At 73.5% G+C, this 167,305-nt stretch carries 167 protein-coding genes and 1 riboswitch (1 of these 168 cut by a window edge); of the genes, 90 read left to right on the forward strand and 77 right to left on the reverse strand.

All coding sequences use genetic code 11. The features are described from left to right. Positions 1-1,083, reverse strand: partial view of a phosphoribosylamine--glycine ligase gene (gene purD, locus AB2L28_RS05275; protein ID WP_370717675.1) — the 5' portion only. Its footprint begins 198 nt before the window's first position; the window shows 1,083 of its 1,281 coding nt (coding positions 1-1,083); it begins with the start codon at positions 1,081-1,083; its stop codon lies off the left edge, out of view. A 72-nt stretch (positions 1,084-1,155) separates the two neighbouring features. On the opposite strand from purD, the gene AB2L28_RS05280 reads away from it, so the two are divergent. Genes AB2L28_RS05280 through AB2L28_RS05290 form a run of 3 tightly spaced genes read left to right on the forward strand, consistent with a single transcriptional unit; the run spans position 1,156 to position 3,452 of the window. Then, positions 1,156-2,247, forward strand: coding sequence for an FUSC family protein (locus AB2L28_RS05280; protein ID WP_370717676.1), 1,092 nt, complete (start codon positions 1,156-1,158; stop codon positions 2,245-2,247). Between the two features lie 27 nt (positions 2,248-2,274). Continuing rightward, positions 2,275-2,754, forward strand: coding sequence for a DUF4383 domain-containing protein (locus AB2L28_RS05285; RefSeq protein WP_370717677.1), 480 nt, complete (start codon positions 2,275-2,277; stop codon positions 2,752-2,754). Beyond that, entirely contained in the window at positions 2,709-3,452 is a 744-nt protein-coding gene (locus tag AB2L28_RS05290; protein ID WP_370717678.1) for an HAD family hydrolase, read from the forward strand. Before AB2L28_RS05285 ends, AB2L28_RS05290 begins: the two co-directional genes overlap by 46 nt. A gap of 54 nt (positions 3,453-3,506) precedes the next feature. On the opposite strand, the gene AB2L28_RS05295 is transcribed toward AB2L28_RS05290, so the two are convergent. Then, positions 3,507-4,364 (reverse strand): GNAT family N-acetyltransferase, encoded by an 858-nt coding sequence (locus AB2L28_RS05295; RefSeq protein ID WP_370717679.1) that lies wholly within the window; start codon positions 4,362-4,364, stop codon positions 3,507-3,509. Positions 4,365-4,482: 118 nt separating this feature from the next. Between AB2L28_RS05295 and AB2L28_RS05300 the strand changes: the two genes are divergently transcribed. From AB2L28_RS05300 to AB2L28_RS05315, 4 genes are all read left to right on the forward strand, one after another. Beyond that, positions 4,483-5,157, forward strand: coding sequence for a hypothetical protein (locus AB2L28_RS05300; protein WP_370717680.1), 675 nt, complete (start codon positions 4,483-4,485; stop codon positions 5,155-5,157). Positions 5,158-5,243: 86 nt separating this feature from the next. Then, positions 5,244-6,242 carry a siderophore-interacting protein gene (locus tag AB2L28_RS05305; RefSeq protein WP_370717681.1) on the forward strand — a complete coding sequence of 333 codons (999 nt, stop codon included), beginning with the start codon at positions 5,244-5,246 and terminating at the stop codon, positions 6,240-6,242. A gap of 10 nt (positions 6,243-6,252) precedes the next feature. Beyond that, positions 6,253-7,104 carry a siderophore-interacting protein gene (locus tag AB2L28_RS05310; RefSeq protein WP_370717682.1) on the forward strand — a complete coding sequence of 284 codons (852 nt, stop codon included), beginning with the start codon at positions 6,253-6,255 and terminating at the stop codon, positions 7,102-7,104. Between the two features lie 363 nt (positions 7,105-7,467). Further along, positions 7,468-7,929 (forward strand): nuclear transport factor 2 family protein, encoded by a 462-nt coding sequence (locus tag AB2L28_RS05315; RefSeq protein ID WP_370717683.1) that lies wholly within the window; start codon positions 7,468-7,470, stop codon positions 7,927-7,929. A gap of 6 nt (positions 7,930-7,935) precedes the next feature. Here the strand turns inward: AB2L28_RS05315 and AB2L28_RS05320 are convergent, their stop codons facing one another. Continuing rightward, positions 7,936-8,787 (reverse strand): 3-methyladenine DNA glycosylase, encoded by an 852-nt coding sequence (locus AB2L28_RS05320; RefSeq protein ID WP_370717861.1) that lies wholly within the window; start codon positions 8,785-8,787, stop codon positions 7,936-7,938. Positions 8,788-9,081: 294 nt separating this feature from the next. On the opposite strand from AB2L28_RS05320, the gene AB2L28_RS05325 reads away from it, so the two are divergent. Next, positions 9,082-10,440, forward strand: coding sequence for a DHA2 family efflux MFS transporter permease subunit (locus tag AB2L28_RS05325; protein WP_370717684.1), 1,359 nt, complete (start codon positions 9,082-9,084; stop codon positions 10,438-10,440). A 29-nt stretch (positions 10,441-10,469) separates the two neighbouring features. Here the strand turns inward: AB2L28_RS05325 and AB2L28_RS05330 are convergent, their stop codons facing one another. Beyond that, complete coding sequence (locus AB2L28_RS05330; protein ID WP_370717685.1) at positions 10,470-12,062, reverse strand: methyl-accepting chemotaxis protein; 1,593 nt, start codon at positions 12,060-12,062, stop codon at positions 10,470-10,472. A 117-nt stretch (positions 12,063-12,179) separates the two neighbouring features. Here AB2L28_RS05330 and AB2L28_RS05335 point away from each other — a divergent pair, with 117 nt between their 5' ends. Continuing rightward, on the forward strand, positions 12,180-13,547 hold the full coding sequence (locus AB2L28_RS05335) for a chloride channel protein (protein WP_370717686.1): 1,368 nt from the start codon (positions 12,180-12,182) through the stop codon (positions 13,545-13,547). 60 nt (positions 13,548-13,607) lie between these two features. Here AB2L28_RS05335 and AB2L28_RS05340 read toward each other — a convergent pair whose 3' ends face one another. The 4 genes from AB2L28_RS05340 to AB2L28_RS05355 form a co-directional block, all read right to left on the reverse strand. Further along, positions 13,608-14,762, reverse strand: a complete 1,155-nt coding sequence (locus AB2L28_RS05340; protein ID WP_370717687.1) for an AI-2E family transporter — start codon at positions 14,760-14,762, stop codon at positions 13,608-13,610. A gap of 106 nt (positions 14,763-14,868) precedes the next feature. After that, positions 14,869-15,999 carry an FAD-binding oxidoreductase gene (locus AB2L28_RS05345; protein WP_370717688.1) on the reverse strand — a complete coding sequence of 377 codons (1,131 nt, stop codon included), beginning with the start codon at positions 15,997-15,999 and terminating at the stop codon, positions 14,869-14,871. Beyond that, a complete protein-coding gene (locus AB2L28_RS05350; RefSeq protein ID WP_370717689.1) occupies positions 15,996-17,279 on the reverse strand; it encodes an aromatic ring-hydroxylating oxygenase subunit alpha in 1,284 nt (427 codons plus the stop codon). Before AB2L28_RS05350 ends, AB2L28_RS05345 begins: the two co-directional genes overlap by 4 nt. Positions 17,280-17,542: 263 nt before the next feature. Further along, positions 17,543-19,177 (reverse strand): BCCT family transporter, encoded by a 1,635-nt coding sequence (locus AB2L28_RS05355; protein WP_370717690.1) that lies wholly within the window; start codon positions 19,175-19,177, stop codon positions 17,543-17,545. Between the two features lie 224 nt (positions 19,178-19,401). Here AB2L28_RS05355 and AB2L28_RS05360 point away from each other — a divergent pair, with 224 nt between their 5' ends. Together AB2L28_RS05360 and nhaA are read left to right on the forward strand one after the other, a co-directional pair. After that, positions 19,402-19,740, forward strand: coding sequence for a bifunctional 3-phenylpropionate/cinnamic acid dioxygenase ferredoxin subunit (locus AB2L28_RS05360; protein ID WP_370717691.1), 339 nt, complete (start codon positions 19,402-19,404; stop codon positions 19,738-19,740). A 220-nt stretch (positions 19,741-19,960) separates the two neighbouring features. Continuing rightward, positions 19,961-21,262, forward strand: coding sequence for a Na+/H+ antiporter NhaA (gene nhaA, locus AB2L28_RS05365; RefSeq protein WP_370717692.1), 1,302 nt, complete (start codon positions 19,961-19,963; stop codon positions 21,260-21,262). 15 nt (positions 21,263-21,277) lie between these two features. On the opposite strand, the gene AB2L28_RS05370 is transcribed toward nhaA, so the two are convergent. Continuing rightward, the gene (locus AB2L28_RS05370) at positions 21,278-22,051 is read right to left on the reverse strand and encodes an IclR family transcriptional regulator (protein ID WP_370717693.1); all 774 of its coding nucleotides are present in this window, start codon (positions 22,049-22,051) and stop codon (positions 21,278-21,280) included. A 107-nt stretch (positions 22,052-22,158) separates the two neighbouring features. Between AB2L28_RS05370 and AB2L28_RS05375 the strand changes: the two genes are divergently transcribed. From AB2L28_RS05375 to aroC, 3 genes are all read left to right on the forward strand, one after another. Beyond that, positions 22,159-22,839: a GntR family transcriptional regulator gene (locus AB2L28_RS05375; RefSeq protein ID WP_370717694.1), complete on the forward strand. Its 681-nt coding sequence runs from the start codon at positions 22,159-22,161 to the stop codon at positions 22,837-22,839. A gap of 95 nt (positions 22,840-22,934) precedes the next feature. Continuing rightward, complete coding sequence (locus AB2L28_RS05380) at positions 22,935-23,411, forward strand: Lrp/AsnC family transcriptional regulator (protein ID WP_370717695.1); 477 nt, start codon at positions 22,935-22,937, stop codon at positions 23,409-23,411. Between the two features lie 63 nt (positions 23,412-23,474). Beyond that, positions 23,475-24,713 (forward strand): chorismate synthase, encoded by a 1,239-nt coding sequence (aroC, locus tag AB2L28_RS05385; protein ID WP_370717696.1) that lies wholly within the window; start codon positions 23,475-23,477, stop codon positions 24,711-24,713. 33 nt (positions 24,714-24,746) lie between these two features. Here aroC and AB2L28_RS05390 read toward each other — a convergent pair whose 3' ends face one another. Both AB2L28_RS05390 and AB2L28_RS05395 read right to left on the reverse strand, forming a co-directional pair. Next, the gene (locus AB2L28_RS05390) at positions 24,747-26,201 is read right to left on the reverse strand and encodes a phospholipase D-like domain-containing protein (RefSeq protein WP_370717697.1); all 1,455 of its coding nucleotides are present in this window, start codon (positions 26,199-26,201) and stop codon (positions 24,747-24,749) included. 7 nt (positions 26,202-26,208) lie between these two features. Next, on the reverse strand, positions 26,209-26,793 hold the full coding sequence (locus AB2L28_RS05395; RefSeq protein ID WP_370717698.1) for a TetR/AcrR family transcriptional regulator: 585 nt from the start codon (positions 26,791-26,793) through the stop codon (positions 26,209-26,211). 252 nt (positions 26,794-27,045) lie between these two features. Here AB2L28_RS05395 and AB2L28_RS05400 point away from each other — a divergent pair, with 252 nt between their 5' ends. Then, positions 27,046-30,171, forward strand: a complete 3,126-nt coding sequence (locus AB2L28_RS05400; RefSeq protein WP_370717699.1) for an MMPL family transporter — start codon at positions 27,046-27,048, stop codon at positions 30,169-30,171. Positions 30,172-30,512: 341 nt separating this feature from the next. Here AB2L28_RS05400 and AB2L28_RS05405 read toward each other — a convergent pair whose 3' ends face one another. From AB2L28_RS05405 to AB2L28_RS05415, 3 genes are all read right to left on the reverse strand, one after another. After that, on the reverse strand, positions 30,513-30,815 hold the full coding sequence (locus AB2L28_RS05405; protein WP_370717700.1) for a hypothetical protein: 303 nt from the start codon (positions 30,813-30,815) through the stop codon (positions 30,513-30,515). A gap of 186 nt (positions 30,816-31,001) precedes the next feature. Then, positions 31,002-31,514 carry a PIN domain-containing protein gene (locus tag AB2L28_RS05410; RefSeq protein ID WP_370717701.1) on the reverse strand — a complete coding sequence of 171 codons (513 nt, stop codon included), beginning with the start codon at positions 31,512-31,514 and terminating at the stop codon, positions 31,002-31,004. Next, positions 31,511-31,777, reverse strand: a complete 267-nt coding sequence (locus tag AB2L28_RS05415; RefSeq protein ID WP_370717702.1) for an AbrB/MazE/SpoVT family DNA-binding domain-containing protein — start codon at positions 31,775-31,777, stop codon at positions 31,511-31,513. The genes AB2L28_RS05410 and AB2L28_RS05415 overlap by 4 nt, the downstream gene beginning before the upstream one ends. A 313-nt stretch (positions 31,778-32,090) precedes the next feature. Here AB2L28_RS05415 and AB2L28_RS05420 point away from each other — a divergent pair, with 313 nt between their 5' ends. Beyond that, entirely contained in the window at positions 32,091-32,546 is a 456-nt protein-coding gene (locus tag AB2L28_RS05420; RefSeq protein WP_370717703.1) for a TetR/AcrR family transcriptional regulator, read from the forward strand. 30 nt (positions 32,547-32,576) lie between these two features. After that, entirely contained in the window at positions 32,577-32,948 is a 372-nt protein-coding gene (locus tag AB2L28_RS05425) for a hypothetical protein (RefSeq protein ID WP_370717704.1), read from the forward strand. Positions 32,949-33,373: 425 nt separating this feature from the next. On the opposite strand, the gene aspS is transcribed toward AB2L28_RS05425, so the two are convergent. The 4 genes from aspS to AB2L28_RS05445 all read right to left on the reverse strand — a co-directional run bounded on the left by aspS (position 33,374) and on the right by AB2L28_RS05445 (position 36,028). After that, on the reverse strand, positions 33,374-34,657 hold the full coding sequence (gene aspS / locus AB2L28_RS05430; RefSeq protein WP_370717705.1) for an aspartate--tRNA(Asn) ligase: 1,284 nt from the start codon (positions 34,655-34,657) through the stop codon (positions 33,374-33,376). Positions 34,658-34,927: 270 nt separating this feature from the next. Next, entirely contained in the window at positions 34,928-35,323 is a 396-nt protein-coding gene (locus AB2L28_RS05435) for an NUDIX hydrolase (protein ID WP_370717862.1), read from the reverse strand. Between the two features lie 82 nt (positions 35,324-35,405). Further along, complete coding sequence (locus AB2L28_RS05440; RefSeq protein ID WP_370717706.1) at positions 35,406-35,780, reverse strand: type II toxin-antitoxin system VapC family toxin; 375 nt, start codon at positions 35,778-35,780, stop codon at positions 35,406-35,408. Further along, on the reverse strand, positions 35,777-36,028 hold the full coding sequence (locus AB2L28_RS05445) for a type II toxin-antitoxin system Phd/YefM family antitoxin (protein WP_370717707.1): 252 nt from the start codon (positions 36,026-36,028) through the stop codon (positions 35,777-35,779). Before AB2L28_RS05445 ends, AB2L28_RS05440 begins: the two co-directional genes overlap by 4 nt. A 500-nt stretch (positions 36,029-36,528) precedes the next feature. Between AB2L28_RS05445 and AB2L28_RS05450 the strand changes: the two genes are divergently transcribed. Beyond that, the gene (locus tag AB2L28_RS05450) at positions 36,529-38,115 is read left to right on the forward strand and encodes a methyl-accepting chemotaxis protein (RefSeq protein ID WP_370717708.1); all 1,587 of its coding nucleotides are present in this window, start codon (positions 36,529-36,531) and stop codon (positions 38,113-38,115) included. 141 nt (positions 38,116-38,256) lie between these two features. Continuing rightward, positions 38,257-40,404 carry a putative bifunctional diguanylate cyclase/phosphodiesterase gene (locus AB2L28_RS05455; RefSeq protein WP_370717709.1) on the forward strand — a complete coding sequence of 716 codons (2,148 nt, stop codon included), beginning with the start codon at positions 38,257-38,259 and terminating at the stop codon, positions 40,402-40,404. A 40-nt stretch (positions 40,405-40,444) separates the two neighbouring features. Here AB2L28_RS05455 and AB2L28_RS05460 read toward each other — a convergent pair whose 3' ends face one another. The 5 genes from AB2L28_RS05460 to AB2L28_RS05480 form a co-directional block, all read right to left on the reverse strand. Then, a complete protein-coding gene (locus AB2L28_RS05460) occupies positions 40,445-40,819 on the reverse strand; it encodes a GNAT family N-acetyltransferase (RefSeq protein ID WP_370717863.1) in 375 nt (124 codons plus the stop codon). 62 nt (positions 40,820-40,881) lie between these two features. Continuing rightward, positions 40,882-42,168 (reverse strand): adenylosuccinate synthase, encoded by a 1,287-nt coding sequence (locus tag AB2L28_RS05465; protein ID WP_370717710.1) that lies wholly within the window; start codon positions 42,166-42,168, stop codon positions 40,882-40,884. Between the two features lie 135 nt (positions 42,169-42,303). Further along, positions 42,304-43,341, reverse strand: coding sequence for an NAD(P)/FAD-dependent oxidoreductase (locus tag AB2L28_RS05470; RefSeq protein ID WP_370717711.1), 1,038 nt, complete (start codon positions 43,339-43,341; stop codon positions 42,304-42,306). Further along, entirely contained in the window at positions 43,338-43,757 is a 420-nt protein-coding gene (locus AB2L28_RS05475) for a DUF3151 domain-containing protein (RefSeq protein ID WP_370717712.1), read from the reverse strand. Before AB2L28_RS05475 ends, AB2L28_RS05470 begins: the two co-directional genes overlap by 4 nt. Next, a complete protein-coding gene (locus AB2L28_RS05480) occupies positions 43,754-46,210 on the reverse strand; it encodes an ATP-binding SpoIIE family protein phosphatase (protein WP_370717713.1) in 2,457 nt (818 codons plus the stop codon). The genes AB2L28_RS05475 and AB2L28_RS05480 overlap by 4 nt, the downstream gene beginning before the upstream one ends. A 358-nt stretch (positions 46,211-46,568) precedes the next feature. On the opposite strand from AB2L28_RS05480, the gene AB2L28_RS05485 reads away from it, so the two are divergent. Further along, entirely contained in the window at positions 46,569-46,955 is a 387-nt protein-coding gene (locus AB2L28_RS05485) for an STAS domain-containing protein (RefSeq protein WP_370717714.1), read from the forward strand. Positions 46,956-47,025: 70 nt separating this feature from the next. Here AB2L28_RS05485 and fbaA read toward each other — a convergent pair whose 3' ends face one another. Continuing rightward, complete coding sequence (gene fbaA, locus AB2L28_RS05490) at positions 47,026-48,048, reverse strand: class II fructose-bisphosphate aldolase (RefSeq protein WP_370717715.1); 1,023 nt, start codon at positions 48,046-48,048, stop codon at positions 47,026-47,028. A gap of 116 nt (positions 48,049-48,164) precedes the next feature. Here fbaA and AB2L28_RS05495 point away from each other — a divergent pair, with 116 nt between their 5' ends. From AB2L28_RS05495 to AB2L28_RS05505, 3 genes are all read left to right on the forward strand, one after another. Then, positions 48,165-48,719: a type 1 glutamine amidotransferase domain-containing protein gene (locus AB2L28_RS05495; protein WP_370717716.1), complete on the forward strand. Its 555-nt coding sequence runs from the start codon at positions 48,165-48,167 to the stop codon at positions 48,717-48,719. Further along, the gene (locus tag AB2L28_RS05500) at positions 48,716-49,720 is read left to right on the forward strand and encodes a TIGR03557 family F420-dependent LLM class oxidoreductase (protein WP_370717717.1); all 1,005 of its coding nucleotides are present in this window, start codon (positions 48,716-48,718) and stop codon (positions 49,718-49,720) included. The genes AB2L28_RS05495 and AB2L28_RS05500 overlap by 4 nt, the downstream gene beginning before the upstream one ends. Positions 49,721-49,915: 195 nt before the next feature. Next, entirely contained in the window at positions 49,916-51,286 is a 1,371-nt protein-coding gene (locus AB2L28_RS05505; RefSeq protein WP_370717718.1) for a pyridoxal phosphate-dependent decarboxylase family protein, read from the forward strand. A 3-nt stretch (positions 51,287-51,289) separates the two neighbouring features. Here the strand turns inward: AB2L28_RS05505 and AB2L28_RS05510 are convergent, their stop codons facing one another. Beyond that, positions 51,290-52,516: an allantoate amidohydrolase gene (locus tag AB2L28_RS05510; RefSeq protein WP_370717719.1), complete on the reverse strand. Its 1,227-nt coding sequence runs from the start codon at positions 52,514-52,516 to the stop codon at positions 51,290-51,292. After that, entirely contained in the window at positions 52,509-53,633 is a 1,125-nt protein-coding gene (locus AB2L28_RS05515; RefSeq protein WP_370717720.1) for an FAD-dependent oxidoreductase, read from the reverse strand. Before AB2L28_RS05515 ends, AB2L28_RS05510 begins: the two co-directional genes overlap by 8 nt. 135 nt (positions 53,634-53,768) lie before the next feature. Here AB2L28_RS05515 and AB2L28_RS05520 point away from each other — a divergent pair, with 135 nt between their 5' ends. Beyond that, positions 53,769-54,791: an extracellular catalytic domain type 1 short-chain-length polyhydroxyalkanoate depolymerase gene (locus tag AB2L28_RS05520; protein WP_370717721.1), complete on the forward strand. Its 1,023-nt coding sequence runs from the start codon at positions 53,769-53,771 to the stop codon at positions 54,789-54,791. 8 nt (positions 54,792-54,799) lie between these two features. On the opposite strand, the gene AB2L28_RS05525 is transcribed toward AB2L28_RS05520, so the two are convergent. The 3 genes from AB2L28_RS05525 to AB2L28_RS05535 form a co-directional block, all read right to left on the reverse strand. Further along, positions 54,800-57,679 (reverse strand): FAD-binding and (Fe-S)-binding domain-containing protein, encoded by a 2,880-nt coding sequence (locus AB2L28_RS05525; RefSeq protein ID WP_370717722.1) that lies wholly within the window; start codon positions 57,677-57,679, stop codon positions 54,800-54,802. A 61-nt stretch (positions 57,680-57,740) separates the two neighbouring features. After that, positions 57,741-58,622, reverse strand: coding sequence for a hypothetical protein (locus tag AB2L28_RS05530; RefSeq protein ID WP_370717723.1), 882 nt, complete (start codon positions 58,620-58,622; stop codon positions 57,741-57,743). After that, positions 58,619-59,614, reverse strand: a complete 996-nt coding sequence (locus AB2L28_RS05535) for an SPFH domain-containing protein (protein ID WP_370717724.1) — start codon at positions 59,612-59,614, stop codon at positions 58,619-58,621. Before AB2L28_RS05535 ends, AB2L28_RS05530 begins: the two co-directional genes overlap by 4 nt. A gap of 104 nt (positions 59,615-59,718) precedes the next feature. Between AB2L28_RS05535 and AB2L28_RS05540 the strand changes: the two genes are divergently transcribed. The 5 genes from AB2L28_RS05540 (at position 59,719) to AB2L28_RS05560 (ending at position 62,995) form a co-directional block, all read left to right on the forward strand. Continuing rightward, positions 59,719-60,387, forward strand: coding sequence for an NUDIX hydrolase (locus tag AB2L28_RS05540; protein WP_370717725.1), 669 nt, complete (start codon positions 59,719-59,721; stop codon positions 60,385-60,387). A gap of 40 nt (positions 60,388-60,427) precedes the next feature. Continuing rightward, a complete protein-coding gene (locus AB2L28_RS05545) occupies positions 60,428-60,742 on the forward strand; it encodes a hypothetical protein (protein WP_370717726.1) in 315 nt (104 codons plus the stop codon). 114 nt (positions 60,743-60,856) lie between these two features. Further along, on the forward strand, positions 60,857-61,222 hold the full coding sequence (locus AB2L28_RS05550) for an ABC-2 family transporter protein (RefSeq protein ID WP_370717864.1): 366 nt from the start codon (positions 60,857-60,859) through the stop codon (positions 61,220-61,222). Continuing rightward, positions 61,215-62,030: an ABC transporter permease gene (locus tag AB2L28_RS05555; RefSeq protein WP_370717727.1), complete on the forward strand. Its 816-nt coding sequence runs from the start codon at positions 61,215-61,217 to the stop codon at positions 62,028-62,030. Before AB2L28_RS05550 ends, AB2L28_RS05555 begins: the two co-directional genes overlap by 8 nt. Further along, positions 62,027-62,995, forward strand: a complete 969-nt coding sequence (locus tag AB2L28_RS05560; RefSeq protein WP_370717728.1) for an ABC transporter ATP-binding protein — start codon at positions 62,027-62,029, stop codon at positions 62,993-62,995. Before AB2L28_RS05555 ends, AB2L28_RS05560 begins: the two co-directional genes overlap by 4 nt. Position 62,996: 1 nt before the next feature. On the opposite strand, the gene AB2L28_RS05565 is transcribed toward AB2L28_RS05560, so the two are convergent. The 3 genes from AB2L28_RS05565 to yczE all read right to left on the reverse strand — a co-directional run bounded on the left by AB2L28_RS05565 (position 62,997) and on the right by yczE (position 64,548). Next, positions 62,997-63,497, reverse strand: coding sequence for a DUF4383 domain-containing protein (locus tag AB2L28_RS05565; RefSeq protein ID WP_370717729.1), 501 nt, complete (start codon positions 63,495-63,497; stop codon positions 62,997-62,999). Positions 63,498-63,636: 139 nt separating this feature from the next. Further along, positions 63,637-63,912, reverse strand: a complete 276-nt coding sequence (locus AB2L28_RS05570) for a YciI family protein (RefSeq protein ID WP_370717730.1) — start codon at positions 63,910-63,912, stop codon at positions 63,637-63,639. 9 nt (positions 63,913-63,921) lie between these two features. Beyond that, the gene (gene yczE / locus AB2L28_RS05575; protein ID WP_370717731.1) at positions 63,922-64,548 is read right to left on the reverse strand and encodes a membrane protein YczE; all 627 of its coding nucleotides are present in this window, start codon (positions 64,546-64,548) and stop codon (positions 63,922-63,924) included. A gap of 61 nt (positions 64,549-64,609) precedes the next feature. Between yczE and yczR the strand changes: the two genes are divergently transcribed. Further along, complete coding sequence (yczR, locus tag AB2L28_RS05580) at positions 64,610-66,037, forward strand: MocR-like transcription factor YczR (protein WP_370717732.1); 1,428 nt, start codon at positions 64,610-64,612, stop codon at positions 66,035-66,037. 12 nt (positions 66,038-66,049) lie between these two features. Here yczR and AB2L28_RS05585 read toward each other — a convergent pair whose 3' ends face one another. Genes AB2L28_RS05585 through AB2L28_RS05600 form a run of 4 tightly spaced genes read right to left on the reverse strand, consistent with a single transcriptional unit; the run spans position 66,050 to position 71,174 of the window. Continuing rightward, complete coding sequence (locus AB2L28_RS05585) at positions 66,050-66,967, reverse strand: carbohydrate ABC transporter permease (protein WP_370717733.1); 918 nt, start codon at positions 66,965-66,967, stop codon at positions 66,050-66,052. Positions 66,968-66,970: 3 nt separating this feature from the next. Next, a complete protein-coding gene (locus tag AB2L28_RS05590; RefSeq protein WP_370717734.1) occupies positions 66,971-67,864 on the reverse strand; it encodes a carbohydrate ABC transporter permease in 894 nt (297 codons plus the stop codon). Continuing rightward, positions 67,861-69,174, reverse strand: a complete 1,314-nt coding sequence (locus AB2L28_RS05595) for an ABC transporter substrate-binding protein (RefSeq protein WP_370717735.1) — start codon at positions 69,172-69,174, stop codon at positions 67,861-67,863. The genes AB2L28_RS05590 and AB2L28_RS05595 overlap by 4 nt, the downstream gene beginning before the upstream one ends. A 32-nt stretch (positions 69,175-69,206) precedes the next feature. Continuing rightward, positions 69,207-71,174 (reverse strand): glycoside hydrolase family 127 protein, encoded by a 1,968-nt coding sequence (locus AB2L28_RS05600; RefSeq protein ID WP_370717736.1) that lies wholly within the window; start codon positions 71,172-71,174, stop codon positions 69,207-69,209. 155 nt (positions 71,175-71,329) lie between these two features. Here AB2L28_RS05600 and AB2L28_RS05605 point away from each other — a divergent pair, with 155 nt between their 5' ends. Both AB2L28_RS05605 and AB2L28_RS05610 read left to right on the forward strand, forming a co-directional pair. Continuing rightward, the gene (locus AB2L28_RS05605) at positions 71,330-72,304 is read left to right on the forward strand and encodes a LacI family DNA-binding transcriptional regulator (RefSeq protein ID WP_370717737.1); all 975 of its coding nucleotides are present in this window, start codon (positions 71,330-71,332) and stop codon (positions 72,302-72,304) included. Positions 72,305-72,347: 43 nt separating this feature from the next. Further along, on the forward strand, positions 72,348-73,274 hold the full coding sequence (locus tag AB2L28_RS05610; RefSeq protein ID WP_370717738.1) for an acetamidase/formamidase family protein: 927 nt from the start codon (positions 72,348-72,350) through the stop codon (positions 73,272-73,274). 11 nt (positions 73,275-73,285) lie between these two features. On the opposite strand, the gene AB2L28_RS05615 is transcribed toward AB2L28_RS05610, so the two are convergent. Both AB2L28_RS05615 and AB2L28_RS05620 read right to left on the reverse strand, forming a co-directional pair. Next, complete coding sequence (locus tag AB2L28_RS05615; RefSeq protein WP_370717739.1) at positions 73,286-73,465, reverse strand: hypothetical protein; 180 nt, start codon at positions 73,463-73,465, stop codon at positions 73,286-73,288. 30 nt (positions 73,466-73,495) lie between these two features. After that, entirely contained in the window at positions 73,496-74,845 is a 1,350-nt protein-coding gene (locus AB2L28_RS05620; RefSeq protein ID WP_370717740.1) for an ROK family transcriptional regulator, read from the reverse strand. Positions 74,846-74,960: 115 nt separating this feature from the next. On the opposite strand from AB2L28_RS05620, the gene AB2L28_RS05625 reads away from it, so the two are divergent. The 10 genes from AB2L28_RS05625 to AB2L28_RS05670 all read left to right on the forward strand — a co-directional run bounded on the left by AB2L28_RS05625 (position 74,961) and on the right by AB2L28_RS05670 (position 82,971). Then, positions 74,961-75,689 carry an amino acid ABC transporter ATP-binding protein gene (locus AB2L28_RS05625; RefSeq protein ID WP_370717741.1) on the forward strand — a complete coding sequence of 243 codons (729 nt, stop codon included), beginning with the start codon at positions 74,961-74,963 and terminating at the stop codon, positions 75,687-75,689. A 44-nt stretch (positions 75,690-75,733) separates the two neighbouring features. After that, on the forward strand, positions 75,734-76,687 hold the full coding sequence (locus AB2L28_RS05630; protein WP_490054861.1) for a glutamate ABC transporter substrate-binding protein: 954 nt from the start codon (positions 75,734-75,736) through the stop codon (positions 76,685-76,687). Positions 76,688-76,706: 19 nt separating this feature from the next. Further along, the gene (locus tag AB2L28_RS05635) at positions 76,707-77,345 is read left to right on the forward strand and encodes an amino acid ABC transporter permease (protein WP_370717743.1); all 639 of its coding nucleotides are present in this window, start codon (positions 76,707-76,709) and stop codon (positions 77,343-77,345) included. After that, positions 77,342-78,238, forward strand: coding sequence for an amino acid ABC transporter permease (locus AB2L28_RS05640; RefSeq protein ID WP_370717744.1), 897 nt, complete (start codon positions 77,342-77,344; stop codon positions 78,236-78,238). Before AB2L28_RS05635 ends, AB2L28_RS05640 begins: the two co-directional genes overlap by 4 nt. Further along, positions 78,231-79,217, forward strand: coding sequence for an asparaginase (locus tag AB2L28_RS05645; RefSeq protein WP_370717745.1), 987 nt, complete (start codon positions 78,231-78,233; stop codon positions 79,215-79,217). The genes AB2L28_RS05640 and AB2L28_RS05645 overlap by 8 nt, the downstream gene beginning before the upstream one ends. After that, complete coding sequence (locus AB2L28_RS05650) at positions 79,214-79,960, forward strand: copper homeostasis protein CutC (protein WP_370717746.1); 747 nt, start codon at positions 79,214-79,216, stop codon at positions 79,958-79,960. Before AB2L28_RS05645 ends, AB2L28_RS05650 begins: the two co-directional genes overlap by 4 nt. A 5-nt stretch (positions 79,961-79,965) precedes the next feature. After that, positions 79,966-80,958, forward strand: a complete 993-nt coding sequence (locus tag AB2L28_RS05655) for an ROK family protein (protein ID WP_370717747.1) — start codon at positions 79,966-79,968, stop codon at positions 80,956-80,958. A gap of 704 nt (positions 80,959-81,662) precedes the next feature. Continuing rightward, positions 81,663-81,986 carry an ABC transporter permease subunit gene (locus AB2L28_RS05660; RefSeq protein ID WP_370717748.1) on the forward strand — a complete coding sequence of 108 codons (324 nt, stop codon included), beginning with the start codon at positions 81,663-81,665 and terminating at the stop codon, positions 81,984-81,986. 38 nt (positions 81,987-82,024) lie between these two features. Next, positions 82,025-82,852, forward strand: coding sequence for a PhzF family phenazine biosynthesis protein (locus AB2L28_RS05665; protein ID WP_370717749.1), 828 nt, complete (start codon positions 82,025-82,027; stop codon positions 82,850-82,852). Beyond that, on the forward strand, positions 82,849-82,971 hold the full coding sequence (locus AB2L28_RS05670; protein WP_370717750.1) for a hypothetical protein: 123 nt from the start codon (positions 82,849-82,851) through the stop codon (positions 82,969-82,971). Before AB2L28_RS05665 ends, AB2L28_RS05670 begins: the two co-directional genes overlap by 4 nt. Before the next feature lie 10 nt (positions 82,972-82,981). Here the strand turns inward: AB2L28_RS05670 and AB2L28_RS05675 are convergent, their stop codons facing one another. The 3 genes from AB2L28_RS05675 to dprE1 form a co-directional block, all read right to left on the reverse strand. Beyond that, positions 82,982-83,419, reverse strand: coding sequence for a GNAT family N-acetyltransferase (locus AB2L28_RS05675; RefSeq protein ID WP_370717751.1), 438 nt, complete (start codon positions 83,417-83,419; stop codon positions 82,982-82,984). Between the two features lie 56 nt (positions 83,420-83,475). Continuing rightward, on the reverse strand, positions 83,476-85,098 hold the full coding sequence (locus tag AB2L28_RS05680) for a GGDEF domain-containing protein (protein ID WP_370717752.1): 1,623 nt from the start codon (positions 85,096-85,098) through the stop codon (positions 83,476-83,478). 106 nt (positions 85,099-85,204) lie between these two features. Next, positions 85,205-86,617 carry a decaprenylphosphoryl-beta-D-ribose oxidase gene (gene dprE1, locus AB2L28_RS05685; RefSeq protein WP_370717753.1) on the reverse strand — a complete coding sequence of 471 codons (1,413 nt, stop codon included), beginning with the start codon at positions 86,615-86,617 and terminating at the stop codon, positions 85,205-85,207. 202 nt (positions 86,618-86,819) lie between these two features. On the opposite strand from dprE1, the gene deoC reads away from it, so the two are divergent. Together deoC and AB2L28_RS05695 are read left to right on the forward strand one after the other, a co-directional pair. Continuing rightward, positions 86,820-87,482 carry a deoxyribose-phosphate aldolase gene (gene deoC, locus AB2L28_RS05690; RefSeq protein WP_370717754.1) on the forward strand — a complete coding sequence of 221 codons (663 nt, stop codon included), beginning with the start codon at positions 86,820-86,822 and terminating at the stop codon, positions 87,480-87,482. Between the two features lie 55 nt (positions 87,483-87,537). Continuing rightward, positions 87,538-88,317 (forward strand): HAD-IIA family hydrolase, encoded by a 780-nt coding sequence (locus AB2L28_RS05695; RefSeq protein ID WP_370717865.1) that lies wholly within the window; start codon positions 87,538-87,540, stop codon positions 88,315-88,317. An 8-nt stretch (positions 88,318-88,325) separates the two neighbouring features. On the opposite strand, the gene AB2L28_RS05700 is transcribed toward AB2L28_RS05695, so the two are convergent. The 3 genes from AB2L28_RS05700 to AB2L28_RS05710 are packed head-to-tail and all read right to left on the reverse strand — an operon-like array spanning position 88,326 to position 89,237. Then, the gene (locus AB2L28_RS05700; RefSeq protein WP_370717755.1) at positions 88,326-88,643 is read right to left on the reverse strand and encodes a tetratricopeptide repeat protein; all 318 of its coding nucleotides are present in this window, start codon (positions 88,641-88,643) and stop codon (positions 88,326-88,328) included. Positions 88,644-88,683: 40 nt separating this feature from the next. Then, complete coding sequence (locus AB2L28_RS05705) at positions 88,684-89,040, reverse strand: metallopeptidase family protein (protein ID WP_370717756.1); 357 nt, start codon at positions 89,038-89,040, stop codon at positions 88,684-88,686. Between the two features lie 5 nt (positions 89,041-89,045). Then, the gene (locus tag AB2L28_RS05710) at positions 89,046-89,237 is read right to left on the reverse strand and encodes a hypothetical protein (RefSeq protein WP_370717757.1); all 192 of its coding nucleotides are present in this window, start codon (positions 89,235-89,237) and stop codon (positions 89,046-89,048) included. 194 nt (positions 89,238-89,431) lie between these two features. On the opposite strand from AB2L28_RS05710, the gene AB2L28_RS05715 reads away from it, so the two are divergent. The 3 genes from AB2L28_RS05715 to AB2L28_RS05725 all read left to right on the forward strand — a co-directional run bounded on the left by AB2L28_RS05715 (position 89,432) and on the right by AB2L28_RS05725 (position 93,626). Then, entirely contained in the window at positions 89,432-91,723 is a 2,292-nt protein-coding gene (locus AB2L28_RS05715; protein ID WP_370717758.1) for an SDR family oxidoreductase, read from the forward strand. 117 nt (positions 91,724-91,840) lie between these two features. After that, positions 91,841-92,602, forward strand: coding sequence for a lysophospholipid acyltransferase family protein (locus AB2L28_RS05720; protein ID WP_370717759.1), 762 nt, complete (start codon positions 91,841-91,843; stop codon positions 92,600-92,602). A 169-nt stretch (positions 92,603-92,771) separates the two neighbouring features. Beyond that, positions 92,772-92,943: riboswitch (cyclic di-AMP (ydaO/yuaA leader) on the forward strand. After that, the gene (locus tag AB2L28_RS05725; protein WP_370717760.1) at positions 92,940-93,626 is read left to right on the forward strand and encodes a transglycosylase family protein; all 687 of its coding nucleotides are present in this window, start codon (positions 92,940-92,942) and stop codon (positions 93,624-93,626) included. Its footprint overlaps the riboswitch before it by 4 nt. Before the next feature lie 102 nt (positions 93,627-93,728). Here the strand turns inward: AB2L28_RS05725 and AB2L28_RS05730 are convergent, their stop codons facing one another. From AB2L28_RS05730 to AB2L28_RS05765, 8 genes are read right to left on the reverse strand one after another with little or no spacing between them, the layout of a single operon-like run. Then, positions 93,729-94,370: a TrmH family RNA methyltransferase gene (locus AB2L28_RS05730; RefSeq protein WP_370717761.1), complete on the reverse strand. Its 642-nt coding sequence runs from the start codon at positions 94,368-94,370 to the stop codon at positions 93,729-93,731. 19 nt (positions 94,371-94,389) lie between these two features. Then, positions 94,390-95,565 (reverse strand): ABC transporter permease, encoded by a 1,176-nt coding sequence (locus AB2L28_RS05735; RefSeq protein ID WP_370717762.1) that lies wholly within the window; start codon positions 95,563-95,565, stop codon positions 94,390-94,392. Next, on the reverse strand, positions 95,562-96,449 hold the full coding sequence (locus AB2L28_RS05740; protein ID WP_370717763.1) for an ABC transporter ATP-binding protein: 888 nt from the start codon (positions 96,447-96,449) through the stop codon (positions 95,562-95,564). Before AB2L28_RS05740 ends, AB2L28_RS05735 begins: the two co-directional genes overlap by 4 nt. Positions 96,450-96,497: 48 nt before the next feature. After that, positions 96,498-97,604 (reverse strand): sulfate/molybdate ABC transporter ATP-binding protein, encoded by a 1,107-nt coding sequence (locus AB2L28_RS05745; RefSeq protein WP_370717764.1) that lies wholly within the window; start codon positions 97,602-97,604, stop codon positions 96,498-96,500. Further along, positions 97,601-98,419 carry an ABC transporter permease gene (locus tag AB2L28_RS05750; RefSeq protein WP_370717765.1) on the reverse strand — a complete coding sequence of 273 codons (819 nt, stop codon included), beginning with the start codon at positions 98,417-98,419 and terminating at the stop codon, positions 97,601-97,603. Before AB2L28_RS05750 ends, AB2L28_RS05745 begins: the two co-directional genes overlap by 4 nt. Next, positions 98,416-99,195, reverse strand: coding sequence for a molybdate ABC transporter substrate-binding protein (gene modA, locus AB2L28_RS05755; protein WP_370717766.1), 780 nt, complete (start codon positions 99,193-99,195; stop codon positions 98,416-98,418). The genes AB2L28_RS05750 and modA overlap by 4 nt, the downstream gene beginning before the upstream one ends. Beyond that, complete coding sequence (locus AB2L28_RS05760; protein WP_370717767.1) at positions 99,192-99,599, reverse strand: TOBE domain-containing protein; 408 nt, start codon at positions 99,597-99,599, stop codon at positions 99,192-99,194. Before AB2L28_RS05760 ends, modA begins: the two co-directional genes overlap by 4 nt. A gap of 59 nt (positions 99,600-99,658) precedes the next feature. Beyond that, positions 99,659-100,066 (reverse strand): ankyrin repeat domain-containing protein, encoded by a 408-nt coding sequence (locus AB2L28_RS05765; RefSeq protein ID WP_370717768.1) that lies wholly within the window; start codon positions 100,064-100,066, stop codon positions 99,659-99,661. A 145-nt stretch (positions 100,067-100,211) separates the two neighbouring features. On the opposite strand from AB2L28_RS05765, the gene AB2L28_RS05770 reads away from it, so the two are divergent. From AB2L28_RS05770 to AB2L28_RS05795, 6 genes are all read left to right on the forward strand, one after another. Continuing rightward, positions 100,212-101,012, forward strand: coding sequence for a sugar phosphate isomerase/epimerase family protein (locus AB2L28_RS05770; protein ID WP_370717769.1), 801 nt, complete (start codon positions 100,212-100,214; stop codon positions 101,010-101,012). After that, entirely contained in the window at positions 101,009-102,127 is a 1,119-nt protein-coding gene (locus AB2L28_RS05775) for a Gfo/Idh/MocA family protein (RefSeq protein ID WP_370717770.1), read from the forward strand. The genes AB2L28_RS05770 and AB2L28_RS05775 overlap by 4 nt, the downstream gene beginning before the upstream one ends. 184 nt (positions 102,128-102,311) lie before the next feature. Next, complete coding sequence (locus tag AB2L28_RS05780; protein ID WP_370717771.1) at positions 102,312-103,052, forward strand: DedA family protein; 741 nt, start codon at positions 102,312-102,314, stop codon at positions 103,050-103,052. 23 nt (positions 103,053-103,075) lie between these two features. Further along, entirely contained in the window at positions 103,076-103,501 is a 426-nt protein-coding gene (locus tag AB2L28_RS05785) for an acyl-CoA thioesterase (RefSeq protein ID WP_370717772.1), read from the forward strand. Positions 103,502-103,531: 30 nt separating this feature from the next. After that, the gene (locus AB2L28_RS05790) at positions 103,532-104,155 is read left to right on the forward strand and encodes a DedA family protein (RefSeq protein WP_370717773.1); all 624 of its coding nucleotides are present in this window, start codon (positions 103,532-103,534) and stop codon (positions 104,153-104,155) included. After that, the gene (locus AB2L28_RS05795; protein ID WP_370717774.1) at positions 104,152-104,805 is read left to right on the forward strand and encodes an IMPACT family protein; all 654 of its coding nucleotides are present in this window, start codon (positions 104,152-104,154) and stop codon (positions 104,803-104,805) included. Before AB2L28_RS05790 ends, AB2L28_RS05795 begins: the two co-directional genes overlap by 4 nt. An 18-nt stretch (positions 104,806-104,823) precedes the next feature. On the opposite strand, the gene AB2L28_RS05800 is transcribed toward AB2L28_RS05795, so the two are convergent. From AB2L28_RS05800 to pyrE, 3 genes are read right to left on the reverse strand one after another with little or no spacing between them, the layout of a single operon-like run. Next, positions 104,824-105,657 (reverse strand): methyltransferase domain-containing protein, encoded by an 834-nt coding sequence (locus AB2L28_RS05800; protein WP_370717775.1) that lies wholly within the window; start codon positions 105,655-105,657, stop codon positions 104,824-104,826. A gap of 2 nt (positions 105,658-105,659) precedes the next feature. After that, on the reverse strand, positions 105,660-106,040 hold the full coding sequence (locus AB2L28_RS05805) for a hypothetical protein (protein ID WP_370717776.1): 381 nt from the start codon (positions 106,038-106,040) through the stop codon (positions 105,660-105,662). Continuing rightward, the gene (gene pyrE, locus AB2L28_RS05810; protein ID WP_370717777.1) at positions 106,040-106,606 is read right to left on the reverse strand and encodes an orotate phosphoribosyltransferase; all 567 of its coding nucleotides are present in this window, start codon (positions 106,604-106,606) and stop codon (positions 106,040-106,042) included. The genes AB2L28_RS05805 and pyrE overlap by 1 nt, the downstream gene beginning before the upstream one ends. 70 nt (positions 106,607-106,676) lie before the next feature. Between pyrE and AB2L28_RS05815 the strand changes: the two genes are divergently transcribed. Together AB2L28_RS05815 and AB2L28_RS05820 are read left to right on the forward strand one after the other, a co-directional pair. After that, complete coding sequence (locus tag AB2L28_RS05815; RefSeq protein ID WP_370717778.1) at positions 106,677-107,477, forward strand: exodeoxyribonuclease III; 801 nt, start codon at positions 106,677-106,679, stop codon at positions 107,475-107,477. Positions 107,478-107,539: 62 nt separating this feature from the next. Beyond that, positions 107,540-108,091: a hypothetical protein gene (locus AB2L28_RS05820; RefSeq protein ID WP_370717779.1), complete on the forward strand. Its 552-nt coding sequence runs from the start codon at positions 107,540-107,542 to the stop codon at positions 108,089-108,091. A 4-nt stretch (positions 108,092-108,095) separates the two neighbouring features. Here the strand turns inward: AB2L28_RS05820 and AB2L28_RS05825 are convergent, their stop codons facing one another. From AB2L28_RS05825 to AB2L28_RS05835, 3 genes are read right to left on the reverse strand one after another with little or no spacing between them, the layout of a single operon-like run. Then, positions 108,096-108,689, reverse strand: coding sequence for a DUF1684 domain-containing protein (locus AB2L28_RS05825; RefSeq protein ID WP_370717780.1), 594 nt, complete (start codon positions 108,687-108,689; stop codon positions 108,096-108,098). Beyond that, complete coding sequence (locus AB2L28_RS05830) at positions 108,686-109,039, reverse strand: STAS domain-containing protein (protein ID WP_370717781.1); 354 nt, start codon at positions 109,037-109,039, stop codon at positions 108,686-108,688. Before AB2L28_RS05830 ends, AB2L28_RS05825 begins: the two co-directional genes overlap by 4 nt. 20 nt (positions 109,040-109,059) lie before the next feature. Beyond that, positions 109,060-109,491, reverse strand: a complete 432-nt coding sequence (locus tag AB2L28_RS05835) for a DUF2000 family protein (RefSeq protein ID WP_370717782.1) — start codon at positions 109,489-109,491, stop codon at positions 109,060-109,062. 50 nt (positions 109,492-109,541) lie between these two features. Between AB2L28_RS05835 and AB2L28_RS05840 the strand changes: the two genes are divergently transcribed. Further along, positions 109,542-110,330, forward strand: coding sequence for a helix-turn-helix transcriptional regulator (locus tag AB2L28_RS05840; protein ID WP_370717783.1), 789 nt, complete (start codon positions 109,542-109,544; stop codon positions 110,328-110,330). 7 nt (positions 110,331-110,337) lie between these two features. Here the strand turns inward: AB2L28_RS05840 and AB2L28_RS05845 are convergent, their stop codons facing one another. The 6 genes from AB2L28_RS05845 to AB2L28_RS05870 all read right to left on the reverse strand — a co-directional run bounded on the left by AB2L28_RS05845 (position 110,338) and on the right by AB2L28_RS05870 (position 116,344). Next, positions 110,338-111,951, reverse strand: coding sequence for a hypothetical protein (locus tag AB2L28_RS05845; RefSeq protein ID WP_370717784.1), 1,614 nt, complete (start codon positions 111,949-111,951; stop codon positions 110,338-110,340). Next, positions 111,951-112,109 (reverse strand): hypothetical protein, encoded by a 159-nt coding sequence (locus tag AB2L28_RS05850; protein ID WP_370717785.1) that lies wholly within the window; start codon positions 112,107-112,109, stop codon positions 111,951-111,953. Before AB2L28_RS05850 ends, AB2L28_RS05845 begins: the two co-directional genes overlap by 1 nt. Positions 112,110-112,182: 73 nt before the next feature. Continuing rightward, entirely contained in the window at positions 112,183-113,802 is a 1,620-nt protein-coding gene (locus AB2L28_RS05855) for a peptide chain release factor 3 (protein ID WP_370717786.1), read from the reverse strand. 17 nt (positions 113,803-113,819) lie between these two features. After that, positions 113,820-114,692, reverse strand: coding sequence for a phosphotransferase (locus AB2L28_RS05860; RefSeq protein ID WP_370717787.1), 873 nt, complete (start codon positions 114,690-114,692; stop codon positions 113,820-113,822). 43 nt (positions 114,693-114,735) lie between these two features. Next, positions 114,736-115,467 carry a DUF1889 family protein gene (locus AB2L28_RS05865; RefSeq protein WP_370717788.1) on the reverse strand — a complete coding sequence of 244 codons (732 nt, stop codon included), beginning with the start codon at positions 115,465-115,467 and terminating at the stop codon, positions 114,736-114,738. Between the two features lie 37 nt (positions 115,468-115,504). Further along, on the reverse strand, positions 115,505-116,344 hold the full coding sequence (locus tag AB2L28_RS05870; RefSeq protein ID WP_370717789.1) for a hypothetical protein: 840 nt from the start codon (positions 116,342-116,344) through the stop codon (positions 115,505-115,507). A 259-nt stretch (positions 116,345-116,603) separates the two neighbouring features. Here AB2L28_RS05870 and AB2L28_RS05875 point away from each other — a divergent pair, with 259 nt between their 5' ends. The 5 genes from AB2L28_RS05875 to AB2L28_RS05895 all read left to right on the forward strand — a co-directional run bounded on the left by AB2L28_RS05875 (position 116,604) and on the right by AB2L28_RS05895 (position 126,451). After that, entirely contained in the window at positions 116,604-118,583 is a 1,980-nt protein-coding gene (locus tag AB2L28_RS05875; protein WP_370717790.1) for a hypothetical protein, read from the forward strand. Between the two features lie 2 nt (positions 118,584-118,585). Further along, on the forward strand, positions 118,586-120,208 hold the full coding sequence (locus AB2L28_RS05880) for a type I restriction-modification system subunit M (RefSeq protein ID WP_370717791.1): 1,623 nt from the start codon (positions 118,586-118,588) through the stop codon (positions 120,206-120,208). Next, positions 120,205-121,434: a restriction endonuclease subunit S gene (locus AB2L28_RS05885; RefSeq protein WP_370717792.1), complete on the forward strand. Its 1,230-nt coding sequence runs from the start codon at positions 120,205-120,207 to the stop codon at positions 121,432-121,434. The genes AB2L28_RS05880 and AB2L28_RS05885 overlap by 4 nt, the downstream gene beginning before the upstream one ends. A gap of 89 nt (positions 121,435-121,523) precedes the next feature. Beyond that, the gene (locus AB2L28_RS05890) at positions 121,524-123,254 is read left to right on the forward strand and encodes an ATP-binding protein (protein ID WP_370717793.1); all 1,731 of its coding nucleotides are present in this window, start codon (positions 121,524-121,526) and stop codon (positions 123,252-123,254) included. Then, on the forward strand, positions 123,251-126,451 hold the full coding sequence (locus tag AB2L28_RS05895; protein WP_370717794.1) for a type I restriction endonuclease subunit R: 3,201 nt from the start codon (positions 123,251-123,253) through the stop codon (positions 126,449-126,451). Before AB2L28_RS05890 ends, AB2L28_RS05895 begins: the two co-directional genes overlap by 4 nt. On the opposite strand, the gene AB2L28_RS05900 is transcribed toward AB2L28_RS05895, so the two are convergent. The 3 genes from AB2L28_RS05900 to clpB all read right to left on the reverse strand — a co-directional run bounded on the left by AB2L28_RS05900 (position 126,452) and on the right by clpB (position 130,572). After that, on the reverse strand, positions 126,452-127,486 hold the full coding sequence (locus AB2L28_RS05900; protein ID WP_370717795.1) for a hypothetical protein: 1,035 nt from the start codon (positions 127,484-127,486) through the stop codon (positions 126,452-126,454). Next, the gene (locus tag AB2L28_RS05905; RefSeq protein ID WP_370717796.1) at positions 127,486-127,812 is read right to left on the reverse strand and encodes a hypothetical protein; all 327 of its coding nucleotides are present in this window, start codon (positions 127,810-127,812) and stop codon (positions 127,486-127,488) included. The genes AB2L28_RS05900 and AB2L28_RS05905 overlap by 1 nt, the downstream gene beginning before the upstream one ends. Before the next feature lie 114 nt (positions 127,813-127,926). Further along, positions 127,927-130,572, reverse strand: a complete 2,646-nt coding sequence (gene clpB / locus AB2L28_RS05910; protein WP_370717797.1) for an ATP-dependent chaperone ClpB — start codon at positions 130,570-130,572, stop codon at positions 127,927-127,929. Positions 130,573-130,683: 111 nt separating this feature from the next. On the opposite strand from clpB, the gene AB2L28_RS05915 reads away from it, so the two are divergent. After that, positions 130,684-132,255, forward strand: a complete 1,572-nt coding sequence (locus tag AB2L28_RS05915) for an FAD-binding oxidoreductase (RefSeq protein ID WP_370717798.1) — start codon at positions 130,684-130,686, stop codon at positions 132,253-132,255. A 183-nt stretch (positions 132,256-132,438) separates the two neighbouring features. Then, entirely contained in the window at positions 132,439-133,389 is a 951-nt protein-coding gene (locus AB2L28_RS05920) for an MBL fold metallo-hydrolase (protein ID WP_370717799.1), read from the forward strand. A gap of 189 nt (positions 133,390-133,578) precedes the next feature. On the opposite strand, the gene AB2L28_RS05925 is transcribed toward AB2L28_RS05920, so the two are convergent. Beyond that, positions 133,579-134,664 (reverse strand): zinc-binding dehydrogenase, encoded by a 1,086-nt coding sequence (locus AB2L28_RS05925; RefSeq protein ID WP_370717800.1) that lies wholly within the window; start codon positions 134,662-134,664, stop codon positions 133,579-133,581. 247 nt (positions 134,665-134,911) lie between these two features. Next, a complete protein-coding gene (locus AB2L28_RS05930; protein WP_370717801.1) occupies positions 134,912-135,490 on the reverse strand; it encodes a GNAT family N-acetyltransferase in 579 nt (192 codons plus the stop codon). A 387-nt stretch (positions 135,491-135,877) separates the two neighbouring features. Between AB2L28_RS05930 and AB2L28_RS05935 the strand changes: the two genes are divergently transcribed. The 3 genes from AB2L28_RS05935 (at position 135,878) to AB2L28_RS05945 (ending at position 137,641) form a co-directional block, all read left to right on the forward strand. Next, the gene (locus tag AB2L28_RS05935; protein ID WP_370717802.1) at positions 135,878-136,432 is read left to right on the forward strand and encodes a hypothetical protein; all 555 of its coding nucleotides are present in this window, start codon (positions 135,878-135,880) and stop codon (positions 136,430-136,432) included. A 106-nt stretch (positions 136,433-136,538) separates the two neighbouring features. Next, positions 136,539-136,832, forward strand: a complete 294-nt coding sequence (locus AB2L28_RS05940) for a hypothetical protein (protein WP_370717803.1) — start codon at positions 136,539-136,541, stop codon at positions 136,830-136,832. Positions 136,833-136,915: 83 nt separating this feature from the next. Continuing rightward, a complete protein-coding gene (locus AB2L28_RS05945; protein WP_370717804.1) occupies positions 136,916-137,641 on the forward strand; it encodes a hypothetical protein in 726 nt (241 codons plus the stop codon). 175 nt (positions 137,642-137,816) lie between these two features. Here AB2L28_RS05945 and AB2L28_RS05950 read toward each other — a convergent pair whose 3' ends face one another. Further along, positions 137,817-138,290: a hypothetical protein gene (locus tag AB2L28_RS05950; protein ID WP_370717805.1), complete on the reverse strand. Its 474-nt coding sequence runs from the start codon at positions 138,288-138,290 to the stop codon at positions 137,817-137,819. A gap of 73 nt (positions 138,291-138,363) precedes the next feature. On the opposite strand from AB2L28_RS05950, the gene AB2L28_RS05955 reads away from it, so the two are divergent. From AB2L28_RS05955 to AB2L28_RS05980, 6 genes are all read left to right on the forward strand, one after another. Continuing rightward, on the forward strand, positions 138,364-138,888 hold the full coding sequence (locus AB2L28_RS05955; RefSeq protein ID WP_370717806.1) for a GNAT family N-acetyltransferase: 525 nt from the start codon (positions 138,364-138,366) through the stop codon (positions 138,886-138,888). Positions 138,889-139,049: 161 nt separating this feature from the next. Further along, positions 139,050-139,538: a GNAT family N-acetyltransferase gene (locus AB2L28_RS05960; protein ID WP_370717807.1), complete on the forward strand. Its 489-nt coding sequence runs from the start codon at positions 139,050-139,052 to the stop codon at positions 139,536-139,538. A gap of 516 nt (positions 139,539-140,054) precedes the next feature. Next, positions 140,055-140,969: a pyridoxal-phosphate dependent enzyme gene (locus tag AB2L28_RS05965; protein WP_370717808.1), complete on the forward strand. Its 915-nt coding sequence runs from the start codon at positions 140,055-140,057 to the stop codon at positions 140,967-140,969. A 218-nt stretch (positions 140,970-141,187) separates the two neighbouring features. Next, positions 141,188-141,763, forward strand: a complete 576-nt coding sequence (locus AB2L28_RS05970; protein ID WP_370717809.1) for a hypothetical protein — start codon at positions 141,188-141,190, stop codon at positions 141,761-141,763. 356 nt (positions 141,764-142,119) lie between these two features. After that, positions 142,120-142,416, forward strand: a complete 297-nt coding sequence (locus tag AB2L28_RS05975) for a type II toxin-antitoxin system Phd/YefM family antitoxin (RefSeq protein ID WP_370717810.1) — start codon at positions 142,120-142,122, stop codon at positions 142,414-142,416. Positions 142,417-142,424: 8 nt separating this feature from the next. Next, entirely contained in the window at positions 142,425-142,796 is a 372-nt protein-coding gene (locus tag AB2L28_RS05980; protein ID WP_370717811.1) for a PIN domain-containing protein, read from the forward strand. A 112-nt stretch (positions 142,797-142,908) separates the two neighbouring features. On the opposite strand, the gene AB2L28_RS05985 is transcribed toward AB2L28_RS05980, so the two are convergent. Beyond that, a complete protein-coding gene (locus AB2L28_RS05985) occupies positions 142,909-143,694 on the reverse strand; it encodes an aminoglycoside phosphotransferase family protein (protein ID WP_370717812.1) in 786 nt (261 codons plus the stop codon). A gap of 166 nt (positions 143,695-143,860) precedes the next feature. Between AB2L28_RS05985 and AB2L28_RS05990 the strand changes: the two genes are divergently transcribed. Together AB2L28_RS05990 and AB2L28_RS05995 are read left to right on the forward strand one after the other, a co-directional pair. After that, complete coding sequence (locus tag AB2L28_RS05990) at positions 143,861-144,523, forward strand: SMI1/KNR4 family protein (protein ID WP_370717813.1); 663 nt, start codon at positions 143,861-143,863, stop codon at positions 144,521-144,523. 453 nt (positions 144,524-144,976) lie between these two features. Next, on the forward strand, positions 144,977-145,345 hold the full coding sequence (locus AB2L28_RS05995) for a hypothetical protein (RefSeq protein ID WP_370717814.1): 369 nt from the start codon (positions 144,977-144,979) through the stop codon (positions 145,343-145,345). A 291-nt stretch (positions 145,346-145,636) separates the two neighbouring features. Here AB2L28_RS05995 and AB2L28_RS06000 read toward each other — a convergent pair whose 3' ends face one another. Continuing rightward, positions 145,637-146,149 (reverse strand): ribose-5-phosphate isomerase, encoded by a 513-nt coding sequence (locus tag AB2L28_RS06000; protein ID WP_370717815.1) that lies wholly within the window; start codon positions 146,147-146,149, stop codon positions 145,637-145,639. Positions 146,150-146,305: 156 nt separating this feature from the next. Between AB2L28_RS06000 and AB2L28_RS06005 the strand changes: the two genes are divergently transcribed. The 5 genes from AB2L28_RS06005 to AB2L28_RS06025 all read left to right on the forward strand — a co-directional run bounded on the left by AB2L28_RS06005 (position 146,306) and on the right by AB2L28_RS06025 (position 150,900). After that, positions 146,306-146,482: a CsbD family protein gene (locus AB2L28_RS06005; protein ID WP_370717816.1), complete on the forward strand. Its 177-nt coding sequence runs from the start codon at positions 146,306-146,308 to the stop codon at positions 146,480-146,482. A 104-nt stretch (positions 146,483-146,586) separates the two neighbouring features. Then, positions 146,587-147,726 carry a PP2C family protein-serine/threonine phosphatase gene (locus tag AB2L28_RS06010; RefSeq protein WP_370717817.1) on the forward strand — a complete coding sequence of 380 codons (1,140 nt, stop codon included), beginning with the start codon at positions 146,587-146,589 and terminating at the stop codon, positions 147,724-147,726. A gap of 119 nt (positions 147,727-147,845) precedes the next feature. Further along, positions 147,846-148,946, forward strand: coding sequence for a glycosyltransferase family 1 protein (locus tag AB2L28_RS06015; RefSeq protein WP_370717818.1), 1,101 nt, complete (start codon positions 147,846-147,848; stop codon positions 148,944-148,946). Next, positions 148,943-149,953 carry a hypothetical protein gene (locus AB2L28_RS06020; RefSeq protein ID WP_370717819.1) on the forward strand — a complete coding sequence of 337 codons (1,011 nt, stop codon included), beginning with the start codon at positions 148,943-148,945 and terminating at the stop codon, positions 149,951-149,953. Before AB2L28_RS06015 ends, AB2L28_RS06020 begins: the two co-directional genes overlap by 4 nt. After that, positions 149,950-150,900 (forward strand): glycosyltransferase family 2 protein, encoded by a 951-nt coding sequence (locus AB2L28_RS06025; RefSeq protein WP_370717820.1) that lies wholly within the window; start codon positions 149,950-149,952, stop codon positions 150,898-150,900. The genes AB2L28_RS06020 and AB2L28_RS06025 overlap by 4 nt, the downstream gene beginning before the upstream one ends. Here AB2L28_RS06025 and AB2L28_RS06030 read toward each other — a convergent pair. Next, positions 150,798-151,985, reverse strand: coding sequence for a glycosyltransferase (locus tag AB2L28_RS06030; protein WP_370717821.1), 1,188 nt, complete (start codon positions 151,983-151,985; stop codon positions 150,798-150,800). The genes AB2L28_RS06025 and AB2L28_RS06030 overlap by 103 nt on opposite strands. A gap of 83 nt (positions 151,986-152,068) precedes the next feature. On the opposite strand from AB2L28_RS06030, the gene AB2L28_RS06035 reads away from it, so the two are divergent. Genes AB2L28_RS06035 through AB2L28_RS06045 form a run of 3 tightly spaced genes read left to right on the forward strand, consistent with a single transcriptional unit; the run spans position 152,069 to position 155,282 of the window. Next, on the forward strand, positions 152,069-152,980 hold the full coding sequence (locus AB2L28_RS06035) for a WcbI family polysaccharide biosynthesis putative acetyltransferase (protein WP_370717822.1): 912 nt from the start codon (positions 152,069-152,071) through the stop codon (positions 152,978-152,980). Further along, positions 152,977-154,002: a glycosyltransferase family protein gene (locus AB2L28_RS06040; RefSeq protein WP_370717823.1), complete on the forward strand. Its 1,026-nt coding sequence runs from the start codon at positions 152,977-152,979 to the stop codon at positions 154,000-154,002. The genes AB2L28_RS06035 and AB2L28_RS06040 overlap by 4 nt, the downstream gene beginning before the upstream one ends. After that, positions 153,999-155,282, forward strand: coding sequence for a glycosyltransferase (locus tag AB2L28_RS06045; protein ID WP_370717824.1), 1,284 nt, complete (start codon positions 153,999-154,001; stop codon positions 155,280-155,282). Before AB2L28_RS06040 ends, AB2L28_RS06045 begins: the two co-directional genes overlap by 4 nt. On the opposite strand, the gene AB2L28_RS06050 is transcribed toward AB2L28_RS06045, so the two are convergent. The 4 genes from AB2L28_RS06050 to AB2L28_RS06065 all read right to left on the reverse strand — a co-directional run bounded on the left by AB2L28_RS06050 (position 155,225) and on the right by AB2L28_RS06065 (position 158,932). Next, a complete protein-coding gene (locus AB2L28_RS06050; RefSeq protein ID WP_370717825.1) occupies positions 155,225-156,100 on the reverse strand; it encodes an FkbM family methyltransferase in 876 nt (291 codons plus the stop codon). The two genes, AB2L28_RS06045 and AB2L28_RS06050, sit on opposite strands and share 58 nt — an antisense overlap. Before the next feature lie 114 nt (positions 156,101-156,214). Further along, the gene (locus AB2L28_RS06055; RefSeq protein ID WP_370717826.1) at positions 156,215-157,339 is read right to left on the reverse strand and encodes a TolB-like translocation protein; all 1,125 of its coding nucleotides are present in this window, start codon (positions 157,337-157,339) and stop codon (positions 156,215-156,217) included. 145 nt (positions 157,340-157,484) lie between these two features. After that, the gene (locus tag AB2L28_RS06060) at positions 157,485-158,495 is read right to left on the reverse strand and encodes a lactonase family protein (protein WP_370717827.1); all 1,011 of its coding nucleotides are present in this window, start codon (positions 158,493-158,495) and stop codon (positions 157,485-157,487) included. Between the two features lie 56 nt (positions 158,496-158,551). Continuing rightward, positions 158,552-158,932: an ArsR/SmtB family transcription factor gene (locus tag AB2L28_RS06065; RefSeq protein WP_370717828.1), complete on the reverse strand. Its 381-nt coding sequence runs from the start codon at positions 158,930-158,932 to the stop codon at positions 158,552-158,554. A gap of 94 nt (positions 158,933-159,026) precedes the next feature. On the opposite strand from AB2L28_RS06065, the gene AB2L28_RS06070 reads away from it, so the two are divergent. The 8 genes from AB2L28_RS06070 to AB2L28_RS06105 are packed head-to-tail and all read left to right on the forward strand — an operon-like array spanning position 159,027 to position 167,101. Continuing rightward, positions 159,027-159,377: an NADH-quinone oxidoreductase subunit A gene (locus AB2L28_RS06070; RefSeq protein ID WP_370717829.1), complete on the forward strand. Its 351-nt coding sequence runs from the start codon at positions 159,027-159,029 to the stop codon at positions 159,375-159,377. Continuing rightward, positions 159,368-160,513 (forward strand): hypothetical protein, encoded by a 1,146-nt coding sequence (locus tag AB2L28_RS06075; RefSeq protein ID WP_370717830.1) that lies wholly within the window; start codon positions 159,368-159,370, stop codon positions 160,511-160,513. The genes AB2L28_RS06070 and AB2L28_RS06075 overlap by 10 nt, the downstream gene beginning before the upstream one ends. Further along, positions 160,506-161,414, forward strand: a complete 909-nt coding sequence (locus AB2L28_RS06080; protein ID WP_370717831.1) for a complex I subunit 1 family protein — start codon at positions 160,506-160,508, stop codon at positions 161,412-161,414. Before AB2L28_RS06075 ends, AB2L28_RS06080 begins: the two co-directional genes overlap by 8 nt. Positions 161,415-161,418: 4 nt before the next feature. After that, positions 161,419-161,994: an NADH-quinone oxidoreductase subunit J gene (locus AB2L28_RS06085; protein ID WP_370717832.1), complete on the forward strand. Its 576-nt coding sequence runs from the start codon at positions 161,419-161,421 to the stop codon at positions 161,992-161,994. Next, positions 161,991-162,293, forward strand: coding sequence for an NADH-quinone oxidoreductase subunit NuoK (locus AB2L28_RS06090; RefSeq protein WP_370717833.1), 303 nt, complete (start codon positions 161,991-161,993; stop codon positions 162,291-162,293). Before AB2L28_RS06085 ends, AB2L28_RS06090 begins: the two co-directional genes overlap by 4 nt. After that, positions 162,290-164,179 carry a proton-conducting transporter transmembrane domain-containing protein gene (locus tag AB2L28_RS06095; protein WP_370717834.1) on the forward strand — a complete coding sequence of 630 codons (1,890 nt, stop codon included), beginning with the start codon at positions 162,290-162,292 and terminating at the stop codon, positions 164,177-164,179. The genes AB2L28_RS06090 and AB2L28_RS06095 overlap by 4 nt, the downstream gene beginning before the upstream one ends. Positions 164,180-164,181: 2 nt before the next feature. Beyond that, on the forward strand, positions 164,182-165,669 hold the full coding sequence (locus tag AB2L28_RS06100) for a complex I subunit 4 family protein (protein ID WP_370717866.1): 1,488 nt from the start codon (positions 164,182-164,184) through the stop codon (positions 165,667-165,669). 7 nt (positions 165,670-165,676) lie between these two features. Continuing rightward, positions 165,677-167,101 carry an NADH-quinone oxidoreductase subunit N gene (locus AB2L28_RS06105; RefSeq protein ID WP_370717835.1) on the forward strand — a complete coding sequence of 475 codons (1,425 nt, stop codon included), beginning with the start codon at positions 165,677-165,679 and terminating at the stop codon, positions 167,099-167,101. Positions 167,102-167,305: the final 204 nt, after the last annotated feature.

The following is a 167,305-nucleotide window of genomic DNA, read 5'->3' on the forward strand; positions in this document are numbered from 1 at the left end:
GGTCCCGGCGTGCAGGACGGCGGCCCCGCCGACGGCCTCGGCGGCGTCCAGGCCGCGCACCGTGCCGCCGGTGACGGGCGCCTCGGGGTAGCCGGGGGCGGCGAGGACGACGGTGACGGCCGACTCCTCGCGCCAGCGCAGGTCGGGCTGGGTGTCGAGGGTGCCGGTGGCGCAGGCGTGCAGGACGGTGCCCAGCGGCGTGGCCAGCCGGGCCAGGACGACCTGCGTCTCGGGGTCGCCGAAACGGGCGTTGAACTCGATGACGCGGGTGCCGCGCGAGGTCAGCGCGAGCCCGCAGTACAGGACGCCGGAGAACGGGGTGCCGCGGCGGGCCATCTCCACGACGACGGGCCGGGCGATGCGCTCGACGACCTCCTCGGCCAGACCGGCGGGCGCCCACGGCAGCGGGCAGTAGGCCCCCATGCCGCCGGTGTTCGGGCCCCGGTCCCCGTCGAGGGCGCGCTTGAAGTCCTGCGCCGGGGCCAGCGCGACCACCGAGGTGCCGTCGGTGAGGCAGAAGACGCTGACCTCCGGGCCGTCGAGGAACTCCTCCACGACGACGGGCCCGTGCGCCAGGCACGCCCGGGCGTGCTCGAGCGCGGCCTCGCGGTCGGAGGTGACGACGACGCCCTTGCCCGCGGCCAGGCCGTCGTCCTTGACGACGTGCGGGGCGCCGAACGCGTCGAGGGCGGCGGCGACCTCCTCCAGCGTCGTGCACAGGTGCGCCATCGCCGTCGGCACCCCGGCCGCGGCCATCACCTCCTTGGCGAAGGCCTTGGAGCCCTCCAGCCGGGCCGCCTGCGCCGACGGCCCGAAGACCGGGACCCCGGCGGCGCGGACCGCGTCGGCGACCCCGGCCACCAGCGGGGCCTCCGGCCCCACGACGACGAGGTCGGCCCCGAGCCGGAGCGCGAGCGCCGCGACGGCGTCGGGGTCGGTCGCGTCGAGGGGTTCGACGGGGGCGACGAGCGCGGTGCCGGCGTTGCCCGGCGCCGCGACGACGCGGTCGACCCCCGGGTCGTCGAGCAGGGCGCGGACGAGGGCGTGCTCACGGGCACCGGAGCCGATGACGAGGACCTCCACGGGCACCGAGGGTAGAGGCTGCGCGTGGTGCTCCCCGCCGCACGGGCGTGGCGGGTGCGGCAGGATCGGGCCGTGCCCCGCACGATCCCCTTCGCGCTCAGCGCCCGCCGCCGGGTCCGCACGGGCTGGCAGCGCTGGCAGGGCTCGTGGTGGCAGATCATGCAGTGCGGTCTGGGGGCCGGTGTCGCCTGGCTCCTGGCGCGGGCGCTGTGGGACCAGAGCTACCCCGTCTTCGCGTGCGTCGCCGTCGTCGTCTGCCTCGGCGTGCAGAACAACCAGCGGTTGCGGCGGGTCGGCGAGCTGGGCGTCGGGGTGACCATCGGGGTCGTCTTCGGCACGCTCATCGTGCACCTGATCGGTCGCGGTCCCCTGCAGATCACCGGGATCGTGGTGGCCGCCATGTTCGTCGCCCGGTTCCTGGACTCCGGGATCCTGCTCGTCAACCAGGCGGCGCTGCAGGCGTGCTTCATCGTGGCCTACCCGCCGACGCCGGGCAGCACGGGCGGGGCCCGGTGGCTGGACGCCATGACCGGTGTCGTCGTCGCCCTCGCGGTGGCCGCCCTGCTGCCGCCGGACCCGCGGCGGGACGTGCGCGGTCGTTCGCGCGCCTACGCCGGGCAGCTGGCCGACCTGCTCGAGGACGCGGCCGGGGCCCTGCGGGAGCGGGACGCGACCGCGGCCGAGCAGGTGCTGTCCCGCGCGCGCGGGACGCAGACCGAGCTCGACGGCTGGTCGCAGTCGGTCACGGCCGGCTGGGAGGTGCACCGGTTGTCCCCGCTGCGACGCCGGGGGCGCGTCGAGATCGTCCAGCAGCGCAAGCTGCAGGCCGGGATGGACCGCGCGACCCGCAACCTGCGCGTGGCGCTGCGCCGCGTGAGCACGGCCCTGGAGTACGACGAGCAGCTGCCGGACTCCCTCGCGGGGGCGCTGGAGCAGCTCGCGGCCGCGGTGCGCTCGACGGGTCAGCCGCCCTACCCGGGCGAGACGCTGCCGCCGTCGGTGGCGGGTCTGCAGGAGCTGGCGGTGACCCTGGGACCCCGGACGCTGGGGGCGCAGTCGCTGTCGGCGACGGTGGTGGTGGCGCAGCTGCGGTCGACGGTGGTGGACCTGCTGCAGGCGCAGGGCGTGGGGGCGGCCGAGGCGCACCGCCTCCTGCCGCACTGACCGGCGCGGTCGGGGATGATGGGGACCATGAACGCTCCCGCCGCGCACTCCCCCGCTGCGATCGAAGCCAGGCACCCCGTCGAGGCCGGTGGACCGGTCTGCGGGTACGCCCGCGCGATCGCCGTCCTCGTCCTGGCCCTGGGGGTCCTCGGCGCCGTCCCGGGGATCACGTCGAACTACTCGCAGATGGGTTTCTACTACTCCGAGGCCGACCTGTTCGGGCTGTTCCGCACCTCGGCCGTCGTCATCGGCCTGCAGGTCCTGTTCGGCCTCACGGTCCTGGCCTTCTCGGGGTCGCCGCGCCAGGCGCACAAGGTCGTCACCTGGGTCGCGCTGGCCTACCTGTCCGCGGGGCTGGGCGGGGCCGGTCTCGTGGTGAACGCCTCGCGCACCGACCTGCCCGTCAACGTGGCGAGCAACTGGCTGCACCTGGGCCTGTTCGTCGTGATCCTGGCCGGTGCGTGGCGGACGCGGCGCAAGCACGTCGAGGAGCTGGGCGTCTTCTGAGCCCCGTCCCCCGGTTCGACGCGGTCGTCCTCGACCTCGACGGCACGCTGTTCGACCACCGCGGCGCCTCGCGCGCCGCGGTGGACGACTGGGTCCGGGCGAGCGGCCTGGCCCCGGCGCCGCACCTGCACGCCGCCTGGCACGACGCCGAGGACCGCCACCACCGCGCCTGGCGCGACGGCCTGGTGTCCCACGAGGAGCACCGCCGCCGCCGGCTGCGGGAGTTCCTGCCCCTGCTGGGCCGCCCGGTCGGCGACGACGCCGCCCTGGACCTGGAGTTCCACGAGGAGTACCTCGCGCGGTACCGCCTGCACTGGAGCGGGTTCGACGACGTCGAGGACGCCCTGAGCGCCGTCGCGGCGGCCGGTCTGCGCCTCGCCCTCTTGACCAACGGCGTGCCCGAGCAGCAGCACGCCAAGCTCGCGGCCCTCGGCCTGGCCGGCCGGGTCGGTCCCGTGCTGACCGCGGGTGAGCTGGGTCTGGCCAAACCCCGAGCCGAGGTGTTCCACGCCGCGTGCGCGGCCGTCGGCGCCGACCCCGCCCGCACGCTGCACGTCGGCGACGACCACCCCGTCGACGTGGTCGGGGCCCGCGCGGCGGGGTTGCGGGCCGTGCACCTGGACCGGCACGGCGAGGGGCCGGTGGGCGAGCCGGAGCGGATCGCGTCGCTGCGCGAGCTGGCGGCGCTGCTGCGGTGACGAGGCGCGGGGGTCGGCCGTGCCGGCCGTGCCGGTCTTGCCGGCCTTCCCGGCTCACAGCGGCAGGTCGTGGTAGTCCTCCGTCTGCACCAGCGTGAAACCCACCGACGTGTACAGCCCGAGGGCGCGGTCGTTGTCGACCGCGACCTCCAGGTGCACCGACGTCGCCCCGTCGGCGAAGAACCGCCGGCTCACCCGGCGCAGCACGTCCCGGCCGATCCCGCGCCCCTGGGAACCCGGCGCGACCGCGAACCCGTAGACCCCGCCGGAACTGCCGTCCCGCTGCCGCCGCACCGTCCCGACGACGGCACCGTCGTGCTCGACGACCAGCGTCCCGCCCCCGGCCAGCCCCGCCCGCAGGTGGGTGGGTGCCTGCCCGAACGCCGCGGTGAGGAGTTCTGCGAGCACGTCGAGGTCGCCGGCCGTCGCCGGGCGCAGCGTCGTCCGCGGGTCCTCGTCACCGGGCGGGGGCGGTGCGTCCAGGCGCAGCGCGTGCTCGGAGTGCTCCACCGGGGCGCCGCGGCGCCGGGCCAGGCGGTGCCCCGCCGCGCTGGGACGAGGGACGATGAGCAACGCCCGGGTGAAACCGCGGTCGCGGCAGACCGGCACGGCCGCGTCCAGCAGGGCCGTACCGATCCCCCGGCCCCGCGCGGCGGGGTCGACCATCCCCACCAGTTCGACGGTGCGCCCGTCCCAGGAGTCGAACCCGACGTAGCCGACGACCCGCCCGCCCTGCTGCGGGTCGGACCACAGCAGGTCCGTCGTGGGCCCGGCGCCGGGGTCGGTCGAACGGGCGCGCAGCTGCTCCCACTCGATCTTCAGGCGGCCGCCGTCGGCGGCGACGACGCGGCGCTCCAGGTCGGCGACGGCGCGCAGGTCGTCGTCGGACAGGTGGGTCCGGGGGTGCAGCACCTGGCCAGTCGACCGGCGAGCACCCCTCGTGGTCAACGGCTTTGCGCCCCGGCGCCGCGTCCACAGCGCCCGGGAAGCGGCTCGCCCCCACCGGGCGCGTTCCCTACCATCGACGGCGATGGAGAGCGAACCCACCGTCCTGTCCCGCCGGGGCGAGACGATCACCCTGGACGCCGAGCACGTCGGCGACGTGCACCGGCACAGCGCCTTCTCCCTGTGGGACGACGCCGACGCCCCCGAGGACCCCGACCCCCGCACCCAGGTGCGGGCCGCCGGCGAGCCCGTCCCGGTGCGGCGCGCGGACCTCGACGACGTGACCCGGGCCGAGACCGAGGCGCTGACGACGCTGGCGGGTGCCGTGGACCACGCGTGCCTGGAGCGGTTGCTGCCGCAGGCGGAGGTGGAGGACGTCGCCCCCGGGGCGTTCGCGGACTGGCTCGTCACGGTGGTGCAGGCGGTGAGCGAGGCGACGGCCGGGGTGCACAGCCCCTCGGCCTACCTGGACGCGGAACTGCGCCGGTACGCCGGGCTGCGCCTCATCGGTGGCCGTCGCCGCACGGTCGACGCGCAGTGGTGCGAGGCGGACGTCCACTTCACCTCCCGGCGCGAACGTCCCTGGTACGCGGTCGTCGCGGACGAGCAGCTCGTGGGTCTGCGCGGGTACCTGCAGGTGAGCTTGACGTCCGTGGACTTCGGCACCGAGGAGTTCCTCACGGCGTCGGCGGTGTTCGGGTACTCCCCGCGGATCAGCCTGCACCCGGGCCGCGTGCGGATCGCCCGCGTCCGCGCCTGAACCACCGCCGGGACCCGCGGGCCCGGCGGTTCCGCCACCCGCCAGAGTTGGTTAGCCTGTCCTCATACCGATCGAGGGGTTGTGGGATGAGCACGGTGACGGACGAGCAGGCGGACGGGCGCGCGGACGGCGCGCGGGTCGAGCGCCGGGAGGCCGCGCGGGCCTCGTACACCCTGTTCCGGGTCCGGGTCGCAGCGGTCGAACGCCTCAGCACCAGTTTCGTCCGGCTGACGATGACCTCGCCGGACCTGGCGCGCTTCGGCGCCGGGGGGTACGACCAGCGCTTCAAGGTCCTCCTCCCCACCCACCCCGTCGAGGACCACGAGCTGCCCGCGGACGACTGGTACACGTGGTGGCGCGAGCTGCCCGAGGACACCCGGCCCGTCATGCGGACCTACACGGTGCGCGCCTTCCGGCCCGCGACGGCGACCGCGGACGCGCAGATCGACGTGGACTTCGTCCTGCACGGGGTCGGGGACGGGGTGGGTCACGCGGGTCCGGCGTCGCGGTGGGCCGCGGGCGCGGCCGTGGGCGACGAGGTCGTCCTCGTCGGGCCGGACGCGCCCGGGACGGGACGGATGTGGGGGGTGGAGTGGGCCCCGCCCGCCGGGGCCCGGACGCTGCTGCTGGCCGGTGACGAGACGGCGGTCCCGGCCGTCGCGGCCGTGCTGGAGCAGCTGCCGGCCGGGGTCAAGGTGACGGCGCTGCTGGAGGTCCCGGACGCCGGCGACCTGCTCGACCTGCGCTGCGCCGCCGACCTCACCGTGGAGTGGTTGCCCCGCAACGGGGTGCACGCCCACGGCGAGCTGCTGCAGCAGCGCGTCCACGAGGTCGCCACGTCCCTGGTCGACGAGGTCCGGGCCCAGGACGGGGCGGAGGAGGCCGGGGAGGACGAGGACGGGATCCTCTGGGACGTCCCCGAGACCGCCGAGGCCGCGGGCCCGGGGTGCCTGTACGCGTGGTTGGCCGGGGAGTCCGGTGTCGTCAAGGCGCTGCGGCGACACCTCGTCCGCGAGGTCGGGGTGCCGCGGTCCTCGGTGGCCTTCATGGGGTACTGGCGCGCGGGGCGCGCCGAGGGTGAGTGAGGAGCAGACCGTGCAGAACCCCTCCGAGCGCGAGGCCGGACGGCCCAGCGGTGGTCGCCGGCAACGACGCGGTGTCGTCCAGCGCGTCGAGCAGCTGACCCCCGAGATGGTCCGCGTCGTCCTCGGCGGTGACGACCTCGCCGACTTCGGTGTCGAGCAGGCCGACTCCTACGTCAAGCTCGTCTTCCCCCTCCCCGGCATCACCTACCCCGAACCGTTCGACGTGGCCGCGGTCCGCGCGGAACGCCCGCGCGAGGAGTGGCCCGCGCAGCGCACCTACACGGTCCGCGCGGTCTCCGGGGGCGAGGTGACGATCGACTTCGTCGTCCACGGCGACGAGGGGATCGCCGGGCCCTGGGCCGCCGCCGCCCAGCCCGGGGACGGGGTGTGGCTCACGGGGCCGGGCGGGGCGTACACGCCGTCGGCCGACGCACCGTGGCACCTGCTGGTCGGCGACGCGAGCGCCCTGCCGGCGATCTCCGCGTCGCTGGAACGGGTCCCGGCGGGGGCGACCGCGGTCGCCGTCGTCGAGGTGCACTCCCCCGCCGAGGAACTGCCGCTGACCTGCCCGGGTGACCTGCGCCTGCACTGGGTCCACCGCGCCGCGCCGGACCCCGAGGCGCTCGTGGGGTTCCTGCGCGGCCTCGACCTGCCCGCGGGAGCGCCGCACGCCTTCGTCCACGGCGAGGCCGACACCGTCCGCGCCGTGCGGCGGTGGGCGCGCACCGACCTCGGGGTGACACGTGAACTGCTGTCCGCCTCCGGGTACTGGCGGCGGGGCCGGACCGAGGACGGGTGGCGCGCCGAGAAGCGCGACTGGGTCGCCGCGACCGAGACGGACGACGCGGGCGCGGGCGTGTGACCGGGGGCGACCGGTAGCAGGGCCGCCGCTTCAGCCGGCGCAGGACGGTGGTCGCGGTAGCCAGGTCGGTGGAGGACCGCACGACCGCTCCGCCGCGCTCGGTGGTGCGGCGCAGCGCGCCGAACCCCTCGAACCAGGCGTGGGTGCGCTCCACCGGTCACCGCTCGCCGACCTGGAGCGGGGCCTCGCCGGACGGGGCGTTTCGCGCCGCGTTCGCCGGGTCCGCCGGTGGTGGTGCAGCGCAGAGAACTCCACCATCACCGGGGCCCGTGTCCGCGCCGGCTCGTGACACGCCGGCCCCTCCAGTCGCCGGGTGCTGACCCGTCGTGACACACCTGCTGCCGGTCGCTCTACCCTCCGGGGATGACCGACGGCCGTCCCCCCCTTCCCCCCTTCGACCGCGACGCGGCCCTGGCCAAGGTGCAGGCCGCCGAGGACGCGTGGAACTCGCGGGACCCGCAGCGGGTGTCGCTGGCGTACACACCGGACTCGGTGTGGCGCAACCGGGACGAGTTCCTAACGGGCCGGGACGAGATCGTCGCCTTCCTCACCCGGAAGTGGGAGCGGGAACTCGACTACGTCCTGCGCAAGGCGTTGTGGGCGTTCACCGACGACCGCATCGCCGTCCGGTTCCAGTACGAGTGGCACGACGCCGACGGGCAGTGGTTCCGCAGCCACGGCAACGAGCTGTGGGAGTTCGCCCCCGACGGCCTCATGCGCCGCCGGGAAGCCAGCGTCAACGACGTCGCCATCGCCGAGGGCGGGCGCCGGTTCTCCGGCCCGCGCACGGACGCCGAGCGGAGCGAGGACCTGCCGCTGCGCTGACGGGGTTCACGCGCGCAGCAGCGCCTCGCACACCTCGACGAGCGCGGCGCGCAGCGGGTCGGCCCGCTGCGCGAACCCGCGCTGGGCGCGGGCGTACTCCGCCTTGCCCTCGGCCGTCTCGATCGCGACCGGGGTCAGGCCCGTCGAGGACACGTCGTACGGCGAGGCCCGCATGTCCAGGACGCGCACGTCCCGGGCGAGTTCGAAGCAGTCCAGCAGCAGTTCCCCCGGCACGGCCGGGGACAGCTTCATCGCCCACCGGTACAGGTCCATCGTCGCGTGCAGGCAGCCCGGCTGCTCCTGCGCCGCCTGGTCCGACCGCGTGGGCTGCAGCTCGTTGAGCGGCACGGCGGTGGGGGTGAAGAACCGGAACGCGTCGTGGTGGCTGCAGCGGATGCGGTGCGACTCCACGACCGCGTCGGTGCCCGCGTGGCCCAGGCGAAGCGGCAGGCCGGCGTGGCGCACCTCCTCGGGCCGGGCGCGGTGCACCATCGCCCACTCGTGCAGCCCGAAGCAGGCCAGCTGCGGCGACCGGCCGCGGGTGGCGACGAGCACGTCGCGGGCGAGCTGGACGGTGGCCCGCCGCCGCGCCCCCAGACCGGCCGCGTCGACCCGCACCCCGCCGGGGACGGCGACGTAGTTCGCCCAGTCGGCGCGTTCGTCGGCCCCGGCGAGGACGACGCCGACGCCGGGGTGCCAGCGCAGCAGCTTGCCGGGGGCCCAGGAGTAGTAGGTGTAGAGGAAGTCCTCCACGGGGTGCGCCTCGCCGCGGGCGCGACGGGCGGCCGCGTCCCCGGTCAGCGCGGCAGCCCGGTCGGCGTGCCGGCGCTCGCGCTCGCGCCAGTGCGCGGGGCTCAGGAGGCTGACGGGGTCCGCGGGCCCGTCGACGTCGCCGGTCCCCCGCACGCCCCGGCCGTCGAGCACGACATCCGCTTCCACCGGGTCCACCGTACCGAGGGCCGCCGGCGCCCCGCACCCCTCGCCCCGCACCCCTCGTCCCGCACCCCTCGTCCCGCACCCCTCGTCCCGGGCTCGCGGCGGGGTGACCGATGCTGACCCGAGGCCCCCGGGCCTCGGCGCTCCCGCCCGTGCGCCGCCCGACGCGCGGAAGGACCACCCGAGCTGAGCACCGAACCCCCCGACCGTCCCGCGGTGCGACCGGGCCCGGTCCTGGCCGCGCTGCTGGCCGCGACGTTCATGGCCACGGTCGACACCTCGATCGTCAACGTCGCCCTGCCCACGCTCGCCCGCGACCTCGACGCCTCCGCCTCGGACACCGTCTGGGTGACGACCGCGTTCCTGCTCGCGGCCGGCTGCTGCATCCCCGCGACGGCCGCGCTGGGCGACCGGGTCGGACGCCGCCGGTTGTTCCTGCTCGGCGTGCCGCTGTTCACGCTCGCCTCCGTCGCGTGCGCGGCGGCCCCGACGTTGGAGCTGCTCATCGCGGCGCGCGTCGTGCAGGGCACGGCGTCCTCGCTCGTGCTGGCCGTCCCCATCCCCGTGTTCCGGCGGGTGGTCCCCCCCGAGCGCCTGGGCAGCGTGCTGGGGCTGAACGCCATGACCGTGGCCCTGGGCACCTCGGCGGGCCCGGCGCTCGGCGGTCTCCTGCTGAGCGTGGCTCCCTGGCCGTGGCTGTTCCTCGTCAACGTGCCCGTCGGCGCGGTGGCGACGTTCCTGGGGTGGCGGTTCCTGCCGAGCGCGCCCGGCCGCGGGACGCGCTTCGACCTGCGCGGGTCGCTGCTCGTGGCCGCGGCCATCGCCGCGTTCCTGCTGGGGGTGCGGGGCCTGGGGGCCGCCTCGACGCTGCCGCTGTCGATCGCGCTGCTGCTCGTGGCGCTCGTGCTCGCCGCGCTGTTCGTGCGCGCCGAGCGCGCGACCGCGGAACCGGTGATCCCCCCGGGGCTGTTCACCCGGCCGTTCTCCCTGGCCGTCGTCACCGCGTCGTGCTCGTTCTTCGGCCAGGCGACCGCGTTCGTGGCGCTGCCGTTCCTGTTCCAGGTCTCCCTGGGCGACAGCGCGCTGCGGTCGGCGCTGCTGTTCACGCCGTGGCCGGCGGTCATCGTCGTGGTGGCGCCGCTGGCGGGCCGGGCGGCCGACCGGGTCTCCCCCACCCTGCTGGCGTTCGCCGGGCTCAGCGTGCTGGCCGGGGGTCTGGTCTCCCTCGCCCTGCTGCCCCCCGACGCCTCGACCCTCGACGTGCTCGTCCGGACCGGGGTCTGCGGGCTGGGGTTCGCCGTGTTCCAGTCCCCCAACAACCGGGACATGATGTCCGCGGCGCCGCTGCGGCACGCCGCCTCCGCCGCCGGGGTCCTGAACCTCAACCGGACGGTCTCGCAGTCCACCGGGTCCGGCGCCGTGAGCGTGGTGTTCGTCGCGACCGGCCTCGCCGCGGGGTCGGCCGCCTCGCACGCCGACGCCGTGACGAGCGTGCTGCTCCTCGGCGCCGGGGTCGTGGCCGTCGGGGCCGTGCTGGCGGCGCTGCGCTCGCGACCGACCGGCCCCCGGGTCTGACCCCGTGGGCCGGCCCGGGCGCCGGGGCGTCAGACCGTGAAGGCCGCCACCAGCCGGTTCAGGTCGGCCGCGACGTGCGACACCTCCCCCGCCGTGGTCGCGGTGTGACCGGCGCTGGCGGTGGTCTGCTCGGCCGCCGCGGCGATCCCGCCGACGGCGGACGCGATCTGCCGGCTGCCCGCGGACACCTCGGTGACGTTGCGCACCATCTCGGCCGTCGTGGCCGACTGCTCCTCCACCGCGGCCGCGATGGTGGACTGCAGGCCGTCGATGCGGGCGATGACCTCGCCGATCTGCCCGATGGCCTCGGCCGCGGCGTGCGCGTCGGCCTGGGTCGCCGCCACGCGGGTGGTGATGTCCTCGGTCGCCCGGGCGGTCTGCTGGGCCAGCTCCTTGACCTCCCCGGCCACGACGGCGAACCCCTTGCCCATCTCCCCGGCCCGGGCGGCCTCGATGGTGGCGTTCAGAGCCAGCAGGTTGGTCTGCTCGGCGATCGTGGTGATGAGCTTGACGACGTCGCCGATCTCCCGGCTCGAGGCGGACAGCCGGCCCAGCGTGGCGTGGGCGGTGTCGGCGGTGACCACGGCCGAGGCGGCCACGGCCGAGGCGTCGGCGGTCGAGGTGGCGATCTCGCGGATCGCCGCGCTCATCTGCTCCCCGGCAGCCGCCACGGTGGTGATGTTGGTCGAGATCTCCTCGGTGGCGTCGGCGACCTGCGTGGACTGCCCGGCCGCCTGCTGCGCGCCGGAGGACAGGTGCGTGGCGACCGCCGTCAGCTCCTCCGAGGACGACGACAGCGTCGCGGCGTTGGCGCTGACCTCGCGCATCAGCCCGGCCAGCCGCTCGACGGAGGTGTTGGTGGCCTGGGCCATCTGTCCCAGCTCGCACGTCGAGAGCACCCGGACGCGCTGGTCCAGGCGCCCCTCGGCCAGGCCCTTGATGACCGGCACCACGAGCGAGAGCGGCACGGCGATGCTCTTGCCCAGCAGCACCGCGATGCCCGCCGCGAGCAGCAGCGCGGCCGCGCTCAGACCGATGAGGAGCGCCAGGGCCTGGTGGTAGGCCCGCTCGCCGGCGTCGGCGCTCGCCGCGCCCGCGGCCGCCTCGCCGTCGACCAGGGTCGCCAGGTCGGCGGAGACCGCGTCGCTCAGCGGGACGGTGGTCGTGGGGCGGGCGGCGGTGAACCCGGCGGTGTCACCGGCCAGCGCGAACCGCGAGAGCGTTTCGCGCGCCGAGCGCCAGGCCGCCAGGTGCTCCTCGAAGGCCGACCGCTGCGCGGCGGTGGAGCCGGGGCCGGAGGCGAGGTAGGCCTGCCACGCCTCGTCCACGACGCGGTCGTCGGCGGCGGTCTGCTCCTGCACCTGCGCCCGCGCGGCGTCGTCGGCGGCCAGGGCCAGGTCGGGCAGGTCCTTGTTGGACTGCTTGAACGCGGTGCCCACCCGGCCCAGGGCGTTGGCCGAGGCCACGGTCGAGGAGTGCATGTCGTGCAGGCGGTGCTGCGCGCCGCCCAGCTGCACCGCACCGATCGCACCGACGGCCACGAGGAGCACGCAGACGACGGCGAAGCCGCTCAGCATCCGGGGGACGATGCGCATGTCGCAGAAGAACCTGACCAGGGGCATGTTCTAGAAATCGGCAACCGGCGCCCGGACCTTCGCCCACCGGGGGGGGCCGAACGGAGAACGGTTCGACGACCGCCCCCGTCCCGGGCGGTCCGGCACGTCCGCTACAGATGGGGCATGGGGCAGGACCGAGCACGACCGTGGCTGCGCAGCACCTCCACCGGGTACCGGAGACCGCCGGTCCGCGCGGTGCAGGAGGCCGGGCAGGGTCCCGAGGGCCTCGTCGGGTTCGTGCTGGCCGCCGTGCTGGTCGGGGCCCTGACGGGCCTGACGGCCGCCACGTTCCGCCTCGCCCTGACCGGGGCGGGTGGCTGGCGCGACCGGCTCACCGACCTGGCCCGCGGTCACGGCGCCCTGGGCCTGCTGCTGCTCGTCGGCGGCGGGGCGGTGTGCACCGCCGCCGCCGCAGCCCTCGTGCGCCGGGTCGAACCGCACGCCGAGGGCAGCGGCATCCCCCACGTGGAGGCCGTCGTCGAGGGGCGTGCCGGGCCCGGGCGGTTCCGCATCCTGCCCGTGAAGTACGCCGGGGGGCTGCTGGCCATCGGCGGCGGCGGACTGGCCCTGGGCCGCGAAGGGCCCTCCGTGCAGATGGGCAGCTCGGTGGCCGTCCTCGTGTCCTCGGTCCTGCGGCGCTCGCGGGCCGACCTGCGGCTGCTGGTGGCCGCCGGTGCCGCGGCGGGGCTGGCCACCGCCTTCAACGCGCCCATCGCGGGGGGCGTGTTCGTCCTGGAGGAACTGCTGAAGTCCTTCCACCCGCGGGCCACGATCGCCACCCTCGTCGCCTCCGCCTCCGGCTTCGCGGTCGCCGCCCCGCTGGTGGGGGCGGCGCCCGACTTCCACGTCCCGCCCCTGGCGGACCCGCGGCTGTCCGGTGCCCCGTGGGTGCTGGCCGTGGGGGTGCTCACGGGCCTGCTCGGCGTCCTCTACAACCGCGCCGTCCTGACCGGCCTGCACCACGTCGACACGAGCCGCCGGCCCGCCGAGGTCCGGGCCGCGGTGATCGGCGCCGTCGTCGGCGTGGTCGCGTGGTGCGGGCCGCAGCTCGTCGGCGGCGGGGACGAGCTCACGCAGCAGGCCCTGCTGGGGCAGGGTGCCGTGCCCGTCCTGCTCGGGGTGCTGGCGCTGCGGTTCGCCCTCGGCGTGCTGTCCTACGCCGCCCTGACGCCGGGCGGGCTGTTCGCGCCCATGCTCGTGCTGGGGTCGCAGTGCGGCCTCGTCGTCGGCCTGGTGGCGGTCCAGGTGGCGCCGGGCAGCGCCCCCGAACCGGCGGCGCTCGCCCTCGTCGGGCTGGCCGCGTTCTTCACCGCCACCGTCCACGCCCCCGTCACCGGCCTCGTGCTCGCGACCGAGCTGACCGGCAGCACCAACCAGCTGTTCCCCATGCTCGGCGCCTGCGCCGTCGCGATGCTGGTGGCGGTCGTCCTGCGGTCCCGGCCGATCTACGACCTGCTCACCGACCGGGCCACGGCGCGCGCGGTGGCCTGACCGGGCACGCCGGGCGCAGGGGGTCCGCGTCGCGGGTCACGTCGCGGGTCGCGTCGCGGGTCACTCGGGCGAGACGGGCTCCCGCTCCGGGACGGGCAGCGGGTCGGCCCGCCACCGCCGGGGCCGGCGCAGCCGCACCCCGCGGGGGTTGCCGGCGATGATCGGCAGCAGCCAGTGCGCGGAGCGGTCCGCGTCCACCATGACGGCCCGGACGAACAGGCTCAGCGGCACTGCGAGCAGCGCCCCCACCGCCCCGAGGGCGAAGCCCCACACCACGACGGACAGGAACGTCAGCGTCGTCGACAACCCGACGGCGCCCCCGACGATGCTGGGCTGGACCAGCCCCTGGATGACGACGTTGAGGACGGTGTAGGCGACCACCACCGCCAGGGCGTTCTCCGGCCCGTTCGCCAGCAGCGCCAGGAGCGCCGGCGGCGCCAGCCCGAGGAAGAACCCGATGTTCGCGACGTAGTTCGTCAGGAAGGACCACAGCCCCCACAGCAGCGGCAGCGGGACCGCGAGCCAGGACAGGACGCCCACGTCGAGGACGGCCACGACGGCGCCGAAGACGGTCGAGACGACGATGAAGCGCCGGGTGCCGGCCGCGAACCCGACGAGGGCCGAGACGATGTCGGGGTGCGTCCACGTCGCCTGGGCCAGCAGGCGCGGGAACACCGCCGCGTCCAGGGCGAGGAAGAACATGAGGAACAGCAGGAAACCCAGGGTGGACAGACCGGACCCGACCTGCATGAGGGCCGTCTCGGCCAGCCCCACGACGCGGCCGGTGTCCACCGAGGCCAGGGCCTGGGAGATCTGGGACTGACCGATGCCCACCTGCTGGAGCAGGCGCAGACCGTCGATCTGCAGCTGCGCGAACCGCGGGGCGTAGCCGGGCAGGGTGGCGGCCAGCTGGTAGACCGACCAGGCGGCTGCCGCCCCGGCTCCCAGGAGGACCCCGTACAGCAGCAGCAGGACCACGACGTGGCCGACCCAGCCGGGCAGCCACCGCACGCGCTGCAACCGCGTCCGCACGGGGTGCACCACGACCACCAGGACGAGGGCCAGCACCACCGGCCCCAGGACGCTCGCGAACGCCCGCAGGCCCGCGACGACCGCGACGATCGCCGCCAGGCCCACGAGCAGCGTGACTCCGCGGGGCCAGCGGGTCGGCCCCGCGCGTCCCGACAGGTCCACCACGTGCTCTGGAACGCTCATCGACGACCCCGCTCCCCACGGCACCCCGGAGTCCGCCGGCGGCGGTTCCGCGACCATGGTGCCGTCGCCGGACCGCGGCGCACCCCCGTTGGCGGGGTGAGCGGGGTCAGACGTCGATCTCGACGTCCCCCAGCGGCCGGCTGCAGCAGATGAGCACCTTGCCCGCGGCGATCTCGCGGGGCCGGATGCCGCCGTTGTGCTGCATGTCCACCTCCCCGGACAGCAGCACCGTCTTGCAGGTGCCGCACATCCCCTGGCTGCACGAGCTCGGCGGCGACACGCCGGCCCGGAACGCGGCGTCGAGGATGAACTCGCCGGGGGCGCAGGGGAAGGTGCGGCCCGACTTCGCCATCGAGACCGTGAACGTGTCCGTCTCGGCCGGGGAGGGGACCTCCGCGGTGAACGACTCCATCCCGACCGGGTCGGTCTCGACGAGGGCCGCCTTCGGCAGCGACTCGAACACGTAGGTCTCCTCGTGGTGGTGGGTGAGGTCGAACCCCACCTCGCCGAGGATGTCCCGGACCGAGGCCATGTAGCCCTCGGGCCCGCAGACGAACACCTCCCGCTCGCCCAGGTCGGGGGCGATCTCCTGCAGCACCTCGCGGGTCAGCCGCCCCTTCCACCCCCACCACTCCTGACCGGGACTGTCGTGGCTGCACACCTGCACGACGTTCACCGTCGGGAACTGGGTGGGCATCCCGAGCAGCTCGGGCCGGAAGATGATGTCGGCCGGGCTGTGCGCGGAGTGGACGAACACCACGTCGACGTCGGAGCCGAGGTCGACGAGCGTGCGGGCCATCGACATCAGCGGGGTGACCCCCGAGCCCGCGGACAGGAACAGGTACTTGTTCGCCGGGTGGTGGACCATGCTGAACGCCCCCAGCGGGGGGGCCGCCGTGACGCGGTCCCCCACGGCCAGGTTGTCGTGCAGCCAGTTCGAGACGAGCCCACCGGGTTTGCGCTTGACCGTGATCGCCAGCCGGTGCGGCCGGGTCGGCGGGGAGGAGATCGTGTACGAGCGCTCCACGTGCCGGCCGTCGAGGTCCAGGTGCAGGGTGATGAACTGACCCGGGTCGAAGTGGAAGACGTGGGGGCCGGCGGGCTCGAACCAGAACGTCTTGACGTCGTGGGTGATCTCGCGGACGCCGCCGCAGACCAGCTCGGCGAGGTCGACGTCATCGCCCCAGGCCGTGATCTCCCCGGGGTGCGGGACGCCCTGGGTGTCCGTGATCGTCACGCGATCGCCTCGCGCAGCCGCGTCACGTACCAGTTCACGAAGGCCTCGACGTCGTCCTCCACCATCGAGTACGGACCGGGGACGTACCCGGGGTTGGTGCACCCCACCTGGGTCCCGGCCACCAGGGCCCGGTCCTGGTCGTTCGTCGCCCGCCACACCATCGTCAGGGCGTCGAGGTCGTAGTCGACGCCCTCGACCGCGTCCGGGTGCACCAGCCACGTCGTGCGCAGCGTGCTCGTCCCCGTCGAGGTCGGCAGCACGGAGAACACCACGGCGTGGTCGGACAGCAGGTGGAACCACGAGTTCGGCTGCATGTGCAGCGAGAGGTCCCCGAACGCGGCGTCCTTGACCGACCCCAGGAGCTTGGAGCACACCGCACCCCCGTTGGGGGCGAAGGACTTGCCCTCCCCGTCCAGCGGGAGGTGGGAGAGCTGGAACCCGACCTGACGGGTGTCCAGCTCGCGGTGGTCGCGCACCGGCAGGCCGTGGTCGGCCCGCACCTTGGCCAGCGCGTCACCGGCCTTGACGTAGCGGTCGTACAGCGGCTTCAGACGCGGCGTGATGTCCTCGGCCTCGTAGGCGAAGAGCGGGAAGTAGGCGGTGATGAGCTCCGGGTGCCCGTCGCAGTGGTAGCACTCGCGGTTGTTCTCCATGACGAGCTTCCAGTTGCCGGCCTCGGGCAGGTCGTACGTCACGGCGACCTTGGCCTTGTCGAGCTCGTAGGGGCGCAGGTGCGGCTCGATCACCTCGGCCACCGCGTCGAAGTCCTCGGGGGCGTCCTGGGCGAGGCAGATGAAGACCAGACCGGCGAGGTTGCGCACGTGCACCGAGCGCAGCGAGAAGCACGACTTGTCGAACGTCGGGGGCTGGGACTCGGCGAACATCAGCTTGCCGTCCACCCCGTAGGTCCACCGGTGGTAGGGGCACACGATGTTCCCGACGGAGCCCTGCCGCTCCGGCAGCAACCGGGAACCGCGGTGGCGGCACACGTTGTGGAACGCCTGCACCTGCTCGTCGTCGTCGCGGACGAGGATCACCGACCAGGCACCGACCTCGACCGTCACGAAGTCCCCGGGCTCGGGGATCTCGGCCGCCGCCGCCACGAAGATCCAGTTCTGCCCGAAGACGACGTCCAGGTCGCGTTCGTACACCTCCTGCGAGGTGTAGAAGGGCGCTTCCAGGCTCTGGCCCGGCACGCGCCGGCGCACCAGGTCGTCGACGTCCTCCCGGACTTCCCGGGCCTGGTGGGGACCGCCGGGGGCGACGGTGTGAGCGGTCATGCTGCGCTCCCTCTCGGGGGGGGGGTGATCGTGGGCGGGGTGTTCCGCATCACGGAACCGGTGCCTCATCGCGGAACGAGTCTGGAACCCCGGGGAAGGCCGTGTCAAGCACGACGCGAACCGTGGTTCCGGGACGAGCGGATCGGCTGGAACCGACGCTCCCCCAAAGGGTTGCGCCGCCGCGCCGGACCCGTTGGGAGACGGCGCGACGACCCGCGCCACGCCGCGGGGCGCGGGGCGGGTCGTCGTGGTCGGAGGGGTCCTCAGTCGTCGACGGGCACCTCCAGGGCCTCCCGCCGCGTCACCCGCAGGCCCTCGACGGTGGCGGGCGGTTCCACCACCTCCACCCGCACCGGGCCGGCGCTCACCGGGCGCATCAGGCGGTCGGAGCGGATGTCCCTGGTGATGGCCACGCAGAGGGCGACCATCACGACGAGGAACGGCGTCGCCGCGATGATCGTGACGTTCTGCAGGGCCTGCAGCCCGCCGGCGTACAGCAGCACCACGGCCACCGCACCGGTCAGGACACCCCACAGCGCGGTGAGCCAGCGCCGGGGCTCGTCGTCGCCGTGGCTGGACAGGGACGCCATGACGATGCTGGCGGCGTCCGCGCCCGAGACGAAGAAGATGGCCACGAGCGCGACGACCAGGACGGAGGTCACCCCCGCCCAGGGGAACTGGGCCAGCAGCGTGAACATCTGGGTGTTCTGGTCCGGGCTGGCCAGGACGTCCAGCGCGCCGGTGAGCTGCTCGTGGATGGCGGTGCCCCCGAAGACGGAGAACCACAGCAGGGAGACGACCGTCGGGATGAGCATGACGCCGACGACGAACTCGCGGATGGTCCGCCCGCGGGAGATCTTGGCCAGGAAGGCGCCGACGAAGGGCGTCCAGGAGATCCACCACGCCCAGTAGAAGATGGTCCAGCCGGACAGCCACTCACCCCCGCCGTAGGCCCCGGTGCGCACGGACATCTCCGGCAGGGAGGCCAGGTAGTTCCCGGCCGCGTTCGGGATGAGGTCGAGGATGAAGATGGTCGGCCCCACGACGAACAGGAACAGCAGGAGCAGGCCCGCGAGGACCATGTTCGTGTTCGACAGGATCTTCACACCGCGCTCGATGCCGCTGATCGCCGACACGACGAAGCACAGGGTGAGCACCGCGATGATGCCGACCTGCCAGGCGGTGCCGCTGCCGGCACCGAACACCCGCGACAACCCGCCGTTGATCTGCGCGGCCCCCAGCCCGAGGCTCACCGCCGACCCGAAGATGGTCGCGAAGATCGCCAGCACGTCGATGGCCCGGGCCGCGCCGGCCCCGCGGGGGCCGCGCAGCAGGGGCGCGAACGCCGCGGAGAAGCCCCCCGAGCGGCCCTTGCGGTAGCTGGAGTAGGCCAGCGCCAGACCGACCACCGCGTAGATCGCCCAGGGGTGCAGACCCCAGTGGAACAGGGCGTAGTCCATGGCCTCGCCCGCGGCCGCGTCGGTGCCGGGCTCGATGCCCGCCTCCGGCGGGGTCATGAGGTGGGTCACCGGTTCGGTCACGCCGTAGAACATCAGGCCGATGCCCATGCCGGCCGAGAACATCATGGCGATCCAGGACGCCCGGGAGTGCTCGGGCCGCTCGTCGTCGGCCCCGAGGCGGATGCGGCCGACCCGGCTGAAGGCCAGGACGAGGGCGAAGACCACGAAACCGGTCGCCCCGAGGACGAACGCCCACCCGAGGTTGGTGGTGATCCAGGACAACGCCGTGCCGGTGCTCGCGAACAGCCGGTCGGGGAAGGCGACCCCGACCACCAGGAGCACCGCCACGACCGCCAGGGACACGACCAGCACGGGGACGTCCAGCGGCCGTCCCCGTCTGCTCTCCACACGCTCTTCGTCGATCTCTTCGTGGATCACGAGAGGTCCTCTCCGGAAAAGGGTGCCCAGCACCCGGCAAGTGGGAGTGACGCCAGGGCAACGTAGTGCGGCTGTTGCGCTGTGCGCAACGAGTTCACGAGAACGCAACACACCGGGAACACCGGCGGAACACCCGGCGACCGCGGCAGCCGTCCCTGCTGCGCGTCGCGCGCAGCCCGGTGGCAGCATCCGGGGGAGGCCGGACCGGAGGAGGACGAGGGACGATGACTGCCAGGACGCGGGTCGTGGTGTGCGCGACGACGGACCTGCCCCCGGGGGAGGTGGTGCGCGTGGACCGCGCCGAGCTGGCCGCAGCGGTGTCCGTGTTCAACGTCGACGGCGAGCTCTTCGCCATCGACGACACGTGCACCCACGCCGACGAGTCGCTGGCCGAGGGCTGGGTCGAGGACTGCGCCGTCGAGTGCCCCCGGCACGCCTCCGCCTTCGACCTGCGCACCGGCGTGCCGTCGAGCCCGCCGGCCCTCACCCCGGTCCGGACGCACCTGGTCGAGGTCGTCGACGGTCAGGTCGTCGTGGAGGTGGGGACACCCCGGCCGGCGTGAGGACGGCGCCGCCGCGCGGACGTGAGCGGGCATGACACCTCCGACGGAGCGGACGAGCGGGTGCGGCACTCGGTACCTCAACTGATATACCAGTGGCAAGACTACGAACGCCCGTGCACACCGTCAAGGGGGCGCCGGTAGCCTCGACCCCGGTGTACCGGGAAGTCTGGTCGGCGGTCTCCCCGGCGACCCTTCCCGCTGTCGATCCCGGAAGGCCGCCGTGTCCAACTCCTCTCGCCCCGTCTTCTCCCGCGGCTCCTGGCCCGAGGCCCAGCGCATCGCCGAGGTGCTCCGCAGGGAGACCGTCGGCGGCGCGCTGCTCGTCGTCGGCACCGTCGTGGCGCTCGTGTGGGCCAACTCGCCCTTCTCCGACGCCTACGCCGGGCTGCGGGACACGGTGGTCGGGCCGCACGCGCTGCACCTGGACCTGACGCTCGGGGAGTGGGCGGCCGACGGGCTGCTGGCCATCTTCTTCTTCATCGCCGGCCTCGAGCTCAAGCGCGAGTTCGTCGCCGGTGACCTGCGCGACCCGCGCCGGGCGATGGTGCCCGTGCTGGCCGCCGTCGGCGGGATGGCCGTCCCGGCGGTCGTGTTCACCCTCGTCAACCTCGGCGGCGGGGACGCCGTGCGCGGCTGGGCGATCCCCACCGCCACCGACATCGCCTTCGCGGTCGCCGTGCTGGCCGTCATCAGCACGCACCTGCCGACGGCCCTGCGGACCTTCCTGCTCACCCTCGCCGTCGTCGACGACCTGCTGGCCATCACGATCATCGCCATCTTCTACACCGACCAGCTCTCGCTCCCGCCGCTGCTCGGCGCCCTGGCCGTCATCGCCGTGTTCGGCGTGCTGGTCCAGCGCCGGGTGCGCACGTGGTGGCTGCTCATCCCGCTGGCGGTCGTCGCCTGGGCGCTCATGCACGCCTCGGGCGTGCACGCCACGGTCGCCGGCGTCCTCCTGGGCTTCACCGTCCCCGTCATCCGCTCCCGGGCCGCCGGCGGACCCGACGCCGGACCCGGCCTGGCCGAGCACTTCGAGCACCGCTGGCGTCCCCTCTCGGCCGGGTTCGCGGTACCGGTCTTCGCCTTCTTCTCCGCCGGTGTCACCGTCGGCGGCTTCTCGGGCCTGGTGGACTCCCTGCACGACCGCGTGGCCCTGGGCATCGTGGCCGGGCTCGTGGTGGGCAAGACCGTCGGCATCCTCGGGTCGACCGCCCTGGTGAGCCGCTTCACCAACGCCCGGCTCGACGGCTCGCTGTCGTGGTGGGACGTCTTCGGCGCCTCCCTGCTGGGCGGCATCGGGTTCACCGTCTCGCTGCTGATCGGCGAGCTGGCCTTCGGCGCCGGCAGCGTGCGCGACGAGCACGTCAAGGTGGGCGTCCTCACCGGCTCGCTGCTCGCGGCCGCGCTGGCCACCGTCGTCCTGCGCCTGCGCAACCGCACCTACCGCAAGCTGTACGAGCAGGAGCAGCTCGACGACGACGGCGACGGCATCCCGGACGTCTACCAGCGCTTCAACGACTGACCCGCCGGAGGGCCCTCAGGCGCGCCAGCCGAGCGCTGCCGAGGCCTGCTCGGCGGCCGCCACCACGGCCGCGGTGACCTCCCCGAGCCGGTCGGCCGTGAGGCGGTAGGACGGCCCGGACACGCTGATCGCGGCCACGACCTCACCGTCGGGCCCGCGCACGGGGGCGGCGACGGCGTTCAAGCCCACTTCGAGCTCCTCGCTCGTCGCGGCGGAACCGTCGACGGCGATCTTGTCGAGAGCCTCCTCGAGGTCCCGGCGGCGCGTCGTGGTCGCCGCGGTGAAGCGGCGCAGCCGCCCGGCGGTCCCCGCGGCCCGCACCGGCGGGCAGAACGCCATGAGGACCTTGCCGCTGGCGGTGGCGTGCAGCGGGGTGCGCTCCCCGATCCAGTTGTGCGCCACCACCGACGAGGAGCCACGGACCTGGTCGACGTTGAGCGCCGAGTCGCCGTCGGCGAGGGCGACGTTCACCGTCTCCCCCGTCGTGACGGCGAGCTCCTCGCAGGCCGGGCGGGCACGGCGGGTGACATCGAGCCGGTCGGCCACCGCCCCGGCCAGCCGGACGACGGCCATGCCGAGGCGGTACTTGCCCCGGTCGCCGACCTGCTCGACCAGCCCGCGGGACTCGAGGGCGGTGACCAGGCGGAAGGCCGTCGACTTGTGGACCTCGAGCCGTTGCGCGATCTCGGTCACGCCCCCCTCGCCGAGCTCGGCCAGGACCTCCAGGACCGTCACCGCCCGGTCGACCGACTGCACCGGGGAGGTGCGGGAGTCGCGGGTCTCGCTCATGGCGCCATCGTCGCAAAGACCTGCCCGCGCGGTGCCGGGCGGGTGAGGCCCACCTCACGGACGTCTGCCCTCGGACTGGTGTACCAGACGTCGCGTAGGCTGGGCCCGTGAGCGCGCTGACGACCCAGGAAGCTGCCACCACACCGCCGTCGCTGGCGGACGTGGCCTACGAACGTCTGCGGGACCGGCTGGTCGTGCTCGACATCCGCCCCGGTGAACCCCTCAACGACGACCTGCTGGCCAAGGAGTTCGGCGTCGGGCGCACCCCCGTCCGCGAAGCCCTCAAACGTCTGGAGGTGGACCGCCTCGTCGTCGCCTACCCCCGGCGCGGGACCTTCGCCACGACCGTCGACATGACCGACCTGGGGTACATCTCCGAGGTGCGCCGGGCCCTGGAACCGGTGGCCGCGGCCGCCGCCGCCCGCCGGGCCGGCCTCGCGGAGCGCGAGGAGATGCGGACCCTGGCCCGCACCGTGGCGGCCCTGCGCACCGCCGCCGACGGCGGGGACCTGACCCGGCGCGAACTCATGCGCCACGACGTCGAGGTGCACCGCAGCATCTACCGGCACAGCCAGAACCCGTACCTGGAGGACGTCCTCGTCCGGCTCGACAACCTCGCCACCCGCATCTGGTGCCTCGTGCTGGACCGCCTGCCCACCTTCGCCGGTCACGTCGGGGAGCACGTCGCCCTGCTCGAGGCCATCGTCGCGGGCGACGCCGACCTCGCCGCCGACCTCGCCCGGGCCCACGTCACGGGCTTCGAGGAGTCCGTGCGCCAGGTCCTGTGACGGTGCCCGGAGCCGCGCCCGCCGGGCCCGGTGCCCAGGTGTCCTCCCACGCGGTGGGCACATTGCCTGCCGGTGAGGGCGGGCGATGCGTCAGGATGTCGTCCGTGCGCCGCCTCGACTCCATCGATGCCCGGATCCTCCTCGCGCTGGACGAGGACCCCCGCGCGACCGTGCTGGGCCTGTCGCGCCTGCTCGGCCTGGCCCGCGGCACCGTCCAGGCCCACCTGGAACGGCTGGAGTCCGACGGCGTGCTGCACCGGTTCTCGCGGCGGCTGGCACCCGCGGCCCTCGGGTTCTCGGTCTCCGCCTTCGTCATGATCGAGATCCACCAGGGCCAGCAGGAGGACACCCTGCAGCGGCTGCGCGAGACCCCCGAGGTGCTCGAGGTGCACGGCATCACCGGCGACGGCGACCTCATGTGCCGCATCGTGGCCCGCGACGCCGACGACCTGTACCGCGTCGGCCAGGAGGTCCTGTCCATCCCCGGGGTCGTCCGGACGCGGACGTCCCTGGCCATGCGCGAACTGGTCCCCTACCGGGTCGACCCCCTGCTCAGCGACCTCGCCGACTGACGCTCCCGCCACCGCGCCCCCGGCGGGACGGTCACCCTCGACGGGTACGGCAGAATCGGGCACGTGTTGCGCTGGCTGACCTCAGGTGAATCGCACGGCCCCGCGCTGGCGGGCATCCTCGAAGGCCTCCCCGCCGGGGTCGAGGTCGACGGCGCGCAGATCCGCCGGGCCCTCGCCCGTCGCCGCCTCGGCCACGGCCGCGGGGCCCGGATGAACTTCGAGCAGGACGAGCTCGAGGTCATCGGCGGCGTCCGGCACGGGCGCACCCAGGGCGGGCCGATCGCCCTGCGCATCGGCAACAGCGAGTGGCCCCGCTGGCAGGAGGTCATGGCCGCCGACCCGGCCGACGCCGACGGCCGCCGCTACGACGAGCCCGGCCGCATCCCCGCCCGCGGGCGCGCGGCGGCGCTGACCCGCCCGCGCCCCGGGCACGCGGACCTGACCGGCATGCAGAAGTACGGCTTCCCCGACGCCCGCCCCGTCCTCGAGCGCGCCTCGGCCCGCGAGACCGCGACGCGCGTCGCGCTCGGCGAGGTGGCCCGCGCCTTCCTGGCCCAGACGGTCGGCGCCGAGGTGATCTCGCACGTCGTGTCCATCGGCACCCAGGCGGTCCCCGAGGGCACCGTCCCGGCCCGCGGGCAGCGCGACGCGATCGACGCCGACCCGGTCCGCTGCGCCGACCCGGGGGCCAGCGCCCGGATGGTCGCCGAGATCGACACCGCCCACGGCGAGGGCGACACCCTCGGCGGCGTGGTCGAGGTCGTCGTGCACGACCTGCCGCCGGGTCTGGGGTCCTACGTGCACTGGGACCGCAAGCTCGACGCGCGCCTGGCCGCGGCCCTCATGGGCATCCAGGCCATCAAGGGCGTCGAGGTCGGCGACGGTTTCGAGACCGCCCGCCGCCGCGGTTCGGCGGCCCACGACGAGATCGAGCGCGTCGACGGCGGCGAGGGCACCGACGGTTTCACCGTCCGCCGGCGCACCGACCGCGCGGGCGGCCTGGAGGGCGGCATGACGAACGGTGAGGTCCTGCGGGTCCGGGCCGCCATGAAACCCATCTCGACGGTCCCGCGCGCCCTCGACACCGTGGACACCGCCTCCGGCGGCGCGGCCCAGGCGATCGCGCAGCGTTCGGACGTGTGCGCGGTCCCGGCCGCGGGGGTGGTGGCCGAGGCCATGGTCGCGCTCGTGCTGGCCGACGCCGTCGTGGAGAAGTTCGGCGGCGACAACGTCGAGCAGGTCCGCGCGAACGTCCGCAGCTACCTCGACTCCCTCCCGGTCAAGGTCGCCCCGACCTCCTGAGGAGCCGGTCCCCCGCCGGTCCTCCGCCGGTCCTCACTGCAGCGCGGCGGTCAGGCGCATGACGTTGTCGAGGTAGCGCTGCCGGTACGGGCGGCGCGACCACTCCTGCGACGTCAGTTCGACCGACCGCGCGCGGTAGTCGTCGACGACCGCGGCGAGGTCGGCGACGAACTGCGGTTCGAGGCCGAGCAGGGAGACCTCGTGGTCGAGGTTGAACGAGCGGATGTCCATGTTGCTGGACCCGATGACGGCCCGTTCGCCGTCCACGACGAGCACCTTGGCGTGCAGGACGGCGGGCGCGGGCAGCCGGTGGATGCGCACCCCGGCGCGCAGCAGCGCGGAGTAGTACGACCGCTGCGCGTGGTGGACCATGAACTGGTCGGCCTTCTCCGAGACGAACAGCTCCACCCGGACCCCGCGGTAGGACGCCGTCGTGATGGCCTGCTCCAGACCCTCGTCGGGGACGAAGTAGGGGCTGACGATCGACACCGTCCGCGTCGCGGCGTGGATGAGCGCGCAGAACATCCGCAGGTTCGGCTCCGTCGGGTAGCCCGGCCCCGAGGGGACCACCTGGAACGCCCCGCTGGAACCGCCGGGTGCGCTCTCCTCGACCGCGGAGGCCACCTCGGTGAGGACCTCGCTGGTCTCGGCGTACCAGTCGGTCGCGAACACCTCCTCCACCGACTGCACGACCGCGCCGGTGAGCTCGACGTTGAGGTCGACCCAGCGCCGGCCCGCGCGGACGTGCCGGGGTTTGAGGTAACCGGGGTCGACGAGGTTCTGCGACCCCACGAACGCGGTGCGCCGGTCCACCACGACGAGCTTGCGGTGGTTGCGCAGGTCCGGCCGGCGCCAGCGGCGGCGCAGCGGGTCGATGGGCATCGTGCGGTGCCACTCGACCCCGTCGGCGCTCAGCCGCTCGTTCATCCGCGCGTGCCCGGGGTACCCGCGCGCGCCGAGGTGGTCGTAGAGGAACCGCACGCGCACGCCCCGCGCCACCGCGCGGCGCAGCGCGTCGAAGAAGGGTTCCGTCGTCGGGTCCAGCGCGGCGACGTAGAACTCGACGTGCACGGTGCGCTCGGCGCGGTCGACGGCCCGGACGAGGGCGGGCACGAACTCGTCCTCGGCCAGCAGCCTCCGGTGGTCCCCCACGACGCACGGCAGGTACGTCAACCGGCGGTTCAGCTCCAGCAGGGTGCGCAGGTGCTCGTCGACGACGACGCCCTCGGGCACGGCCGGCAGGTCCACGACGCTGTCGGCGATGACCTGGTTCGCCAGCTGCTGCACGTGGTGTCGTCGCCCCGTGACGTGGGGGCTGCCCAGGAGCAGGAACAGCGGCAGCCCGACGACGGGCAGGAAGAGGATGAGCAGGAGCCAGGCCGAGGACGACCCCGGCCGCCGGTCCTCCGGCACCGTGCCGATGGCCCACACCTTCACGGCGTAGTCGACGACGACGAGCAGCTCGCTGAGGAGCGCGACCCAGCTCACCGCCGGCTCACGCGCGCGACCCCCTGCGCGGCAGCAGGGACCGGCGACCCGTCTCCAGCAGCATCCGGCGCAGGTCCTCGTCGGGGATGTCCCGGCAGGACGCGTCGCCGAGCGGGCCGACGAGGCCGGACAGGAAGAACACGACCGCGACGCGGCGCTCGGCGTCGGCGTCGGGACCGGCGAGGAGTTCCCGCATCCGGTCCCCGATCTCGCGCATCCGGGGGTAGTTCTCCTGCAGGTGCGCGATGACCGGGTCGACCGCGGCGACCACGTACAGGCGCCGGACGTCGACGATGAGGTCGACGAGGCCTTCGAGCAGGACCTCCACCTGGGCTCGGCGACCGCGCCGGGCGCGCGCCGCCTCGAGGACTTCGAACAGGCGGTCGATGAACGGGGCCACGACACCGACGACGAGGTCGTCCTTCGTCCGGTAGTGGTAGTAGACGGCCGCCTTCGTGACCCCGACCTCGTCGGCGATCATCTGCAGCGACGTCCCGCTGACCCCGTGCTCGGTGAACAGCCGCAGCGCGGCCTCGTGCAGGCGCTGACGCCCCGGCCCGGCGGACCGGGCCTCACCGGCCGTCCTCGTCATGGGTCTCCTCGCTCGCGCGTGCGGGCCGCGTGGGAGCACTGTACCCAGGGCCCCGGTGAACACCCGCGCTACGACTTCCGGCGGATGCCGGACCACCCCTGGACTAGCCGATCGACTAGCACCGAAACGTTGGCGACCGGCGGGGCGCCGGGGTACCGTCGACTAGCCGAACAGCAAGTTCCCTCGTCGCCGCCGGAGCCGACGGACCTCTCGACGCCCCCTCCCCCGTCGCCCTGCGAAGGAGCCCGCCCGATGGCCACGCTGCTCTACCGACTCGGGCGGTTCAGCGCCCGGCGCCACTGGCTGGTGCTGGCCACCTGGGCCGTGATCGTGGCCGCGCTGGCGAGCCTGGCGTTCGGCCTGAAGCAGACGGCGGCGCAGGACACCAGCTTCTCGATCCCGGGCACCCAGGCCAGCGACGGTCTGGACCTGCTGGAGGAGAAGTTCTCGGCCGGGGCGAACAACGCCACCGCGACGGTCGTGTTCCAGGCCCCGCAGGGCGAGACGCTCACCGCCGCGAACGCGACCGTCGTCCAGGACGTGCTGAACGACGTCCGCGGCCTGGACGGGATCGCGTCGGTGAGCGACCCGTTCGCCCAGCAGCAGCCGATGGTGTCGCAGGACGGGCGCATCGCCGCCGCCACGGTCACGTTCGACGGCACCGTGGGCGACGTCACCAGCGCGCAGGCCGACGCGCTCGAGAACGCCGCCGACCGGACGGTGGACGGGGTCCGCGTCGAGGTCACCTCCCAGGTGCAGCGCACCGAGGCCGGTCACACGAGCGAGGCCATCGGGGTCGCCGTCGCCGCCCTCGTCCTGGTCCTGACCTACGGCTCGCTCGCGGCGGCGGGGGCGAACCTGCTGACCGCCGGGCTCGGGGTCGGCGCGGGGTACCTCGGCATCATGGCCCTCGGCAAGGTCGTCTCGCTGTCCACGACGACGCCCGCCCTCGCCGGGATGCTCGGCCTGGCCGTCGGCATCGACTACGCCCTGTTCGTCTTCGCCCGCACCCGCACCGAGCTGCGGCGCGGGGAGGAGCTGGACCGGGCCATCGCCAAGGCCACCGGGACCGCGGGCACGGCGGTCGTCTTCGCCGGCACCACCGTCGTCATCGCCCTCGTCGGGCTGTCGGTCGTCAACATCCCCTTCCTCACCCAGATGGGTCTGGCCGCCGCCGCGACGGTCGCCGTCGCCGTGCTCGTCGCCCTCACCGCCGTCCCCGCCTTCCTCAAGGTCCTCGGCCTGCGCGTGCTGCCGAAGAAGGAACGCGGCCGCGACCGCGCCGGGCTGCGGGCCGTCGCCGACAGCGACGACCACGCCACCACGGACCTCGCCGGCCCAGGGTTCCTCGGCCGGTGGGCACGCGGGGTCACGGCCCACCCCGTGGTCGCCCTCCTGCTCGCCGTCCTGGCCGTCGGGGCGATCGCGATCCCGGTCGCCTCGATGCGCACCGCGCTGCCCTCGGCCGAGAACGCCGACCCGGCCACGTCGCAGCGCCAGGCGTACGACCTGCTCGTCGAGGGCTTCGGGCCGGGCTCGCAGGCCACGCTCGTCGTCCTGGTGAACGGCACCGACCCCGCCGACGTCGCCGCCGCGGCCGGGCAGGTGGCGGGCGAGGTGCAGGGCCTGCCGGACGTGGCCGCGGTCACCCCCGCGCTCCCCTCCCAGGACGGCACCGCGCAGCTCATCACCGTCGTCCCCGCCTCCGGTCCGACCGACGAGCGCACGAGCGACCTGGTCCGCGCCATCAGGTCCGCGACGTCCGACACGGCCGGCGCGGAGGTCCTGGTCACCGGTCAGACGGCCCTCGACATCGACGTGACGGACGCCCTCAACGACGCCCTGCCCGTCTACATCGCCATCATCGTCGTGCTCGCGCTGTTCCTGCTGATCATGCTGTTCCGGTCGCTGGCGGTGCCGCTGCTGGCGACGGTCGGGTTCCTGCTGTCCCTCGGCGCCTCGCTCGGCTCGGTCGTGGCGATCTACCAGTGGGGCTGGCTGTCCGACGTCTTCCAGGTCGCCCAGCCCGGTCCGCTGCTGAGCTTCATGCCCGTCCTCGTCGTCGGGATCCTCTTCGGGCTCGCGATGGACTACCAGATGTTCCTCGTCTCGGCGATCCACGAGCAGCACGCCCACGGCCGCAGCCCGAAGGACGCGGTGCTGGCGGGGTTCCGCCGGTCGGCGCCCGTCGTCGTGGCGGCCGCGCTCATCATGTCCGGCGTCTTCGTCGGGTTCGCCACCAGCGGGGACCAGGTCATCGGCTCGATCGGCATGGCGCTGACGGTCGGGGTCCTCGCCGACGCCCTCGTCGTGCGCATGGTCATCATGCCCGCCGCCCTCACCCTCCTGGGCCGGGCCGCGTGGTGGATGCCGCGCTGGATGGGCCGGCTGGTGCCGAACGTGGACGCCGAGGGACGCGGGCTGGAAGCCCTGCTGGCCCGTGAGGGTGGGCAGGGCACCCCGGCAGCCCCCGCCGCGACGTCCGCCGAGGTCCCCGCCCCGCGCGAGGAGCGCCGCCACCCCGAGGGCACCCCCGACGGACCGCCGGCGGGCCTGCCCGCCGAGCAGCGCGTCGAGCGCGTCCTGGGCGACCTGCCGCTGGGCGTGGTGGGTCTCGTGACCGACTCCACCGGGCGCCCCCTGGAAGGTGCCGCGCTCACCGTCACCGACCACTCCGGACGGCAGCTGGCGCGGGCGTCGGCCGACGAGGTCGGGTTCTTCTGCCTGCCGCTGGAAGCCGGCGGGACGTTCGTCCTCATCGTCGCCGCGGCCGACGCCCGGCCCGTCGCGCACCTCGTCCCCGTCGCGGGCAGGGCCGTGCGCCACGACGTGCGCCTCGTCGGCAGCGCGGCCCTGCACGGGGTGCTGCGCAGCGCGGACGGTCCGGTCGCCGGGGCGGTGCTGACGCTGCTGGACGTCCAGGGCGCCGTCGTCGCCACCACCCGGACCGACGAGGAGGGCGCCTACCGCATCGCCGACCTCGTCGCCGGCAGCTACGTCCTCAGCGTGCTGTCGTCGGCGTTCCGGCCCGTCGCTCAGAACCTCGCGGTCGACCACGGCCGCGACGTCGAGCTCGACGTGACCCTGAGCGCCGGGGGTCGCCTCGTGGGGACGGTGGACACCGAGGACGGCACGCCCGTCGCCGAGGCGTCCGTCACGGTCGTCGACGAGAGCGGTGCGGTGGTGGACACCGCCACGACCGACGTCGACGGCACCTTCGCCTTCGACGACCTCACCCGCGGGCGGTACACCCTCACCGCGGCCGGCTTCCCGCCGGTGGCCACGCCGGTCGAGGTCCCCGACGGGAGCCACCGGGAGGTCGAGGTGCGGCTGGGGCAGGCCGCCCAGCACGACCCCGACGAGGTCACCCGCCCCTGAGCGCGGTGGCCCCGCGCCGCCGCGGACGAGGTGCCGGGACCCCGGACCCCGTCGAACGGGTGATCGACGCCCACCGCGACGGCGCACGAACCCCGTGGTCGTGTCTCACGACACCGGTGGCAGTTCCGCACCACGACACCGGTGACGCTCCCAGCGGTCCTGGAGGTGACGCCTCCCGGCCCTCGAGACGTCAGCGGTTCGCACGTGCTGCCTCGACGTCACGGTCGCGGACGTCATGGTCGTGTCGATGGCCGCGCTGTCGCGCTCATGTCGATGGCCGCGCTGTCGCGCTCATGCCGATCTGCGGATGGTCGACGTGCCAGCGACCAAGCCGAGCTGTATCAGCGAAGGAGGCGTAGCCGATGCAGACGAACGAGCACGAGCATCGTCGCCGCACCCGAGGCGACGACAGCAGTCACCAGCCACCGCCACGCACCCCAAGGACCACTGCCCCCATCGGTCGCATCAGCCAATTCGATGCTCTGGACCAGCCAGCGTCCTGCGGCCACCACCGCCACGGTCCACAGCACCAGGCCCAGCGGTGACCATCGATGCGTCTTCACCATCAGCGCCACAGGGGCCGTCAGAGCGACCAGAGCAACAGCCATCGGCGCCAGGCCGGTCAAGACCTCCCACAGGACCACCAAGGCAGCATGGCGAACGAGTAGGTCGTCCGGACCCCTTCAGCAGGACGAGCACAACATCCACCACTGCCGTCGAGGCCGGCTAACGACCTCACGATCATCCCGCCGTCCGCGCGAACCCCAGCACCTCGGGGAAGCGCGCCGTTGCTCCTGACCGTGGCGCCCTCGCCGCGAGCTCTCCGCGACTCAGCCGGCGCGGTAGTCGTAGGTGTTCGACTCCATGCGCTCTGACACCTGGATCACGAACTGGTCCGTCGTCACGAGCGTGTCGTGTCGGGCTCCAGCGGTGGCCATGGCGATGCGGTCGCCGAGCGAGAGTCGCCCGACCTTGCGGCCCGCATCGAGCTCGGCCTGCCGAGCGCCCTTCTCCGCATGGAGGACCTCCGCGATGTGCGCGGCCTCTGCGAGGCCGAACGGGACGATGCGGATCCCCGCACTGCTCAGGTCGTCGCCGACGCTGCGGGCTTCTTCGTCCAGTCCGAACTTCCGACTGAGGACCGTCGCGACCTCGACCACGGTGGGGACCGCGACGTTGACGCTGGTCACGTCGACGGTCGCGAACACGTCGTCGATGCGAGCGCGACTGTCAGACGTCTCCTGCGCGTCCGGATCGAGCCAGGACAAGACGGCGCACGCGTCGAGCAGCAGCGGTGTTCCCAGCGGGGAGCTGGCGATGACGGCGTGAGGGTCCTCGCTCACTCGACGCCCTTCTCGGCGAGGGCATCCGTTTCTTCACCGTGGTACTCGGCCCACGCCTGCTGGGCGGACACGCCGCCACCCTTGCGTCGGTACTTCGCACGAACACGGGCCTGCATGGCGGCGCGGGTCTCGAAGACGATGCGGCCAGGACCTTCGGCGTGCGGGATCAGTTCGGAGCCCTCGGTGATACCTGCCGCAGCGAGGACCTCTGCGGGCACGACTGTTCGCCGCTTGGAGTCGATCTTCAGTGCCTGCACGCTCATGAACCCACCATACGCCCGTTGGTGGGACGCTTCCTAGATCGTCCCACTTGATGCGGTCGCTCGCGTCGCCGTTTCACCCCGGCAGCGACAAGACCAGGCATCTTCACGGTCATCCCGCGGTGCGCGCGGCGCACGGTCATCGCGCGGTGCGCGTGATCGCCAGCGGCCGGCGACGTCACGCACATCGCGAGAGGCGGAAGGTCGCCAACCGTGACGGCCCCTCGGCCACGGGGCCCCGAGCCGTACCAGCACAACCTCCGATCCACCGCTACTCGTTCTTGACCGATCGTTCATTCATAGTCAAGATGGGGCTGTGGCCCGACCCCGTGCTTTCGACGTACCCGCCGCGATCACCGCCGCCGGCGAGGTCTTCGCGCGCCTGGGCTACTCAGCTACCTCCATCGACGACCTGGTCAACGCCCTGGGCCTGCATCGCGGCAGCCTCTACCAGGCCTTCGGCAGCAAACGCGGCCTCTTCCTGGCCGCGCTGCACCAGGCGGTGCACGACGAACTCCCCCAAGCCGGCGCCAACGTCGCCGCCCATCCCGACACCTGCGCCAAGGAGCTGATCGAAGGACCCGCCCTCGACCTCCTCCTCGTGGGCGCACTAGAACTCGCCCCCAGCGACGCAGAAATCCGCGACCTCGTCGCCACCGCGTGCACCGACCTCGACCAGCACTTCACCCCTCGCGACGGCCCCCCGGCCGCGGAGTTGCTGGGTCGGCGCCTGCTGCGACGAGCTCAGCTCGACTCTTTCGTCCCCCACTGACCTGACCCGTCACACCTGAAAGGCCACGCCATGGCTCGCGTCCAGATCGCCGGCGACCACCTCCGCGTCCAACTGCGCGGCATGAGCAAGGTGTGGGCCATGAAGTCACGCCTGGAGATCCCCTTGACCAGCGTGCGCGGCGCGACCATCGACCCCGACGTCGTGCGCGAACCCAAGGGCGTGAGGTCCCCCGGTCTGCACATCCCCGGGGTCGCCGCCGTCGGCACCTTCCACCACCACGGGGAGAAGACCCTCTGGGAGACCTACCGGGGTACTCGCACCATCGTCATCCAGCTCACCGGCCAGTCCTACGACCGCATCGCCGTCGAGGTGCCGAACCCGCGCGAAGCAGTGGAGCTCATCAACGGCTCGTTGCCGCGCAGACCGGCGGGGTCGCGGTAGACGCACCCGTCGACCACCTTCCCGATCCCCGGCAACCGCCGAAGCACGTCGCGGTCATCCCGCGGTGCGCGGGCTGTAGGCGCAGCCAGCGGCGTCGCCGTCCGGACTCCCGTCACGACGCGACTACACGTGAAGCAGCACAAGAGCTGCCTCGGCTCGATGACAGCCGTCGGCCTCCGCGAGCTGCGGGCAACTGGCCGCGGCGGTCGTCGCGGTGGGCCGGCAACCGCGCGCTCGAACGATGGACCTGCTCATCGCCGCCACGGCCCACGCGCACGGCGCTCGGCTCTGCACCCGCAAGGCCGCAAACCTCGAAGACGCGGACCAGTTCGTCGAGGTCGGCTCCGTCTGGCGAACCCGGGCCCGGGAGCACGACGACCTCGCGCTCGTCCCGCTCCGCCCCGTGTTCTCAACCCGAGGTCTGCTCAGGGGGTCAGCCGGTGCAGGTCTCGCGGGAACAGCGTGCTGCGGCGGACGTTGTCCAGACCGGCCAGTCGCGCCACCCACCGCTCCAGCCCCAGCGCGAACCCGCCGTGCGGCGGCATGCCGCGGGCGAAGGTGTCCAGGTAGGCGCCGTAGTCGCCCGGGTCCTGCCCGCGGGCGGTGAGGGCGGTGACGTAGTCGCCGTGTTCGTGCAGGCGCTGACCGCCGGTCACCAGCTCCAGGCCCCGGAAGAGCAGGTCGAAGGAGTTCGTCCACCGCGGGTCGTCGGGCTGAGGGTGGGTGTAGAACGGCCGCTTGAGCGCGGGGTAACCCTCCACGGCCAGGAAGTCGCTGCCGTGCTCGCGCAGCGCCCACCGGCTCAGCTCCCGTTCGTGCTCCGGTGCGAGGTCCGGCTCGTCCGGGTCGGCGCCGACCAGGTGCAACGCGTCCTGGAAGTGGATGAGGGGGATCTGCTCCGGCACCACCGGCACCTCGACCCCCGCCCGCGAGCAGGCGTCCTCGTGTTCAGCGACGGCGACGACCATCCCCGCCAGCACCTCGCGCAGCACGGCCAGGACGTCGCGGTGGTCAGCGATGAAGCCCAGTTCCACGTCGAGGGAGGTGTACTGGGCCAGGTGGCGGACGGTGTCGTGCGGCTCGGCGCGGAAGACCGGCCCGGTCTCGTAGACCCGCTCGAAGACCCCGACCAGCATCTGCTTGTAGAACTGCGGGGACTGGGCCAGGTGGGCGGGGCGGCCGAAGTAGTCCACGGCGAACACGTTCGCACCGGACTCGGTGGCGGTGGCGGTGAACTTCGGGGTGGCGACCTCGGTGAAACCGGCCGCGTCCAAGGTGGCGCGGAAGCCGCGCAAGGACGCCGCGGCCAGTTCCCAGACCGCTCGTCGTTCCTGGTGGCGCCAGGTGAGGGAGGCGTGGTCCAGCAGCGTCGGCAACGCGGCGTCCAGGTGCGGGCGCCACAGTTCCACCGGCGCGCCGACGGCGGGTGCGCTGAGGGCGGTGATGACGGGGTCGATGACCTCCACCCCGTCGGGTGCCTTGGCGTTGGCGGTGGCGGTCCCGGTGACGCGGACGACGGTTTCCTCGGGCAGGCCGTCGAGGGCTGCCCGAACTGCTTGGTCGCTCACGACGACCTGGGACAGGCCGCTGCGGTCGCGCAGGACGAGGAAGGTCACCGCGGCCAGGCGCCGGCGGCGGTGGATCCAGCCTTCGAGCTGGACGGGTTCGCCGACGTGCTCGGCGAGGGTGGTGTTCAGCGTGCGTCTCACGATCACCTCCGAGTGGTTCTGACCCCGGAGGTGTGGGCGATCGGGTTGCTCGCGGTGCCACCACACCTTCACCGGTCCGCAGCGGACCGGCCTCGTCGGTCCGATGTCGGGGACCACCCGTCGCGGCTCGGGGGTCGTCACACCCCGTCAACGCCGCCCCGCCACTGCAGGGACGAGGCTGCGGTCCCGTCGAGACCGGACGTCACGGCATCCGCGGGGCGCACCCGGACCGCAGGGCGACTTCACGGTCATCCCGCGGTGGGCGGTTGGTCAGGCGGCCAGCAGGCCGTCCTGCACCAGCCGAGGGAGCAGCACGTCACGCAACGCGGGGGCCAGGACGTCGGGGGCTCGCAGGCCCGCGCTGGTGATCCAGCGCGAGTCGGCCAGCTCAGCGGCCAGCCGAGGGGGCGCGGCCAGCCGGCAGCGGTAGACCGTCATCCGCATCGGCACACCCTCCAACGCCGCCGGTGCCTGCACCACCAGGTACGGCTGGACGTCGACGGGAGTGGTCGACAGCTCCTCCGACAGCTCACGGGCGAGGGTCTGCTCCTGCGGTTCCCCGGCGTCGGGTTTGCCGCCGGGGAGGTAGAAGACGTGGGGCGCGACGGTCTTGCTGACCGTCAGCAACCGCCGGTCGACCAGGACAGCGGCGGCGACGACTTCCATGACCACGACGGGCAGGGTAGGGGGCCGCCGTTCGACGGCCGACGTCACGGTCATCCCGCTGTCGTGGACGTCGATGACCGGTTCACAGGAGTCGGACGTCGTAGTACCCGAAGCGTCGGTCGACGCTGAGCAGTCGCAGCCCGCGCCGGGCGGCCTGCGCGATGAGCATCCGGTCGAAGGGGTCGTCGTGGTGACGCGGCAGGGCACCGGCGACCAGGCCGTCGTCCACGGTGACCGGCAACTCGCTGAAGCCCTGCTGCTGCAACTCCTCACGCAGGCCGTCCGGCACGGTCAGCTTGCCCAGCGCAGCCTTGATCGACATCTCCCACGCCGACGCCGCGGAGACGAACACCCCGTTCTCGCCGTCGGCCACGGCGGCTCGCATGCGCTCGGGCAGGCGTTCGTCATCGCTCAACCACCACAGCAGGACGTGGGTGTCGAGCAGCAGAGCCGTCACAGGTGCGGCTCGACGGCGCCGTCGCCGAAGGCGGCCACCAGTTCCCCGGAGGGGTCGTCGAAGTCGTCGGCGATGTCCACTCGCCCCTTCCACGCCCCGGGACGGCGCGTTCCGTGCGAGCGGGCGGGCACCAGGCGGGCCACGGGCTTGCCGGAGCGGGCGATCACCACGTCCTCTCCCCGTTCGACCGCTTCGAGCAGTCGGGACAGGTGCGTCTTCGCCTCGTGCACGTTCACCGTCTGCGTCACGGTTCCACGGTAGGGACTAAGTCGGACTAAGTCCACGCGGGGAGCGGAATCGCCAGCGGCCACGACGTCACGATCGTCTCGCTGACCAGGACGTCACCCGGCCCCTGGCTCGGCTCCGCGGCGGACCGTCGCACAGGGCCGCGAACCCGCGCTGACGAGGAGCTCGTGGACAGGTTCCTCGAACCCGTCTCACCGTCGCGCAGCGACCCGAAGCCGCCCCACTCGGGGCGGTCCTCACCTCCTGCGCCGAGCACGGCACCTCCCGCGAGTCCTCCTCCCCGCTGCGCCAGCAGGCCCGGCGGCGGTGCCAGAACCCCGGTCCCGGCGCCCGGCGCGACGAGGCTGACCGAGGACGTCGAGGACCAGACCGCCGCGGTCCGCGAGTGCGTCACCCCCAGCTCCCGGCCGACCACTCCCGCTACGCCGACGACGGCACCGTGTCGAACCCCGCCTCCGCCGGCCGAGCTCAACACCGGTCCCGGTGCTGCCGATACGTCTGCGTGCTGAACCGCCTGCGGGACCTCAAGATCACCACCAAGCTCGCCACCGGCTTCGGCATCGTCTGCCTGCTGCTGGCCACGGTGCTCGGGCTGGGGCTGGTCAAACTGGCCTCGTCCCAGGCCACCGTCACCTCGCTCAGCCAGGTCGTCGTCCCCGGCGTGCAGAGCATCGGCACCGTCAAGTACGCCTTCGCCCAGTCCCGCCTGGACCTGACCTCCGCCGCCCTGACCACCGACGCGGCTGCCACCACCACCGCCGTGCAGGCCATCACCGCCGACGACGCCGTGCTGGACGCGGCGTGGGAGACGTACCTGGCCACCCACCCGGTCTCCACCAAGGCTGACCGTGACACCTTCGCCGCCGACCTGACCCGTTTCCGCACCGCCCGCCAGCAGCTCGTCACCGCCGCCCAGGCGAACGACCAGGCCGGCTTCATCAGCGCCCGCGACAGCACCATCGTTCCCCTGGCCACCGAGTTGAACACCGTCCTGGACCGCATCCAGAAGGCCGAGACCGACAACGCCGCCGTCACCGGGGCCGCCGGCGCGGCTGGCTACCGCACGGCTCGGGCGATCCTGCTCGGCCTGGGCATCGCGGCTCTGGTCATCGCCGTGGTCGTGGCGGTCGCGGTGGCCCGGTCGATCACCCGCCCGCTGGCGGCCACGGTCCGCGTCGTGCAGGGCCTGGCCCAGGGCCGGCTGGACCAGCGTGTCGGCACCACCAGCCGCGACGAGGTCGGTCAGCTGGCGACCGCGGTGGACACCACCATGGACCACCTGCACCAGACCATGACGCGCATCCACGCCACCGCCGCCACCTTGGCCGCGGCCAGCGGCGACCTGTCCACCGTGGCCACCCAGTTGTCCTCGGGTGCGCAGGAGTCCGCCGTGCAGTCGCAGGTGGTCTCGGCCGCGACCGAGCAGATCAGCGCCAACATCGGCACCGTGGCTGCCGCCGGGGAGCAGATGTCCGCGGCCATCCGTGAGATCGCCACCTCCACCGCCGACGCCTCGGCCACCGCGGCGACCGCCGTGGACGCGGCCTCCGGCGCCGGGCACACCCTGGAGCGGCTGTCCACCTCCAGCCGGGAGATCGGCGACGTCGTCAAGCTCATCACCTCCATCGCCGAGCAGACCAACCTGCTGGCCCTGAACGCCACCATCGAGGCCGCCCGCGCCGGGGAGATGGGCAAGGGGTTCGCCGTCGTCGCCGGGGAGGTCAAGGAACTGGCCCAGCAGACCGCCCGGGCGACCGAGGAGATCGTCGCCAAGGTCGCGGCCACCCAGACCGACGCCACCGAGGCCGCCGGGGCCATCACCCAGATCGCCGAGGTCATCGCCCGCATCGACGGCCTGCAGTCCACCATCGCGGCCGCGGTGGAGGAGCAGTCGGCCACGACGGCCGAGATGGTCCGCAACGTCACCGAGGTCTCCACCGGCAGCAACGAGATCGCCACGAACATCTCCGGCATCGCCGCCGCCGCCGATCGGACCACCAGCGGCGCCAGCCGGACCGCCGCCACCGCCGGGGAGGTCACCCGCGCCGCCGGCGAGCTCAACGAGTTGGTGGCCACCTTCCGGCTGTGACACCCGTCTCGGCAGGTGCGCGGATTCGCCCTCCGCGATCCGGTGAAAGACGCCGGACGCGCTACAGCCACCCGCCGCACCGCCCGACAGGTCATCGTGACTCCTGCTCCGTCCACGCGCCCCGCCGCGGCCGGTGTACCGGTGAAGGTGACGACCGAGGTGACGGCTGAGGTGGCGGCCGAGGTGGCCGCCGGGGCGGAGCCGTGGCGCCTCCCGGGTCGGTCCCGCCTGCCCGAGCCGGTGTGGCGGGTCCGTCACCGCTGGGTGACCACGGTCCTGCTGGTCCACCTGCCGGTGCTGCTGGGCTGGGCCGTCGCCCACCACGCCTCCACCGACACCCTCCTCACGCTGTGCGCCCCCGCCGCGCTGTACCTGGCCGCCGCGATGGAGACCCTCAGCCGCGGCCGGCTGCCGCTGCCGCCGGTGCTGGCCTCGTGCGCCGCGGCGGCGGGCTTGATGGCCTGCTCCTCGTTCCTGGTCGCCGTCTCCGGCGGCTACATCGAGGCCCACTTCCACTTCTTCGTGATGATCCCCGTCGTCGCCCTCTACGAGGACTGGGCCCCGTTCGCCGTCGCCGCCGCCATCGTGCTGCTCGAACACGGTGTCGTCGGCACGCTGTGGCCGCACAAGGTCTACGGTCACGCCGCCCTGCACGGGGAGCACCCCTGGCTCTTCGCGGCCATCCACGCCGGGTTCGTCGTCGCCGCCTGCCTGGGCTCGCTGACCGCCTGGACGCTCAGCGAGCGCGCCCGCACCGCCCAGCAGCGCCTCCTGCGTCAGCTGCACCACCGCACCCGCCACGACGACCTCACCGGCCTGGCCAACCGCACCGGTCTGAGCGAGGCCCTCGACGCCGCCCTGACCGCCGCCCAGGCCACCGGCACGCCGGTCTCGGTCCTGGTGATGGACCTGGACCACTTCAAGACGGTCAACGACACCCTCGGCCACTCCGCCGGGGACGACCTCCTGCGCGAGGTCGCGGCCCGCGCCACCGCCTCCCTCACCGAGACGTTGACCGGAGCCCTGACGGAATCCCTCAGCGGGACGACCAGCCCCGACGCGCTCACGGTGCGCCTGGGCGGCGACGAGTTCGCCGTCCTGCTCCCGGGTCTGGACGCCGGCCGGGCCCTGCAGCTGGCGCAGCACCTGCGCCGCGGCATCGGCCGCGCCACCACCTTGCTGGGCACCACGGTCAGCACCTCGGTCAGCATCGGCGTGGCCAGTCGCTGCGTGCCCCCCGCCCCCCACCAGCCGGGCACCGACCAGCCCGCGGTCAGCGCTGCCGACGAGCGCGCCGCGATGGCCGAACAGCTGCTGCGCGAGGCGGACGTCGCGATGTACGTGGCCAAGACCTCCGGCAGCGGCACCAGCCTGTACGACCCCACCCACGACCAGCACACCACCGAACGCCTGGCCGCCTTGAACGACTTCCAGCAGGCCCTGGACTCCGACGCCGCTCTCGCCCAGCAGCCAGGTGGACGTCCGGGCGGGGGGCCCGGTCCCCGGCCCGGGCAGGAGGACGACCGGCAGATCGTCGTCCACCTCCAGCCCAAGGTGTCGGTCAGCACCGGACGACTCCTGGGGGTCGAGGCGCTGGCCCGGTGGAACCACCCCACCCGCGGTGTCCTGCCGCCGAGCGAGTTCATCGCCATGGCCACCAGCCCCGACCTGTCCGAGGCGTTCACCACCCGCGTCCTGGAAGCGGCCCTGGCCCAGTGCGGCACCTGGCTGCGGGCCGGTTACGAGGTGCCCGTCTCGATCAACGTCACCGCCCACTGCCTGCCCCGCCTGGCGCTGCCGATGCGGCTGCTCGACGCCCTGGGACGGCACGGCGTCCCGCCGCGGCTGCTGTGCCTGGAGCTCACCGAGGACATCCTGGTCGCTGACCCGGAGACGACCGCCCAGGTGCTCACCTCGCTGCGCCACACCGGGATCCGCTGTTCCGTGGACGACTTCGGCACCGGCTTCTCCTCGTTGTCCTACCTGCGCCGGCTACCGCTGGACGAGTTGAAGATCGACCGGTCCTTCGTCCTGGGGATGTTCCCCCACGGACCCGACGGGGCGGTCGACGACGTCGTGGTCGGGGCCGTCATCGACCTGGGCCACCGCCTGGGCGTCCACGTCGTCGCCGAAGGCGTCGAGCACCAGCGCGAGCTGGACGTCCTGACCCGGTTGGGGTGCGACAGCGTGCAGGGCTACCTGCACTCCCCACCCGTCCCCGCCGCTGCGTTCCCCCAGCACCTGCTCGAGACGAGCCGGACCACGCGCCCGCACCGGCTGCCCGTCTGACGGGCGGACCGCCCCCGGCCGCACCCGTGGCACCCGACCGTCAGAGCGCGCGCACCATCGTCACGTGCGGGATCCCGTCCTCCTGGAAGATCTCGCCGCGCGCGACGAAACCGAACCGGGCGTACCAGTGCTGCAGGTGGGCCTGCGCGTCGAGCACGACCTCGGAACCCTCGAGGAGTTCGAGGGCACGACCCATCAACCGCGCCGCCACCCCGGCACCGCGGAACTCCTCCGCCGTGGCGACCCGGCCGATCCGGCCGCGGCCGTCGGCGTCGCGCAGGACACGCAGCGTCGCGACGGGAGCGCCGTCGACCTCGGCCCACACGTGCACGCAGGTGGGTTCGAGGTCGCGGCCGTCGAGTTCGGGGTAGGCGCACCGCTGCTCGACGACGAACACGTCGACGCGCAACCGCATCAGCGCGTAGAGCACCGCGGGCGGGAGGTCGGCGAGCGCCGCCTCCCGCACCCGGGGCGGACTCACCCGAGAAGGTCGTGCCGGACGACGGTCTGCTCGCGGTCCGGGCCGACGCCGACGGCGCTGATGCGGGCGCCGGAGATCTGTTCGAGCGCCTCGACGTAGGCCTGGGCGTTCTTGGGCAGGTCCGACGTCGAGCGCGCCGCGGAGATGTCCTCGGTCCAGCCGTCGAAGTACTCGTAGACGGGTGTCGCGTGGTGGAAGTCGGTCTGCGACATGGGGATCTCGTCGTGGCGGACGCCGTCGACGTCGTACGCCACGCACACCGGGATGCGTTCCCAGCCGGTGAGGGTGTCGAGCTTGGTGAGGACGAAGTCGGTGACGCCGTTGATGCGGGCGGCGTACCGGGAGATGACCGCGTCGTACCAGCCGGTGCGGCGCGGGCGGCCGGTCGTGGTGCCGAACTCCCCGCCGTCCTGGCGCAGCTTCTCGCCGTCGGCGTCGAGCAGTTCGGTCGGGAACGGGCCCTCGCCGACCCGGGTGGTGTACGCCTTGACGACGGCGACGATCCGGTCGATGCGGTTCGGCGGGATGCCCGCCCCCGTGCACGCCCCGGCCGCCGTCGCGGAGGAGGACGTGACGAACGGGTAGGTGCCGTGGTCGATGTCGAGCATGGTCGCCTGGCCGCCCTCGAACAGGACGACCTCGTCGCGGTCCAGGGCGCGGGACAGTTCCAGGGAGACGTCGGTCACCATGGGCCGCAACCGGTCGGCGTAGGAGAGGAGGGTCTCGACCGTCTCGTCGACCGACACCGCGCGGCGGTTGTAGTGCTTGACCAGCAGGTGGTTCTTCTGGTCGAGGGCGCCTTCGACCTTCTGCCGCAGGATCGACTCGTCGAACAGGTCCTGGACGCGGATCCCGACCCGGTTGATCTTGTCCGCGTAGGACGGGCCGACGCCGCGACCGGTGGTGCCGATCTTGCGCTTGCCCAGGAAGCGCTCGGTGACCTGGTCGAGCACGCGGTGGTAGGGGGCGATGACGTGCGCCGAGGCGGACACGAGGAGCTTGGAGCAGTCGACCCCGCGGGCCGTCATCGCCTCGAGCTCCTCGAACAGGACGGACAGGTCCACGACGACGCCGTTGCCGATGACCGGTGTGACGCCCGGGGTGAGGATGCCGCTGGGGAGCAGGTGCAGCGCGTACTTCTCGTCACCGACGACGACGGTGTGCCCGGCGTTGTTGCCGCCGTTGAACTTCACCACGTAGTCCACGCGTGCGCCGAGGGCGTCGGTGGCCTTGCCCTTGCCCTCGTCCCCCCACTGGGCGCCGACGAGCACGATCGCGGGCATTGAGATCCCCTGCTTCCTGGTGACGACTGTCCGGGTGCTGCACGGCCCCACGGACCACCGGCCCAGCGAAGGGGGCGGTCGCCGCAGACCACGACGAGCTTACCGGGTGGTGGACCCGCGGCGACCTGCTCGCGCTCAGCCGGCGAACCGCTCGGCGAGGTGGCGCCCCAGCGCCGTCCCCGACTCCCACGCCGTCTGCACCTTGGACCGTTCGCCCCAGGCGTCCCCGCAGACGCCGATCCCGCTCTCCTCGTCCCACCCGAACGGGGCGTCCTCGTGCTGGCGCAACGGGCTCGCCAGCGACCAGCGGTGCGCGCGGGCCCACGTGGGCTCGGGCGCGGCCGCGACCCCGAGCATCGGCCCCAGGCTCGCCAGCACGGGTGCGACGACGCTCGCGGGGGCGTCGAGGTGCTCGCTGGAGACGTCGGGGGCCGTGTGGGCGACGAGGACCGGGGCCCCGTCGCCGCGGCGGGAGCCGTCGTCGGCGAGGAAGACCAGCAGGTCGGAGTCGTTGACGAAGGCGCCGTGGAAGTCGGGCCACCAGCGCTGCTCCCAGCCGGCGTAGACGGCGATGCAGGGCCGCCAGTTCCACCGGGCCGACACGTCCAGGCGGGTGGCGGCCATCCGCGGCAGCAGGTCGGCGGCCTGCGGGTCCGGCATGGCCAGCACGACCGCGGGTGCGCCCCGGCCGTCGACGCCGGGGCCGCCCTCGCCGCTGGAGACGCTCTCGACGTCGATGCCGTGGACCACGTCGAGCGGTGCCGCACCGGGCTGGGCCACGAGGTCCTCCACGAGGCTGCGCAGCCCCGTGGGGGCGGCCCAGCGGACGGGGCCGGACGAGGAGCCCGGCTCCCCGCCGGAACCGTCCAGGACGGCGAACGTGTCGGTCCAGGGCCTCGCCAGGCCGCGCTCCTGCCAGCCGGCGACGAGCCGGGCGAAGTCGTCGTGCAGGTCCCCCTCCCCGGACACGGTGAAGTAGGAGGCGCCGAGGTCGACGACGCGCACGTCGCCGGCGCTCTCGACCCGGCGCCCGCTCATGCGCCCGCCGCTGCGCCGTCCCCGGTCCAGGACGCGGACGGGCACACCAGCGTCGGAGAGGGCGCGGGCGCAGGACGCCCCGGAGATCCCGGCACCGACGACGAGGACGGGACGGGTGGGGTCCACGGCGCTCACGAGGGCAGCAGCTCGTGCGCGGCGGCGGGGTCGCAGTCGCCCAGGAACGTGGTGCAGCGCACCGCCTCCTCGGTCTCGCCGATGGTCTGCGCCGCCCGCTGCAGGGCGGCCAGCGCCCGCAGGAACCCGCGGTTGGGCTCGTGGGACCACGGCACCGGCCCGTGCCCGCGCCAGCCGGCCCGGCGCAGGGCGTCCAGCCCGCGGTGGTAGCCGGTGCGCGCGAAGGCGTACGCGGTCACCGCGTCCCCGGCCACGAGCGCGCGCTCGGCCAGCAGGGCCCACGGCGCCGACGCGGCCGGGTGGGCCGCGGCGACCGCGGCGGGGTCGGTCCCGGCGGCCAGGGCGTCGTCGACCTCGCCGTTCGCGGGCAGGTGGGTGGGCGGCGGTCCGCCCAGCAGGTTGGTGCCGGTGCTCACGCGGGGTCCTCTCCAGTGCTGTTCTCGGCGGTGCTGTTCTCGGCGGTGCCGATCTCGACCCAGACGACCTTGCCGCGCCGGGTGGGGGTGCTCCCCCACCGTCCCAGCGATGCGACGAGCCGCATCCCGTGGCCGCCCGCCCCGTCGGGACGCGCGTCGACGACCTGCGGCTGCTCGGGGCTGTCGTCCTCCACCTCGATGCGCAGGTGCCCCTCGAGGTCGAACAGGCGCAGGCCGATCGTGCCCCAGCCGTGCAGGACGGCGTTGGCCACGAGCTCGGAGACGACGATCTCCGCGCGCGGGCCGCAGGCCAGGCCCCACACGGCGCAGGCCCGCAGCGTCGCGTGCCGGGCCTTGCCGATGGAGGACGGCTCGGACGGCAGCTGCCAGCGGCGACGGCGCGGGGTGTCGGCGGTCGGCGGGGGCTCGTCGGCCAGCTCCGACTCCTCCGGCACCCGGACGACGACGATCGCCGTGTCGTCCTCGGGGGTCTCACCCAGGCCGGCGAGCAGCTCCTCCCCGATGCCGGCGGCGTCGCGGGCCCCGGAGCGCGCGAGAACCTCGACGAGCACCTCCAGGCCGTCGCGCATCGGGCGCGACCGCGTCTCGATGAGGCCGTCGGTGTAGAGCACGAGGACGTCCCCCGGTGACAGCGCGCGCTCGCGGGTCGGCCGCGGCCGCTCCCCCAGACCCACGAGGGTCCCGGTCGCCTCGCTGAGCACCTCGACGCGGTGCTCGCCGACCGGTCCCTCGCCGGCCGGGCCACGCCGCAGCAGCGGGGGCAGGTGCCCCGCGCTGGACCAGGCCATCTCCCAGCCGCCGTCGTCGAGGCGTTGCAGCGTGGCGTAGACGAGGGAGGCCATCCGGCCGATGCCGAGGCCGCCGGCGAGCTGGTCGACGCGCATGAGGACGCTGCCGGGGTCGTCGACGTCGTGCGCGGCGGAGCGGACCACGGAACGGATCTGCCCCATGGCCGCGGCGGCCTCGACGTCGTGCCCGACGACGTCGCCGACGACGATCCCGGCGACCGCGCTGCCGCCGCCGTCGGCGGGCGCGGGCAGCACGTCGTACCAGTCGCCCCCCACCTGGGCGTGGTCGGCGTTGGGCGCGTAGAAGGTCCAGACGTCGAGCCCGTCGATGCCGGCGACCCCGGCGCTGTCGGGCAACAGGCTGCGTTGCAGCGTCTCCGCCAAGGCGTGCTCCCTTGCGTGCAGTCGTGCGTTCTCCAGCAGCAGACCCGCCCGGGCGCCGGCGCCCACGACGACGGCGCGGTCCTGCGGACCCAGGCCGCTCGGGTGCGGGCGCACGAGCAGGAGGCCGAGGACGTCCTGCTGCCCCCTCAGCGGCACCGCGAGCGCCGGGGCGCCCGCCGTCGCCCCCCGGTGGGCCTGGGGTGCCGCGCCGATCTCCTGCAGCCACCCCGCCACCGAGCCCGGGCCCCGCGCCACGTCGTCGAGGTCGTCGAGGTCGGTGAGCTCGCGCGTGCAGGCGTCCAGCAGCGGGTCCGGCGCGGCCGTCCTCGACCGGGACGTCCGCCGACCCACCAGGGGGTGCAGCCGCCGGCCGTGCGCGGCGGCCACCTCCAGGTCGGCGCCACCGGCCCGCTCGTGCACCCGGACCACCAGCGCACCCTCCACGAGCTGGTCCCCCAGGACGCGGACCACCTCCTGCAGGACCGCGTCCACCTCCCGGGACGTCCCGAGCGCCTCACCGGCGTCGCGGACGACCGCGTCGAGGCGGGTCAGGACGTCGAGCCGGGTCCCGGCGGCCCGGTCGGCGGCGGTGCGGCGGGTGACGTCGCTGTGCCAGGTCAGGACGTGGCACACGGCACCGGCGCGGTCCAGGAGCGGCACCGCGCGCACGTGGTGCAGGAAGTCGGTCCCGTCCGCCCGCTGGTCCAGCACCGTCACCGACACCGGGTCCGGGCTGCGCAGCGCCCGTTCGAACTCGGCGAGCGCCCGCTCGTCGCGCGTGCGCAGCAGGTGGTGGGCGGGCCGGTGCTCGACGTGCACGGCGGGCACCCCGGTGGTCCGGGTCCAGGCCCCGTCGACGACGTCGACGACGAGGCGGCCCCCGCGCACGGCGGACAGCGCGGCCCCGGGGGCCGCGGCCACGACGGGGACGCCGGCCGGGTCCGCGTGGACGCGTTCGACGGGCGTGAGCACCAGGAGCACCTCCTCGCGCCCGGGCACGGGGGCCGCGCTGCACCACAGGTCCCCCGGCAGCAGCTCGCCGTGCACGGGCCGGCCGGCGGTGACGTGCTCCCAGACGGCTGCCGCCGGCAGCGGCACCCGGGCCAGGAAGTCCTGCAGGGTCCGCGGTGGTCCCTGCACCGCGCCGGCCAGCTCCCGCGCACCGGCGTCGGCGCCCAGGAGCACCCCGGTCCGGCGGGCCAGGAGCAGCACGGCGGCGGGTTCACCCAGGGCGAGCGCCTGCGGACTGCTGGCCGACATGGGACGGGTCTCCTCGGGCTCGCGCGGGACGGCTGGCGGGCGACCGGTCCTGCGACCGGCCCGTCCTGGAGTCTGCCCGACGCGCCGGTGGTCGTGGCGGTCGGTTGACCAGTTCCCCGCCCGGACCGGGCGGCCGCGGTGCACGGCACGGGCGCCGGTCCGGCCTCGCTAGCATGCAGGGGGGTCGGACGGACCGCGCGTCGAGGAGGCGCCGGGACGCCCGCCCCACCCGCGTGGTGGAAGACCGCGCGGGACGGTCGACCGCTGCCTGAAGAGAGCCGGGCACAGCGGCACAGGGTGCGGACCTTTCGGAGGACCCATGACGAACGACGCGACACCGCCGGGACAGGCTCCCCGGGTGCCCCAGGTGCGCTCGGTGGACCCGGGCTCGGTGCACGTCCTCTACGAACCGCGGGCCACCCGCGTGGTGCTCACCGGCGAGATCGACGCCGAACTGGGTCCCGACCTGCTCGAGGCCGCCGAGGACGCGCTGAGCTCCGGGCGTCCGCTGCAGGTCGACGCCCACCACGTGACGTTCATGGACTCGACGGGCCTGGCCTTCCTGGCCCGGCTCGCCTCCCGGTCCAAGGCCCACCGGGTGACGCTCATCCGTCCCCCGGCCGTGGTGAAGTTCCTCATCGAGACGACGAACATCGTCCAGCTGCTCGACGTCGTCGACGAGGAGCCGGGCCTGAGCAGCGCGACCACCGGCGACGCCGACGAGGACGGGCCGCAGCCCGCCTGACGCCCGAGCGGCGGACCGGATCGGCCCCGACCACCTGCGGGTGGGCGGGGCCGATCCGTCGTTCAGCGCCTCACTTGACCGACTTGCCCGCGCTGCGCAGGTTCTGCGCGGCCTCGACCACGCGCGCGGCCATGCCGGTCTCGCCGGCCTTGCCCCAGGCGCGCGGGTCGTAGGCCTTCTTGTTGCCGACCTCGTCGTCGACCTTGAGCACGCCGTCGTAGTTCGTGAACATGTGCCCGACGATGGGCCGCGTGAAGGCGTACTGGGTGTCGGTGTCGATGTTCATCTTGATGACGCCGTAGTCGACGGCGTCGCTGATCTCCTGCGCCGAGGAGCCCGACCCGCCGTGGAAGACGAGGTCGAAGGGCTTGTCCTTGCCGACGCGGGAGCCGACCTCGTCCTGGATCTGCTTGAGGATCTCCGGACGGAGCTTGACCCCACCGGGCTTGTAGACGCCGTGCACGTTCCCGAACGTCAGGGCGGCCATGTACCGGCCCTTCTCGCCGGTGCCGAGCGCGTCGACCGTGGCGAGGGCGTCCTCGACCGTCGTGTACAGCTTGTCGTTGATCTCGTGGGCGACGCCGTCCTCCTCGCCGCCGACGACGCCGATCTCGACCTCGAGGACGATCTTCGCGGCCGCCGCCCGGGCCAGGAGGTCCTGGGCGATCCGCAGGTTCTCGTCCAGCGGCACGGCCGAGCCGTCCCACATGTGGGACTGGAACAGCGGGTCGCGCCCGCTCTTGACGCGCTCGGCCGAGATGGCCAGCAGCGGGCGGACGAACCCGTCGAGCTTGTCCTCGGGGCAGTGGTCGGTGTGCAGCGCGATGTTGACGTCGTACGCCTTGGCGACGTGGTGGGCGTACTCGGCCAGGGCCTGCGAACCGAGCACCATGTCCTTGACCGTGGTGCCGGACAGGAACTCGGCCCCACCGGTGGAGACCTGCACGATGCCGTCGCTCTCGGCCTCGGCGAAGCCGCGGATCGCGGCGTTCAGCGTGATCGAGGAGGAGATGTTGATGGCCGGGTAGGCGAAGGAACCGGCCTTCGCGCGGTCCAGCATCTCCGCGTAGACGTCCGGGGTGGCGATGGGCATGGGGACACTCCTCCGTGCGACGGCTCTGGCGGGGCCGATCCTTCCACGCCCCCGCCGGCGCGGGCAGCGGCCCCTTCCCGGATGCCGACCCCCGCCCGTGGTGCGAGCGTGGCGACATGACGGACGCAGCGCTCGCGGGCAAGAAGATCGCGTTCCTCGTGGCGAACGAGGGCATCGAGCAGGTCGAACTGACCGAACCGTGGAAGGCGGTGCAGGAGGCGGGGGGCGAGCCCGTCCTGCTGTCGACCGGGCCGGGCACGGTCCAGGCGTTCGACCACCTGGACAAGGCCGACACCTTCGACGTGGACGTCGTCGTCGACGACGCCAGCCCGTCGGAGTACGCCGCCCTCGTCCTCCCCGGCGGCGTGGCCAACCCCGACGCCCTGCGGACCTCCCGCTCCGCGGTGACCTTCGTGCAGCAGTTCGCGGCCTCGACCCGCCCCGTCGCGGCCATCTGCCACGCGCCGTGGACGCTGGTCGAGGCCGACGTGCTCAAGGGCCGCCGGATGACGTCCTGGCCCTCGCTGCGCACGGACCTGCGCAACGCCGGCGCCGAGTGGGTCGACGAGGAGGTCGTCGTCGACCGCAACGGTCCCGGTCCGCTGGTGACCAGCCGCAACCCCGACGACCTGCCGGCGTTCAACCGCGCGCTGCTGGAGGCGCTGTCGTGAGCGCTCCCGGCATCGGCTACACCTGCATGAGCGAGCAGTCCGACCCGCGCTGGCTGGTGCGGGACGCCCGTGCCGCGGAGGAGGCCGGCTTCGACACGATCGTGTTCTCCGACCACGCCTCGCCGTGGCTCACCTCGCAGGGCCACGCGCCGTACGTCTGGTCGGTGCTCGGGGCGGTGGCGGCCACGACGTCGCGCGTGGAACTCATGACCTACGTGACGTGCCCGACGATCCGGTACCACCCGGCGATCGTCGCGCAGAAGGCCGCGACGGTGCAGATCCTGTCGGAGGGACGTTTCGTCCTCGGGCTGGGTTCGGGCGAGAACCTCAACGAGCACGTCGTCGGGCAGGGCTGGCCCGCGGTCGAGGAACGCCAGGACATGCTCGTCGAGGCGTGCGAGATCATCTCCAACCTCTTCGACGGCGACCTGCTGACCTACGCGGGCGAGCACTTCCGGGTCGACTCCCACCGGTTGTGGGACGTCCCGGACCAGCGCGTCCCGCTGGCGATCGCCATCAGCGGGGAGAAGTCCGCCACCCGCTTCTCCCCCCTGGCCGACCACGCGATCGCGGTCGAACCCGACGCGGCGCTGCAGGCCTGGGACGCGGCGCGGGAGACGGGGCAGCAGCCGAGCCGGAAGATCGGGCAGATGCCGGTCTCCTGGGGCGCCGACCGGGACGCGGCGATCTCCCGCGCGCACGAGCAGTTCCGCTGGTTCGCCGGGGGGTGGAAGGTGAACGCCGACCTGCCGACCACGGCGGGTTTCGCCGGCGCGACGCAGTTCGTCCGTCCCGAGGACGTCGCCGGGCAGATCCCCTGCGGGAACGACGTGGACGCGGTCGTCGAGGCCGCCTCGGCGTACTTCGAGGCGGGTTTCACCGACCTCGCCCTCGTCCAGATCGGTGGCGAGCACCAGGAGGAGTTCCTGGCCGCCGCGAAGTCGGACATCATCCCCGCGCTGCGCGAGGCGGCCCAGGGGACCGACCCCTCGCCCAGCTGAGGCCCCGGGCCGGGAGCGCCGCCGCCCCCGTCGTGCACGGCGGCGGCGCTCGAGGTGCGGGGCAGGTGCTCGTCCCCGCCGGACCGGTGGTCCGGCGACGAACTCCGCGGGCCTAGCGTGGGGCGGTCCGTCCCCACCCCGTCCAGGTCCCGCGGCGCGAGCCGCGGGAGCCGGACCCGCACCGAGAGGTGGTCCATGCACGACGACACGACCGCGAAGCGGATGCACGAGGTCACCGGGGAGAACGAGGCGGCCCTGGACCTCGTGCTCGACTACGCGCGCAACCGCCTGACGGCCCCGGACCTCCCGCTGGACAAGTCGGTCAGCAGCGCCGACCTGCGGCGCCTGGCTCCCCCCGCCGTCACCGAGGACGGCATCGGGGCCGCGCGGGCCCTGGCCGTCTTCGAGCACGTGCTCGCCCCGGCCTGCATCACCACCGACCACCCGCGCTACCTCTCGTTCATCCCGTCCGCGCCGTCCAAGGCCGCTGCCGCGTTCGACATCGTGGTCTCGGCCAGCGCCCTGTACGGGGGGTCCTGGCTGGAGGGCGCCGGCGCCGTGCACGCCGAGAACGAGGTGCTGCGCTGGCTGGCCGACGAGTTCGGGCTGCCCGCGGGTTCCGGTGGGGTGTTCGTGCAGGGCGGGACGCTCGGCAACCTGTCGGCGCTCGTCGCCGCCCGGGAGGACGCCCGCGGCAGGGGGCCGGTGGCGGGCCGGTGGGCGGTCGTCTGCAGCGCCGAGGCGCACTCCTCGATCGCGTCGGCCGCCCGGGTGATGGACGTCGACGTGGTGGCCGTCGCCCCGGGTGAGGACGGCGTCCTGCGCGGCGAGGCCGTCCGCGCCGCGCTGGCCGAGCACGGGGACCGGGTGTTCGCGGTCGTGGCGACGGCGGGGTCCACGAACTTCGGGATCGTCGACGACCTGCAGGGCATCGCGGACGCCACGACGGAGCACGGGACCTGGTTGCACGTCGACGGCGCGTACGGGCTGGCCGGCCGGCTGTCGACCCGCCGCCGGGACCTGTTCGCCGGTCTCGAGCACGCCGACTCCGTCATCGTGGACCCGCACAAGTGGTTGTTCGCGCCGTTCGACGCGTGCGCGCTCATCTACCGCGACCCCGACCGCGGCCGCCGGGCGCACACCCAGCACGCCGAGTACCTCGACACGCTGACCGAGACGAAGGACTGGAGCCCCTCGGACTTCGCCGCCCACCTCACCCGACGGCCCCGCGGGTTGCCGACCTGGTTCTCGCTGGCGACCTACGGGGTGCGGGCCTACCGGGAGGCGATCGACGCGGCCATCGACCTGGCGGCCGAGGTCGGCCGGGTCGTCGCGGAACGCCCCGACCTCACCCTGGTGCGGGAGCCGCAGCTGTCCGTCGTGGTGTTCGAGCGCACCGGCTGGACGAAGGCCGACTACGACGCCTGGTCGGCGCGGCTGCTGGACGAGCAGCTCGCGTTCGTGACACCGAGCAGCCACCAGGGCCGGCCGAACGCGCGGTTCGCGATCGTCAACCCGCGCACGACGATCGAGGACCTCACGGCCATCCTGGACACGATGCGCTGACCCTCACCCCGGCGGCGGTCCGGTCAGCAGGTCCGCCAGCACGTCGGCGAGGGCGACCGACCCGGCTTCGGCGTCCTCGTCGGTGCAGAACTCCCCCGGCGCGTGCGAGACCCCGGTGGGGTTGCGCGTGAACAGCATCGCGGTGGGGACGCGCCCGGCGAGCACCCCGGCGTCGTGGCCGGCGCCGGTGGCCAGCAGCGGCGCGGTGGGCAGCACCCCGGACAGCCTGCGGGACAGGGCGCCGTCGAAGTCGACGGTGGGGCTGAGGGACTCCTCGCGGACCTCCACCGCGCACCCCTCCGCGGCGGCCAGGCGCGCGGCCCGGCGCGAGACCTCGGCGACCACGGCCGCGGTGACGACGTCCTCGGGGTGGCGCACGTCGAGCCACAGGTCGACGCGGGAGGCGATGACGTTCGTGCCGCCCGGCACGGGGTCCAGCCGCCCGACGGTGGCGCGCGTCCCGGGGTTCGCGGCGGCGACGTCGCGGGCGGCCGCGACGACGAGGGCGGCCACGAGCAGCGGGTCCCTGCGGTCGGCGAGCAGCGTCGTCCCCGCGTGGTTCCCCTCCCCGCGCACCGTGAACCGCCACCGCCCGTGCCCGATGACGGAGGTCGCGACGGCCACGGGCGCCCCGAGGTCGACGAGCCCGCGGCCCTGCTCGACGTGCAGTTCCACGAAGCAGCCGATGCGGGCCAGGGCCTCGTCGTCGCGGCCGAACCCCGCCGGGTCCAGCCCGGCCCCGCGCGCCACGTCGGCGAAGGTGTTCCCGTCGGGGTCGGTCAGGGCCAGGGCTCGTCCCGGGGTGACCGCCCCCGTCAGCAGGCGCGACCCGAGGCACGCGACCCCGAACCGCGATCCCTCCTCCTCGGGGAACACGGCCAGGCCGAGGGGCCGGGCGGGGTCGACGCCGCGCTCGCGCAGCAGGTCGAGCGCGCGCAGCGCCGACACCACGCCGAGGGGGCCGTCGAACGCACCACCGCCGGGGACGGAGTCGAGGTGGCTGCCCGTGACGACGGCCCCCTCCAGGGGCAGGCCCGCGGGGTTCCACCAGGCCCACACGACGCCGTTGCGGTCGGTCGTGCCCTCCAGCCCCCGGGCGCGCAGCTCGGCGAGGTACCACTCCAGCAGCTCGCGCTCGGCGGCGGAGAACACGGGCCGCGAGTACCCGCCCCGGGCCCGGTCCCGGCCGGTGTCGACGGTGGCGGCCAGCAGCCGCGCGGTCTCAGGCACGGGACGACCCCACCCGGAACCGGCCGGGCACGGACCCGGTCCGCAGGGCGGCGTCCGCCGCGAGCTCACCGAGCAGCGGCGCGAACTTCGCACCGTGCCCCGAGCACGGCGAGACGACGGTGACCCCGTCGGCCTCGTCGACGACGAAGTCCTCGGTCGGGGTGTTCGTGAACAGGCAGGTCGTCTCGGCGTACGGCTCCGGTTCCAGGCCCGGCAGGAACCGGCGCACGTGCTCCACGACGCGTTCCCGGTTCGCCGCGTCCACCCGACCGGTCCGGGTGGCCGCCGACCGCAGCCGGCGGCCGGCGGCGAACTCGGCGACCTTCTGCCCGCGGAACTGCGCGTCCCGGCCGCCGGGCAGGGCGTAGAGGCAGATGTCCTCGCGGTGGTGGATCAGGGTGGGCCAGGGGGTGCGGGGTTCCCGGTGGGGGAAGTGGAACGCGTTCTCCTCGGTCACCGTCAGGGTGGGCAGGGCCGCGAGGAAACCCGCCGGCAGCGGCAGCTCACCGAGCAGGTCCGGCAACCACGGACCGGCGCACACCACCACCCGCCCGGCGGACACGGTGCGGCCGTCGGCGGCGTGGGCGGTGAAACCCGCGCCGGTGCGTTCGAGCCGCGACAGGGCCCAGCCCTGGAGCACCTGGGCACCGTGCGCCCGGGCCGCCGCCACCATCGCCCGCACCGTGGAGCCGGCGTCGAGCACACCACCGGCCCGGTGCCACAGGACGTCGGAGTCGAACGCGATGCCCGGCCAGCGGTCGCGGGCGTCCTCGCGCGCCAGGAGCTCGTGCTCGACCCCCGCGTCGGCCAGGACGGCGGCGAGCCCGTGCGGGTCCCGCCGGGCCCCGAAGTCCAGCGCCCCGCACCGGGTCACCAGGTCGGCACCGTGGAGGGCGGACAGTTCGGTCCACGCCGTCTCGGCGGCCCCGACGAGGTCGACGTACAGCCGCTCGGGGTAGGCGTGGCGCAGGATGCGCGCCGACCCGTGCGAGCTCCCCTGCGCCGAGGCGGGCACGTCGCGCTCCACCAGCACGACGGTGCGGCCGCGCTGCGCGAGCCGCCACGCGGTCGAGGCCCCGGCCAACCCGGCACCCACGACGAGGACCTGAGCGTCCACGCGTCCCCTCCCCGTTCTCCTCGACGCACCCGGAGCCGGTGCGACCGGTGCAGCGTCGGCGGGACGACCCGACGTTGACAGGTTTTCACACGATCCGCCAAGATCGCCCGACCGATCCAGGACGAAGGAGTCCCCGTGTCCCGTCGCACCCCTCTCGCCCTCGCAGCGGCCGCCGTCGGGCTGGTCGCGGTGTCCACCGTGAGCAGTGCCGGTGCCGCACCGGCGGACCCCGCCGCCCGGACCGTCGGGTGCACCTCGACGGTGCCGCCGGGAACGCACAGCGTGCCGATCCGCTTCGCCGGCGGCACCACCGAGGTCCAGGTCTTCGTCCCCTCCCACCGGCCCGCGCGCGTCCCCCTCGTGCTGGACCTGCACGGCAGCGGTTCCAACGGTCCCGCGCAGTCGGGCATCAGCGACCTCGCGTCGGTCGCCGAGCGCGAGGGGTTCCTCGTCGCCAACCCCACCGCGGCCGTGGAACTGCCCCCGTCCGACCCGCCCCTGCCCGGTGGCGGTTGGGCGTGGAACGTCCCCGGCGTTCCGACGACGGCCGGTCAGCTCCCGCCGCCGGACGCCCGGGACGACGTGGCCTTCCTGGCCGCCGTCGTCGACCAGCTCGGGGCGGCCGCCTGCGTGGACACCCGGCGCACGTACGCGACCGGGTACTCCGGCGGGGGGCGCATGGCCTCGGCCCTGGCCTGCGAGCTGTCCGACCGGATCGCGGCGATCGCCCCGGTCGCGGGGCTGCGGGCCGGGCGGCCGGCGCCGGACGAACCCTCGGTGCCGGAGGTGCAGAGCTGCACCCCGCGCGAACCGGTCGCGGTGCTCACCTTCCACGGCGACGCGGACGGGGTGAACCCCTACGGCGGCAGCGACGACCTGCGGTGGGGGTACTCCGCACCCGTCGCCGTCCAGACCTGGGCCCGGCTGAACGACTGCCGCACCGGCCCGGTGCGGACCGCGCTCACCGAGCACGTCTCGCTGACGACCTACGCGCGGTGCGCGGGCGGGGCCGACGTGGAGTTCCAGCGGATCACCGGTGGGGGTCACACGTGGCCCGGGGCCGACGAGCCGGAGGGTCCGCTCGGCCCCATCACCCAGGAGGTCGACGCCTCGGAGACGATGTGGCAGTTCTTCGAGGCGCACCCGAAGCACGTCTGAGGAGCGGGTCAGTCCTCCGGCAGGGCGTCGGCGAGGAGTTCGGCGAGGTGCCGGGGGCGAACCCCGGCGAGGTTGTCGGACTGCGTCCGGCAGGAGTACCCGTCGGCGACGACGAGGGCGTCACCGCGCTCGCGCAGGGCGGGCAGGAGGGCGTGCTCGGCGACCTTCACGGACACCTCGTGGTGCCCCTTCTCGGCGCCGAAGTTCCCCGCGAGGCCACAGCACCCCGACAAGACCTGCGCGTCGACACCGGCCTTGGCGAGCAACCGCTCGTCGGGGCCGAAACCCATCGTGGCGTGCTGGTGGCAGTGCGGCTGCACGACGGCCTTCACCGGGCCGTCCGGGTCCAGCTGCGGCGGCACCCAGTCCGGGCGCTGCTCGGCGATGAGTTCGGCCAGGGTCCGCACCCGGTGCTCGAGCGCGTGGGCGCGGGGGTCGTCGGGCAGGAGTTCGGCGGCGTCCTCGCGCAGCAGCGAGGTGCAGGACGGTTCCAGGCCCACCACGGGCACGTTCGAGTTCCCCAGCGCGTCGAGGGAGGACCGCAACTGCCGCTTGGCCCCGTCGAGCTGACCGGTCGAGACCCACGTCAGACCGCAGCACACCTGCTTCTGCGTCAGCCGCACGGAGAACCCCAGGTGCTCCAGCAGCTTCACGGCCGCCTTGCCCACCTCGGGGGAGAAGTGCTCGGTGAACGAGTCCACCCACAGCAGGACGGGCTGACCGTCCTCGCGGACCGGTCGCCGGTCGAACCAGGCGCGGAACGTCTCGGACGCGAACGCCGGCAGCGGCCGGTTCTGGTCCACGCCCCCCAGGGCCCGCGCCGTCCACGCCAGCGCCGGGACCGACGTCAGCCGGTTCACGACCTTCGGCGCGATGGACGCCAGCTTCGACCAGCGCGGCAGCCAGCCGAGCAGGTAGTGGTTCATGGGCCGCACCCGGCCTGCGTAGAACTTGTCGAGGAACTCCGCCTTGTAGGTCGGCATGTCGACGCCGGCCGGGCAGTCGGCGCTGCACCCCTTGCAGGACAGGCAGAGGTCGAGGACGTCCTTGACCTCCTGCGAGCGCCACCCGTCGGTCACGAGGGTCCCGTTGGCCATCTCCTGCAGCAGGCGGGCCCGGCCGCGGGTGGAGTCCTTCTCGTCGCCGGTCGCCAGGTAGGACGGGCACATGACCCCGCCGGTGTCGGCGCGGCACTTGCCGACGCCGACGCAGCGGTGCACGGCGCGCGTGAGGTCGCCCTCGTCGCGCGAGTAGGCGAACTTCAGCGGCATCCCGAGGGCGTGCGCGGGACGCGCCGCGGGGACGCGCAGGTCGGCGGCGACGTCCGCCGGGCGCACGATGACCCCGGGGTTCAGCAGGTCGGCCGGGTCGAAGGCGCGCTTGACCTGCTCGAAGGCGGTGATCGCCGCACCGTCGTACATGAGCGGCAGCAACCCGCCGCGGGCGCGGCCGTCGCCGTGCTCCCCGGACAGCGACCCGCCGTGGCGGGCGACGAGCCGGGCGGCGTCCTCCAGGAAGTCCTTCGCGGCGGCCCCGCCGCCGTCCTCGTACAGGGGGAAGTCGATGCGGACGTGGATGCAGCCGTCGCCGAAGTGCCCGTACGCCAGGCCGTCGACGCCGTGGGAGGCCATGAGCGCGTCGAACTCGCGCAGGTACTCCCCCAGCTTCGCGGGGGGCACCGCCGCGTCCTCCCAGCCGGGCCACGCCGGCTGCCCCTCGGGAGAGCGACCGGCGAGACCGGCCCCGTCCTCGCGGATGCGCCACAACGTCTTCGCCTCGGCGGCGGTCGGGATGACGACGGAGTCCAGGGCGCGGGAGCCGGCGACCATCGCCCTCGCCGCGGCCAGCGACTCCTCGGGGGTCTCGCCACCCATCTCGACGAACAGCCAGCCGTTGCCGCTGGGCAGCCCCTCGACGGACCCGCCACGGCGGACGACGGCGTCGGCCAGCCGTCGGTCGATGCCTTCGACGGCGAGCGGGGCGTGCTCCAGCAGCGCGGGGGTCGCGTCGGCCGCCTCGTGCATCGAGGCGTAGCCGAGCACGACGAACGTCGTCGACGGCGCCTGCCGGACGAGACGGACGCGGGCACGCAGGATGGTCGCGAGCGTCCCCTCGGACCCGGTGAGGAGACGGGCCAGGGCCGTCCCCGTGGGGCCGCCGGTCTCCGGCAGGAGGTGTTCCAGGGCGTACCCGGAGACCTGCCGGCCGAAGGTGGCGAAGGACGTCCGGATCGTCGCGAGGTGCTGCGAGGCGACCGTGCGCAGCTCCTCGACCAGCTCGGCGGGTGGGGCGTCGGTCCAGTACCGGCGGCCGTGCCCGTCGAGGACCTCCAGGGCGAGCACGTTGTGGGAGGTGCGGCCGTAGGCCAGGGCGTGCGAGCCGCAGGCGTCGTTGCCGATCATCCCGCCGACGGTGCAGCGGGCGTGGGTGGAGGGGTCGGGCCCGAACCGCAGCCCGTGCGGGGCCGCCTGCCGCTGCAGGTCGTCGAGGATCACGCCCGGTTCGACGAGCGCGGTCATGGACTCGGCGTCGATGTCCAGCACGCGGTGCAGGTGGCGGGAGAAGTCGAGCACGACGCCGGGGCCGATGGCGTTGCCCGCGACCGACGTGCCCGCCCCGCGGGAGGTGAAGGGGACCCCCAGCTCGCGGCAGACGCCCCAGACGGCGACGACGTCCTCGACCGAGCGCGGGAAGACGACGACGAGCGGGACGACGCGGTAGTTCGAGGCGTCGGTCGTGTACTCGGCGCGGCGGCGGCCGGACGCGTCGACGGTCCCCGACCCCGGGGTCGTCCCCAGGGCGGCGTCGAGGGCGGCGACCAGCTCCGCGGTCGTGGGGGTCGTCGCCTCCGCCGTGGCCTGGGCGCGCGCGTCGTCGATGAGGGTCACGCCTTCAGTGTGCCGCCGGCGGCGGGGTGCTCCGACACGGAGCCGGACCTCACCACCCACCTCACCGGAGCAGCGCGAGCCGTCGTGGGCTGACGGTGACGGTGATCCGCTGGCCGCGGCTGACGGTGAGCCGGTCGTCCTCGAGGCCGTCGCCGAAGACGACGAGCTCGTCGGACAGGACGTCGAGGGTCAGCGACTGGTCGGTGAGGGCGCCGGCGACGAGGTCGGCCCCCGTCGTGCGGGACGGCCAGGCCTCGCGGACGAACCAGGCCAGCGCGGGGTCGACGGGGGTCGGCAGCGCAGTCGCGGCCCGCCCCCGGGACAGGGAGGCGAGCCACCCCGTCGCCCCCGTCCCGGTCCCGGTGACGACCCCGCTGGAGGCCTGTTCCTCGCGCCGGTCCCCCGCGGTCAGCACGTAGCGGGCGGTCTGGTGGCTGCGGTGGCCGACGAACACCTCGTTGAGGGCGTGCAGCTCCTGCCCGTCGTCGGTGCTGGCCCGGACCATCGTCCGCAGTTCACACGAGCCACCGGAGACGCTGCGGTGCAGCAGGTCTCGTGCCGCCGAGGCGGGGTGCGGGACGAGGACACCCGCGTTGCGGCCCGGCAGTGGGTCGATGCCGACGACGACCTGCCCGGACAGGTGCTTGGCGACGTTGGCGACGAGGCCGTCCTGGCCGACGACCACGACGACGTCCTCGGGGGCGAAGAGGAACCGGGACAGGTCGGCGCGTTCCACCGTCCCGGTCCGCCAGTCGGCGGGGACCGCGGCCGCCACGGCGGCGAGCGCGCGGCGCTGCTGCTCGTCGGCCTCCTCCAGCTCGGTGAGGCAGCGGCCGCGGGTGCGGAGGAAGAAGTCGGCGGCGCCGGGGGTGCCGTGCCGGGCGACGGCCTCGGCGTAGGCGGTGCGGCGGTGCACGAGGACGGCGCGGGGCGCGAGGCTCACGGCTGCACCAGCTTCGCGAGGGCCCCCGTCACGACGTCGGGGGTCAGGACGAGGGTGCCGACGTTCGGCAGCTGCCCGGCGAACTCGCGCAGCGCCAGCGTCAGGAGCACCTCCGGCGGGGTCCCGGCGATCGCGGCCATCCGGGCGGCCTCGGCCGCGGCGTCCGCCTCGCCCTGGGCGCGGCGGGCAGCGGCTCGGGCCTGGGCGAGGCGTTCCTCGCGCTCGGCCTCCGCGGCGGTGCGGATCGCGTCGGCGGCCGCCGCGTCCTCGACGCTGCGGCGCTGGTTGGCGCCCCTCTGGGCGACGAGCTGCTCCTCGCGGCGGGCGAGCTCGATCTTGTTCTGCAGCTCGTTCCCGCTGATGGCCCGCTCCCGCTCGACGGCGAGGGCGCGGCGTTCGGCGGTGGCGCGGTCGGCCTCGGTCTGCAGCTGCTCGCGCGTCGGCGTCCCGAGGGCCTTCTCGACGTCGGGGTCGGGCCGGACGGCGACGACGCGGGCGTCGACGAGGGCGAGACCGGTCTGGGCCAGGCGGCTGTCGGCGAGCAGCCCCGCGGTGATGCGCTCGCGGGTCAGCGTCACACCGGTGACCAGGACGTCCCGCAGCGCCATCCCGGCGAGGACGTCGAGGACGTGCTGCTGCGCGGTCTCGGTGAGCAGCCCGGCGATCTGCTGCAGCGGCGCGGCCCGCCAGCGGCCGGTGGCCGGGTCGAGGGAGAAGTCGACGCGGGTCGCGGCGAGCGCGGGGTCCTCGATGCGGAAGGTGACGGTGGCCTGGACGGTGACGTCGACGAAGTCGGCGGTGCGGGCGTGCATCAGCAGCGGGAGCTCGCGGTCGTCGACGGGCAGCTCCGAGAGCGTCGCGCTCAGCGGGCGGAACCAGAACGCCTGCCCCGTTCCGGAGTGGGCGACCTTCCCGCGGCGCTGGTGGATGACGTGGGTGGTCGGGGTGCTGCGCAGGTGCCGCGCGAACGGGTAGCGGGTGATGTCGGCCATGTCTGCCTCCGGGTCCGTGGTCGGCGACTCGTTGTCGTCGAGATGACGATAAGCCTCCTCCTCCCCTTGTCGTCAAGTCGACGACAACTCGGTACGCTGACCGGGTGAGCCACCCCGTCCTCGCCGTGACCGTCGACCTCGTCGTCCTGACCGTGCGCGGGGGAGCCCTGTGCGTGCTGCTCGTCGAGCGCGGCGAGGAACCGTTCCTGGGCAGGTGGGCGCTGCCCGGCGGGTTCGTGCGCCCGGACGAGGACCTGCCCGGCGCCGCGGCGCGCGAACTCGCGGAGGAGACCGGCCTGCCCCGCGGCCTCGTCCACCTCGAGCAGGTCGCCACCCACGGCGCTCCCGACCGCGACCCCCGCCAGCGCGTCGTGACCGTCTGCTACCTGGCCCTGGCCCCCGACCTGCCGGTCCCGCGGGCCGGCACCGACGCCGCCGACGCCCGGTGGGTCCCGGTCGCCGACCTGCCCGACCTCGCCTTCGACCACGACGTGCTGCTGGCCGAGGCCGTGGAGCGGGCCCGCGCCAAGCTCGAGTACACGCCGCTCGCCACGGCCTTCTGCGGCGAGGAGTTCACCGTCGCCGAACTCCGCCGCGTCTACGAGGCCGTCTGGGGCACGGCGCCGGACCCGCGCAACTTCCACCGGAAGGTCACCGGTGCGACGGGTTTCCTGGAACCGACGGGTGCGACGACGACGCGCGACGGGGGCCGGCCGGCCGGGCTGTTCCGGCGCGGCGCGGCCGCCACCCTGCACCCGCCGCTGCTGCGCTGACCCTTCTGCCGCGACGGTCCGTGCACTAGGGTCGAACGCCGTGTCGCCCTACCCCGCCCTCGTCGCGGCGGGGTTCCGCAGGTGGTCCACCTACCGCGCCGCGACAGCCGCGGGAGCCCTCACGAACTCGGTCTTCGGCGCCATCAAGGCGGCCGTCCTCGTGGGGACGGTGACGTCGGCCGGGGCCTCCGTCGCGGGGTACGACCCGGCCCAGGCCGCGACGTTCGCCTGGACCACCCAGGCGTTCCTCGCCCCCGTCAGCGTCTTCGCCGACGACGAGCTCGCCCGCCGCGTCCGCACGGGCGACATCGCGGTCGACCTCGCCCGCCCGGTGGACCCGCAGCTCGCGGCCTAGGCCACCGACCTCGGCCGGGCGGCGTTCACGCTGCTCCCCCGCGGCGCCCCACCCCTCCTGCTCGGCGCCCTGCTGACGGGTCTGGCGCTGCCGGCGTCCCCGCTGCCGTACCTGCTGGGCGTCGTGAGCCTCGTCGCCGGGGTCTCCGTGAGCTTCGCGGCGCGCTGGATCGTCAACCTCACCGCGTTCTGGCTCACCGAGGTCCGCGGGATCCTCCTGCTCTACACCGTCCTCGCCACGACCCTGACGGGGTTGTCGATCCCGGTGGCCTGGTTCCCGCCGTGGTTGAACGCCCTCGCCCACGCCACCCCGTTCCCCTCGATGCTGCAGACTCCCGTCGACGTCGTCCTCGGCCGCGCCGCGGACCTCGACGCGCTGCGGCTGCTCGGTGTGCAACTGGGGTGGCTCGCCGCGCTGCTCGCGGCCGGCCGGGTCCTCCTGGCCGCCGGGGCGCGGCGTCTGGTGGTGCAGGGTGGCTGACCGTCCCACGCGCGCACCGGGTCCCTACCGTGCGCTGCTGGGGTCGCGGGTGCGGGCGCAGTTCTCCTACCGGGCCTCGTTCGCCGCCGACGTCCTCGCCAACGTCGGCACCGGTCTGTCGGAGTTCGCGACGATCTACGTCGTGTTCTCGCGGACGGACGAGCTCGGCGGTCTCGACGTCTGGCAGGCCGCCCTCGTGTTCGCCCTGGCCAACGTCGCGTTCTCGATCGCCGACCTCGTCGTCGGCCACGTCGACACCCTGCCCACCCTCGTCCGCACGGGCGCGCTCGACGCGTTCCTGCTGCGACCGCTGCCCGTGCTGGCCCAGCTCGCGACCTCCGACGTCGCGCTGCGGCGGGTCGGCCGGGTCCTCGTGGCGGCTCTCGTGTTCGCCGTCGCCTGGCCGCGCGCCGGGGTGGAGTTCGACGGCCGGGCCGTGGCGCTGCTGGTCGTCGCGGTCCTCGGCGGGGCGGCCATCTTCAGCGCGGTGTTCGTCGTCGCCGGGTCGCTGCAGTTCTGGCTGCTCGACGGGCGGGAAGCGGTCAACTCCATCACCTACGGAGGCTCGAACGCGGCCCAGTACCCGGCGTCGCTGTACTCCGGGCCGCTGCGCTGGCTGTTCTGCTACGTCGTCCCCGCCGCGTTCGTCGCCTACCTGCCGGTCCTCGTGCTGCTGGGGGAACCCGGACCGGCGGGCTTGCCCGCCTGGCTGGGGTGGTGCTCGCCGGTGGCGGCGGCCCTGCTGTGGGTGGTCGCCCTGCTGCTGTGGCGGGGCGGGGTCCGGCACTACACGGGGAGCGGGTCGTGAACGCGCTGGAGGTCCAGGACCTGGTCCGCGAGTACGTGGTCCGCGAGCCGGGGACGTCGCGGTGGCGTCGGCGCCGCAGGGTCGTCCGCGCCGTGGACGGGTTGTCGCTGCGGGTGGCACCCGGGGAGTCGGTGGGTTTCATCGGCGCCAACGGAGCCGGGAAGTCGACGACCGTGAAGCTGCTGACGGGGATCCTCGTCCCCTCCGGCGGATCCGTCCGCACCTGCGGCCTGGACCCCGTGACCCACCGGCGGGACCTGGCCCGGCGCATCGGGGTGGTCTTCGGGCAGCGCAGCCAACTGTGGTGGGACCTGCCGCTCAGCGAGTCGTTCCGGTTGCTGGCCGCGATCCACCGCCTGCCCGCCGAGGTGTGGCGGCCACGGCTGAGCGACCTCGACGAGCGGCTCGGCCTGGGGGAGTTCCTCACCACACCCGTGCGCCAGTTGTCGCTGGGCCAGCGGATGCGCGGCGAGGTCGCGGCCGCCCTGCTGCACTCCCCGGAACTGCTGCTGCTGGACGAACCCACGATCGGCCTGGACGTCCTGTCCAGCGAACGGCTGCGGCAGTTCCTGCGCGCCGAACGGGCCGAGAACGGGACGACGCTGCTGCTGACGACCCACGACATGGGCGACGTGCAGCGGTTGTGCGACCGCGTCCTCGTCGTCGACCACGGGCGCGCCGCCTACGACGGGGACCTGCCCGGTCTGGTCCGACGGGTCGGCGCACGGCGCGTCCTCGTGGTCGACCTCCGCGACCCCGTCGACCCCGGTCCCGTGACCGGGGCCGACCTGCTCGCGGTCGAGGAGGGCGGGTACCGCCGCCGCTACGCGTTCTCGGCCGAGGAGACGACGGCGGCGGCGGTCCTGGCGCACGTGACGCGTGCCGCCGAGGTGCGGGACCTGTCGGTCGAGGAACCCGACATCGCCGACGTGCTGCGCCGGCTCTACGCGGCGTCCGGGCGCTGACCTACTGGATGTCGCCGCCTGCGGTGGGGCCGTGCCCGGACGGGGCGGTCTCGCGGGTGTAGCGGCGCGGCATCGCGAGCCCGAGGACGACCATCCCCAGCCCCAGACCGAGGTGCAGCCAGTCGTCGGCCGTGTTGAGGGGCACGAAGTTGGCCTGGCTGCTCTCGGAGACGACGAGGCCGTAGATCCACAGGACGAGGTAGACGAGGCCACCGGCGACGAGGAACGCCTTCGCCGCGGACGCCCCGCGCGACATCAGGACCCCGGCGGCGCCGAAGGCGAGGTGCACGAGGTTGTGCAGGACCGAGACCTGGAAGACGCCGAACAACATGGCCGTCGAGTCCGGTCCCGCGCCGCTGAGGGAGCCGTAGTCGGTGGTGATGCCGGGGATGAACCCCAGGACACCGATCACGAGGAACGCGATGCCGACCACGAGAGCGGTGGTCTGCACGGGGGCGTGGTGGACGGCCAGGTCGGAGGTGGTGGAACGGGTGTTGCTCACGGGGCGGCTCCTGGGACGCAGCCGGGAAGGTTCCCGGCGGTGTTCCGGCCGGAGTTTCGACCTGTTCCACCGTAGGCACCGCCCGCGGCCCCGGCACCTCGGACGACGAGGGGTGCTCGAGGCCGCGTCGGGGAACGGTTCAGAACTGCGGCGCCATGCGCCCCAGGACGGGGGTCCACCCGACGACGCGCCGCTGAGCCACGATCCCGTCCCGCACGAACGGGTCGGCGTCGAGCAGCGCCTCGACGGCCGCAGCGTCGGCGGCCTCGAGGACCAGGATCGCGCCGTCGTCGTCGGTGGGCCCGGAGACCACGACCTGCGGCAGCGAGCCGAGGTACTCGCGGTGGGCCGCGCGACCGGCGTCGCGGGCGGCGGTGTCGGAGGTGTACGCGTAGGTCGCGACGAAGTACGGCATGCGCGGACGCTACCGGGCGGTGACGGTCGCGCCGGGCGCCCGGGTGCCGCGGGAACCGTCGAGCCGGGGGAGCACGAACCCGACGAGCGGCCCGATGCCGAACGCGAAGACGACGGTCCCCACCCCCACGTCACCGCCCAGCAGCGCGCCCACGAGGAGCACCGACACCTCGACGGCCCCGCGGCACTGCCAGATCGGGCGACCGGTCCGTGCGTGCAGGCCGGTCATCAACCCGTCGCGCGGGCCGGGCCCCAGCCCGGAACCGAGGTAGACGCCGCTGGCGACGGCCAGCAGCAGCAGCCCCACCGCGAACAGGGGCGCGCGCACGAGCAGGTGCTCCGGCGAGGGCAGCAGGTCGACCGTCGCCTCGATGACCGTCCCGACGAGCAGGACGTTGAGGAGCGTGCCCGGCCCCGGCCGCTGCCGCAGGGGGATCCACAGCAGCAGCACGGCGATCCCGATGAGGTTGGCCAGCCAGCCGACGCCCACCCCCGTCTGCGCGGCCAGCCCCGTCGCGAACACCGTCCACGGCCCCACGCCCACGTGGGCCAGGACCATCAGCCCCTCCGCGACGCCGTAGAGGACGAGGCCGAGGAGGAGGCGCGCGACCCTGGACGCGGACGGTGGCTTGCTCACACGACGATTGGACCGCATGCCACCGGTGCAGCGACAGCGCCAATCCGCCTAGAGTGGACTGGTGCCGACGATCTCCGCTTCCGGGCTGGCCCAGCTCCTCGGCGACTGGCGCGACGACGGTCCCGCCCTGCGGGCGCTGGCCGACCGCGTCCGGCTGCTGCTGCTCGACGGCCGGGTGCTCTCGGGCAGCCGGTTGCCGGCCGAGCGCGAGCTCGCGGCGGCGGTGGGGGTCAGCCGCACCACGGTGGCGGCGGCCTACGCCCGCCTGCGCGACAGCGGGCACCTGCGCAGCGTGCGCGGCTCCGGCAGCGTGATCACCTTGCCCACGGGCTCCCGCAGCGGTTCCGCAGAACCCCTCACCGCCGCCGGCGGTCTCGTGAACCTCACGCGCGCCGTCCTGCCCGCGGCCCCCGTCCTGGCCGGCGCGGCCCGCGCCGCCGCCGAGGACCTGCTCGCCCACCTGCCCGGGGACGGCTACGAACTCCTCGGCGTCCCGTCCCTGCGGGCGGCCCTCGCCGAGCGCTACACCGCCCGCGGGCTGCCCACGGCCCCCGAGGAGGTCCTCGTCACGCTCGGCGCCCAGCACGCGGTGGGTCTGCTCTGCCGCGCGTTCCTGGCCCCCGGCGACCGCGTCCTCGTCGAGTCCCCCGGGTACCCGTACGCCGTCGACGCCGCGCGCGGTGTCGGCGGGCGCCCCGTCGCGGTGCCCGTCACCGCCGGGACCGGGGACACCCCCGGTGGCTGGGACGAGGAGGCGCTGGAGGACGCCTTCGCCCGGACCCGGCCGGCGCTGGCCTACCTCATGCCCGGGTTCCAGAACCCCACCGGCGCCGTGATGCCCCCGGCGCTGCGGCACCGCGTCGTCGAGCTGGCCCGGAGGTACGGGACCCGGCTCGTCGTCGACGAGACGACCAACGACCTCGCGCTGGACGGGCCGGTGCCCCCGCCGTTCCCCGCCGACGCGGTGCACGTCGGGTCGGCGGCGAAGTCGCTGTGGGGCGGGTTGCGGATCGGCTGGGTGCGGGCCGACGCCGCCACCGTGCAGCACGCGGCGGCGCACCGCACCCCGTGGGAACTCGGGACCCCCGTCCTGGAGCAGCTCGTCGTCGCCCGCTGCCTGCCGCAGCTCGACGACGTCCTCGTCGACCGGTGCGGTGAACTGCGGCAGCGGCGGGACGTCCTCAGCGCGGAACTGGCGGCCGCGCTCCCGGAGTGGGACGTCCCGCACGTCCCGGGTGGCCTGGCCCTGTGGGTGCGCCTGCCCACGGCCACGAGTTCCGCGCTGGCCCTCGCCGCGCAGCGGCACGGGGTGCTGCTGACCCCCGGGCCGCGGTTCGGGGTGGACGGGGCGTTCGAGCGGTACCTGCGGCTGCCGTTCGGCGCCGACGCCGGCACGTTGCGCACCGTCGTCGTCCCGGCCCTGGCGCGGGCGTGGCGGGACACGGGTGCCGTCGCACCCGTGTCCCGCCGGCTCGAAGTGATCGTCTGACGTGCGGGCGGGTCAGCCCTTGACCGCCCCCGAGGCCAACCCGGCGACGTAGAACCGCTGCAGCGCCACGTAGAGGATGACGCACGGGATCATCGCGACGACGGCGCCGGCCACGAGGTAGCCGTAGTTGACGGCCCCGTACGCCCCGGACTGCAGGTTCACCAGCGACAGGGGCAGCGTGTAGAGCCGGTCGTCGGTGAGGAACGTCAGCGCCCCGAGGAACTCGGTCCAGCTGGCGAGGAACGCGTACAGCGCGCTGGTGGCCATGCCGGGGACCAGCATCGGCCGGAGCACGGACACCAGGGCCCGCATCGTGCCGGCGCCGTCGACGCGGGCGGAGTCCTCGATCTCGGCCGGGATCGTCTCGAACGCGTTGCGCATGACGAACACCCCGAACGGGAGGTTGACCGTCGTGTAGAACAGCACCAGGCCGAGCCGGGAGTCGGTCAGGCCCATGGCGTTCATCTGCAGGTACAGCGGGGTGATGATGGCCTGGAACGGCACCATCATCGTCACCACGATGACGCCGAACAGGACGTTGCGGCCCCGGAAGGTGAAGCGGCCGAAGCCGTACCCGGCCAGGGTCGCGATCACCGCGGTGAGCACGGCGGTCCCGATCGAGACCACGAGGCTGTTGCCCACCGACCGCACGATGTCCAGGTCGCCGCTGAACAACGCCGAGAAGTTCGCCGTCGTCAGCGCGAACAGGTCCCCCACGTCCGGGTCCGCCGCCACGATCGCGTCGTTGGGCTGGAACGAGCGCAGCACCGACCAGGCGAGCGGGACGAGGAAGACGAGGGTGGCCAGGATGCCGCCGAGCCAGTAGAGCGTGACCTTGGTGCGGCTCTCGGCCCGGCCGGACGGTCCACCTCCCCGGGCCGTGCGGACCCGCACGCCGTGCGGGGTGCTGGTCCTCGTGAGAGTCACCACGGTCTACTCCTTCTCGCGCAACAGCCGGAACTGGGCGGCCGTCACCAGACCGATGACGACGACCAGGACGATCGACAGCGCGGACGCCGCGCCCAGCTGGAGCTGGACGAAACCGCGCTGGTAGACGTACATGACGACCGTCTGGGTGTCCGTCCCGGGCCCGCCGCGGGTCAGGACGTAGAACTGGGTGAACGCCAGCAGCGACCCGATGACGGAGATGACCAGGCTCATGGCGATGGTGCGGCGCAGCATGGGGATCGTGATGCTGCGCTCACGCTGCCACCACGACGCACCGTCCATCTCCGCGGACTCGTACACGTCGCGGGGGATGCCCTGCATCCCGCCCATCAGCAGGACCATGGTGAGCCCCGACACGGCCCAGACGATCATCACGCAGATGAGGCCCGTCGCGAGCGGACCGTCGGCCAACCACGCGGTCGTCCCGTCGGTGATGCCGAGCGTCTCCAGGACGACGTTCACCATGCCCGACCCGGGCTGCGCCTCCAGCACCATGAGGAAGCTCAGCGTGGTGAGCCCGATGACGTAGGGGACGAAGAACACCGTGCGGAACACCGTGGAGAACCGGCGGTTGGCGCGGACCACGACGGCGAGGACGTACCCGAGCACGAGGATCGGGCCGGTCACGATGGCCGTGTAGAGGACGGTGTACCCGACCGACTTCCAGAACACCGGGTCCGAGGCGATGGCCGTGTAGTTCCCGAGGCCGATGAACTCGTACGACCCGATGAGGGGCCAGTTCGTGAAGGACATGTAGACCGCGAAGACCAGCGGCACGAGCACGAAGACCGTGACGAAGACCAGGGCCGGCAGCGTCAGCAGCAGACCCGTCCGCGGGGGGTGGGTGAGGGACCGGGGTGTTCTCTCGAGGGTGCTCACAGTTGGGCCTGCTCCAGGATGCGGTCGAAGTCCTTCTGCCCCTGGCGCAGCGCCCCGTCCAGGTCACCGTCGAAGACGGACCGGCGGAACGCCGCGATCCACGGCGAGTCCTGCTGGTTGAACAGCAGGTTGTAGGCGAGCGTCGTCGGCGCGTACGCCTCGGCGATCCCGTCGAGGGGCGCGACGGCGAGCGGGAACTCCTCGCGGTACTGCGCCGTCGCCGCGTCCGAGCGCACGGGGATGTACCCGCCGGCGGGCAGACCGGTCTGCTGCGGCAGGTCGAGGGCGAAACGGGCGAACTGCCAGGCCCCCGAGGCGTTGGCCGCCCCGCGCGGGATGCACAGGTTGTCCCCACCGGCGAACGTCGCCCGGCCCCCGTCGGGACCGGGCAGCAGCACGACACCGGTCTTGGCCCGCATCTCCGGCGAGGCGTTCAACGCCGCCACCGCGAAGTTCCCCGGGAACAGGCCGACCGTGCCGTCGCGGAAGTCCGCGCCCCAGCGGGCCCCGTCGCCGGAGAAGTTCGCCTGCGGCATGAGCCCCTCGGTCCACATCGTCCGGTACAGCTCGAACGTGCGCCGGAGGGCGTCGTTGCCGACGATCGCCCCGCGTTGCTCCCCGACCTCCCCCACGATGTTCGGCGCGTCCGCCGCCCACAGGTGCGGTTGGACGACGAACCCGAGGATGCCGGCCGCGTTGCCGTCGACCGACCAGCCGTACGTCCCGTCCTCCAGGGCCCCGATGGCGCGGGCGGCCTCGAGCAGACCGTCGAAGTCCTGCGTGTGCTCGACCGGGTCCAGCCCGGCCCGCTCGAACAACTCGGTGTTGTAGAAGAGCATCGAGTTGTCCGCGATGTACGGGACCCCGTAGTGCCGCTCGTCGCGGGTGGCCAGGGCGAGCTGACCGGGGTTGAGCCGGTCGGCGAAGTCGAGCTGCTGCACGAGCGGGGTGAGGTCGGTGAACGAGTCGCGGTAGATGAACAGCATCGAGTTGATGTCGTCGATGTCGACGATGTCCGGCACGTTGCCGCCGCGGATGGCCGTGGCCAGCTTCGTGACGTACTGACCGTCCAGGACGGGCGTCACCTCGACGGTGACGGCGTCCTGGGAGGCGTTGAACGCGTCGACGACCTGCCGGACGCCGACGACCGTCGCCGCCCGGCACCACAACCGGACGGTCCCGGTCGCGTTCTCACCGAACCCCGCGGCCGTGACGTCGGGTTCGGGCAACTGCGACGCGCAGGAGGGCAGCAGCGCCGACAGACCGGCGAGCCCTCCCAGCGCGAGCAGGGTCCTGCGGTGGAGCTCCATCGCACCTCCTGGGAACGGAACGGGTGGACCGGTCAGGCCCGGGGCAGCCAGACGCGCATGGCGCCGAGCTCGCGGTTGGCCCAGGCGTAGTACGGGACCGCCGGGACGACCTGGGTGGCGTCCCCGGCCTGCGGCGCGGGGTCGTCCCCGGCCGGCCGGTACAGCGGTCCCGTCGCCGCGCCCACCGCCGCGTGCACGGGCAGGTGCAGGACGGTGACCCCCTCGAGCAGGTCGGGGCGGTGCTCGGCGCGGGCGTCGCGCAGCTCGGCGACGCGGACGCGCACGTCGTCGGCGACGAGCCCCTCGGGCAGGTCGGCCTGCTCGACCGCGTAGACGAGCGGCCCGCGTTCGACGACCACGCAACCGCGCACGGCGTCGACGCGCGGGTCGGCCTCGACGGGGCGGACGGTCATGGGCAGGACGAGTTCGACGACGTCACCGGGCGCGAACCCCCGGCGCACGCGGAGGTAGTCGCCGGCGGCGGCCGGCACGTCCTGCCCCGCCACCGTGGCGGTGGCTCCCTCCGCCCAGCCGGGCACGCGCAGCGCCAGCTCGAACTCCCCGGGGGACTCCAGCACCTCGACGCGGACGGTGCCGTCCCAGGGGTACTCGGTGCTCACCCGCACCCGGGCACCGCCGGCCTGCACCTCACCGGTCGTGAACTGGTGCAGCTGGATCCCGGGCACCCCGTCGCGGTCGGCGGTCGTCGCCACGTAGGCGTCGAGCTGGGACAGCGTGCGCATGATGTTCGGCGGGCAGCAGGCGCAGTCGAACCACGGCCGCCGGCCGTGCGCGACGCTGCGCTCCTCCTCGGCGTGCGCGCCGTGCCGCAGCTGCAGGGCGTTGACGTAGAAGTACTCCGTGCCGGCCAGGGACACCCCGGGCAGGAAGGCGTTGAACAGGGTCCGCTCGACGAGGTCGGCGTACCGGGCCTCCCCCGTCGCCAGCAGCATCCGCCAGCTCCACTGGACGCTCGCGATCGCCGCGCACGTCTCGGCGTAGGCGCGGTCGGGGCCGAGCTCGTAGTGGTCGCCGAACTGCTCGAAGTCCCAGCGCGAGCCGATGCCGCCGGTCACGTACGTCTTGGACGACAGCATCCCCTCCCACTGCCGCACCAGTGCGTCGAGGAGTTCCGCGTCGCCGGTCTCGGCGGCGACGTCCGCGGCACCGGCCGTGAGGTACACCGCCCGGACCGAGTGGCCCTCGGGCGAGGTGGCCTCGCGCACGGGGACGCGGTCGGAGAAGTAGGTGGGGTCGACGCCGAACCGCGTCCGGATGATGCCGTGCCCGCGGGCGTCGACGAACCAGCGGGCGAGGTCGAGGTAGGCGCGGTTCCCCGTCTCGCGGAACAGCTCCACCAGGCCCATCTCGACGACGGGGTGACCGTCGACCTCCTCGATCCCCCCGGGGCCGAAGGTGGCGACGAGGTGGTCGGCGAGCTTGACCGCGACGTCGAGCAGGCCGGTGTCCCCGGTGCTGCGGTGCACGGCGACGGCGGCCTGGAACAGGTGGCCGGCGCAGTAGTGCTCGTGGCTCCAGTGCAGCCCGGTGTAGCGCTCGCCCTTCCCGCGCACCTGCTGGACGGAGTCCAGGTACCCGTCGTCGGCCTGCGCGGCCGCCACCACGGCCGTGACCTCGCGGATCCAGCCGAGGACCTCCTCGTCGGCCTCGCGCCCGTACTCCCAGCCGGCCGCCTCGAGCCACTTGTAGACGTCGGAGTCCATGAAGATCGGGCCCTTGGCCTCGCCCTGCTCGACTCCGGCGGCGATGCGCAGGTTGCGCAGGTTGCCCGCGGTCTCGAGCTTCTCGTAGCCGGTCCGGATGGCCTGGCGGCGGTTGGCCTGCATGCGGTCGAACCAGAACCCGCCCGTGGAGCGCGAGGCGCCGAGCGGGACGGGCTGCAGGGTGACGGCCGCGTCCGCGGTGGGGGCGACGGGGGTGTTCACGGGCTGCGCGCCCGAGGTGGGGGACAGGTCCGGTCCAGCGGTCGTGCTGGTCATGATCTCTCCATCGAGGCGGTGCGGGTGCGCCCGGAACAGCCGGAACACGTTTTCTGCGACGAACCTAGAACTCCCCTCCCAGCTCGTCAAGGGCGCGGTAGTCTGTTGCGACTCAACGGGTCGGGAGGTGGGCAGTGGCGGAAAGCGGCGTTCCGGTGCGGATCGTCGACGTCGCCGCGCTCGCGGGCGTCTCGGCGGGGACGGCCTCCAAGGCCCTCAACGGGACGGGCCAGCTGCGCGCCGAGACGCGCGACCGCGTGCGCCGCGCGGCCGAGCAGCTGGGGTTCACGCCCGACCCGGTGGGCCGGGGCCTGTCCTCCGGGCGCAGCTACACCGTCGGGCTCATCACGACCGACAGCTTCGGCCGGTTCTCGATCCCGGTGATGCTCGGCGCGGAGAACGCCCTGGGTGCCGGGGAGATGAGCGTCCTGCTGTGCGACAGCCGCGACGACCCGCTGCGCGAGCAGCACTACCTGCGGACGCTGCAGGCCCGTCGGGTGGACGGGATCATCGTCACGGGCCGTCGCACCGACCCGCGCCCGCCCCTGGCCGCGAGCGTGCCGGTCGTCTACGCGTTCACCCCGTCGCAGGACCCGCGGGACACCTCCCTCGTCACCGACCAGGCCGGGGGCGCCGCCGGAGCCGTCCGGCACGTCCTGGACCTCGGCCGGCGCCGCGTCGCGCACGTCACCGGACCGGCCGATCACCACGCCACCCGCGTGCGCGCCGAGGCCGCCGGGCGCGCGGCCGGCGACGCCCTCGTCGGGCCCGTCCTGCACGGGGACTGGAGCGAGCGGTGGGGACGGCTGGCCGCCGACCTGCTGCTGCGCCGCCACCCCGACCTCGACGCCGTGACGTGCGGCAGCGACCAGATCGCCCGCGGCGTCTGCGACGGTCTGCGCGACGCCGGCCGCCGCGTCCCGCAGGACGTGGCCGTCGCGGGGTTCGACGACTGGGACGTCATCGCCCTGGCCTCGCGGCCACCCCTGACGACGGTGAACCTCGGCCTGGAGGCCCTGGGGCGCCGCGCGGGGGAACTGCTGCTGCAGGCCGTCGCCGGATCACCCTCTCCCGGCACGACGACGCTGCCGACGCGGCTCGTGGTACGGGAGTCGACGGTCCCGGCCTGACCCGCGCGCGGTCGACGGCGCGGCACCGGGGCAGGATCGCCCCGTGTCCCCCCAGCAGCAGGTCCTGCGCCCGAGCGCCCGCACCGTGACCGACGCCTTCGACCCCTCGCTCGCGCCCGTCCTCACCGTCGAGCCCGGTGAGCGCTTCACCGTCGAAGCCCTCGACGCGCACGGGTTCACCCGGCGTCCGGCGGGCCCCGGCGCCCCCACCCCGCGCCTGGTCGAGGACGCGCAGGGGCACTGCCTGTCCGGCCCGGTCGCGGTGCGCGGCGCCGAACCCGGCGACGTCCTGGCGGTGACCTTGCACGCGGTGCGGACCGCCGACTGGGGCTGGACGGTCGCGGGCGTCGACACCCCGCTGAACCGGCGGTTGGGCACCACGGGCCGCGTCGACCTGCTCTGGGACGTGGACCCCGACCGCCGGACCGCGACGAACCAGCTGGGGTTCACCGTCGACACCGCCCCGTTCCTCGGCGTCGTCGGGACGACACCGGCCGCGCCCGGACGGCACTCGACGATCCCCCCGCGACCCGGTCACGGCGGGAACGTCGACTGCCGCTCGCTCGTCGCGGGGTCGACGCTGTTCCTGCCCGTCCACGTGCCCGGCGCGTTGCTGTGCCTGGGCGACGGGCACGCCGCGCAGGGCGACGGGGAGGTGTGCGGGACGGCCGTGGAGTGCGCGACGACCACGGAGCTGTCGATCGCCGTCGTGCCCGACCCGGCCCTGCCGACCGTGCACGCCGTCACCCCGGCCGAACGCATCACGTTCGGCTTCGACGCGGACCTGAACGCCGCCACCGACGCGGCTCTCGGTGACCTCCTCACGTGGGTGGCCGCCGAGCACGACCTCGACCGACCGACCGCCCTCGCCCTCCTCAGCACGTGCGCCGACCTGCGCGTCACGCAGGTCGCCAACCGCACGTGGGGCGTGCACGCCGTCCTGCGCCACGACGCGCTGCGCCGGAGCTGACCCCGCGGGGTTCAGGCCGTGCCGCGCGGGGTCTCGCCGTTCAGCGCCAGCACCCGCAGTCGATGCCTCCTGCGCGTCGTGCGTTCCCGGGTTCTGATCCGGCTGGTGGTCCACGAACAGGTCAGCGCGTCCGGGACGTCGAGGTCCAGCCGCTGCGAGGTCTTGCGGATGGTTCTCGCGCAGGCCGTCACCCGATCAGTCCTCGACATTGGCTCCACCGATCAGAACGCCGACCCTGGGGTTGCGGGCGGTGTTCGCGATCGCCCGGCGGGACGGCCCGGCGACGACGGGGGCGGCGTTGACGCGGGTGGCGTTCGGGTTCCACTCCCCGGCGCCGTCGGTGGAGTTGGGGATGCTGGCCGTGGTCGGGTCCTGCCCTCTGCTACCGGGTCGCGAGAGTCGTCGAGAGCTTCACACGCGTCACGTGAGCCGGAGAAAGCGTGGTCCAGGGCGGCCTGCGCACCGCCCGTGACCGCAGCGTGTTGGCCCGTTCGACTGACCACGATGTGCAACCCGTCGGTGATCATCGGCGGGCATTGCGTGTACAACGCTGAGCGCAGTCCCGCGACGAAGGCGTCGGCCCTGCTGAGGTTGCCACCCACCACCAGACGTGCGGGGTTGAAGAAGTTGACGATCGTGGCGAGAACCAGTCCGGTGTTCAGGCCGGCGGCGCGCAGGATCTGTGTCGTCTGCGGATGAGCGTCGCGGGCCAGGACGAGCAGGTCATCGGTCGTGCGCACCTGGATCCCGCTTTCAGCGAGGGCATGCACGAGCGCTGACCCGCTGGCGACGGCATCCAGGCAGCCGACACGCCCACAGGAGCACGGGACCGAAGGCGCATCAGGAACCGGGACGTGGCTGATGTCCCCGGCGAAACCGTGTGCACCCTTGTGGAGAACCCCGCGGGCGATGATTCCACTGCCGATCCCAGAACCTACTTTGATGAACACCATGTCGTCGACGGGGTCATCGCTGACTGCGTGTTCGCCCAGCGTCATCAGATTCGCGTCGTTCTCGACCACGACGGGGACGCCGAGGTACGGCCGGATCAACTCTTGAACGTCTGTGCCGTTCCAGCCCGGCATCCGCGCCGGGGCCACTACCCGCCCGCTGTGAGAACTGACCGGGCCGGGGATCCCGATGCAAGCGGCCAACAGGGGCCCACCCGTGGGGTGCTCGTCGTCCATCGACTTCACCCGTTCGGCGACCAGACGCAGGACGACCTCGGGGCCGTCCGCGATGTCGATGGGCTCGCGGTGTTGCGTGACCTCCTCGCCAGCGGCGTCGTAGAGCCCGATGGCTGCGTGTCGCTCACCGAGGGCGATGCTCACGACCGTTCCCGCCCCGGGCCGCATCTGGAGCATCCGCGGTGGACGCCCGCCGCGTGATGGTGCCGCGGTGCCCTCTTGGAGATAGCCCTGCGACATCAGCTCCCCGACCCGGGCCGCGACGGTGGTGGGGGACAGTCCGGTGATGCGGGCGATGTCGGCGCGTGATGTCGCACGCCCGGAGCGCACCAGGGTGACGATGGCATCGCGTGCGACACGGCTTCCACGAGGTGTGGGGATCACGCCGCCAGTGAAGCACGAGGAGAGCACGAAGTGACAACTTATTACTCCAACAATGGACAAAGTTGCAGGATATCTATTTGTAACACAAGCGACTTATGCTTCCATCATGCCGTCGATGATCAGCATGCGTGAGGTCGAGAAGCACTACGGAGACCTGCACGTCCTGCGCTCGATCAACCTGGACGTTCCAGCCCGCCAGGTCGCCGTGGTCGTCGGGCCGTCGGGGTCGGGGAAGTCCACGCTGTGCCGGACCATCAACCGCCTCGAGCCGATCGATTCCGGAGAGATCCACGTCGACGGGCAACGGCTGCCGGATGAAGGACGGGACCTGGCCCGGTTGCGCGCCGATGTCGGCATGGTGTTCCAGTCGTTCAACCTCTTCGGGCACCACACCGTCTTGGACAACGTGACCTTGGCGCCGCTGAAGGTGCGGCGCAGCGCCCGGGCCGCAGCGCGTGAGGAGGCCATGGAACTCCTGGCTCGCGTCGGTATCGCCGACAAGGCCGACCGCTTCCCCGCGGAGTTGTCCGGTGGACAGCAGCAGCGCGCCGCAATCGCCCGGTCTCTGGCCATGCGACCCAAGGTGATGTTGTTCGACGAGCCGACTTCGGCCTTGGACCCGGAGATGGTCGGTGAGGTCCTCGACGTCATGACCTCGCTGGCCGAGGAGGGGATGACGATGGTCGTCGTCACCCACGAGATGGGCTTCGCCCGCTGCGCCGCCGACCGCGTCCTGTTCATGGACGGCGGGCGCATCGTCGAGGACGCTCCACCGGAAGAGTTCTTCGGCAGCCCCCGCGGGGAGCGGGCCACGTCGTTCCTCGCCTCCATCCTGTCCCACTGATCTGTCCTGCTGACTCACCTCACCCGAAACCTGGAAGGTTCCCCATGGCGCTCTCGTCCTCCGTCTCCCGCCGACCGGTGCTGCTCGCCCTGGCTGCTGGTGTTCCTCTGACTGCAGCCGGCTGTGGCAGCGACTCCGATTCAGGCACCTCCGCTGTCCCCGGTGCCACCAGCAGCGACTCCGGTCTGCAGGCCGTCTACGACGCGGCCCCTCGCGCCGAGGACTCCGCCATGCCCGCAGGCTCGACGATGGCTGCCATCAAGGATCGTGGGAAGCTGCGCGTGGCCGCAGCCCTCGACGCACCGCTCCTCTCGCAGCAGGACCCGACGAACCCCGACAACATCGAAGGCTTCGACATCGACCTGGCCAAACTGCTGGCCATCTACATCCTCGGCAAGCCTGAGATCGAGGTCATCCCGCCTGCCTCGGAGACCCGCGAGGCGCTGCTGGCCAACGGCACCGTCGACGTCGTGTTCAACACCTACACGATCACCGAGGAACGGGCACAGCAGATCAGCTTCGCCGGCCCGTACTTCACCTCCGGCCTCGCCGTCGCCGTCGAGGCCGACAACACCGACATCAAGAGCGTCGAGGACCTGGCCGGAAAGACGGTCATCGTCGGTGCCAACACCCCGGCAGTCACCGCGGTCCCTGAACGGCAGCCCACGGCCGAGGTCGTCAGCTTCGCTACCGACCCGCAGGCCGTTCAAGCCCTCACCCAAGGCCGCGGCGATGCCTACGTGCAGGACTACACGCTGCTGGCCGCCGACGCGGCGAGCAACAGGGACATCAAGATCGTCGGTCAGCCGTTCACCGAAGAGCCGTACGGCATCGGTCTCAAGCACGACGACGCAGACTTCAAGCAGTTCGTGAACACTTGGTTGAAGGCCATCGAAGACGACGGCTCCTGGACGCAGGTGTGGGAGGCAACCCTCGGCACGGTCTCCGACTCCGCCGCACCGACCCCGCCGGCCATCGGTTCCGTCCCCGGTTCCTGACGGGAGTCCCATCGTGCACGTGCTCCTCGACAACCTCGACCCGCTGCTGCGGGCACTGGGTACCACTCTGGTGGTGTTGCTGGTGTCTGCTGCAGGATCCCTCCTGCTGGGCATCTTGGTGACGGTCGCCCGGGTCAGCCCAGTTCCCGTGCTGCGGGCCGCCGCGTTCGGGTACGTGCAGCTGTTCGTCAACGTGCCCCTGCTGGCGCTGCTGCTGCTGGCCGTGTTCGCCTTGCCCGACGCGGGTCTGGTGATGCCGCTGACGACCACGGTCATCGTCGTCCTCGTCGTCTACGAAGCGGCCTACGTCGCCGAGGCGGTGCGCAGCGGGGTGAACTCCGTGCCGCCGGGACAGGTCGAGGCCGCCCGGGCGCTGGGGTTCACCCTCACCCAAGTGCTGCGACTGGTGATCGTCCCCCAGGCCCTGCGGACCGTCGTCCAGCCGCTGGGCAATGTCATGATCGCCCTGCTCATGAACACCGCACTCGCCGCGACGGTCGGGGTTGTCGAACTCACTTCTGCGGTCAACAAGGTGAACCTCGTCGAGGCCCAACCCATCCCGATCTTCGCCGCCGCGGGCCTGGTGTACATGGCGATCGCACTAGCAATCGGCTTGGCAGCCGGACGCATCGAGAAGAAGGTGGCGATCAGCCGATGAGCACCGCGACCCCGTCGGCGAAAGCGATCGCCAAGCCCCCCGCCAAGGCCGTCCGCCGCAGCCACTCCTCCTCTTTCCTCTACGACGAACCCGGTCCCCGTGCTCGCCGGCGGATCCGCCTCGCCTCCGTGCTCAGCGTGCTGGCGCTGCTCGGGCTCTTGGCCGCGGCGCTGGCGCAGTTCGCCTCCCGCGGCCAGCTGGACGCCGACCGTTGGACACCGTTCGCACAGTGGGCGATCTGGAACTACCTGATCGTCGGGTTGTGGGGCACGGTGAAGGCTGCCGCCGTCGTGGCCGTCATCGCCTCCGCCGCGGGGGTCGTACTGGCCCTCGCCCGGCTCAGTCACCAACGCCCCGTGCGCTGGGTGGCGACGGCCTGGATCGAGATCGCCCGCACCCTGCCTGTCCTGCTGCTGATCTACCTGATGCTGTTCGGCCTACCCGCGTACGGCATCAACCTGCCGTTGTTGTGGAAGCTCGCGATGCCGCTGGCGATCGCAAACTCCGCCGTCGTGGCCGAGATCGTTCGAGCCGGAATCCTCAGCCTGCCGCGTGGCCAGGCCGAGGCCGGCGCCAGCCTGGGCATGACCCGCTGGCAGGTCATGCGTCACGTCGAGCTCCCGCAGGCTCTGCGCACCGTCACCCCCTCGCTGGTGACGCAGCTCGTCAGCCTGCTCAAGGACACCTCGCTCGGCTACGTCGTGGCGTACACCGAACTGCTGTACCGCGCGCAGGTGCTGTCCGCCTACAACCGCCTGCTCATCCAGACGTTCCTCGTCGTTGCGCTCGTCTACTTCGTGTGCAACGGCAGCCTGTCCTACCTCGCCTCGCGGTTGCGGGTGCGCGCCGGCCACCGCAGTGCCGCCGGAGAACTGGAGACCACCCGTGGCTGAGAACGCCACCCCACCCCTGGTCGAACTCGCCGTGGTCCGCCGGTCCGGACTGCTCGAGAGCCGCCATCTCGGCGCCCTGTTCGCCCTCGACGCCGCCGGGAACCCCGCGGCCGAACTCGGCGACGTCGATGCTCCCGTGCTGCCGCGATCGACGACCAAACCGCTGCAGGCGCTGGCCTGCCTGTCCGTCGGCGCCCCGCTGGAGGGACCGGCACTGGCAATCGCCGCAGGCAGCCACACCGGCACCGACGCCCACGTCGAGGTCGTGCGCACCGTGCTGGCCGAGGCGGGTCTGACCGAGGACGCGCTGCGCTGCCCCGTGGACTGGCCCGAGGACGAACCCACCCGCAACTCCCTGGTCCGCGCCGGGCAGGAGCGCAGCCGGGTGCGGATGAACTGCTCCGGCAAGCACGCGGCGATGCTGCTGGCCTGCCGCGTCAACGGCTGGTCCACCGAGGGCTACCTCGAGACGACGCATCCGCTGCAGCAGCGTGTGCGCGCCGTCACCGCCGAGTTCACCGAGGCACCCGTGACACACGACGCCGTGGACGGCTGCGGCGCGCCGCTGTTCGCCACCACCGTGCGAGGGCTGGCCACCGCCTTCCGTGCACTGCAGCGAGCTGCTGCCTCCGAGCCGGCGGGCCGCGTCGCCGCCGCGATGCGTGCGCATCCGGAGTTCGTCGGCGGGCACGGCCACGCCAACACCGAGGTCATGCGCCGCGTCCCCGGGACCGTGGCCAAGGGCGGTGCCGAAGGGGTCATCGGCCTCGCCGGCCCGGACGGACAAGCCGTGGCGATGAAGATCATCGACGGGAACCCCCGCGCGACCACCCTGCTGGCGCTGGAGGTCCTCACCGCCCTCGGCGTGGACGTCTCGGAAGCTGCGGATCTGCGCGTCGTACCCGTCCTGGGTGGCGGCGTGCGCGTCGGCGAGGTCGCTCCAGGTGCCGCGGTGCAGGCGTGGGTGGCCGCCCGGTGAGTGCCGACACTGCCGTCGAGATCTGCATCGACGACGTCGACGGGGCTGTCGTGGCGCAGGAGTGCGGAGCGGCGCGCGTCGAGGTGTGCGCTGCGTTGTCCGAGGGCGGGACGACGCCCAGCTGGGGGGCGTTGACGGCGATCTTGGCCCGCGTGCAGCGTCTGGAGGTCAGCGTGCTGGTACGTCCGCGAGCGGGGAACTTCACGTACTCCGTGGCCGAGACGGACACCCAGCTCGCCGACATCGCCGCGGTCCGTTCTCTCAGCGCCCCACCGGACGTGCGGCTCGGCGTCGTCGTCGGCCCGTTGCGCGCCGACGGGACCGTGGACACCGACCTGCTCAGGCGTCTCGTCGCCGCCGCCGGGGACCTGCCGGTGACCTTCCACAGAGCTTTCGACACCCTTGCCGACCTGTCCGGTGCGCTGGAGACGCTCATCGACGCCGGTGTGACCCGGGTGCTGACCTCCGGCGGCGCCCGCACCGCTCTGGAGGGCGTCGACGTGCTGGCCGGTCTCGTCGCCCACGCCGGTGACCGGATCGAGGTGATGGCCGGTGGCGGGGTGCGCGCGTGCAACGCTGCTGAGCTCGTCGCGCGCACCGGTGTGCCCGCCGTGCACCTGCGTGCCGGCGAACCCGTCGTCACAGCGGCCAGCTCTGCGACCGACATCAGCTACGACGTCCCGCGCCAGGTGACCGCCCCTGGACCTGTGCGCGCCGTCGTCGCCGCACTGGCCGAGTGGTGAGCGCGGTGAACGAGAGGGACGCCGTGCTCGCTGTCGACGTCGGCGGTTCCTCCCTCAAGGGCGCGGTGGTCACCGCCGCGGGGCACACGCTGGCCCCCAGCACGCGACCCACCGGCACCGGCGCTGCAGCTGTCGAGGCGATCACCCGCTTCTTGCTCGAGCTGGCTGACCAGGCCCGGGCGATGGGGGTCCGGGTCGCCGGGGCGGGCGTCGTCACGCCGGGAACCGTGGACGAGGGAGCAGGCAACGTCGGTTACGCCTCCAACCTGGAATGGCGAGACGTTCCGCTTCGAGACCTGCTGAGCGCCGGCACCGGTCTGCCGGTGGCCACCGGACACGACGTGCGGGCGGCCGGCCTGGCCGAACAGCTCTTCGGCGCCGCCCGCGGCATCGACGACTTCGTTCTCATCCCCATCGGCACCGGCGTCGCCGCGGCGCTGCGCACCTCTGGACACGGAGTGGTGGGGGCCACCGGGGCAGCCGGCGAGCTCGGCCACATCCCCGTCGTACTCGACGGGGAGCGTTGTCCCTGCGGGCAGCGGGGGTGTTTGGAGGTCTACGCCTCCGGCGGCGGGGTCGCTCGCCGCTACGCGGCTCGCACCGGTGTTCCCTCGCGGGCTCAAGATGTCGTGGCACGGCTCGGGCACGACACAGCGGCCGATGAGGTGTGGCAGGACGCCCTCGCGGCCCTGAGCAGCGGCCTGACAACCCTGACGCTGTTGCTCGACCCGCAGGTCATCGTTCTCGGTGGAGGCTTCACCGCTGCCGGAGACGCCCTTCTGGTCCCGTTGCGGCAGCGACTGACCGAGCAGCTGACCTGGCGGCCCTCCCCTGAGGTGCGCCTGTCCCAGTTGGGGACAGACGCCGGTAGGAGCGGCGCCGCTGTCTTGGCCATGCGCCAGCAAGGCATCACGCCGCCACCGGAGCTGCAGTCAGCCACGACGAGTGCGGTCGTCGAACCTGCTTCTGGTCGACCGGCTCTCCGGACGCACGTGTGAAGCACTCAACGACTCCCACGGACCGGCAGCGGGCACAACCCACCCACGGCCAGCATCGACAACCCCACCAACGGTGCCGGGAGTGGAACCCGAACGCCACCCGCGTCAACGCCGCCCCAACCGCCACCGGGTCCTACTGCGTCACCTGGCCCTCGCCGAGGTCTTCGGGGTTCTTCCACAACGCCCGACGGGCTCCCTCGAGCGACTTCGCCGCGCCCGTAGCCTGCAGAGCCCACCGTCCCGATCCAGCCCTCCCCGTCCGCCGACACGTACGTGATCTGCGCCGCCCGCTTCCCTCCCGGGTTCTGCCCGGATCCGCCGGAGGCGTCGAGCTCGTCGAAGGACCCGGCCAAGGACTCCTCGTCCCGCCCCGACCCGCTAGGGCGAACTCAAGCTCACACACGCGTCAGGAGAGCCAAACCTGATGTGCCCCACCTCGGTGGAGTCGTCCTGACTGCTCGTCGTGTCCGCGAGCACGACGGGGCAGATCTTCAGCTACCCGCCCAACCTGCTGCCGAGCACGCACCTGATGGAGAACCTGCGCAACGTCGTCACCAACATCGACCTGCTGGGAGCGGTGCTCAACTCGTTCATCGTCGCCGGGTCGCTCGCCGTCCTCGTCGTGCTGCTCGACTCCCTGGCCTCCTCCGCCGTCGCGAAGCACCGGTTCCCCCGGCCGCGACGTCCTCTTCGGGATCCTGCTCGTGACGTTCCTCGTCCCGGGAAACCTGTCCCTCGTGCCGAGCTTCGTGCTCATGTCGGAGCTGGGGTGGGTGGGCCAACTGCCGGCCCTCGTCGTCGCCGGCGCCGCCAACGCGTTCGGCACCTTCCTGCTCCGGCAGTTCGCGCAGGCGTCCATCCCGGACGAGCTCATCGAGTCCGCCACCCTCGACGGCGCGGGGTTCTTCCGCACCTGGTGGTCGATCGTGATCCCGATGCTGCGCGGCGGCCGGGCGCTCATCGGGATCTTCCTCATCGGCTCGCGGCACTTCATCGCCGACATCGCCGCGGGGGCGCTCAAGGGCTGATCCCACCGGAGGCGGCGGAGCGCAGTAGGGTCGCGCGGGTGGACGTCCTGCGTTACGCCGCCTTCACCGACGACCCCGCCGGCGGGAACCCCGCGGGGATCGTGCTCGACGCGACGGGAGCCTCGGCCGAGCAGATGCTCGCCGTGGCCGCCGAGGTGGGGTACGCCGAGACGGCGTTCGTCGTGGGACGGACCGACGAGCGCCACCTGTCGATGCGCTACTTCTCCCCGCACGCGGAGGTCCCGTTCTGCGGGCACGCCACGGTCGCGACGGCCGTCGCCCTCGCGACGCGGCACGGGGACGGGGAGTTCACGTTCGACACCCCGGCGGGCACGATCGCGCTGCGCGCCGCCGCGGGAAGGGCGTCGTTCACGAGCGTGGAGCCCTCCGTCGCCGACCTCACCGGCCCCCAGCTCGACGGGCTCCTCGACCTGTTCGGCCTCGCGCCCGACGACCTCGACCCCCGGTACCCGCCGCGGGTCGCGGCCGCGGGCAACCGGCACCCCGTCCTCGTCCTCCACGACGCCGACCGCTTCGACGGGTTCACGTTCGACCCCGCCCGCGCGCGCCGGGTCCTCGACGACAACGGCTGGCCCGCGACCCTGACGGTGGCGCTGGCCCGCGACACCCTGGTCTTCGAGGTGCGCAACGTCTTCCCCGTCGGCGGCATCACCGAGGACCCGGCGACGGGGTCGGCGGCCGCCGGGCTCTGCGGTTACCTGCGGGAACTGGGGCTGGTGGACCCGCCCGCCCGCGTGACCATCCACCAGGGGCGGCACGTCGGCCGGCCCGGGCTGATCACGGTCGACGTGCCGCCCGGCGGGGGTGTCGTCGTCAGCGGTGCAGCCGTGCCGATGCCCGCGTGAGGCTGCGCCGGTCCGCGCGCGCCCTCGTCGTCACCACCGCACCCGCCGACCTCGCCGCCCTGGTGCCGAGGGCGTCGCGGCTGCCCGCCGGGGCGCCGCCGCTGGTCGTCGGTCCGTGACCGCCGGACCTCACGGTGGCGTCGGGTCGGACCCGTCCTCACGTGGCCGCCCCCTGCTGAGGTGCACGAGCCCGGCCTCCGTCGGCCTGAACCCGCAGGCGTCCCGGTAGAAGGACGTCAGCTCCGGCAGGAAGTCGACGTGCAGCCACTCGCACCCCGCCGCAGTCGCCTCCCGCACCGCGCGCTGCACGAGCGCCGTGCCGATCCCCCGCCGCTGGTGGGAGGGGCGGGTCCCGGTGTCCAGCAGGAACGCGTGGTCGCCGCCGTCCCACGCGACGTTGACGAACCCGACGAGCAGGTCGTCGTGGGCCGTGACCCAGCCCAGCGAGTGCTCGCGCACGCGGGGCCACCACCCCGGTGCGGGGCGTCCGCCGTGCGAGGCGACGAGGTCGAGCAGGTCGGCGTCGGTGAGGGCACCGCGCCAGCGGTACGTCGGGGTCCCGGGCACGCAGCCAGCGTGCGCGCCGGCACGGGCGAGGTCGAGCGGTTTCCCACCCGAGGGGGTCAGCCGGCGCGCACCTGGTTGCGGCCGCCCGCCTTCGCGGCGTAGAGGCGGGCGTCGGCGGCCGACAGCAGCGACGTCTTGTCGCCCCCGTCGGCGAGGACGGCCACGCCGGCGCTGACGGTGATGCCCCGGCCCGGGGTGGCACCGGACCAGTCGAACCCGGCGACCGTACGCCGCACCCGCTCGGCGAGCTCGGCGGCGGCACCGTCCGCGCCGCCGGTGAGGACGACGAGGAACTCCTCACCGCCCAGCCGCGCGGCGAAGGCCGTGCCCGAGGGGCTGTCGGCCGCGGACCGCTCGAGGATGCCGGCGGTCAGGCGCAGCACCTCGTCCCCGGCCTCGTGGGAGAACGTGTCGTTGACGGACTTGAAGTGGTCGAGGTCGAACAGGACCGCGCTCACCGCCGGGCCGCCGTGGCGGGACTCCTCCACCAGCGCGGGCAGCTTCTCGTCGACGAAGAGTCGGTTGCGCAGACCGGTCAGCGCGTCGCGCCGGGCCTCCTCGCGGTACCGGGCCGCCTCGGCGCGGGCGACGTCCGTCTCGAACACCGCCTGCCGGGCCCGGGCCTGCGCCTCCCGTTGCTCGGACAGCAGTTCCCGGTCGGCGGCGTAGAACTCCTTGTGCGTCTCGAAGGCGGCGCGGTGGTCCCCCAGCGCCGCGTGCACCTCGGCCTGCTCGGCCAGGAGTTGCGCGCGGACCGTGCGGAAACCCGCTCCGGTGCAGGCCGAGCGGGCCTGGGTCAGCACCTCGGCGGCGGCCGCCGGGTCGCCCTTGGACCGCAGCACGATCGCCAGGGTCAGCAGGTAGACCGGTTCGTCGTCGGCGTTCTTGGCGTCCATCGCGGCGCTCGTGGCGACGGCCGCGCGGGCCGAGGCCTCCGCGGCGTCCAGCTCCCCGCACAGCAGCTGGACCCGGGCGACGGTGTCGAGCGTGTTCGAGTTCAGGGCCATCCCGTACTGCGCGCTGAGCCGGTGCAGCAGTTCGAGCTCACGGCGGGCCCCGTCGGCGTCGCCGCGTTCGAGCTCGGAGTAGGCGCGGTTGTTGACGATGCGCAGGTGCAGCTGCCCGTCGCCGACGGCGAGCTCCTCGGCCCGCGAGTACCAGGTCCGCGCGTCCTCGACCCCTCCCATCTCGTCGAGGAGGTCCGCGACCGTCAGCAGGACCCGGATCTGCAGGCGCTGCGACACCCCCTCGGAGAACGCCGCGACGGCGTCGAGGGCGTGTTCGAGGGCCGTCGGGCGGTCACCGAGGTCGCGCAGGACCCGGCACAGCACCCAGGAGGCGCGGACGGTGACCTCGGCGCCGCGGACGGCGGCGTCGTGCTCGGTGAGCAACCGCGTCACGATGTCGGCCGCCGTCGGCGAGTCGCCCGCGCGCTGGACGGCCTCCGCCTCCCCGACGCGGGCGAGCGCGAGGCTGGACACGTCCCCCAGCTGCGCAGCGCGGGCGGCGATGTCCCGGGCGTGCGCGGCCGCCTGGTCCGGGTCGCGGCCGACCAGGTCGTCCAGGTCGTCCAGGTCGGCGCGGACCGCGCTGAGCGCCGCCTCCCGGGACGTCCCCGCCGCAGCGGGTTCGGCGGCTGCGGGATCGACGGCAGCGTCGAGCGTCAGGTCACCCGGCACCGCCACCACCGCCCTCCACGCCCGCGTCCCGGACGGGACCTCTCGGGGGTGTCGGCACGCCGGGGGCCCGGCTTGACCTCCCGGGACGATCTCGCGCCGGCGGGCCTCAGCCCGTGACGAGCCGCAGGCGACGGGCCTGGTCGGAGACGAACTTCCGCTCGGGGTCCACCGCGTCGCGCACCCGGCGCCAGGCCGGCAGCTCGGGGTACATGCGGGCGAACCGGTCCGCGGTCGTGCGCGAGTCCTTGGCCAGGTACAGCCGGCCACCGGCGTCCAGGACCATCTCGTCGAGCAGGTCGCAGAGCTGGTCCAGGCCCTTCTTCACGGGCAGGTCGACCGCGAGGGTGTAGCCGCGCTGGGGGAAGGACAGCGGCGCGTCGTTGCCGTCGCCGAAGCGCTTGAGGACGTTCAGCGCCGAGATGTGGCCGGAGTCGACGATGGCCTCCATGCTCGCGCGCAGCAGGTCGGCCCGCTCGAACGGGACGACGAACTGGTACTGCAGGAAACCCCGCGGACCGTAGGCGCGGTTCCAGTCCGCGAACAGGTCCAGCAGGTGGTAGAACTGCGTGATGTTCTGCACCACACCGGACTTGGTCTTGGACTTGCGGTAGTAGACCTCGTTCAGCGCCTTGGCCGTCAGGGTGTTGAGCATGCCGGGCGGGAAGACGTCCGGGAACGTCGCGAGCTGGGGCGCGTCGAACTTCAGCGGGTCCTTGCGCAGCTCCGGCGGCAGGTCGGACAGCTTCGCCGAGGAGCCCCGCAGCAGGAACCCCCGCCCCATGTGCTGGCCCTTGGTCACCGAGTCGAACCACGTCTTGGAGTACGTGTAGTTCTCGTCGTTGTGCTGCAGGCGTTCGAGCATGTCGTCGAAGTCGGTGGCCTGCTCGACGTCGGCGATGAAGTACGAGGTCTCCACGCGGTCCAGCCGGATCTTCGCGCGCAGGACGATGCCCGTCAGGCCCATGCCCGCGGTGGTCGCGAGGAACAACTCGCGTTCCGGGCCGTCGGGCGTGAGCGTGCGGATCTGCCCGTCGGCCGTCAGCAGGTCCATGGACAGCACGTGCCGGGTGAAGGTGCCCTGGGTGTGGTGGTTGCCACCGTGGATGTCGGCGCCGATGGCGCCGCCGACGGTGACCTGGCGCGTGCCGGGCAGGACGGGCACCCACAACCCGTGCGGGACGACGGCCCGCAGCAGCTTGTCCAGGGAGCAGCCGGCGTCCACGTCGGCGACGGCCGCGTCGACGTCGACGTCGTGGATGCGGTCCAGCGCCGACGTGTCGACGACGAGACCGCCGGCGTTCTGCGCCGGGTCCCCGTAGGACCGGCCCAGGCCGCGGGCGATGACCCCGCGCGGCCCGGCGGTGCGGACGGCCTCGGCGATGACGTCGAGGTCGGCGGTGTGCAGGACGGTCGCCGTCGTGGGGGCCGTGCGGCCCCAGCCGGTGAGGCGTTCGGTCCGGCGCTCGGCGGACGGCGACGCGGAACGGGACGCGGGCTTCAGGCCGGGGATGCTCACCACGGGGGCGAGCCTAACCGCCGGCCCCGACGAGCCCTCTCGTCCCGGCCGCAGGCTCGGGGAGCCGGTCCGCGCTCCCCGCCCGAGGCCACGCGGTGATCGACGGGGGCGGCAGGGACGAGCACGACGCCGCCGGGCGGGCGGCGCCGTGCCTGAGCGGACCGAGGCGCCCCGCGACGCGCGCCAGGTGGCAGACTCGGCGACCGTGAGCCCGCGCACCCGCACCGACGTCGCCCACCTCGTCGACCACACCCTCCTCAAGCCGGAGGCGACCCCCGCCGACGCCGCCGCCCTCGTCGCCGAGGCCCGCGAGCTCGGTGTCCTCGCCGTGTGCGTGTCCCCCACGATGCTGCCGCTGGCCGACACCGGTGACCTCGTCGTCGCGACCGTGTGCGGGTTCCCGTCGGGCAAGCACACCAGCGCCGTGAAGGCGGCCGAGGCCGCCGCCGCCGTGCAGGCCGGTGCCGACGAGGTGGACGTGGTCATCGACGTCGGCGCGGCCCTGGCCGGGGACGTGGACGCCGTGCGCGACGACGTCGCGGCCGTGCGGACCGCCGCGCCCGCCCCGACGGTGCTCAAGGTCATCGTCGAGTCCGCGGCCCTGCCCGACGACGTCCTCACCGCGGTCTGCCGGGCGGCCGAGGACGCGGGCGCGGACTTCGTCAAGACGTCCACGGGTTTCCACCCGACCGGCGGGGCGACGGTGCACGCCGTCGAGGTCATGCACGCCGCGGTCGGCGGGCGGCTGGGCATCAAGGCCAGCGGCGGGATCCGGACGACCGAACTGGCGCTGGCGCTGCTGGACGCCGGGGCGACCCGGCTCGGGCTGTCCGGGTCGGCGGCCGTCCTGGCGGGCCTGACCGACTGAGCACGACCACGGGCACGGCGACGGGATCGAGGGTGGACGCGTGGAGGGCAACGAGATGAGCGACGCGAACGGCATCGAGTGCTGGCTGACCGACATGGACGGCGTCCTCGTCCACGAAGACCACGCGCTGCCCGGTGCGGCCGAGTTCCTGCAGCGGCTGGCCGACGCCAGCCGCCGGTTCCTCGTGCTGACCAACAACTCGATCTTCACCCCGCGCGACCTCTCGGCCCGGTTGTCGCGCAGCGGCATCGAGGTCCCCGAGCAGAACATCTGGACGTCGGCGCTCGCGACGGCCGACTTCCTGGCCCGGCAGATGCCGGGGGGCTCGGCGTACGTCATCGGTGAGTCGGGTCTGACGACCGCCCTCTACGAGGCGGGCTACACGATGACGGACACCGACCCCGACTACGTCGTCCTCGGGGAGACCCGCACGTACTCGTTCGAGGCCATCACCAAGGCGATCCGCCTCGTCGAGGCCGGTGCCCGGTTCATCGCCACGAACCCCGACGCCACCGGCCCCTCCAAGGAGGGGTCGCTGCCGGCGACGGGGTCCGTGGCGGCGCTCATCACGCGGGCCACCGGGGCCGAGCCGTACTTCGTCGGCAAACCCAACCCCATGATGTTCCGCTCGGCGATGAACCGGATCGAGGCGCACTCGGAGACGACCGCGATGATCGGGGACCGGATGGACACCGACGTCGTCGCGGGGATCGAGGCCGGGTTGCGGACGTTCCTCGTCCTCACCGGGTCCACCAGGCGCGACCAGGTCCGCCGGTTCCCGTTCCAGCCGTTCCAGGTCGTCGACGGGATCGGCGACCTCGTCGACCTGGTCTGAGCCCCGGGTCAGACCTCCGCGCCGAGGACGTGCGCCATCACGCGGTGGCCGCGGGCCTCGTCGTGCCGGCTCTGCCGTTCCAGGGCGCGCGAGAGCAGCAGGTGCGCGAAGGCGTCGGACGGGGTGCGGCGCACCAGGTCCCGCGCCTGCTCCTCCGCCTTGGTCAGCATCGCGGCACCGAAGTAGCTGCGGGCGAGCAGTTCGCGCAGGGAGCGGTCGTCGGGGTGACGGCGGACCAGGGGTTCCAGCGACCGGACGGCGTCGGTGAACCGGCGCTCGTCGAAGGCGTCGCGGGCCATCTCGAAGCTCAGCAGGTCGATGTTCACGGGTTCCACAACCCGTGCGCCGGACCCCTGATTCCGCGGGTCAGGCCCAGCCCAGCTCGTGCAGGCGGGCGTCGTCGATCCCGAAGTGGTGCGCGATCTCGTGGACCACGGTGATCCCGACCTCGGCCACCACCTCCTCGCGGTCGCGGGCGATCGCCAGCGTCGGCCGGCGGAAGACCGTGATGCGGTCGGGCAGGGCGCCCGCGGCCCACCACCCGTCGCGCTCGGTCAGCGGGGTTCCCTCGTACAGCCCGAGGAGGTCCTGCGCGAAACCCTCCGGCGGGTCGTCCTCGACGAGGACGACGACGTTGTCCATCGCCCGGGCCAGGGCGTCGGGGATGCGGTCGAGCGCGTCCGCGACGGCCTCCTCGAACTCCTCGCGCGAGAGCTCCACCACGGCGCTCAGCCGCCGACGAGGACGCGTCGGCCGTCGAGCTCGCGCACCGCGGCCCGGCCCGGCCGCTCGACGGGGACCGCGTCCACCCCCGGGACCGCGCCGGCGGGCGCCGCCCCGGTGCGCAGGCGCACGAGGGCGGGGTCGGGGGCGGAGCGCGGGTGCGCGACGACGGCCACCCGGTACCGGGGGTGCCTCACCGGCCGTCGCACGTCGCTCACACCTCGATCCCGGGGGGACGACCTCCAGCTGTCGAGCACGACGTCTCAGCTCCTCCTCGGGTCGGCGGCACGGGGTCCACCGGGGGAACGACCCGGGGCCCGGTCCGGTTCTCCGGTCGTGCGCGCCCGCCGGACGGACGGAGGGGGGCGGCATCCGTGGCAGGATCCTCCGCGTGCGATTGGCTGAGCAGCTCGACGGCAAGCGGTTCCTCCTGACCGGGGTGACGGGCTTCATCGGTGAGGCGCTGCTGCAGCGCCTGCTCGTCGACCTGCCGGGCACGACGGCCGTGGCGCTGGTGCGCCCCAAGCCCGGGCAGAGCGGCGAGGACCGCCTGCGCTCGGTGCTGCGCAAGCCGATCTTCCGCGCCGCGGGTGAGGCCGACGACCTGCTGAAGACGCGCGTGGAGGCCCTCGAGGGCGACCTGTCGGACGTGCCCGAGCTGCCCACCGACATCGACGTCGTCGTGCACTGCGCGGGGGACGTCTCGTTCGACCCGCTCATCCAGGACGCCTTCACCACGAACGTCACGGGCACCCGCGCCCTCGTCGAGCGCACGCTGGAGGCCGGTGAGCGCGGTGGGCGCGCGGTCCACTACGTCCACGTCTCCACCGCCTACGTCGGCGGCCGTCGCCGCGGCGCCGTGCCCGAGCGGGCCGTGGAGCACCAGGTCGACTGGCGCACCGAGACCGCCTCGGGGCTGCGGCTGGCCGCGCGGATCGAGGAGGACTCCCGGCTCGAGGGCCGGCTGAAGGGCTTCCTGCGCGCCGCCGAGCGCGACCACGGGCGGGCGGGTCCGCTGAGCGTGGCCGCCGGGGCCGAGGAGCGCCGCGTCGCGTGGGTCAGCGCGCAGCAGAAGGCGGCGGGCAAGGAGCGCGCCCGGACGCTGGGCTGGACGGACTGCTACACGTTCACCAAGGCCATGGGTGAGCGGCTGGTCGAGGAGATCGCCGCACCCGTGGTCCCGACGACGATCCTGCGCCCGAGCATCGTGGAGTCCGCGGTCAAGCACCCGCACCCGGGGTGGATCGAGGGTTTCAAGATGGCCGAGCCGATCATCCTGGCCTACGGCCGCGGTGAGCTCACCGAGTTCCCGGCCGCCCCGGACTCCGTCCTGGACGTGGTGCCGATCGACCACGTCGTCAACGCGATCCTCAAGGCCTCCGCCACGCCGCCGCCGCTGTCGCAGCCGGCGTACTACCACGTCACCTCCGGCGCCCGGAACCCGCTGACGTTCCGGCACATCTACGAGTACATCCGCGCCTACTTCACCGAGCACCCGTTCGACACCTCCCCGGCCGTCATGCCGACGTGGGACTTCCCCGGCGGCCGGGCGGTGGAGCGCAAGGTGCGCGCCGGGGAGCTGCTGACCGGTGCCGGCAACCGCGTGCTGGCCCTGGCGCCGCGGTCGGCCAAGGTGCGCGAGGTCTCGCGCACGCTCGACAAGGCCCAGCGCCAGATCGAGTTCGCCCGCCGGTACATGGACCTGTACAAGGCGTACACCGAGGCCGAGCTGCGCTTCGTCGACGACCGGACCCTCGCGCTGCACCGGTCCCTGGACCCGGCCGACGTCGAGACGTGGGGCTTCGACACCTCCGAGGTCGACTGGGACCACTACTGGCTCCAGTCGCACTGCCCGAGCGTGACCGCGCAGATGCGCAAGTACGACGAGATCCGCCGGCGCCGCACCCAGGCCGCCGCGAGCGGCCCGCGCGAGCTGCGCCCGGCCACCGAGGGCGCGGCCCCGGTCGTCGCCGTCTTCGACCTGGCCGGGACCCTGCTGCCGGGCACCGTCGTGGACACCTACCTGACGCTGCGGCTGTCGTCCCTGGACGCTCCCGCCCGCATCGCCGAGTTCGGCCGGATCATGCGGCACCTGCCGGGGTGGATCGCCGCCGAGCGCCGGGACCGCGGCAGCTTCCTGCGCTCGCTGTTCCGCGGGTACGCCGGCGTCGACCTCGACGCCCTGGAGGCCTACGTCGACGACGTCTTCGCGCCGTCGTTCCTGCAGCAGGTCTCCTCGGACGCGCTGCGGCGCATCCAGGCCCACCGCGACGCCGGCCACCGCACGATCCTCATGACCGGGGACGTCCGGCAGGTGACCCGGCCGCTGGAGGGTCTGTTCGACGAGGTCGTGTGCACCGAGCTCGACGAGACCACCGCGGACGGCCGCCGCCGCGCCAGCGGCTTCCTGACCTCCCCGCCGCTGGTGGGCGAGGCGCGCGCGGCGTGGTTGCGCCGCTACGCCGAGGTCGAGGGCGCGAACCTGGCCGCGAGCTACGCCTACGCCGACTCCCACGTCGACCTGCCGCTGCTCAAGACCGTCGGCAACCCGACGGCCGTCTCCCCCGACGTGCCACTGTTCCGGGTGGCGCGCGCCTCGCGCTGGCCGGTGGCCGACTGGGCGGCCTCCTCCCCGACCCGCCGGTTGCGGGTGCCGCAGCAGGTGCTGGCCGGCACGGACTGAGCGGCGCGGTACCGGTCGGGCCGGTGGTGGCGCCCGACCCGGCGGCGGGGGCCGTGGCAGGATGCCTCCTGTGAACTCCGCACCGCCAGTGACCGCCGGTGTGTCGAGGACCGAAGGATGGCGAGGCTGATGGGGATCCCGCGACCGACCCGGATCGTGCGCGCACTGCCGTCGCTGCGCAAGCGCTCCACCGGCCCGTCCGAACCCGGTGAGGGCGGGCGCGCCGTCCACCGCAACGACTGGGTGCGCTCGGCGCCGGCGACGACCGTCCGCGCCACCCTGCAGCGGGTGCTCATGACCCCGCTCATGAAGTCCCAGGTGCGCCTCCACGTCCACGACGTCGAGGCGCTGGACCGGCTGGGGACCGCGGCCGTCCTCGTCGCCAACCACTCCTCCCACCTCGACGCGCCCGTCATCCTCGAGGCGCTCGGACCCCGCCGCCGCCGGCGCGTGGCCATCGCGGCCGCGGCCGACTACTTCTTCGACGTCTGGTGGCGGGCGGCCCCGTCGGGCCTGGTCATCGGCACCTACCCGCTGGAACGTCGCGGGGGCCGCGGGCAGAACCCGTCGGCGCAGCTGCTGGCCGACGGCTGGAGCCTGGTGATCTTCGCCGAGGGCGGGCGCAGCTACACCGGCGAGATGCGCCCGTTCAAGAAGGGGGCCGCGTACCTGGCCCTCGACGCGGGGGTGCCGGTCGTGCCCATCGCGCTGCGCGGCACCTTCGACGCCATGCCGCCGAAGAAGAACTGGCCCGTCAAGGGGCGACCGCCGATCCACGTCACCTTCGGCGAACCCCTGCACGGTCGTGAGGGCGAGAAGGCCGGGGAGTTCACGACGCGCATCGAGGAAGCCGTCGCGAAGCTGCTCGCGAACAGCTGACCCGGGGCCCGCTCGCGTGATCTGCGTCACGCGGGGGGTGCCCGCGCCGCTCGCCGCCGCGGCCCGGGGTCACGACGGGGTCGCGGGACGGTGTACGGCGGGCGGCTGACTTGTTACCGTCAGGACGTTCCCGGGGTTCCCCGGGGACACGGCCGCGGAACGCCGAGTCCTGCCCACCGCGCCGGAAGCAGAGCCCGTGGGCAGGAGCGGGGGACCCACACGTTCCTCGGACGACCGCTCCGGCGGGAGTCCTCGGGGTGAAGCCGCGCCCGCGCGGCCGGGTCAAACCACCTTCGACCCGAACCCGACAGCTGACCTCGCAGGCGTTGGAGGTCACATGTCTGCGATCCGTCGCGCCCCCGCGCGCCACCGCGCGCCCGGCAACACCAAGCTCGTCCGTCGTGGCCTGCTCGCGACCGCGGCCGCCGGTGCCGCCGGCGCTGCGCTGCTCGCCCCGGTCTCCAGCGCCTCGGCCGCTCCCGTGCAGGAGTGGGACCGCCTCGCGCAGTGCGAGTCCAGCGGCAACTGGCACATCAACACCGGCAACGGCTACTACGGCGGCGTCCAGTTCAGCGCCCGCACGTGGACCGGCTTCGGTGGCGGGCAGTTCGCCCCGCGCGCCGACCTCGCCTCCCGCGAGCAGCAGATCGTCGTCGCCGAGCGCGTCCTGGCCAAGCAGGGCTGGCGCGCGTGGCCGTCCTGCTCCCGCAAGCTCGGCCTGCGGGGTGCGGCCGACCCGGCCGGCATGGAGGCCGCGCTGCTGCACCCGGCGCCCGCGCCGGCTCCGGCGCCTGCTCCTGCTCCTGCTCCTGCTCCTGCTCCTGAGCCCGCCCCCGCTCCGGCCGCCGAGGCCGCACCCGCCGGTGTTCGCACCCACGTCGTCGCCCCCGGCGACACGCTGTACCGGATCGCCGTCAACAACGGTGTCGCCGGCGGTTACGTGGCCGTGTGGAACGCCAACCGCGCCGCCATCGGGGACAACCCCGCGCACATCGTCGTCGGTCAGGTGCTCGTCCTGCCCTGACGACCCGGGGCCTGCCGGCCCGCGCGACGTGCGACCCGCCCCGGGTCCGGCCCCGGCCGGCCCGGGGCGTTCGTCGTCCGGCGGCGGACCGGGGGCCTCGCGCTAGGGCCGCTGCCCGAACACGTGCCGCCGCACCCAGGCGTGCATCGCCACCGCCGCGGCGGCCCCCACGTTGATGGAGCGGGTCGACCCGAACTGCGCGATGGCCAGGACGTCGACGCAGTGCGCCACGGCCTCCCCGGTCAGCCCGGGGCCCTCCTGCCCGAAGAGCAGCACGCACTCGCGCGGCAGGTCGTAGGTCTCCAGCGGGACCGACCCCTCGACGTTGTCGATCCCGACGACGGGCAGCCCCCGCTCCGCGGCCCACGCGGCCAGCGCCGCCACGTCCTCGTGGTGGTGGACCGACAGGTACCGGTCGGTGACCATCGCGCCGCGCCGGTTCCACCGGCGGTGGCCGACGACGTGGGCGCCCGCGGCGTTGACGGCGTTCGCCGTCCGCACGACCGAGCCGATGTTGGCGTCGTGCTGCCAGTTCTCCACCGCCACGTGCAGCGGGTGCCGGCGGGTGTCGAGGTCGGCGACGATCGCCGCGTTCGACCAGTACCGGTATCCGTCGACGACGTTGCGACGGTCGCCCTCGGCGAGCAGCGCCGGGTCGAACCTCGGGTCGTCGGGCCAGGGCCCCTCCCAGGGACCGACACCGACGACCCGCTGCTCGACCTGCTCGACCCGCTCGTCCGGCACCCGGTGATCCTGCCAGGTCTCAGGCGGCCTTCCGCCACGCGGACTTCAGCCCGAGGGACCGTCCCGTCTGCAGGAGGCTGTTCTCGTACAGCCGGCGCGCGACGGTCACGAACAGCACGGCCGTCACCGCGATGACGCCGAGGGACAGCAGGGGTTCCCAGACGGGGAGGTCGCCCTGGACGACCCGCTTGGGCATGACCATCGGTGAGGACAGGGGGACGTAGGACAGGACCGTCTGCAGCGTCCCCGGCTCGTTGACCGCGAACGAGGCGAAGAACGGCAGCATGACGAACATCTGCACCGGGGTGGCGGTGGACTGCAGGTCCTCCAGCCGGCTGGCCATCGCCCCGGCCGCCGCCCACAGGCACGACAGCATCGCGAACCCGAACAGGAAGAACACGAGGAACCAGGCGGCGGCCGTCGGGATCGCGGGGATCGACTCCAGCAGTTCGGGCTGGGCGAACCGCAGCGCGAGGATCCCCGCCACGACGAGCACGAGGATCTGCCCGAAGGCCAGGATGCCGTTGCCGAGGATCTTGCCGATGAGCAGCTGGCGGACCGGGACGGTGGTCACCAGGAGCTCGATGACGCGGGTCTGCTTCTCCTGCACCACGCTCTGCGCGATGGCGTAGCCGAAGATGAGGACGATCTGGAAGAACAGGACGGCGAAGACCAGACCGAGCAGGTAGACCGTGAACGGGTCCACCGCGTCGGGGGCCAGCAGCACCGTGGTCGGCGGCGGCAGCGACAAGACCGCCCGCACGTCGTCGGCGCCGACCCCGAGCTCCTCGAACGCGGCGACCCGCTGCGCCGCGACGACGCGGGTGGCCAGGACACCGGAGAGGGTGTCCGACACGGCGCGGTCCCCGACGATCGCGACCCCGGTGCCGGTGACGAGCACGGCCGCGTCGACGTCGCCGTCCCGGACGGCGCGCTCGGCGGCGGCCGCGTCGGGCTCGTCGCGCAGGACGACGCGGTCACCGGTGTCCTCACCCGACTGGGCGGTCTCCACGTACGGGCGCGACTGCGCGGTCACGGCCACGTCGTAGTCGTCGGACCCGCCCGAGATGAGACCCGGCAGCACCGCGGCGACGGCGACGATGACGAAGAGCAGGACCGTGGAGATGATGAAGCCCTTGTCCCGCAGTCGCTCGGTCATCTCGCGCTGGGCGACGATCCACCACTGGCCCCTCACCGGGACACCTCCTGGAACAGTTCGGACAACGAGGGCAGCATCGGTGCGAACGAGCGCACCGGGCCGCGGCGGACCGCCTCGGAGAGGACGGTCTGGTCGAGGTCGGGCGCACCGGACAGCTCCAGGACGAGCCCGTGCCGGCGCCGCTCGAGCACCGTGACGCCGGGGACGGCCGCGAGCCAGCCGAGATCGCCGTCGGCGACGAGCTCGTACCGGGACCCGGCGCGCTCGCGGCGCAGCTTCTCGGGTTCCCCCGAGGCGACGACACGGCCGCCGTGCAGGACGACGAGGTCGTCGCACAACCGGTCGACGAGGTCCAGCTGGTGGCTGGAGAACAGGACGCCGACCCCCGCGGCGGTCTTCTCCCGCAGCAGGTCGGCCATCGCGTCGACGGCGAGGGGGTCCAGGCCGGAGAACGGCTCGTCGAGGACGAGCAGCTCGGGGTCGTGGACGAGGGAGGCGGCGACCTGGACGCGTTGCTGGTTCCCCAGCGACAGCGACTCCAGCTTGTCGCGGGCCCGGTCCCCCAGCCCCAGGCGGTCGAGGAGGTCCTGACCGCGGCGCGTCGCCACCGCGCGGTCCACGCCGTGCAGCCGGGCGAGGAACACGAGCTGCTCGAGCAACCGCCCCTTGGGGTACAGGCCGCGTTCCTCGGGCATGTACCCGAAGCGTCGGCGGGTGGCGAGGTCGGGCGTCTTCCCGCGGAACGTGACCGTCCCGGAGTCGGCGGCCAGGACACCGAGCGCGATGCGCATGGTCGTGGTCTTCCCGGCCCCGTTCGCGCCGACGAAGCCGACCATGCGCCCGTCGGGGACGCTCAGGCTGACGTCGTCGAGGGCGAGACGCTCCCCGAAGCGGCGGGTGATGTTGTCGAGGGCGAGCACCCGCCCGAACCTAGGGGCCGGTCGGGGACACCCGCGTCCACCGAACGTCTACCGGACCGGCACCCGTTCCCCCTCGATGGTGGGGTGCAGGCGGACGGCGGTGGCCTTGACGGCGAGGTGCACGGCCGCCCCGGGCGCGAGGTCGAGCTCGGCGGCGGCACCGACGGTGACGTCGGCCAGGACGTCGGCGACGTCGTGGCCGCGCACCCCGTCCAGGCGCGCGCGGACGCGCACCACCTCCCCGCGCGGGCTGACGTCGACGACGGTCGCGGCCCAGCGGTTGCGCGGGCTGCCGCCGGGGTCGGCGGCGTGCACGGCGACGGCCGACGGGCTGAAGACGGCCACCCCGGGGCGTCCCGGCACCGCGGGGCCGTCGCCGGGCAGCCCGGCGACCAGCCCACCGTCCGGGGTGCGCAGGCCGTCGGTCGTGAACACCCCGGGCAGCAGGTCCAGACCGGCCAGCTGGGCGGCGAACCGGCTGCGCGGGGCCGTGAGGACCTGCTGCACCGACCCGTCCTCCACGACGCGGCCGGCCTCGACGACGACGGCCCGGTCGGCGAGCGCGAGGGCGTCGAGGGGTTCGTGGGTGACGAGCACCGCCGAGCGCTCCCCGCGGCCGAGGACCCGGCGCAGCACCTGGCGCACCTCGGGGGCGGCGGCCACGTCGAGCGCGGCGAGGGGTTCGTCCAGCAGCAGCAGGCGGGGGTCGGCGGCCAGGGCGCGGGCGATCGCGACGCGCTGCGCCTGCCCCCCGGACAGCTGGTGCGGACGGCGGTCCGCGAACCCGGCCATCCCCACCTCGGTGAGGACCTCGCTCGCGCGGGCGCGGGCCCGGGACCTGGACGCGCCGGTGCTGCGCGGGCCGAAGGCGACGTTCGCGGCGACGTCGAGGTGGGGGAAGAGCAGCGCCTCCTGGGCCAGCAGCCCGACCCCGCGCCGGTGGGGGGGCACGAAGGCCCCGCCGCCCTCGGCCAGGACGGTGCCGTCGAGCACGATGCGGCCGGCGGTGGGGCGCAGCAGCCCCGCCAGGAGCGCGAGCAGCGTCGACTTCCCCGCCCCGTTGGGGCCGAGGACGGCGACGACCTGCCCCGCCGCGACGTCGAGGGCGACGTCCAGGTCGCGGGGGCCGAACCGGACGTCGAGGTGCAGGCTCACAGCACGCTCCGCCGGCCCCGGACGGCGACGACGACCACGACCGCGACGACGACGAGCAGCAGCGACATCGCCGCCGCGGCGTCGGGGTCGGTCTCGCGTTGGAGGTAGATCGCCGACGGCAGGGTGCGCGTGACGCCCTGCAGGCTGCCGGCGAAGGTGATCGTGGCCCCGAACTCCCCCAGCGCGCGGGCGAAGGCGAGCACGGCACCGGAGAGCAACCCCGGTGCGATGAGGGGGACGGTGATCCGGACCAGGACGCGGCCGGGGCGGGCGCCGAGGGTCGCGGCGACCGACTCGTAGCGGTCCCCGGCCGTGAGCAGCGCCCCCTCCAGGCTGAGCACGAGGAACGGCAGCGAGACGAACGTCTGCGCCAGCACGACGGCCGCGGTCGTGAAGCCCACCTCGACGCCGAGGACCGACAGGGTCGCGCCGATCAGCCCACGCCGCCCCAGCACCCACAGCAGCGCCAGGCCGCCGACGACGGGGGGCAGGACGAGGGGCAGCAGCACGACGGAGCGCAGCACGCGGGTCCCCGGGACGTGGCCGCGGGCCAGGACCAGCGCCATCGGGACGCCGAGCAGGACGCACAGGACGGTGCTCACGGACGCGGTCCGCAGGCTGAGCAGCAGCGCCGTGAGGGCGGACTCGGAGGTGATGAGCGCTGCGAACCGGGCCCACGGGACGCGCGAGAGGATCCCGAGCAAGGGCAGCACGAACAGCAGCAACCCCAGCGCGGCCGGGACGAGCACCCACCGGGGCAGCGCGCTCCCCCCCGCGCCCCCGCCGCGCCGGACCGTCCGGGCGCGCGCGGTCACGGCGTGCCGAACCCCGCGTCCTGCAGCACCTCCCGTCCGTCCGGCCCCGTCACGAAGTCGACGAACTCCTCGGCCAGCCCGGCGTCGGTCGCGTCCTCCAGGGCCGCCACGGGGTAGGTGTTCACGGCGGCGGAGGACTCGGGGAACTCCACGCCGGTCACCGCGTCCCCGGCGTCGCGGACGTCCGTGACGTAGACGAGGCCGGCGTCGGCCTCGCCGGAGGTGACCTTGCCGAGGACGTCGGTCACCGACGGTTCCTCGCTGACGGGCGACAACGTCACCCCGGACGCCTCCTCCACCGTCTCGGTCGCCGCCCCGCACGGGACCTGCGGCGCGCACACGACGACCTTGACGCCGGGCCGGGCGAGGTCGGCGAACCCGGTGATGCCCGCGGGGTTGCCCGGCGGGGTCGCGATCTCCAGGACGTTGGTCGCGAAGTCGACGGGCTCGCCGGCCGTCAGGGACTGCCCGGTGACCTTCGCCATGGTGCTCTCGTTGGCCGAGGCGAAGACGTCGGCGGGTGCGCCCTCGCCGATCTGCGTCGCCAGGTCGGAGGACCCGGCGAAGTTGAGCCGGACGCGGACTCCGGGGTGCGCGGCCTCGAACTCGGTGCCGAGCTGCGTGAACGTGGCCGTCAGGGAGGCGGCCGCGAAGACGGTGAGGGTCCGTTCGGCGGGGGCGCTGCTCGTGCCGGCCGCGCTCGGCCCGTCCTCACCGCCGCCGCAGGCCGCGAGCAGCGCGACGGCCAGACCGGCCACGAGGGCCCGCCCCCTCACGAGCGCCCCTCGGGGGTCTCGACGATGACGGTGGTCGCCTTGACGACCGCGGTCGCGCGGCTGCCCGGTTCCAGGCCGAGCTCGGCGGCGGCCTCGGCGCTCATGAGGGAGACGACGCGGTGCGGCCCGCACTGCATCTCGACCTGGGCCATGACGCCGTCGGCGACGACGCGCGTGACGAGGCCGGCGAAGCGGTTGCGCGCGGAGCGGGCGACCGCCGTGGTGTCGGTCGCGGCCGTCACCGCGTTCTCGACGGCGAAGGCGGCCAGCGCCGCCCCGTCGACGACGGTGCGGCCGGCGGCGTCCTTGCTGCTCGCCAGGGCGGCGCTGTCGGTCCAGCGGCGGGCGGTGTCGTCGGAGACGCCGAGCAGGTCGGCGACGTCGCGGATGCGGTACGAGGGCACGCGCGGATCCTAACCCGCACCTGCGGGCTCTTCGAGTCCACCGATCCGCACGTGCGGCTTCAGGGTCGGTGTCCGGTCCGTTCCGCGAGGAGCGCAGCCATCTCGGGGAGGTCGAAGAACTGCGCCACGGCGACCCCGGACTGGCGCCCGAGGCCCGGGTCGGCGCCCGCGTCGAGGAGCAGCTCGACGATCTCGCCGGCCCGCCGGAAGACGGCCGCGCTGAGGGCCGTCTGCCCCTTGTCGTTGACCCGCGCGTGGTCGGCGCCGCGTTCGAGGACCGCGCGGACCGTCTCGGCGTGCCCGTGGTACGCGGCCAGGATCAGCAGGGTGTCACCGGCCGAGTTCGTGAGGTTCACCGGGACACCCGCGTCGAGCCGCTCCGCGAGGGCGGCCGTGGCTCCCTCGCGCGCCAGGTCGAAGGTCCCGTGCAGGAAGTCCAGCTCGTCCTCGGTCAGCCCCTGGGTCACGGTCGGAGCGTAACGAGGGACGCCGGGGGTAGCGCTGCGGCGGGGACCGGACGTACGGTTGCTGAACCGGTTCGGTTCGCGTCCGGACCGGGGACGAGGGCGTCCAGGCGGACGTCCGTCACCTCTGGAAGGACGAACTCCGCTCATGACCCCTGAGGCAACCGCACCCACCGCTGTCGACGCGTCGTGGATCTCGGTGCAGCTGTACAGCGTCCGGGAGGCGCTGGCTGCTGACACCGAGGCCACGCTGGCCCGGCTGGCCGCGATCGGGTTCACCCAGGTCGAACCGTTCGGGCTGACCGGTTCGGCCCGGCAACTGGCCCCGGCGCTGGCCGCGCACGGGCTCTCGGCGCCCTCCGCGCACGCCAGCGTGGTCGGCGCCGACCTGGACGCGGTCCTGACCGCCGCCCGGGCGACCGGCACCACCCTGGTCGTCGAACCGCACGTCGACCGGGCCCGCTGGAGCACCCGCGAGGACGTGGCCGCGATCGCCGACGAGTTGAACACCGCCGCCGCCCGCGCCGCCGACCACGGCATCACCATCGGTTACCACAACCACGAGTTCGAGTTGGAAACCCGCCTGGCCGGCCGGCCCGCGCTGGAGGTCCTGGCCGAGCACCTGCACCCCTCGGTGGCGCTGGAGGTCGACACCTACTGGGCCGTGGTGGGCGGGGTGGACGTGCCCGACCTGCTGGACCGCCTCGGCTCGCGGGTGAAGGCGGTGCACCTGAAGGACGGTGACGGCTCGCGGGACGACAAGGCGCAGGTCGCGTTCGGGACCGGCGCGATCGACACCGCCGCGATCCTGGCCGCGTGCGGGGACGTCGAGCTGGGCGTCATCGAGCTGGACGACACCACCGGGGACATGCTCACCGCCGTCCACGACAGCTACACCAACCTGCGCGCGGGCCTGTCCCAGCAGGCGGGCACCGGGGCCCGGGCATGAGCGCCCCCGCACCCCGCACCGGGCCGGTCGGGATCGGCATCATCGGCGCCGGCGTCATCTGCGGCACCTACCTGGAGAACCTCACCTCCTTCCCCGACGTGGCCGTCCACGCCATCGGCGACCTGTTCCCCCAGGCCGCGAGAGCACGCGCCGAGGAGCACTCGGTGGCGGTGCACGGCGGCATCGAGGCGGTCCTGGAGCACGACGACGTCGAGATCGTCGTCAACCTGACGATCCCGTCCGCCCACGTGGAGGTCTCCTCGGCCGCGATCGCCGCCGGCAAGCACGTGTGGTCGGAGAAACCGGTCGCGTTGGACCGCGACGGCGGGCAGCAGCTGATCGCGGCCGCCCAGGCGGGCGGGGTCCGGCTGGGCTGCGCGCCCGACACCTTCCTCGGCACCGGTCTGCAGACCGCGCTGTCGGTGCTGCGCCGCGGGGACATCGGCACCCCGTTGAGCGCGTTGACGTTGATGCAGTCCCCGGGCCCGGAGTCCTGGCACCCCAACCCGGCGTTCTTGTTCGCCCCCGGCGCCGGGCCGTTGTTCGACGTCGGCCCCTACTACCTGACGACGCTGGTGCAGGCGTTCGGGCCGATCACCTCCGTGGCCGCGCTGGCCGGCACCTCCCGCCCGCAGCGGACCATCGGCTCCGGCCCCAAGGCCGGGGAGGTCTTCGACGTCACCGTGCCCACCCACGTCAGCGCCATCGCGCAGTTCGCCGGGGGCCAGAGCTCGCAGAGCATCTTCAGCTTCGACTCCCCCCTGCCCCGGCACGGGTTCGTGGAGATCACCGGGACCGAGGCCACGCTGGCCCTGCCGGACCCGAACACCTTCGACGGCGACCTCATGGTCCGCCGCCGCACGGGGCAGGACTGGGAACTGCTGGCCCGCACCGAGGCGGTCTCCACCCGCGGCACCGGGGTGCTGGAGATGGCCCGCGCCATCCGCGCCGGGCGCGAGCACCGGGTGCAGGGGGCGCTGGCCCACCACGTGCTCGACGCGATGGTCTGCATCGAGCAGTCCGCCCGCGAGCAGGAGTTCGTGTCCCTGGCCAGCACCGTGACCCCCGCCGAGCTGCTGCCCCAGGACTGGGACCCCACCACCCGCACCGTCTGAGGCGTCGTCCCCGGGAGGGCTCGTCGTCCGGCGCCGCAGCGCCGGACGGCGAGCACCACCCCACCCGGGCCCCACCCGTACGGCGTCCGACGAGCGGGTGGTCTTGGCGAGGACCGGTCATCCTCTGGGCTGAACTCCGGGCCGGCCCACCCTCGGGTCCCGCGGCGGCACTTACCCTGAGGTCGTGTCATTCCTCGCCGAGTTCTCGGCCGCCCTGGGGTCCGTCGCACCTGCTGCCGCTCCGGCCCTGCTGCCGGACTGGGCGAACCCCGAGAGCTTCCTGGACTCCCTCGGCATCGCCGCGCTGTGGGTCTCGGTGGCCATCGTGTTCGTCGAGTGCGGGCTGTTCATGTTCTTCCTGCCCGGCGACTCCCTGCTGTTCACCGTCGGGCTGTTCACCCACTCGGGCATCCTCCAGGACCCGCTGTGGGTCTCCTGCCTCCTGCTGTCGGTCGCGGCGTTCCTCGGCAACGTCGTCGGCTACGAGATCGGCCACAAGGTCGGGCCGGCGATCTTCCAGCGGGAGGGCTCCCGGCTGCTGACGCCGAAGCGGGTCGAGCAGACGCGCGCCTTCTTCGAGCGCTACGGCGCCCGCGCGATCATCCTGGCCCGCTTCGTCCCCGTCGTCCGCACCTTCATCACCCTCGCCGCAGGGGCCGGTGCCATGCCGCGCCGCGTCTTCCTCACCTTCTCCGCGATCGGCGCCGTGGCCTGGGCGACCGGCATCACGCTCCTCGGCTACGCCCTCGGCAGCGTCAGGCTCATCCGCGAGAACCTCGAACTCGGTCTGCTCCTGCTCGTCGTTCTGTCGCTCATCCCCGTCGGCATCGAGTACCTGCGCGACCGCGCCAAGCAGCGCCGCGCGAACAGCCTGCCGCCCCAGCCCGCCGTCCCCGAGCACCAGACCCCCCAGAACCGCCGCTGACACCCACCCGGCAGGATGTCCGGGTGCCGCGCCAGCGCCTGCTCCTGTCCCTGCGGTGGGGCGACATGGACGCCTACCGCCACGTGAACAACGTCGAGCTGCTGAGGCTGCTCGAGGAGGCCCGCGTCCGGGCCTTCGGGATGGCCTCCCCCGAGGGGTCCGCGCCGATGCTGGCGACGGGGATGGTCGTGGCCAAGCACACGATCGAGTACCGGGCACCGCTGGACTACCGGATGGAACCGGTGGCCGTCGACCTGTGGGTCGGCCGGGTCGGCGGGGCCAGCTTCGAGGTGGACTACGAGGTCCGCGAACCGGACCCGCCCGTCACCGGGGTCCCGACGACCTACGTCACGGCGTCGACGGTGTGCGTGGCCTACGACTTCGCCACGGGCCGGCCGCGGCGGCTCGACGACGACGAGAGGGCCCGGCTCGCCACCCTCACCGCGTGAGGGCACCCTTCCCCCTGAGAGGATCGCGGGGTGTCCGACTGGCTCGCCCACCTCGCCGACCCCCCGTTGGAGGACCTGGGCGCGCTCGGTCTGTACGTGCTCGTCTTCGGGATCGTCTTCGCCGAGACGGGAACCCTCGTCGGGTTCTGGCTGCCGGGCAGCAGCGTCCTGTTCACCGCGGGCCTGCTCGCCGCGCGCGAGGACTCCCCGCTGTCGCTGCCGGTCCTCGTCGTCGGGGTGACGCTGGCCGCGATCCTCGGTGACACCGTCGGCTACTGGTCCGGTCGCCGGCTCGGCCGCCCCTGGCTGCTGCGCCGCGCCGGCAAGGCCGCCCACCACCTGCCCAAGGCCGAGGCGTTCTACGCCAAGTACGGCTGGTTCGCCGTCGTGGCCTGCCGCTTCATCCCGTGGCTGCGGGCGTTCACCCCGATCATCGCCGGCACCGCCGCCATGTCGTACCCGAAGTTCGCCTCCGCGAACGTCGTCGGTGCGCTGTGCTGGGGGGCGCTGCTCGTCCTCGCCGGGTACGCGGCCGACTCCCTGCCGTGGGTGCGGACGCTGGCCTACTCCATCGCCGGAGTCGCGATCCTCGTCTCCATCGTCGCCCCGCTCGTCTCCTGGGTCCGCCGCCGCCGGGCCCGCGCACGCTCGTGAGCGACCCGCTGCCCGTCCCGGCCCGCGCCGTCCGCACCGAGCTCGTCGTCGAGCGCTCCCGCTTCCTGACGACCCTGGAACCCGTCGCCTCCGTCGCGGACGCCGAGGACGTCGTGGCCCGGGTGCGCCGGGAGTTCCCCGACGCGCGGCACCACTGCACCGCGTGGGTGCTCGGCGAGGACGGGCAGGGGCAGCGCTCCTCCGACGACGGCGAACCCGCCGGGACGGCCGGCGCGCCGATGCTCGCCGCGCTGCGGGGCGCGGGGGTGAGCGACGTCGCCGTCGTCGTGACCCGCTGGTTCGGCGGGGTGCTGCTGGGGACCGGCGGGCTCGTCCGCGCCTACGGCGGGTCGGTGAGCGCGGCCCTCACCGGGGCCGGCACCGTCGCGCGGCGGTGGGTCGAGCTGGTCCGGGTCTCGGCCGGCCTCGCCGACGGCGGCCGGGTGGAGGCCGAGCTGCGCCGCGCCTTCGCCGTCGAGGACGTGCAGTGGGCCGGGGACGGCTGGCACGCCGTCGTCGCCGTCGCCCGGGGCGGGGCCGACGGGCTCGCCGCGCACCTCGCGGCCGTCTCGCTCACCGTGACCGTCGAGGGCCTCGGCCCCGCCGTCCGCCCGGTCCCGGGGGTGGCCCGTCGTCCGGCACCCGACTGAGCGACGGGTCCTGCGAGGTCAACGAGCCGGGCCGGCGACCGTGAGCCGGACACCCACGGTGACGTCGAGGCCCCCGGGCCGGCCGGCGAGGGCGGCGTCGAGCCGCGCGTCGAGGGCGGCCGCGTCGACGTGGTGGGCGCTGGGGCCCATGAGCACGAGCGCGCGCAGGCTGTCGCGCTCCAGCGTGCGGGTGAAGCGCAGCTCGTCCTCGGCCAGGACCTCGAACCCGGCCCCGTCGGCGAGGTCGGCGTGCAGGCGCTCGGCCTTGCGCTCCTCCACCCCGACCATGCCGAGGGGTCCGCGCACCTCCCGGAGGTGCTCGGCCAGCGGGGTCACGACGACCCAGCGGCCGCCGGGCCGCAGCACCCGCGCGACCTCGGCCACGCCGCGCGGGGCGAACACGGTCGTCACGACGTCGACGGACCCCGTCGCGAACGGCAGCCCGCGCCAGACGTCCGCCCCGACGGCCGCGACGCGCGGGTGGGCGCGCGCGGCGCGGCGCAGCGCCGCGGCGGACGGTTCGACGACGACCCCCCGCCCGCCGGTGGCCTCGACGACGGCCGCGAGGTAGTACCCGGTCCCCCCGCCGACGTCGACGACGAGGCCGGGGACCGCGCGGTCGGCGAGCGCCGCCGCGACCGGCCCGTAGTGGCCCGCGGAGAGGAAGGCGTCGCGGGCGGTGACCATCCCGGGGGTGTCACCGGGGGCCGAGCGGCCCACGGCCAGGTTCACGTACCCCTGGCGGGCGAGGTCGAACCGGTGTCCCGCGGCGCACCCGAGGACCCGACCGGACAGGTCGAGCTGCCCGGCGCAGTGGGGGCAGCGCAGCGCCGGGAGGACCTCGGCGAGCACGCTCAGCGCTGGTGCTCGGCCGCCGCGCCGAGCGGGTGCAGCCCGGACAGGGCCCCGACCCAGGACGCCGGGACGGCGTGCAGGCGGGCGTCGTAGGCGCGGACGGCGGCGTCGTGGAAGGCCACGTCCCCCGCGAGCCGGTGCTCGGCGTCGGCGAGCGCCTTGACCGTCTGCGGGTCGGCGCCGCTCTCGGTGGCCTCCTGGGAGACGACGTGCGCGGACAGGTCCGCGAGCCGGCTGCGACGCTGCTCGGCGAGCGCCCCGGCCTCGACGGCGAGGTCCCGCATCCGGACGAGACCGGCGCGCGTGCTGAGGGCCCACAGCGCGGCGACGAGGACGAGGAGGACGACGACGACCAGCACGACCGTCCCGGCGGCGCCCATCAGGCGAGCCCGATGTCGGCGAGGCCGAAGGCGTAGCGGTAGGGGACGCCCTGGGCCTCGACCCTCTCCTTGGCGCCGGTGTCGCGGTCGACGATGACGGCGACGCCGACGACCTCGGCGCCGGCCTCGCGCAGCGCCGCGACGGCGGTGAGGACCGACCCGCCCGTGGTGGAGGTGTCCTCGACGGCCAGCACGCGGCGGCCGGCGACGTCGGGGCCCTCGATGCGGCGCTGCAGGCCGTGCGCCTTCTCGGCCTTGCGGACGACGAACGCGTCGAGCGCGGCACCGTCGTGGGCCTGCGCCCAGCCGCGGGCGTTGGCGGCGTGGACCACGGCGAGGGCGACGGGGTCGGCGCCCATGGTGAGCCCCCCGACGGCGGCGAAGTCCCAGTCCGACACCAGGTCCAGCAGGACGGGCCCGACGAGGGCGGACGCCTCGCCGTCGAGGCTGATCCGGCGCAGGTCGACGTAGTGGTCGGCCTCCTCGCCGCTGGACAGCGTGACCCTGCCGTGGACGACGGCCTTGGCCGCGACGAGGTCGGCGAGACGTTCTCGGTCGGTGCTCACGGTCCCGAAGCTTAGGTGCTGCGGGCGGCTCGTCCGGGCACCCGGGGCCGCGGGCGGTAACGTCCCGCGCGTGCGCCTCGCGACCTGGAACGTGAACTCCGTCCGTGCCCGCCTCGACCGCGTGCTGGCGTGGATCGACCGCAGCGACGTCGACGTCGTGGCGCTGCAGGAGACCAAGTGCAAGGACGAGCAGTTCCCCGAGCAGGCCTTCCTCGACCTCGGCTACGAGGTCGCCCACCACGGCCTGTCGCAGTGGAACGGCGTGGCCCTCGTCTCGCGCGTGGGGTTGGAGGACGTCAGCACGAGCTTCTCCGCCGACGTGCCGCACTTCGGTGAACCCGCCGTGGCGGAGGCCCGCGCGATCGGGGCGACGTGCGGCGGGGTGCGCGTGTGGAGCCTGTACGTGCCGAACGGCCGCGGGCTCGACGACCCGCACTACGTCTACAAGCTGGCGTGGCTGCAGGAGCTGCGGTCGGCGGGGGCGGGCTGGCTGGCGCAGGACCCGCGGGCGCAGGTGGCCCTCGTCGGGGACTTCAACGTCGCCCCCACCGACGAGGACGTGTGGGACGTGGACTTCTTCGCGGGCGCCACCCACGTCTCGGAGCCCGAGCGCGCGGAGTTCGGCTCCCTCGTGGACGCCGGGTTCGCCGACGTCGTGCGGCCGTACGCACCCGGTCCGGGCACGTACACGTACTGGGACTACACGCAGCTGCGCTTCCCGAAGCGCCAGGGGATGCGGATCGACTTCGTGCTGGGTTCCCCGGCGCTGGCCGAGCGCGTCAGCGGGGCCACCATCGACCGCGAGGAACGCAAGGGCAAGGGGGCCTCCGACCACGCCCCCGTGATCGTGGAGCTTGCGCCGAACGCGTGAACCCTGGCCGAACGGGCTCCGCGGGCGCGACGGGCGAGGAGTCGTCTCACTAGGTTCGAACGGTGCGAGCACCTGTGAGCTGCGAGGACCTCGAACGGGTCGAACTGAGCGCGGCCAACGACGCCCGGGGGCAACGGGCCGTCGCCGACCTCCTGCAGACCTGGGCGCGGCGCGCGGTGCCGGGCGACTCCGTGACGCGGGGCCGGCTGCTGGTGGCGGCCAGCGAGCACGCCGCCTTCGCCGGGGACGCGCGACGCTCCCTGCGGCTGGCCCGGGAGGCGCTCGGCACCGGCGACCACGTCGCCCCCGACACCCGCTGCTACGTCGTGGCGGCGCTGCTGGTGTGCGGGCACCTGCGCGAGGCCGTCGCCCTGGCCGACGAGGTCCTCGACAGCCGCGGCGCGGACGTCGACGTGTACCTGCAGCTGGGCGAGGAGTTCTCCTGGCACCGGCAGGCCGAGGAGGCCGCCCGCATCTACACCCTCGGCATGTTCCGTTGCGCGAGCGACGAGGAGGCCACGGAACTGCTGCTGGGCGCGTGGCGCCGGGGCCGGGCACCGCGCGTGGTGGACCTGCGCGATCGCGTTCCGGCGCAAGCGGTCCCGTTCGACTGAGGGATCAACCGCCCCACGGGCCGGCGAGTTCGCCGGCCGCGACGGGCACGTCGACGACGTTGCCGGGCGGGGGCAGCGGGCACGCCCACGCCGGGTCGTAGGCGCAGCTCGGCGGGTAGGCGAAGTTGAGGTCGACGACGAGACCGCGCGCGGTGCTGCCCAGGTCGGCGCCCTTGACGGTGTCCAGGAGGTAGCGGCCGCCGCCGTACCCGGGGCCGGGGTCCTTCAGCGGCAGGAACAGCCCACCGCCGTACTGGTCGAGCCACCAGAGGTCCAGCGCGCCCACCCCGGGCAGCGTGACGGTGCCGACCCGTTCGAAGACGACGGTGCCGTCGGTGCCGGTGACGGCTTCGCGCCGGAGTGCTCCCGCGTCCTCGACGGGCACCTCGAACCGCAGCGCGGGGTCGTAGGGCGCGACGGGCAGCCCGGTGAAGGCGGCGCGGTCGGCGGGCAGCAGCGGCCCGGCCGGGTGGTGGGTGAAGAGGTCCTCGCGCCCGGCGCGCCAGAGCGCGTGACCCTCCTCGGGAGCCGAGGCCCGCACGGCGGCGTAGAGGTCGGTGACGCGGCGGCGCCAGTCGAGGACGTCGAGGCGGCTCACGCGGGGGTACCGGGGCGGGTCTGCAGGTCGATCATCTCCTCCAGTCGAGCACGGTGGACGAGGTGGCGCACGTGCTCGGGCGCTCCACGCACCGTGATGCGGCGTTCCCCGCTGCGCGAGGCGAGGCGGGCGAGGAACCCCAGCCCCGTGGAGTCCATGAAGGTGACGTCCGTCGCGTCCACGACGACGGGCCGGCGGGCGGCGAGCGCCTCGTCGACGCACCGCTCGAACTCGGGTCCGAGGTCGGTGTCGACCTCGCCGGCGAGCGTCACCAGCACGAGGGGCGGGTCCTCCTCGAGGCGCACGTCCACCGATCCGGGAGGTCCCGTGAAGGTGTTGCCCGAGGTCACCTCCTGAATGTAACCGAGCGTCAGGGGTGCGCGCGGGCTCCCTTGAGAACCTTGTCCACCCCGTTCTTCGGGCCGTGCACGGCGAGGCCGACGACGTCGAGGTCCGCCGCCGCGACCGCCGCGACCGCGGCCCGGTTGGCCGCGTCGTGGCCGGTCGTGAACATCTCCGCGGTGAACAGGGCGGTCGACAGGTCACGGGTGACGGCCCGCTGCCGGGCGGCGCGCAGGGTCGCCGCGTCGCCCTCGAACACGCGGACGGGCTGACCGAGCAGGGCGAGGTAGGCGTTGCCGTCGGCGTCGGCGTAGGGCTCCCCGACCAGCTCGGGGTGGGCCGCGGTGATCCCGCTGAGGAGGAAGGCCGTGACGTTGAGGCGCTGCCAGGGCGCGAGGTCGTCGCGGACGAGGACGGCGGTGCGGGTGTCGGGGCGGGTGTCGGGGCGGGTGTCGGTCACGAGCGCCACGGTCCCCCGGGCGGGGTGCGGGGGTCTTGTACGTTCCTGACGTGGGCTCGGAACGCGTGCGCAGCCACCGGCCGGACGTCCCCGGCATCGCGGAGGTGCTGAGCGCCCGGTTCGTCGAGCACGCCTACCCGCTGCACACGCACGACACGTGGACGCTGCTGCTCGTCGAGGACGGAGCCGTGCACTACGACCTCGACCGCCGCCCGCACGACACCGGCCGCCACGTGACGCTGCTGCCGCCGCACGTCCCGCACGACGGCCGGGCCGCGACGGCGACGGGGTTCCGCAAGCGCGTGCTCTACCTCGAACCGGGCGCCCTACCCACGACCGCCGCGGGCCGGCTGGCGGACGCGCCCGAACTGCCCGATCCCCGCCTGACCGCCGCGGCCCGGGACCTGCACGCCCGACTGAGCGGTGACCCGGTGCTCGACGCCGACCCCCTCGACGTCCACGCCCGGGCCGCGGTGCTGCTCGACGCCGTCACCGCCCACGTCCTGCGGACCCCGCCCTCGCACCGGCGCGACGCGCCCCTGGCCCGCCGGCTGCGGACCCTGCTCGACGAGCACGTCGTCGACGGCGTGCTGCTGGCCGACGCGGCCGCCCGGTTCGGGGTGTCCAGCGCCCACCTCGTCCGCACGTTCACCCGGGAGGTCGGGATGCCGCCGCACGCCTACCTCACCGGCCGGCGCGTCGACCTCGCCCGGCGCCTGCTGCTCACCGGGCACCGCCCCGCCGAGGCCGCCGTGCTCGCCGGGTTCCACGACCAGCCGCACCTCACGCGGCACTTCCGACGGGTGCTGGGGACGACGCCGGGGCGGTTCACGGGCTGAGGTCCCGTCACACCGACAGGCGGTGCTCGACGAACCTCAGGACGTCCTCCCTCCGGGTGTCGCCGGCGGTCTGCAGAGCAGCGACGAGCGACAGCAGCAACGCGTGACCGGGGTCGGGACCGACGGCGTGCTTCACTGCGCGCAGGGCCAGCGGCCACGCGGGGACGGGAACCCCGTCGTGCAGGGTCGTCCGCTCCCCGAGCCGAGGGTGCGACATGAGCCACGCCCCCTCTGCACCGGTGGACCAGGGTTCCGGCGACGACGTCTGACCGAAGGCGAGGAACGCGTCGTTCACCCAGTGGAGCTGGTTCAGCCCACTCATCTGGCAGGCGTTGCGGGCGAGTTCGAAGGCGAGGTCCCGCTGCTGCCCGGGCTCGATCGCCTCGAGACGGGGCACGAGGTCGGGCAGTGCTGCGGCGAGGTCCGCGATCTGCTGCCGCGCGGGCCGTGGGTCCAGGTACTGCGCCGCAGGATCGTCCGGGGACAGCAGGGTTCCGGGTTCGAACCAGCCCTCGTCCGGCCCGACCTCGACGAAGTGCACCCCGACGTCCTCGTGGGGCACGGAAGCGCGACTGTCGGGTCGTGGCTCGGGGCCCAACTCCTCCACGAGCTGGGCCAGGGCGGCGCGCGCCGCAGCCAGGACGGCGCCGGCCCCCTCGTCACCCACGACGCCCCGCAGCCCGGAGATCGCGCTGAACGCAGCGTCCAGAGGGTCGGGGTCGATGGCTTGGAGCACGGCGAAGAGGGCTGCTCCCCCCTGGTCGTTCTCGTGCCCCTGGACCCGCACGACTCGACGGGGGTTCTCCGGGTGGTCGTCCAGCACCTGGTACATCCAGCCCGGATCGGTGAACGGCGGTGGCAGGGGACGGTCGGCCCGCAACGACCACAGGCCCGCCGCGACGACGTCGAGGTCGACGATGCCGGACTCGCGCAATCCGCGTTCAGCGGCCCAGTACGCCACCTGCCGTTGCACGAGGGGGCCAGCGGCCAGAAGGGCCTCCGCCAGCGGCCGGTCCAGACGGGTGAACCACTCGGCCAGGCCGTCGGCCACCAGCCGGTCGTCGGGCGGGTCCCCCTCCCAGGCGGCGGCGAGGTCCTCCCGGGCCAGTTCGGGGTCCCGGGCCCGATGGGCCGCGACTTCGTTCCGGCTCGTCAGTCGGACGACGGCGTCGGCAGCGGGCGCCGCGGGCCAGAAGGTGAGTTCGTAGTGGTCCACGAGCGGTTCGTCCTCACCGACCGTGCCGTCCCAGGCGTCGTCGATCCCCCGGGCGCAGAGCCGGACGCGGTAGTCGGCGGCAGGTAGGCCGAACCGGACGACCGGCCCGCCGAGCGGTTCCCGGACACCCACCTCGCGACCGGCCGGGGTGAACGACACCTCGACCACGTCCTCCCACTCGAGGCCCGGCTCGGCGGGTTCGTCGTCCCGGAGGAGGACCCGCAGGCCCACGTTCCCGAGGGCCGTCCCCACCGACACGGTCAGCGCGCCGGGGACACCACCCCCCAGCAGACCGTTCTCCTGCCCCTCGAAAGCCTCCGTGAACGTCCCCTCCGCCTCTCCGGACTCCAGGTAGAACTGGTGGTAGTCGACACAGACGCGACCCTCGAACAACACCTCGACCATCAGGTCCCCTCCCCTCCCCGCTCCCGGTCCTCGTCCGCCGTCCCGACGCGGGACGTCAGGGCGCCGTGGGCCGTCCCCGACGAGGTCGCCTGGAGGCGCGGGTCGAGACGACCGCCGTCGGCCGGGACGCGCCCGAGCTCGCGGTGGTCGGTCGTCACGGTTCCAGTCTGCCGCAGCGCACCGCCGCGCCGGGCGGGAACACTCGTCCGGCGCAGCGGGCCGCCGTCGGTGTCAGTCGCTCGTCGCGACGAGCTCCTCGAGCTTCACGTCCGGGTTGTCGCGCTCGAAGCTGCGCACCCGCCACTCGTCGGTGAACAGCGCGAACACCCGCCCCTCGGCGTTCTGCACGACCTCGCAGCCGCGGTGCGACCGCAGCAGCGGGGCGTCCTTGGCCTCGATGATCCGCGCCGTCGTGAACGGCAGTTCGGTGAACAGGACGGGCGAGCGGAACTCGTGGGTCATGCGGTACTGCACGACGTCGAACTGCAGCGCGCCGACGGCGGACAGCACGGGTTCCCCGTCGCCGCGGGAGTCGGAGGTGAGGACGCGGACGACGCCCTCGGCGTCGAGTTCGCGCAACCCCTGGCGGAACTGCTTGCCCGACCCGAGGTCCTTGGGGCGGACGGTGCGGAAGTGCTCGGGGGCGAACACCGGCAGCGGCGGGTAAGCGGTGCGGCCGTTCTCGGACAACGTGTCCCCGACGTTGACGTGCCGGGCGTTGACGAGGCCGATGACGTCCCCGGGCCAGGCGACGTCGACGGTGGAGCGGTCGGACCCGAACACCGTCTGGACGTGCTTGAGGACCATGGGCCGGCCGCTGCGGTCGTCGCGGACGGTCATGCCGCGGTGGAACACCCCGGAGTGGATGCGCGCGAACGCGAGGCGGTCGCGGTGGGCGGGGTTCATGCCCGTCTGCGTCTTGAACACCTGCGCGGTGAACCGGCTCGTGACGGGGTGGACCTCCCCGGCGACGTCGCGCTGGTCGCGCGGGGAGGGGGCGATGTCGACGAGGGCGTCGAGGACCTGCCCGACCCCGGTGTTCGCGACGGCGGCGGTGAAGAACACCGGCGTCGTGCGGAACCCGAGGAACTCCTCCTCGTCGTGGTCGGCGCCGGTCGCGGCGAGCAGCTCGTGCTCGTCGACGGCCTGCCGCCACGCGTCGCCCTCGGCGGCCTCGGCGCCCGCGGCGTCCATGCGTTCCTCGACGGCGAGGGTCGCCCCGCCGGGGGCCTTCGTGTACTTCACGTACCCGCCGGTGGAGCGTTCGAGCAGCCCCCGGAAGTCACCCGCGATGCCGACAGGCCACGTCACCGGGGTGGGTCGCAGACCGGTCACGGACTCGACCTCGTCGAGCAGGGCGAGCGCCTCCTGGCCGGGCCGGTCCCACTTGTTGACGACGGTGACGACGGGCAGCCCGCGCTGCTTGCAGACGCCGAACAGCTTGCGGGTCTGGACCTCCATGCCGCGGGCCGCGTCGATGAGCATGATCACGGCGTCGACGGCCGTGAGCGCGCGGTAGGTGTCCTCGGAGAAGTCGGCGTGCCCGGGGGTGTCCACGACGTTGACGACCGTGTCGCGGTGGTCCAGCTGCAGGACGGCGGAGCTGATGGAGATCCCGCGCTGCTTCTCCATGTCCTGCCAGTCGGTGACGACCCCGGCGCGACCGGCCTTGCCGTGGACGTGACCGGCCTCGCGCAACGCCTTCGCGTGCAGGGCGAGGGCCTCGGTGAGCGTCGACTTCCCGGCGTCCGGGTGGCTGATGACGGCGATGGTGCGGCGGCGGGCGGACTCGGCGGCCACCTGCTCGGCGGGGACGTCGGTCAGCTGGTCGGAGGGCAGGGTGGTCACCACCCCATTCTCCCCCGCGCTCAGCCGTGCCGGGTCCGCCGCGCGACCCACCGCTCCAGCGCCTGCCCCTGGGCACGCTGGAAGGCGCGCAGGGTCGGCAGCCCGGGCGGGTCCGGCTCCGCGGCGCGCGTCAGGAAGAAGGCGGCGAAGCCCGTCAGGACGACCGTCAGCACGTCGGGGTCGACGTCCCGGGTCAGCGGGGAGGTCCGCAGCGTGTCCTCGGCGAGGTCCTCACCACCCAGCCGGTCCACCTCGAACAGCAGCGCCAGCAGGTCCAGCCACGCCGGCCCGCGGCAGGCGTGGGGCCAGTCGACCAGGACGGCCCGGCCGCCGGCGAGGAGCAGGTTGTCCGCTCGCAGGTCGAGGTGGACGAGCGAGTCCCCGTCGAGGTGCGCCAGCGCGTCGGCGGGCAGCTCGCACGCCAGCGACTCCCGCGCGGTCGGCAGGTCCGGGACGGGGCAGGGCGTGCCGACGGTGGCGAGCGCCTCCAGGGCCGCGACGACGAGGGCCAGCTCGTCCGCCCGCCACGGCAGGGCCGGGTGCCGGCCGGGCACGTCCTCCAGGACGAGGACCTGCCAGTCCCCCACCTCGCGGGCGCCGAGCAACCGCGGGGCCGGGACGCCCGCGGGCAGACGGGCGGCGATGCGCGCCTCGCGGGCGTGCAGCGCGGGCGTGTGCTCGTTCTGCGCCGGGCTCACGGCCTTGACGAAGGCGCGGGCCCCGGCGGCCGTCTCGACGCGGTCGGCCGACCCGGGCGAGAAACCCCCGGGCTGGGAGGCGGCGCGCGTGACGGGCGCGCCGAGCACCTCGGCGACGGCGGCGTGGACGGCGGTGGGCAGGTCCGGCCAGCGGACGCGGTTGCCTCCGGAGGCGACGGCTGCGGACGTGCTCACGCCCACCAGACTCGCGGAGCCGGACGGGCGTGGTCCACCCGTTTCAGGGTCGAGGATCGCGATCTTCCACCTGTCGGCGCAGCTGCTCGATGTAGTCGGCTCGAAGCACCTGGCGGGCCCGCGGGCGTCGGCCTCGGCCGATGTCTTTCGCGTCGGTGGCGAGCTGAAGGGGGTTGTCCCCCGCCCAACCGTGTGCAAGTACCCACCCCTGCATCGCCTTCGGGGCGAGCTGGAACCCGGCGTCGTACAGGGCGAACAGCGTGGAGACGACGTGCTCCTTCTCGTGCCCACCGCTGATCGTGTTGTTGTGGTTGATGAACCCCGTCAGGTCGTCGAGCGCTTCGACGACCACCGGGTCCAACTCCACGACGAGGTCCGTCCACGAGGAGGGGTTACCGAGAACGACTGGCTTCGCAGCCGCCGCCCAGGGCCGCACCGCCTCGTCGTCCCAGCTGAGGACGGCGAGCGCCGTCACGTGGTGGGACCCGAAGCGCAGCAGGTCGGCGATGTCGTCCATGTCGGCCCACGCCATGAGCACTGGACCTCGTCGTCGTAGACCGACGCCACCTCTCCGGGTGACGTGCTGGACGTTGGAGTACCGCGCGACGAGCTGATCGAGAGCAGTGTTGTTCGCGAGGTTGGACTTCAGGTGTGTCCACACGGTGAGCGTCTCGCCGTCACCGAGGTGCTCCAAGCACCAGTCGATCGCTGCTTCCACACCCTCCCCGTCGTCTGCGGCGATGGCCGTGGGCCAGTCAGTGTTCCTGCTGAACACAGCGTTCTCCTCCTGGATCGGGTTACTGGTTTGGGGTTCACGCGCCGGGCGCCGTACTCGGCAACCACCGCTCGCCGATCGACTGCAGCTGCTCCATCAACTCGTAACCCAGGCCAGAGACCAGGACCGCGCCGACGAGGGAGGCGAAGATCGCAGCCGACCAGCACCCTGACGGAGTGCCGCCGGTTCGCAGCATCCACCGCCGGAACGAGCCGGGGACGTAGGATGGATCGTTCGCAGCACGGACGGCGGCGCCGGCGGCGAGGTAGACCTTGATCGCGTGCAGGACGACGAACGCCATGGCGAGGCAGGAGAACAGAAGCCCACCGAGCTGGTAGAGGATGAAGAAGACGGCAGTGCTGCCGAACTGCTCGAACAACTGCGCGGCGCCCAGGCTCTGACCGCCGGAGAACACGGCCTGCACGTCCACGGAACCGGCGAAGGGCGGGTCGGCGAGCCAACGCAGCCCCAGGAGGGCAACGGCACCCATGACGAGGTCCAGGAGCAGCTGGGTCGTCACGCCCGTGCTGTAGACCACGGACCGCACCCGTGCGACGAGCAGGGCCATCGCGGCGGCGGAGAAGGCGAACAGCTGCGCGGACATCGCGACGGTGATCACGGCGTCCCGGTAGCGGATGTAGCCGACGACGCAGAGCAGGCCGACGAGGGCGAAGACGACGACCCTGCCCATGGCGTCGTCGTCACTGGTGTTCTCGGCGGGACGCGGAGGCGGCGGCGGGCCGGCGGGCACGGGCTGGGGTACGTCGATCCGCACCGGCGCGTTGATCCTGTTGATGGTTCGTCTGTCGATGCGGACCTTATAACGGCGGTTGTCGTCGCCTTGGTGGACGTCGCCGTGGACGGTGCTGCCGTCCACGCTCCGACCTCCACCACCGCCGCTGCGGGTGAACAGGAGGGGGAGGATCACCCCGATCGCCGCGCCTGCGATGGTCACACCCAGTTCCGACCAGTCCTGCGTCATGCGTGTCACGCTCCTCATCTCGGGAGCTGCCCGGTGCGCTCCGTTGCTCACGATGGTGTGGCCTGTTCGCCCGTACAATCCAGTCGCTTTAGCGATAACCCCCCTTATCAGAAAGTCGACACAGACATCTCCCATAATCGACTACGGTGACCCCATGACCGGACGAGGTGGTGTCGACGGCGAGTTGCTCAGTCGCACGGACATCGCCCTACTCACTGGCGTCAGTCGCCCCGTGGTGTCGGTGTGGCAGCGCCGTTACTCCGACTTCCCCCCGATCGCCCGCCAGGACGGTGGCCGCGACCTGTTTCGAGCGAATGAGGTCGCGGACTGGCTGCGGGAACGCTCGTTGGGCAACAACCCTGACGCCGCTCTCGACGTGGCGCTCTTCGCGCTGACCGGCGGCACTTCGACGCGCGACCATTTTCCCGCCGTGACGGCGCTCCTGGCACTGCGCGCCTGCGTGGGTGGATCTCTCGGGCAGGACGAGGAGGAGCTGCTGGAAGCCGCCGCGGAGCATGACCGGGCGGACCGTTTCCTGCGCCGGGAGGTCGAGGCGCTGGGCCGGCGGGTGGTCGGCGTCAGCGGGGTCGTGGACGCCGTCGTCGAGGCAGCCAGGACGCCGGTGCGCGCGGTCACGTCCCTGTACGCCGCCCGGTACCGGCTGGGGCTCGGGGACCACGTGTCGACGGCGTTCGGGGGTCCGCTCCTGGACCTGGTGGCCTCGGTGGTCGAGGAGCTGCTGCAGCGCAGCGCCGATCCGGTCTTGTGCGACGCGTCCGGCAGTGACGACCTCCTGGCTCACCTGGCGGCCCGGCGGGGCGATGTCGAGCCACCTCGGGTCCTGGTGCCGACGGGGAACGGGGAGTCGTTGCGGTCGCTGCGGCGCCGGTCGGCGGCGATGGGCTGGTTTGCCGCCGATCACGACGGCACCGCGCTGCCCGGGAACGCTGTCCTGGTGGCGCAGTTCCCCACCCCGTACCGCCCGGCGACGACGGACGTGGAGATCGCGGAGGCGGTGCGCGCTTTGACGGTGGGTCTCACCGGCGGTCAGCGCGCCGTGGTCGTGGGGCCGGCGAGTGCGCTGTGCGACGCGGCTCCCGGAGCTGCGGTCCACGACCACCGCGCGGCGGCTCTGCGTACCGGTCGTGTCCGCGCCGTCGTCCGTCTGCCGGCGGGGTCGTGGACGGTCCGTCCCCGCCAGTCCCTCGCGCTGTGGGTTCTCGACGCCGAACCGCACGACAGCGTCGGGCTCGCGGACCTCAGCGCGTCCACACTGGCCCCGGACGTCACGTTCGACCTGGTGTCCGACGTGCTGGCCGTGATCGACCACCTCGACCCCCTGCAGGGGCGGGCCTACCGGTTCCTGCGGCCGGTCCGCCGTCAGGACGTGGCCCCTCTCGACGACCTGCTGCGGGGAGCCCGGAGCAGCGCCCGGTTCGCGGTGAACCCCGCGGCCGCCGAGGCCCTGCGCCTCGATGCGCTCACGGAGCGCCTCACCCGCCCCCTCCCCGCGCTGACGTTGACGGTGGACCACGGTGAGCCGCAGGTCGCGACCCGGGTCCGGCTGGGCGACCTCGTCGCCGACGGGACGGTCCACGTCCTCAGCGGCACCCGTTTCCCGGACGTCGCGCTCCCCGGGGGCAGCACCCGCGTGCTGTCCCCGGCCGACCTGATCGGCGACGCCACGGCACCGCGGCGGGTGGACCGACTCGCGCTGGTCGCCGCCGTCCCGGCAGTGCAGTTCACCGCCCCGGGCGACGTCGTCTTCTGCACCTCCCCTGCGGTGGGCGCGGTCGTGGACCGGGAGGGCCTGTCGGCCGTGCGGTTCCCGGCCCGGGTACTGCGTATCGGGGAAGCGGCGTCAGGCTGGCTGGGGCCGGAGGTGGTAGCGCAGGCCGTCCGTGCCGGTCCCGGGCGGGGGCCGTGGCGGTCGTGGACCGTCCCGGTGGTCCCCGACGGGCAGGGGCCACACCTGGAGCGAGCGCTGCGGGAAGTCCGCGCCGTGCGGGACGACCTCGCGACGCGCCTGGCCGCAGCGGACGCCCTGACCGCCGAGATGCTGGAGGCGACCACGACCCGCGCAGTGCGCTTCCCCGCTGAACCCGACGAACCGACCGACGACCAGGAAGGCTGATCATGCCCCCGAGGAAACGCGCCGCGGCACCGGCCGCTCCCACTACGATGAAGGAGCTCAAGGACACGCTCTGGAAGGCCGCGGACAAGCTCCGCGGCTCCATGGACGCCTCGCAGTACAAGGACGTCGTCCTGGGCCTGGTGTTCCTCAAGTACATCTCCGACGCCTTCGACGAGCGCCGCGACCAGCTCCGGGCGGAACTGCTCGCCGACGACCTGCGGGAAGACCAGGTCGAGGGCCTGCTCAACGACGCCGACGAGTACACCGGTCACGGCGTCTTCTGGATCCCGCAGACCGCGCGCTGGTCCTACCTCGCCGAGAACGCCAAGGGGCTGCCCGCGTCGGGTGATCAGCCGGCCAAAACGATCGGCACCCTCGTCGACGAGGCCAACACCCACGTCATGGCTTCGAACCCGACCCTGCGGGGAACGCTACCGTCCGGTTTCAACAAGGACAGCGTCGACCAGCGCCGCCTCGGCGAACTCGTGGACCTGTTCTCCAACGCGCGTTTCCGCGGCGAGGGCGCCTCGAAGGCTCGCGACCTGCTCGGTGAGGTGTACGAGTACTTCCTCGGGAAGTTCGCCGCCGCCGAGGGCAAGCGCGGCGGGGAGTTCTACACACCCCCCGGCGTGGTGCGGGTGCTAGTGGAGGTGCTGGAGCCGTACAGCGGCCGGGTGTACGACCCGTGTTGCGGCTCCGGCGGCATGTTCGTCCAGACGGAGAAGTTCCTCGAGCGGCACGCCAAGGACCCTCAGGCCATCGCCGTCTACGGGCAGGAGTTCAACGAGCGCACCTGGCGGATGGCGAAGATGAACCTCGCCGTCCACGGCCTCGGCGGCGACCTCGGCCCGTCCTGGCAAGACACTTTCGCCCGCGACGTCCACCCCGACCTCCAGGTCGACTACGCGATGGCGAACCCTCCGTTCAACGTCAAAGCGTGGACCCGTGACCCTGAGGACCGGCGCTGGCGGTTCGGCACGCCCCCAGCGACGAACGCGAACTACGCGTGGATCCAGCACATCCTGTCCAAGCTCGCCCCCGGCGGCTCCGCCGGCGTCGTCATGGCCAACGGGTCGATGTCCTCCAACAGCGGCGGCGAAGGCGAGATCCGCGCCCGCCTCGTCGAGGCCGACCTCGTCTCCTGCATGGTGACGCTGCCGACGCAGCTGTTCCGTTCCACCGGGATCCCGGTGTGCGTGTGGTTCTTCGCCAAGGACAAGGCACCGGGCGCTCGCGGGTCGGTCGACCGGCGCGGGCAGGTGCTGTTCATCGATGCCCGCGAGCTGGGGCACATGGTGGACCGCACGGAGCGAGCGCTGTCGGACGATGACCTCGCTTGCATCGCTGGCACCTTCCATGCTTGGCGGGGCACCCCGTCGGCTTCGAAAAAGGGGCTGACTTACGAGGACGTACCGGGATTTTGCAGGTCGGCGACGCTCGCGGAGATCAAGGCTTCGGGCTATGCACTGACGCCGGGGCGATACGTGGGATCCGCCAATGTGGGGGAGGACGGCCAGCCGCTGGAGGAGAAGATCGAGCGACTGACGGAGGAGCTACTCGCGCAGTTTGAGACGTCGGCGCGCTTGGAGGCCTCGGTGCGGGAGCAGCTGGAGAAACTGGGATGACTGAAACCTTTGGGCGCGCGACCACTCTCGGCAATCTGTGTGAGGAAGGTGGCGGCGGCATCCAAACAGGCCCATTTGGTAGCCAATTGCACGCAAGTGACTACACAGTCGAAGGCATTCCGGTGGTCATGCCTGTAAACATCGGGGACAACCGTGTCGTCGAAGCGAACATTGCTCGGGTTTCACAGCAAGATGCCGATCGGCTCAGCAAGTACAGACTGACCGAAGGGGACATCATCTATTCGCGTCGAGGCGACGTTGAACGGCGAGCGCTCGTTCGGTCGGATAGCGCGGGGTGGCTCTGCGGGACGGGTTGCTTGCGAGTTCGCCTAGGCGACCACTCACCACACGATAATCGATTCATTTCTTACCTGCTGGGCACTGCAAACGTGAGGGAGTGGATTGTTCGCCACGCAGTGGGGGCGACCATGGCGAATCTCAATACAAGCATTCTCGGAAGCGTTCCCCTAGATATCCCGGAGCCACGCACCCAGCACGCGATCGCGGACGTTCTGGGTGCACTCGACGACAAGATCGTTTCTAATCAGCACGCTGCCACAGTTGCCGAATCAGTGCTTTCCTCTCAATTTCGGTCACTAGGCTTGGATAGTGAGCCAGCCGCAAACGAGTGGGTGGTAAGTGAAATCTTCGACCTTAATCCGCCCCGACCAAAACCGCATCAGGGTCCGGCGGTCTACCTCGACATGGCCAGCCTGCCCAATGATGGCATGGTAGTGACCGAATGGTCAGAGAGACCCCCTACTGGAGGTGCGCGCTTCATCAACGGCGACACGCTACTAGCACGCATCACGCCATGCCTCGAGAATGGCAAGTGCGGGTATGTCAACTTCCTGCCAGACGGAAACGTCGGCGTGGGTTCCACGGAGTACATTGTTATGCGCTCCAAAGCAGATTTTCCGCTTGAGCTCTCATACTTCCTGGCGAAAAGCCCCCGTTTCACAGCCTTTGCCATACAGCAGATGGTGGGATCATCGGGTCGCCAGCGCCTGTCCGCCAAGGACCTCGCCGACTACCCCCTCAGCATCGTGGGCCGCGACGCCATGGCCACTTTTGGTCGCCGAGCAGCACCCACATCCGCGCTGCTTCGAAGCTATGCAGATGAGAACACCGTTCTCGCCGCCTTGCGTGACACCTTGCTACCCGCCTTGACGTCCGGCCGCCTGCGCGTCCGCGATGCGGAGAAGCTCGTCGAGGACGCCACCTGACACCTGCCGAACTTACAAGTCGTCTTGAGAACTACTTGGCAAGCCTGTCGGAAGCTTGATAAGCAAGTAGCCCACCCGAGGAGGTCGCTATGCCCGAGCCCGTGGACGTCGCCGAGCTGCTCGACGTCCTGCGTCGGATCGGCGGCGAACCGGAGACCGTCGAGGTCAAGAGCGGCGCCGGCGGCTTCCCCGGTTCGCTGAAGGAGACGCTCGTCGCCTTCGCCAACACCGACGGCGGCACGGTCCTCGTCGGGGTGGACGAGGACGCCGGTTTCCAGGTCGTCGACCTGCCTGACGTCGCCCGGTACCGCGACAACCTCGTCGCCCTCGCCCGGGACACGATCACCCCTCCCCTCACGGTGTCCACGGACATCGTCGAGGTGGAGGGGCGGCTCGTGCTCCTCGGCCAGGTGCCGGACCTGCCCGCCGACCAGCGCCCCGCTTACGTCACCTCCAAGGGCATGACCACCGGCGCGTACCTGCGTACCGGGGACGGCGATCGGCGGATGAGCGAGGGGGAGATCGGGCTCCTCTACGCCTCCCGCACCCAGCCCACCTACGACCAGGAACCCGTCCCCGGCACCAGCACCGAGGACCTCGACCAGGACCTCGTGCGCCGTACCCTGGAGCGGGTCCGGGCAGGGTCGCCACGGCTGCGCCGGTCTAACGACACGGTGGTCCTGCACAACATCGGCGTCCTCGCCGAGCGGCGGCCGGACTCCCCTCTCACTCTCGCCGGGCTGCTCACCTTCGGGGACTACCCGCAGCGCCTCTTCCCGCAGCTCATGGTGTCCGTCGTCGTCCACCCACCAGAACGGGGTGAGACCCGGTTCCTCGACAACGTCACCGTCCGCGGCCCCATCCCCGACCTCGTCAGTGAGTCCCTCGCCGTGCTGCGGCGCAACCTCGCCGCCCGCGCCGTCATGACCGGCACCGGCCGCCGCGATCAGCTCGAATTCCCCCTGGGATCCGTCCGCGAGGCCATCGTCAACGCGGTGCTGCACCGCGACTACAGCCCCCTGACCCGCGGGACGCAGGTCCAGGTCGACCTCTTCCCCGACCGGCTCGTCGTCCGCAGCCCCGGGGGCCTGTACGGCGGGCTCACCACCGACGACCTCGGGCAGAACCGCGCCTCGTCCTCCCGCAACGCCGTCCTCGCCAGCCTGCTGTCCGACACGTACCTGCCCCACTCCGACGAACTCATCGCGGAGAACCGGCACACCGGGGTGCCGACGATGATCGACCTGGCCCGGGACAACGGTCTGCCTCGGCCCGTTTTCGACAGCAGCATCCTCAGCTTCACCGTCACCATGGACCGCTCCCAGCTCCTCGGGCCGGACGTGCGGCGATGGATCGCCGCCGTGGCAGGGCGTTTGCCCAGCCCACGGCACGAGGTGGCGCTCGCGATGCTGCGCACCGGCCCGGTCACCAACAGCGTCCTGCGCGAGTGGGGCGCCAACCGGGTCGAAGCCGGGCAGGTCCTGCGCGACCTGGTGACCGCCGGCCTCGCCGTGAAGGAAGGAGGCCGCCGGTACGCCCGCTACCGCCTCACCGCACCTACCGACCTGACGCTCGCTCCCCAGCCACCGAGCCTCCCGACCGATACCTCGGACACCGAGGATCGGGTCGCCTCAGCGCTGCGGTCCCTCGGCGAGGCGACCACCCAGCAGCTCCTCGACGCCACCGGCTTCAGCCGGCCCACCGTCAACACCCACGTCAACGCCCTCGTCGCCCGCGGCCAGGTCGTTCCCGAGGGAGCCCGCACCAGCCCCAAACGCCGCTACCGATGGGTCGGCGACACCGGAGGAGACCGCCGATGAGCCCGTCCAGCCGCCCGTCCGAAGCCGACTGGGAGCAGATGGCCAAGGAGGTCCTCGGCGACCTCTTCTGGAACGCGACCACCGGCCCGGAGATCGCCCCTGGGTCCGGGGAACGCGAGAGCTGGAACGAGCTCCTGCTCCGTGGGCGCCTGCGCGCGGCGATGATCCAGCTGAACCCGGATGTCGCCCGGCAGTACGTGGACCAGGCCATCACTGAGATCACCACCCCGCAGTCCCAGGACGACCGCGCCGAGAACTACCGGGTGCACCGGTTCCTCACCGAGGGGTACCGGGGCATCACCTACGTGGACCAGGACGGCCAGGAGCAGACCCCCACCCTGCGCCTGGTGGGCTCTCAGCCCCACGAGAACGACTGGCTCGTCGCAAACCAGGTGACGATCGTGTCCGGGGACCACGAACGCCGCTTCGACGTCGTCCTCTACCTCAACGGCCTGCCCGTCGTCGTGGTCGAGCTGAAGAACGCCGGCACCCTGCACGCCGACGTCGCCTCCGCCCACGCCCAACTGCAGACCTACGTGCGCGAGTTCCCCCTCGCATTCCGCTTCGCGGTCTTCGTCGTCGCCACCGACGGCATCAGCACCCGCTACGGCACGCCCTTCACGTCCCTGAACCACTTCGCCCCCTGGAACGTCGACGACGACGGCAGGCCTGTCCGGCTCGGCGACACCCGAACGGACGAGCTCGGCAGCACCCCGCTCGACGTCCCGTTCCACGGCCTGTTCAACCAGGACCGGTTCTTGAAGATCCTCCAGCACTACGTCGCCTTCGACGAAGGCGACGCCGGGCTGCTTAAACGCATCGCCAAGCCCCACCAGTACTTCGCCGTCACACGAGCCCTCGCCGCCACCGTCCAGGCCGTGGGCAGCAACGGCAAGGCCGGCGTCGTCTGGCACACCCAGGGCTCGGGCAAGTCCATGGAGATGGAGCTCTACGCGAACCGCGTCGTCCGCCACCCGGCACTGCGCAACCCCACCATCGTCGTCATCACCGACCGCACCGAGCTCGACGGTCAGCTCTTCCAGGCCTTCGAGCGCAGCACCCTGCTACCCGAGCGGCCCCAGCAGGTGCTGCGCCGGGCCGACCTGCGGGCTGAACTCACCGGCCGCGTCTCGGGGGGTATCTACTTCACCACGCTGCAGAAGTTCGGTCTCAGCCCCGACGAGAAGCGCGCCGGGACGGTTCACCCCCTGCTCAGCGACCGCTCCAACATCGTCATCGTCGTCGACGAGGCCCACCGCAGCCACTACGACGACCTCGACGGGTACGCGCGGCACCTCGCCGACGCCCTGCCCCGCGCCACCCGCATCGCGTTCACCGGCACCCCCATCTCGGAGACCGAGCGCGATACCCAGGACGTCTTCGGCGACTACATCGACATATACGACCTCACCCGCGCCGTCGAGGACGGCGCGACCGTCCCGGTGTACTTCGAAGGCCGCCTCATCAAGGTCCAGACCCCCGAGGACGTCACGGACGACGTCCTCGACGCCGCCGCCGACGCGGCCACCGCAGGGCTCGACGACGTCGAACGCGACCGCATCGAACGTGGCGTCGCCGTCCTCAACGCCGTCTACGGCGCGCCCGCCCGCCTCGCCACCCTCGCCGCCGACGTGGTCGCGCACTGGGAGACGCGCCGCGCCGCCATGTCCGCACCGCTGGGCACTCCGGAGACGCCCGCGGTTCCCGGCAAGGCGATGATCGTGTGCGCGACGCGAGAGATCTGCGCGCGCCTGTACACCGCGATCGTCGAACTGCGCCCCGACTGGCACACCGACGCCCTGGAGAGCGGCCGCATCAAAGTCGTCTACTCCGGCGACGCCACCGACAAGCCGCCCGTCTCCGACCACGTGCGCCGCGACTCCGCCAACGAGGTCGTGAAGAAGCGGCTCAAGGACCCCGACGACGAGCTGGAGATCGTGCTCGTCCAGAACATGATGCTCACCGGGTTCGACGCACCCCCGTTGCACACCCTCTACCTCGACCGCCCCCTCAAGGGTGCGCTGCTCATGCAGACCCTGGCCCGGGTCAACCGCACCTTCCGGGGCAAGGAGGACGGTCTCCTCGTCGCCTACGCGCCCATCGAGGGCAACCTGCAGCGTGCCCTCGCGGAGTACACCGCCACCGACCGCGCGGCCAAACCCGTCGGCAAGACCACCGAGGAAGCCGCCGACCTCGTCGAGCAACTCCTGGACCAGCTGCGGGCGATGCTCGGCGCCGAGGGCTGGCAGCCGACCGACGACACTGTCCACCGCGCCAGCCTGAAGAAGATCACCCGGACGGTGAACTGGCTGCGGAGCCCCGGGACTCCCGGCAACCAGGTCGAGGACGGCGAGAAGGACCTCGGTACCCGCTTCCGCGAAGCCACCAGCAGCCTCAGCCGCTACTGGGCCCTCGCCGGGGGCAGCGACCGCCTCGCGGACCGACGCGACGAGATCGCCTTCTACGAGGAGGTCCGCGTGTGGATGGCGAAGTTCGACGCCGAAGAACGCCAAGCCGACGGCCGGCCCATCCCCGAGGACGTGCAGGTCGCCCTCAACCGGCTGCTCGCCGAGACCGTCGTGTCGGGCGAGGTGCTCGACATCTACCAGGCGGCCGGCATCCCCCGCCCTTCGCTGCAGGACCTCACCCCGGACTACGCCCACCAGGCCCAGCAGGCGCAGAACCCGCACCTGGCCATCGAGGCCCTGCGCAAGCTCGTCCAGGAAGAAGGGGCGAAGGTGAGCCGGCACAACCTCCTGCGCCAGCGCGCGTTCTCCGACCGCCTCACCGACCTCATCCAGAAGTACACCAACCAGCAGCTGAGCTCAGCGCAGATCATCGCCGAGCTCATCGCGATGGCGAAGGAGGTGTCCGCCGAGGCCAGTCGCGGTCAGCGGTTCTCCCCTCCCCTCGACGAGGACCAGCTCGCCTTCTACGACGCCGTCGCCAGCAACGAGTCCGCGGTGGAGGTGCAGGGCGAGGGGGTCCTGGCGCAGATCGCCCGTGAGCTCGTCGCGATCGTGCAGCGGGACGCCAAGACCGACTGGACCGTGCGCGAGGACGTGCGGGCCAAGCTCCGCTCCTCCATCAAGCGCCTGCTCGTCAAGTACGACTACCCGCCGGACAAGCAGAAGGATGCGGTGCGCTTGGTGATCGAGCAGATGGAGGCGATGGCGCCGCGGTTGGCCGCTGCTTGATCAGTGCGCGGGGAGCCAGTCGTCCGGGCGGCACGGCTCTCCGCGCAGGCAGTCGCCCCAGAGCAGGGAGACAGAAGCTGGGCCAGTCGACACCTCCGTCCACGTGCTTCGTTCTCCGGCTCCCTGGTCTGCTCCGCACCCCGGTCGATGGAGGGAGTGCCCCAGCACACGCCCCGTGGGGGCGACGGGGAGCGGTAGGAGGAGGACCGGGAGATCCTGCTGATCGTTCGGCAACATGATGATGCGGTGCACCTCCCCCGCACAGCGCCTCAGGACCTCCACGGCAGACAGCCCGCCAAGGAGGTTCTGGGCGTGGTCGGCGAGAGTGGGCCTCGCCTCTGAGCCGGCGAGTACCGCCGGTGCGTGAGGTCGTCTCGCTGCGACCCAGAGGATGATCTCCTCGGTGTCGTCGTCGAGGGCGGCGTACCGCGACAGGTGTTGTGGGGTCGGAACCGCCGGCTCAGCCGCCTCTTTCTCGCCGTCCGAGTCGTCACCGTCGCGGAACCACTCCGCGTTCATGGTGTACTCGACCTCGCGCGGATCCATCGTGGTGGTGCCGAGGGACCAGGACTCCCTCTCGTCCTCGCAGTTGCCGACCGTCCCGTCGGGGTAGACCTCGAAGCGTTCCACGGTCACGTCGACCGACCAAGACCACACGGCGGGGTCGACCTGCATCTCCGGCTCAGCGAACAGGTCGTCCTCGTCCTCAGCATCGATGACGGTGCAGTGACCGTCGTTCGTGAGGTACCCCGAAGGTGGCCACGACACGTCGACGTGAGCGCCCGCGGGGATGGTGGCACCCTCGCGGTACGCCTCCTCCACGAGCTTCTGCAAGTCCCCCGTCCACCGGAAGATCGGTGCGCACGCGTAGTCCTCCGGCGGCATCGTCATCTGCCACTCACCGTCAGGGCGACGCCAAAACTCCTCGTCCGGGACGCGTTCGGCCCACGTCGCCGTACGACGCAGCTCAGAGAGCGCCTCTTCAAGTCGGTCCGCCGCGGACCGACCGTCTACTGCATCACGAAGTGCAGTCATCAGAAGGTGTCCCTGCGGAGGGGCTGTCCACGCGTCAATTCGCCGATGCGTTCGACAAGACGGCGGAAGTGCCGCTCGAGCTGGGGAGACGGCCCCTGCCAATGGCCGCGGCGGTGGACGTAGAAGAGCGCAGCGCGGAGCAGGTCGACCTGCGCCCACGACGGGATGGGCTTGTCGGCATCCAATGCCCGCACGACAGGCCTGACGACCTGGAGGAGACGCTCGGGCGAATCAGCGATGCGTTCGTACGCGTTGAACGACACCCCGAAGGAATCCAGCTCCTGCAGTGACGCGTTCTCCGACGGGCAACGGATCCACTCCTCCACAGCGGGATTCAACCACGCACCACTGCCAGGTGGGTCGCCGCCCGCGGCAGGGGTCCGACACCACAGCGCCCCGCCACACACGAGGTGCGGCGGGTTGCGCGCTGCTCTCGCGGGTCAGATCGAGACGGCGTCCTCCGCCCGCCGCACCACGAGCCCGGCCGAACCCGACGCGGGGTCGTCGAGGTCGAAGCTGCCGCGGGCGACGTCCACCTCGACGGTGTCGCCGTCGCGGACCTCCCCGGACAGGATCGCGCGGGCGAGCCGGTCGCCGATCTCGCGCTGCACGAGCCGGCGCAGCGGCCGGGCCCCGTAGGCGGGGTCGTAGCCGGTGATCGCCAGCCAGTCCTTCGCGGCGTCGCTCACGTCCAGGACGAGGCGGCGGTCGGCGAGGCGGCCGGCCATCTTCTGCACCTGGATCTCCACGATCCGGGACAGCTCCTGCGTCGACAGCGGGTCGAACACCACGACGTCGTCGAGCCGGTTGAGGAACTCCGGCTTGAAGTTCGCCCGGACCGCGCTCATGACGGCGTCGTGCTTGGTGGCCTGCGACAGTTCCGGGTCGACGAGGAACTGCGACCCCAGGTTCGAGGTGAGCACGAGGATGACGTTGCGGAAGTCCACCGTGCGGCCCTGGCCGTCGGTGAGGCGGCCGTCGTCGAGGACCTGCAGGAGGATGTCGAACACCTCCGGGTGCGCCTTCTCCACCTCGTCGAGCAGCACGACGGAGTAGGGCCGGCGCCGGACGGCCTCGGTGAGCTGGCCGCCCTCCTCGTACCCGACGTACCCCGGAGGGGCACCGACGAGACGGGCGACGGCGTGCTTCTCGGAGTACTCGCTCATGTCGATGCGGACCGTGGCGCGCTCGTCGTCGAAGAGGAAGTCGGCGAGCGCCTTGGCCAGCTCGGTCTTCCCGACGCCGGTGGGGCCGAGGAACAGGAACGAGCCGGTCGGGCGGTCGGGGTCGTTGACCCCGGCCCGCGAGCGCCGCACGGCGTCCGAGACCGCCTGCACCGCAGCGGTCTGGCCGATGAGCCGGGCACCGAGGAACTCCTCCATGCGCAGCAGCTTCTCGGTCTCGCCCTCCAGCAGCCGGCCGGCGGGGATGCCGGTCCAGCCGGCGATGACCTCGGCGATGTCGTCGGGTCCGACCTCGTCGGCGACCATCGGGCCGGTGCCGCCGGTCGTGGACGCGACGTCCTGCTCGGCGGCCTGGGCCTGGGCGAGTTCGGCTTCCAGGGCGGGGATCTTGCCGTAGAGGATCTCACTGGCGGCGCCGAGGTCGCCCTCGCGCTGGAGGCGTTCGGCCTGCGAGCGCAGTTCGTCGACCTGGTGCTTGAGGTCGCCGACGCGGTTCAGGCCGGCCTTCTCCTGCTCCCAGCGCGCGGTGAGCGCGGTGAGCTGCTCCTGCTTGTCGGCGAGGTTCTGGCGCAGCGCGTCGAGGCGTTCGCGGCTGGCGGCGTCGTCCTCCTTGCCGAGGGCGAGTTCCTCCATCCTCATCCGGTCCACGGCGCGGCGGAGCTCGTCGATCTCGACGGGCGAGGAGTCGATCTCCATGCGCAGCCGGGACGCGGCCTCGTCGACGAGGTCGATGGCCTTGTCCGGCAGCTGCCGGCCGGGGATGTACCGGTCGGACAGGGAGGCGGCGGCGACGAGGGCGGCGTCGGAGATGGCGACCTTGTGGTGGGCCTCGTACCGTTCGCGCAGCCCGCGCAGGATGCCGATGGTGTCGGGGACGGAGGGTTCGCCGACGAAGACCTGCTGGAACCGGCGTTCGAGGGCGGGGTCCTTCTCGATGCGCTCGCGGTACTCGTCGAGGGTGGTCGCGCCGACGAGGCGGAGCTGTCCGCGGGCGAGCATGGGCTTGAGCATGTTCCCGGCGTCCATCGCGCCCTCACCGGCGCCCGCGCCGACGACGGTGTGCAGTTCGTCGATGAAGGTGACGACCTGCCCCTCGGAGCCCTGGATCTCGGCGAGGACGGCCTTGAGGCGTTCCTCGAACTCCCCGCGGTACTTCGCGCCGGCGACCATGGAGGCGATGTCGAGGGAGATGAGCCGCTTGCCGCGCAGCGACTCCGGGACGTCGCCGGCGACGATCCGCTGGGCCAGCCCCTCGACGACGGCGGTCTTGCCGACGCCGGCCTCCCCGATGAGGACGGGGTTGTTCTTGGTGCGGCGGGACAGCACCTGCACGACGCGGCGGATCTCGGCGTCGCGGCCGATGACCGGGTCGAGGCGGCCCTGCCGGGCCTGCTCGGTGAGGTCGACGCCGTACTTCTCCAGCGCCTGGTAGGTGCCTTCGGGGTCCGGTGAGGTGACCTTGGCGCCGCCGCGGACGGACGGGAGGGCGTCGAGCAGGGCGTCGCGGGTGGCGCCGACGGCGCGCAGCGCCTCCCCGGCGGCGGACGTCGAGGCGGCCGCGCCGAGCAGGAGGTGCTCGGTGGAGACGTAGGCGTCGTCCAGGGCGCGGGCCTCGTCGCCGGCGGCCTGCATGAGCGCCAGGGCGGGGCGGGACAGTTGCGGCTGGCTGACGTTGGTGCCCGAGGCGCTCGGCAGCGAGGCCAGGGCCCCGTCGACGCGGCGGACGACCAGGGCCTGGTCGGCGCCGACGGCGGCGAGCAGGTGCCCGGCGACGCCGCCCTCCTGCCCGAGCAGGGCGGCGAGGACGTGCAGCGGTTCGACCTGGGCGTGACCGGCGGAGGTGGCGCGACCGACCGCGTCGGCCAGCGCCTCCTGGGCGCGGGTGGTGAGCTTGAGGTCCACGGACTACCTCCGGACGGGGGTGGACTGACGACACTGGTGACAACTCTGCCAGACTTGAGCTTGTTCCGCTCAACTCTGACGAGTCGGTCACCCGGGGAGCACAGTGGTCGGATGGACCCGTCCCCCTCGACCGCCCGCCCGACCCGCCGGGCCCTGCTCGCGGGCGGCCTCGCCCTCGCGACCGCGGGGTGCACCTCCGGCTCCCCCGGCGCTCCCCCCGCGAGCGGTGCCCCGTCCAGCCCCGCGACAGCGGCACCCACCCCGTCGAGCAGCCCGTCCTGGGGCTCGCTGCGCGTCTCCGGCGGCGTCAGCCTGCGCGGCGCGAACGGCTACGACGACGGGTTCGACGCCCGGTCCCTGCTCTACAACCCGCGCTTCTCCCCCGCCCCGCAGGCGGTCGCGCACTGCGAGACGGCCGACGACGTCGCCGCCTGCGTCCGCTTCGCCGCCGACCAGGGGGCCGGGCTGCGGCTGCGGAACGGCGGGCACTCCTACGGCGGCTGGTCCGCGGGCGACGGCCTGGTCGCCGACCTGTCCCCGATGGCCGCGGTCGAGGTGGACCGCGAGGCCCGCACGGCGCGCATCGGCGCCGGGGCCCGCCTCATCGACGTCTACGCGGCGGTCGGGGCGGCGGGGTTCGCCGTCGGCTCCGGATCGTGCCCGACCGTGGGCCTCAGCGGTCTCACCCTCGGCGGCGGCGTCGGCGTGCTCGCGCGCTCCTTCGGCCTGACCTGCGACCAGGTGAGCGCGATCGACGTCGTCACCGCCGACGGCCGCACCCGCACCGTCGGCGTCGACAGCACCGACGGGGACGACGCGGACCTGTTCTGGGCCCTGCGCGGCGGCGGTGGCGGCATCGCGGCCGTCACCTCGTGGACGTTCGCGCTGCGCCCGGCGCCGGAGGTGGCGGTGTTCTTCGTGCGCTGGCCCCTGTCGGCGGGTGCGGACGTCCTCGCCGCCTGGCAGCGCTGGCAGGCCGACGCCCCGCGCGAGCTGTGGTCCACCTGCAAGCTGCTGCGCAACCCCGGCGACGGCGACCGGGTCCAGGTGTCCGGGACGTGGACGGGCGGCGGCGCCCCGGACCTGTCGGGCCTGCTCGCCGGCCTGCCGGCCCCGGCGGCGCGGTCGGGGCGGCGCCTGGCCTACCCCGAGGCCATGTCCTACGAGGCGGGCTGCTCCGGTCTGGACGCGGACACCTGCACCGCACGCGCTCTCGACGCCGAGCACCGGCAGCCGTTCGCGGCGACCAGCTCGATGCTCCCGGAGGCGCTCCCGCAGGCCGGCCTGGACGCGGCGCAGGCGGCGGTGCAGCAGATCTCGCCGCCACCGGGCGCGGTCGAGGCCGGGATGTCGTTCGACGCCCTCGGCGGCGCGGTGGCCGACGTCGCCCCCGACGCGACGGCGTTCCCGTGGCGCACGGCCCTGGCCACCGTGCAGCACACCGCGACGTGGACGGGCGGCGGGGACTCCGACGACCCGGCCCCGTTCGACGCCGTCGTCGCGGGGACCCGGGAGGCGTTGCGCCCGTGGGCGGGAGGGTCGGCGTACGTGAACTACGCCGACCCCGACCTGCCGGACCGGGCGCAGGCCTGCTGGGGACCGAACCGCGCGCGGTTGCAGCAGGTCGCGGCCGGGGTGGACCCCGACGGGCTCTTCGCGTTCCCCGGCGGGATCAGGACCTGACGCCCACCGGGCCGCGCGGCCCGGGAGGTCGACCGACCCGCTCCTGCCCCCCGGGGACGTCCCGCGGAGCCCTCGGCCGCGGTCCCGGGGTGCTGGGGTTCTGGGGTGCTGGGGTTCTGGTGTCCTGGGCGCGGCACCCGTCCCCGCTGAGCGGAACCCGCGGCGGCGGGGAGACTGACCTGCGTGAGCCTGGGCAGCGGACCGCGTGAACTCGTCGTCCTCGGCACCGCGGGTGCCGTCCCCACGCGGGAACGCAACCACAACGGCTACCTCCTGCGCTGGGACGGCACGTCCGTCCTCTTCGACCCGGGCGAGGGGATCCAGCGGCAGATGCTGCACGCGGGTGTCTCCTCCCCGCGCATCGAACGGATCTGCGTCACCCACCGGCACAACGACCACTGCCTCGGGGTGCCGGGGGTGCTGAACCGGATGGCGCAGGACCGGCCCGGGCGCGAGGTGACGGTGCACGGCCCGCAGGACGCGTTCGAGCACCTACGCGGCCTCGCGGTCGTCGCGCAGGCGAACGTGCGGGTGACGGTGCAGGGCCACCCCGCCGTCGGCGATCCCGTTCCCGTCGCGGACGTCGCCGGGTCCGCCCTCACCGCGCGGGCCCTGGACCACCGGGTCCCCGCCCTGGGGTACCGCCTCGCCGAACCCGAGCACGTGACGTTCTCCCGCGAGGCCCTGGCCGCGGCCGGCGTCGCCGGGCCCGACGTCGGCCGCCTGCAGCGCGAGGGGGAACTGCGCGGTGTGCGCCTGGAGGACGTCAGCACCCGCCGCCGGGGGCAGGTGTTCGCGTTCGTCATGGACACCCGGCTGTGCCCGGCGGTCGCCGAGGTCGTCCGCGACGCCGACCTCGCCGTGCTGGAGTGCACGTTCGCCGAGCGCGACGCGCACCTCGCCCTCTCCCGAGGCCACCTCACCGCCCGGCAGGCCGGCGAGACGGCGGCCCGCGCGGGCGTCCGGTCGCTGGTCCTCACCCACGTCTCGGCCCGCTACGACGGGGCGGAGCTGGAGGAGGAGGCGCGGGCCGCCGTGGCCGCGGTCGGCGGGCGGACCACCGTGCGGGTCGTGCGGGACCTCGACGTCGTCCCGGTGCCGCCGCGCGCCGGCCGCAGTAGCGTCGCCGCATGAGTCAGCCGCCGTTCGACCCCGACGACCCGCCGGTCCCCGAGCTGGAGACCGACGAGGAGGTGCCACCCCGTCCGGAGGAGGAAGTCGCGGACGACGCCGACCGCGTCTGAGCACGCCCGCCGACCGCGTGCGGGCGGTGCCACGGGGTCCGCCGTGGCACCGCCCGCGGTCACGTGGCAGTCGCCCGCCTCACACCGCCCGGTCGGGGACGAGCGACACCTTCACCGAGTTCGCCGAGTCCGCGACCAGGTCCAGACCGCGCTGGAACTCCGACAACGGCAACTGGTGCGAGCAGATCTCCTCCAGCGGCAGCCGGCCCGACTCGATGAGCTTCAACGCCGCCGGCCACGTGTTCTGCCCCAGGTGCGCGCCCAGGACGTTCAGCTCCTTGTCGTCGGAGATGATCGACCAGTCCACCGACACCGGGTCCTTGAACACGGAGTACTCGACGAACGTGCCCAGCTTGCGCAGCAGGTTCAACCCCTGCGCGACGGCCGACGGGTGCCCGGTCCCCTCGATGTAGACGTCGGCGCCGTACCCGCCGGTGAGCTTCTTCACCTCCTCGACGACGTCGACCTCGGTGATGTTCAGCGTCACGTCGGCACCGCACTTCTTCGCCAGTTCCAGCTTCTGCGGCAACGCGTCCAGCGCGATGATCCGCTGCGGGAACTTCGCCGCCGCCCCGGCGATCATGCCCAGGCCGATCGGCCCGCACCCGGCGACGACCACCGTGTCGTCGAACCGGATCCCGGCCCGCTCCACGGCGTGCAGCGCGCAGGACAGCGGTTCGGCGTACGCCACCTGCCACGGCGGCAGGTGCGAGGGGGCCTTGTGCACCAGGGCCTCCTTCGGCAGGACCAGGTACTCCGCCATCGCCCCGGGAGTACGGCGCTTGAAACCGAACATGTCGTGCGGCTGGCACATGTGGTAATCGCCGCGGGTGCAGTAGCGGCACTCCCAGCACGGCACGATCTGCTCGGCCACGACGCGGTCACCGACCTGCACGCCCCACCGGGCAGCGGCCTCCTCGTCGATCGCCTCGATGCGCCCGGTGAACTCGTGACCGGGCACGACACCCGTCTCCGTCCACGCGGGGCGGTTCTCGTCCCCCCAGAACTTCGCCGCCCCGTGGTAGCACTTCAGGTCGCTGGCGCAGATCCCCACCGCCTCGACCCTCAGCAACGCCTCGCCCGGACCGGCCTCGGGCACCGGGATCTGCTCCAGCCGGTAGTCCTCGGGGCCGTGCACCACGACCGCCTGCATCGTGCCCGTCATGTTCTGCTCCCTCGCAGGTCCGCCCGGCACCGCCGGGCACCGTCCTCGGTCGGGTACGACGGTACGGCGGACGCGCACCGGTCCCCGACGCACCCGTGCACCTGCGCTCGGGCCAGGCGCCCCCGCAGCCAGGCCGCGGGACCCAGAGGCCACCGCCCACGGACGGCAGACCCGGCCGGTGGCTGCGACGCCGGCGCTGGACGACCGGCCACCGGGAGCAGGTCCGGGGACTTCCACGTGAGCGCCGTCAAAGCCGAGCGCGGAGCGCCTGCAGGGGCCGTGCGAGCACCAGCAGGGTGACGTCGCTGTCCGGCCCGCGGAATGCACCGACCTGGACCAGACCCCATCGCCGGTACACGGCGACGGCGTCCGTGGCGCTCTCGTAGACCCCGATGAACACCTGCTCCTCGACGCGGTCGCGCAGCACCTCGGACAGGCAGGTGCGGGCGATGCCCTGCCCGCGGGACCGCTCGTGAACCGCGAGCTCGTGGACGACGAGCGCACGGTCGGGCCGCGCGAGTGCGTCGTCGGCTGCCGGGTACCCGGCCACGGCGGCCAGGATGGACTGCCACGGCTCGTCGTGGACCAGGGCGTGCACGAGCGCGAACCCGACGACGTCCTGACCGCGCTGGGCGACCGTCATGCGCCCGCTGGCCCGGGCGAGCTGTGCCGGTCCCCACGTCGCGATGAGCGCGAGGTCAGCGGGGTCCTCCTCGTAGGGGGCGGCCGAGAAGCAGGAGACGAAGAGATCGGTGACCGCGGCCCACGTCGTCGGGGGTGCTGCGCCGTCGTAGGTGGAGAAGGTCGTCGGCGCGGCGGTCGGCACCGGAGCAGTCTCCCGGGGCCTGGGCGTCGGCGGAGACCAGGTCCTCGACGTCCTGCTCGCGGGATGACCGTGCGCTGCGCACATCGCGGGATGACCGAGACGTCGCCCGGAGCGAGGGACGACCGTGCGCCGCGCCGCGGGAAGGGCTGCACCCGGTAGCCAGGTACGAAAAAGCCCCGGCGACGTGACGGTGAAGTCAGAGGTCATCCGGGGCAGTTCGTTGACACCTACTGTATCGACCAGCTTGGTCTAGATTCAAGCCCCGTGCCGCAACCACCGGGCCCGTGGGTCGAGAACTGACTGTCCGCCGACCGCTTCGGCACCTACCTGGCCGCCGCGGCAGGGGACCGGGCTCGGGCGCTGGCCCTGTACGACTGGAACGCGGCGATGTCTGCGGCGATCTTGCACGACCTGGGGCACCTGGAAGTCGCGTTGCGCAATGCCTACGACACCAGCCTGGCCCGCGTCCCGCTGCCCGCCGGCGCCGAGCACTGGACTCAGGCACCCGCGACCCTCTTCGTTCGCCAGCCCAAGCGGGCCAAGGACGGCACCAGCATCGACGCCAACGACACCCCACGCCGTCAGGTGCTGGCTGCTCGACGGGCTGCAGGCGGCCCGAACGCTCCGGGTGGCAAGGTCGTGGCCGAGTTCTCGTTCGGGTTCTGGCGCTACCTGTCCACTTCCGCACATGAAGTCCCGCTGTGGCGGCCCTACCTGCACCACGCCTTCCAGCCCGGGACCTCCCGCAGGGACCTGGACCAGGCGGTGCGTCAGCTGCACCTGCTGCGCAACCGGGTCGCCCACCACGAGAACCTGCTGACCGCGAACCTGGCCGCCCGCCATGACGACGTCGGGCGTGTCCTGGCCATGATCTCTGCCCAGCTAGAGCAGCACGTGGCCGGCCGCAGCACCTGGGCGAGCGTCTTGACCCAGCGACCATGACAACACCGCCCGCTCGCACAGCGGAATGACCGGGACGTCACGCGCAGCGCGTCTCATGTGCGCGGGTTGAGCAATCTGAGCCGGTGCCGGTGGCAGGCTCCTCCAGGTGGCGCCCCTGGTTGAGACCAACGATGTCGTCGAGGCACTCGACCTCTACGACGGTGATGTGATCAAGCACCCCACCACTGGGGCCGTCATGACCGTCACCGCCCACATGCACTTGGACCCTCACCACCTGGACCTCATCCCGGGCGTCGTCCGCTTCGACGTCTACGACGGCCTCGACGTGGATAGACCGCTGGAGTGGGAGGGCCCTGAGGAGCAGTTGATCATCGGTCCGGGCATGCGCATCCGCCGGCTCTACCAGTACGTGCTTCCACCGGGCGCCCGCGTCGGGTGAACGCCGCACGCCAGACTCGCTCTTCGTCACGATCGCGACGTCACCGGCCGCCCGAGACCGCTCACACCGCGAGATGACCGCGCGTGTCGCATTCCCTCAACGGTGTCAGCAAGACTGCTCTGATGGGCAAGGGCGAATCGGGCGCTGAAGACGTGTCGGCCGCTGAGGCAGCCCGCAGGGCCAGGGCCCGCTACGGAGTGGACTACCCCCTCGAGGTGCAGCGCTGGTTCCAGCACGGTGGCTGCGGTGGGCGTGACTACGTGATCGGCAACCCGCACACCTTCCGCGGCCGGATCGCCGCCTACTGTCCGCACGAGGACGTCGGCTTCACCGTCTCCAAGGAAGACATGGACGTCCTGTCCCCGTCAGCCCAGTCGTGGTTGGACGGCTACCTGGCCGGTGCGGAGCCCGACCCGGTGGAGGTTTTCGGGCCGGGCGTCCGCGACGTCGCCGTTGACGATGAGCGCTGGGTGCGGTGGCAGCAGCTGGTGCGTGACTTTCGGGCCAGCGGGACATGGCCGCTGCAGGACTGGTGGGATCCAGCGCCGCTGCCGGCTGGGGTGGATCTGTCCGCGCTGCTCGCGGTACCTGCGCTGCCGTGGGTCGTACGGGGAGCGGAGGTGTGGACGTGGCAGCAGCACGGGCAGGAGTGGGGGTGGGTGCGTGCGCAGCCGCAGCCGGCGTTGAGCCGCGGCTTCTTGGTGGGCAGCGTGTGTGAGCGGCGCGATGACCACGGCGAGGAGTGGATGGCGGTGAGCGAGCAGCAGTGCTGGTGCTGCGACTGCGGCCACTTGACCGAGTCTTGGTGAGAGCTTGTCAGGGGGCTCGTCAGCGGCGGTATGACCGCGCGGATCGCGGCGATGTGCAGGTGATCGTCGCGCTCAGCTCGACCTCGCTCATCGCCATGTCCACGACGTCGGCGGTCACTCGAGACCGCGCACCACGCGGGATGACCGTGTGGTCGGGCCTGATCCTGTCCCAAGCTCAAAGCTTCAACAGGGACACGCCGAACCGTCGTTCGAGCGCCTGCATGATCAACCGGTGGTCCTTGGCGACAGCGGCGTCAGCAGGTGTGATGGCGCCCGTCCAGGCCGCGGTGGAGGTCATGCGTACGCGCACCGTGTTCTTCGTCGCCCGTATCGCCACGTCTCCGGGGTTGGGGATGGACTTGGCCTCCGCATCGCCCTTGTGGAACCACACGAAGACCTCGACCGGCCGGCTCTCGACCTGGCGCCAGGCGTGCTCCATGGATTCGTCTGAGGCTGAGCGTTTGAACGCGTCTTCCAAGCGTTGTGCGTAACCGCGTGGGTGCTTCAGGAGGAAGACGCACCCGATGGGTTCGATCCACGCCTGGTCGTCCTCATCCACTGGTTGCTGCTCGGCCTGGTGGTCGCTCGTGGAGACCGGCGCCGAGAGGTGCTTGTGCGGCTCAGGGGTCGATGGATCCAGGCTGCTCATCTACGCATGATCGCGCCCGATCGGCGGGATGACCGTGACGTCGCGCAGCGCGCCATGATTCCGGTGCAGATCGGTGTCTAGGGTCGAGCAGATGTGGATACGACCGGCCGTCCCCGACGACGCCGAGGCCATCGCGGAGCTCAACGCCGCGGCTTGGAAGTCGGCGTTCGCTGGCGTGGTCAGTGACGAGTACCTATCCAGCTACGACGGCGCACCACAGCGGCGCCGCGAAGACCTCCTGACCATGTCACCTGGGGCAGTCCAGCTCGTTGCAGAGGACGGCATCGTCGTCGGGTGGTCGATGGGGCATCCGTGCGAGGACGAGGACTGCGATCCAAACACCGTCTACGAGGCGCGTTCCTGCTACGTGGCTCCGACTCACTGGCGCTCCGGTACCGGCCGTCGTCTCATGCAGCACCTGCTGGCTGGCCTGGACCGCTACCGATGGCAGGAGGTCGTGCTGTGGACACCTCGCGACACCACGCCGACACGAGCGTTCTACGCCACTCTCGGCTTCAAGCCCGATGGCAAGACCGCCGTCATGGACCGTCTCGGGCCAGTCCCCATCGTGCGGCTAAGACGCCCAGTCGAGGCATGAGCGCCACAGCGCGGCCATCGACACGACCGCAACGTCGGCGGTCAGTCGCGACCGCGCACAGCGCGGGATGACCGCAACGTCCTCCCAGGCCCGAGACCAACTCCGAAGCCTCCTCGCGGTGCGCTGATCGGCTGATCAGCGGTACCCGCCACCATGAGTCCATGCAGGTCACGGACGGACAGGTGGCGGTCGAGCTGGTCGAAGGCATCGGTGCTGAGCGCGCAGCAGCAGGCATCTGGGCCCGAGCGACGGCACAGCGGGATCGGCTCCACTCGGTGGCTCCGCTGGAGGAGAAGCTCTCGGGCATCCAGCAGACGCTGAAGGCAGACGGCGCCTCACTGCACCTGGCGAGTCGCGGCTCACGCGCCATCGGTTTCTGCATCCTGATTCCTCGAGGGAAGTCCCTGGAGATCCGCTACCTCGCCACCGACCCTGAGGTCTGGGGCTCCGGTGCAGGGTGGGCGCTGTTGAAGCACGTGCAGGAGCACGCCGGCCGGACAGGATGTCCTCGCGGTGAGCTGTGGGTGATCGCCGACAACGCACGCGCGATCAGCGCCTACAAGCGGGCGGGCTGGGTGGCTACCGACCTCGTCGAGGTGCGCGGGTCCGCGGGACGCCCGGAACGTCGATTCGTCCGCGACTTCGACTGACTCTGCCCGCGAAGTCGAGCGTGAGACCAGACGGTCCTGGATCGCTCGCTTCTCGACATGTCCGCGACGTCGGCGCCAGCTCGAGACCGCGCACCACGCGGGATGACCGTGCGCCCGCGCACCGCGGGATGACCGTGACGTCGATCGCGACCGACCGCCCCTGCCGAGATGCTCGATCAGACCCGCACCGAGGTGGTCGCCGCGTGGGCCGACAGTGCCTGACGCAGGACCACGTGCTCGTGCACGTCCCCGGGCACTAATTCCCGGGCACTTGCGACAGCACTGCCGCACCTGGTACTGGCTGCCACGATCACCTCCGTGCGCGTCGTCACGGTCCTGGCGACGCTCCTGAGGCACCATCGTGGCCGGCGGGCAGCGGCGGGAGCCGCGCGCAGGCCAGCGTCATGCGCACTGACACCCCGAGGAGACGAGCCGGTGACCTCCGAGCGAACCACCCCAGCTGGTCAGGACGATGGGCCCGCAGCTCGTCGGCGGCTGGGCTCCTACCCCACGCCGGTGGAACCGGCACCGCGGCTGGCGGCCGCGCTGGGGTTGGGCGCGGACGACCTGGTGATCAAGCGGGATGACCTCATCGGACTCGGCGGTGGCGGCAACAAGGTCCGCAAGCTGGAGCACACCCTGGGGGCGGTGCTGCGTTCCGGGGCACGTGCCGTCGTCACCAGCGGGGCCCCGCAAAGCAACCACGCACGGCTCACCGCCGCGGCTGCGGCGCGGCTCGGTCTGCAGGTCGTCCTCGTCCTGGAGGGTGAGCCACCGGAGGAGTTCGGGGGCAACTTGCTGCTGGACGGCCTCTTCGGTGCCCGCATCGTCTGGGCCGGGCCCGTGGGGCCCGATGACCTGGCCGACCGGGTGGAGGACGAGACGCACGCCCTGCGCGAGCAGGGAACTGCCACTGAAGTCATCCCGTTCGGGGGTTCCAGCGTCGTGGGTGCGCGGGGTTATGTCGAGGCCGGGGTCGAGCTGCTGGAGCAGGTTCCCGATCTGGCCACGGTGGTCGTCGCCGTGGGGTCGGGAGGCACCATGGCGGGTCTGGTCCACGCGCTGGGGACGGAGCGGGTCCTGGGGGTCGACACCGGCGCCGTCCAGGACGCGCAGACCCGTGTCCACGACCTGGCCGTCGGCCTCGCGAGGGAGGAGGGTTCACCGGGACCCGGTCCGCTGCGGATCCGTCACGAAGAGGTGGGAGCGGGGTACGCCGTGCTCACCGCCGCTGTCCACCAGGCCATGTCGTTGGTGGCGCGGACCGAGGGGGTCGTCCTGGACCCGGTCTACACCGGGCGGGCGGCGGCGGGGTTGGTCGCTGCAGTGGCCGCTGGGGAGATCGCGGCCGGGCGCCGCACGGTGCTGCTGCACAGCGGAGGACTCCCGGGCCTCTTCGGGCACCCGGACGCGGGTTCCCTGCTGGTCTGACGTGCGACGACGTGGAGGTCACCACGTCCTGACACCAACGTGTCCGCGACGTCGCCAACGACCGGGACCGCGCGCCATCTGCGGGATGACCGTGCGGTCGTCACCGACGACTGCTGCCAGGTGCGCTGGCATCGCATGATGCTCACGACACGGGTGAGCCTGCCGACGGTCTGCCGATGGTCTGCGGATGATCACCCACGGGACTAGAGAGGTGACGGGTGGGCAGTAGGCGGCCAGGCGGTGATGCCACGCAGGTCCTGCGCAACCGCGCCAACCAGATCTCCGGCTGGGTGCTCTGGGTGATGCTCACCGGCCTCTGGTGCTTGAACGACCCGATGGGGCTGGCCCCTTCGCATCCGCCGACGGCCACCCGGGGCGAGGCGGTGCTGGTCAGCGTCTGCTTCGCCGCGGCCAGCGTGCTGGCTGTCCTGGTCTTCTCGGTGCCGTACGTGAAGGTGGGGTCAAACAGGGTGCTGGTACAGAACCCCTTGTCCTGTCATGTCCTCTCGCGGGGGCTGATCGTCGCTGTGCGCGAGGGCGTGATGTGGCCGGTGCTGGTCCTGGCCGATGGCCGTCGCATCTGGCTGGTGGCAGCTGAGCAGTCCGCCTTGATGAGGATGCGGGGGGTCGCGGTCTTCGACGAGCGGCACCTGCAGCCATCAGGGTCGGCGGGGGTCGTGAGTGCGCCGTTGGAGCGTGCGCGGGTGTGGTCGGTTCCGGTGCCGGCGCGGGTGGTCGCTGGCGTCTGGGGTGGGCTCGTCGTGCTCGGGCTGCTGTTCGGGCGGTTCGTGTAGTCGGTGGCCAGCTGAGGCGCCCGCCGACCTCCTGGACGCGGAATGACCGTGCGCCCGCGCACCGCGGGATGCCCGTGCGCTCTGCGCGCACCGCGGGATGACCGTGACGTCGGTGCGATCGCTCAGTCGCCGGCTGGCTCAGCTGCCCGCCGGAACTGCCGCGGCGAGCAACCCTCCCTGCGCAGCCAGTGCTCGGTTCACACGATGCGCTCGGCAGGCAGCACGCAGATCGGCACGTCCATGAGGTCGTCACGTCCTGGTCAGCGGATGACCGTGCGCTGCGCGCACCGCGGGATGACTGGTAGATCCACCCGATGGGGCTGCCACCTGTAGCAACTCACTGCTACGCTGGTGACGTGAGGACGATCAGTCAGCGCGAGCTACGCAACGAGAGCGGCAAGATCCTCCGCGAGCTGCGTGACGGCGAGGAGTTCGAAGTCACCATCAACGGCGAGAGCTTCGGCATCCTGAAGATGACCCCACCTCCGGCCAAGCCCCAGCGGTTCGTCCGTGCCGACACCCTCCGGGCTCTCTACGCCGACGCGCCCCTCAGCGCCGAGCAGGCCGACGACTGGAAGCGGGACGTCCGCGAGGTCTTCGACGACGAGGTGGACGCCCCGTACACCCGCGCGTCCCGTCGTCAGGAACGGTGACCTCGCCCGTGGCCGTGCTGATCGACAGCAACGTGCTCATCGACGGGATCGTCGTCGAAGACGCCTCCATCTCCATCCTGACCATGTTCGAGCTGGCCGGCGGGATCGACAGCGTCGCCGACCCCGAGGTTCGGGCGGCGCGACAGCGCCGGTACGACGCCGCCGCAGCCGTCTTCGACCCCTTCCCCGTGTCCCGGCGGGTTCTGGACGCCTACCACGACATCGACTCAGCCGTGGTGGCGATCGGTCGCGAGCCCAGGCCCCGGCGCTTGGACCTGATGATCGCGGCGACCGCTCGAGCGCACGACCTTCCGCTCATCACCGCCAACCTCGACGACTACCGAGGGTTGGACGCGCTGCTCGACGTGAGGAGCCCCTGACGCGCTGCTGAGACGGGCCGATGATGGTTGAGGTGCCCCTATCGCGCCCTGGCCGAGCGCTGCGCGCACCGCGGGTGACCGTGACGTCGGGTCTCCACGATCGCCGGGTGAATCAACTCGCAGGCGCGCACAGCACGTCGGTGTGCTCTGCAAGCCACGACGCGTCGCGGCGGTAAAGGTCAACGTGGCTGCGCACATGCTCGTGTCCCTCATCAGCTCGCGCCTCGGTGAAGGCAGCAAGCTCGTGCAGTCGCTGCACGGCCACGCTCGCCACCTCAGCTGGAGTCGCAGCAGGACCATAGGTACGGCAGAGCAAGCGCAAGCGCCTTGCCCGTTCTGGCAGTGAGCTGGCCAGTCCATCGGCGTTGGCGGGGTGGCTCAGCGGCACGAGGCGGTACGCCAGGTAGGCCAGGTCCCAAACTCGTGGTCCTGGAGAGGCGGTGTCCCAGTCGATCACCCCGCTGAGACGCTGATCGGTGAAGACCATGTTGTAGGGCGCGAAGTCGTTGTGGCAGATCACCTCGACTGGTTCGTGGGCCGGCAACCGCCAGACCGATTCGTCGCGGTTGAAGTCGATCGTGGCCTGGTGCAGTTGGGCCATCATGTCCGCCGCGCGAACCAGCACCTCGTCGCTCCAGACCCATTCCGGCATCGGGTCCTGGGGGACGACACCTGGCAGGTGCGAAAGGTTGTCTCGACCGTACTCATCGACCCCTCGCGGTTCGGGGACCCATGTGAGGCCTCGCTGACGCAAATGAGCCAGGAGGCGCTGAATGGTGGGTGTCCAAGCACCAGCCGGACGGCGGACGCTGTCGCCGACGCGGGTAGCGCCTCCCATGTTGCCGCCGGTGAGGGCTTCTTCGACGTCGTCGATCTCATCGCCAGCATGGTCGGTCATCACTGCAGCCTGGCGTAATGGTCGACCCGGAGCCAGCTCTGCAGGCGGGTGACCACTCGTATCTCGACACGACCGCGAGGTCGGCGCCAGCTCGAGACCGCGCACCACGCGGGATGACCGCGAACTTCCTCCCCCCGCGCTTCGCGCCGGCCGCGAGGATGACTCCGTGAACGAGGAACCTTCGGTTGAGACAGCGTGGGCGCGGATCACCGCCTGGCTGCGGACGCACGCACCCGCCACCGCCGCGAGCCTGCGCCCCCCGGCGCCTGCGCGGGAGCGGACCTTGGTCGAAGAACGGACCGGCGTGCTCTGGCCAGAGCAGCTTCGGACGTGGTTCAGCCTGCACGACGGCTGGGACCGCGAGGCTGGGGCTGGGGTGCTGCCGGGGTGGTCTGGCCCCATGTCGCTGGCCCGGGCCCTGGCGGACCGGCAGTTGCGGCTGAAGATCGAGCAGGACGTGACCGCTGACGACGGGGACGCCGCCGAGCACCGCGCCGAGGTCGCCCAGCACGAGGCCGGGCAGGTCGCCGGCGCCTTCTTGCCCGCCTTCATCGCGCTGGATGAGAACCAGTCCGGTGACGCGTTGTTCGTTGACTGCCGCCGTGGTCCTCGGCACGGCTGCGTGACGGAGTGGATCGATGAAGCCTTCGACGGTGCTGGCCCGGTGTGGTGGTCGATCGCGCAGATGCTGAGCGATGTGGCTGATCACCTGGAGCAGCAGACGCCGTGCCGGTACTGGCGGCCGCAGGTCGAGGACGGCGCCGTGCGGTGGGAGCTTGATGACCTCTGGGACTCGACTTCACGGTGCTTGGCACGTCCTGAGCAGTGATGGCGTCGATTGACCGGGCATCGAGACCACCGATCGCGGCGTCAACGGCGTCCAGGTCATCGCGCAGGGCTACGAGCTGAGGGCCGGTTCGGCGCAGGCAGCGTGCGTGGCTCCCGGTGCGATCACCGTGGTGGCCGCACCGACCGCGAGCCTGGGACCGGACTGCGAACTCTCCCAGGACGGTCCTGGCGCCCTGGTGGTGCCGTGGGCGGTGCGGCAGTGGACGGGAGGATCAGGAGTCGCATCGGGGCTCAAGCTCATCGACGGGGTGCCCGTCCACCTCGACGACATCCCCCACGGCGACGAGAGCAGCGCCATCGTCAGCGTCCCCTCACGCGGGGTGCGGGTGCAGCTCGCCGGTGACGAGGCGCAGGTCCACGACCTGCTGGACAGTCTCACCATCCAGCCCCGTCCGGGGAACGACAGGCCCCTGCCCGTGCCAGCGCCAATCCCGTGGCCGGCGCGACGATCACGGACACCACGAACGCGTGGACGGGGCAGACCAACGACCCGGACCTGCTCTCCCGCTTGCAGGAGGCGGTGGACGCCGCCGCCCGCGTGGAGGGCGAACCCGACTGCTTGCTCGAGCCCGGACAGCAGGCGCAGATCGACCTGCTCACCACCCCGGACTACGAGCACAACCCCGACAACACGGCCACTGAGCGCTACCTGCGGGAGTACACCTACCTGCTCGTGGACGTCACCGGTCGCTGTGACCTGGTGTTCTCCAGCACCGGTGCCGTCCTGCGCCCGGACCCGGCCACGTTCAGCCCACTGGTGGAGCAGCTCCGCGACAGCAAGGACTTCAACGACGGCGCGTGACGATCCGACGCGACAGGGGCCGAGCGGTCTCCGCGGCGTCCGCCGGGCCATCGGTGTCCTGCCATCGAGCAGTTCGCAGCAGAACACCCCGCACGCAGAGACCCGTGGACGCGAGACGTGGCCGTTCGACGAGACCATGACCTCCACGACCACGGAGTCGATGCGGCGCAGTCGAACCGCTGACGTCCCGTGGACCGGGAGGGGTGACCACCGGGACCGCCGGACGTGTCACCGGTGTCGTGGTGCCGAACTGTCGCCGATGTCCTGGGACTCAGCCGGACTCAGCCGGACTCAGCAGGTCGAGGCGGAGGTCTCCCCGTCGGTGGCGGCCGTCTCGTACCCGGTGATCGCCTCGACCTTGGCCGCCGAGGCGCTGGAGGTGTCGAACACGTACCCCAGGAACTCCCGGGCCAGCCGCCGCGCCAGTTCCCGCCCGACGACCCGCTCACCCAAGGTCAGGACCTGACCGTCGTTGGACAGCACCAGCCGCTCCACCGAGAAGGAGTCGTGCGCCACCGAGGCCCGGATCCCGGGCACCTTGTTCGCCGCGATCGCCACCCCCATGCCCGTCCCGCACACGAAGATCCCCCGGTCGGCCTCCCCGGCGGCGATCTTGCGGGCCCCGGCCACGGCCACGTGCGGGTAGGCCGTCTTGTCGGTGTCGGACCCGACCCCGACGTCGATGACCTCCTTGACGCGGGGGTCCTTCAACAGGTCGGCCTTGATGGCGTCCTTGTACGAGACACCGGCCTCGTCGGCGGCGACGACGACGCGCCAGGCCAGGTCACGCTGCTGATCGGTCATGGGATCTCCTCCTGCGGTCCGGTCGGCGGCCCGTGACGGGCCGCGCTCGACACCTCCCCCAACACCGGCTGCGGGCCCGGTGTTTCCGGGTGCGCGTCCGGCCGGACGTTCCTAGGGTTGGGGTGTCGAACACCGACGCAACCGAGGAGGACCCGCATGTCCATCGCCGACAAGGCCAAGAACGTCGTGCAGCAGACCGTCGGCAAGGCCGAGGAAGCCGTCGGCAAGCGCACCGACGACCAGGAGCAGATCGCCCAGGGCAAGAAGGACCAGGCCATGGGTGAGGCTCGTCAGGAGCACGAGAAGGCCAAGGACGCGCTCGACGACAAGTGATCCGTCCTCAGGCCCCCGCCCCGGTGGGCGGGGGCCCGGGTGCGGGTGACGCATCGGCCGCGACCGTGGGACCGGGTGGTCTGGACCGTCTCCTGGGTTCGGCGTTGCGAGCTGCTGAGCAGGCCGTGTGCGTCGCGGACGTCTCGCTCCCGAACGAACCCGTGGTGTGGGTCAACGACGCCTTCACCCGGACGACGGGGTTCCCCGCGGTCGAGACCGTGGGCCGCAACTGCCGGTTCCTCCAGGACGGACTGGACGACCTCGGCTACGACACCCGTGGACCGGCCGCGCAGATCCGTTCCCTCGTCGAGCGTCGCGCGGGCGGCACTGTGCTCATCCCGAACCGTCGGCGCGACGGGTCGGTGTTCTGCAACGAGCTGTCCCTCTCACCCCTGCCCGACGACGACGGGTCGGTCCGCTACTACGTCGCCGTCCAGCAGGACGTCACCGCCCGCGTGCAGGCCCAGGCCGCGCGGGACGCGGTGCAGGACGAGGCGGCCGAGCTGTCCGACCACCTGCAGCGCCAGCTCGTCCCCCGCCGGCTGCCGGACCTGCCGGGGTGGGAGATCGCCGTCCGCTACCAGCCGGCGACGCGCGACGACGGCAGCCGGGGCGAGGTGAGCGGGGACTTCTACGACCTGCGCGTCCTGCCGTCGGGAACCGCCGTCGCCGTCATCGGCGACGTGTCCGGGCGCGGTCCGCAGGCCGCCGCCACGACGGCCGCGTTGCGCTGGGCGGTCCGCGGGGTGCTCGGCATCGTCCCCGGACCGGCGGAGGCGTTGCGCCAGGTCGCCGGGGCCGTCCACGACACCCTCGGCGACCGCTTCGCCACCGTGGCGGCCGTGCAGCTGCCCGCCGGTGAGGACGAGCGGTCCGTGACGCTGTCCCTGGCCGGGCACCCGCGGCCGGTGCTCGTCCCGGCAGACGGTGCGAGCCGGTTCGTCGGGGTCCCCGGGATGCTCCTGGGTCCGTTCGACGACCCCGACCTGCACGAGGACCGGCTGGACCTGGCGGTCGGGGAGCACCTCGTGCTCTACACCGACGGGGTCACCGAGGCCACGTCGACGACGCGCGACCTCTTCGGCGACGACCGCCTCCTGAGCGCCCTGGACGAACTGCGCGGCGGCGGGCCCACCAGTGCCGACGACGTCGCCGACGCGGTGCTGAGCGCGGTGGCCCGGCACGTCGGCGACGGCCCCACGGACGACCTGACGCTCATGGTGCTGCGGCGCACCTCCCGGTGACCGGGTCTGGCGCTGGACGCGCGCCGGAGCCGGGGCGGGGTTGAATGGCCTCCCCCGGGACGGCTCCAGCAGCGGGCCGCACCACCGACCGCACCACGCACTGCTCCGGGAGCCCCGTCTTGCCCGAACCCCGTCCCGCCCCCGTGCGGGTCCTGCACGTCCCCCGAGCCCACGGCTACGTCGACCACCTGCACGACGACCGCGTGCCGGGGGTCCTCGTCGTCGAGGACGGCACCCCGGACGGCCCGGGGTGGCACCCCGCCCGGGCCCTGGAGGCGGACTGGGTGCTCTCCCACGCCGCGGACTTCGACGTCCTGCACCTGCACTTCGGCTTCGAGGGGCGCACCCCGGCGCAGCTGCGGGCCCTCGTCGACGCCCTGCACCGGACGGGACGGTCCCTGGTCCTGACCGTCCACGACCTGCAGAACCCGCACCTGCGCACCCAGGAGGGCTACACCGCCCTGCTCGACGTCCTCGTCCCCGCGGCCGACGGCCTCGTGACCTTGACCCCCGGCGCCGCGGCGCAGGTCCAGGACCGGTGGGGCCGCCGGCCCGAGGTCGTCCCGCACCCGCACGTCGCGCCGCTCGCGCGCGTCGGCGCCCCCCGCGAGCCGCGGTCCCCCCGGGTGGTCGGGGTGCACCTGAAGAGCCTGCGGGCCAACCTGCAGGCCCTGCCCGTGCTGCGCTCGCTGGTCGTGGCCGCCCGCGAGCTGACGGACGGCGGGACACCCGTCGCGGTCCGGGTCGACGTGCACGCCGAAGCCCTCGAGGAGGGTTTCCCGCGCCACGACGCCGAGCTCACCGCGTGGCTGCGGGAGGCCGCCGCCGCCGGGGCCGTGCGGCTGCACGTCCGCGACCGCTTCGACGACGACGAGCTCGAGCAGTACCTGCGGGACCTGGACGTCTCGGTGCTCGCCTACGCGCACGGGACGCACTCGGGGTGGCTGGAGCTGTGCCACGACCTCGGCACCGTCGTCCTCGCCCAGCGGGTGGGTTTCCTGCATGAGCAGCAGCCCCTCGTCGAGGCCGACCTGGCCGATCCCGGCGCCGTGGCCGGCGCGTTGCGCCGGGCGTTCGCGGGGGTCCCGGGGTCGGCGGCGACGGCCGGTGAGCGAGGCGCGCAGCGGCTGGACGTCGCCCGCGCCCACGAGGCCCTCTACCGCTCGGTGGTCGCTGCGCCGGGTCCGGTGCCGGGGACCGCGCCGGTGGTCCCGGCGTGATCGGCTGGTACGTCCACCACCAGGGCGCGGGGCACCTCCAGCGGCTCGTCGCCGTGAGCCGGCACCTGCGCACCCCCGTGACGGCGTTCAGCTCGGCCCCGCGGCCCGCGGGTTTCGCCGGCGGCTGGGTCACCCTCGACCGCGACGACACCCCACCGGTGGACCCCGCGTCCGCGACGGCAGGTGGCCGGCTGCACTGGGTCCCCGAGCACCACCACGGGTTGCAGGACCGGCACGCGACGATCGCGGCGTGGATCGCCGCGCACCGTCCGCGGTTGTTCGTCACCGACGTCTCGGTGGAGGTGACGGCGCTCGTGCGGTTGTGCGGGGTGCCGGTCGTCGTCGCCGCCATGCTCGGCGACCGGCACGACCCCGCGCACCGCCTGGGCCGCGACCTCGCGCAGGCCCTGCTGGCGCCCTGGCCGGGACCCCCCGCGACCGGGGGCCCCGGCACTCCGGTCGTGCACGTGGGCGCGTTCTCCCGGTTCGACGCCCGCGCCACGTCCCCGGCGGCGACGCGGCCGGGGACCGTACTGGTCCTGTGGGGCAGCGGCGGCCGCGACGTCTCCGACGCGCAGTTCCGCGCGGCGCGGGCCGCGACGCCGGGGTGGACGTGGGAGTTCCGCGTCCCCGGGTCCGCCCTGGCCGTGGGCGACACGGGACCCGTTGCGGGAGATGACGTGTGGGCCGCCCTGCAACGCGCCGAGGTCGTCGTCGTGCACGGCGGGCACAACGCCGTCGCCGAGGTCGCCGCCGCCCGCCGCGCCGCCGTCGTGGTCGCCCAGGACCGCCCGTTCGCCGAGCAGCTGCGGCGGGTCGAGCTGCTGCGGGCCGAGGGTCTCGTCGCCGTCGACGCCTGGCCCGCCGCGGACGCCTGGCCGGCCCTGCTGGAACGCGCCCGCGCGGTGGGCGCGGACCCGTGGCGCCGGTGGGCCCCCGGTGACGGGGCCGAACGCGCCGCCGCGTTCCTGGACGCCGCGGCCGACCGCTGCGGGGTGCCGGCGTGAACGGCCCCGCCGCCGACGGGCAGCGCACGGCCGTCCTGACGATCGTCGCCGGCCGGCACGACCACCTGCGCGGGCAGCTGCTCGGGCTCGCCCGCTCGCAACCGCCCCCGCAGTGGCACGTCGTCGCGGCGATGGGCGACCCCGCGGTCAGGGACGTCCTCGACTCCGTCCCGGCCCCCGCCGGGACCCGCCGCGTCGTCCTGGACGTGCCCGTCGCCGAGGACGGGGAACTCCCCCTCGCGGCCGCCCGCAACGCCGCGGCAGGCACCGCCACGGCCCTGGGCGCCGACCTGCTCGTCCTGCTCGACGTCGACTGCGTCCCCGCCGCCGGGCTCGTCGCGGCCTACCGGGACGCCGCCGACCGCGTCCGCGCGCACCCGGGACCGCGGTTGCTGTGCGGACCCGTCGCGTACCTGCCGCCCGACGTCCGCGTGCACGGGCCCGGCGACCTGGACCGGCTGCCCGCCGCCGCGGACCCGCACCCGGCGCGCCCCGCACCCGCCGCCGGTGAGGTGGTGCGGGCGCAGGAGTCGCAGTGGTGGTTGTTCTGGTCGTTGTCCTTCGCCGTCAGCGCCGCCGACTGGGCGGAGTTCGGGGGTTTCTGCGAGGAGTTCCGCGGTTACGGCGGGGAGGACACCGACGTCGCCGCGACCGTGCGCGACCTCGGGGGTTCCCTGTTCTGGGTCGGCGGCGCCGCCGCGTTCCACCAGCACCACCCGACGCGGAACCCGCCCGTGCAGCACCTCGCGGCGATCCTGCGCAACGGCGCGGTGTTCCACCGCCGGTGGGGGTGGTGGCCGATGACCGGCTGGCTGGAGCAGTTCCGCGAGGCCGGGCTCGTCGACTACGACGCCGCGACGCGGTCCTGGACGGCGCTCACGGCACCCACCCCGCGGCCCGGGGCCCCGGGGACGCCGGCCACGGCCGCGCGCAGCACCGCCTCGTAGCGGCCGACCATGGTCGCGGCGGACAGGTGGGCGAGCGCCGCCGTCCGCACCCCGGCCCGGTCCAGGGCGAGGGCGGCCGGGATCGCGGCGGCCATCGCGGCGACGTCGTCGGCGGGGACGACGACACCGGCCGGCACCCCCGCGGGGTCACCGACGTTGGGCCGCAGCACCTCGCTGATCCCGCCCCGGTCGAAGGCGACGACCGGCGTCCCGCACATGGCCGCCTCCGCCGCGACGAGCCCGAACGGCTCCTCCCACACGGGGGTCACCAGGACGGCGCCGGCCCGGCCGACCGCGGCCGACAGCTGCGCGCCGCCCAGGTGGCCGTGCCAGGTCGCCGAGGGCCCCAGGCGGGGGGCGATCTGGGCGGAGAAGTACCCCGCGTCGAGCGCGGGACCCACGAGGTCGAGGTGGTGACCGGCGCGGGCGGCCGCGTCCATCGCCAGGTGGGGCGCCTTCTCGGGCACGAGCCGGCCGAACCACAGCAGCCCGCCTCCCCCGGGCCCCAGCGCCCAGCGGCGGGGGTCGACCCCGTTGTGGACGACGTCGGCGGCCGAGACCCAGGGGGCCCACTGCCGCGCCGTGAACCGGCTGACCGCCGTGAAGGCGTGCGAGGAACCGCCCGCCGCGAGCGCCGCCGTCAGCCACGGCGTCGGCGGGGTGTGCAGCGTCGTGACCGTCGGGAACGGCAACGTGGAGGACAACGTCAGCGGCAGGTGGTGCAGGGAGTTGTTGTGCACGACGTCCACCTGGCCGGCGTAGGTCGTGCGCAGCGCGTTGAGGACGGTGAGGTGGGCCTGGTGCTCGCGCAGGAACGCCTCGGCGGGCATCGAGGGGTCCTCGCGCGACAGCTCGTCCGGTTCCCAGCCGCCGCCGGCCAGGACCTCGGGCTGGGCGCCGGTGGAACCGGCCGCCGCGAACAGCAGCACGCGGTGGCCCCGGGCGCGCAGGGCGGCGACGAGACCGCCGACGAAGGACTCCAGGCCCCCGACGTACGGTTCGGCCACGGGGAAGCGGCTCGGCCCCAGGACGGCGACCGTGAGCCGCCGCGGGGCGGTGGTCTGGGTCGTCGCGGGACGGGGCACCCGCAGATGCAAGCACGTCCCGGACGGGTGCGCGTGCGCTGGCTCCCCCGGTGCACCCGCACGGAGCCCCCTAGGGTGCGGCTGTGACCGGACGGCAACAGCACTACGCCCACTTCTTCGGCCTCGAGCCGCTGTCGTCGCCGGAGCGGGACGGGCGTCCCCTGGTCCTCGTCCACGGCAACTGCCAGGCCGAGTCGCTGCGGGTGCTGCTCGCCGGCGACGGGTCGACCCCCGTGCGGACCGTCCGGGTCCCGCCCGTCCACGAGCTCACCGCGCAGGACCTGCCCCGGTTGCAGCGCGTCCTCGACGAGGTCGACGTGCTCGTCTCCCAGCCCGTGCGCGAGGGGTACCGCGACCTGCCGCTGGGGACCGCCGAGCTCCTCGGCCGTGCCCCGCGCCGGCCGCGGCTGGTGGTGGTCCCGGTGCTGCGGTGGGCTGCGCTGCACCCGTTCCAGGTCATCGTGCGCTCCCCCGGAGCCGGGGAGCCGCCCGTCGTGCCGTACCACGACCTGCGCACCCTGACCGTGGCCGCGGGCCGCCCGGAGCTGCCCGCGGTGCCCTCGGCGCGGGCCGTGCGAGCCGTGCGGGACCTGTCGGCGCGCGAGCTGGTCGCGCGGCAGGAGCGGCACGGCGCGCTGCCCGTCGTCGACCTGTTCGAGGCCGCGGGGGCCGAGGCCACCCGCACGGTCAACCACCCCGGGAACCCCGTCCTGCGCGGTCTGGCCGAGCGGGTCCTCGCGGCGGCCGGGCTGGTGGGCGAGGTCGCCGACCCCGGGCGGACGTTGCTCGACAGCGTCCACGCCCCCGTGCTGCCGGAGGTGCTCGACGCGCTGGGCATCCCCGGCCCGGGGCGGCCGGACTGGCGCGTGCACGGCCGGGTGAGGAGCGAGGCCGACGTCCGCGCGGCGCACCTGCGCTGGTACGCCGAGCACCCCGGCGTCGCCGAGGCGGGGCTCGCCCGGCACGCCGAGGCCGCGGCGGAGCTGGCCGCGTGAGCCCGTCGCCCGCGCGCGCCGTCGTCCAGCTGGTCGTCGGCCCGGCCGAGCACGGGGTCGCGGCCGCGGCCCTGGCCCAGTGGGACGTGCTGCGGCACGAGGTGGGCACGCACCTCGTCCGCGCCCCCGCCCGGCCGGGGGCCGACGGGCTCGCCGCGGCGCTGGCGGGGGCCCCCGCGGGCGTCGTCCACGTCCACGTCACCGACCGGCTCCTCGGCCGGTCCCCGGAGGAGGCCGCCGACGTGCTCGTCGCCCTGGCCGCCGGCCGCGACCTCGTCGTGTCGCTGCACGACCTCCCGCAGGTCAGCGACGGCGCCCGGAACCTGCCCCGCCGCAGCGCGGCCTACCGGCGGGTGGCGCAGGCGGCCCGGCACGTCGTCGTGGCGAGCCGGCACGAGGAGCGCCTGCTGCGCGCGTGCGGGGCGGACGTCGCCTGCACCGTCGTGCCGCTGCCCGTCCCCGACCTGACCGGCACCCCCGCCGCGGCACCGGGGACGCCGCTGCGCACGGTGGCGGTCCTGGGCTACCTGTACCCCGGCAAGGGCCACGAGCAGGTGCTGGCGGCCCTGGACGCGCTGCCGCCGGGGGTCGGGCTCACCGCGGTCGGGCGGCCCTCGGACGGGCACGAGGACCTCCTCGCCTCCCTCGCCGCGCAGGCGCGGGCCGTGGGCCGCACGTGCGAGGTCACCGGCTACGTCCCCGACGCCGACCTGCCGGCGCTGCTGCGTTCACCGGTGCTGCCGGTCGCCCCGCACGAGCACCTGTCCGCCTCGGGGTCGATCAACGCGTGGACGGGCGCCGGGCGCCGGCCCCTGGTGCCCCGCAGCGACTACGTCACCGAGTTGGAGGACCGCTCACCCGGCGCCCTGCTGGTCTACGAACCCGGCGGCCTCGCGGACGCCCTCGCCCGCGCCTGGGCGCAGCCGGACCTCACCTGGGCGCGGCCGGGGACGGCGCCGGGGCCCACGGTCGCCGACACGGTCGCCCTGCTCCGTCCCGTCCTGGCCGGGGTCCCGGCGTGATCGTCCCGCTCGTGTCGGTGGTGGTGCCGCACTACGAGGGGCCGCACGACCTCGCGCTCGTCCTGGCCGCGCTGGAGCTGCAGGACCACCCCCTGGACCGGCTCGAGGTGCTCGTGGCCGACGACGGTTCCCGGCAGGCGCCCGACCCCGGGCCGCGGCCCTACCCGGTGCGCGTCCTGCGGCAGGCCGACGAGGGGTTCCGCGCGGCCGCCGCCCGCAACCTCGGCGCGGCCGCAGCCGGGGGCGAGGTCCTGTGCTTCCTGGACGCCGACACCGTGCCCGAACCCGGCTACGTCTCCGCCGTCGTGCGTGCCGTCGTGGCCGGTGCGGACCTCGTCGTCGGCCGCCGCCGGCACGCCGACCTGTCCGCCACCACCCCGGACGGGCTGCGCCGCTGGTTCACCGGCGACGGACCGGCCCCCCGCGAGTTCGACGAACCGGCCTGGTTGCGGGAGGCGTACGAGCGGACCGCCGACCTCGCCGACGCCGGGGACGACGCCTACCGGTTCGTCATCTCGGCCGTCCTGTCGACCACCCGCCGCCTGTTCGAGGACACCGGGGGTTTCGAGGAGGCGTTCAGCGCCTACGGCGGGGAGGACTGGGAGTTCGCGCACCGCTGCTGGTTGCGCGGGGCGCGGTTCCGGCACGTCCGGGACGCGGTGGCCTGGCACGACGGGCCCGACTTCGCCGGGCGCACCGAGGACGCGCAGGCCCGCCTGTCCCGCAACGTCGAGGGCCTGACGCTGGCCCGTTTCGTGCCGGGCCGCGCCACCCGTGGCGACCAGCTCGTGTGGGCCCACCCCGACGTCGTCGTCCGCCTGCGGGACACCGGTGCCGCGGTGGCCGACGTCGTGGCCTGCGTGCGGTCCCTGCTGGCCGGTGCCGACGCCGGTGTGTGGCTGCGCGACGGCGCGGCGCTCGCCGTGCTGGAGGACCCGCGCGTGCACCGCGGGGAACCCCCGGCGGCGGTGCTGGGCCGGGCCCGCTACCGCGTGGACCTGGACCGCCCCGTGGAGCTGGTGGGCGCGACGCTCACCGACCTCGCCGAGGTGGCGCCCGTCCGGGTCGGGGAGCACCTGAGCGTCCGGCGGACCCGGGACCTGCACCGCGGTGGACCCGACGTCGCCGTCCTGCAGGTCCCGGGCGTCAGCGCCGAACCGGCGCCGGGCGTCGACCTGCAACGCCGCTGGGGGCACGAGGACCACCAGCGGCGGCCGCGGTTTCAGCGGTCGCTGCGCACACCGTTCGTCGCCACGGAACGGCCCACCGCCGCGCCGTAGGCGGGCAGCACCTCGGCGTCGACCGCACCGCCGTCGACGAGCTGGGCCAGGCACCGCACGGCGAGGTCGTGGGAACCGTAGACGTGGTGGGCCAGCAGCGCGAGGTGCTTGAGCTGCTCGGCGTCGAGCTCGTGCAGGCGGGCGAAGTCCTTGACGTAGGCGACGTCGGCCTCGATGGCCTGCTGGTGGGTGCTGAAGATGTTCCCGTCGAACACCCCCGGCGCGATGGGCCACTTCTTCAGCGCCGCGAACGTGTGCAGGACGAAACCCTGTGCGCGCAGTTCCGCGTCGACCTCGCCGAACAGCGGCTGGTCGCGGTACAGCGGCACGAACGACATCTCGGTGTGCACCGCGACCGCGTCCGCCAGCGTCCGCCGGCCGTTGCGGAAGATCGTCAGCTCCGAGCCCTGCACGTCGATCTTCAGCAGGTCCAGGGGGCCGAGTTCGGCGATGTCGTCCAGCCGGGTCGTGGCGATGGTGCTGCGCTGCAGCACGTCCCCGTAGCGGGCGAACTCGTTGAGGGTCGAGAGCCGTTCCACGTCGGGTTCGAGCAGGCTGGTCATGCCGCCCATCCACGTGACCTTGAGCTCGTGCTCACCGCCGTCCCCGACGGCGTTCGGCAGGTAGCGCTCGTTCGGGCCGGCGGCGGTGAGGAGTTCGGCGAGGGCCTCGGGTTGCGGTTCGAAACCCGTGACGGTGCACAGACCGTCCCGCAGCATCGGCCCGTAGGGCGGGTCACCGTCGATGGGGTTGGCGCCGATGTCGACGACCGCCGTGAGCCGTGCGGTGTCCAGCAGGTCGACCCAGGCCTCGGCCACGTGCTCCTCGTTCCGTCGGTTCCCTCGTCGGGGACCGGGTTCGTCCGCGGCCCTCCCCGCGGAGCATGTCAGCCCCGCGGTGCGGCGGCACCAGGGGGGAGGTGCGCCGGCCCCTCAGCGCCGGGGTCGCAGCCTGCGTTCCAGGCGGGGGGCGTCGGAGGGCCAGGAGGCCACCGCCGCCTCGAACGTCGCGGCCCGGCCGCGGCCGGTGAGCACCGTGGCGGCGGACCCGTCCAGCGGCTGGCGCCACACCTGCACGTCCTGCACGGCACCGTCGGCCGACGGCAGCGACCGGCCCGCCACGAGCACCGAGACGCGGTCGGTGGAGGCGGTGAGCGCCTCGACGAACTCCGGCGGCTCGGCCAGGTCCCGGACGGGAGCGCCGGAGCGGTCGACGACGCTGAGCGTGCGCTCGTCCGGCGTGGTGCGCACGACGGCGAGGTCGGTGCCGTCGCCGACGAACACGGGGTGGGTCTCCCCCGCCCCGGGGGTCAGGACCTGCCGGGCGGTGCGGGTGGGCACGTCGACGAGCACGACGTCCCCGCCGTCGGCCGTGGCGCGGTGGGTGAGCAGGGTCGTGGAGTCCGGGGAGAACGACAGCCCCGTGGTGCCCCCGGCGCCGGGCACCACGGTCTGCCGGCCCGTGGCCACGTCCGCGACGACGAGGCGGGTGCCCGCCGCGCCGCACACGTCGTCACCGCGTTCGCGCCACGCGGCGCTCGCCCCGTCCGGGGACAGCTCCAGCTCGTCGGCCGTAGGCGCGACCGTCCCCAGCGTGCGCGTCGCGCCGTCGACCCCGCGCAGCACGAGGTCCGGGCGCCGCAACCGGTCGGCGGCCGAGCAGTCGGTGGGCGCCCAGGCGCTGCGGTGGAACCAGGCGAGGGTCCCCTCCTGGCTCCAGGCCAGGGAGCGGGAGTCCCCCTCGCCGTCGACCCGGGTCCGGCCGGACCCGTCGGCGGCGGCGACCTGGACGTGACCCAGGTCGTCCGCCCCGTAGGCGATCCAGGCGATGCGGGAGCCGTCCGGCGACCAGCTCGCGTCGTGGGTGAGCCCGTCGGCCACGCGCCACCGCCGGCCGGTGCCGGTGTCGACGACGTCGAGCCCGTCGACGCCGGCGGCCGAGACGCCCGTGTGGGCCAGCAACGGCCCGGGGCGGTCCTGGGCCGACGCCGGCCCGGCCGTCACGACGAGGGAGGTGGACAGCACGACGACGCCCAGCGTCGCCCCGAACGCACGCACGATGAAACCCCCCGGTCCGTGGCCGCCCCCGCGACCGGTCCCCATCTGAGCAGGTCCGAGACCCCGCCGGGGGGACGTGGGCGGGGGGACGCCCGGCGTGGCGGGGTACGGCGTGGTCGGCGGGGCACGGCGGGGCACGGGCCGTTCAGGGCAGGGGCAGCACGCAGGACGGCGACCCGAGCTCGACGACCGACCGGTCGACCACGGTCAGGTCGTCGTCGAGGGCGAGGTGGACGACCTGGTCGGAGTCCTGCGCGGCGACGTAGAGGTGGCGGCCGACCGCGACGACGTGCCGCGGGTTCACCGCCCCGATCGCGACGTCCCGCACGGGACGGGCGACCCCGCCGACGACCTCGTGCAGCGTGAGCACCTCGGCGCGGCGGTTGGCGACGACCAGGCCCCACGGGGTGCGGCAGACCTCCGAGGGGTACGTGCGCGCGCCGACGGGCACGGCGAGGGCGGGCTCGCGGACCGGGTCGGCCAGCAGCCCGTCCCGCACGGCGAGGGAGGTCACCGTGGCGTCGAGCTCACCGGCGACGACGAACCGGTCCCCCTCGGGGCCGGGCACCACGACCCCGTGCCGGGGGCCGGTCCCCGGGGCCAGCGGCACGACCTGGACGGGCTCGGCGGACAACCCGCCCGTCGTGACGTCGTGCACCCGGACCTCGTCGGTGCCGAGGTCGAGCACCGCGACGCGCCCTCCGGGCAGGACGGTGGTCGAGTGCGGGTGGGAGGCCTCCTGACGGTCGGCGTCCGGCCCTGAGCCGTTGCCGTGCAGCGTCTGCCGCAGCGCTGAGACGACCCCGCCGGACAGTTCCACGACACCGACGCCGCCCGCGTAGTTCGCCGCGAGGAGGAACCCCGGGACGAGGCGGAGGTGGCAGGGGGAGGACCCCCCGCTGGGTGCCTGCGCCAGCCGTCGCCACCCGTGCGCGTCCACGCGCCAGGTGGTGACGAACCCGTCGTCGACCTCGTGCGCGACGTGGACCGTGCCGGCCGCCCCGGCGACGAGGAAGGCCGGCGACGGCACGTCGGCGGTGGCCCCCACCGCACCGAGCCGGCCCGTCAGCGGGTCCCGGTCGACGAGCGCGAGACCGGCTCCGCGCCCACCGGTGGCGGCGGTGAAGGAACCGACGGCGAGCACCTGGGCGTCCACGTCCCGATCACACCACGGGACCCGGTGGCGCCGCGGGTCCCGGTGCGACCCGCCGGTCAGTCGTCCTGCCCGTCGTCCTCCCCCGTCGCCGCCAGGGCGCTGAGGTGGCGCAGGCAGTGCTCGAGCAGCGGTTCGGGGAAACCGTCGGCGAGCCGGTAGAACACGACCCGCCCCGCCTTGCGCCGGCTGACCAGGCCGGCCGTGCGCAGCACCCGCAGGGCGTACCCGGCGGCGTCCTCGGTGATCCCCAGGGCCAGGGCGGTGTCCCCCACGCACAGCTCCTCGACCACGTCGAGGGCGTGCAGCACGCGGGCGCGGGTGGGGTCGGCGAGGAGGGCGAGGATCGCGGTCGACCGCTCCACGTCCGCGGCGCCGGGAACCCGTTCCCGGGCGCGGCGCACGCGCTCGGCGTCGACGGGGTGGGGGTGGTCGGCCACGCACGGCATGCAACCACCGCTCCCGATTGCCCGCACGCCCGTACGGGTGTGGGATCGCGCTGGTCGACGGTTCGGGGAGGGAGGTGGGACGGGCATGGGGCCCTTCGCCGGTCTGCTGGGGGTCCTGGCCGCCGCCGTCCTCCTCGTGGGGGCGGTCTTCGCGGTGGCGCGGGTGAGCGCCGTGGCGCCGGACCCGGTGCGCAGCCTGCCCTTCCTGTCCGGGCACGACCCGGCCGAGCACGCCCTGTCCCGCTTCCACGTGCGCTGGTACCCGGTGACGCTGCTGTTCCTCGCCTTCGACGTGGAGATGCTCTTCATGTACCCGTGGGCGGTCGTCGTGGCCCGGGTGGGCGTCGGCGCCGTGGTCGAGATGTTCGTGTTCCTCGGCGTGCTGCTCGCCGGGGTCGTGTGGGCCTGGCGCGAAGGAGCCCTGCGGTGGGTGTGAGGCGACTGCTGGGCCGGTGGGCCGTCCGCCGCTGCCACGTCCTCGTGGTCGAGGTGCCGGGGGCGGCGGAGGTCCGGGTGGCGGTGCAGGCGGAGGTGGCGCGGCGGTCGTGGGTCGAGGCCACCTCGCCGGCCGACGCGGACGTCCTGGTGGTCTGCGGGGACCCCGGGCCCCGGGTGCGGGCCGTGGTGGCGAACGTGTGGGACCGGGTGCCCGGACCGCGGACCCGCGTCGACGCGCTCACCGCGCAGGACGTGGCCCCCGCCCTGGACGCCGCGGTCCTGGCGCTCCTGGACGACGCGGCGCAGCGGGCCGACGCGGCGTCGCGCCCGGGCCCGCAGCAGGACGCCGAGGGTCCCGAGACGGACGCGGACGGGGACATGGACGGGGACATGGGCGGGGACATGGACATGGACATGGACATGGCCGGGCCCGGCGGGATCCCCCTGGCCGGCGGCGGGGACGACCGCGACGGCCTGGAGATGGACGTCCTGCACGTCCGCCTGGGGCCGGTCCTGCCGCACTGGCCCGCCGGTCTGGTGCTGGACTGCGCGCTGCAGGGGGACGTCGTCGTCCACGCCACGGCCGAACTCCTGGAACCGGCGCGGGTGGACGTGGGGTCAGACGAGGGGTCGGGCGGGGCGCCCGCCCGCCGGGACGCCCGCCGTGCGGTGGTGCTGGCCCGGTGCGACGCGGTCGCCCGCCTGCTCGCCGTCGCCGGGTGGGACGCGGCCGCCGCCGAGGCGGGCCGGTTGCGGGACGCGGCCCTGGCGGGTGCGGCTCTGAACGACTGCGCCGCAGGCGTCTCCCGGCTCCGCCGCCGGGTCACCCGGTCCCGGGCGCTGCGGTGGACGGTGCGGGGACTGCGCACCGCCACCCGCTCGCCGGACGGGACGGGGGCCGAGGAGCTGGACCTGGTGGACCGGCTGCACGGGTGGCTGGACGACGCCCTCGTCGCGGCGCGGGCGGACGACGGGTCCAGCGGGACCCCCCTCGGACCGCAGGGCGTTCCCCCGACCGCGCTGCCGGCCCTGGTGACCGGGCTGGACTTGGGGTCGGTGCGCCTGGTGGTGGCCGGCACCGACGTCGTGGCGGACCTGGCCGCCGCCGGGTCCGGGAGGTCCACCGGTGCCTGAGGTCGTGGCGGTCCCGCCCGGCTGGGCCGTCCTGGCGGTGCTGCTGGTGGCGCTCGCCGGGTGGTGGTCGGCCAGCCTGGACGCCCGCGTGAGCGGCGGCGGCTGGTCGGCGCCGGTCGCCGAGGTCGCCCGGTTGCTGCGCCAGCGGCGACGGACCCTGCTGGCCGCCGACCGGCTGCTGTGGCGGCTGGGCGGCGGGGGCCTGCTGGTCGTGGCGCTGCTGATGGTGGCGGTGGTCCCGCTGGGCCGGTGGACCCTGGCCGACCTCGGCGTGGGCGTCGTGTGGTTCAACGCGATGGACGTCCTCGTCTGGGCGCTGGTGTGGATGGCCGGCTGGGGCCCGAACAGCGCGCACGCCCTCGTGGGCGGGTACCGGTTCCTGGCGCAGGCCATGGCGTACGAACTGCCGCTGATGTTCGCGCTGACCGCCCCGGCGGTCGCCGCCGGCAGCCTGCGGCTCGGGGACGTCGTCGCCGCCCAGCAGGAGTCGTGGTTCGTCCTCCGGATGCCCGTCGCCTTCGCGGTGTTCTGCACCTGCGTCGTCGCCTTCTCGGTGCGGGGGCCGTTCGCGGCGGCGGCCGGGACCGACATCGCCGGCGGGGTGCTGGCCGAGGTGTCGGGCGTGGACCGGCTGCTGCTGCTGGCCGGTCGCCACGCGCTGCTGGTCGCCGGTTCCGCGTTCGCCGTGGTGGCGTTCCTCGGCGGCGGCGCCGGGCCCTGGCTGCCGGGCTGGGTGTGGACGCTCGTCAAGACGTTCGCCCTGGTCTCGGTGCTCGTCGTCGCCGGTCGGCGCCTGCCCTCGCTGCGCCCGGACCGGCTGGTGGAGGTGGGCTGGGTCGTGCTCCTGCCGCTGACCCTGCTGCAACTGCTCGTGGTGTCCGTCGTCGTGGTCGTGGGGTGAGGGGATGACAGGGACCTGGTGGGAAGCGGTCCTGTTCTGGAGCCTGGGGGCGGTCGCGGTCGCCGCCGGGTGGGCGGTGTTCCGCACCGACTCGATGGCGCGCGCGACGTACGCGCTGGCCGCCTCGTTCGTGGCGGTCGGGGCGCAGGTGCTCCTGCTGCACCTGGACTACGTCGGGGTCGTCACGGTGCTGATGATGGTGATGGAGATGGCCGTCATGGCCGTCTACATGGTGATGTTCATGGGCATGAACCCGGCGCTGATGCCCATGAGCATGGTGCACTCGCGCAGGACGTCGATCGGGCTGGCGGTCGGGACCTTCCTGGTCCTGGGCGGCGGTGCGCTGCTCGTGCCGTGGCCGACGCGACGGGGTTCCCCGGCCCCCGACCTGACCGCCTCCCTGGGCGAGGCGGTCATGGGGTCGAAGATGCTCGTGATGCTCGTCGTCAGCCCCGTGCTGTTCGCCACCATCGTCTCGGCGCTGGTCCTGGCGTTGCCGCGCAGCCGGTACGACCGCCTCGGGGCCGACCTGCGGCGCCGGCCGGCGGACGACCCGCAACCGGGCGGGGTGGGGCGGTGACGTTGCAGGCCGTCCTGGTGGTGGCCGCGGCGCTGTTCTCGGTGGGCCTGTACGGGGCCGTCTCCCAGCAGGTCGTCGTCATGGTGATGATGGGCCTGGAACTCATGGTCAACGCGGTGGTCCTGGCCGCGGCCGGCCTGTGGTGGTTCCTGGCCCCCACGCCGGACGGCCACGTGCTCCTGCTGGTGGTCCTGGCCGCCATGACCGTCGAGATGGCGATGGGTTTCGCCGTGGCCACCGTCCTGCACCGGTCCCGCGGTGCGGACACGACCGACTCGACGACGGACCTGAACCGGTGAGCGGCGGGTGGGTCCTGTGGGCGCTGGTCCTGCTGCCCGCCGCCGCCGGGGCCGGGCTGTGCCTGACCGGGGCGTTTCCCGCCCGTCCCCCGCGGGGCCGCCGGTGGGCGTCCGGGGTGGCGGTCCTCGTCCTGGTCGTGGAGTGCGTCCTGGCCGGCCTGGCCGTGGCCGGCCGGCCCGCGGTCTCGGCCCCCTTCCTGCCGTTCGCCCGGTTCGAGCTCGCCGTCGACGGGCTCGCCGCGTTCGTCCTGCCCGTCGTGACCGGCACCGCGCTCCTGGTCCTCGTCTTCGCGGTCGCCGACGTGCGGGAGTCCCGGGACCGGTTCAGCGGGTTGCTGCTGCTGTTCGTGGCCGCCGTGGTCTGCACGGTGACGGCCGCGACGTTGCCGGCGCTGCTGCTGGCGTGGGAGGTGATGGGGGCGACGTCGTTCGCGCTCATCGGTTTCGCCTGGTGGCACCGGGACCGGGTGGGCGCCGGGGTGGTGGCCTTCTGCACCACCCGGCTGGCCGACCTGGGCCTGTACGTCGCCGCCGGTGCGCTCGCGGCCGCGGGCACGGGGTGGCGGCTGGACGACCTGGCGGCGACCGGCCCGGGGTGGCGGGACGTGGTGGCCGCCGGGGTCCTCCTCGCGGCGCTGGGCAAGGCGGCGCAACTGCCGTTCTCGTCGTGGTTGTCGCGGGCGATGGTCGGCCCCAGCCCGGTCAGCGCGCTGCTGCACTCGGCGGCCATGGTCGCCATGGGCGGCTACCTGCTGCTGCGGGTGCAACCGCTGCTGGCCGCGACGGGCTGGGCGGCGACGACGGCCGCGTGGTGCGGTGCGGGCACCGCCGTGGTGCTCGGCGTGGTGGCCCTGGCGCAGCGGGACCTCAAGCAGTTGCTGGCGGCCTCCACGGCCGCCCAGCTCGGGTTCGTCGTCCTGGCCGCCGGTGTCGGCGCGGTCGCCGGGGGTGCGGCGCAGCTGGCCGCGCACGCCGCGGTGAAGGCGCTGCTGTTCCTGGCCGCGGGCGCCTGGCTGTCCGCGCTGGGCACCCGGCGGTTGTCCGCGCTGCGGGGGGTGGCGCGCCGCTGGCCCGTGGTCGGGGTCTGCGCGAGCCTCGCCGCGCTGGCGCTGGCCGGGGCGGCGCCGCTGTCGTTGTGGGTCACCAAGGACGCCGTGCTGGCCGCGGCCGCGCGGACCTCCGGGTGGTTGTCCGCGGCGGGGCTGCTCGCGGCGGTGCTGTCCGCCGGGTACGCGGGCAAGGTGCTGGTCGTGCTCTGGCGCCACGGGCCGGGCGAGGCGGCGACGCAGGACGCGGGGTTCGACACCGAGCGGACCGGGACCCGCCGCGTGGGAGGGGTCCGGACCCTGCCGCTGGTCCTCCTGACCGTCCCCGCCGCGCTGTTCGGGGTGGTGGGGCTGCCACCGGTGCGGGCCGGTCTGGACCGGTTGCTGGGGCGGGGTCCGGAACCGGCGCCGACGGGGTCCGAACTGCTCACCTCGGCCGTCCTGGCCGTCGCGGCGCTGCTCGGCGTCGTCCTGCTCGCCAGGTCCGGTCGCGGCGTCCCCGAACCCGCCTGGGCCCGGCAGTGGCTGGGCCTGGACCGGGTGACCCGGGCCGGTGCGGTGCGGCCGGTGGACGCCCTGGCCCGTGCGCTGGCCCACCTGGACGACCGGGTGCTGGCCCGCGGCGTCACCGGTGGCGCCGTGCTGGTGCTGCGGTCGGCGACCGCGCTGCGGCGGCTGGACGTCGGCGTCCTGGACGCCGGGGTCCGGCGCCTGGCGGTCGGGGTGCGCCGGCTGGGGGCCCTGGCCCGGCGGCCGCAGACCGGGCTGGTCCACCACTACTACGTCCAAGCCGTCGTGCTGCTGGCCGCCGGTGTCGTCCTGATCGTCCTCGTGGGGTGAGCGTGCTCTCCGTCGTCGTGTTCCTGCCGCTGGCCGTGGCGTGTCTCCTGGCGCTGGTCCGGGTGCCGGACGCCGCGGCGCGCTGGGGCTGGTTCGCGCTCAGCGTCGTCGAGGTCGGCCTGGTCGCCGGCCTGTGGTTCGGGGGTCCCCCCGCCCCGGCCGGGGGTCTGCGGTTCGAGCAGCGCGTGGACTGGATCCCGCTGGTCGGCAGCGGTTACCACGTCGGCCTGGACGGTCTGTCCTGGCCGCTGGTGGCCCTGACGGTCGTGGTGTTCGCCGCGTGCTCGGTGCACGCCCTGGGCGGCCGGGACCGTCCGCGCCAGCAGGCGGCGTTGTTCTGCTTCCTGCAGACGACGTGCCTGGGGGTCTTCGCCGCCCAGGACCTGCTGCTGTTCTTCGTGTTCTTCGACCTGTCCATCGTCGGGATGTACTTCGTCATCGCCGGCTGGGGTCACGGTGACGCGGCCCGCTCGGCGCTGCAGTTCTTCCTCTACACCTTCCTGGGGTCCCTGGCGCTGCTGGTGGGCTTCATCGGCCTGTACCTGGCCGCCACCCCGCACACCTTCGACATCGTCGAACTCGCCCGCTCGGCCCCGTTGCAGGGCAGCGGTTCGACCGGGCTGCTCGTCCTGGGGGCGGTGCTGCTCGGGCTGGCGGTCAAGACGCCGACGTTCCCGTTCCACACCTGGCTCCCGCCCGCGCACACCGACGCCCCCGCGGTGGGTTCGGCGGTGCTGGCCGGGGTGCTGCTGAAGATGGGCACCTACGGTTTCGTGCGGATCGCGATGCCGCTCCTGCCGGACGCGTGGCGGCAGTGGTCGTGGGTGGTCCTGGCCGTGGGGATTGTCTCGGTGCTGCACGGGGCGCTGGTGGCGCTGGCGCAGACGGACCTGAAACGGATGATCGCCTACACCTCGGTCAACCACATGGGGTACGTGGTCGTGGCCGTCGGCGCCGCCGGGGTGGTGGCCGGTTCCGCCGAGCAGGCCCGGCAGATCGCGGTCGTGGGCGCGGTGACGCAGATGGTCAGCCACGGCCTCATCACCGCCGCGCTGTTCCTGCTCGCCGGGGCGCTGCACGACCGGGCCGGGACCTACGACACGGGTTCGTTCGGGGGCCTGGCCCGGACCGCCCCGCGGTACGCGGCCCTGTTCGCGGTGGCGGCCTTCGCCTCCCTGGGCCTGCCGGGTTTCAGCGGGTTCATCGCCGAGTTCCAGGTGTTCACCGGCGCCATCGCCACCGCGCCGGTGGCGGCGGTGGCGGTGCTGGGGATCCTCGTGACGGCCGCGCTGTTCCTGCGGGCGCTGCAGCGCCTGTTCACCGGCCCGACCACCGGGCACTCGGTGCGGTTCCGCGACCTCGGGGCGAGCGAGCTGTGGTCGGCCGGGCCGCTGCTGGCGCTCGCCCTGGTCGTCGGGGTCTTCCCCGGCCCGCTGCTGGACACCGTCGCGCCGGCCGCGGCGAACGTCGTCGACCTGGTGAGCCGGTGATCCCGGCGTGAGCACCACCCACGAGGACCCGCTGGCCCTGCTGCCGGAGATCTTCCTGCTCGCCGGTGCCCTGCTCACCCTGCTCACCGGGTCGTTCCTGCCCCGGGACCGCCAGTGGGTCAGCCGCTCGGTGGCCGTGGTGGCCCTGGTGGGCAGCGCGACCGCCGCGGCCGTCGCCCTCGCCGGGCCGGCGCGCACGGTCTACACCTCGACCTACGCGGTGGACGGTGCCACCGGGGTGGTGCGGCTCGTCGTCGTCGCGGCCACCCTGCTCGTCATCGGCCTGGGGGTCCCGGAACTGTCCGGGACCGCGCGCGAGAGCGAGACGTGCAGCCTGCTGCTGCTGTCCGCGCTGGGCACCGTCGTGCTGGCCGGCGCGAGCGACCTGCTGGTCCTGGCCGTGGCGTTCCTGCTCGCCTCGATCCCGCTGTACGGCCTCATCGGCGCGTCGCGCTCGTCCGCCGCCGCCGAGGCCGTCGTGAAGACGTACCTGCTGGGGGCGCTGACCAACGTCCTGCTGCTGCTGGGGGTCGCGGTGCTCGCCGCGCTGGGCTCGACGACGGTCTACGCGCGGCTCGGCACCGGCCTGGGCGGTTCCCCCGCGGCCGCCGTCGCCGTCGGCGTCGTGGCGGTGCTGGCGGGGCTGCTGTTCGAGGCGGGTGCGGTCCCGGTGCACTCCTGGGTGCCCGACGCCGCCCAGGGCGCGTCGGCGACCGCCGCCGCGTTCGCCACCACGGTGCCCAAGGTCGGCGCCCTCGTGGCGCTCTACCGGCTGGTCGACGCGCTCCCCGGCACCGGCCCGGGGGCCCTGGACTGGCGGCTGCTGGTCGCGGTGCTGGCGGCGCTCAGCATGACGCTGGGGAACCTGGCCGCCCTCGGCCAGGACGACCCCCGACGGCTGCTGGGCTGGTCGACGGTCAGCCAGGTCGGGTACCTGCTGATGCCCGTCGCGGTGGCCGGGCGCGCCGCGGAGGCGTTGCCGGCCCTGCTGCTGTACCTGGCCGGCTACACCGTCACCAACGCCGGCGCGTTCGCGGTCACCGCCGCGCTGCCGCAGCGGCGGACGCTGGGGTCCTACCGCGGTCTGGCCCGGCGGCACCCGGCGCTGGCCGGTGCGCTGCTGGTGTGCCTGCTGAGCCTCGTCGGGACTCCCCCCACGGCGGTGTTCGCCGGGAAGGTGGCCGTGTTCAGCGCCGCCTGGGACGGGGGCCTGGCCTGGTTGGTCGTCGTCGCGGCCGTGAACACCGTCCTCAGCCTCGTCTACCACCTGCGCTGGATCGCCCCGGTCTTCGGCGCCGGTGGCACCGCCGAGGAGGGGGCCGGTCCCCGCTGGGGTGCGGTCCCGGCGCTCGGTGCCGGGGTCGGCGTCCTCGCCGTGGGGATCGCCGCCGTCCCGCTGGCCGGGCTCGTCGGGCCGGCGCTCGCGCGGTGAGCGTGGTGGGGGAGGCAACACCCCGCCGACCCCGCCGACCCCGCCGACCCGGTGGAACGGGTTCGCCCCACCGGGAGGAGTCCTTGTCCACCACCCGGGAAACCGCTTACCCTCACCCCGTCGGCAGGGCGGCCGGAAGACGTCCACCGACGCGCCCCGCGCGAGTCAGCGCTCCCGCCACCCGCCCCCCGGAGTCCCCGTGCC

The organism is Kineococcus mangrovi (genome assembly GCF_041320705.1).
In the GTDB taxonomy this organism is placed as follows: domain Bacteria; phylum Actinomycetota; class Actinomycetes; order Actinomycetales; family Kineococcaceae; genus Kineococcus; species Kineococcus mangrovi.

What these genes read in the sequence shown, in the direction of transcription:
- AB2L28_RS05285 (WP_370717677.1), top strand. Translation starts at nt 2,275, where the DNA reads ATGAACGCTCCCGCCGCGCACTCCCCCGCTGCGATCGAAGCCAGGCAC.
- AB2L28_RS05300 (WP_370717680.1), top strand. Translation starts at nt 4,483, where the DNA reads ATGGAGAGCGAACCCACCGTCCTGTCCCGCCGGGGCGAGACGATCACC.
- AB2L28_RS05305 (WP_370717681.1), top strand. Translation starts at nt 5,244, where the DNA reads ATGAGCACGGTGACGGACGAGCAGGCGGACGGGCGCGCGGACGGCGCG.
- AB2L28_RS05315 (WP_370717683.1), top strand. Translation starts at nt 7,468, where the DNA reads ATGACCGACGGCCGTCCCCCCCTTCCCCCCTTCGACCGCGACGCGGCC.
- AB2L28_RS05330 (WP_370717685.1), bottom strand. Translation starts at nt 12,062, where the DNA reads ATGCCCCTGGTCAGGTTCTTCTGCGACATGCGCATCGTCCCCCGGATG.
- AB2L28_RS05335 (WP_370717686.1), top strand. Translation starts at nt 12,180, where the DNA reads ATGGGGCAGGACCGAGCACGACCGTGGCTGCGCAGCACCTCCACCGGG.
- AB2L28_RS05340 (WP_370717687.1), bottom strand. Translation starts at nt 14,762, where the DNA reads ATGAGCGTTCCAGAGCACGTGGTGGACCTGTCGGGACGCGCGGGGCCG.
- AB2L28_RS05350 (WP_370717689.1), bottom strand. Translation starts at nt 17,279, where the DNA reads ATGACCGCTCACACCGTCGCCCCCGGCGGTCCCCACCAGGCCCGGGAA.
- AB2L28_RS05360 (WP_370717691.1), top strand. Translation starts at nt 19,402, where the DNA reads ATGACTGCCAGGACGCGGGTCGTGGTGTGCGCGACGACGGACCTGCCC.
- AB2L28_RS05370 (WP_370717693.1), bottom strand. Translation starts at nt 22,051, where the DNA reads ATGAGCGAGACCCGCGACTCCCGCACCTCCCCGGTGCAGTCGGTCGAC.
- AB2L28_RS05380 (WP_370717695.1), top strand. Translation starts at nt 22,935, where the DNA reads ATGTCGTCCGTGCGCCGCCTCGACTCCATCGATGCCCGGATCCTCCTC.
- AB2L28_RS05395 (WP_370717698.1), bottom strand. Translation starts at nt 26,793, where the DNA reads ATGACGAGGACGGCCGGTGAGGCCCGGTCCGCCGGGCCGGGGCGTCAG.
- AB2L28_RS05400 (WP_370717699.1), top strand. Translation starts at nt 27,046, where the DNA reads ATGGCCACGCTGCTCTACCGACTCGGGCGGTTCAGCGCCCGGCGCCAC.
- AB2L28_RS05415 (WP_370717702.1), bottom strand. Translation starts at nt 31,777, where the DNA reads ATGAGCGTGCAGGCACTGAAGATCGACTCCAAGCGGCGAACAGTCGTG.
- AB2L28_RS05425 (WP_370717704.1), top strand. Translation starts at nt 32,577, where the DNA reads ATGGCTCGCGTCCAGATCGCCGGCGACCACCTCCGCGTCCAACTGCGC.
- AB2L28_RS05435 (WP_370717862.1), bottom strand. Translation starts at nt 35,323, where the DNA reads ATGGAAGTCGTCGCCGCCGCTGTCCTGGTCGACCGGCGGTTGCTGACG.
- AB2L28_RS05460 (WP_370717863.1), bottom strand. Translation starts at nt 40,819, where the DNA reads ATGCGGTTGCGCGTCGACGTGTTCGTCGTCGAGCAGCGGTGCGCCTAC.
- AB2L28_RS05465 (WP_370717710.1), bottom strand. Translation starts at nt 42,168, where the DNA reads ATGCCCGCGATCGTGCTCGTCGGCGCCCAGTGGGGGGACGAGGGCAAG.
- AB2L28_RS05480 (WP_370717713.1), bottom strand. Translation starts at nt 46,210, where the DNA reads ATGTCGGCCAGCAGTCCGCAGGCGCTCGCCCTGGGTGAACCCGCCGCC.
- fbaA (WP_370717715.1), bottom strand. Translation starts at nt 48,048, where the DNA reads ATGCCCATCGCCACCCCGGACGTCTACGCGGAGATGCTGGACCGCGCG.
- AB2L28_RS05495 (WP_370717716.1), top strand. Translation starts at nt 48,165, where the DNA reads ATGACGGACGCAGCGCTCGCGGGCAAGAAGATCGCGTTCCTCGTGGCG.
- AB2L28_RS05505 (WP_370717718.1), top strand. Translation starts at nt 49,916, where the DNA reads ATGCACGACGACACGACCGCGAAGCGGATGCACGAGGTCACCGGGGAG.
- AB2L28_RS05535 (WP_370717724.1), bottom strand. Translation starts at nt 59,614, where the DNA reads ATGGCCGACATCACCCGCTACCCGTTCGCGCGGCACCTGCGCAGCACC.
- AB2L28_RS05570 (WP_370717730.1), bottom strand. Translation starts at nt 63,912, where the DNA reads ATGCCGTACTTCGTCGCGACCTACGCGTACACCTCCGACACCGCCGCC.
- AB2L28_RS05595 (WP_370717735.1), bottom strand. Translation starts at nt 69,174, where the DNA reads ATGGAGCTCCACCGCAGGACCCTGCTCGCGCTGGGAGGGCTCGCCGGT.
- AB2L28_RS05600 (WP_370717736.1), bottom strand. Translation starts at nt 71,174, where the DNA reads ATGACCAGCACGACCGCTGGACCGGACCTGTCCCCCACCTCGGGCGCG.
- AB2L28_RS05625 (WP_370717741.1), top strand. Translation starts at nt 74,961, where the DNA reads ATGATCAGCATGCGTGAGGTCGAGAAGCACTACGGAGACCTGCACGTC.
- AB2L28_RS05630 (WP_490054861.1), top strand. Translation starts at nt 75,734, where the DNA reads ATGGCGCTCTCGTCCTCCGTCTCCCGCCGACCGGTGCTGCTCGCCCTG.
- AB2L28_RS05640 (WP_370717744.1), top strand. Translation starts at nt 77,342, where the DNA reads ATGAGCACCGCGACCCCGTCGGCGAAAGCGATCGCCAAGCCCCCCGCC.
- AB2L28_RS05695 (WP_370717865.1), top strand. Translation starts at nt 87,538, where the DNA reads ATGAGCGACGCGAACGGCATCGAGTGCTGGCTGACCGACATGGACGGC.
- AB2L28_RS05720 (WP_370717759.1), top strand. Translation starts at nt 91,841, where the DNA reads ATGGCGAGGCTGATGGGGATCCCGCGACCGACCCGGATCGTGCGCGCA.
- AB2L28_RS05725 (WP_370717760.1), top strand. Translation starts at nt 92,940, where the DNA reads ATGTCTGCGATCCGTCGCGCCCCCGCGCGCCACCGCGCGCCCGGCAAC.
- AB2L28_RS05770 (WP_370717769.1), top strand. Translation starts at nt 100,212, where the DNA reads ATGACCCCTGAGGCAACCGCACCCACCGCTGTCGACGCGTCGTGGATC.
- AB2L28_RS05775 (WP_370717770.1), top strand. Translation starts at nt 101,009, where the DNA reads ATGAGCGCCCCCGCACCCCGCACCGGGCCGGTCGGGATCGGCATCATC.
- AB2L28_RS05805 (WP_370717776.1), bottom strand. Translation starts at nt 106,040, where the DNA reads ATGGGCGCCGCCGGGACGGTCGTGCTGGTCGTCGTCGTCCTCCTCGTC.
- AB2L28_RS05845 (WP_370717784.1), bottom strand. Translation starts at nt 111,951, where the DNA reads ATGGTCGAGGTGTTGTTCGAGGGTCGCGTCTGTGTCGACTACCACCAG.
- AB2L28_RS05875 (WP_370717790.1), top strand. Translation starts at nt 116,604, where the DNA reads ATGACCGGACGAGGTGGTGTCGACGGCGAGTTGCTCAGTCGCACGGAC.
- AB2L28_RS05880 (WP_370717791.1), top strand. Translation starts at nt 118,586, where the DNA reads ATGCCCCCGAGGAAACGCGCCGCGGCACCGGCCGCTCCCACTACGATG.
- AB2L28_RS05885 (WP_370717792.1), top strand. Translation starts at nt 120,205, where the DNA reads ATGACTGAAACCTTTGGGCGCGCGACCACTCTCGGCAATCTGTGTGAG.
- AB2L28_RS05890 (WP_370717793.1), top strand. Translation starts at nt 121,524, where the DNA reads ATGCCCGAGCCCGTGGACGTCGCCGAGCTGCTCGACGTCCTGCGTCGG.
- AB2L28_RS05895 (WP_370717794.1), top strand. Translation starts at nt 123,251, where the DNA reads ATGAGCCCGTCCAGCCGCCCGTCCGAAGCCGACTGGGAGCAGATGGCC.
- AB2L28_RS05900 (WP_370717795.1), bottom strand. Translation starts at nt 127,486, where the DNA reads ATGACTGCACTTCGTGATGCAGTAGACGGTCGGTCCGCGGCGGACCGA.
- AB2L28_RS05915 (WP_370717798.1), top strand. Translation starts at nt 130,684, where the DNA reads ATGGACCCGTCCCCCTCGACCGCCCGCCCGACCCGCCGGGCCCTGCTC.
- AB2L28_RS05925 (WP_370717800.1), bottom strand. Translation starts at nt 134,664, where the DNA reads ATGACGGGCACGATGCAGGCGGTCGTGGTGCACGGCCCCGAGGACTAC.
- AB2L28_RS05935 (WP_370717802.1), top strand. Translation starts at nt 135,878, where the DNA reads ATGTCTGCGGCGATCTTGCACGACCTGGGGCACCTGGAAGTCGCGTTG.
- AB2L28_RS05950 (WP_370717805.1), bottom strand. Translation starts at nt 138,290, where the DNA reads ATGAGCAGCCTGGATCCATCGACCCCTGAGCCGCACAAGCACCTCTCG.
- AB2L28_RS05960 (WP_370717807.1), top strand. Translation starts at nt 139,050, where the DNA reads ATGCAGGTCACGGACGGACAGGTGGCGGTCGAGCTGGTCGAAGGCATC.
- AB2L28_RS05985 (WP_370717812.1), bottom strand. Translation starts at nt 143,694, where the DNA reads ATGACCGACCATGCTGGCGATGAGATCGACGACGTCGAAGAAGCCCTC.
- AB2L28_RS06000 (WP_370717815.1), bottom strand. Translation starts at nt 146,149, where the DNA reads ATGACCGATCAGCAGCGTGACCTGGCCTGGCGCGTCGTCGTCGCCGCC.
- AB2L28_RS06005 (WP_370717816.1), top strand. Translation starts at nt 146,306, where the DNA reads ATGTCCATCGCCGACAAGGCCAAGAACGTCGTGCAGCAGACCGTCGGC.
- AB2L28_RS06070 (WP_370717829.1), top strand. Translation starts at nt 159,027, where the DNA reads ATGGGGCCCTTCGCCGGTCTGCTGGGGGTCCTGGCCGCCGCCGTCCTC.
- AB2L28_RS06085 (WP_370717832.1), top strand. Translation starts at nt 161,419, where the DNA reads ATGACAGGGACCTGGTGGGAAGCGGTCCTGTTCTGGAGCCTGGGGGCG.